Genomic DNA, 230,686 nt, shown 5'->3' on the forward strand with positions numbered 1-230,686 from the left:
TCAGGACGTTGCCGACAAACAATACAAATTTTTAAATGAAAATAAATCTGCCTTTTCATCCAATGTCAAAAATTTCTGGATTTCAATGGGCGGAAAAGACGATATCGCATATGAAAACGGTCAAAAAATGCTGAAAGAGCTGGATAAAATCGGAATTAAATATTCTTACAGAGATTATCCTGGCGGTCACAGTTGGCCGGTTTGGAGAGACAGTCTGCACCAGTTTGTGCAGGAACTTTTTAAAAATTAAGATTTAATCCAAAACGGACTGTTAATGTTTTAATCCAAAATCCTATACAATGAATTTCAACAGAATAAAAATCAAAACACTTATTATGACGGTCGTTATTGTATCGGGAAATGTTGGTGCGCAATCTTATCAGAAAACAGATTCAGGATTGAAGTTTTCTGCTGACAATTTGACTGTTGAAGTGAAATTGTATGGAGAAAATACGGTTAGAATTATTAAATATCCTGTCGGGAAATCATTTGTCAAAAATAGTTTATCGGTCATTAAACAGGAACAGAAAACCAAATTTTCAGTTTCAGAAAACAATCATATTATTTCATTAAAAACAAATGATTTAAATATTTTCATTGATGCTAAAAGTGGCACGATTACTTATAAATCACCTTCAGGAAAAGAACTATTAAAGGAAACCGGAAGCGATTTCAAACCTTTTAATGATGCAGGAAACCCGACTTATTCGGTGACACAGTCTTTTCAGTTGGAAAAAGACGAACCCATCTATGGTTTAGGAATTTTACAGAACGGTAAAATGTCACAGCGAAATACGGATGTATATATGATTCAGAATAACACCTGGGATTTTGTACCGTTTTTTCAGTCTGTGAAAGGTTATGGCATTTTTTGGGATAACTATTCTCCGACTCAATTTACCGATAAACCGGACAAAACAATATTCTCATCGGAAGTTGAGGAGGGTGTTGATTATTATTTTATCTACGGAAAAAATGCGGATGGTGTAGTTGCCGGAATGCGAAATCTGACTGGAGAAGTCCCGATGATTCCGTTGTGGACTTATGGTTATTGGCAAAGCAAAGAACGGTACAAAAGTCAGAATGAACTTTTGGAGGTTGTTAAAAAATACCGTGATTTGAAAGTTCCTTTAGACGGAATTATTCAGGATTGGCAATATTGGGGAAACAATTACCAGTGGAATGCGATGGATTTTATCAGCCCTGATTTTCCCGATGCCAAAAAAATGATACAGGATATCCACGATATGAATGCACATCTTTCCGTTTCCATTTGGTCGTCATTCGGACCGATGACCAATCAGTACCGTGAAATGGATAAAAAAGGAATGCTGTTCAATTTCGCAACCTGGCCGGAATCTGGCAGAGAAGTCTGGCCACCCGATATGAATTATCCTTCCGGAGTCCGTGTTTACGATGCTTACAATCCCGAAGCCAGAAATATTTACTGGAAATATCTCAACAAAGGTGTTTTCAGTCTTGGTGTAGATTCTTGGTGGATGGATTCTACGGAACCCGACCATCTCAGCCAAAAACCGGAAGATTTGGACACCAAAACGTACCTCGGTTCATTCCGAAAAGTGAGAAATGCATATCCTCTGATGACGGTTGGTGGTGTTTACGACCATCAGCGTGAAACGACGAGTGATAAAAGGGTTTTTATTTTAACAAGGTCGGCTTTTGCAGGACAGCAAAGATACGCAGCCAATACGTGGTCGGGCGATGTCAACTCTTCGTGGGAAATGTTGCGCAATCAGGTTCCGGCAGGTTTAAATTTCAGCCTGACTGGAAATCCGAATTTCAACTCTGATATCGGCGGTTTCTTTGCCGGTGTTTATAAAAGAAACGGAGGCGCCAACAATCCGATGTTTCAGGAATTGTACGTTCGCTGGCTGCAATACGGAACTTTCACGCCAATGATGCGTTCGCACGGAACCGATGTGCCGAGGGAAATTTATCAGTTTGGACAAAAAGGAGATGTGGTTTATGATATTATCGAGAAATTCATCAGGTTGCGTTACAATATGTTGCCGTATATTTATTCGACCTCGTGGGATGTTTCTAAAAATAATTCAAGTTTTTTGAGGGCACTTTCGATGGATTTTTCATCAGACAAAAAAACTTGGAACATCAACAATGAATATCTTTTCGGTAAATCATTTCTGGTTGCGCCAATTCTTAATCCTCAATACACACCGGAAAAAATCGTAAAAACAGACGAAAATGAAGGTTGGAATAAAACCGATGCTAGCAAAAAAGAAAATTCACTTTCCAATATAGATTTTACACAAAATAAAACAGTTAAAGTTTACCTTCCCGCAGGTTCAGACTGGTTTGATTTCTGGACGAATGAAAAACACAAAGGAGATCAGGAAATTGAAAAATCCGTTAATCTTCAAAGTATTCCATTATATGTAAAAGCGGGAAGCATCATTCCGTTTGGTCCCGATGTGCAATACGCAACTGAGAAAAAATGGGACAATATTACGGTGAAAATCTATCCGGGGAAAGATGCAGATTTTGTGTTGTATGAAGATGAGTTCGATAATTACAACTATGAAAAAGGAGACTATACTGAAATCCCTTTCCATTGGAATGATAAATCAAAAACCTTAACGATAGATTCCCGAAAAGGAAATTTTAAAGGTATGATTGATAAACGAAACTTTACGGTAATTCTCCCAGATGGTCAAAAGAAATCGTTGAATTATTTAGGAAAGAAAGTGAATGTCAATTTTAAATAATCTTAAAATATTTAATTATGAAATTTGTAAGTTTAATAACGATTTTAGGATTTTTTCAGATTTCCTTAGCTCAAAATCCCATCATTCAGACGAAATTTACCGCCGATCCTGCACCAATGGTTCATAATGACACGGTTTTTCTGTACACAAGCCACGATGAGGACGATGCTTTCGGATTTAAAATGAAAGACTGGTTGCTATACACTTCCACAGATATGGTCAATTGGACTGATCATGGCGTGGTTGCTTCCCTGAAAGATTTCAAATGGACTGATCCGGAAAATGGAGCCTGGGCGCCACAGGTTATTGAAAGAAATGGTAAATTTTATATGTATTGCCCGATGCCGGGACAGAGAGGAATCGGCGTTTTGGTGGCTGACAGTCCGTATGGTCCTTTCAAAGATCCTATTGGAAAACCTTTAGTGAAAAATTCTTCCGATGATATAGACCCGACTGTTTTGATTGACGATGACGGGCAAGCCTATCTTTATTGGGGAAACCCGAATCTTTGGTATGTGAAACTCAATAAAGATATGATTTCTGTAAATGGTGATGTCGTAAAAGACCCGTCTATTGCGAAAGTCAAAGGTTCGCCGGACCCGTTTCATTATCAGGAAGGACCTTGGGTCTGGAAAAAAAACGGACATTATTATCTGGCTTATGCTTCTACTTGCTGTCCTGAAGGAATGGGCTATGCAATGAGCAATTCGCCGACAGGACCTTGGGAATATAAAGGGATGATCATGGACAGCGACAAGCGTTCCAACGGAAATCATCCCGGAATTATTGATTATAAAGGAAAATCTTATGTTTTCGGGTTCAATTATAATATCGGGAAACAGACGATGAGCAAACATTACGAACGTCGATCTGTTTGCCTAAGCGAAATGAAATACAATGCCGACGGAACGATCCGGAAATTACCTTTTTGGAATCCAGAAGGCGTAAAAAGAATTGCAACACTCAATCCGTACAACAGAGTAGAAGCCGAAACCATCGCTTTCAGTGAAGGTTTGAAAACCGAAATAATGACCGAATGGGAAAGAAATAATCCCTACGATACAGGAAAGAAAATTACCGACAGAATGGTCGTTTCATCCATCAATAATGGAGATTATCTGAAAGTTCAGGGTGTGGATTTTTCTAAAGGAATAAAGTGGGTTGAAGTTTCAGTAGCTTCAATGAATGGCGGAACGATTGAAATCCATACAGATTCTTCGGATGGACAACTTTTGGGAACTGTAAAAGTCACCGGAAAAGCGGAAGGCGATATTTTTAAAACCATCACCACTCCGGTAAAAAATATTAAAGGCATCCACGATTTGTATTTTGTTTTCAAAGGGGAAAAAGACCTTTTCTATTTCGATTGGTGGAAATTCAGTGCAGATTAAGTTGGATTGAAACTGAATTCAGGAATATCAATAGGAATGGGCTTTAGCCCATTTAATAAAGTAGAATACGGTTGGCTTTAGCCAAAACTTAATTTTTTTATGAGTTATATTAATTAAGATTTTAAAAATGTTCAGATTTAAACTTTTTGTTCTCAGCTTTCTCATTGCCGGATGCTATTTAAATGCTCAGTCAACCGTTTGGCTGGACCAGTTGGATTTGAGCGTGGCAACACAGGGACACGGAAAACCGGGAATCAATACTTCGGTGGACGGAAAACCTATAACCATTGCTGGCGAAGTTTTCAAAAGAGGTTTTGGAACCCACGCAGAAAGTTCTTTGTTGATTAAATTAAATGGCAAAGCAAAAAACTTTTCCGCAATGGTGGGAATGGATGATGAAATGAAAGGGCAAAATCCCGCTGCCGAATTTGAAATTTACGGCGACAATAAAAAACTCTGGTCTAGCGGAATAATGAAATTAGGCGATAAAGCAAAGCCTGTTTCCGTTTCGCTTGAAGGTGTACAACAAGTAGAATTAGTCGTAACAGACGGCGGAAACGGACCGTATTATGACCACGCCGATTGGGCAGATGCCAAATTTGAAACAGCAGAAGGTGCAAAACTAATAACATTTAACCCGATTTCATCAGTTCCTTATATTTTGACGCCAAAACCTGTGGCAACGCCAAAAATTAATTCAGCAGGTGTTTACGGCGTTCGTCCCGGCTCACCTTTTTTGTTCAGGGTTGCGGCAACGGGTGACAGACCGATGACTTTTACGGCAAAAAATCTTCCGAAAGGTTTAACAATAGATTCCAAAACAGGAATCATTACCGGAAAAATAGATACGAAAGGAACCTATGAAGTTCTTTTATCCGCTAAAAATGCAAAAGGGTCAGCCTCAAAAAAATTAAAAATAGAAAGCGGTGATAAAATAGCTTTGACACCCACAATGGGATGGAACAGCTGGAACTGTTTCGGACACGAAGTTTCTGCCGATAAAGTAAAACGAGCTGCGGATGCTTTGGTTAAAACAGGTTTGGTAAACCACGGTTGGAATTACATCAACATCGATGATTCGTGGCAATTTAACAGAGACGGAAAAGACCCGTCTTTCAAAGGGAAAATGCGTGATGAAAACGGTTATATTCTGACCAATTCAAAATTTCCGGATATGAAGGAATTAACCGATTACTTTCATTCAAAAGGTCTTAAAGCAGGAATTTATTCCTCTCCCGGACCTTGGACTTGCGGCGGTTGCGCAGGAAGCTACGGCTACGAAAAGCAGGATGCCGAAAGCTACGCCAAATGGGGAATCGATTATCTGAAATACGACTGGTGCAGCTACGGAGGCGTGATTGACGGTTTGCCTGATAACGACCCGAATAAAGTTTCTTCCCTCAATTTTCAGGGTGGAGGAGATTTGGATAAAGGCGTAAAGCCATTCAAATTAATGGGAGATTTATTAAAAACCCAGCCTCGTGATATTGTGTATAATCTTTGCCAATACGGGATGGGCGATGTCTGGAAATGGGGAAATGATGCCGATGCGCAATCCTGGCGAACAACCAATGACATCACCGATACCTGGGCAAGTGTTAAAAATATTGCTTTGGCTCAGGATAAAGCCGCTCCTTTTGCAAAACCCGGCAACTGGAACGACCCGGATATGTTGGTAGTAGGTGTCGTAGGTTGGGGAAATCCGCATCAAAGCCGATTGAAACCGGACGAACAATATTTACATATCAGCCTTTGGAGTATATTTTCCGCACCATTACTGATTGGTTGCGACCTTGAGAAACTGGATGATTTTACTTTAAATCTTTTAACGAATGATGAGGTCATTGCTGTAAATCAGGATGCTCTGGGAAAACAGGGCGTTTGTCTGCAGACCATTGGCGAATTGAAAATTTATGTAAAAGACCTTGAAGATGGCGGAAAAGCGGTGGCTTTTGCCAATTTCGGAAGGGAAAAAGTGAATATGTCTTACAAAGATTTCAAGAAGCTTGGGATTTCCGGTCGCCAAACCGTAAGAGATATCTGGAGACAGAAGGATATTGCAAAAATCAATACAACGAATCAGACATTATCACTGGATATTCCGGCGCACGGTGTGGCTTATTACAAATTTATTTCATCAAAATAATTTAAATATGATTCAATTAAAATCAAAATATATCGTATTATCATTTTTACTGGCAGGAATTTGTATTTTCGCCCAAAATCCTGTAATCCAGACTCATTTTACACCAGATCCTGCACCGATGGTGTACAAAAATAAGATGTATGTCTATACCGGAGACGATATTCCCGGCTATGATTTTTATTATATGACGAAATGGAGGGTGTATTCGTCGGATGATATGGTCAACTGGACCGACCACGGTTCTCCGTTGTCACTGGAATCTTTCAGTTGGGCCCGTGACAGAGCCTGGGCGGCACAATGTATTGAACGTAACGGTAAATTTTATTGGTACATCTGCGTTCAGACCGTTGATAATAATATGGCAATTGGTGTTGCTGTATCCGACAGTCCGACAGGTCCTTTTAAAGATGCACTCGGAAAACCATTGGTGACAACGGGAACCTGGGATAATATCGACCCGACGGTTTTTATTGATGATGACGGACAAGCCTATTTATATTGGGGGAACAGCAAATTATTTTACGTGAAGCTCAACAAAGATATGGTTTCCTATGATGGAAAAATCACCGAAATTCCACAATCGGTGGAAGCTTTTGGAGGATTGAGACGTCCCGGAAGAAGTGATGAGGTTTTGCAGAAACAGGAACAGTTTAAAGATGTTTTTGTGGAAGGACCTTGGTTCTACAAACGCAACGAGCAATATTATATGATGTATGCCGGAATGACCGACCGAACTGAATGTCTGTCTTATTCCATAAGCAATTCACCGACCGGACCGTGGAAATATCAGGGAAAAATAATGACCGGCCAACCGACCAACAGTTTCACTAACCACGGCGGAATTATCGATTTTAAAGGGAAATCCTACCTGTTCTATCACACAGGATTATTGCCTGGTGCAGGAAGCTACGGAAGGTCAACGTCTATTGAAGAATTCAAATACAATCCGGATGGAAGCATTCCAAAAATTACAATGACCAAAGAAGGCGTAAATCCGGTTGCAACACTCAATCCCTACAAAAGAAACGAAGCAGAAACAATAGCCTGGTCAGAGAAATGCAGCACTTCCGAAAACAAAAAGACGGGAGTTTATGTTTCAGATACCAGAGTGGGAGGTTATATCAAAGTTCGTTCGGTAGATTTTGAAAAAGGCGCCTCTGAATTTTCAGCTTCAATTGCCGCAGGTGTTGACGGAGGAATTTTAGAAGTGAGATTGGATAAATTGGACGGAAATAAAATTGCCGAGATTGAAGTTCCTAGAACCGGAGGTTGGGAAGAATTTAAAACCCTTACATCAAAAATTTCAGAATCGGTTTCCGGCGTTCACGATGTTTATTTTGTCTTTAAAGGTAAAAACATTACAGCCGGAAGAGTGCTTTTCAATTTCGACCACTGGAGTTTTAAAAAGAAATAAGATAAAAATTCCCCTCCTTTGGAGGGGTGGCAAAAATTCAAAGAATTTTTGACGGGGTGGTTAAAATGTTCTGTATACAATATAAAAACTGGATTCACCCAATTATACAGCTTCTACAAGCGTTAGCGGCTTTGTGAAACTAAAGAAATATTTATAAAAAACTTTGTGCACTTAGTGTTCAAAATCAAAAAATTAAATATGAAAAAAACAATACTCAATCTCTGTTTAATAGGATATTCGGGAATACTATTTTCTCAGAATCCCATTATTCAGACCAATTATACGGCAGACCCCGCGCCTATGGTCTATAACGACAGGCTTTACGTCTACACCACTCACGATGAGGACGATTCCACCTGGTTTGTGATGAACGACTGGAAAGTCTATTCCACCAACGATATGGTGAACTGGACCGACCACGGAAATATTCTGAGCTATAAAGATTTCGACTGGGCAAAACGTGATGCCTGGGCAGCGCAATGCGTGGAAAGAAACGGCAAATTTTTTATGTATGTTCCGATGTGGTCTAAAACCAACAATAAAGGAGCGATTGGTGTTGCGGTGGGTGACAGTCCGTTTGGACCATTCCACGACCCGCTTGGAAAGCCATTGGTTCAGAGTGAATGGGGCGATATTGACCCGACAGTTTTTATTGATGATGACGGCCAAGCCTATATGTATTGGGGAAATCCGAAACTTAAAATGGTTAAGCTCAATCAGGATATGATTTCCTATTCCGGCGATATTGTGGAAGTGCCAATGACCGCAGAATCTTTCGGAAAAAGGGACGGAAAAGAAAACCCGGAAAGACAGACAAAATACGAGGAAGGACCTTGGCTGTACAAAAGAAAAAACCTGTATTATCTGTTTTGGCCGGGCGGTCCGCTCCCTGAATTCATTGGATATTCAACCAGCAAAACTGCACAGGGACCGTGGAAATACGGCGGAATCGTAATGCCAACCGAAGGAAAATCTTTTACCAATCATCCCGGAATTGTCGATTTCAGAGGAAAATCCTATTTCTTTTATCACAACGGCGCTTTGCCGGGAGGAAGTGGTTTTACAAGGTCGGTGAGTGTTGAGGAACTTAATTTTAATAAAGACGGTTCTATTTCACCCATCAAAATGACAAATGGAATGACCAAAGCCATTGCAACCGTTAATCCTTATGCTTTTAATCAGGCAGAAATGATTGCGTGGTCTGAAAATGTGAAATCTTATCAAAACAAAGAAGCAGGCGTCTTCATCAAAGCTAAAAAAAGTGGCGCTTATACGAGTGTGAAAAATGTAGATTTTGGCAAAAAAGGAGCATCAGCATTTTCGGCCAGAGTTGGAACGACACACAACAGCGATGTGACGATGGACGTTCATCTGGACAGTGTAAGCGGACCGGTTATCGCTACGGTAAAAGTTCCTTTGACTGGTGGAGACGACCGTTGGGAAACTGTGAAATCTGAAGTTAAGGAAAAAATTACCGGTGTTCACGATGTGTATTTTGTATGTAATGGAAAAGCAGCAAAAGATATTATGTTTTTCGATTATTGGACTTTTCTTGAAACTCATTAATTATGATTAAACTTTTTTTAAAACTATCACTCGCCTTTAGTATTCTCATTATGAATACTGTTTTTGCACAGGTTGCAGAAATCTCCAGTCCTGACGGAAAATTGAAACTGAATGTCTTTTCAGAAAATGGAAAAGCACTCTATAATGTTACTTTTCAAGGGAAAACAATGCTTGATAAATCTCCATTGGGCTTAATCACCAATGAATCTGATTTTTCTAAAAATTTAAAATTTATTGACAGTAAAAAAGACAGAGTTTCTAAAAACTATACCAACGAAAAAATCAAAAAATCACAAGTAAGTTATACAGCTAATACTTTAACGGTCAATTTTACCAATGCAGATAACTTCAATATCGGAATTGAATTTCAGGTGAGCGATAATAATGTAGCTTTCAGGTATGAGATTCAGCCGATGAAAGACCGTTTGAGCGCAATTGTACAATCGGAAATTACAGGTTACAGATTTCCGTCTCAAACTACAACTTTCCTTTCTCCAATGATGAAGCCGATGACAGGTTTTGCCAGAACCGCTCCAAGCTACGAAAGCGGTTATAAAGCTGATGCAGAATTAGGAACAAAAGCCGATTATGGTTACGTTTTCCCTGGTTTGTTTCACGTTGGAAATGACGGCTGGATTTTATTGTCTGAAACAGGAGTGAACAGTTTGTACTGCGCTTCTCATTTGGATACGACTTCAGAAAAAAACCTTTACCAGGTTGCTTACCCGAATATGGCGGAAAACAATGGTTTTGGAAGTACCGGAGCTGCGATTTCACTTCCGGGAAAAACACCTTGGAGAACTATTACGATTGGAGATTCTTTGAAACCGATTGTTGAAACGACGATTCCTTTTGATGTCGTAGAACCAATGTATGAGCCTTCGCAGAAATATACCTTTGGAAAATCGACCTGGAGCTGGATTTTGTGGCAGGACAACAGTATGAATTACGAAGACCAGAGTCTCTTTATCGATTTAGCATCAAAACTCGGTTATGAATATATTTTGATTGATGCACTTTGGGACAAAAATATCGGAAAAGAACGAATGAAAGACCTTATTCAATATGCAAAATCCAAAAATGTCGGAATTCTGTTATGGTACAATTCCAACGGTGCTGCGAATGATGCTCCGATGGGACCGAGAAATAAAATGAGCTCATCCATCGAACGAAAAAAGGAAATGAAATGGCTGAAAGATATCGGTGTAAAAGGTCTGAAGGTCGACTTTTTCGGAGGCGACAAGCAGGAAACGATGCGTCTTTATGAAGATATTCTTTCCGATGCTAATGATTTTGGATTGAAAATTATTTTCCACGGGGCAACTTTACCGAGAGGCTGGGAAGTAATGTACCCGAATTATGCAGGAAGCGAAGCTGTTTTAGCTTCGGAAATGCTTTATTTTTCAGAAGACGTCCGCAAACAGGAAGCTTTTTTCGCAACATTACATCCATTCATCAGAAATACGGTCGGAAGTATGGAGTTTGGCGGAACTTTTCTCAACAAATATTTGACAAAATCCAACAAGGATAAAAATAAAAGATACACAACAGATGGTTTCCAGTTGGCGACGGCTGTTCTGTTTCAAAATCCGGTTCAGATGTTTGGCATAATGCCGAATAACCTGACCGATGCTCCAAAATTCCAGCTCGATTTTATGAAAGAAGTTCCGACGCTTTGGGACGAAACGGTGTTCATCGACGGATACCCCGGGAAATATTCTGTGATTGCCAGAAGACATCAGAATCAATGGTATGTTGCAGGAATTAATGCAGAAAAAACGGTTAAAAAACTGAAAATCAATCTTCCGATGTTCACTGGAAAAACGTTAAAATTAATCAGCGACGATGTACAGGGAAATTCGTCAGAAAAAGAAGTGAAACTCAATGTGAAGGGTGATTTTAATATTGAAATTCAGCCGAACGGAGGATTTGTTTTAAGAAATTAATGGTCTTTAAACCTTTGAGATAAAAAATATAAAAAAATGCATTTCAAAAGCTTGTATATCTTCATCATTTCGGGATTTTTGGTTTCCTGTTCTCCCTCACGCAGTCTGGAAAAGCAATCATCCAAAGACCGTTGGCTCACCACGTGGGCAACTGCTCCTCAATTGGTGGAACCTAATAATCTTCCTCCGGAACCGGGACTTTCAGGGAATACTCTTCGTCAGATTGTCCGTGTATCTGTGGGCGGGGAAAAAGTACGATTACGCTTTTCCAATCGGTACTCTACAGATAGTCTTGCAGTAAAATCCGTTTCTATTGCAGTGCCTTCCGATAGCTGCAATGTGAATGCATCCACCATAAAATCATTAACGTTTGATAAGAAAAACGATTTTAAAATTGCTCCCGGAGCTGATATTTATTCCGATGAACTAAACTTTGATCTGAAATCTAATTCCCTTTTGGCTATTACGATTTCTTACGCAAAAGTAACTCAATCCATCACCGGGCATCCCGGCTCAAGAACAACTTCTTTTATTGTTAAAGGTGAGCAAAGCAATGTTGCCGCATTCGAAAATCCTGTAAAAACGGATCATTGGTATTCGCTTTTTAATATTGATGTTAAGACTGCGAAACCCTCGTATGCGGTTGCCATTATGGGAAATTCCATTACCGACGGCAGAGGATCGGGAACCAATAGACAAAACCGTTGGTCGGATATTCTTTCTCAGCGGTTATTGGTTAATCCCGACACTCGCAATGTAAGTGTCCTTAATTTCGGGATCGGCGGAAATTGTGTCGTACGCGGTGGTTTAGGCCCTACTGCATTAGACCGTTTCGATTATAACATTCTTAATCAGCAGAACGTAAAATGGCTTATCATCCTGGAGGGCGTGAATGACCTGGGAGGAACAAGAGATGCTGAAGATGCTTCCAAAAGAGCAGATGAGCTGATTGCGGCTTACCAAATGATGATCGACAAAGCACATGCTAGTGGAATCAAAGTATATGGAGCAACAATTCTACCTTTCGCAAAGTCGTTTTATGATAAACCTTTCCGTATCGAGGCCTGGAAAAAAGTAAACGACTGGATCAGGAACAGCGGGAAATATGATGCCGTCATCGATTTTGCAAAACATATGCAGAGTGAAAATCCTGAGGTCATCTTAAACGATATGCACGATCATGATTTTCTTCATCCCAACGAAGCCGGCTACAGGAGAATGGGAGAATTTGTCGATCTGAACTTATTTAAAAATTAAATCAAAAAAGATATAGTATGAATTTTACAAAAAACATTTCGTTGTTCCTTACGTTGTTGTCTATATTTTTTGTAAAAGCAGCCGACCCTTTTATTTCTTTTACTAAAACGGAAAATTCGGTGGTATTGAAAGAGCGTAATTCAGGTTTGATGCTGTTTTCGGATAGCGATTCGGATAAAGGAATTCTGCGTGCGGTTACGAATCTTCAATCTGATTTTCAGAAAGTAACGGGGGTTCAGCCTACTCTTATTTCCCAAAGTTCCGGAGCGAGCGGAATACTCATCATTATTGGTGAAGCCGGGAAAAGCAAAACCATTGATGCTTTAATCAAAGCTAAAAAAATTGATGGAAATTCAATCAAAGGAAAAAATGAAAAATATATCATTCAAAATATCAGCAATCCGTTTCCCGGCGTTTCCGAAGCGATTGTGATTGCAGGAAGCGACAAACGCGGAACGATTTACGGAATTTACGAAATGTCTCAGCAAATCGGGGTTTCACCTTGGTATTATTGGGCAGATGTTCCGGTTGAGAAAAAAGAAAATATCTATTTTAAAAAAGGAATTTACACCGACGGAGAACCTGCCGTAGAATATCGCGGAATTTTCCTGAATGATGAAGAACCTTCGCTGGGAGGCTGGGCGAGAGCGACTTTTGGAGGAATCAATTCTAAATTTTATGAAAAAGTTTTTGAATTGATTTTACGAATGAAAGGCAATTATATCTGGCCTGCAATGTGGGGAAAAGCTTTCTACGACGATGATCCTTTGAACGGGCCTTTAGCCAACGAAATGGGAATCATTATGGGAACTTCGCACCACGAACCGATGGCTCAGGCTCAAACCGATTGGCATCGATACATCAAAAAAAATAATTTGTCGAATGTCTGGGATTATTCTAAAAATGAGAAAGTTTTACAGGAATTCTGGAAATTGGGGCTGGAAAGAAGCAAAAACTGGGAAAAACTAGTCACAGTCGGAATGCGCGGCGACGGCGACGAAGCCATGGGAGAGGGAACTAATATTTCCTTACTTGAAAAAATTGTGAAAGACCAGCGAAAAATTATTACTGATGTAACAGGCAAAAAAGCAGAGAAAACGCCTCAGGTTTGGGCTTTGTACAAAGAAGTTCAGGATTATTATGACAAAGGAATGCGGGTTCCGGACGATGTGATTTTATTGTTTTGTGATGACAACTGGGGCAACGTGCGAAAACTTCCGGACCTTTCAAAACCTTTACACAAAGGCGGTTACGGTATGTATTACCACTTCGATTATGTAGGCGGACCGAGAAATTCAAAATGGATCAATATCAGTCCGATTCAGAGAGTTTGGGAACAGATGAATCTTTCCTACGAACATAAAGTGGATAAAGTTTGGGTCGTCAATGTCGGAGATTTGAAGCCGATGGAATTCCCAATCAGCTTTTTCCTGGAAATGGCCTGGAATCCAAAGCAATTCAATTCGAAAAACCTTTTAGAATACACTGAAAAATGGGCGGCACAGCAATTTGGTGAAAAATATGCTAAGGAAATTGCAAGAATGATCAACCTTTATTCGAAATATAACCGTCGTGTAACGCCTGAAACACTGAATAGCAAAACATTCAGTCTGGAAAATTATCATGAATTCGAAACCGTTTTAAATGATTACAGATCTTTGGCTATTGATGCATTGCATTTGAAAGAACAAATTCCTGCTGAATATCAGGATGCTTATTATCAGTTGGTTCTTTATCCTATTGATGCATGTAGCAATTTGTATGAAATGTATTATGCTGTTGCCAAAAACAGGGAATTGGCTGCCAAATATGATCTAAAAGCAAATTATTATGTCGATAGAGTAAAAGAATGTTTTGAAAGAAATGCTTATTTGGATCATAAATATAATAATGAAATTGCCAGTGGAAAGTGGCAGCATATGATGGATCAGATGAAAATAGGATATAAAACCTGGGCAGACGGAAAAGAAAATATAATGCCTGAAGTTACCTATGTATATGATGATAATGCTTCGAAAGAGAAAGTTTTTCAGGAGAAAAACGGTTATGTTTCCATAGAAGCTGAAAATTTTGCACGAAATAATAATTCAGACCGAATCCATTGGGAAGTGATTCCTGATTTCGGAAAAACAAAATCCGGTGTGACGACCTTTCCACAAAATGCCTATCCAAAATCTGATGAAAATCTCTATCTGGAATATGATATGAATTTTGAATCAAAAGGTGAGTTTGAAGTCCAGTTGTTATTAGCCCCTACTTTGAATTTTAATCATAATAAAGGTTTGCGTTATGAGATTTCCTTTGATGGTGAAACTCCGCAGATTGTCAATTTCAATGGTCACTACAAAGGTGAATTGGGAAGATGGCAGTCCGAACATATTATTAAATCTATAACGAAACACCAGATTTCCCAACCTGGAAAACATACGTTACGATTCAGAGTGCTTGAACCGGGAATCGTACTGGAAAAAATATTGATCAATACAGGAGGTTTACAGCCTTCTTATCTGGGTGCACCGGAAAGTGAAATTTCAGGAAAATAATTATTCTTCATTTTTAAAATTTAAAATTAATAACCACTCAAAGACAATTCTTTGAGTGGTTTTTTTATTTTGTATCCGTTATAATTTCTTTTTTTAATTTTTGAAGACTATTTCGGGGAATCTGAAGTAGATTTTCAGATTAAATTTGCACTTAAATCAATAAAAAATGATGATATTTTTAGAATTTTTAGAATAAATATTGGTTTTTTTGATGTATTTGTATAAATACTTATCATAATCTATGATTGCACAGTAAATACACTTTTAAATTTTCATTTTTAGAATACGCTTTTAAATCGATATTTCAATATTGCATAATCATTAACATAATGATAACATAATCATAATTAATTCAAATTTAAATTATTCTGTTAGATATAATTTCTAAAAATATTGAGAATTTTAGTGGTTTTAGTGCTGTTTGATTGTGTTATTTATTATATTAGTGTTAAAATAACACTTAATAATTTAATTAATATGAAAGCAAAAATTTACTCTTTCCGATAATCCGAGTTAGGACTAAACAAAAATAAAAATCAGTTCGAAACTTATTTCTAACTCCTTTTACAACAATTTTTCATTCTCTCTACAAAGATGCTTTCCAAAACAGCATCCGGTCATTCTTATGCCTTATCTGAAAAAATAAAAATTCAAAAACTATTGTAAAAATCTTTAAGCTATGAAAAAAACTATTTTAAAATCACTTGGCCAGCTTGCCTTTATCGCGATGGTATTCCTAAGTTTTCTGGCAAATGCCCAAACACCGAAAGTCCGTATCGACAACACTACACCCAGACAGAAAATCACAGGTTTCGGTGGTTTCGTTTGCAGTCCGCAGTTCGCCTACGACCATATGAGCCCTGCCGAAATAGAAAAAATGTGGGGAACAAATAGTGAAGCTGGATACAATATTATGCGACTGTATATTCCTACTACAAAAGCAAATTGGAGCGCCGCTTTAGCCACTGCTCAAAAAGCACAGTCTCTAGGCCTGATTATCTTTGCAAGTCCGTGGTCGCCACCCGCCGAATGGAAAACTAATGGAAATGACGCAGGAACCTATAATGGTGTTGAAGGTTTTTTGAAAGAAGAAAATTATGCCGATTTTGCTAATTACCTTAATGAATTTGTGGTTTACCTAAGGAATAATGGGGTGGAACTGTATGCTATATCTCTACAGAATGAGCCGGATTATGTGGTCACCTATGCAGGGTGTTCCTATACACCTGCCCAGATAACAAACTTCTTAAAGAATTATTCGGATGTCATCACCTGCAGAATTATTGCTCCCGAAACTGTAGGAATGTCAAATAATTATGCTAATGCTCTTCTTGCGACGGACGTATTACCAAAATTTGAAATCTACGCAGGACATCAGTACGGTGGGATTGGTTCTACATACAAAGGATTTTTGAATACGGATAAGGAAATCTGGATGACCGAATTTCTGATCAACTGGAATTCCAATGGCGGTTCCAGAAACTTTTCCTGGAGTACTGATGCGTTTGACTTTGCAAAAAGCGTCAATGATGTTATGGTAGGCGGAGGAAATGCCTGGATCCATTATGCTACAAAAAGATATTATGGAATGATGGGAGACGGTCAATTCGGAACAGTAGCTGGAGAAATGACGAAAAGAGGATATATACTTTCTCATTTTGCAAAATACACCACAGGTTCCAGAAGACTCGATGCGATATGGAGTGATCAAGGCTCTATGCAGGGTTCAGCTTACATCAATGGCTCGGGTGATAAAGTTACGCTGATGGTTTTCAATTCTTCAGCTAATACTTATAACCTAAAAGTAGATTTGCCGTTTTACACCACTTCCGCACAGAAAATTCTTACCAATGAAACAACCAATATGGTTTCTTCCAACCTGAATTTCACCGAAACATTTCGTCCAACGATACAAGTCAATCCTTCCAGTTTCATAACTTTTGTTTTTAATAAAAGTAATATCAGAGAAGTTTCCAATATGACGGGTCAGGATATTAATTATACTAAAATTGAAAGTCAAACGGTTACAAATCCTGCTTTTGGTACAGCTTATCAGTTGAGTGGTAAAACAGCGACTTTGTATAATTCTACACCTTTGATCAGTTCCAATATGAATGATGCGAACGGCTATGTTAGCCTGGACGACAGATATAATAAATTGGTTTTCCACGTGAATAGTTATACAACAAGCAATCTGCCAACATCGTCTAACACGACTTTATATTATGTTGACAATGCAGGTGTTGTGAAATCTTATAATTATGGAACAGTTAACTTGCCATCGTCCGGTTCGTCCAATTTCGATTTGACATTCGATATCTCTAGAGCAGTTCTTACAACCGGCTGCAAAGGAATTATTGGACTTAGAAATGGTAATTTCAGTTCTGTATTGACATTCAATTTTGGTGATGTCTATTTTGCAATTTCGAATGAAAAGGCAATGAAATTTGCCGGCGTTTATTCCGATGGAGATAGCAACCTGATGGATGTTTATGAAAATACATATTACACGTCATTGGATTTTACCAGTGTAACAGCAATCAATACTTCAGCTAACTGGAAAAGTAAAATGGCGAATAGTAACAGTATTTTTTATGTTAATGCAGGTTCAGGCTTTATAAATTCCAAAGCTGCCAACTCAAATGTAGTTTCAGGAACTGTTGCTGCATCATTGGAATTATCCGATTTGGGCGGTGACTTTAATGCACCTTTCGCTTTCACTGCAACAGCCGCATCGTATACAAAAACATTGAATGGATATGCCGTGATTGTATTGCCATTTGAAGCTAATGTTCCGGTTGGTGTACAGGCTTACAATATGCTGCCTTCGTCATCAAAAGTCTTATGCACCAGTGTTCCGAATGGAAAAATTCCTGCTAATACACCAGTGCTAATTAATGGAAACGGAACGTTTACTTTCACAGGATTAGGATCTGTTTCTACACCAAAAGCGATTGTTTCTAATCAGTTCAATGCGGACTATAGCACGGTAAAAGCTTACACAGGAGGATATGTTCTCAAAACAGTTGGGGGAGTTACAGGATTCTATAAAATAAGCAGTGGAAGCGAGACTGTTGCGGCGTTTAGCGCATATATTTCTGAAGAAAATGCTTATTCTGCTTCACTTCTGCCATTGGAGTTTGAAACACTTGCGGTTCAGGATATATCTGATTCCAAATTGCAGCTTTATCCAAATCCTGCTAAAAACGAGATCTTTATTAATTGGAAATCGTCCGATGCAGCTTATTCGATTATTGATGCTAATGGAAGCCTGATCTCACATCAATCGAAACTTATCAGTGGTAAAAATAGAATTGATATTTCTAAACTTACTTCCGGAGTATATTTTATTGAAATATATGAAGCAGGGAAAAGCATCAGAACGAAATTTATTAAACAATAATTATCATATTTTCAAATCAAATTTTATTAAAGGTCACCCGTTTATTCTGGTGCCTTTTTTTAATTAATATGAGCTAAAATCCTATTATCCAATATAAAAAAATTGGTCAGTAACCAAGCTGGAAATATTATTATCTTAAATTAAGTGTTATTTATACATTTATTAGAAATAGAATCTTATATTTGTTAATAATCAAATATCGAATGTCAGTCTTTGAAATCAATCTGATATTTTAAATCAATTATAATGAAAAGAATCCTGTTTTCCTTATCAGTCTTCATCTGCGTATTCTCTTCCGCACAGAATTTCAAATATCCGTTCCAGAACCCTAAACTTCCTGTTGAACAAAGAATCGAAAATCTTCTCGGATTATTAACGGTTGATGAAAAAATCGGGATGATGATGGATAATTCGAAAGCAGTTCCGAGGTTGGATATTCCCGGTTACGGTTGGTGGAACGAGGCGCTTCACGGCGTCGCAAGAGCGGGAACAGCAACGGTTTTTCCGCAGGCAATCGGAATGGCGGCAACCTGGGATGTTCCGGAACATCTCAAAACGTTTGAAATGATTTCCGATGAAGCCAGAGCAAAATATAATAGATCTTTTGATGAATCTCAAAAAACCGGACGTTACGAAGGCTTAACATTCTGGACACCAAATATCAATATTTTCCGCGATCCCAGATGGGGAAGAGGTCAGGAAACCTATGGTGAAGACCCGTATCTGACTTCTGTTTTAGGTGTTGCTGCGGTAAAAGGTTTGCAGGGAAACGATCCGAAATATTTTAAAACGCATGCTTGCGCCAAACACTTCGCCGTTCACAGTGGCCCGGAATGGAACCGTCATTCTTACAATGCCGAAGTTTCCAAACGAGATTTGTATGAAACGTATCTTCCGGCTTTTAAAGCATTGGTTGTAGAGGGAAATGTAAGGGAAGTGATGTGTGCTTACAATGCGTTCGACGGTCAGCCTTGCTGTGCTAACAATACTTTATTGACAGAAATTCTTCGCGGAAAATGGAACTACGATGGAATGGTCGTTTCCGATTGCTGGGCATTGGCAGATTTCTACCAGAAACAATACCACGGAACACATCCTGACGAAAAAACTACTGCCGCAGATGCTCTGAAACATTCGACAGATTTAGAGTGTGGCGATACATATAATAATTTAAACAAATCTCTCGCAAGCGGATTAATCACGGAGAAAGACCTCGATATTTCGATGCGAAGAATTCTGAAAGGTTGGTTTGAATTGGGAATGCTGGATCCGAAATCTTCCGTTCACTGGAACTCAATTCCATATTCAGTTGTGGATTCTGAAGAGCATAAAAAACAGGCGTTAAAAATGGCACAAAAATCTATTGTTCTGATGAAAAACGAGAAGAATGTTTTGCCTTTAAATAAAAACATCAAAAAAATCGCTGTTGTCGGTCCAAATGCGGATGACGGACTGATGCAGCTGGGAAATTATAACGGAACACCTTCATCTATCGTAACGATTTTGGACGGAATCAAAACCAAATTTCCAAACGCAGAAATCATTTATGAAAAAGGAACTGAAGTTGCCGATCCATCTTCCAGAACTTCGCTTTACCAAAACTTTTTAAGCCAGAAAAACGGTGAGAAAGGAATGAAAGTAGCGTTTTTCAACAATAATGAATTTAAGGGAATTCCCGCCAATGTTTCTGTCAATAAAAGCGGAATCAACTACAACAGTTTTGGCGGGACTCAACTTGCCCCGAATGTCGGAAGAGAAAATACCTCGGCCATCATTTCCGGTGTTTTTAAAAGTCCTTACACGGGCGATGTGATTCTTTCGCCTTCAACCTCAGATATTTACACACTTTTCGTTGATGGGAAAGAAATCGGCACCAGAAAAGGTCCAGACGCAAGACATCCTTCAGAATTTCCTGTAAAAATGGAAAAAGGCAAGGAATATCAGATTGAATTACGCCACACTCAAAAAGGAAAATATGTAAGCATCACTTTTGATGTGTACAGAAAAGATCCTGTTAATTTTGCTGCAGTAAAGGAAAAAGTGAAAGATGCGGACGTTATTGTCTTCGCGGGCGGACTTTCGCCAAGTCTGGAAGGTGAAGAAATGATGGTAAATGCAGAAGGTTTCAAAGGTGGCGATAAAACGTCTATCGATCTACCAAAAGTTCAACGCGAATTGCTGGCTGAATTAAGAAAAACAGGAAAACCAGTTGTTTTTGTCCTGTGTACAGGAAGTTCATTAGGTTTAGCGCAGGATGAAAAGAATTATGATGCGTTAATTAGCGCTTGGTATGGCGGACAATCCGGCGGAACTGCCGTTGCAGACGTTTTGGCGGGAGATTACAATCCGTCCGGAAGATTACCGATTACGTTCTACAAAAACCTGGAACAGCTTGACAATAATTTGTCTAAAACCAGCAAACACCAGGGTTTTGAAAACTATGATATGGTCGGAAGAACCTATCGTTATATGACTGAAAAACCGTTGTACGCTTTCGGACACGGGTTAAGCTATTCAAAATTTGTTTACGGAAATGCTAAACTGAACAAAAACACCATCAATGCTAATGAAAATCTGACGATTATAGTTCCAGTTACCAATAATTCTGAAAGAGATGGAGAAGAAGTGATCCAGGTTTATGTGAAAAGAAATAATGATGCTTCAGCCCCTGTAAAGACTTTGAGAGCTTTCGAAAGAGTTTTGATTAAATCTAAGGAAACAAAAGATGTCCAATTAACTGTTTCTAAAGATTCATTTAAATTTTATGATGAAAAAGTAGATGATTTGGCTCCGAAAGCAGGAGATTACACCATTTTATACGGCGGAACTTCCGATGAATCAGGATTGAAAAGTATTCAAATGAAAGTTAATTAGTTAGCCCTCAGACAACGAAACCTTATAGGTTTTTAAAACCTATAAGGTTTATCAATAAAAAATTCAACTTTTCAACTCAAAAATGAAAACAAAAACCAAAATATTCACAGCCGCTATTTCGCTAAGTGTTGCATTTCTTTCAGCCCAAAATAAAACTATTAAAACCCATTTCCTCGATTTAGACGGAACTTCCACCAACATCAAAATTCAGCCGACGATGTATGGAATATTCTTCGAAGACATCAACTTTGCGGCAGATGGAGGATTGTATGCGGAACTCATTAAAAACCGCAGCTTCGAGTTCGACGAACCTTTGACAGGCTGGAAACAACCCAATACAAAAACATTGTCTCCCAATTTAGATTCCGGTTTTTTGACAATTATAACCGACAAATCCAAATCCAATAAAAACTATGCAAGAATCACGGTTTGGAATGATAAAAACTATTCGTTGGAAAATGAAGGTTTTAGAGGAATCGGCCTTCATCAGGGTGAGAAATACGATTTAAGTTTTAATCTGGAAAATGTGTCAGGCAATATTTCTGACATCAATACAAGTCTGATTGATGAAAACGGAACGGTGATTTCTTCAGTTTCTACAATTATAAAAGGTGGAGGCTGGCAAAAATACAATGCTGTTTTTGTACCTTCTAAAACCGTTGAAAAAGCAAAGCTTCAAATTACTTTTACCGGAAAAGGCGTGATAAACATGGATATGATTTCACTTTTTCCTCAAGACACTTGGAAAGGCAGAAAAGGTGGAATGCGAAAAGATTTGGTTCAAAAATTATATGATTTACAGCCGGGATTTTTACGTTTTCCGGGCGGTTGTATTGTCGAAGGAAGAACTTTGGCAGAACGTTATCAATGGAAAAAAACAATTGGTAGAATAGAAGACCGCGAAAATCTTATCAATAAATGGAACAACGGATTCGCCCATCGTCTAACGCCGGATTATTGGCAGTCTTTCGGGCTTGGTTTTTTTGAATATTTCCAGTTGGCGGAGGATTTAGGTGCAGAACCGCTTCCGATTCTCAGTTGCGGAATGGCTTGTCAGTTTAACACTGCGGAGCTTGTAAAAATGGAGGATTTAGACCCTTACATTCAGGATGCTTTGGATTTGATTGAATTTGCAAACGGTGATTCCAATACGAAATGGGGAAAAATCCGTACTGAAATGGGACATCCGAAACCATTCAATATGAAATATATCGGCGTTGGAAATGAACAGTGGGGCGCAGATTACATTGAACGTTACAAAGTTTTTGAAAAAGAGATTCACGCCAAATATCCCGCTATCAAAATCATTTCCGGAAGCGGACCGTCTCCTGATGGCGAATTTTTCGATTACGGCTGGAAAGAGCTTAAAAAACTTAACACTCAGATTGTGGACGAACATTACTACAATTCTCCTGAATGGTTCTTAAAAAACGCTGATCGTTACGATAAATACGACCGAAGAGGACCAAAAGTTTTTGCCGGAGAATATGCCGCACAATCGGTTGGTGTTGTAAAACCTGACAATAAGAACAATTGGCTTACCGCACTTTCAGAAGCCGCTTTTATGACCGGACTGGAACGCAACGCAGATGTCGTGACAATGACTTCCTATGCACCGCTTTTCGCCCACGCAGACGGTTGGCAATGGACGCCGGATTTAATTTGGTTCAATAATTTAAAATCTTATGCTACTCCGAATTATTACGTTCAGAAATTATTTTCAAACAACAAAGGAACAGATTTAATTAAAATCTCCGAAAACGGAAAACCATTGAAAGGCGAGAATAATCTTTATGCATCGGCAGTTCGTGACATTAAAAAAAAAGAAATCATTATTAAAATTGTTAATTCCAGTTCTCAGGAAACCTCAGTTGAAATCAACCCGGAAAATAGTAAAATGGTCAGTCAACTCACCAAAATTGTACTGACTTCTGCAGGGCTTTCCGATGAAAATAATTTCCAATCAGAAACTATTACACCAAAAGAAGAAACGCAGACTATTAAAAAAGGAAAGATTTCTGTTGAAATTCCGGCAAATTCTTTAGTGATTTTGAAAATAAAATAGCTTCAAACTACTATAAATAAAGGAAAATTTAAAATTAAGTGTAAATATTACATTTATTTAAAATAGAATCTTATATTTGTTTTTAGCTCTTAAACAGAAAACCGAAGGATTCTTTAAGGTAAATGAAAACTTAATAAAAAATCTTTGTTGAATGTAATCCATTGCATCAGTTATTTTAAAAAGAGCTAAAAACAAATAATCAAAATAAATCACTTTCGTTAATGAAAAAATACGTTATCGGCTTAGACTACGGAACAGACTCTGTTCGGGCCGTTTTGATTGATACGGAAAACGGGGCAGAACTGGCAACTTCCGTAAGCTACTATAAAAGATGGAAAGAAGGAAAATTCTGCAAGCCGGAAGAAAACCAATTTCGTCAGCATCCGCTAGACCATATCGAAGGTTTGGAAAAAACCATTTCAACCGTTGTCAAGGAAAGTGGCGTTGCGCCGGAAAATATCGTCAGTATTTGTATTGACACGACAGGTTCGTCACCGCTTCCGGTGAATAAGGATGGAATTGCCTTATCACTTTTGCCTGAATTTTCAGAAAATCCCAATGCAATGATGGTACTGTGGAAAGACCACACTTCCATTGGTGAAGCTGAAGAAATCAATCATCTGGCAAGAAACTGGGGTGGTGAAGATTATACAAAATTTGAAGGCGGAATCTATTCTTCCGAATGGTTTTGGGCAAAAATTCTTCACATCAACAGAGAAGATGAAGCCGTTAAAAATGCCGCATACAGCTGGATGGAACATTGCGATTACCTCACATTTTTACTTTCCGACAACCAGAGTTTAGCAACATTTAAAAGAAGCCGTTGTGCAGCTGGTCACAAAGCAATGTGGCACGAATCGTGGGATGGACTTCCTTCCAAAGAATTTCTTGGTCAGCTGGATTCTTCACTGGCAGAACTTCGTGACAGACTGTACGATAAAACCTACACGTCCGATGAAGTTGCCGGAAATCTGAACGAAGAATGGGCAACAAAATTAGGCTTGACGACAAATACGGTAATCGCTGTCGGAACTTTCGACGCTCATTCCGGAGCGGTGGGAGCAAAAGTAGAGGAGAATACACTAATCAGAATTATGGGAACGTCAACCTGCGATATTATGGTGGCTCCCAACGAAATCATCGGCGACAAAACCGTTAAAGGAATCTGCGGACAGGTCGATGGTTCCGTGATTCCCGGATTGATGGGATTGGAAGCGGGGCAATCTGCATTTGGTGATGTTTTGGCGTGGTACAAAGATATTCTGACCTGGCCGACACACCATATTCTGATGAATTCCAATGTCATTGATGAAAATCAAAAACAGTTGCTGAAAGAAGAAATAGAGAATAATCTTATCCGCAATCTCACTTTGGAAGCAGAAAAAATTCCACTTTCGGAGGTGGTTCCGGTTGCTTTGGATTGGATTAACGGACGAAGGACACCAGATGCCAATCAGGAACTGAAAATGGCGATTAGCAACCTTTCATTGGGAACAAAAGCACCGCATATTTTCAAAGCTTTGGTAAATGCAATTTGCTTTGGAGCCAAAAAAATAGTCGACCGTTTCGAAGAAGAAGGTTTAAAAATTGAAAAAGTAATCGGAATCGGAGGCGTTGCCAGAAAATCACCTTTCATAATGCAGACTTTGGCCAACGTTCTTAATATGCCGATTGTAGTAGCAGCATCAGACCAGGCTCCGGCTTTGGGTGCAGCCATTTATGCGGCCGTTGCCGCAGGAATTTACCCGACTGTTCAGGAAGCCAGCCAAAAAATGGGCTCCGATTTCGAAGCAGAATATTTCCCACAAGTAGAAAAGGTAGAAAAATATGCAGAATTTATGAAACAGTATCAGATTCTCGCAGATTTCACAGAAAATAATATCAAATCAAAGAAAAAGTTGACAGCTGACAGTTTATAGTTGATAGAAGTTAAAGCAGAAAAGCTCCGTAAGAGCGCCCTGTTAATAGCAAATATGTAAATATTTTCATCACAAAGAGAGCCTCGTAGAGGCACCCTGTTAAATAATTACAATTATTTAAAAACCATCAACCAACAACTATCAACCAATAACTAAAATTATTATGGCAGCTTTATCCGTCTTCCGCTCCCAATCTTTTTTGCCAGGGCTTTTCCAATGCAAAAAAGGATTTCCGCTCAAGCCGGGCTGCGTGCAATTCGACGTTCAAAACTTGAATAAGATTATTCAATAGAGGCGGGCTTTAGCCCGTCTACAAAAGAACGAAAACAAATTCGGCTTTAGCCGAAACGTAAATTTTGGCTAAAGCCAAATGAAAATCAAAAATAAGACATCGGGCTAAAGCCCGACGCAATTGAAAAATAAATATTTGATTCTTAAATCAATTAATATTTCAATCATTAATAAAATAAAAATGAGCATCTATAAAGAATTAAAACGAGAATGTTACGAAGCCAATATGCAGCTCGATGCGTTGAAGCTGGTCGTTTACACATTCGGAAACGTAAGCGCGGTTGACCGTGACAAAGGAATCTTTGCCATCAAACCGAGCGGTGTTCCTTACGAATTACTGAAACCTGAAGACATCGTGATTTTAGATTACGATGCTAATGTCGTTGAAGGAAGTTTAAGACCGTCTTCCGATACCAAAACCCACGCTTATCTCTACAAAAACTGGGAAAACATCGGCGGAATCTCACATACACACGCCATCTATTCCGTAGCTTGGGCACAGGCACAGCTGGATATTCCGATTTTCGGAACCACGCACGCAGACCATCTGACAACAGATATTCCTTGCGCACCGCCAATGCGTGATGATTTAATCGAAGGCAATTACGAATACAACACCGGAATCCAGATTCTCGACTGTTTCAAAGAAAAAGATTTATCTTACGAAGAAGTAGAAATGGTGCTCATCGGAAATCACGGACCGTTCACCTGGGGAAAAAATGCAGAGAAAGCCGTTTACAACAGCAAAGTCCTCGAAACCATTGCCGAGATGGCTTATCTAACAAGGAAAATTAATCCGAACGCGCCACGTTTGAAAGATTCATTAATCAAAAAACATTACGAACGCAAACATGGTAAGAACGCTTATTACGGACAATAATACAATTAAATAAAGTCTGTCATTCTGAACGAAACGTAGTGTAGTGAAGAATCTCAATTATCAACAGAAATTCCCCGTTCCTCAGAATGACAAACACAATATTAAACTATCAACCAAAAACAATCAACTAAAATATATGTTAACACCTCTCAATACGAAAGAAATCTGGTTCATAACGGGAAGCCAGCATTTATATGGCCCTGAAACATTAGCACAGGTTGCAGAACATTCAGCGAAAATCGTAGAATCGTTCAATGCTTCATCACAGATTCCTGTAAAAGTTGTTTTGAAACCAACGGTAAAAACAACGGAAGAAATTTTTGAAACACTTACAGCTGCCAACTTTGCTCAAGACTGCATCGGAATCGTAACCTGGATGCACACATTTTCACCAGCAAAAATGTGGATTCGTGGACTGACCGCATTACAAAAGCCAATGTTGCATCTTCACACGCAGTTCAACCAGGATATTCCGTGGGCTACGATGGATATGGACTTTATGAACCTGAATCAGGCTGCGCACGGCGACCGTGAATTCGGATTTATGGTAAGCCGTCTGCGCAAAAACAGAAAAGTAGTCGTAGGACATTGGGCTGAAGAAAGAGTTCAGAAACAGATTGGAGAATGGACTAGAGTTGCGGCTGGTTGGGATGATTGGCAAGGTGCGAAGTTCGCCCGTTTTGGCGACAATATGAGATTTGTAGCCGTTACGGATGGCGATAAAGTAGAAGCGGAAACTAAATTTGGATTTTCAGTCAATACTTGGGGAATCGGAGATTTGGTAAGCGTTGTCAATTCAATTGGCGATGGTGAAATCAAAACATTAATTGAAGAATATGAAGCTTCATACAAAATGGCAGAATCCCTTCTTGCCGGAGGTTCAAACAGAAAATCTCTGGAAGTTGCCACAAGAATAGAATTAGGTTTGGAAAAATTCCTGAAAGATGGAAATTTCAAAGGTTTTTCCGATACTTTCGAAGACCTTCACGGCTTGGAACAGTTGCCTGGAATTGCCGTTCAAAGATTAATGGAAAAAGGTTATGGATTTGCCGGAGAAGGCGATTGGAAAACGGCCGCTTTGGTTCGCGCAATGAAAACAATGGGACAAGGTCTTGAAGGTGGAAATGCCTTTATGGAAGATTATACTTATCATTTAAATCCTTCAAATCCTTCGATTTTAGGTTCGCATATGTTGGAAGTTGACCCTGTTTTGGCGATTGACAAACCTTCTTGTGAAATTCATCCATTGGGAATTGGCGGAAAAGCTGACCCGGTTCGTCTGGTGTTTAATTCGAGAGGAAATATCGATTCTTTAAATGCTGCCTTGATGGATTTCGGAAATCACTTCAGACTGTTAATCAACAAAACAAGAGCGTTGGAAATTACCGAAGAATTGCCAAAACTTCCTGTTGCGAGAGTCCTTTGGAAACCGCTTCCTGACTTGTACACTGCGGCTGAAGCCTGGATTTTGGCAGGTGGTGCGCATCATACGTGTTACAGTGAGAACATCAGCGTAGAACAATTGGAAGATTTTGCAGAGATTGCAGGTATCGAATCGCTTGTTATTGATGAAGATACGAAAATCCGTGATTTTAAGAACACACTTCGCTGGAATGAAATATATTATCGTTAAACTTGCAAAACTTCTAAAAAATGAGAAAAACAAGTATCAACCTGATAATTCTTTTTGCCGTTTTATGTATTTTCGGGTGCAATAAAAAAGAAAATCAATCAAAAACTCAACCGGAAACAATGGAAAACATACAGGTTTCAGATTACGGAGTCACGTCAAAAGGCGATTCCATCAAAAAATATACTTTAACCAACAAAAACGGGATGAAGCTGGAAGTCATTAACTTCGGTGGAATTATCACTTCACTTACCGCTCCCGATAAAAACGGAAAATACGAAGATGTCGTTTTAGGATTTACCAAGCCTGAAGATTATTTCAACGGAAATCCATATTATTTCGGAGCATTGATTGGCCGTTACGGAAACAGAATTGCCAATGCCAAATTCACTTTGGAAGGTGAAACCTATGACATCGATAAAAATGACGGTCCGAACAGTCTTCACGGCGGAAAAGAAGGATTTCATACCAAATTCTGGAATATTGAACCTGTAAAAGATGCAAAATTCCCGACTTTGAAACTGACTTACACAAGCGCAGACGGTGAAGAAGGTTATCCGGGAAAATTAACGACCACCGTTCTGTATACTTTGACAGATGATAATGCTTTGGAAATTTCTTACGAAGCGGAAACCGATAAACCGACTGTGGTGAATTTGACTCAGCATTCGTATTTCAATCTTTCAGGGAATTTCTCAAAAACAATTCTTGACCACGAATTGCAAATCAATGCGGATAAATTTACACCAGTTAATGAAACTCTAATTCCTACAGGTGAGCAAAAAGCGGTGAAGGGAAGCGCATTCGATTTCACAGCTTCAAAAGCAATTGGAAAAGATATCAATGCAGATGACGACCAACTGAAAAAAGGAAAAGGCTACGACCACAACTGGATTCTGAACGGAAGCGGATTGAGAAGCATTGCCAAAGTTTATCATCCTGAATCAGGAAGAGTAATGGAAGTTTTAACCGATGAACCGGGCGTTCAGTTCTATTCCGGAAATTTCCTTGATGGAAAATTCGATACCAAAACGGGCGGAAAAAATGAATTCAGAACAGGTTTTTGCTTGGAAACACAACATTTTCCGGATTCTCCAAATCAGACTTCTTTCCCTTCTACAGAACTGAAGCCGGGACAGAAATACCAGTCGAAAACAATTTACAAATTCTCAGTTAAAAAATAAAGTATGGGAAATTTAGCAACTCTTGATATCATCATATTTCTAGTTTATTTTGTGGTGGTTGCAGGCTACGGAATCTGGATTTACAAGAAGAAAAAATCCGCAGCTTCTGGCAGTAAAGATTATTTCCTGGCAGAAGGTTCACTGACTTGGTGGGCAATCGGAGCGAGTTTAATTGCTTCCAATATTTCTGCGGAACAGTTCATCGGAATGTCAGGTGAAGGATTTTTTGTAGGAATTGCCGTTGCAGCGTACGAGTGGATTGCCGCGATCGCATTGATTATCATTGCGGTTTGGTTCATTCCGATTTACCTTAAAAACAAAATTTATACGATGCCGCAATTCCTGGAAACCCGTTACAATAAATCGGTTTCCCTGATTATGGCGGTGTTCTGGCTGTTTTTATATGTGATTGTCAATCTTACTTCGATTCTTTATTTAGGAGCTTTGGCAATCGATACTTTATTGGGTGGCGGTCATCTTCACATCATTATGATTGGATTGCTTCTAATGGCATTATTAATCGGTCTTGGCGGTATGAAAGTAATCGGTTACACCGACGTAATTCAGGTGGCGGTTTTAATTATTGGAGGTTTTGCGACGGTTTATATGGCGCTTCAGATTGTTGATCAGAGAATCAACGGAGCGGCTGTAGGAAATGCTTTGACGGGTTTCCAGACCTTGATGAACGAAGCTCCGCAACATTTCAAATTAATGCTTGAGAAGCCCGTAAAAACAACCACAACTTTAGCAATGCCTGAAAATCTTGATGTTCAGAAATATGTTGTCCTTCCGGGATTGGCGATGTATTTTGCAGGACAATGGATTGTTAATTTAAATTATTGGGGTTGTAACCAATACATCACGCAAAGAGCTTTAGGAGCTGATTTGAAAACCGCAAGAACCGGGATTTTATTCGCAGGATTTTTAAAATTATTTATGCCGATTATCGTAATGCTTCCGGGAATTGCAGCCTACGTTTTATACTCGAAAGGACATTTGGCTGGCTTTAATGGGGTGAAAGACGGTGCTTATTCTGCAATCTTAGGATTTTTGCCGGTTGGTCTGAAAGGTCTTGCTGTAGCAGCTTTGACGGCGGCAATCGTTGCTTCTTTGGCAGGAAAAGTGAACAGTATTTCAACGATTTTCACGTTAGACATTTACAAAAAATATTTGAAGGCTGATGCAACGGAAATCCAGATGGTAAGAACCGGAAGATGGGCGATTATCATTGCGATGTTTCTGGCACTGGCATTTACCTGGACAGATGTTTTGGGAATCGGTGGTGAAGGTGGATTTACCTTTATTCAGAAATATACAGGATTCATCAGCCCGGGCGTTTTTGCGATGTTCCTTTTAGGAATGTTCTGGAAAAGAACGACAGGAACTGCGGCTTTGGTGGGCGTAATTTTAGGATTCGTTCTTGCAATTTTCTTCAACAGCTTTGCAGTTGATATTTTCGGGAAAGAAACCTGGTTATACACAGCTTTCACCTATGAAAAACTGGAAAATGGAGTAGTTCATACGATTACCGAAATTCCGTTTTTAATTAATATGGGATGGTCATTCGTAATCACAATTATAGCAATGATCCTAATCAGTCTTGCAGGACCAAAAGTGAATCCGAAAGCTTTTGTTATCGATGCAACAATGTTCAAAGTAGACAACAGAACATTGGTTTTAATTGTTGTGACATTACTTTTACTGACTGCACTTTATGTGAGGTTCTGGTAAAATTTAATTGTAATAAAATAAATGCAGGATTCCGTTTTGGAGTCCTGTTTTTGTTTAATTTTAATTCAGAATTTAGAAAGTATTAGATGAAAGACTTTAATTAATGAATTGATACAACAACATTTTGGTCCGTTGAATTCTCAGGATCTGTCTGTTATTCAGTCTTATTTCAGGGAAGAACAATTAGGAAAAAATGAAATATTTACCAATTCAGATGAAATTTGTAACAAATTGAGCATCGTGAAATCTGGTATTTTACGTGTCTTTGCTTTGTCAGAAGATGGAAAAGAGATTACACAATGGCTTTCCACAAAAGACTTTTTCATCACTGATGTGATGGGGTTTTTCTTTAATCAACCCAGTCGGTGGACGATACAGGCTTTTACTGAAACCGAATTACTTACCATTTCCAAAGCAGACTATTTAAAACTTTGCCACGAATATCCGAAATGGCTTGAAATTGAAAAAAGGTTTATCATCAAATGTTTTTCGATGATGGAAGACAGGGTTTTTTCCCATCTTTCGATGACGGCGGAAGAAAGGTATAATCAATATTTTGAAAAGAATAAAGAGTTATTTCATCAGGTTCCATTGCAATATATTGCTTCGGTTTTGGGAATGTCGCCAGAAACTTTCAGCAGAATCAGAAAACGACAGGCAGAAAGTTCTTGATTTTTGTCAAGAGAACATATTCTCAATTGTCAGACATTTGTTATATAAATCTTAGACAATGAAAAATCTCTTACAGCTCGAAGAATTAGGGCAATTTGGTTTTGCTATTTTCCTGTTTACTCAGTTAGAATTTCAGTGGTGGCTTTTTCCGCTTTGCCTTTTGCTCCCGGATATTTCGATGGTTGGATATCTAATCAATCCAAAAATCGGAGCCTGGCTGTATAATTTTTTCCATCACAAATTGCTTGCAATCGTTGCTTTGATTCTTGGATTTTGGCTTAAAATTCCGATTGTAGAATTTACCGGAATCATTTTATTGGCTCACTCTGCGATGGACAGGATTTTCGGATATGGATTGAAATTTGAAGACGATTTCAAACACACGCATCTGGGTTTGATTGGGAAAAATAAGCCTTTTAAATCTTAAACATAAACTCTTCCGCAAGCTTTTCGTTTTGGAGTCCTGTTTTTTTGTGTAAAGTCAAAGTAAGTTTAACTTCTCCGTAGGAGAAATATCTGTGTAGAAAATATCGCATTAAACACAAGCAGAACTCCGTAGGGGTTCTATCTCTATTCATAAAATTTAAATTTTAAACATAAACCCTTCCGCAAGCTTTTTCTTATATTTATCTTCATCAAAACGGTACAGAAAAGACCCTTTTTTAGACGAAGTCATATCCTTTTCCTCTGTTTTCACAAGAATATCCAGCGCATTGATTTTGCTGATGAAATTCCGCTTGTCATACTGTTCATTGAAGATGGCTTCGTATAAACTCTGCAAATCTTTCATCGTAAATTTTTCCGGCAGAAGTTCAAAACCGATAGGTCGTGTGGAAGCCCTTCTTCTCAGTCTCAGAACCGCATCTTTCACCATTTCATTATGGTCAAAAATCAGGCTCGGAAAATCCTGTAGGTCAAACCATTTCGCACTGTATTTTTCATTGATCTGAATATTTTTTTCAATATTGATCAGTGCATAATATGATATCGACATAATTCTCGCCGTCGGTTCGCGGTCGATTTGAGTATAGGAATTGAGCTGTTCAAGATAGATGTTTTCCAGTCCGGTAAGCGTATTCAGGACACGCTGTGCCGCTTCATCAGAGGTTTCTTCGTTTCCGATAAAACCGCCCATTAATGACCATTCTCCCATTTTCGGTTCAAAATTCCTTTGTACTAAAAGGATTTTAAGATTTTCGCCATCGAACCCGAAAATAATACAGTCAACAGCTACCAAATGTCGTGGAAAGTGAGAATAGTCTTGTGTCATCGATTATAATTTTTATGCAAAGTTAATGCTTTTAGGCTTTGATTTTACAGTTGAAACCATATAAATGTATTTTATACACTTTATTTTGCTTTTTATTTTTAAAATATCCAAATTTCATCATTTACCTTAATATTTTGGGAGCAATTAATAGCTCTGAAGCTTACATTTTATTCATCAAAAACATTAAAAACAGATGAACTCAATGTTAAAAATATGTTAAAATTAAGTTTACTTTCATTTTAAATTTACTTGAAAACAATTGCCAAGGCTTAGTCTTAAAAATACGATAAGTTATTTATATAAATTACCAACATCTATATTGGATATTCCGTATTCATTTTTTATACAAGCAATTTCTTTGTATGGTTCTGATTATCGTGATTTTTCATAATCTTAATTTTTATGATAAGTCCTTGCTGTTTTCAGCTTTTTTCCAAGACTTTAAAATAGACTTTTTTTTGATTCCATCGGCTCATTCTGCAAAATTCTTTGTCATATTGATTCTTTCTTTTATTTTTAGAAATGTTGAATAGACATTTATTAATGAATAAAAAATCGCTGATAGTATTTTTAGGTTTGGGCACGCTTGCTTTTGGGCAGGTGAGCAAAACAATCAGTTATTTTCCGCTGAATAAGGTCGCTTTGTCGGAAAGTGTTTTCAGCAGGGCGATGCAGACGGATAAGAACTATATTATGTCGATGGATGCCGACCGTTTACTGGCGCCCTATCTGAAAGAAGCGGGACTTAATACTAAAAAACCAAATTATCCCAACTGGGAAAATACGGGATTGGACGGTCATATTGGCGGTCATTATATTTCAGCGTTGGCGTTGATGTACGCTTCTACAGGCGATGCCAAAGTAAAGCAGCGACTCGATTATATGATTGATGAGCTGGAACGTTGCCAGGATCTTTCAGGAAACGGCTATATTTCCGGCGTTCCGAATGGCAAAAAAATCTGGAAAGAAATCTCGGATGGCAATATCCGCGCATCGGCTTTCGGACTGAATGACCGCTGGGTTCCGTTATATAATATTCACAAAATATATTCGGGTTTAAGAGACGCTTACTGGTACGCAGGAAGTGAAAAAGCAAAAAAAATGCTCGTCAAGCTTACCGATTGGATGGCGAATGAAGTTTCCGGACTTTCCGATGAGCAGATTCAGGAGATGCTGAGAAGCGAACACGGCGGACTGAATGAAGTTTTTGCTGATGTTTACGACATTACAAAAAATGAAAAATATCTCAAGTTGGCGCATCGGTTTTCCCATTTGACAATCTTAAATCCTTTGCTGATTCACGAAGATAGACTAACAGGAATTCACGCCAATACGCAGATTCCGAAAGTGATTGGCTTCAAAAGAATTGCCGATTTGGAACATAACAAAGAGTGGAGCAGTGCGGCAGATTTTTTCTGGACGAATGTTACTCAAAAACGTTCAGCAATTATCGGTGGAAACAGTGTGAGTGAACATTTCAATCCAACGACCGATTTCAGCGGAATGATTAAAAGCATTGAAGGCCCCGAAACCTGCAATACGTACAATATGCTGAAGCTGACCAAAGAACTTTTCGCGACTAATCCAAAATCATCTTATCTGGATTATTACGAAAGAGCTTTGTACAATCATATTCTTTCCACGCAAAACCCTGAAAAGGGTGGTTTTGTGTACTTCACCCCGATGCGCCCCGGTCATTACAGAGTGTACTCTCAACCAGAAACCAGTTTCTGGTGCTGCGTCGGTTCGGGAATGGAAAACCACGCGAAGTATGGTGAAATGATTTATGCGCATTCGGATAATGATTTGTATATCAATCTGTTTATTCCGTCTGTTTTAAAATGGTCAGAGAAAAAGTTAGCTCTGAGACAGGAAAATAATTTTCCACAAACACCTTCAACAAAATTAATTTTTGACCTTGCCCCAAAATCTGAAATCAATTTAAAATTAAGAGCTCCGGAATGGACGAATGCTTCACAGATAAGTGTTTCCATTAATTCGAAAAATATCAATATTCCTGTCGATTCCGAAGGTTATATCAATATCAGCAGAAAATGGAAAAAAGGCGATGTCATTGAAATGAAAATGCCGATGCATCTTTCTGCGGAACAGTTTCCGGATAATTCCGATTATTATGCGTTCAGATATGGACCTATCGTTTTAGCAGCAAAATATGGAAAAGAAAATCAGCAGGGATTATTTGCCGATGACAGCCGCGGTGGGCATATTGCGCACGGACCACAAATTCCGCTGAATGATATTCCGACGATTTTAGGATCTTCGACAACTGTTTTGGATCATCTTCAACCTGTTAGTGAAAAAGATTTGACATTTAAAATTAATGGACTTTATCCTCAGAATAAATTCAGCAACGGGTTAGAACTTGTTCCGTTTTATCAGGTTCAGGAAGAACGATATATCATCTATTTTCCTCAGGCAACTCAGGATAAAATCGAAACCATACAGCAGAAAAAAGCTCAGGAAGAAGAAGCTGTCCGAAAACTGGATAATATCACAACAGACAAAATTCAGTTAGGCGAGCAACAGCCGGAATCCGATCACTTTTTTGACAGCAAAGATGCTTACGATGGCTATATGGAAGACCGACATTTCCGCGATGCTAAAGGTTGGTTCAGCTATCAGATGAAAAACAGGGATAAAAATGCAAAATACCTTTACCTTCTGTACTTCGATGCCAATAACAACCGTACATTGAATGCCGAAATTAACGGAATCAAAGCATTTTTAAAAGATTTTGAAGGGAAAATGGGAAGTTCACCACAAACATTATTAATCCCAATTCCGGATTCAGAAAAGAATAAAGAAACGCTCACCGTAAAATTTATTTCAGGCGAAAAATCTCTGACGCCAAAAATTATTGAAGTGAGATTACTGAACGAATTACCAAAATAAAACTAATATGTCAAATAATATTTTCACTAAAATTCTAGGCTTATTCCTTTTGATTTGCAGTCTTTGTGTTGAAGCCAAAATCAAGCTTCCCGCATTGGTTTCAGACGGAATGGTGTTACAGCGCAACCAGAAATTAAATATTTGGGGAAAAGCCGATGCCAATGAAAAAGTAGAAGTGAAATTCCTCAACAAAAGCTACAAAACCACTGCAGACCAAAACGGTAACTGGAAAATCGTGCTTCCGGAGCAAAAAGCAGGCGGTCCATACACAATGACCATCAACGAAATTACTCTTAAAGATATTTTGATTGGCGACGTTTGGCTGGCTTCAGGACAATCGAATATGGAATTGCCGATGCAAAGACTGACACCATTGTATGCTAATGAAATTAAAAATGCTAATAATCAGAATATCAGGTTTTTCACGGTTCCTCAGAAATATAATTTCAAGTCGTCACAAACTGAATTGGATGGTGGAAAATGGGAAGTTACCAATCCTCAAACCATTCTGAATTTCTCTGGTGTTGCTTATTTTTTCGCCAAAGATATCAGTGAAAAAGAAAAAGTAGCGGTAGGAATTATTCACTCCAGTTTAGGAGGTTCTCCGATTCAGGCTTGGATGGATGAAAATTCTTTGAAAAAATATCCTGAATATCTGGATGAAGCCAAAAAATGGCAGAATGATGACTTGATAAAATCTACGGAATCTTCTGAACAGGTGCTTAGCAAGGCTTGGTATGCGGAATTAGACCAAAGCGATATTGGACTCAATCAACATTGGGAAAAATTTGATTTAAATGATTCTGACTGGAAAGCGATGCAGATTCCCGGTTCCTGGGAAGACAAAGAAGGTTCTTTTGAAGGTTCGGTTTGGTTCAGAAAAGAAATTACTTTAACAAAAAGTCAAGCAGGAAAAGCTGCATTTTTGAATCTTGGAAGAATTAAAGATGCCGATGTAACCTATATCAACGGAACAAAAGTCGGAAACGTAACTTACGAATATCCGCCACGTTGGTACGACGTTCCAGCCGGAGTTTTGAAAGAAGGTAAAAACGTCATTGCCGTAAGAGTTTCCAACGGAAGCGGAAAAGGACAATTCATTGCAGATAAGCCTTATTATCTTGAAATCGACGGCCAGAAAATCGATTTAAAATCCGAATGGAAATATAAAATCGGGGCAAAAATGGAAAAAATGGCTCCAGGAACGACCTTTATCCGTTGGAAACCGACAGGATTGTACAATGCGATGATTAATCCTTTAATTAATTATAATATCACGGGGGCAATCTGGTATCAGGGCGAAAGCAACACCGGAAAACCAAAAGAATACGGCGATTTGCTGACGACAATGATTACAGACTGGAGAAACAAATTCAATAACAAGGAAATGCCATTCGTCACCGTTCAATTGGCTAATTTTATGGAGTCAAAAGCACAGCCGATAGAAAGCAACTGGGCGGAACTCAGAGACCAGCAGCGTAACGTTTCATTACAAGTTCCGAATGCCGGACTTGCCGTAATTATCGACATCGGAGAATGGAATGACATTCATCCACTCGATAAAAAAACAGTAGGAGACAGGTTGGCTTTGCAGGCGATGAAATTGGCTTACGGGAAAAACATCGTTGCAGACGGACCGGTTTATCAGTCAATGAAATCAAACGGAAATAAAATCGTTCTTACTTTCAAATCCGGAACGGATGATTTCGCTCGGGTTGCTGAACTGAAAGGTTTTGCCATCAAAAATGCCGATGGAAACTGGTCTTGGGCAAAAGCCAAAATCGAGGGCAAAACAATTGTAGTGTGGAATGATTCGGTTACAAATCCTGTTGCAGTCCGTTACGACTGGGCAGACAATCCCGATGGAAACCTGAAAAACAAAACCGGACTTCCCGCATCACCTTTTACAACGGAATAAACATTTGATTTTAATTTTTGCTGAGCGAAGCGCCTTTGCGAACCTTAAAAAAGAATAGTAATCAAAAAAAATCTTTGCGGACTTTGCGTTAAAAGAAATTATAAAAAACAACCATAAACTATATGAACAATCCATCTCAGAAAATATCTGTCGTTGAAAAAATCGGCTACAGTTTGGGAGATTTAGCGGCCAATCTGGTTTTCCAGACTTTGGTGACTTACTTAGCTTATTTTTACACCGATATCTACGGATTAAAGCCGGAAGACGCCTCCATCATTACTTTGATTGTCGGACTCATTGCCGGTTTCGGGTTCAATCCGCTGGTTGGTGCTTTGGCAGACAGAACACGAACCAAATGGGGGAAATTCCGTCCGTGGGTTTTATTTTCTGCCGTTCCGTTGGGTGCAGCAGCACTTTTTGCATTCAGCACACCCAATTTTTCGTATCAGGGAAAAATGATTTATGCAGCAGCAACTTACACAATTTTATTACTCCTGTACGCGGCTAATAATTTACCTTATGCAGCATTGAGCGGCGTGATTACAGGCGATATGGGCGAACGAAATAGCATTTCCTCTTACCGTTTCGTCGCGGTGATGTTTGCACAGTTTTTCGTTCAGGTATTTATGTTGCCAATAATTTTATCGGCAGGGAAAGGCGACAAAGCAGCCGGAATCGAAATTGTAATGACCTGGTTAGCCATTATCGGAACGATTATGTTGCTCATCACATTTTTCACCACCAAAGAAAGAGTCATTCCAAAACCGGAGCAGGAATCCTCTTTGGGAGCCGATTTAAAAGACTTAAAGAAAAACAAGCCTTGGATAATAATGTTAGTGGTTACGGCCTTGATTTTCATTACTCTGGCAATGAAAGGCGGTTCATACGTTTATTATTTCAACAATTATGTCGATGAAACTTCTTTGAAAAATTTCATTTCGCCGATTACCGCTTTTTTCAGTTCCATCGGAATGAATTTCTTCGGTGAAGACCCTCGTTCAGCAGGTTTCGGGCTCTTCAATGCTGGCGGAATCATTATGATGATTGTTGGGATTACCTTCTCAAAAAGATTTGCCGACAAATACGGGAAAAGAGATGCGTTCATCGCTTCCCTGTTTATTTCAACTTTATTTATTGTTGCATTCATCTTTTATCCGCCAAAATCGGTAGGATTAATGTTCCTTTCCCAGATTCTGCACGGCTTTTTCTACGGAATCAGCACACCGTTGCTTTGGGCAATGATTGCCGATGTAGCCGACTATTCCGAGTGGAAAAACAACAGACGAGCCACAGCCATTATTTTCTCAGCAATGATGGTCGGACTAAAAGTAGGGTTGAGCATCGGAAGCTCATTGGTTTCTTCCATTATTGGTCATTACGGCTACATTTCATCCGAAGGAACTGAAAACATTATCCAGCCGGAATCAGTTGCAAATGGTGCTCAGATGCTGGTCAGTATTTTTCCGGCCATTCCGTTCTTTGCGGCGTGTGGATTATTAATGTTCTACGAAATCAATAAAAAAATGGAAACCCAAATCGAACAGGAACTCAAAGAAAGAAGGAAAAAAGAAGATTAATGTTGATTTAATTGTTTGGGCAGCTTAATCCGTCTTCCGCTCCCAATCTTTTTTGCCAAGGCTTTTTCCAATGCAAAAAAGGATTTCCGCTCAAGCCGGGCTGCGAGATTCAGCATAAAAACAAATTTTACCCTTAAAGACAATATGGGTTATTCTTTAGATTTAGAATTTTAATAAAGAAAATAAAAATAGCAAAAGCTCCGTAGGAGCGAACTGTTAATAGCCAATATATAAGATAAGCCATCAAGCCTCGTAGAGGCGACCTGTTAAAGTTTCACGAAGAATTAAAAAAATTAACAATGAAAAAAATAGCTGCATTATTAGGAATTTTAGCCCTTACGGTTTCTTGCAAAACAGCAAGTTCGGGATCCTCAAAAGATTCCCTGAAAGATGCCTACAAAAATAAATTCTACATCGGAACCGCAATGAGCCTTCCGCAAATTGACGGTACTGATGTAAAATCGGATGAAATCATCAAAAAACAATTCAGCTCCATTGTTGCGGAAAACTGTATGAAATCAATGTTTATCCAACCGCAGGAAGGAAAATTTTTCTTTGGCGATGCGGATAAATTCGTGGAATTCGGAGAAAAAAATAAAATGTTCATCATCGGTCATACACTGATTTGGCATTCTCAATTACCAAGATGGTTTTTCGTGGACAAGGACGGAAAAGATGTTTCGCCCGAAGTTCTGAAACAAAGAATGAAAAGCCATATTTCAACGTTGGTCGGCAGATACAAAGGCCGTGTAAAAGGTTGGGATGTGGTAAACGAAGCCATTATGGAAGACGGAACGTATCGCAAAAGCAAATTTTACGAAATTCTCGGCGAAGAATTTATTCCGCTTGCTTTCCAATATGCGCAGGAAGCTGACCCGAATGCCGAACTTTATTACAACGATTACAACGAATGGTTTCCGGAAAAAGTAAAAACCGTTACCAAAATTGTTAAAAATCTAAAATCCAGAGGAATCAGAATCGATGGAGTCGGAATGCAAACCCACGTTGGATTGGACAATCCAAAACTGGAAGAATACGAAAAAGCAATCACCGATTACGCAGCGGCCGGTGTAAAAATCAATGTTACCGAAATGGAAATCAGCGCACTGCCTTCACCGTGGGGAACTTCAGCCAACGTTTCCGACAAAGTAGAGTATGAAGCAAAAATGAATCCTTACACCAAAGGATTACCTGAAAATGTGACAAAAGAATGGGAAAACCGTTATCTGGATTTCTTCAGACTGTTCCTGAAACATCAGGATAAAATAAGACGAGTGACTTTGTGGGGCGTTACCGACAATCAATCCTGGAAAAACGATTTTCCTGTAAAAGGAAGAACCGATTATCCGTTGCCATTCGACAGAAATTACCAGGCAAAACCAGTTGTAGAGAAATTAATTCAATTAACGAAAGAAAAATAATTATTAAACCACAAAAGTAGCAAAAGACTTCTTTGTAGCTAAGAACATCAAAAGAACAAAAAAGCAAAACGTCTACTGCAGCTTCCTTTTTTGAACTTTTGATTAGCTAAAATTTTCAATCATTTCTTTTGTGACTTTTGTGGTTAAAAAATAAAATCTATTACCTAAAAATCTAAACTATAAAATGAACAAAGCAAAATACCTTTTCCCGAAAGATTATATGGCAGACCCTTCCGTACACGTTTTTGAAGGAAAACTTTATATTTATCCATCACACGACCGCGAAAGCGGCATCGAAGAAAACGACAACGGCGATCATTTCGATATGAACGATTACCACGTTTTCTCCCTTGATGATGTGGAAAATGGCGAAGTTACGGACCACGGTGTTGTTCTTTCAGTGAAGGATATTCCTTGGTCGGGGAGACAATTGTGGGATTGCGATGTGGCTTTCAAAAATGGCAAATATTATATGTATTTTCCGCTGAAGGACAAAAATGATATTTTCAGGATTGGTGTTGCAGTAAGCGATAAACCTTATGGACCATTCATTCCGGAAAAACATCCGATGATGGGAAGCTACAGCATCGATCCTTGTCTTTTTGAGGATAACGGAAAGCATTATATGTATTTTGGCGGAATCTGGGGCGGACAATTGCAACGTTACAGAAATAACAAAGCATTGGAATCTGCCATTCTTCCTGCTGATAATGAGCCTGCCATTTCATCAAAAGTAGTAGTGTTAAGCGATGATATGCTGGAATTTGGAGAAGAGCCGAAAGATGTTGTGATTTTGGACGAAAACGGAAATCCTCTACTTCACGGCGATAAACATCGTTTTTTCGAAGCATCCTGGATGCACAAATACAACGATAAATATTACTTTTCGTATTCCACAGGAGATACCCATTTGATTTGTTATGCCGTTGGTGATAATCCTTACGGTCCGTTTACTTTCCAGGGTGAAATTTTGATGCCTGTTGTAGGTTGGACTACGCATCACAGCATTGTAGAATTTAAAGGAAAATGGTATCTGTTTTTCCACGATTCCGTTCCGAGTGGCGGAAGAACGTGGCTGAGAAGTATGAAGGTTGTCGAAATTGAATACGATAACGACGGTAAAATTAAAACGATTGAAGGACTGGAAGACAATCAATAGGAACGGGCTTTAGCCCGTTTAAAAAAAGTGATAACCATTTGGCTTTAGCCAAAACTTAAATAATTTTAAAAATTTAAGAATGCAACATTTCCGACATTACATATTACTGTTTCTAATTCTTCCGTTAATGGCTTTTGCTGAAGACGGAAGTCAGTTATGGTTGAAATATCCGGTCAATCCGAAGCCAAGAAATATTGTTAATTCAAACAGTAAAAGTCCTACCATTGAAATCGCCAAAAAGGAACTGAACCAACATTGGGGAGGACAAGCCGTTGATTTAAAAATTGATAGATTTCCAGACAGTTTCAAGGATGGTTATAAAATCGTTTCTACCCCGAAAAAAATCAGCATTTTGGCAAAAACAGACTTAGGATTGCTGTACGGAAGCTATCATTTGTTGAATTTACAACAGCAGAAAACCAATTTTTCTAATCTGAAACTTGAGGAAAAACCTTCCTACGACGTAAGAATTCTTAACCATTGGGACAATCTCGACGGAACCATTGAACGTGGTTATGCCGGCCATTCGCTTTGGAAGTGGGAAGATTTACCGAACACTATTTCGCCGAGATACGAAGAATATGCAAGAGCCAACGCATCCATCGGAATAAATGCAACGGTTCTTAATAATGTAAATGCTTCACCGAATATGCTTCGTGAAGACTATCTTAAAAAAGTCAAAGTTTTAGCCGATATTTTCAGACCTTACGGAATTAAAGTTTATCTGTCTGTCAATTTTTCTTCACCTAAAGTTTTGGGCGGATTACAGAATTCAGACCCATTGAATCAGGATGTTCAGAAATGGTGGAAAGATAAAGCGGCAGAAATTTATAAACTGATTCCTGATTTCGGAGGTTTTTTGGTAAAAGCCAATTCCGAAGGACAGCCTGGACCGCAGGATTACGGAAGAACGCACGCAGACGGAGCGAATATGATGGCGGATGTTTTGAAACCTTATGGCGGAATCGTAATGTGGAGGGCATTTGTATACAGTCCAAGCAAAGATGACCGTGCGAAACAAGCTCACCTGGAATTTGTTCCGTTAGACGGAAAATTCAGAGATAATGTCATTATTCAAATCAAAAATGGACCTATCGATTTTCAGCCGAGAGAAGCATTCAATCCGCTTTTTGGAGCGTTGAGAAAAACTTCTGAAATGGTTGAATTTCAGATTACTCAGGAATATTTGGGACAGGCTAATCATCTGGTTTATCTAGCCCCGTTATTCAAAGAAACTCTGGACAGCGATACTTTTTCAGATGGAAAAGGTTCCACGATTGCTAAAATTACAGACGGGACATTACGACCTGCAAAACTGACGGCTATTTCAGCAGTTGCCAATATAGGGGAAGATAAAAACTGGACGGGTCATCACTTTGCACAGGCCAATTGGTACGCTTTCGGACGTTTAGCCTGGAATCACGATTTAACCTCGGAACAGATTGCAGATGAATGGATTAAAATGACTTTTACGGATAATAAAAACTTTGTAAATCCTGTCAAAGGAATGATGCTTACTTCACGTGAAACTGCCGTAGATTATATGATGCCACTTGGTCTTCACCACATTTTTGCCGGTGGACACCATTACGGTCCGGAACCGTGGGGCGATTACAGAGGCGGAAGACCCGACTGGTCGCCAGTGTATTATCACCAGGCCAATGCAGAAGGAATCGGATTCGATAGAACAAAAACGGGAAGCGATGCCGTTTCGCAATATTTTCCGCCGCTTAACGAAATCTATAATAACATTAAAACGACTCCTGAAAAGCTGATTCTCTGGTTCCATCACGTTCCTTGGGATTACAAGATGAAAGACGGAAAAACGCTTTGGGATGAGCTGTGCTATAAATATGATTTGGGTGTTCACGAAGTGAGAGATTATCAGAAAACCTGGGACAAAATGCAACCTTATATTGATCAGCAAAGATTTTCTGATGTTCAGGATAAACTGAAAATTCAGGCAAAAGATGCCGTTTGGTGGAAAGATGCTTGTTTGCTTTACTTCCAGACATTTTCTAACAAACCAATTCCGTCTGATATTGAAAAACCTATTCACCAGCTTGAGGATTTAAAGAAAATCAAGCTCAATATGGGGCATCACAATTAATCAATCCATTTAATAAACTTAAACAAATAACTTTCTAAATCTTTTTGAGACAGGAAGTTGTTTTTTTAATCAATTAAGTGTATTTTTAACACTTAAATAAAATCATTTAACTTTAATGAATTATAATCAGATTTATTAACAGCTCGTTTAATCTCAACAGAACCAAAATAAAGCAGTTTAGATTCCTGCGGAATGACAAACTGAATATATGATAGTAATGCAGTAATCAGACTTATAACCAAAAAATAATTAATAACAAATAAAAATCTATATATGAAATTTTTTATCGACACAGCCAACTTGGAGCAGATAAGAGAAGCTCAGGATCTGGGAATTCTTGATGGCGTTACAACCAATCCGTCCCTGATGGCAAAAGAAGGAATCAACGGAAAAGAAGCTATTTTGCAACATTACAAAGATATTTGCGAAATTGTAGACGGCGATATTTCGGCAGAAGTTCTCTCCACGACTTATGAAAAAATGATCAAAGAAGGCGAGGAATTGGCAGCTATTCATCCGAATATCGTGGTAAAAGTTCCTATCATCAAAGACGGAATCAAGGCTATTAAATATTTTTCGCAAAAAAGAATCAGGACTAACTGTACATTAATTTTCTCGGCAGGACAGGCACTTTTAGCAGCAAAAGCAGGAGCGACTTACGTTTCTCCGTTCTTAGGAAGACTGGATGATGTTTCCACAGAAGGTCTTCATTTAATCCAGGAAATCAGAACCATTTTTGATAATTATGGATATGAAACTGAGATTTTGGCAGCATCTGTTCGCCATTCTATGCACATCATCAACTGTGCAAAAATTGGCGCCGATGTCGTAACTTGTCCTTTGCCACCGATTTTGTCATTGCTGAAGCATCCTTTAACGGATTCCGGCTTGGAGCAGTTCATCAAAGATTCACAAAAAATGCAATAAAATATATGCACGATATTCAAAAATTAAAAAGTATTGCTTCGCAGGTTCGCAGAGATATTGTAAGAATGGTTCATGCCTGCCAGTCGGGACATCCGGGAGGTTCATTAGGATGTACAGATTTTCTTGTAGCTCTTTATTTTGATGCAATGAAGAGAAAAGAAGGTTTCGATATGACGGGAAAAGGTGAAGATGTTTTTTATCTTTCCAACGGTCATATTTCCCCGGTTTTTTACAGCGTTTTAGCGCATGCAGGCTATTTCGACAAATCTGAGCTGGCAACATTCAGAAAGCTGAATTCCAGATTGCAGGGACATCCGACGACGCACGAGCATCTTCCCGGAGTTCGCATTGCTTCCGGTTCGCTTGGACAGGGAATGTCTGTGGCAGTTGGTCATGCGGTCGGAAAGAAATTAGATAAAGATCCGAATTTGGTGTTCAGCCTTCACGGCGATGGCGAATTACAGGAAGGGCAGAACTGGGAAGCGATTATGTATGCTTCTCACAACAGAGTTGACAATCTTATCGCAACGGTCGATTACAACGGTCAGCAGATTGATGGCCCAACATCCAAAGTACTTTCTCTCGGAAATCTTAAAACCAAGTTTGAAGCCTTTGACTGGAAAGTTCTTGAGGTAGAAAACGGAAACGATATGGAAGAAATTCTGAAAGTTCTGGACGAAGCCAAATCTTTAACAGGGAAAGGTCAGCCGATTTGTATTCTTCTGAAAACAGAAATGGGTTACGGTGTCGATTATATGATGGGAACTCACGCGTGGCACGGGAAAGCACCGAATGACGAGCAATTACAAAAAGCTTTAGATCAACTCGAAGAAACTTTGGGCGATTATTAATTTGAGAATTATTTGGGCAGCTTAATCCGTCTTCCGTTCCCGCTTTTTTGTGTCATTGCGAACGAAGTGAAGCAATCCATAGAACGTTACAACGCGCAATGTCACAAAAAGAGCTCCACTCAAGCCGGGCTGCGAGCGATTCGCCGTTCCAAATCAATCAATGAATAAAACATTCAAGAGAAAAAGTTTTCGGGAAGAACAATGAAATTTATTGTGATGTTAAATTACAGGTCGCTCCTACGGAGCTTGATGCTCTAAACTTAATTTTGCTATTAACAGCTCGCCACGCTGTGGCTCAATCTAAATACGTTTTAGAATAATAAATGCTCCGTAGGAGCGAACTGATAATAGATCAAAAATAATTCGGCATCACAAAACCTCGTAGAGGTGATCTGGAAAGCTTTTAGTATTCACAAAAAAATATTTTGTAAAAACATCGGATAAAACTTACTTGAGGAATCCACTTTCTTAGCTGAGCGAAGCGCCTTTGCGAACGAAAATATCCTCAAAAAGATAAAAAATCTTTGCGCTCTTTGCGTCAAAAAAATAACCAACAATTAATCAAATGAAAAAATATACCTACACAGAAAAAAAAGACACCCGAAGCGGCTTCGGAGCGGGAATGGCAGAATTGGCGGATAAAAATCCCGATGTTGTCGGACTTTGCGCAGACCTTATCGGTTCTTTAAAATTTGAAAAATTCATCGAAAAAGCACCGGAAAGATTCTTCCAAATCGGAATTGCGGAAGCCAATATGATTGGAATGGCAGCAGGTCTGGCAACGGAAGGCAAAATCCCTTTCACGGGAACTTTCGCCAACTTTTCTACAGGAAGAGTGTACGACCAGATTCGCCAGTCAGTTGCTTATTCCGGAAAAAATGTTAAGGTTTGTGCTTCCCACGCTGGTTTAACTTTAGGCGAAGACGGCGCTACTCATCAAATTCTTGAAGATATCGGATTGATGAAAATGCTTCCGGGAATGACGGTGATCAACACTTGCGATTACAACCAGACCAAAGCGGCAACCATTGCGATTGCAGATTACGAAGGTCCGGTTTACCTCCGTTTTGGACGTCCCGTAATTCCTGTTTTTACTGATGAAAATCAAACATTCGAAATCGGAAAAGCGTGGATGGTGAATGAAGGAAAAGATGTTACGATTGTTGCAACGGGACATTTGGTTTGGGAAGCCATCAAAGCCGGAGAAATTTTGGAAGAACAAGGCATTGATGCAGAAATCATAAATATTCACACCATCAAACCATTAGATTCTGAAGCGATTTTAAAATCTGTAAAGAAAACAGGATGCATTGTTACGGCAGAAGAACACAACAGACTGGGCGGACTAGGCGACAGCGTTGCACAGCTTCTGATTACAGAATATCTTGCGCCTCAGGAATATGTTGCCGTCAACGACAGTTTCGGGGAAAGCGGAACTCCTGATCAGCTTATGGAAAAATACGGTTTAACTGCGAATGATATTGTTGAAGCAGTGAAAAAAGTAATGAACAGAAAATCAGAAAGTCTGTAATATTGCATTGTTAGAAATGCGGTTATTTAACCACAAAGTACACTAGGTTTTTCACAAAGTTCGCAAGTTTTGTGTTCCTTGTAAATTTCTTTGTGTTCTTAGTGGTTAGAAAAGTGATGAGCAGAAAGTCTGTAATATTGCATTGTTAGAAAATACGTTTATTACCACAAGGAACACGAAGTTCACACAAAGGTAACAAGCTTTGTGCTCCTTGTGAATCTCTTTGTGCTCTTAGTGGTTAAAAATAAGGTCATCGAAACAGAAAAATAGAAAGGTCTCGGTTATCAATATGAATCCTGTCACGTCACCAACTGTCTTCTCCGATTGAGCAGGACAGTCACCTAAACAGAAAACCGTAACTTTAGTCATTAATTTAAATTTAAACTTTCCATTCAATATAATTTGCAGATTTTATGCAGGAGAATTTAATCAATTACACAAAAGAGGCCTTTCGGTCGGCTTTTGAATCGGAGCCGGAACGAATTTTTCTCGCTCCGGGAAGAATCAATATCATTGGAGAACACGTAGATTACAGCGACGGTTTTGTGCTTCCGGCTGCCATTGATAAGAATATTTGCTTTGCCGTGAAAAAAACTGATGATTCTAAAATCTCTTTTTTTGCCAAAGATTTCAACGATTCTTTCATTTTTGACATTAATGAAAAACAGTTTCCGGTTTCGCAGACCTGGGTCAATTATCTGTTGGGCGTTTTTAATGTCATTCAGGAATCAGGAAAAGAAGTCGGAGGTTTGCAGATTGCTTTCAGCAGTACGATTCCGATGGGTTCAGGTTTATCATCATCGGCAGCTTTGGAATGTGGATTTGCTTATATTCTCAACGAAATTTTCGATTTACATTTAAATAAAAAAGAAATAGCGGTCATTGGTCAGAAATCCGAACATACCTTTGTAGGAGTAAAATGCGGAATTATGGACCAATTTTCGTCAGTCTTCGGAAAAGAGCATAAAGTGATTATGCTCGATTGCAATTCTCTGGAACATCAGTATTTTGAAGCCAATATCGATGGATACAGCTTGGTTCTTTTCGACAGTTGCGTAAAACATACTCACCTTACTTCCGGATACAACGACAGAAGAAGAGATGTTGATAACGGCAAAAAAATATTATGGGAAAAGTTTCCTGAAATACAGAAATTCAGGGATTTTAGTTTTGAAATGCTCGATGAAGTAAGAGCAGAAATGGGAGAGACGTCTTATAAAAGATGCTTTTACCTCCTGAAAGAAATTAAAAGGGTAGAAAAGGCTGCAAAAGCTTTATCAGAAGGAGAAGTTGAATTTTTGGGACAATTGTTGAACGAAACCCATTCCGGACTTTCGACCGAATTTGAAGTAAGCTGTGATGAGCTCGACTTTATGGTTGAGGAAACTTTAAAAGAAGAAGGCGTTTTAGGGGCCAGAATTATGGGTGGCGGTTTTGGCGGCTGCAGTATTAACCTTATTAAAGATGAAAATGTAAGTAGCGTTATTGAAAATATCAGTGCTCAATACAAGCAGGCTTACAACATCGACATGAAAGTCTATCAAGTAAAAATATCGGACGGAATTAATGAATACAAAGAAAATGAATTCGTCATTTAATCAAAAAAAGCATCCGCACAGAAGATATAACCCGCTTTTGGACGAGTGGATTCTGGTGTCGCCTCAAAGAGCAAAGCGACCTTGGCAGGGACAAACAGAAAAAACATCAGAAGAACAGCTTCCGGCTCATGATCCGAATTGTTATTTGTGTTCAGGAAATGTTCGTGTAAACGGCGAGAAAAATCCTGATTATAAAGGTGTTTACGTTTTTGATAACGATTTCGGTTCTCTGATGAAAGATGATGTGGAATTTTCTGAGGAAATTTCTGATTTTTTTTCATTAAAACCTGAAAGAGGGATCAATCGTGTCATTTGCTTTTCGGAAAATCACAGTCTAACACTACCTGAAATGGAAGTTGATGACATCAAAAAAGTCATTGATGTTTGGCAACAGCAATATGAAGAATTGGGAGGATTAGATTATATCAACCACGTTCAGATTTTTGAGAATAAAGGTCAGGTGATGGGTTGCAGCAATCCGCATCCGCACGGACAGATCTGGGCACAGTCTTCAATTCCTTCTATTGTGGCAAAAACACAGGAAAATCTTAAAAAGTATTTTGATAAAAACGAATCTTCTCTTCTTGAAGATTATGTAAAAAAAGAGCTAGAAATTAATGAAAGAATAATTCTTGAAAATGAGGATTTTGTCGCACTAGTTCCTTTCTGGGCGGTCTGGCCTTACGAAACGATGATCGTGAGCAAAAGAAAGATTGAGAATCTGATTGAGTTTTCCGAAAACGAAAAATTATCTTTAGCATCCATTATAAAAGATTTAACCACGAAATACGACAATCTTTTTGAGATTTCCTTCCCATATTCAGCCGGAATTCATCAGTCGCCAACCGATGGAAAACCGCATCCGGAGTGGCATTTTCATATGCATTTTTATCCGCCATTGCTGAGAAGTGCGGAAGTGAAAAAGTTTATGGTTGGCTACGAAATGCTTGCGGAAGCGCAGCGCGACGTTGCACCGGAGCAGAGTGCGGAGATATTGAAAAGTCTTTCTAACATACATTATAAATGCGGATAAAAAGATAGTTTTATCTTTGCAACACTTTTATTAATCAGAGAAAATCAATCGATTTTTCTATTACATTAAATTTATGAAAGACATTAAATTGATTGTCACCGATATGGATGGCACTTTTCTAAATTCTCAATACGAAGTCAGTCCGGATTTTCCTCAGATTTATCAGGAATTGAAGAAGAGAAATATCCTTTTCGTGCCTGCAAGCGGAAGACAAATGCCGGGAATTACGCAGTATTTTACAGAAATTGAAAATGAAATCGGTTTTATTGCTGAGAACGGTGGTTATGTTATCTATAAAAATGAGGAATTATTTGCAGATAAACTGGATCATCAATTCATAGTCGAAATTATAAAAACCATCCGTGAAATACCTGGTGCGAGAGCTGTTCTTTCTGCAAAGAAAAAAGCGTACTATGAAAGCGAGGATGAAGCATTTGTGAATTATTTTACCAGATATTATACGGAAAATCAGAAAGTTGATGATTTGACTTTGGAGGTGGATGATGATGCTTTTAAGATTGCTATTTACCATCCGGAAGGTTCAGAGAAAAATATCTATCCATATCTTAAACATTTTGAAAATGAGAATCTTGAGGTTGTAGTCTCAGGAAAATACTGGGTTGATATTATGAACCGAAACATCAATAAGGGAAAAGCTCTGGAAATTATTCAGAAAAAATTAAATATCCTTCCTTCTGAAACAATGGCTTTTGGCGATTATATGAATGATATTGAAATGCTGAAAAACTCCAAATTTTCCTATGCAATGCAAAATGCACACCCGGTTGTAAAAGAAAATGCAACTTATTCTGCTCTTACAAATGATGACTTCGGTGTAGTAAGTACTATCAGAGATTATTTGAAATTATAATTAAAGTCAACAGGATTCTAATAAAAAATAGCGTCACTTTTAATGACGCTATTTGATTTTGATTATGTGACCTCGACAGGATTCAAACCTGTAACCTTCTGAGCCGTAATCAGATGCGCTATTCAGTTGCGCCACGAGGCCCTGTTTAAAGGTTTGCAAATATAGTACTTTTTTGCTTTCTTTGGAAGATGAAACGCATTTTTTTACTTTTAATTTTCTTTCTTTTTGCATTTTCTTGTAAAAAAGAAATTTCAAAATCAGATTTTGGAAATATAACTATCTCGGAAAGAGTTAATTATTCGGATGATTCAAAAAATCTGGTTATTAACTCAGGAAAATTTAAAAATGTCATTCCAAAAGAAAAATTACCATTTCAGAAAGCAATGTTGCTTAATTCAAGCTTGATTGGCTACTTTTCTGAACTTAATCTGGAAAATAAAATAACAGGCGTTTCAAGTCCCGAGTATATTTTTTCAGAAAAAATCCATCAGTTAATTAATCAAAATCAAATTCTCAATATCGGAAACGAACAGAAGTATAATATTGAGAGAATTCTTTCTAATAAACCGGACGTTATTTTTACCAACTATGTTCCCAATTTTGCCAATACTTATGACATCTTAAAGAAAAACGGAATCACATTGATTTTCCTGGACGAATTTCTAGAGCAAAATCCATTAGAAAAGTCAAAATATCTTTTGTTATTTGGAAAACTATTTGGAGCAGAAGAACAAGCAGAGGAAACGTTTAAAAATATTGAGAACAATTATAAAAAAATTCAAGCCTTAGCATCCAAAACAGCAAACAAACCAAATATTCTCTGCAATGAAATGTATGGAAGTCAATGGTTTTTACCAGGCGGGAATTCCTTTGTCGCAAGATTAATCAATGATGCTGGGGGGCATTATATTCTGAAAGACAACAAAGAATCATCTTCTGTGCCTTTGAGTTTTGAGGAAGTTTTTGTGAAATCAGAGAATGTCAATTATTGGATCAATATCAGTCCGCATAGGAACAAAAAAGAATTATTGACTCTCAATCCAAATTACAGCAAAATGAAAGTCTTCAATTCTGGGAACTTATATATGATAAACAATCGCGAAAAAGACAATGCCAATGACTATTTCGAATCGGGTGTTGTAAGATGCGATTTGGTTTTGAGAGATTATTTCAAGATATTTCATCCGGAAGATGTAACTTTCAAATCAGAACCTTTAATTTATATGAAAGCGCTCAAATAATGAAAGAACAGAATTATAAAGTCGATTTTTTTGTTGGGATTTTATTGGTTGTCGGGCTGTTTATCGGTCAGTCGTTGATGTATGCAATTGGTTTAGGATTGTCTGCGTTATTTGGACAGGATATTAGTGATACTGGGATTTTTAATATTTTGATGTATACGGCAACAATGGTAGTTCCCATTCTCTTTTTCGATTTTTTTATTGTAAGAAAAGACGGAAACAAACTCAATTTCGATTTCTCAACCAAACCATTTCGGGTTTATCTATTGATATTTCCAATGATGTTCGGGATGATGCTGGTTGCAGATTACACCACACAACTCATTCCGACTACAGGCGATTTACTTGGCGAGATTTACAAAATGTACTCAGAACAATTTGCAAAACTCGCTAAAGAACCAGTTTCATTACTGATAATGACCGTCATTCTGGCGCCAATTCTGGAAGAAATCCTTTTTAGAGGCATCATTATGAAAGGAATGCTGAATAACAAAGTCAAACCAGTTACGGCAATTATTGTTTCGGCATTCATTTTCGGCGTTGTCCATTTCAATCCGTGGCAATTTGCGGGCGCATTGCTGCTCGGTTTGGTATTAGGTTTGGTGTATTACAAAACCAAATCGCTGCTGATGCCAATTTTGCTTCATGCATTCAACAATTTGTTGTCGGCGATGATGATGTTATACTCAGATTCAGAAACGTTTTCTGATTTGTTAAAAATTAAACCTGAACTACTATTAGCAGCAGGATTAGCGATTTTTATAATACCGTTTTATTTTTTCGCAATCCAGAAGAATATTATTTATAAAGATTAAATTTAGGGCAGCTTAATCCGTCTTCCGCTCCCAATCTTTTTTGCAGAGATTTTTCAGATTAAATAGAAATTGAGTACAAGCAAAAAAGGATTTCCGCTCAAGCCGGGCTGCAATTTGGTCATAAAAACAAATGTCAAGAAAATAGAACATTTCAAACATAATCAATGATAATTTATCAACCATCAATTATATATAAATGGAGATTTTAGTAGCAACACATAATTTACATAAAAAAGAAGAGATACAGCAGATATTAGGAACCGATTATGTTGTGACCAGTTTATCGGACTACGATTTGAATGAAGAAATCATCGAGGACGGTGATACTTTCCAGGCCAATGCCCTTATCAAAGCTAAATACTGTTTCGAGAAGACAGGCAAACCAAGTGTTGGTGATGACAGTGGACTGGTTGTAGAAGCATTAGGTGGGCGGCCGGGCATTTTTTCTGCGCGATATGCTGGCAATCACAATTTCAAAAAAAATATCGAAAAAGTTTTGGAAGAAATGAAGGATCAACCAAATAGAAGAGCCTACTTCATAACTGTTTTGTGTTACAAAGATGAGGGCGGCGAGCATTATTTCGAAGGCCGGGTTTATGGTAACTTGACAAAAGAAGTTTTCGGAGAAGAAGGGTTTGGTTATGACCCGATTTTTGTTCCGGACGATTACAATTTGACTTTTGCTGAGATGCAGCCCGAAGAAAAAAATAAAATCAGTCACAGAAGTGAAGCTTTGAAAAAATTCTTAGACTTTCTCAATTCCAGAGGGGGTGTTGTGTGATTTTTATAATGTTTTTGTATCTTTACCTCGTAATTTCAATACATCTAAGAAAAATTGAGTACATATCTTACAATTTTAGGATTCAATTCAGCAATTCCGACTATTAACTCTTCTCCGACTTCTCAGTTTCTGGAAATGGAAGAACGTCATTTCCTTATAGATTGTGGCGAAGGAACTCAGGTGCAGATGCGTAAGGCTAAAGTCCGTTTTTCTAAGATTAATCATATTTTCATTTCACATCTTCATGGTGATCATTGTTTTGGTTTGCCGGGATTGGTAGCGTCTTTCCGATTATTAGGAAGAAAAACCCCGCTGAATATCTACGGCCCAAAAGGTATCAAGAAAATGATGGATACTATTTTTGAAATTACAGAAACATACAAAGGTTTTGAAGTCATTTATCACGAGCTAGAGGGTAAAGAATCTGTAAAAATCTATGAAGACAAAAGGGTAGAGGTTTTCACTATTCCACTTAATCACAGGATCTATTGCAATGGTTACCTTTTCAGGGAAAAACCAAAAGAGCGTCATCTGAACATGAAGGAGATTTCCAAATATAAAGAAATCGAGATCTGTGATTTCCAGAATCTACGTTTAGGAAAAGACTTTGTAACGGAAGATGGAACCGTCATCAATAATGCATTACTGACGACAGATCCAAAACCATCGGTTTCTTATGCATTCTGCAGTGATACCAAATATAAAGAAGACATTATCCAGATCATAGAAAATGTAGATATTCTCTACCACGAATCCACTTTCCTTCATAATCTGAAAGAAATGGCAGATTATACGGGGCATTCCACTGCTTTGGAAGCTGCAACTATAGCCAAAAAAGCACAAGTCGGAAAGCTGATTTTAGGACATTTTTCCAATCGTTACAGTGACTTAAGTGTTATGACGGATGAGGCAAGACAGATTTTTCCTAACTCTTTTCTGCCGAAAGCTTTGGAAACGATAAAAATTGGTTAGACAACATCGATACTTACTATACATATTGCTAATGTGATACATAGCAATGCTGCAAAAAAAAGCACATCAGCAAAATTTTCGAGCTTTCCGGAAACCTTTTCTTTGTCAGTTTTAATAGCAAGAAATGAAAGTGTACAGCTCATTACTAAACATAAAATAGCACAAACTGCAAACTCGTTTAGGTAAGAATGATGCTGAAATTTTGCAATTTTCAAGGATGTCAGGATCACAAGACAAAACCCTAATAGATTTGTTGATGCATTAAGTATATGTGGTGCAGTTTTTCTCATTTAATTTATTTTGTTTAAAAATATCAAAATATCGTATAGTCTTACCGATCTTTATGATAGTTTATGATTAATTAAAAATTCTTTAAAAAGTCAAAATGTCATTTTCACAAAAATTAGCTAAAAAATTTTATATTTGTCAAAACTCTTTGATATGCAATCAACTTATATAGAAACTCAACAGATCTCTTTTCAGGACTTCAAAAACAGTATTCTGGATGATTATCGATTAGGAAGAATTTCCCGCGAGATGTCATACTTAGGAAGACGGGAAGTACTTACTGGTAAAGCAAAATTCGGAATTTTTGGAGATGGTAAAGAATTGCCGCAACTGGCAATGGCAAAAGTTTTCAGAAATGGAGATTTCCGCTCTGGCTATTACAGGGATCAGACTTTTGCTTTGGCAATTGATGCGGTTTCTGTAGAAAGTTTTTTTGCTCAGTTATATGCTGATACAAGTGTAGAAAGAGAACCAGCTTCAGCAGGTCGTCAAATGAACGGGCATTACGCTACAAGAAGCCTAAATGCTGATGGAAGTTGGAAAGATTTGACAGCTCAGAAAAATATCTCATCTGATATCTCTCCAACGGCGGGACAAATGCCGAGGTTGTTAGGACTGGCTCAGGCTTCTAAAATTTATAAATCTGTAAAATTTGAAGGTTCTGAGAAATTTTCGAAAGACGGAAACGAAGTTGCTTTTGGAACAATTGGTGACGCTTCTACAGCAGAAGGCCATTTCTGGGAAACTCTGAATGCGGCTTGTGCATTACAGGTTCCAATGATCGTTTCGATTTGGGACGATGGTTACGGAATTTCGGTTCCTACTCAGAATCAAAGAGCAAAAGCGGATATATCCGAAATGCTTTCAGGTTTTCAGAGAAATGAAGGTGAAAATCAAGGCTGTGAAATTATCCAGGTAAAAGCCTGGGATTATCCGGCGCTGATGGAAGCTTATGCGAAAGCCGAACATTTTGCCAGATATGAAAGTGTTCCTGTTGTAATACATGTAACGGAAGTAACACAGCCGCAAGGCCATTCAACATCTGGTTCGCATGAGCGTTATAAATCTGAAGACAGATTAAGCTGGGAATCTGAATTTGATGGATTAATTAAATTCAGAGAATGGATTTTGGATTACAGCATCGAAATCGAAGGCCAGGAAGAAGTTTTGGCAACCGCTGAGGAGTTAGATTCAATTGATTCGGAGGCTAAAAAATTAGTAAAAGAAGGACAAAAAAAAGCTTGGGAAGCTTACCAAAAAACAATTTCTGATCTTAAGTCTGACGTTTTACCTTTAGTAGAATCCATTAAAAACCAAAACTTCGAAATTGGAAATTTGATCGAGACTTTCAATAAAATCATTTCTGTGAGCAAAAAGGATGTTTTCCAATTGATAAGAAAGACATTATTGTTGACAAGGAACCAAGATTCAGCTGAAAGAAATATATTGAAATCGAAATACGAAGAAATCTTAAAAATCGAAAAAGATAATTATTCTTCTCATCTGTATTCTGAATCGGAATGGAAAGCGACTAATGTTAAAGAGATCAAACCGATATTTTCTGATTCTTCCGAAGAAGTAGATGGTAGAGTAGTTGTAAGAAATAACTTTGATAAAATCTTTGAAAAATATCCTCAATCTTTGGTTTTTGGCGAAGATACGGGAAATATCGGAGACGTCAACCAAGGTTTGGAAGGACTACAGGAAAAATATGGTGATGTAAGAATCGCTGATACAGGAATCCGTGAAGCTACAATTCTTGGACAAGGAATTGGAATGGCAATGAGAGGTTTGAAACCAATAGCGGAAATCCAATATCTTGATTATATTTTGTATTGTCTTCAAGGGATGAGCGACGATTTGGCAACGGTTCAATACAGGACCAAAGGCGGGCAAAAAGCACCTGTCATTATCAGGACGAGAGGTCACAGGTTGGAAGGTGTATGGCATTCCGGTTCGCCAATGGCAGGAATTCTTAATCTTTCCAAAGGGATCAATATTTTGGTTCCAAGAAATTTGACAAAAGCCGCAGGATTTTACAATACGATGCTCCAAAGTGACGAACCAGCCGTGATTGTAGAATGTCTGAACGGTTACAGACTGAAAGAAAAACAGCCGGATAACTTAGGAGAATTCACAGTTCCAGTTGGAAAAATAGAAGTAACAAAAGAAGGTACAGATGTAACTTTAGTAACTTATGGTTCTACCTGGAGAATTGTGACTGAAGCTGCAAATGAATTGGAAAAATTAGGGATTTCTGCAGAAGTTATTGATGTTCAGTCCCTGATTCCATTTGATCTATCTCACGAGATTGCTGAGAGTGTGAAAAAAACAAACCGATTGGTAATAATAGATGAAGATGTTGAAGGAGGAACTTCGGCGTTTATTCTTCAGCAGATTTTGGAAAAACAAAAAGCCTTCAGATATTTGGATTCGGATCCGTTGACAATTTCTGCTGAGAATCACAGGCCAGCTTATGCAAGTGACGGAGATTATTTCAGTAAGCCTTCCGCAGATGATATTGTGGAAAAAGTATATCAATTGTTCAATGAATTGAATCCGGGGAAATATCCAGCGATTTACTAAATTGAAATTTTAAAATAAGCCAAATAAACCTTTTGAAGATTCTATTTTCAAAAGGTTATTTTTTTGCAGATCTTCTATGAAAGATTCTTCATTATGAAAACGGATATCAATATTTTCGAAAGTTGATTTTCGGTAAGCATAACCTTCCATAAAGTCTTTGTTATCATTCCATTGCTGCAGATCCATCTTTCTCATCCATCTGATAAAATTTGTATGAGAATCTGTCCGGAAGCTTTTGTTTCTTTTTAACAAAGTATACTTCATTAGATGTAAAGTTTTCAGCAAATGTAACGAAATCAATTTATTTTTTTTATTAATTAAAAATTAATTTTTATGTATACATTTTATAAACAAAATATTATTTGAATATTAAGTTTCTTAATTAAACCTAGATTATATTATTTTCAATTATTATTGAAAGTTTAGAAATTTTAATTATATTTGTACAAGAATTCAAATCAATAAAAAATGAAACTCGACGAAGCTAAGGAGAAATACATACAAACCTGGGGAACATTTGCAACCAATTGGGGTATCAACAGAACAATGGCGCAGGTTCATGCTTTGCTTTTAGCAGAAGGCAAACCTTTATCCACGGATGAAGTGATGGATAAACTGGAAATCTCAAGAGGGAATGCCAATATGAATCTTCGGAATCTGATGGACTGGGGAATTGTAAAAAAAGAACTGGTAAAAGGTGACAGAAAAGAATATTTTGTTGCCGAGAAAGATGTTTGGTTTCTTTTCAAACAGATTACAAAAGAACGCAGAAAGCGGGAAATAGAACCTGTTGTTTCATTTTTGGAAGAGCTGAAGAATGTAGATGAAGATTCCGAAGAAGCAAAACAATTTGTTAAACTAATGGATGATTTTGGAAACGTAACCAACAAAATCAACAATATAATGGACTTAGCAATAAAAAGTGATGATCACTGGCTGGTAGGGAAAATTACCAGCTTGTTAAAATAAAAAAGGATCAATCCTTTTTTATTTCGGATTAATTTTCAAAAATTACTGAAAATATAAAATGTTTAAAATTATGAAAAACCTGTTATTTAGGATTTTTATGACAATTCTTTTCAGAAATAGCAAAAGAACAAAAGGCGATTTCCTCAAACAATAAAATCAAGCAAAATGAAAACATTACAAAATCACATTCTCATTTATGACAATGATTGTCCATTGTGCAATATCTATTCAAAAGGGTTTGTCAAATCCGGGATGTTGGATAAAAACGGCAGAGAAGCTTTTTCAGAAATCACATCCGAAACCAAAAATAAGATTGATGTTCATCGGTCAAAAAATGAAATCGCATTGATTGATACAAAAAATAATAGAGTAATCTACGGATTAGAAAGCCTACTCACAATCATCGGTAATTCTTTTCCGATTTTGGAAAAATTTGCAAGAATAAAACCTTTTCATTGGTTTTTTCAGAGACTTTACAAATTCGTTTCTTACAATAGAAAACAAATTATTCCTTCAGAAAAAGATTTGACAGAAGACAATTGCGTTCCGGATTTTAATCTAAAATATAGACTGTTTTACCTTGCTTTTGTTTTATTGTTTTCCGCTTATGTTTTAGGATTTTATAATCAAAGATTGTTTCCGAATTTCAAAAATAATTTTGGTCTCGAATTTTTCATCTGCTGTATGCAAATTGTTTGGCAAGGAACATTTATGGGAATTTATCTCAAACACAGAATTTGGGATTATCTTGGAAATATGATGACCGTTTCTTTGCTTGGAACATTACTTTTAATTCCCGCTTTATTCTTCAATTTTAGCCAAGTATTCTATTTTATCTACTTCGGAATTGTAGTATTCATAATGTTTTTAGAACATTTGAGACGATGCAGAATTCTGAAATTCGGAATAATTCCAACCATTTCCTGGATGTTGTTCAGAATCACTTTCGGAGCTATTCTCTTATACATTGTTTCTAATTCTTAAATGATTGGACGCTTAATATCCTTCCTCTTTTCCGCTTATCATTCTGAAGTTCTAGAAGAGTCCGCTCAAGCCTACGCGAGTTTCGCAAAATAACATTAGGCAGTAAAAAGAAATTAACAACTTAAAATTGATCAAAATGAAAATAATCATTGCAGCTGGAACCGGTTTCCTTGGACGAAATCTCGAAAACTATTTTCTTGATAAAAATTACGAAGTCAAAATATTGACAAGAAACCCAAAGCGTAAAAACGAAATTTTTTGGGACGCAAAAACAATCGGGATTTGGAAAGACGAGCTGGAACATGCAGATGTTCTCATTAATCTTGCCGGGAAGTCAGTAGACTGTCGTTATAATGATAAGAACAGGAAAGAAATCTACAATTCCAGAATAGATTCAACAAGAGTTTTGCAAAGCGCTATTGATGAATGTCAAAATCTACCAAAAATCTGGCTGAACGCCGGTTCTGCGACAATTTATGTCCATTCAGAAACACATCTTAACACAGAGAAAAACGGGATTATCGGCGACGATTTTTCTATGAATATCTGTAAATCTTGGGAAAAAGAATTCTTCAAAATAGAAAATGAAAATGTTAGAAAAGTGGCGCTTAGAACTTCTATTGTTCTTGGAAAAAATGGAGGCGCTTTTCCCAAATTTAAACAAATTTCAAAATTAGGTTTAGGCGGAAAGCAGGGTAGAGGCAATCAGTTGATGAGCTGGATTCATATTGATGATTTTTGTGAAGCCGTTAATTTTATTATTGAAAACGAAAACTTTGAAGGCGCAATTAACATTACAGCTCCAAAATCTTTATCTAACGAAGATATGATGGGCCAAATTCGGAAAAAGATTAAAGTCTCATTTGGAATTCCAAGTCCAGTTTGGTTATTGGAATTAGCTTCAGTCTTCATCAAAACAGAAACAGAACTTATGTTAAAAAGCAGGAATGTCTATCCTGAGATTTTGTTGGAAAATGATTTCAAATTTCGATATGATACTTTTGAAAAAGCCTTAGAAGAATTATAATTTGATTTAATAAAAAACACTTCGACTACGCTCAATGTGACATACTTAATACTAAACATTTCAATATAGTAATATCAGTCTGGGAGGAGCCGAAGACTTTCAACTAAATAATAATTAATTTCAAAACTTTGGAAGTCGGCTTTTCAAAGTTTTTTCATAAATTTTCAAAATAATTCCAACCTTTTTTGAACTATCGCATCTTTCCTTATAAAAGCTAATGTATGGAACACGACATATACTTAAGATGCAGAAATAAAGACCGCAACGCACAGCGGAAACTTTATGAAGAATATGCAGGACGATTCTTCGCGGCTTGTAAGCGTTACTTGAAAAACGATGAAGATGCGGAGGAAGTTTTAGCAGATTCTTTCTACATTATTTTCACAAAAATGGAACAGCTCAAAGATTTTCAGGTTTTTGATGCCTGGGCAAAGAAAATTGTGGTGAATCAATGTCTTCAGAAGCTTCGCAAGAAACAGCCGTTTTCGATCTCGATTGAGGAGAATTTTGTGGATTTACCCGATTCAGAAACAGAAAATGTTTCAGAAGAAAAAGGCATTTTATCTCTTCTTAATTTCCTTCCGGAAGGTTGCAGAACAATTTTCAATCTTTTTGCGATGGAAGGTTATCCTCACAAAGAAATTGCGCAAATGCTTTCTATCTCAGAAGGAACATCCAAATCTCAGGTGAATTTTGCTCGTAAGAAATTGCAGGAGCTTATGAAACTTCAAACAATTAATTCTTAAAGTTAAAAAAAATGGAAAATCAAGATATCGATAAAATGTTCAACGATGCTGGGAAATCAGCAGAAGAAAATCCAACATTTCCTGATTTTGAAAAAGTTTGGGAAAAAGTTGAAAAAAAGCTAGATAAGAAAGAACAGAAGAAAAGAATCATCCCGGTTTGGTTGCCTTACGGAATGGTTGCTGGTTTGGCTTTGACATTTGGTGTTTTATATTTTACAAATGACAGCAAAGTTAAAATTGAGTCTCAAATTGCTGATAGAATTGAAGGAAAACCAATCAATCCTAACCTAATTGAAATTCCGAAAAAAGTACAGGAAATTAATAAAAAATTTGGTGAGAATTTGGCAAAAAATCCAATAAAACCAATGGAAGCGAAAGATATTATTGCCTATCATAATCCTAAGCCAAAAAAGAATGAAATAGATGACTTATACCAAAAATTAAGACAAGAATATAAAACGGACGACATTTCTATCGAAAAAGCCAAAAATGGGAAAATTATAGCGTCTGTGAATAATCAACCAACTTTTAATTTTCAAAGAAAAAGTTTTCGAGGAATTGAACTTGAAAGAAAAAACAATGATGCTGGTTTTTCAGATAAAAAAGCAGCGTACACAACCGATGAAAAGATTGTTAAAAGAATTGAATTCGGAAATGTAGATATGCCTCTAAATCAAAAAATAGCATCTTCAGAAACACCTCCGCCACCAATCTCAAAACTTTTGGAAACAACAAGCGGAATTGTTGAAAATTATGTTTACGAACCAGTTTCAGTATACACACCGCCACCTCCGCCTCCAATTACAGCAAAAAGTAGTACAGCTGAAGTGAAATTTTCTAAAGATGCGGTTGCAAAATCTAAAGAATTGTCAGAATTTTTAGCAAGTAGAACAATGTATTCTCCATTATCAGGAAAAGCTGCAGGTCTTGAAATTACCAGATCATCTGCCTCTAAAGATATTATGATTCGTGGAGCCGCTTCTGTTGATTCATCAAAAAAACCTTTGTACATTTTAGACGGAAAAGTGTCTTCTTTGGAATCTATAAAATCCATTAATCCAAAAATTATAGAATCTGTAAAAGTTCTTAAAAAAGAAGCAGCTACAAGTCTTTATGGAGATCAAGCTATAAATGGAGTCGTTATCATCAAAACAAAAAATCTGTCAAAAAAGGAACTAAGAAAATTTAACCGAGAATACAAACTCGAAAATAAAGAACAAGAAGAAATTATACTTCCAGACGCAGGAAAACTAACGGCAGGCGAAGTGAATGATTTTTCCAAATGGAATTATTGGCAAGATATCGCACTGCCTGTTTTGGATCAATACAAAAAAAACTGGAAAATTTTTCCGGACAAAAGAGTTTCGGTTCAATTGACCAATTTTGATAGCAATCCCATTATTGGAAAAAAACTGAAATTGGTAAATGATAACAAAGAAACCGTTTGGGAAAGCATAACCGATAATCGTGGAAATGCCGAATTGTGGATTTCTTCTATCATAAACCAACAAAATATTTTTGGAAATTATAGAATAGAAGATGAGTTTGGAAATGTTCTGTCTGAAAATGTAAAAGAATTCCGAAACGGACAAAATCTGATTAAAATCAACGAAAGTTGTACCAAAAAAAGAGCCTTGGATTTGGTTTTTATGGTAGATGCAACCGGATCTATGGGCGATGAAATTAATTATCTGAAATCTGAATTATTAGACGTTTTGAAAAAAGTAGAATCTAATCTAAAAAATACAAATGTGAGATATGGTTCGGTTTTTTACAGAGATCACGGTGACGATTATGTAACCCGCAAATTCAATTTTTCTAATGATGCCGAAAATCTGATTAATTTTATCAAAAAACAAAACGCAAAAGGTGGCGGCGACCAACCGGAAGCCGTTGTAGAAGCTTTGGAAACTTCGGTTGATGAACTTAGCTGGAGCAACGGAAATGCAACCAAGATAATGTTTCTACTTTTGGATGCACCACCACATTTGTCCGATGAAAACATTGAAAAGCTTCATCAAAAAATTAAATTGGCTGCCAAAAAAGGAATCACTATTATCCCAATTGCAGCAAGTGATACCGATAAACAAACAGAATATCTGATGCGTACTTTTGCACTGTTAACCAACGGAACTTATACTTTTCTTACCAATGACAGCGGAATAGGGAATAATCATATCAAGCCAACGGCAAGTGAATATGAGGTTGAAAAGTTGAATGATTTGTTGTTGAGACTAATTCTTCAACGTTCAACAGTTCCGGATTGTAAAAATGGCGTTACGAAAGAATTTATCAATAAAAAACTGGAAGTCGAAAGTTTGGATAAAAAGGATTTCTCAACCAAAATCTTTCCAAATCCTACCAAAGGCGTTTTCAAAATTGATACAAAAAGAGACATCGAAGAATTTGTTCTATATGATTATACAGGCAAGATATTATTAAGGAAAAATAATTTGAGCAAAGGTTCTAATTCATTTGATATTTCTGGATATCCTCAAAGCGTTTATGTGATTCGGCTGAAATATGGAACAGAATCAGAAACTTTTAAACTGATAAAGAATTAAATGATTAAGCAACTTTTAAAGTTGCTTTTTGTCATACTATGCTTCCAATAATTTTCCGTAAATTCGCATAAAATTTTTTAATCACATGAACTACGATATCATAGTTATAGGAAGTGGGCCTGGCGGTTATGTGACTGCAATCAGAGCTGCTCAATTGGGTTTCAAAACAGCCATTGTCGAAAAAGAAAATCTTGGAGGTATTTGTCTTAACTGGGGTTGTATCCCAACAAAAGCACTTCTGAAATCGGCTCACGTTTTCAATTATTTGAAACATGCCGAGGATTATGGTCTTAATAAAGTGGAGAACCCAGGATTTGACTTCACCAAAGTAATCCAGAGAAGTAGAGGGGTTGCTTCTAAGATGAGCAGTGGAATCCAGTTCCTGATGAAGAAAAATAAAATCGATGTGATCATGGGGACTGCCAAGGTAAAAGCTGGTAAAAAAGTTTCTGTTGTAGATGCTGAAGGAAAAACTACGGAATATACAGGAACACATATTATTATTGCAACCGGAGCACGTTCCAGAGAATTACCAAATCTTCCTCAGGATGGTAAAAAAGTAATCGGATACAGACAGGCACTTTCTCTTCCTGAGCAGCCAAAATCTATGATTGTTGTAGGTTCTGGCGCCATTGGAATTGAGTTTGCTGATTTCTATAATTCTATGGGAACTAAAGTTACCGTGGTGGAATTTTTACCAAACATTGTTCCTTTGGAAGATGAAGAAGTTTCAAAACACGTTGAGAAATCTCTGAAAAAATCAGGTATCGAGATCATGACCAATTCTTCTGTGGAATCTGTGGATACTTCCGGGAATGGCGTAAAGGCAAAAGTAAAAACAGCCAACGGAGAAATTATACTGGAAGCTGATATTCTTCTTTCTGCTGTCGGGATTGCTGCTAACTTAGAAGGAATAGGCTTGGAAGAAGTTGGAATCAAAACCGATAAAGGAAGAGTTTTGGTTAATGAATGGTATGAGACTTCTGTACCTGGCTATTACGCGATCGGTGATATTATCCCAACTCAGGCTTTGGCTCACGTCGCTTCTGCTGAAGGAATCACTTGTGTTGAGAAAATCAAAGGTCTTCATGTTGAAAAAATCGATTATGGCAATATTCCTGGTTGTACCTACTGTCATCCGGAAATTGCTTCCGTTGGTTTGACTGAGAAACAAGCTAAGGAAAAAGGTTATGAGCTTAAAGTGGGCAAATTCCCATTGTCAGCATCAGGAAAAGCGACTGCAAACGGCGATACAGACGGATTTATCAAAGTGATTTTTGATGCAAAATATGGTGAATGGTTAGGATGTCATATGGTTGGCGACGGTGTAACTGATATGATTGCTGAAGCTGTTGTTGCAAGAAAATTGGAAACAACTGGTCACGAGATCATCAAATCTATCCACCCACACCCAACGTTGTCTGAGTCTATTATGGAAGCTGCTGCTGCTGCTTATGGAGAGGTGATTCATATTTAATGAGATTAACATAATATTCATATTATAAAACCACAGATTGTTCTGTGGTTTTTTTAATTTTACTTTATGGAAGATTCAAAGTTGGGATTGGTTTTGTCAGGTGGAGGAACGCGTGGTTTGGCCCATGCAGGAGTATTGAAATTTCTAAATGAAAAAAATATAGAGCCGGATATTATCTCCTGCTGTAGTGCTGGTTCAATCGTTGGTTCTCTTTATGCATTTGGGAAATCACCAGAAGAAATTTTGGATTTTTTCCAGTCTGTATATTTTTTCAACTGGAAACATTTTACATTCAACCAACCGGGCTTGGTTTCATCAGCAATTTTCTCAACTTATCTTAATCCGATTTTTGAAGATTCGACTTTAGGTGATTTGAAAAAAGATGTCAGGATCGTTGCAACGGAACTGATTACTGGACAACAGAAAGTTTTCGAGAAAAATTATAAAGTGGTTGATGCAATTATTGCTTCGTCTTGTATTCCAGGGATTTCCACACCTTATTTTATAGGAACAGAAATGTATAGTGACGGAGGTGTTCTCAATAATTTTCCTGCGGATGTCATTCATAATGAGTGTGATACAATGATAGGTGTTTATGTGACGCCACCACAAGATGTAGAAGCTAATGACCTGAGAAGTATTCGTTCGGTAACTACGCGCGCCTACGAATTATTATCACACAGAACGGAAATTTACAAATTTGCATTTTGTGATTGGTTTATTACTTCCAAAAAACTTTCAAAATATGGAACCTTTGAAAGAAAACCACAAAGATTAGAAGAGATTTTTCAAATCGGTTACGAAGAAGCAAAACGAACTTTTTCCGAAAATGAAGAAGAATTTGAGCAGATTTTTATAAGATGAGATTCAAATTATTTTTTCACCACAAATTTTGCAGTAACGTGCATTATCATCATTGTCTTGGTTACCACATCTTTTGCATTGGAAATTGTTCCTATTTTGTTTTCTGAACTCGGATGTTACAATGCCGGTTGGAACGGCAATAATGCTATAACCGCATAGCATTACAATGATGGAAAGGATTTTTCCTACAGGAGTTCCCGGAGAGATATCGCCGTACCCTACGGTTGTAATGGTGACAACAGCCCAATAAACACTTTGAGGAATACTACTGAATCCATTTTTTCCTCCTTCAACAATATACATCAGTGAGCCAATAATTATGATAAAAATAATCATAAATAAAAGGAAAATATAAATCTTTCTGGAGCTGTGTCGTAATGCAGAAACAATGAATCTCCCATCGTGCATATAGTCGGCAAGATTAAAGATCCTGAAAATCCTGAGTATTCTGAGTATTCTTATAACTGCGACAAAATGCCATACAGGAAAAAATAAACTGATATAAAATGGTATAATTGATAAAAAATCAATGATTCCTAATGGACTGAAAATGTATTCTTTCCTGTCTTTTATACAAATAATTCTCAGGATATATTCTATCGTAAATATCAATGTGATGAAAAACTCGGCGTAATAAAATTCTCGATAATATTGTAGTCTTATGATAGGAATAGTTTCTACCATTAATAGAATGGTAGAAATCAGGATTAATGTCAATAAGCTTATATCAAAAATTTTTCCGGCTTTTGTGTTGGATAAATAAACGATTTCGTAAATTTTTTTTCTCCAGCCTTCTTCCGGAATAAGATCAAATTCTGGTTTTATTTTCATTGATTTAAAATAAAATATGAAGTTAATAAAAAAAATGTAAATAGATTGATAAATTATAGACAAAAGTCTTTTTTATTTGGACAAAAGTCTTATATTTGTAAATATAAAAACAAAGAAATGAAAAAGTATAAGACAATAGACGATTCCAATGTTGTTAATGAGCCTATCGCATTGTATGGTTATCAGAACTTTGATGATGCTGGTGTGTTTAAAATAATAGATATAGCACAAAAGGGTATTTCTTTCAAGTTTTTTGATAATCTGGTGAAGAAGTTTCCGTTCACTTTTCAGGAGTGGGCGGAGTTTTTACATATCTCAGGTAAAACACTGTCTCGCTATCAGAAAGAAGAAAAGACCTTTGACACACTACAGTCAGAAAAGATTCTTCAGATAGAGATGTTATACACAAGAGGAGAGAAGGTGTTTGGTTCTTCAGAGCATTTTTTGATTTGGTTGCAAACAAAGAATGTGGCTTTGGGAAAAACAAAGCCGCAAGATTTGTTAGGAAGTAGTTTTGGGATATCACTTCTTATGGATGAGTTAACTCGTATAGAGCACGGTATTTTAGCGTAGCCATGATAGTTTACAGGCTTTCGAAGGAAGTTTATGCAAACGACCTTTCCGGAAAAGGAGCGGAAATAGCCGGCGGGCGATGGAACAGCAAAGGCAGTGCTGCTTTATACACGGCACAATCCATTGCGCTATGCGTAACGGAAATAGCTGTTCATATTCCTTTGGGGATTTTACCAAAAGATTACCGTTTGATTCATATAGAAATTCCTGATACTGATTTTTTTGAACCCAAAAGATTACCAAAAGACTGGAATACTTTTCCTCATCCCGACAGCACGCAGAAAATTGGAGATCGATTTCTCAAAGAAAACAAATTCCTGTTTATGAAGGTTCATTCTGCGGCTGTACAAGGAGAGTTCAATTATATTATTAATCCAAAACATATTGATTTTTCTGATGTTAAAATCAAGAAAATAGAAAAGTTTACTTTTGATGACAGACTATTCATCAGATAAAAATAGAATTAAATGAAGATCAAAGAATTTATAAAGGAATTTGAACAAATCGTTCCAATAAGACAGGCAGAAGATTTCGATAATGTTGGCTTGCTTTGTGGAAGCCCTGACAGAGATATTTCTGGTGTTTTGATTGCGCACGATGCTTTGGAATCCGTTGTTGATGAAGCGGTTGAAAAGAATTATAATCTGATTCTTTGTTTTCATCCCATTATTTTTTCCGGACTGAAGTCGATTACTGGAAAGAATTATGTAGAAAGAGCTGTTCTGAAAGCTTTGGAAAATAAAATTGCAATCTATGCGATTCATACGGCTTTTGATAATGATTATTTTGGCGTAAATTATAAAATCTGCGAAGTTCTTGGTTTGAAGAATCAAAATGTTCTGATGCCAAAGCAAAATCAATTAAAAAAATTGGAAGTTTATGTTCCTGTTGATTCTGCTGAGAAGTTGAAAAATGCTCTATTTGAAGCTGGAGCTGGAAATATTGGTTTCTATGATGAATGTAGTTTTTCAATCAATGGCAACGGAACTTTTCGACCTTTGGAAGGTTCAAATCCGGTAACAGGAAGTCATAATGAAAGAGAAAACGCTAATGAAGTTTTACTTTCTGTAATATTTGAAGACTATAAAAAGCATCAGATTCTGTTTGTTATGAAACAAAATCATCCTTACGAAGAAGTCGCTTATCAATTAATTTCTCTCGAAAACGAAAATCAATATACTGGTTTGGGAAGATTTGGGGATTTGGAAATAGAAATGGATGAAATTAATTTTCTGAAATTCGTAAAGGAAAAATTCAATCTTAATGTTATCAGACACAATAATTTAACTCAGAAAAAAATTAAAAGAGTAGGTGTTTTGGGCGGAAGCGGAGCAAGCGGAATCAAGTCTGCATTATCCGCAAAATGTGATGCATATTTGACTGGCGATGTGAAATACCACGACTTTTTTTCCGGGGAAGATAAAATGCTGATTTGCGATATTGGACATTTCGAATCAGAACAATTTGTAACTCAACAATTATTTGAAATTTTGTCCGAAAAATTCACTACATTTGCAATCGCTAAAACGACAAAAAAAACAAATCCTGTTAATTATTTTATATAGATATGGCTAAAGTAAACGAAATTTCTGTTGAAGAAAAATTAAGAGCTCTTTACGATTTGCAAATTATCGATTCCCGTTTGGATGAGATTCGCAATACAAGAGGCGAATTGCCAATTGAAGTAGAAGATCTTGAGATAGAAATTGAAGGTCTTGAAAAAAGAGCACAAAAATTTGAGGCTGAAATTGCTGAACAAAATGCTGAGATCAATAACAAAAAAGAGTTGGCAAAGCAAGCTCAAAACCTTATTGATAAATACAAAGCTCAACAAGATAACGTTAGAAATAACAAAGAATTCGAAGCGTTAGCAAAAGAAGTAGAATACCAGGAGTTAGAGATCCAATTAGCTGAAAAAAGAATTAAAGAATTCGGATCCAGAATCGATCATAAGAAAGAAACTTTGTCTGATCTTAATGCTAAGATTGACGAATTGAAAAACCATCTTTCGCACAAGAAAAACGAATTGGATAATTTGATTTCTGAAACACAGAAAGAAGAAGATTATCTATTGGAAAAATCTAAAGAATTTGCTGAAAAAATTGATGACAGATTGTTGGCTTCTTACCAAAGAATCCGTCAAGGTTCATCTACAGGTCTTGCCGTTGTAGGTTTGGAAAGAGGAGCGCCAAAAGGTTCTTTCTTCACAATCCCGCCACAAAAGCAAATGGAAATAGCTCAAAGAAAGAAAATTATTATCGATGAGCATTCTGGAAAAATCTTGGTAGATGACGAGCTGGTGAACGAAGAAACTGCTAAAATGTTAGATATTATCAAATTCAACTAAGATTTTTTTAAAATATAAGAAAAAAGAGACCTGAAATTCAGGTCTCTTTTCGTTTGAGAGAAAATTAATATAAAATTACCGGATATTAACAGAACCGGAGCTGCTTTCGTTTTTGGTCACTTTGTTCAGGTCACCTCTTTTCACAACGTTGATATCTCCGCTGGAAGAAGCGCTTGCTGTTAAGCTATTACGAACACCAATCGTAATGTCAGCCGAAGAAGAAGTGGTAAGAACCGCGCTGTCTGCGGTTAAGTTTTCAGCTTTGATATCGCCACTTGAAGAAGCTTGTGCACTTACACTGTCTGCTTTTCCTTTGATATTGATTCCTCCTGAAGAAGAAGACTGCAGATTTAGATTTCTTGCATTGATTTCTCCATAAAAATCACCACTGCTGGAAGCTTGGATATTAATGTTGCTTCCGTTGATATTTCCTTTGATGTTTCCGGAGCTTGAAACTTTCACATCAAGGTCAGAAAATTTGAAATCATCTTTCAAAACAATGCTTCCGCTTGAGTTAGCTACCAATCCGTCAAAATCCTTAGCATAAACTTTAATTTTGATTCTATCGGTTGAGATATTCAGTTTACCTTCCGATTGGATTTTCACCTGGACTTTTCTGCCTTCCTGTTTTACGACTACATATTTCATCAGGTCAGAAGGAGCATACACCACAATTTTTTCTTCGCTGGATTTAAAAACTTCTGCGCTAAGAGAAGTTGAGATTTGTAACTCGTCAAAATCCATCGAATAAGATTTCTCGATCACTTCACCTTTTCCGGAGTCAGATAATAGGTGAGAAAACATCACGTCATTGGAACCATTTTTCTGTATGCAGGAAAAATTGGTAACAGAAGCCAAAAGAATTAGGGATAAAAATTTTATTTTCATAAGTATAATTTTTTATAGTTTTTGATTTGTTATTAATATGACAATTGAAAAGTCTTTTTCGTTACATCAAAAAATAAAAATTTTCATTTTAATTAATTTTCTAAATTTACAGCATTAAAAATAAATTATTGATTATGAAAAACATATTGTTTGCTTTCATATTGATAGGCCTTTCTGTTTCAGCATTCGCACAATCCGGTCCGCCGGCTGGTGATGCCAAAGTAGGAGAGTTCTATGGTCAGGATGTTTCCGCAAAAGCTATTAAGAAAGCAATTTCTACAGACGAACTGAATAAAGAATTAAAATCAACGCCGAAAATTTCTAAAACTTCCGTGAAAGGAAAAGTTACTGGCGTGTGTCCTAAAAAAGGATGTTGGGTAAGTCTGGCTACAGATTCTGGCGAAACTTTTTTTGTTAAAATGAAAGATTATGCATTCTTCGTTCCGACTGCTTTGGAAGGCAAAACTGTAGTGTTGGAAGGTAGCGCAGAAAGCAAAACGACTTCTGTAAAAGAATTGCAACATTACGCAGAAGATGCTAAAAAACCGCAAGCAGAAATCGATGCGATTACAGAACCAAAGACTGAAACAAGATTTTTGGCAAGCGCCATCAAGGTTGTAGAATAACTTGATTTGAATATAATTTACAGCTCCGGATTTTCTGGGGCTTTTTTATTAGGGCGTAACCCTTTGTTTTTCCAGAACATTAGTGATAAAAATCAAAGTTTGCCGTAGAAAAACAAGCGGGTCGGGCTATACGCTCATATCTTTTTTGCCCAAGCTTTTTCCAAAGCAAAAAAAGGATAACCGCTACTATCCCTTACGCGCTGGCGCAAAAAACGACATCTGACATCCGTCATCACGCTTCCAGAATCCGATTAATCTGTGTATATTTACACTCTAAATTTTCAAAAAATGGCAGACTGGAAAACCGTCAAAGAATACGAAGATATTACCTATAAAAAATCAAATGGCGTCGCAAGGATCGCTATCAATAGACCAGAAGTCAGAAACGCTTTCCGGCCAAAAACAACCTCAGAACTTTACGATGCTTTTTATGATGCTTACGAAGATTCGTCAATCGGGGTCGTGTTGCTGACAGGCGAAGGTCCGAGTCCAAAAGACGGCGGTCACGCGTTCTGTAGCGGTGGCGACCAAAAAGCACGTGGACACCAAGGTTATGTTGGCGAAGATGGAAGACATCGTCTTAATATTTTGGAAGTTCAGCGTTTGATTCGTTTTATGCCAAAAGCTGTGATCGCTGTTGTAAATGGTTGGGCTGTTGGAGGTGGACATTCGCTTCATGTGGTTTGCGATTTGACTTTGGCGAGCGAAGAACACGCGATTTTTAAACAAACCGATGCTGATGTTACGAGTTTTGACGGAGGTTATGGTTCTGCTTATTTAGCGAAAATGGTTGGTCAGAAAAAAGCAAGGGAGATTTTCTTCTTAGGCAGAAATTATTCTGCCCAGGAAGCGGCGGATATGGGAATGGTCAATGCGGTAATTCCTCACGCTGAATTAGAAGACACAGCTTACGAATGGGCTCAGGAAATACTTGCAAAATCTCCAACTTCTATTAGAATGTTGAAATTCGCTATGAATTTGACAGACGACGGAATGGTTGGTCAGCAGATTTTTGCAGGAGAGGCAACGCGTTTAGCTTATATGACAGAAGAAGCAAAAGAAGGCAGAAATGCCTTCCTGGAAAAACGTAAACCTGATTTCGGAGATAATCAGTGGATATCATAAAAATCAGTAAAATTGTATTGGTTTGAAGAAAGGATTTGAATTTCTGAAACAACTCTGCAGAAACAACAATCGTGAGTGGTTTTCTGAACATAAACTGCAATACGATGCGATTGCGAAAGCTAATAAAATTTTCTTTGATAAGATATTCTCGGACTTTCAGGAATATGATAATTTAGCGAATCTTCATGTTTTCAGAATTTATAATGATGTACGTTTTTCTAAAGACAAAGTGCCTTATAAAACCAATTTCGGTGTAGGATTATCCCGTAGAAAACCGTTTTTGAGAGGTGGATATTATATTCATTTAGAACCCGATAACAGTTTTGTTGGCGGAGGGTTTTGGGGACCAAATTCTGAAGACCTGTTCCGGATCCGAAAGGAATTTGAAAGCAATACAACAGAAATCAAAAGAATTACTTCGGACAAAACTTTTGTTAACTATTTCGGAAAACTGGAAGGAGAAGATGCTGTGAAAATCGCTCCTAAAGGATTTGATAAAAATCACCCAGCTATTGATTTGATCAAAAAGAAACAATATGTCGTGAAGAGAAAATTTTCTGATAAGGAGGTCTTTTCTGATGATTTTAAGGAAGAAATTATTTCTACTTTTCTTGCGATGCGCCCTTTTTTTGATTATATGAGTGATGTACTTACAACAAATTTGAATGGCGAATCTACAATTACAGATTAAAATTTAAAAATGACTAATTGGATAAAGGCAGCCCGGCTGCGGACATTACCACTTTCTTTGAGTGGAATTATTATGGGGAGTTTCATTGCAAAATGGAGACTTTCTGAGAATGGAGGAACTTGGGATTGGAGAATCTTTACTCTGGCACTTCTCGTAACATTATTATATCAAATCCTTTCCAATTTTGCTAATGATTATGGTGATGGGGTGAAAGGAACAGATAAAAACAGAATAGGAGAAGCTGAGCAAAGAGCGGTAGCCTCCGGAAAAATCACAGCAAATCAAATGAAAAATGCTGTAATTTTATTATCGGTTCTGTCTTTTGCTGCAACTGTTACTCTATTGTATGTAGCTTTTTATCCTGATTATATCAAAGAATTCTGGATTTTTATAGGGTTAGGAGTTGCCTGCATTTTAGCTGCAATTGGTTACACGGTAGGTAAAAAACCTTACGGATATTTGGGATTAGGTGATATTTTTGTGTTCGTATTTTTCGGCTTGGTTTCAGTTTGCGGCAGTTATTTCCTGTTTACAAAAACCTTTGATTATGATATTCTGATTCCGGCTTCTGCAATCGGAATGCTGAGTATGGCCGTTCTTAATCTCAATAATATGAGAGATATAGTAAATGATGAATTGTCCGGAAAGAAAACTTTTGCGCTGAGATTAGGCTATAAAAAAGCCATGATTTATGAGATTATTTTATTACAGTTACCAATCCTTTTGATGCTGATGTTCCTGATGATCAATTTTGCTCAGGATCAGAGAAATTACTACCCATTCATTGTGATGATTCTGATATTTCCTTTTATGAAATTAAGAAGAACCATTATGCAAATCAAAGAACCAAAATTACTTGATCCCTTCTTAAAACAGGTGGGAATCTTAACTCTTATGATGGCTGTCTTAACGGCTGTCGGACTTAATTTTGTTAATTAATAAATCGAATAAAAATGAAAATAAAATTCTTAGGACAAAACTGTTTTTTGTTCACGTATAACGGGAAAACGATTCTTTCCGATCCTTTTTACAACTACCAGAAAGAGCAATCCGGTTTTGATATCAAAGCTCAGAAAATTGATTATGTGTTGATTACACATGCGCACGGCGACCATATCGCTGATGTGAAAGAAGTTCTTGAAAATCATCCTGATGCAACTGTAATTGGACAACCAGAGATCTGTGGTTATTTTGGACATTCCAATAATATCGATATCAATTTCGGAGGTTCTGCAAAATTGGAAGGTTTGAAGATTTCTATGGTTCCTGCTTTACACACAAGTTCTTTCCCAGACGGAAGTTATGGCGGTTTGGCAGCAGGATATATTTTCAGATTTGAGGATAAAAGAAATTTATATCTGGCCGGAGATACAGGTGTAACTTCAGAAATGAGCTTGTTTCCGCAGGTTTTCGGAACTTTGGACTTATCCATCCTTCCGGTTGGGAAACATTATACGATGTGTCCTAGAAAAGCCGCTTTTGCAGCATCAGAATTATTGAAAACCCCTAAAGTTATTGGTTGTCATTTTGATACTTTTCCACCGATTGAAATCAATCACGATGATGCGAAAAAGCATTTCTCAGATAAGAACATCGAGTTTACTTTACCAAAACTAGGCGAGGAGTTCGAATTTTAATTAAAAAAATTCTGAGATTAAATAATTTCTAAATCACTTAATCTCAGAATTTCTTGATGTATAGATACAAAAAATGGCAAGCTACCTAAATCACACCGCTACAACCGATTACCTTTGCTGCGTTCCCACCCTGGAGGATTCTCAGGAGCTGGTTGTTTAGGACTTGCCGGTGCAAAGATAAAAATTTAATATTGAATTAAAAAATGAGACATACAGGATATTAAGACTAATTATATAATTATGATTTTAAAAAACTGATTCTCAGAATTAAAAATTTTCAATTTTTTTAGAAAAATAAAATTATGACAAAAAATCCTGTAGCCGTTGGCTTTGGTTTATTTTTAGCGACAATGTTAGTGTTCTTCGTTGTTTATTACTTTTTTGCAGACGCCAATTATTGGAACACGACGATGAGAGTCAATGCTTTTGGAATGACATTTCTTTACGTGTTTGGTGGATTTATTTCTGTGCTTTGGCTTCGTGGAAAAGATAAAATCACTTATCCGCAGGCTTTTAAACAATCTTTTGTGACACTGTTCGTTGGTGGATTTCTTTCAATGCTGTCTATTTTCGTATTTCTGAATTATGTTGATACCGATGCTAGAGATATGCTGAGTCATCAATACATCCAAACCGAATTGGATAATCTGGATGTAGCTTATGAACAGAAAAAATTGGAAGCAGCGAATCTGAAGGACCAAACTAAAATCAAAGAGCTGGAAACAGATTATAAAAATGCCAAAGAAGCTAGAGTAGCAGCTCAGAAAGAGAACCGCAATTATTTTTCTTTCCAATTTTTGTCTGCTGTTTTTGGTGGATTTTTACTATTTTATTTACTTTTGTCTATTATCATTGCTGGCTTTTTGAAAAATAAAAAACGATACGAGTAAGATGTTGGATAATAAATAATTATGGGGCTCTTTTTAAATTATTAAATTAATCATTTATCCCTAAGATTATAAAATCTAATATCTAAAATCTAACATCTAACATCTTTTATAAAAAAATGAATCTTTCTATAATTGTCCCATTACTTAACGAGCAAGACTCTCTGGAAGAGTTGTTCACCCGAATCGACAACGTTTGCCGAGATAACAAATTATCTTACGAAGTCTGGTTCATCGATGACGGAAGTACGGATTTGTCCTGGTCCATTATTGAAAATTTGAAAATCCAACATCCACAGATTCATGGGATTAAATTTTCTAAGAACTACGGAAAATCTCAGGCGCTTCACGCAGCTTTCGAAAAAGTCAATGGCGATGTGATTATTACAATGGACGCAGATTTACAAGATTTTCCGGAAGAGATTCCTGAATTGTACGAAATGGTAACTCTGGGCAATTATGATATTGTTTCCGGCTGGAAAAAGAAACGTTTCGATAATGTAATGACTAAAAATATTCCATCAAAATTGTTCAATGCGGCGGCCAGAAAAGTTTCCGGCGTTTCACTTCACGATTTCAATTGTGGTTTGAAAGCTTACAGAAAACAAGTCGTAAAATCCATTGATGTTTACGGCGATATGCATCGTTATATTCCGGTTTTGGCGGCTAATGCAGGTTTCAGAAATATTACCGAAAAACCGGTTCAGCATCAGGCAAGACCTTACGGAACCTCAAAATTTGGGACTGAGCGTTTTGTTCGTGGATTTTTGGATTTGGTGACACTTTGGTTTGTCAGCAGATTTGGTGGGAGACCGATGCATTTCTTCGGCGCTGCCGGAACATTGATGTTCATTATCGGGTTTTTATCGGCAGTTTGGCTAGGCGTTTCAAAACTGATTGATGTTTATATCTTCAAAATTTACGGTAATCTGATTGCTAATAATCCTTGGTTTTTCATTGCTTTGACGATGATGATTCTGGGAAGTTTATTGTTTGTAGCTGGATTTTTAGGCGAATTGATTATTAGGACTAATCGTGAGCATAAGAATTATCATATTGAGGAATTGATATAATTTAAAATGAAATATTATTTATACTTATTTCTAATTTTCACAGCCATTTCCTGCGGAAAAGTAAAACCAAAAGGCGGAATCCAATCCAAAGATGTAGAATTGGCCGAGTTTAATAAATTGGATTTAAAGGGAAAATTCCGTGTTTTTTATGTTCAGAGTGCACACAACTTTGTGAATGTGGAAACTTATCCTAGTTTCTTTGATAATCTTAATATTGAAGTTAAAGATAAAAATCTGTCAATTTCTGAGAAAAACGAAACGGATAAAGTTGATTTTTATAATATTACGATTTACGGAAAAACTCCGTTTGATGTGATTAAAATAGCTGATTCTGTAGAACTTAACATCTCAAGTCAAATGAAAGTTGAAAATTTTGCACTTCATTTAAAAGATAATGCTAAATTTATCGGTTCAGTGATTTCGGAAAAGGCTGAGATAGAAATGGCAAACAAAAGCCGGGCTAATCTGCTGGGAAAAACAACTTTAGCCAAACTTAATATTAAAGATACCGCGAGTATTATTTCGCCGTATTGGTATATCAAAGATTTGGAAATAGAGTCTCAGAACGGGAATTATGCAGAACTGAATGTCGATGAAGAAATTAAAGGAAAAATCGGTAATACATCAAAATTGATTTATTACGGAAATCCTTCGAAAAAACTGAAAGTAACTGATAAAGCGACTTTAGAGAACAAGAAATTAAATTAAACAAAAAACTATAAATAATGTCAGAATTATCAACATTAGATAAAGCAAAACTTTGGCTTGGAGAAGCATTTGACGAAGAAACCAGAAATGCCGTACAAACTTTAATTGATTCCAATTCACCTGATTTGGAAGATTCTTTTTACAGGGAATTAGAATTCGGAACAGGAGGAATGCGTGGTGTAATGGGAGTTGGAACCAATCGTTTAAATAAATATACGTTAGGTCAAGCTACTCAAGGACTTGCTAATTATCTTCATCAATCTTTTCCAAATGAAGAAATCAAAGTAGCGATTGCTTATGACGTTCGCAATAATTCGAAAGAATTCGGGAAAATTGTTGCGGATGTTTTGACCGCAAACGGAATCAAAGTTCTTTTGTTCAAGGAACATCGTCCAACTCCGGAATTGTCTTTCACTGTTCGTGATAAAAAATGCAACGCGGGAATCGTTTTGACAGCTTCCCACAACCCACCGGAATACAACGGTTACAAAGTATATTGGAATGACGGTGCTCAAATCGTTCCGCCAGATGATGAAAATATCATCAGAGAAGTTTATGCAACTAAGTTTGAGGACATCAAATTCAACGGAAATGATGATTTAATCGAATGGGTTGGCGAAGACCAGGATGATGTTTACATCGATGCTTGTATGGAAAATTCTCTTTATCAAAATGTTGGAAGAGATAACTTAAACATTGTTTTCACATCCATCCACGGAACAACTTATACGACCGTTCCAAAAGCATTGAAGAAAGCCGGATTTACAAAATTGGATTTGGTTAAGGAACAGATGATTCCAAGCGGAAATTTCCCAACCGTAGCTTCCCCGAATCCGGAAGAACCAGCAGCATTGTCTATGGCAATGGATTTGGCAAGAATTACCAATGCTGATATAGTTATCGGAACAGACCCGGACGGCGACAGGCTAGGAATTGCAGTTAGAAATCTTGAAGGCGAAATGCAGCTTCTGAACGGAAATCAAACCAATACAATCTTAACATATTATATTCTTGACCAGTGGAAAAAAGCAGGAAAAATCACCGGAAAAGAGTTCATTGGTTCTACCATTGTAACTTCTGACGTGTTCTTTGATGTTGCAGAGAAATTCGGAGTGGATTGCAAGGTTGGTTTGACAGGTTTCAAATGGATCGGCAAGATGATTCGTGATTTTGAAGGTCAGGAAAAGTTTATTTGCGGCGGCGAGGAAAGTTTCGGTTTTATGACTGGAGATTTTGTTCGTGACAAAGATTCTTGTGGTTCAATCCTGACAGCCTGTGAAATCGCTGCTTGGTGTAAAGCTAATGGAACAACGGTTTACGAATATATGATTGAAATCTACAAAGAAGTTGGTTTCTATTACGAAGGCTTGATTAATGTCGTAAGAAAGGGTAGAACAGGAGCGGAAGAAATTACGCAAATGATGAGCGATTTCAGAAGTAATCCTCCGAAAGAAATTGCTGGTTCTCCTGTAGAAGAAGTGAAGGATTTCAAGGAACAGACCTGTTTTGTTGTTTCTAAAAACGAAAAAAGAGTAATGGACGATATTCCGAAGTCTAATGTATTGATTTTCTATACTCAAGACGGAACTAAAGTTTGTGTTCGTCCTTCCGGAACCGAACCAAAAATAAAATTCTATGTTTCTGTAAAAGACAGCATCACCTCCAAAGAAGATTTTGTTGCAAAACTTCCTGTGTTGGAAGCGAAAATTGCGAAGGTAAAACAGGACCTTAATCTGTAATTGAAATTTTATCAGAATAGAAATATAATCCAAAATATTTTTAACCTAAAGTTCTCAATTACTGAAGCGATTTAGTTTTGAGAACTTTTTTTGTTGTGTAACTTGAATTAATCTGTTACATTTAACAAATTTGCAAATCATAAAAAGTAAAAATCCGGATGCACTCCGGAACAACATCAAAAAATATCTCAGTGAAAGTATCAAAACTCGCATCTAACCTGATTGGTTCAGAAATCATTAAAATCGGAAATGAAGTCAATGATCTGAAAGCCAAAGGTGCACAAATCTCAAATCTTACAATTGGCGACCTTAATTCTAACATCTATCCAATTCCATCCGAATTGAAACAGGGAATTGAGAAAGCTTATAAAAATAATCTGACCAATTATCCACCGGCAAACGGTTTACAATCTCTAAGATCTTCCGTAAGCAATGACCTTAAAAAACGTTGGAATCTGGATTATTCAGCCAATGATATTTTGATTACGGCTGGTTCAAGACCTTTAATTTATGCGGTTTTCAAAACAATTGTTGACGAAGGAGACAAGGTAATTTACCCGATTCCTTCCTGGAATAATAATCATTATGCTTATTTAACAAGTGCGAATGCAGTTGAAGTGCAGACCCAGGAATCAAATAATTTCTTACCGACAGCGGACGACCTTCGTCCTTATGTTGATGGCGCTGTTTTGCTCTGTCTTTGTTCTCCACTGAATCCAACAGGAACAATGTTCACAAAAGAGCAATTGTCTGAGATTTGTGAATTGGTTTTGGAAGAAAACAAAAAAAGAGGCGCAGACAAAAAACCTCTTTACTTGATGTATGACCAGATCTACGCAATGTTGACTTTTGGTGCTGACCATTACAATCCGGTAAGTCTTTTCCCTGAAATGAAAGATTACACGATTTATGTTGACGGAACATCTAAATGTTTTGCTGCAACAGGTGTTAGAGTAGGTTGGGGCTTCGGACCTAGTTTGGTAATTGATAAAATGAAAGCTCTTTTGACACACGTTGGAGCTTGGGCGCCAAAACCAGAACAGGAAGCGGTTGCTGAATTTTTAACTGATGATTCTGCAGTAGATAAATTTCTTGATGATTACAAACAAAAACTGAATATAAGTTTGAAAGAACTTCACGCAGGAATCCAAGATTTAAAATCGAAAGGATTGGCTGTGGAAAGTATCTCGCCAATGGGTGCGCTTTATTTGACCATAAAATTGGATTATTTGGGCAAAACCACTCCAGAGGGAAAAGTGATCGAGAATTCTACAGATTTGGTTTTCTATCTGATTAATAATGCAGGAATGGCTTTGGTCCCGTTCTCAGCATTTGGAAATGATAAGTCAGTGCCTTGGTTCAGAGCTTCTGTTGGAGGCTGTTCGTTGGATGATATTAAGGATTGTCTTCCGAAGTTGCAAAGAGCTTTAGAAAATCTTAAATAGTTATAAGTTATTAATTATGAGTTATGAGTGACAGTATTGTTGGTAGAAAAAGTTTTGAATTCGCTGTCAAAATTGTAAATTTTTATAAAAAGTTTTCTGTTGAGAAAAGAGAATTTATTTTATCAAAACAATTACTTCGTTCGGGAACTTCTGTTGGTGCTAATATCAGAGAAGGAATTAATGCCCAAAGTAAAAGAGATTTTATTCATAAACTTTCAATTGCACAAAAAGAATGTGATGAAACTATTTATTGGATAGATTTGTTATTTGAAACCAATTATATTCAGAAAGAAGATTTTGATGATTTAAAAAATGATGCAACTGAAATTTTGAAAATCTTGAGAAGCATTATTAAAACGACAAAAGCTAACAATTCATAACTATTAATTCATAACTCATAATTAAACTATATGAAAGTTATCGCAGTTATTCCTGCTCGTTACAATTCAACCAGATTTCCCGGAAAACTAATGGAGATTTTAGGGAACAGAACCGTGATTAATACTACCTATCAGAATGTTGTCGATACTGGTTTGTTTGATGACGTTTTTGTCGCTACGGATTCTGAATTGATTTTTGATGAGATTTCAAAAAACGGCGGAAAAGCTGTAATGACAGGAGAACACGAAACCGGGAGCGACAGAATTGCGGAAGCTGTTCAAAACATCGATTGTGATATTGTGATTAATGTTCAGGGCGATGAACCTTTCCTCAAGAAAGAACCTTTGAAGCAGTTGATTGATGTTTTTTATAGAGATGATAAAAAGGAAATTTCTTTAGCTTCATTGAAAATTCAATTAAAAGAAGCTGAGGAAATCCAAAATCCAAATAATGTCAAAGCTATAACGGATAATAATGGGTTTGCGCTGTATTTCAGTCGTTCAGTAATTCCTTTTCACCGCGAATTGACTTACAATGTCAAATATTACAAACATATTGGCGTTTATGCTTTCAGGAAAGAAGCTTTGATTAAATTCTCTTCTCTGGAAATGACACCTTTGGAAATTTCTGAAAAATTGGAACAGCTGCGCTATTTGGAAAATGGAATGAAAATTAAATTGGTCGAAACAGATTTCATTGGCGTTGGAATCGATACGCCGGAAGATTTGGATAAGGCAAAAAAACTGATTTAATTTAGCTGTTATTAATGTTAAAATTAACGTTCTTTAAGACAAGAAGCCAAATGAAAATTTTATCTTAGCAACCTTAAAAATTCTGAATGAAACAATTAATCCTCATATTTTCTGTTATATTTTCTATCGTTTTGTCTGCTCAATCGGCAAAGGATATCATCGATAAAAACATAGAAAACTCTGGAGGTCTTACCAATTGGAAACTTCTGAATACGGTTCAGATACAGGGGAGAGTAACCTTGGGAGTTAATGATTCTTATCCGATTAAAATCTATCAGCAACGTCCGAATCTGACAAAAACAGCAATTGTAATGGGTGGAAAAGAAACACCTGTTGAAGGCTTTGACGGAAAGAATGGTTATGCAATGAATTATGCTCAGAACAAGCTCCAGCAATACACAGATTACATTCCTGAAAATTTTGATAATGACTTTATCGATTGGGAAAACAAGGGTTTTGAAGCTGAATTGTTAGGCAAGGAAAAAATCGGGGAACAATTGTATTTCAAAGTGGAACTGACGAAAAATGTCAACAAAACCATTTATTATTTTGATGTCAAAAATTATATGTTGTTCCGAGAAATCAAGAAAGACGAAATCCTGACTTATTCCGATTACAGAAAGGTTGGAAACTTACTAATGCCATACAGAATCGAATCGTCTTCGCCTAAAAAAGACAGCGATTATGTAATGATGATCAATAAAATCGAAATCAACAAAGAATTACCGAAAAATACTTTTAAATTCTGATTTGGTCAATGGAAACTGAAGAAATCCGCGAATATTGTTTATCCAAAAAAGCTGTAACAGAAGGCTTTCCTTTTGATAATGAGACTTTGGTTTTCAAGGTTGGCGGTAAAATGTTTCTTTTAATTTCTTTAGAAAAGCAACCTGCAACATTCTCTGCAAAAGCTGATCCGGAATGGAGCGAAGAACTCCGTGAAAATCATCCTCAGATTTCCGGCGCTTATCATATGAACAAAACTCATTGGAACTCAGTTCTCTGTGAAGGTCTCAAAAAAGATTTGATTCTTAAATTAATTGATCATTCTTACGATTTGGTTTTTAATTCGTTAACTAAAAAATCAAGAGAAGAAATTCTGAATAGTTAATTTTCTGATTTTAAATTCAAATGAATTAGATGTACAACAAAGAAAGATGTCTTACATTTAAGCTTGTTAATACCTTTATGTTTTTTATTTTCTCATTTTGAGATAATAAAATAATTTGTATATTAGGCATTCGAAAATTTCTATTTGAAAAGAGTGAATTTTATGATAAAAAAAATAATATTACTTTCTGTACTTAGCTGTATATCACATTTTAGCTTCGCTCAGAAAACAACCCCAATTTACTTAGACGATTCCAAACCTGTTGAACAACGTATTGAAGATGCTTTGTCAAGGATGACTTTGGAGGAGAAAATTAATCTTATCCATGCTCAGTCCAAATTCAGTTCGCACGGAGTTCCGAGATTGGGAATTCCGGAATTATGGACTGCAGACGGACCTCATGGTGTACGTTCGGAAGTGCTTTGGGACGAATGGGATCAGGCTGGCTGGACCAATGATTCAATTATAGCTTATCCTGCGCTGACAGCCCTGGCGGCAACGTGGAACAGGAATATGTCTTCCATCTACGGTAAATCTCTTGGTGAAGAAGCAAGATACAGAAAAAAGGATGTTATTCTGGGACCTGGGGTCAATATTTACAGAACTCCGCTCAATGGCCGTAACTTCGAGTATATGGGAGAGGATCCGTTTTTAAGCTCTCAAATGGTTGTTCCTTATATCAAAGGTGTTCAGTCCAATGGTGTTGCTACAAGTGTAAAACATTTTGCATTGAACAATCAGGAAACTTTCAGACACTCGAGTAATGTGATTGTTGATGATAGAGCTTTGTACGAGATTTATTTACCACCGTTCAAAGCAGCGGTTCAGGAAGGTGATTCCTGGACAATAATGGGTGCTTATGATTTATATAAAGGACAACATGCCAGCCACAATCAATACTTATTGAATGATATCCTGAAAGGTGAATGGGATTATAAGGGTGTTGTAGTTTCGGATTGGGGCGCAGTTTTAGATACCAATCAGGCTATTCATAATGGTTTGGATTTGGAATTCGGAACATGGACCAATGGTTTGTCAAAAGGAACAAGCAATGCTTATGACAATTATTATCTGGCTAAACCTTATTTGGATCTGATCAAATCCGGAAAAATCGGAACTAAAGAGTTAGACGACAAAGTGAGAAGAGTTCTCGGTTTAGCTTATAAAACATCTATGAACAAGAACAAGCCTTTTGGATCTATTGCTTCAGAAGCTCATATTGCTGCAGCAAAACAGATCGCTTCTGAAGGAATTGTTTTGCTTCAGAATCAAAAAGCGATATTACCAATCAATTTAGCCAAGACTAAAAAAATTGCCGTGATAGGTGAGAATGCTATCAAAATGATGACCGTTGGCGGTGGAAGTTCTTCTCTTAAAGTGAAATATGAAACACTGCCACTGGATGGCATCAAAGAACGTTTCGGAAAACAAGCGGAAGTAGTTTATGCCAGAGGTTATGTTGGCGATGTAGGTGGCGAATATAACGGTGTAAAATCCGGACAAAATCTTAAAGAGACGCGTTCTTCTGCTGAATTAATTGCTGAAGCCGTAAAATTGGCGAAAGAATCTGATTTCGTAGTTTTTGTCGGAGGTCTTAATAAAAGTGACCATCAGGATGCAGAAGGTATGGACAGAGAAAGTTATGGTTTGCCATACAATCAGGATGCAGTAATTTCAGCTTTGGCAAAAGCGAATAAAAATCTTGCCGTTGTCCTGGTTTCCGGTAATGCTGTTGCAATGCCTTGGATCAAAGAAGTTCCGTCCGTATTACAATCTTGGTATCTCGGATCAGAATCTGGTCATGCCATTGCAGCAATTCTTGCTGGTGATATCAATCCTTCCGGAAAATTGCCTTTCACTTTTCCGGTTAAGTTAGAAGATAATTCGGCGCATGCTTTGGGAGAATATCCTGGAAACAAAGAAGAGCTGGCTGCAGGAAAAGGAAAAGAACTGAAAGATCCGATTAATATTACTTACAATGAAGGAATCTTCGTTGGTTACCGTTGGCACGATACCAAAAATATCAAACCGTTATTCAGTTTTGGACACGGTTTGAGTTACACGACTTTTGAATATGGAAAAGTTAAAGCAGATAAATCTGAACTGACAGCAAATGATAAAATAACCTTCACAGTTAATGTGAAAAATACAGGTAAAGTGGATGGAGCAGAAGTGGTGCAATTGTACATCAGTGATTTGAAATCATCTTTACCAAGACCTTTGAAAGAACTGAAAGGCTTTGATAAAGTTTATTTGAAAGCCGGTGAATCCAAAGATGTTTCTATCACAGTTGATAAATCTGCATTGAGTTTCTTTGATCCGGTGAAACACGATTGGGTTGCAGAACCGGGAGATTTCGAAGCGCTGGTAGGAAGTTCATCTTCTGATATCAGAACTAAAATCAAGTTTACATTGAAATAAGTTTTATTGGAAATATAAAATTAAAGGATAGCAATTGCTATCCTTTCCTATTTCTTAAAACTGAAATTCTGCAGTCAATCTTTTGTCTTCATCCAATCTTTCAATCAGCTTCTCCAAACCTTCAAACTTAATTTCATCGTGTAAATAATCCCGGAATTTGATAGTGATTTCTTTATCATAAATATCCTGGTCAAAATCCAGAATATAAACTTCGGTATGTAAAGATTGATTTTTGTCGTCAATAGTAGGATTGGTTCCAATACTCAGCATTCCTTTGTAGAATTGATTGTCAATCCACACTTCAACAATATAAGCACCTTTTTTAGGAAGTAGCTTGTTGATTGGAACTTCAATATTTGCGGTTGGGTAACCAATAGTTCTACCGAGTTTTTTACCGTGAATAACTTTTCCTGTCAAAGGATAATTGTAGCCCAGCATTTGATTCGCATCATTGATTCTGCCTTCCGAAAGTGCTATCCTGATTTTTGTAGAACTGATATTAAAGTCATTCTTTTGTACAGCTTCCAATTGATTGACTTGAAAACCTAATTCATTGGAAAGAGATCTCAGCAATTCAAAATTCCCGCTTTTATTTTTCCCGAATGTATGATCATAACCTATTATGATATGCTTGACATTAAGCTTGTTAACCAAAATTTTTTCACAAAATTCTGTTCCTGTCAGATTTCTGAATTCTTCATCAAAAGTTTTTAAGAAGATATTCTTAATGCCGCTTTTTTCAAGAAGTTCTAATTTCTCTTCCAGCGTGTTGAGCATTTTTACATCATCATCCGGATTGAGAAATTTTCTTGGATGTGGCCAAAAACTTAGAATGGCAGATTCCAGATGTTCTTTTTCTGCAATTTCATTTAGTTTATTAATAATGGATAAATGTCCCAGATGGACACCGTCAAACATACCCAAAGATAATGCTAATGGTATCCTAGATTGGTAGTCTGTAAGATCTCTGATGATTTTCAAATTCTGAATTTTATGGCAAAAAGTAATCAAATCTGCCTGTGTAAAAATACACCTAAATAGTGTGCTATAAATTGTCATACAAATATGATAAAAATCTTTTTTTCTGACAATGCTCGTTAACAAACTTTTATTATCTTTGCGCACAAGTAAAAATTTAGTAATGGCAAACCAAATTAAAGGAAAAATTTCACAAATTATCGGACCGGTTATCGACGTGGTTTTTAATGAAGTTGAAGAATTACCAAAAATATATGACGCTTTAGAAATCACTAAAAGCAATGGAGAAAAAGTTGTTTTAGAGGTTGAGCAGCACATTGGTGAAGATACGGTAAGATGTATCGCAATGGATGCTACAGATGGTCTTCAAAGAGGTCAGGAAGTAACTGGTACAGGTAAACAAATTACAATGCCGGTTGGTGATGAAGTTAACGGTCGTCTTTTCAACGTTGTAGGAGATGCTATTGATGGGATCCAGAATTTGTCAAAAGAAGGAGGTTTGCCAATCCACAGAGAAGCACCAAAATTCGATCAGTTATCAACTTCTGCTGAAGTTCTTTTCACAGGGATCAAAGTAATCGACCTTGTAGAGCCTTATGCAAAAGGAGGTAAAATCGGGTTGTTCGGTGGAGCTGGTGTAGGAAAAACAGTATTGATTCAGGAATTGATCAACAACATCGCAAAAGGACACGGTGGTCTTTCCGTATTCGCAGGAGTAGGAGAAAGAACAAGAGAAGGGAACGACCTTTTGAGAGAGATGTTGGAATCGGGGATTATTAAATATGGTGACGAGTTCATGCACTCTATGGAAAATGGAGGTTGGGATCTTTCTAAAGTAGATCTAGAAGCTATGAAAGATTCTAAAGCTGCTTTCGTTTTCGGACAGATGAATGAGCCGCCAGGAGCAAGAGCTAGAGTAGCGTTGTCTGGTTTGACTTTAGCTGAATATTATAGAGATGGTGGAGAAACTGGTCAGGGTAGAGATGTACTATTCTTTGTAGATAACATCTTCCGTTTCACACAGGCTGGTTCCGAGGTATCTGCACTTTTGGGTCGTATGCCATCAGCGGTAGGTTACCAACCAACTTTGGCATCTGAAATGGGTGCGATGCAGGAAAGAATTACTTCAACTAAAAATGGTTCAATTACGTCTGTACAAGCGGTTTACGTACCTGCGGATGACTTAACTGACCCGGCTCCTGCAACTACATTTGCTCACTTGGACGCAACAACAGTACTAGATAGAAAAATCGCTTCGTTAGGTATTTATCCAGCAGTAGATCCTTTGGCTTCTACATCAAGAATCTTAGCGCCGGAAATCATTGGCGAAGAACATTACAACTGTGCTCAGAGAGTAAAAGAAATTCTTCAGAGATATAAAGCTCTTCAGGATATCATTGCGATCCTTGGTATGGAAGAACTTTCAGAAGAAGATAAATTGGTAGTTTACAGAGCTAGAAAAGTTCAGAGATTCTTATCTCAGCCTTTCCATGTTGCTGAACAGTTTACTGGTATCCCAGGATCATTGGTTGATATCAAAGATACCATCAAAGGATTCAATATGATCATCGATGGAGAATTGGATCAATATCCGGAAGCTGCTTTCAACTTGAAAGGAACTATCGAAGAAGCTATTGCAGCCGGACAAAAAATGTTAGCTGAGAACGCTTAATTAGAAAATAGAATAAAGAAAAAAGAGTCAAGATAGTTCTCTTTTTTCTTTTCTCTTTACTCTTTAATCTGACAAAATGAATATAAAAATTTTAACTCCGGAATATGTTGTTTTTGATGGTGAGGTAGATTCAATTCTTCTTCCTGGGAAAAGCGGGCAATTCCAGATATTCAAAAACCACGCGGCAATCGTTTCTGCTTTGGTAAGTGGTAAAGTTAAGATCTACACAGATAAAGTAGGTTCTGCTTATCAAAAATACCTTACAAAAGAAAATGATGCTAAATCTGTTTTTTCTTATGAAATTAAGAGTGGTGTTTTAGAATTTAATAATGATAAAGGAATTATTCTTTGCGAATAAAAATCCTTAAAATCACATAATAAAAAAGAATCATTAATTATTTAATGATTCTTTTTTGTTTTATAGAATGATAAAAATTACCAGTTGCTCAAACCATTTTGAAGAGCTTTTTTATAATTTTCTTTGTCAAAAGAATAGAGATCTGGAGCTTTGTGAGCACCACCACGTCTTTGTTCATCAAGCCTTTTTAGAATACCCAGATTCTTGATTTTACGATAAAAATTTCCTCTGTTAAGTTCTTTACCCAGAATTGTCTCATAAAGCTTTTGCAATTCTGATAATGTAAACTTTTCAGGAAGCAGATTGTATCCGATTGGTTTAATAGAAATGCGCTCTCTTAAAGTCAGTAGTGCTTTGTCTATAATTTCCCGATGATCCATGGCCAGTTCAATCTCAGGGAGCTGACTCAGATAGACCCATTCGCAAGTTTCACTGAATTGATCTGGTATTGGGTGCAATTCCGAAGCACTGTATAATGCATAAAATCCAATGGTTATGAATCTTTGTTTTTGAAATAAGGTCTCATCAAAATCTTCAAAATAGAATTCACTTCTGTTCTTTTTCCCAAAAACACCAAATTCTTCAAGATAAACACCGGTAACGCCAGCTCTGTCCTTTAGTATCCTTACAACAGCTTCATCCAGATCTTCATCTTTTGCAATATATCCACCGGGTAACAACCACTGCTTTCTGTAGTTCATTTTTAAAAGAAGAACTTTCAATTCATTTTGATCAAATCCGAAAACAACGGTGTCTGCGGATAGATGTGGTAAAAAAAATTCTTTAGCCTCTTTGGACTGATTTAAAAACTGTTGTTTAGAATCTATCATATTTATTACAAAAACTCAATATTACAAATATATTAATAAAATCTAACCAACCAAAGGAGAATCATATTGTAAACGATAGCATTTATTTAAGAAATATAATGTCTCAAAATAAGAATTAATCAATAAAACAGACTATCTTTAGCACTTTTTAAATGAATGATTATGACGAATGAAGTACAATCTAAGAGGAATTACACAATTCCTCTGATTACCATTACCCTTTTGTTTTTTATGTGGGGATTCATCACGTGTATGAATGATATCCTCATTCCTTACCTGAAACAGCTTTTCAGCCTTTCTTTCTTCGAATCGATGCTGGTGCAGTTTTGTTTCTTCGGAGCTTATTTTATCGGCTCGCTGATTTACTTTTTAATCTCAACAACCAAGGGTGACCCAATTGATAAGGTAGGTTACAAAAAAGGAATTCTTTTCGGGATTTTCCTGGCGGCTTTGGGCTGTGTCCTGTTTTATCCGGCGGCAAGTTTCGCTTCTTATCCATTATTTTTAGGAGCGTTATTTATTTTAGGATTAGGATTTACGGTATTACAAATTACCGCAAATGCTTACGTTTCTCTTTTGGGACCGGAAGATTCCGCATCCAGCCGACTGAATATGACCCAGGCTTTCAATGCTTTCGGAACAACGATTGCGCCGGTTTTGGGCGGACATCTGATCTTCGAATTGTTTTCTGCTCCGGACGGATCTTTCTCTGCAGCAGCCACTAAAATTCCTTATCTGATCTTTGCAGCGATCCTTTTGTTGGTTGCTTTATTGATCTCACGGGTTAAGCTTCCTGATTTCCAGGTAAAAGGTGAAGAATTGGTAAAAGGTTTTGGTGCTTTGCAGCATAATCATTTGAAATTCGGAGTTTTGGCGATGTTCTGCTATGTTGGCGGAGAAGTGGCGGTAGGAAGCTTTATCATCAGCTTTTTGGAACAGCCACAAGTCATGAATCTTTCCGAAGTAGTAAGTAAAAATTACCTTTCTTTATATTGGGGAGGCGCGATGATCGGGCGTTTCTTAGGTGCAATTTCACTGAATCATTCCATCAGCCAGAGTAAAAAAGCTTTGTATATGCTGGGTGCAGCTGCAGCGGTATTTTTAGTGATTTTCAGCATTGTTGATCTTACATTTTCACAGATTAGCTTTTTCCTTGCATTTATAGCTTTGAATTTCGTAGCATTCTTCGTAGGAAGATCTGCTCCGGCGAGAACGTTATCTATCTTTGCTGCAGTGAACGTTGTCTTATTAATTTCAGCGATGCTGAATCACGGCGCATTGGCAATGTACAGCATCTTAGGAATCGGGATCTTCAACTCGATCATGTTCTCTAATATTTATACGTTGGCAATTTCAGGTTTAGGAAAATATACGAGCCAAGGATCTTCTTTAGTTGTAATGGCTATCTTGGGAGGAGCTATTGTTCCTATTTTCCAGGGTTATCTGGCGGATGTTTTCGGCGTTCAGCATTCCTTTGTGATTCCTGTGTTCTGTTATCTGGTGATTTTGATTTTTGGTGCGTATTGTACTAAATATTTAAGTCATGTGAAACAAGATGCCGATGCTAAGTCTGGACATTAAAATTTTTGCTTTATATAAATGAAAAACCTGCTTTTGAGCAGGTTTTTTGATATGTAATCTATTATTATTTAGTTTTATTTTCTAAATATTTCTTCTCTATGAAATTTTAAATACTCTAAATTAGGAATATCTTCTTGAGGAATTTTAAAAGTATTATTATCTAACAAATGAGAGACATTCTTACTTAACTGTTTAGATATTATTAAATTTAAATCTTCATTTAAACTTATAAAACCCTTATCAAATAGTTTATCATGAAAGTTACACAGAAGAATACAATTATCTAAATCTAACCTTTTATTTTTATCAAAACTCCAAGGAATAATATGGCTTGCTACTAGTAATTCTGGTTGGTCTATTTCACATAATGCACAACAATTTGTGTAGTTTTCAGAAACGTAATCTTTTAAAACATCTTGATATATTCTAGATTTAACTAACTGTAATCTTTCAGTATCTTTATTTTTAGGATTTATAGGTTTCCGTTCTATTAAGTTTTTTACTTCCTCTTGGATTGAATAAAAACTATTTAAAATTTCTTTTACTTCTGAATTAAGATTTTTAATATTATCTAAATTATTTTTTAGTAAACCTTTAGAATCTCCTTTAATATTAAAGTAGTGTAGAATCTCCATGGCAATATAGCCACCTCCATTTGATGGGGCTGGTAAATCAAGTATTTCACTTTGAATTAATCTGTGACTTTTTTCTTCTACTAAATATGCATGCAAAACTCTAGCTACTGTATAGCTATCCAATTCTTCTATTTTCATTTTATTATAAGTTATCCCATATCTTTAAGAAACTCAATGCTTCTCCTTCAAGTAGACTAAGGTGTACTTTGTCTAATGGACAGTTTTCATAAAGTTTCTTTTTATTTATATCAAGTACTGCAAAATTGGCATCTACATATTCTCCTTTTTTTAAATTTTCGTTCATCATAAGTAAAATTAAATCAACTTTAGCTTTTGATAATGCTTCAGACTTGAAATATAATTTAATAATATACGGTTTATCATTTATAAATAAACCAATTTCTGGATTTATTCTAATTCTTAAATCACTCATAATCCAATCTTCAAATGGAGGCTCTATCCATTCAATCTTCTTTCTTCCTATAAATGATTTGTACTGCGAAATAAGATTAGGATATAGATTTATTTTGTTTTTATCAGTCAAATCATTTAAAACTTCATCAAGCAAATTTTTATTCTTCCGCTCCTTATGAATCTCTATAATCTTTTCTCTTAATGGTTTCCAAAAATCAAATGCAGGGTGATATGGCTCACGATTTTTTATTTCTTTAACTTTTGTAAATTTAGTGGTACCTACTTTCGAAACATATTCTATAAAATCAGTTAATGATATTTGAACTTTTTCATTATTTTTTTTCTTAACCATTTTTTTATTTCAAAAATATAATATTTCGTTTTTGCTTTCTTACGGTTTTCCGTACCCAAAAATAATCAGACTAAATATCTCATCAATAAGTATTTCTACTGAAAAATCAAAACCTCCCAACCCTCCACTTGAAACCAACCCAACTCCGCCGGAAGTCACAAAACCCTAGTTTTATAACAAAACAACTTTTACTTTGGTTTCCAAACGAGGGTTTTGTAACCAAACAACTTTGACGGAAGTTAGAGAACCTTCGTTTTGTAACAAAATGACTTTTACTTTTGTTTCCCAACTATAGTTTTGTGACTAAAGAATATTTTTATACATTTAAAATGTGTAAAAAACTAAATAATTAACAACAAAAACACTAAATGTATGAAAATTACACTATCAAAGTTAAGTACCAAAGATTTGGCTACACTTAGCCAAAGAACCATCAATGTTTCAGAGTCTGGAAATTATGCTGTCATCACCGCTCATCCATTATTGACAGATCTCAAACTGAAATATGCAGATTATGACGCAGTTTATGCTAAACAAATCTACAGTGGCAAAGGTGATTCGGTTGCTCAAGCGGATAAAGAAAGAGATAATGCATTCTCTGATCTGAAAGGATTCTTAAATGGGTACAGAAAGTTATCCTCGGTTGCTAACTATCAATATGCAGAAGACCTGTATCAGATTTTCAAATTGTTTGGTCTGGAGCTGTACAAGTTGAGCTACTCCTCCCAAACCGCCCAGATGAAAAAGCTGATTGAGGAACTGGAAAAACCGGAAAATATTGCAAAGATGACCGAATTATCGCTTACTGCCGCTTTCAATGATATGAAAACGAAACAAACTGCTTTCGAGACATTATTTGCAGAACAGGCAACGGCTAATGCCGATCTTCGAAATCAGAAAACAGCATCAGGAATCCGCAAAGATCTGGAAAGGTCTTTGAAATCTTTCCTCAACCTTATCACCGCAATGAAAGATGTCACCGATTGGAAACTTTTCTATGCCGATGTCAATGAGTTGGTAAAAGCGGCGAAGAATTCGGATCTCCCAAATAGTTCTCAAGATAATAATCCTCCTCAGTAATAACTAAGCGCTCTTGTGTGACTACTTTTATTTTTAAAACCTTATTTTTGTGTCCTTAAACAGATATTATGGGAGTTGCAGATTTATTACTAAAAAAGAAAAAAGCTTTGGCTGAGAAAAACCTGAACGATGGCAAAGCTTATATGGAAACGAACGCTGCTAAGGAAGCCGTGGTAACCCTGCCAAGCGGATTGCAATACGAGATCATCACAGAAGGCGAGGGTGCTAAACCAAAAGCGAAGGATACGGTAACGGTTCATTACCACGGCACTACGATTACGGGAGCGGTTTTTGACAGCTCAGTAAAACGTGGGAAGCCGGCATCTTTTCCATTGAACCGTGTGATCTCTGGTTGGACAGAAGGTTTGCAACTGATGCCGGTTGGCAGCAAATGGAGACTGACCCTGCCACCAAATCTTGCCTATGGCGAAGAGCAGATCAGCAAAGAGATAGGACCTAACAGCACTTTGATCTTTGAAGTGGAACTTTTAGGCATCAAGTAAATATAAATCCCGGAAACTAATTTTCGGGATTTTTTATGTTATAGACTTAGGATGATTCCGTTTTCTTTGAGTTGCTGAATTGGTTTTGAAAACCAGAACAATTCAAAATCTTCAAACTGTTCTTCAAACTGATTCTTCAATTGTTGCAGAGTGATTTTTTTTGGATTTTCTATTGAATTTTCTTCCAGGATCTTAATCAGCCAATCAGCTTTGTCTTTGTCCAGCTCTATCTTTACGATATTGGTTTTGAGATGAAAGGTAATCTGTTTCAATTCCCAGGAGTTGCCTTTTTTTGTTTTGATGATATCTTTTGCGATGACATTTTTATCCAGGAAAATCAGTTTAGAATTGCCTTTGAAAATGAAATTCTCATCTTCCAACAAACAATCGTGGATATAATCCGGATGAATAGTCGTTTTCGGGATTTTGAAATCAAACCAATCCTGCAAAGGGATTTCGAAATTGATGCCGTGCATATAATTGAACAGAGATTTCTTCAGACCAAAACTAAATTGGCTGTGATCGATTCCTGTTTTATCCATAAAATCAATGTCATTATTAGCAAATTTAATTTCCTGCTTAATTGGTGTCACTCCAAATTCTTCTGGATTAATGCCGACAGGAGAGTGTGCTGTCATTGCAAACTGATGCCAAAAACCACTTTGCAGAATTCCCATCTCGAACAACTGACGAACCATTTCCAAAGAATCGACTGTTTCCTGAACGGTCTGAGTCGGGTAGCCATACATCAGATAAGCGTGAACCATAATACCAGCTTCGGTAAAATTACGTGTGACTTTGGCGACCTGTTCTACAGAAACACCTTTATCAATCAGTTTCAATAACCGGTCACTGGCAACTTCCAATCCTCCGGAAACAGCAATGCAGCCGGATATTTTCAAGAGAAAACATAAATCCTGAGTAAAGTTTTTTTCGAATCTGATATTCGTCCACCAAGTCACGACCAGATTTCTGCGAAGAATTTCCAAAGCGACTTCTCTCATCAAAGCTGGAGGAGCAGCTTCATCTACAAAATGAAAACCTGTTTCACCAGTTTGATGAATCAGTTGCTCCATTCTGTCCACCAGTATTTTGGCAGAGATCGGTTCATAAATCTTGATATAATCTAATGAAATATCACAGAAGGTACACTTGCCCCAATAGCAGCCGTGCGCCATTGTCAGCTTGTTCCAACGCCCGTCGCTCCACAAACTGTGCATTGGATTAGCCACCTCGATGACAGAAATGTATCGGTTCAGTTGAAGATCCGAATAATCAGGCGTTCCGATTTCGGATTGTTTATAATCGTGTCTGTTGGAATTGTTTTTATAAACAACTTCATCATTTTCCAATAGGAAAGTTCTTTTGTATTGAGATTTTTCACAATGTTCAGAATGAGAAATATTTTCGTAAACCAATTCCAATGGTAATTCGCCATCGTCTAGAGTGATAAAATCAAAGAATTCAAATACGCGCACATCCTTAACTTCTCTGAGTTCTGTATTCGGGAAACCACCGCCCATTGCAGTTTTGATGTTCGGATAATTTTCTTTGATGAACTTTGCACATCGGAAAGCGGAATATAAATTCCCAGGAAACGGCACCGAAAAACAAACCAGCTTTGGCTGAACCAGTTCCAGATTTTCTTTAAGAATCTTTAATGTAAAATCATCGATGAAAGTTGGATCTGCATTAATTTTAGAATATAATTCATCAAAAGAATTGGCACTTTTTCCCAATCGCTCCGCATATCTGCTGAATCCGAAATCGGAATCGATATTTTCTACAATATAATCGGAAAGATCTTCCAGATATAATGTTGCCAAATGTTTTGCCTTATCCTGCAATCCCATATTTCCAAAGGCAAACTCCATGTCATCTAATTGATTGAATCGGGAAGCTTCCGGAAGAAAATTCATAGAACAAATCTGTCTTGCTAATGTAGGGTTCTGATTCTGTAAAAAGAGAATGACCTGATCTATGGTTTTGATATATTCTTCACGTAAAGCAAAGATTCTTTGAGAGTTTTCGGAAGCATGGTGAAAATCGATATCAGTATTGAAAACCTTTTGGATGCCTTCTTTGGAAAACAGCTCCAATATCACTTCAATTCCCAAATCCATTTGATAGCTTGATAGGTTTTTCGTATTCAGAAAACCTTTGATGTAAGCTGTCGCCGGGTATGGCGTATTAAGCTGGGTGAAAGGCGGGGTGATCAGTAGAAGGTCTTTCAAAAGATTATTTTCGGCAAAGTTAAGGTTTATAAATTTGTAGCCTCACCAAGAATCGAACTTGGATCTAAAGTTTAGGAAACTTCTATTCTATCCGTTGAACTATGAGGCCAAAATGATGGAGTTAAAGTTAACTAATTTTCATAAGTTTCAAAAGTTCCGTCCTGATAAAAAAATACAATTCTTTTGATTTTTTTTGATGAATTGTCTTGCTTTTCATCAAAATTTTCTAATCGCTGAGAATCGGCTATATTTTTCTTTTCTATAGAAGGTGCGGAAATATTCGATTCTGATGAGTTATTATTTTTTTGAGATTTTAATTCGTTTTCTTCCTTTCCAAAATTTTCATCATCGATTAACGAAAATAAATCCGGTAATGTTTTTTTTACAGGCTTACTTTCTTCAATAGATTGAATAGTTGTAGGAGAATTTTCTTCCTTATTAATAAGCATTTCTCCAAAACCTGTAATTAGCCATTCCCATTCAAGTTCTGGAAACTTAGTTTTTATTTTAGAAATGAAATCGAGAGAGGGTTTGTTTCTCCCGGAAATGATATGCGAAATGCTTGAACGTTGTACACCTATCTCTTCAGCAAACTCAGCGGGAGTAAGCTCTGTATATTCGATAACTTTTGTAATTCTATCATTAAATTCCATTTTACAAATGTAATAAATTAAGTGATAAGAAATGTTACAAGCGTAATTTCATATTATTTACTTTTGTAAACAAATTAAATTGATAAGATTATTAATTATAAATGCTTAGTTTTTAACTAGTTATATTATTATTTGTGGATAAGTGTGAATAAAAGAATTATAATCTCAATATTTATGTGGATAATGTGAAAAAGATAAATATTACAACATGAAGCATTGAAAACTTTGATTTAGACCATAAAAAAAGCCTCCTAAAAGGAAGCTTGAAGTCTTTTAAATGTCTCAAATTTTAAGCCTAAAGATTTAAGCATTTTTTGATTTTTTCTCTGGAAAGAGTAGGGATGTACCTATGCTTAACAGAAGAATTGACATGATCACGATTAATGATTCTGAAGTCCCGAAACCAATATCTTCCAGGTAATGGTGAAAAATCATTTTCAGACCTATAAACGCTAATAACGCAGCCAAACCAATTTTTAAAAACCTGAACTTATTAACAATCCCGGCTAAAAGAAAGAACATAGATCTTAACCCGATAATTGCAAATATGTTTGAGAAGAACACGATATAAGGATCTTTGGTTATAGAAAAAATCGCCGGTATACTATCAACCGCAAAGATTAAATCCGTTAATTCTATGATAATTAATACAAGGAATAAAGGTGTCATTTTCTTGATTCCATCAACGACCACAAAGAATTTATTCCCAACGAACTGATTATGAACCTTAAAATGCTTTTGTGCAAATTTGACAACCGGATGATGCTGTGGATCAATTTCTTCATCCTTATTTCTGTCAATAAACATTTTAATCCCTGTATAAACCAGAAATGCTCCAAAGACATACATTATCCATTCGAATTTCTGAATCAGTGCTGCTCCTATAAATATAAAGAGAAAACGCATTACAATTGCCCCAAAAATTCCCCAAAAAAGAACCCGGTGATAATTACGCGGTGCAACTCCGAATCCGCTGAAGACAAGAAGAATGACAAAGATATTATCGACCGATAAAGCATATTCTACCAGATAACCTGTAAGAAACTCCAATCCCAGGTTTTTGTCATATACCATTATGCTATGTTCCAGATTCCCGGGTACAATTTTTATAGGATGTTTGTGCTTTGCTACGATCTCCTGTAGTCTTTCCATACTGTCTATCCCATGAATCAGATGGCCGTAATAGGTGAGTAGGATATAAAAACCTAGTGATAACAGAATAATGAAAACACTCATCAACCCGGCTTGTTTAAGAGAAACTGCAGAATCCTTTTTATTAAAAATGCCCAGATCTAAAAGTAGTATCGTAATTATAAATACCAAAAATCCTGAAAGAAATAGAATTTCGTTGCTCATCATAACTTTTTAATGGACAAAAATAGCGAATTAATTGTGATTTAATGCGTTGTACATTTGTAAAAAACAGTAATAAATGTATGGAAAATTGTTTAGTGAATTCCTGAACAAATTAGTAACCAACACTATTTCTATACTTAAAGTAAATATAAATAATTACTTAATTTAAAATCCATAAAATATTGATATTTAAAATTATATGAAAATAGATTAAAAATAATGTATTCCACAAAATAATCAACAGACAAAGTGACATTTGTCAATGTTTAATCATTTTACAAATGTAAACATTGATATTTGTGATTAAATGTTATTTTTGTGAAAAATCAAATACCGTAAAAATGAATTTCAGTTTCCCTTATTTTAAAAATGTAAACTTCCCAGAACGCTATATTTCCCCTGAAAAATTATTTTCTTACTTACAGGACAATTACAGCGATTACATCAAAGAGGTAGGAAAATCCAGTCTCGGGAAATCTATCTACATGATGACCCTCGGAAAAGGTAACATCAAGGTTGCTGCCTGGTCGCAAATGCACGGTAACGAATCTACAGCGACTTTGGCAATGCTGGATCTATTAGCTATATTTGAAAAGCATCCGGAACTGAAAGAGAAATTATTTGAATTAATACAGTTAGATTTCATCTTTATGCTGAATCCTGATGGTTCTGAAGCCTGGACAAGACGAAATGCTTTTGACATCGATATCAACAGAGATTTCTTGAGGACTTCGAGTGTTGAAATGAAATTACTGAAATCATTAATTCTCAATAATAATTACAGCTATCTTTTGAATCTTCATGATCAGAGAACAATTTTTACGACCGATGGAAAACATCCTGCAACGTTATCATTTTTGGCGCCATCGGAAAATGCTGATCGTGATATCACAGAAAACAGAAAAAAAAGTATGGCTGTAATCGCTGCGATCTATATGCAGATGAAACAAATTCTCCCTGACAGGATTGCCAAATATACAGACGAATTTTACCCAACATCCAGTGGTGATAATTTTATGAAAGCCGGGATACCTGCAATATTGTTTGAAGGTGGATATTTTGAAAATGATTTGGAACGGGGTAAGACTCGGGAATTTTATACTCAAGCTTTATATTTTGCTTTAAAGGCAATGTCAGTCCTTAAAGGTGACACATTGAGCTATGAAACTTATTTTGACATTCCTCAGAACAAAGAATCTCATTTTGATCTGATCTACAGGAATGTCAGGCTCAATACAGAATTCGAATGTATTTTGGATATCGCCATACAATATAGAGAAATTCTTGATGAAAATAATAATCTGACTTATCAGCCATACGTTGTTGAAGTTGGTGATCTGAATCATAAAAAAGGCTGGCAGGAAATTGACTGTACAGATAAGAAATTTATTTCACAAAAAAGATTTCCAAAACTTGAATCATTGGTCGATTTCGTTATAGAATAAATCAGTAATTTAACTTTTATTAATCAGCTTTTTATGAGTTGATTATATACTCTATTTAACATAATATAAATTATAGGACATTTTATAATTTCAAAACCGAGCATACTCCGACACTATTTCTATGTGATATTTTGGTATAATATTTTCTAATTTTATTCTGTCACAAAATAAGCTATTATGAAAAAAATTATTTTAATTCTATCAGGCGTTACAATTATCCATTCTTGTGAAAAAAATGACGGCAAACAACTGAATGTTGAAAACCGAAAACCTGATACGTTAGCCATTCCTGATAATGAAAAAAATCAGATTTCTACAAAAGAAAATGTTGATTATTGTTACATGAATGTGTTGGCTAAAGATTCTATGACATTGTCCTATAAAATTGTTAACGGAAAAGTTTCCGGTAAATTGACATACAAAAATTTTGAAAAAGATTCTTCAACCGGTGACGTTTCCGGAACCGTTTCCGGCGATACTTTGAAACTGAATTATAAGTTTATGTCTGAAGGTACGACAAGTGAACGCGAAGTTTACTTTTTACAGGATAGCGGTGTTTTGCTTGAAGGAATCGGCAGTTATTCAAATAATAATTCTCCAAAACAAGTTTACGTTTCATCCAAAGCAATTAATTATTCCAAAGGAAGACGATTAACACCAACTGACTGTAAACATTTAAAATAAATACAGCAGCTAAAAACTGCTGTATTACCCTTAAAAATATATAATTTATAAAACTATAGTCTGTATAGAATGTGCCGGGGCCGAAAGTTTGGAAGATTTTCCTTCGATCCATAAATTAAAATCTGTGTCGGTATTACCTTCGTTCATCACTACAACGACCAGTTCCCCATTTTCATTCATAAAACTTGTTGATAATAAGAAGTCTTTGTTGGTAGAACTTCCTACACGCCGAGCATTGGGTTTGATGTATTTTGAAAGATGCCCAATGTAATAATATTCGTAAGTGTAATGCAACTCCCCTTTTCCGGTATCTGCGATAACTGGTGCAAAACAAAAATTACCCACATGATTGGGGCCACCTTTTTCATCCAAAAGAATGTTCCAGTCTGTCCAGGCAGAAGTTCCTTTGTTGAAATCGTTAATCATATTTCGTCCATACAATTCGCCTAAGCTTACATCATAAATTTTAGAAAAATCAAATTGTTCTTTGCAACCTTCTGTGAAAATCAGGAATTTGTCAGGAAAAGCTCTGTAAGTTTCAGCCACATTATCAAATAATTGCGATTTGTTATTCCACGTCTCATACCAGTGATAACCAATACCGGAAGCGTATTTGGAAGTTTCCTGGTCTTGTAAAGTGGTTGTAGCGCGTTGATACATCAGGTCTCTGTTATGATCCCAGATAATTACTTTTTTATCTTTGTAGCCATTTTTCCACAATGCCGGACCAAGATTTTCTCTTAGCAATTTGGCCTCTTCATCCGCTGTATAAAGGCAAGATTCCCAGGTTTGAGTCGCCATTGGTTCATTCTGAACACTGAGTCCCCAGACCGGGATATTTCTTTTCTCATATTCCTGAATGAATTTGATATAATAATTGGCCCAAACCTGATAATATTTATCCAAAAGACGCCCGCCTTTCAGCATATTATTATTCGATTTCATCCACGCTGGCGGACTCCACGGACTGAAATAAAATCTGAAATCTTTTGGATCGATAGCTTGTTGTGCTAGTTTTATCAATGGAATCTTATACTGTTCATCGTGCTTGATATCGAATGAGCTTAACGAAGTGTCATTATCTCTTATATAAGTATAGCTGTCGCTGGAAAAATCACAAGAATTCATATTGGTTCTGATAACGTTGTACCCCAAACCGGATTTCCCATAATAAGCTTCGATCAATTCTTTCTGTTTTTCTTTTGGAAGTTTAGCAAAAACCTCAGCAGACGCGTCTGTAATGGCACCACCAAATCCTATCAGTTTCTGGTATTTGAAATCCGGATCTACGAAAACACAGATGTCGGTTTCTTTAGGTTGCGGAAAATCTATGAATTTGGCATTCGCTTTCTTGGCAAATTTTTCGTTATTTTTTTTGGAAGTCATGATGACTCTACCCTCTTTCATTCCTTTTTTCCAGTAATTCTGCGCATTGGCATTAATGATCATTCCTGTCAAAAAGCAAGATAAAATTAATCTATTCATTAGATGAAAATCTATAAAATATAGAATTGTATTTTAGTTATTTTGATTTATAAATCCTTACATAATCGATTAAGAATTTCTGAGGATAAATCCCCGAATCGACGCCTTCTTTCCCACCCCAATTACCGCCGACAGCTTGATTAAGAATCAAATAAAACGGCTGATCAAATGGCCAAGCATCGTAAGTTTTTTCTGAATTGATGTAAGTAAAGTACTTTTTGTTATCTACGAACATTTCTATTTTGTCAGGAGTCCAATCAGCTCTATAAACATGAAATTGGCTGGTTGCATCTTTCACAATAATCGTATCAGTTTTCTGAGTTCCGATGATGTGATTGTACTTTTTGGTATGAACAGATCCGTGGACAAAACCCTCGTTATAACCAACATGTTCCATTATGTCGATTTCCCCGTCATCCGGCCATTCCTTGATATTTTTACTTAGCATCCAGATAGCTGGCCATGTTCCTTTTCCTTTTGGTAACTTAGCTCGCAATTCAATGCTTCCATACTGAAAAGGGAAAGTTTCTTTTGTAATTAACTTTGCGGAAGTATAATCATTCTTTTCCCATTTTTCTTTTCTGGCTTCTATGATGAGATTTCCGTTTTCTACTCTAGCGTTTTCTTTCCGGTCTTTGGTATAAAACTGAAGCTCATTATTACCAAAACCATCGCCTCCCACTTCGAATGTCCATTTTGAAGGATCAATCATCGCTCCGTTAAATTCATCCTGAAAAATCAACTCTCTTTTGTCTTTTGCTGTGGAACAGGATATTGCTATAGACAACAAAATAATATTAGAAATAGAAAAAACTCTTTTCATACTAATTGTTTGAAATTAAAAGACAAATGTTGCGACAGACTTTGGCGTTAATGATGTAACTGCGGTTTTATTTTTAAATCTGATATTAAAATTTTCGGTAGTATCACCTTCATTCAGAACAATCAAAGCTGTCTTTCCATCGGGTCTTGTAAATGCAACCGAACTCAGATTTCCCGGCTGCGTTGATGCAATTCTTTGAGAATTTTGAGGAACAAATTTAGAAGCCTGAGCGATGATATAATAAGCTACGTTTCTTGTAAAAGCTTCACTTGAATTAATTGTAATGGCGCCTTTACACTCTGTACAACCGCCTGTTGTATGAGGATTAAATGAAGCATCATTAGCAATATTCCATTCCAGTGCTACTTTGCTCCAGTTTCTCATAGAGCCAATGATGACATTTTTAGTATGCCAAACAAAATCTCCTGAAAATGAAGAATTAGCACCCGTCCATTGCTCTGTAAAATATAAGTTTTTGTTTGGGTATGCTAAATGTACATTACTTAAAACTGAGATATTTCCAGCATAAAGGTGAAAAGCTGAGCCATCAACATATTTTGCAGCTTCAGCGTCTGCTAAGATGTTCATTGGATAATCCGGCTTGTCACAATTGTGATCATAAAGAATAATTTTAGTGCTGATATTAGCTGTTTGAAAAGCAGGTCCCAAATGATTTTTAATAAATTCCCCTTGTTGTGCAGAAGTCATATACATACTTGGATTGTTCCCCGGATGCAAAGGTTCATTCTGAGGTGTGATAGCATCAATAGTGATTCCCTGCGCTTTCATCGCCTGTATGTATTTTACAAAATATTGAGCATAAACACTATAGTATTGAGGTAATAAACTGCCACCAACACTGCTTCCGTTATCTTTCATCCAAACCGGTGGTGACCAGGGCGTTGCAATGATTTTGATATTTGGGTTGATTGTCAGGATTTTTTTAAGCATATCAATCACTGCCTGATCTTTTGCTAATGAAAATTGAGAAAGTGAAGGATCTGTCTGTCCTGCAGGCATATCGTCATAAGAAAAAACTTCTGCGTTAAGGTCAGATGCACCGATGCTTAGTCTGAGATAGCTTACTCCGATTGAATTCTCATTATTGGAAAAAAGATTCTGAAGCAATTCCTCTTTTTTTGATGCTGATAATTGATTGATTACCTGAACGCTACCACCTGTCAAGGTATAGCCAAAACCGTCAATCATTTGATATTTCTGCTCTGAGTCAATATCTATCGTTTGATAATTATTAGAAGCATTTTTGAAATAAATATCGTTTTGCTTTTGAAGTTTAACCGTTTCATCTGCTTTTGTCAGCCAAAATGATGCAGAAGTATAATTTCCATTATCTTCTCCATTGTCACCGGGAGGATTGGCTTGTTCATCTACACTGCTGCTTTGACAAAACAGGAGAGAAAAAAACGTAATTCCTAAGAAAAATAACTTGTTAGGGAAAATTTTATTATTGTACATTTTAATAGATTTATTGAAAATCAACAGCTTCCAAAGAAAATTGTATTGAAATAATTTAGATTTTCCAATACAGCTCTCTTTTTAAAAGAGAAGCTTAATTGATGTTAATTGAATGTGAAAAAAATGAAAGAGGTTTTTGAGGACCTCTTTCACCCTAAGAATATGATAAGAAAAAATTAGTTTACTCCTCGGAATTCTACTTTAGTAATAGAAATTCCATCTTTCATATCATTACCACCGGAACGGATTGCAAAATAGGCTACTCCGGTTTTGGTAGCAGTGAAGATTCCATCAGGATTATTAGAATTTTTGGATCCTACATTTGAAATTTTACCTTCGAAAGCAGTAGTCCCGCTACCAGCCCAAGTGTTAATAGCTCTCAGCCAGGTTGAATCGTTACCATCACCAGTATAATCATTATTGGCCGTAGGTTTTGTGTAACCAACGTAGATTTCAAACCAGGAATCAGAAACGCCTTTTGAGCTGACAACGGCATCGGCTTTGTATTTGCGTCCTTCTACAACATTGACAGCTTGGTACATCACGTTTCTGTCCCAGCCTTTCGCTGTAAAAGTAGCTTTACTATTGGCAAGATCCCAGACCCATAAAGCAGTATTGGATGGATTAGGAAAGGTTAGTGACCATTTTGCCACATCTGTTGCGTCAGCAAATTTTCCTCCTTGGATCATATTTCCAGCAGCAGGATCTGATTTATCAACAGTAATTGTTTGACTGGCTGTTCCGCCAACGATTCCACCTTGCCCAATAATTTGGTGTTGAACTGTATAAGTCCCCTGATCTGGAATAAAGACATCATAAATGTTTGGTCCAGCACCGAATCCACCTCCATCTCCTAAATCCCATTTTGAAGAGATATAATTATTGTTGGAAGCAGTTAATCTGTAATGATTTTCAGAAGTTTTAGTAACAGTGAAGGATGCGTCTGAATTAGTAGGAGTTAGACCGTTTCCGTCGCCGTCTACCCTATCAGGGCTGCAAGAAATCGTATTTGTTACTACTATTCCTAAGATTAAAAATGATTTATTAAATGTTAATTTCATATTAATTATATTTAGGATTTTGAATGATTGATGTATTTTGAAGTTCGGTATATGGAATAGGTAAAATTTCATTTTTACCTGCAACAAAACCTTTAAAAGCTAGAGCAGCTGGTGCATCCCCCCATCTTACAAGGTCAAACCAACGATGTCCCTCACCAGCCAATTCTCTTCTTCTTTCATCTTTGATTGCCTGCATAGAAACTGGTACAGATGATAGTCCAACTCTTGCTCTTACCGCATCCAATAATGCCTGTGCTCTTGCGCCTGTTGCACCAAGTGCTTCGGCTTCCATTAGATATGTATCGGCTAGTCGAATTGCCATATAATTCTGTCTGAAGTTAAGCTCTGGGGCACCAGGAGAATCTGATAATCCAGATTTGTAAGGAGCAAATTTTTTCAGAAAATATCCTGTATCCAGATTAGCTGGTGAATATTTTATCTTTCCTTCCTGCTCTAACTTTTTTGCATCAATTATTGTAGCATCAAAACGAGGATCGCCTTGCATAAAATTGTATAGATTGTCCGTAACTGTATTGAATGACCAACCAGAAATCAAAATAGGCGCATCATTATTTGGAATATCCTGAATAGTGTAAGATCTTGGCCCTGTCATAATACAAACTGAATTACCTTCATCTTTTCCTTGTCCCCAAAATCCCCAATCTGACAAACCTTTATTACTATAAACAGCTTCTAAAACACCTTCAGAAGTAAATTTGTTATTAGTTTCCCAAAGACTACTGAAATTACTTACTAACTTATAGCCATATTGGCTTGTCTGCCCAGGAGTTCCATTGACTTCTGCAAATTGTGCAGCTGCTTCCGCTTTTTTATTATCATACAAATAAATTTTTCCTAAGATAGCTTTTGCACTACCTTGAGTTAATCTGCCTCTATCGCTGTTTACTGTTATCGTCATAGGTAAATCTGACATTACTTTTAGAATGTCTGCTTCAATCTGGTCATAAATCTCCCTTGGCTTAACCTGTGGAATATGCCAATAATCATCGGTATATTTAATAGGCTTCAAAATCAAAGGGATGTTACCGAACATTCTAACAAGTTCAAAATAGTATAATGATCTTAATACTGTTGCTTCAGCAGTAATTCTCTTCTTAAAATTTTCATTTACTGGAGATTCCGGCAGTCTAGCCAAAATAAAGTTTGCTCTTGCGACACCCTGATAATAGTCCTTCCAATAGCTCGCAGGCATAGAATTGGGATTGATATTATAATTATTAAAGCCCTGAATTCCAGCGCCGTCACCAGCATTACCACCTCCTGAATAAAAATCATCTGAGCCGGCGTTAAAGAATGTTACCATATTTTCAAAACCTCCACAATATTTTTTCATAATATCGTACACGGCTACTGTAGCACTAATACATTGTTCTTCTGACCGGAAATAGCTGTCTTCATCAAAAGCACCCGTATTTTCTACATTACCAATGTAGTCACCACTACAGTTGATATTACTAAAAGAAGCTCCTGCTAACATAAACATTGCAAAGCCTTTATATATATATTTTCTATTTTTCATTTCTTAATAATTAAAATTGAATATTAGCACCTAATAAAAATGTTCTGGCTTGTGGATAATATGCTCTATCTATTCCATATTCATTTCCCCCTGCAATTTCGGGATCATAACCAGTATATTTTGTAAATGTAAATACATTTTCGCCGGTAATGTAAAATCTAACCTTACTTGCTCCAAAAGATTCTGAAACATTTTTTGGCAATGTGTAACCCAGCTGAATTAATTTAATTCTCATATAATCTCCTTTTTGCAAATAGTAAGGTGACATCTTGCTATAATTGCCGTTTGGATCATCTCTTGTCAATCGAGGATAATCATTTGTGGAACCTTCACCTGTCCATCTATTTAGAATCGCTGTCTGGTAGTTTGCATCAAGCATATCTAATCTTCTTAGTCCTTGTAAAAGTTTATTTCCACCCTGCCCTTGCGCAAAAACCATCAAATCAAAATCCTTATAATTTAAATTAAAAGTAAATCCGTAAGTAAATTTTGGTAAAGAGCTACCTATGTCAACCATATCATCAGGAGATGTCAAATCAATCTTGCCATCTCCATTATTATCCTGCCATATAAAATCTCCTGGTTTGGCATTGGGTAAAAGCATTTGTCCATTAGCATTTACATAAGAATTGATTTGGGCCTGATTTTGAAAAACACCACTATAAGTATATCCGTAGAAAGTTCCCATCGGCTTTCCTACCTGAAATCTTGATACTGTACCCATAGTATGGAGACTATAAGCTGACTTCCAGTCTACATCATCTTCCAAACGAAGAATCTTATTTTGATTTGTGGCAAAATTACCCACGATAGAAATTCCGAAATCTTCCCAATTTTTCTTATAACCAAGCTCAAACTCCAAACCTCTATTCTCCATGTCACCAATATTTGCAAAAGGATCAGTAGGAACTCCCACATATCCAGGTATTGCGACTTGTCTTAAAATATCCGTTGATTTTTTGTAATACCAGTCAAATCCAAGTGTAAAGTTTGATAGGAAGCGTATATCTGCGCCTACGTTTGTCTGGGCCGTTTCTTCCCACTTTAGTTTGGGATTTCCCAAGGTATTAGGCGAGTAACCGATGATTATATTAGTATCAGGGTAAGTTCCATCAGGATAATTACTGCCAGCAACTAACGAACTCCTGAACATAAAGTTATCTATTGCATCATTTCCAAGAATTCCGTATCCACCTCTTAGCTTGATTGTATTAATAATATCATTATCTCTCCAGAAACCTTCTTTGTGTACATTCCATCCTAAAGAAAAAGAAGGGAAATTACCCCAATGATTGATAAATTTTGATGAGCCGTCACGACGGAATGTACCTGTAAATAGGTATCTGTCATTATAATCATATATTATTCTTCCAAAATAAGAAGCTCTTCTGGTCTGTACATAATCCCAGGCTGTACCTAATTTATATTTCGGATCAACATCATAGAAAGCTGCATCTTGCCAAGTATCAACAGGAATATGAGTATAGGTTACTGTTTCACCAGAACCAATATCGTAACGATATACACCTTGACCTACCATTACATTAATATTATGATCACCGAATTTTTTTTGATAATTCAAAGTATTTTCCATACTCCATTCAAACTTAGTATTTGTGGTTCTACTAATATTATTGAATGATATGTTATTTAGCGAAGGGCTCAAATAAAATAAAGGATTAAAACCCTGATTGCCCCAAAATGATTTTTTACCATTTAGACTGGTCTTGAAATGAAGTCCATCGGTAAGTCTTAAATCTGCAAATACATTTCCAACAAAATCATCTGACCAGTTTGTTCTTCCCAATCTTGTCTGACGATATGCCAAAGGATTTGACATTTCTTGATTTACCCACGGTGATATTCCGTAAGGATTTCCATTAGGATCTCTTATAATAAGTGGACTAGAATAATCATTAGGATTTACTAAAGACCAATCAGTAACGACAGCAGGAGTAATTGGATCAAGATTAATAGCAGAACTTAATGGACCTCCAAAAGTTTCATTTGTAGGAATTCCGACATTACTTTGACGTGTATATAAAAAAGTCTGTCCAATTGTTAAAAAGTCAAAAACTTTATGAGTAGAATTTAAGCGAGCATTTATTCTTTTATAATTAGAAATATCACCCATAACAATACCGGTTTGGTCAAAATAGCCAAATGAAGCATAATATGTTGATTTGTCATTTCCACCACTAATTGCTATTTCCTGAGATTGTCTGTTTCCGGTATTAAAAATATAGTCTTGCCAATTAGTACCAACTCCGTATTTTGCAGGATTGGTAAATCTTGGTGCTTTACCGTCATTGACAAAAGCTTCATTGATTACTGTGGCGTATTGTGTTGCATTAAGAAGATCTAACTTTCTTGAAGCTTCAGATACACCAAAACTACCATTATATGAAATATTTAATTTCCCCTTTTTTCCTTTTTTAGTGGTTACTAAGATTACACCTCTGGCAGCAGAAACACCATAAATTGCTGATGATGCACCATCCTTTAAAACTTCGATGCTTTCAATATCAGACTGATTTAACCAGCCAATTCCATCTACAATAATCCCATCTACAACCCACATCGGATCATTGCCGCCGGCACCGAAACTTGTAATACCTCTCACTCTAACAGTAGCAGCAGACCCTGGCTGGCCGGAATTTGTGACTACAGATACACCCGCAGCTCTACCTTGTAAAACTTGTTCTGGTTTACCTGCCGGAATGTCCTCAATATCTGAGGCCTTAATACTAGCAATGGCTCCTGTTACATTGCTTTTCTTTTGAGTCCCATAACCGATAACGACTACCTCTTCTATTGCTTTTTCTTTAGAAGCAGTATCTCTTACCTGTTGCTGAGCTGAGTAGTTGGCTGTGAAGTAAAGCACAGCTGCTAACCCAAGACATTTTGAATACTTTAAGTTCATATTTTAATTAATTTTTGTTAATCTCAAACTGAGACAATAAAAGTATCTTTTTTTTTGATACGACAAAATTTTTTTTTAATTTTTTAAATATTCCTTTATTAATGAGACATTTAAAGAGATGATTATCATAGAAAATTATTATTTTTATTATATTTGGAATCCCCAAAAAAGATGTCTAATGTTAATAATAAGTTAATAACGATTTAAATGACTGTTAATAGAAATAAGATAAAAGCGCCATTGATTTTGAATTTTTTGATCTTTTCAATGCTGCTTAACAGTATGGGGGTAATTATTCTTCAACTTTCCAATCAGGTTTCCTATAAAGGTTTGGGGGTTTTAGAATCTTTTAAAGATATTCCAATTGTTATCGTCTCATTGTTATGTGTCAATCTGATTAATAAGACGGGTAATAAAAACGCATTGATTATTTCTCTCCTATTTGTTATAATAAGTTGTGTTGCATTGCCACTTGTGGATGCTTTTTGGTTTTTTAAAATATGGCTGAGTATTGTTGGAGTCAGCTTTGCGTTGGCTAAAATTTCAGTTTTCAGTATTATAAAAAATAATTTTAAAGACAGGCAACTGGCTAGCGCTATAAGTAGTGTTGATGCGGCATTTATGATAGGTATTTTCTTTGTCAACATAGGTTTTGGAAGTTTATTGACAAGTTCTTACGCTAACTATTGGAAATTTGGGTTTTGGATTATAGCATTATTGAGCATCATTAATGTAATAATGTTGAAATCTTTAAAAATTGAAGAAGACAAAATTATAGAGCCAGCAATGCCTGGAGAGTGGAAATTTTTTTTCAAGCCCAAAATAATCATATTCTTTATCGTCGCTTTTTTTGTGGTCTTTGTAGAACAGAGTTTTAATTCCTGGCTGCCAAGTTTTTTCAAAAATAATCTTAAAGTTAACTCCTATTTTGCACTACAATCATCTGCTTTCCTGGCACTGTTTTCTTTTTTTGGAAGGTTAATTACAAGCAGATTAATACTGAGATTTCATTGGTACAGATTTGTTATAATATGTTTGTGCATGGTATTGTTTATATTGGCAATTTCCCAAATTGTGATAATATATTTTTATAATGATTTCAAATTTTTACTTGTATTCATTATACCTATCATCGGACTATTTCTTTCGCCACTGTTTCCGCTCTATAATTCAGAGATATTGAACCAGGTTTCTAAGCAGAAAACCCATTTATTTGTCTCGTGGGTTGTAATATTTTCATCATTGGGAAGTTCGGTCGGATCGCTGTATATGGCAATGATTTTTCATGAAAAATTAAGTTATTTTTATCCTTTCTTCATTTCATTACCATTATTAATTATATTTGGACTCACTTTTTTCTTAAATAAAACTTCAATAATCAATGGCCAAAAACAATAAAATCAAGCAGAATCTTAAAGAACTTATCGACACCAAAGACTTTGTAGAACATGTCTCCGTGGATTGTGTGATTTTTGGTTTCCATAAGGATACTTTAAAGGTTCTTTTGCTCAAATATCACGACCTTGATCTTTGGGCTGTTCCGGGAGGATTTATCTTTAATGATGAAAATCTGAATGATGCTGCTGCCAGAACTTTATACGAAAGAACACATCTTTCGGACGTTTTTTTGGAGCAGTTTTACACTTTTGGGGACAGCAAAAGAACAGAGAATAATACACACCAGAAATTATTAGAAAACAGAAATATCGAAGTCGAAAAAAACCACTGGATTTATCAACGATTTATATCCGTAGGTTATTGTGCTTTAGTAGATTACACCTTGACACATACTTTCCCTGATTCTTTTAATGAGATTTGCCAATGGTTTGATATTGATAAAATCCCTAACATGGCATTTGACCATCAGGAGATGATCGAAAAAGGACTTTTATATCTTAGAAAAAATATTGATTATCAGGTAATGGGAAGCAACCTTCTTCCGGACAAATTTACGATGAAAGAACTCCAGCATCTTTATGAATCAATTCTTGGAGAACCTCTGAGACGCAATAATTTCCAGAGAAAAATGTTAAGCCTCAATATTTTGGAAAGATTAGAAAAGCATTACAGCGGATCGGCCAACAAAGCGCCCTATCTTTACAGATTCCTGGATAATCCCAAAATTTCTAATGCTGATTTTCTGGATAAATAAAAGCAACTCTATTGAGTTGCTTTTTTTAATTTTTATCTTGTATTTTTTCCATCGACTATGATCCGGTCTGGTCTGTTAGCAAGTTCCCAAGCCGTTGCGAAAACAAGCTGCGTTCTCTTTTGCAACAATGGATAATCAATTTTATCAGGTGTATCGCTTGGTTTATGATAATCCTCGTGGATTCCGTCAAAGAAAAATGCGACAGGGATATTGTGTTTAGCAAAGTTATAATGATCTGATCTGTAATATAATCTCTGCGGATCTTTTGGATCATCATATTTATAATTCAGTTCAAGATTTACCGTTTTTTCGTTGGCTGCAACATTGATTTTTTTCAATTCCGAACTCAACATTTCCGAACCGATAACATATACATATTGTTTGCCTCTGTTTTCCGGATCGTCGCGTCCGATCATATCAATATTGAGATCTGCTACGGTATTAGCCAAAGGAAAAACAGGATGATCCGAATAATATTCGGAACCGAAAAGTCCGTGTTCCTCACCTGTTACGTGTAAAAAAAGAATAGAACGCTTTGGTCCGTAACCTTTTTTCTTGGCTTCCTGAAAAGCTTCGGCAATTTCCATCACAGCCACTGTTCCGCTTCCGTCATCGTCTGCACCATTGTAAACTTCACCTTTTTTCATCCCAACGTGATCGTAATGGGCAGAAACAACAATGACTTCATCAGGCTTTTCTGATCCGGGAATGAAAGCCAAAATATTTTCTGAATCAGGAAGTGTTTCACCATATTTTTTCATAGCCTCGGAAGGAACTTTCTGATAATAAGAACCTAATGCCGGAGGAAATCCAATGCCATTCTTCTTGTATTGTTCAATCATATATTCTCCTGCCCTTTTCTGACCAGCACTTCCGGTGTCTCTGCCTTCCATCTTGTCATCAGCAATAACGTAAAGATTTTCCTTCAGTTCGTTCACGGTGATGCTGTTATATGCATCTTTGAAACCTTTTCCTTCATAAGTGAAATTTTTTGTGGAAGCGCAGCTGTTAAGAACGGCAACTCCGATCAAAAAACCGTACAGTTTTACATTTCTCATATATTTTTTAATATTAAGTCGAAGTAATAAAATGAATGTTACAAAGACTTTTGAAACTTTTTGATTTTAAATTCTGTTATAAGAATTATCAATTCCTGTTAACAAAGTAAAAGTCTTCAATGAATAATCTGTGCTGGAAAATTTTTTAACAACATTCTAATTTTCTATATTAGGAATTAAAGTCAATTTTCCAATTATTTATATTTTTTCTCCAAATGTCAGTAAAGTTCCTGCAGGATCAATCAGAGAAAATTCTTTCATGCTCCAGGATTTGCTTTCTAATGAACCGTTTGGATGAATTGCAATTCCTTTATCCTGGATCTGTTGATAAAATTTATCAATATTGTTTGAGATTTTCAGATAAAGCATAAAATCTGATTTTGCCGGCGTCAACTCTTTAAACTCGAAGAAATGAACTTCTGAATTATTATAAACAGCAATCAAATAATTGCCATAATCTGCCGTGAATTCGAAGCCCAAATTCTTATAATAATCGATTGTATTCTGCTTATCAATAAAAGGCAGCTTGGGAATTATTTGTGAAATCATATATTGAATTTTAATTAGTTATAAAATTTAAGCTAATTCATCATTCCATTCTCTGATGGTGACTTTGGCGATCAGACCTTCCTGAACAAAAGGATCACCATTAACAAACGCCTCAGCAGATTCTTTATTGACAAAAATTGCCATTGCGCCTTCTCCCGGATTACCAAAAGCGCCTGTTCCTAAGACTTTTCCAGACTTTATAAACTCCGCTTCGAACTCCTCATGGCGAGGAAAAACTGCCATAAATTCATCCATAGATTTGTCAGTTGCGTGTTCGTAAAAAATTACTGCTTTCATATTTGTATATTTTTAATTTAATTATTTATAATCATTATTTTAGTGCGCTTCCAGCCAATTATCGCCCACACCAACTTCCACCAAAAGAGGAACATTAGTTGGAAAAGCAGATTCCATTTCTTTTTTAATGAGTGATTTTGCAGTTTCCACTTCATCAATTGGTGCTTCGAAAAGTAATTCATCGTGAACCTGCAAAAGCATTTTGGTTTCCAGTTTTTGAGTTTCCAGTTCGCTGTCGATTTTTATCATTGCCAGTTTGATAATATCAGCAGCACTTCCTTGGATTGGCGCATTCACAGCATTTCTCTCGGCGTGACCTTTGACTACAAAATTGGTAGAATTAATATCTTTCAAATGACGTTTTCTTCCGAGAATCGTCTCCACATAACCGAGCTTTCTGGCTTTCTCGATCTGCTCATTCATATATTCTTTCAACCTTGGGTAGGTTTCAAAATAAGCATCTATCATTTTCTTGGCTTCGGTTCTGGAAAGTCCGGTTTGATCTGCTAATCCAAATGCACCTTGTCCATAAATGATACCAAAGTTTACTGTTTTTGCCTGACTTCTCTGGATTTTTGACACTTCGGACAATTCTATATCAAATAACTTTGCAGCTGTAGAAGCGTGGATGTCTTCGTTGTTCTGGAAAGCTGCAATCATATTCTGTTCCCCAGAAATCTCTGCAATCAACCTTAATTCAATTTGAGAATAATCGGCAGAAATGATCTTCTTGCCTACATCAGAGACAAAGGCACCACGGATTTGCTGACCTCTTAAAGTTCTGATGGGAATATTTTGTAAGTTCGGGTTAACGGAAGCTAATCTTCCTGTTGCAGCCGTTGTCTGCGAGAAATTGGTATGAACTCTGTTATCGGTTTTGTCAATCTGACCCGGCAGCGCATCTACATAAGTAGATTTTAATTTTTGATAGGTTCTGTATTCTAAGATATGTTCTATGATCTCGTGTTTACTGGCTAATTTTTGCAAAATATCTTCCGATGTAGCATATTGCCCGGTCTTGGTTTTTTTCGCTTTGGGATCCAGCTGCATTTTCTCGAAAAGAATCTCACCCAATTGTTTTGGTGAATTCATATTGAATTCTTCTCCTGACAGTTCAAATATCTTCGATTCCAGGTTTTTAAGATCATTCTCGAGGTCTTTACTTTCCTGAGCCAGCCAATTGTTATCTAATTTTACACCGGTTAATTCGATTTTTGCAAGAACTTTCATCAATGGCATTTCGACATTGTAAAACAATTCTTCCAGGTTTTCTTTGGCTAACTGTGGTGCAAATAATTCATAAAGTTGAAATGTAACATCAGCATCTTCTGCCGCATAATCGGTTTGAGTCTGGATGTCAACTTCACGCAGCGTCAATTGATTTTTTCCTTTTTTTCCAATCAAAGACTCTATAGAAACAGGTTTATAATCCAGATACATCTCGGAAAGATAATCCATCCCGTGTCGTCCGTCGGGATTTAGAAGATAGTGTGCGATCATGGTGTCGAACAGCTTTCCTTCGACTTCAATATTATAATTCTGAAGAACTTTGTAATCGTATTTCAGATTATGAGCGATTTTCAGAACATTCTGATCTTCAAAAAATGGACGAAAAATCTCAACAGTTTTCTGGGCTTCTTCCTGATTTTCAGAAATAGGAATGTAATAAGCCAATCCTTTTTTGTAGGAAAAACTCATTCCTATCAACTCTGCTTCCAGTTCATTAAGAGAGGTCGTTTCGGTATCAAAACAAACCGCTTTTTGCTTAAGAAGATTGTCGGCCAGGATCTTTTGCGCTTTCGGGCTATCAATATATTGGTAAAGATGATCGTTTTCCGTGATATTGGTTTTGGTAGTTGTTGCCTGTTCCAATTGCTCAAAAGTGGCAAACAGATCCATTGTTCCGTTTTTGTGTACTGTTACCGTTGCATCCACAACTTCTTTAACTGTAACTTTATCATCGTCACCTTCCATTAGTTCTTCCACATATTCTTTGTTAGCAAAAGCCCGATAAAGATTTTCATACAATCTCCGGAATTCCAGCTCGTCAAAGACTTCTTTTACTTTTTCAAAATCCGGAACTTCCAGGTCATATTGTTCTTCTATGAATTCGATCGGTGCGTCGCAGAGAATCGTTGCTAACTTTTTGGATAACAAACCTCTTTCTGCACTGGCTTCAACTTTTTCTTTAAGCTTTCCTTTTAATGTATGTGTATTGGCCAGAAGATTCTCCATCGATCCAAATTCCTGAATAAATTTCTTAGCCGTTTTCTCACCGACACCATCAAGACCCGGGATATTATCAACGGCATCACCCATCATTCCAAGATAATCGATGATCTGCTTTGGATCACTGATTTCATATTTGGCTTTAACTTCTTCAACACCAAGGATTTCAATATCACCTCCTTTTAGTCCGGGTTTGTAAATCTTGATCTTATCAGTAACCAACTGGGCAAAATCCTTATCCGGTGTTACCATAAAAACATTATAATCTTGCTTTTCCGCTTTGCAGGCAATAGTTCCGATGACATCATCCGCCTCATAACCTTCAACGCCCAAAATAGGAATGTGCATTGCCTCCAGAATCCTGTGGATATATGGAACTGCAATCAGAATAGGTTCCGGTGTATCCTGCCGGTTGGCCTTATATTCTGTAAAATCTTCGTGACGAACATTGGTTTTTCCCACATCAAATACTACTGCCAAATGTGTCGGACGATCTCTTTTAATCAATTCTATCAAAGAATTGGTAAAACCAAAAATAGCTGATGTATTAACACCTTTTGTAGAGATTCTTGGATTTTTGATGAAGGCAAAATACCCACGAAAAATCATGGCGTAGGCATCGATGAGATATAATCTTTTGTCTGTAGAAGTCATAGAAACAAAAGTAAGGAATTTGTTTGTTCTGTCAATGAAAATTAAAAATACGTCATTTGCCTTATTTCTTTACAATATGTACCAAGTTAGATTTGTGAATTATAATTAATAAAAAATTATATCATGAATTCAAAAAACTACTTCAAGAAAATTGCAATTGCTGCAATGGGATTATTTGCTTTTAATGTTCAGGCAAATAATTTAAAAATCACCGGTACAAGTGTTGATACGAGTGCAGGAACCGTTACTTTTAACATCCAATGGGATAATAGCTGGAGGACAAATATTGCTCCTGCCAATTATGATGCGGTATGGGTATTTGTAAAGTATCAGGATTGTGCGGATAAGCTGTGGAAGCATGCTAATCTAAGTGTTGCATCCTCTGATCATTCTACTGCTTCTCCTCTTAAAATAGATGCTGTTACAGATGGCAAAGGCGTTTTTGTTTATAGAAGTGCAATAGGTGGTGGTAATATCTCCTCAACTTCTGTAACTCTTAAGATGAACGTAGCTGCAGCAAACTACGAAAATTACAATTTTAAAGTGTTCGGTGTTGAAATGGTTAATATTCCTTCAGGATCATTTTCTGTTGGTGACGGAACGTCTACATCCACTTACACACAATATACCATTACTGGCAACGGCTCAATCGCTACCTCATCATTAGGAAGCGGTGACAGTGCACCGGTAGCTTTTCCAAAAGGATATAATGCTTTTTACTCCATGAAATATGAGATTACTCAAGAGCAGTATGCAGAATTTTTAAACACACTTACCTATAACCAGCAGGCAAGAAGATCTGTAGCTGCGCCAAATTCTGCTGCAGGAACTTTTGCATTCAGCAATGCTTATGGAAATGGTATCAAGATACAGGTTCCAGGTAATAATGCATCTATACCGGCATTGTATGGTTGTGATGTGACCACAGGAGATTATAATGATGTGAATGATGGGCAGAATGTTGCAATGAATCAACTTTCCTGGTCTGATACTGCTGCATTTTTGGACTGGTCTGCACTAAGACCAATGACGGAACTGGAATTCGAAAAAATATGCAGAGGTCCATTATCTCCTGTTGCCGGAGAATATGCCTGGGGAACAACAGAAATAAATATTGCTTCTTCCACAGGTATTACAAACGCTTATACTGCAAGCGAAGGATTCAACACTGTTGCCAATGGCAGAGCTAATTATTATGCGTCAAGTGGTTGGACAAATGTTGGCGCCGGGAGAACTGTTAAAGTCGGTTTTTCTGCAACCAATTCTTCAGGAAGAGCAACCGCAGCAGCGGCGTATTACGGCGCTATGGAAATGAGTGGTAATACTTATGAATTTGCAGTCACTACCAAAGCAACAGGTAATACTTATACAGGATTGGTTGGAGACGGAGAATTATCAACAACTACTGCAACGGATGGAGACGCTAACCAGGCCTCCTGGCCGGATAACACAGGCGTTTACTTAAGAGGAGGAGATTTTTTGGGTGCAGCAAATTTTAACGGAAACAACAGTTCATTTTTAAGGATTTCTGATAGGGCATCCGGTGCTGCTCTAGCAACCAGGAACGCAGGATATGGTGGACGTGGTGTGAGATAATCATTTCTAATTTGAAAAGAAAGATAACTTTCTACCCAATTTTTAAAATAACAATTAAATCAAATTAGAAGATGAAAACATACCTAACCCAATTATCGGTTTTCTGTCTCATCTTTCTCCTGAATTCTCATCTCAAAGCCCAAGGAGAAGAAGTTTATCCTTACCGTGGCGGAAATGCAGATGGATTTGCAACAGAAACTATAACCAATGCAATCTGTTCTACCCCTTTTCATCAATATGCTTATTTTGGTGGAAATGGGGATGGATTTGCAACAGAGACCTTAGAAAATGCTACCTGCTCTACTCCGTTTCATCAATATGCATATTTCGGGGGAAGTGGCGACGGATTTGCAACGGAAACTATCGAAAATAGTAATTGTCCTACGCCTTATCATTTCTATGCTTATTTTGGAGGAAATGGAGATGGTTTTGCAAAAGACAAAACTGAGGATGTTTGCCCAATTAATCCTCCTGTTGCAAACTTTGTGGCAGATAAGACTAACATATGCGTAGGACAGACTGTAGTTTTTACCGATACCTCTACAAATAAACCAACAGGTTGGAACTGGACTTTTTCCGGTGGATCTCCTGCTACTGCAACTACAAAAACGGTTAATGTTACCTACAATACACCGGGACTGTATCAGGTTAAGCTGGTAGTAGCGAATTATAACGGAACAGATACCATGACAAAAACAGGATATATCAATGTAGTGTCAGATTGCTCAACTTTAGCAGTAGACAACATAAATAGTGAGAAGGTACTCATATTTCCTAATCCTGCGAAAGATATATTGTATCTTCAGTCTCCAAAAGAAGTGCGGAAGATAGAAATATTTGATATGTCCGGAAGAAAAATCCTGGAAAAAACTGTAAATAAAAAAGAAACACAAATTAATATTGAGAAATTAAACTCAGGAATTTACATTCTTAAAACATTTACGGTAAACGATTCAGAAACGTTTAAAATTATTAAAAAAGATTAAAACTAATAACTAATACTATTTTTAACTGCCTATTTTTAGGCAGTTTTTATTTTTATTATGATGTTAAATTTTCTTAAAAAAATATTTATTATGTCAAATATTGGTCGTATTTTTGTATGCGATAATGAAAAAAACACTATACCCTTTCTATTTTAATTTCCTTCTATTAAATATCCTTGTTTCTTGCGCAAATTTGGGAGATAGCCTGATTTATTTTAATAAGAATGCCAAAATCCCGAAAGTAAAAACAGTACTATATTTCAATCCCGAGATTTTTCCGGACATCTCAGAGATCAAAGAGCCTACCTATACTGCTTTTTATACAGCCACTTCTGACCAGATGAAATCTCTGGGAAACCTTAAATATCTCAAAATTGATACACCAATTTCTTTCGATAATGTTGATGCAGGTACTGTTAAAGAAATTTGCAGAAATAATAATGCAGATCTTGCAGTGATTCCGAAAGTGAAATATTTCAAAGTTGGTTTCGGAAAATATGTCTTTTCCAACCAGGTAATTGTGAGTATGAAGCTTTATAATTCTGAAGGCATTTTTGTAATGGAAACGGCTTATGATACTTACAAAGGTAACGGCAGATTGCTGGGATCCGCAGAAAATTCTGTAATTATCGGGACAAAGGGTGCCATTAGGAAAATCAGTAAAGAGCTCAGAAACCGTCAGGTTGTGAATAATGATGCAACTTAATTATTAAGTAATTTTAATCCCTGTTATTCTCGATAATTATTCAGATTTTAATATTTTTGCAAAGCTAAATTTTTAAAAAATCGAGAATCAAGAAATTATATTGAATCCTGCTGACGTTGCAGAATCACTTAGCAAATTGCCGGTGGAAGAACGTATTCTGCAGTTTTTGAAACTTCCGAAATCTGAAAAGGCGGAAGTGTTTTCTCATCTCGATCCTGATTTCCAAGAAGATACCATCAGAAGTATTGCAAGCCACGAAGTTTCTGACATCCTGAACGAAATGTCACCCGATGACAGAACTCAGCTTTTCGAGGATTTTCCGGATGAATTAATCAAGTATTCAATCAATCTGCTTAACCCGCAAGAACGTAGAGTTGCTTTGAAACTCCTTGGTTATGAAGCGGATTCTATTGCCCGTCTGATGACACCTTATTATGTCCAGATACGGAAAGAATGGACAGTTAAAAGATGTTTTCAGCAGATTAAGAAAGTTGGTAAGAAAGTGGAAACACTCAATTTTCTTTATGTAGTTGACGAAAGAAACCGATTGATAGACGATATCACAATAGGTTCTCTCCTATTGGCAGATGAAGAACAATTGATCTCCGAATTGTGTGACGATCATTTTGTTGCAATCAAGACAACAACTTCCAAAGAAAATGCAGTTCCTTATTTTGAGAAATATGACCGAAGTGCATTACCGATCATTACTGAAAATGGCGTTTTGGTTGGAATTGTAACTATTGATGATATTTTGGATCAAATCGAATCTCAAAATACAGAAGACATTCAAAAGTTTGGAGGTTTGGATGCGCTGGATCTTCCTTACACCCAAACCTCAGTTTTCGAGATGGTGAAAAAAAGAGGATTCTGGTTAGTCGTTCTTTTCTTTTCCGAAATGCTGACGGCTTCTGCTATGGGCTATTTTGAGGACGAAATACAAAAAGCTGTTGTATTGGCACTGTTTGTTCCTTTGATTATTTCCAGCGGAGGAAATACAGGTTCACAAGCTGCCACTTTGATTATCCGTGCAATGGCATTACAGGAAATCGGTCTGAAAGACTGGTGGTATGTTATCAGAAAGGAAATATTTACCGGAATTTTTCTTGGAAGTATTTTAGGAATTATTGGATTTTTTAGGATTGCGCTTTGGCAGCAAACCGGGCTTTTCAATTATGGTGAACATTGGGTTTTTGTAGGACTTAGCATTGCTTTTTCTTTGATGCTGATCGTTCTTTGGGGAACAATTTCCGGATCAATGGTTCCTTTTGTTCTTAAAAAACTAAAACTCGATCCCGCGACTTCTTCTGCTCCTTTTGTGGCAACATTAGTGGATGTTACGGGATTGATTATTTATTTTTCTGTTGCAGGATTGTTCCTTACCGGGAAACTTCTCTGATCGATTCAATTTTTCTGACCAATTTTAAATCTTTGCGAAACACACCCCGGTCTAACTAGAGCTCTTTTCCTGAAAAGGAAAAAACGGGAACTCTTCATCTTCGCTCAGGATAAACTACAGTTGAAAAAAAGCACCTAAATAAAAAATGCCACCTTTTTGAGATGACATTTTTTTATTTTTTGATTGGGATATTTTACTTCGCGTAATTGTCCGTGTAATCTTTTTGTGAAGCCAAAATCACTTTTTTAGCGTGCTCTGCCCCATAAACCAAATCGATTTTAACTTTTGCAGGTTCAGTTGGCAGGTTTTTATAGCTCAGGAAATAGTGAAGCAAACGATTGACCTCTGCTTTAGGTAATTCCGAAATATCTCTGATGTGTCCGTAAACCTGATCTTCTACCAATACGGCAATGATCTTATCATCTGCTTCTCCTTTGTCGATCATCTGGAAACCGCCGATTGGAATAGCTTCCATCAAAATATTACCGGAGGTGATGTTGTGCGAGCTGAGAACACAGATATCCAAAGGATCGTGATCGCCTTCTGTTACGTCTGTTGCGCCTGTTGCCACAGCCAGATTTTTAACTTCCTCTTCGCAATATGTTCTCGGGATGAATCCGTATAAAGCAGGAATGATGTTGGAAAATTTCTGAGGACGGTCTACTTTAAGATATCCGGTTTCCTTATCTACTTCATACTTTATAGTATCTGTAGGAACAATCTCTACAAAAACGTTTACCACCTCAGGCGCTTTTTCTCCTGCAGAGATCCCGTGCCAAGGATGTGCTTTAAAATTAGGAATCATGTTTATTTTATATTATTTTGTTAAGTTCTTTTCTAAGATTTTCTATAGTGTCCGAGATATAATCTTCGGAATTGACGTAACCCATCAGAAAAACAGTTTTGAAATCTTCCAGTTTTGAGTTTTCGTTCAGTTCTTCGTAGGTTTTTCTCAGAAGCTGGATGACGTTGTTCTTGCTTGTAAGAATATCCTGCCAGGAAGATTTCGAAATGTATAATTGTTGCGAAGAATTATATTCGAACTCTTCGCTGATATTTTTTTCTGTAAGGAAAACAAACTCGTGCGGCTGAAGATCTCTATCAAATTTCATCACAAGATTGGAAGGTTTCAGACGTTCCAAAAACAATGTCATTCTTTCCAAAGCCTGAAGTTTGATTTCATTATTAGACTTGCTTGCCAGGAAATTTATTTCCTGTTTTTTAAGCCTGACAAAACTGTTCACGAATTGTTTCGCAAAAACCAGAAAAGGTAATGCGATGATAACTGCAACAGCATAAGGTAAATAATCTGAGTCAAACATATTTGAAATCGGATTGCAAAATTAAGAAATTTTTAGACAATTAAGGATGATATCTTTTTTAGAATTCTGAATTACTTGATATTGCTGCAAATCTGAACCAAAACTCTTGAAAAAGACCTCAATTCCACGGATGCTTCCGCCCATAAAATTAAAAGCTTTGGATTCTATATTTTTTTGTAAAATTCTGTCAATCAAGAAAGAAGCGCCATTATGATTTTTGAGCTCCTCATTATTTATCAATCCTAAAAGCGAGTACGAATCCGAATCATCTGTTAGTATTGTGATATTTGTCAAGTGATTTTCAAAATAACTTCCGAACATTTTTAGTTTATTTGATTTTTCAAGAAAGAAAAGATATTCCAAGAAAAAATCCTGATCACTTTGTTTTTCTAAGCCTTTGAAATTATTTTTAATAAAATCCAAAATATGCTCGTGGGTGAAAACCTCTCTAAATTCTAAGTATTGCGCAGTTTTAACAGTTGACTTTCTTCCTTTGAAATACTTTTTTCTTCTGAGAAAAGCGTATTCCTGAACAGGTATAACAAAATTTTTTTTCGTTAATAATTCTGTTTTGAATTCATTATTAAAATTAAAAGCGTAATTCAGAATATTATAATGCTTTTTAAAATACTCAAGAAAAGTTTGATTGATTTCCCTGTTAGAATTTCCAAAGATTCCTAATTGCTGGCAAAACAGAGGCATTATTACGATTTTGAAAAAAGCCTTTTCAACAAAAGGAATCGGCATCACAGCTTCATAATCATTATAAACCAGGAGTTCCCAATTTTTACATAAAAAATCAAGCGTTTCTTTATTGCAATAGAAATTTTTCTGGAAAGAATTTTCTACGCATTGATTATATTTTTCAAAATCAATTTCTTGATAAGATAGTCGTTTAATCATAAAATCCCTTCTTCTTTGAAGCTATAAAATTTATTTTGAGCAATAATGATGTGGTCAAGAAGCTCTATTTCCAATAATTTTCCGGCATCCTTTATTTTATTGGTGATTGCAATATCTTGCTGACTGGGTTTCAGGCTTCCTGCCGGGTGATTGTGAGCTATAACAATTCTGGTGGAAAAGTGTTCCAAAGCTGTTTTGAAAATTACTCTGACATCCGCTACGGAACTTGCAATTCCACCTCGAAAAAGGCAGGTTTTATATAGAATTTTATTTTGATGATTAAGAAAGACTGCCCAGAATTCTTCTGTTGGTAGATCTGAAAGATGTGGCTGTAAAATCTCGAAGATGTCTTTACTATTACTGATTTGTTGTCTTTCAAGAACTTCCTGCTGGGATTTTCTGTTCCCGATTTCCAGGGCTGTTGCAATGGAAATGGCTTTTGCCTCTCCAACGCCTTTGAATTTCATCAAATCTTTGATTGATAACTGACTTAATCTGTGCCAATTATTTTCCACCGATTTCAAAATTCTTCTTGCTAATTCCACGGCAGATTCTTCACGATTCCCGCTTCCCATGATAATTGCCAGCAGTTCCGAATCCGAAACTGCTGCTTTGCCTTTCAAAAGGAATTTTTCTCTTGGGCGGTCGTCTTCCGCAAGGGATTTGATGCTCAATTTGAGTTATTAATTATAAATTATTAATGATCTGTCCGTCTTTCATTACCAACTTTCTGTCGGTGCTTTCAGCTAAAACCGGATTGTGTGTGACAATCACAAAAGTCTGCTGATATTTATCTCTCAAATCAAAAAATAACTGATGAAGGGCATCAGCATTTTTGGAATCCAGATTTCCGGTTGGTTCGTCGGCATAAATGATTTTTGGAGAATTAATCAAGGCTCTTGCAACGGCAACTCTTTGAGATTCACCACCGGAAAGTTCAGAAGGTTTGTGATGCAGCCTGTGCGCAATATTAAGGTCTTCGAAAAGTGAATGTGCTTTTTCGATCACTTCTTTTTCCGCAATTCCTCCGATTTTTGTCGGCAACAAAACATTTTCAAGTGCAGTGAATTCTGGTAAAAGCTGATGGTTCTGAAAAACAAATCCAATATTTTTATTACGAAATTTTGACAATTCCCTATCCTTCATATTTAGAAAGGAATTCCCGTCTAATGAGATTTCTGTTCCGTAACTACCAATGTCAGAAGGTTTGTCCAACGTTCCCAGAATTTGGAGCAATGTTGATTTTCCGGCTCCGGATTCTCCGACAATAGAGACAACTTCGCTTGGTTTGATATGGATATCGACACCTTTCAGAACCTCCAGCGTTCCGTAGAATTTATGTATATTTTTTGCTCGAATCATTATTTTCAATAGGTTGATGTGATCATTTGTTAATTCGATAATTAAAAAAACATTGTCAGATTATCGAATCACCATACTATCAGATTATATCATTTAAATCTTGGTTAATTTAGCAAATTTCAGAATAAGGTTTTTTTCGCCTTCGTTACTGAAAATAACTTTAGCTTTGATATTCTGAGGATCGGTTCCGTCCAGAAAAGTCACTTCTCCAATACCAAAACGGTCGTGGCGAACTTTGTCACCTACTTCTATATCTTCTGAAGATGAGCCGCTTGGATTAATAATCTTAGCCGTGGCGACAGGTTTTAAAGTCTTTTTTGGTGGTGGATTATTGATATTTCTCTCCAGCGTTTTTTTCTCCTCTTTCTTTTTGAAAAATCTAGGTTCAGACGGCCTTTCATCAAAAATATTAGAATTGATTCCGGAATTGTTCACAAATCTTGCTTCCAACATTGGGTTGATGAATTCGATATATTTGGAATCCACTTCGCTCAAAAATCTTGACGGTTCCGAATCTGTAATTTTTCCCCATTGGAAACGGGAAACGGCATAAGTGAAATAAGCCTGCTTTTCCGCTCTTGTCAATGCGACATAGAACAAACGTCTTTCCTCTTCGAGTTCTTCTCTCGTGGATGAGCTCATAAAACTTGGAAACAGATTTTCCTCGAGACCGACAAGGTAAACTACAGGAAACTCCAGACCTTTCGATAAATGAATGGTCATCAGCGACACTTTTTCGCCCTCATCTTTATCGTTCTGAGTATCGGATGATAATGCAATATTTTCCAGGAAATTGGATAAGCTTGGATCGCCATCTTCAATCTGTCTTTGTTCCTCGATAAAACCCTGCATTGAGTTCAATAATTCCTGGATATTTTCAACTCTGGAAATACCTTCCGGCGTTTGATCTTCTTTTAAAAATTTAATCAAACCGCTTCGTTTCGCCACTTCCATTGCAACGTCGTACACATTTTCTGTTTTCAACATCACCTGAAACGCTTTTATCATCGCCCAAAAATCGCCGAGTTTGGTGATAATTCCATTATTTAAACCCAATTGTGGTGCATAAAATCCAAGATTATCCAAAACCTGAGTTATCGGAACATTGCGGGAATCTGCAAAAACAATCAGTTTATTTTGCGTTGTTTCTCCAATACCTCTTGCCGGATAATTGATGATTCTTGACAAGGCTTCGGAATCATTTTCATTAACCAAAATCCTGAGGTAAGCCAATAGATCCTTGACTTCTTTTCTTTGATAGAAAGATAATCCGCCATAAACTCTGTAAGGAATATTCTTCTTTCTGAGCGCATCTTCAAAAGCTCTGGTCTGCGAGTTGGTTCTGTAAAGAATCGCAAAGTCTGAGAATTTTCTCTGTTGTGTGTTATGCAACTCAAAAATATTGGCTGAGACAAAATTCGCTTCGTCAGCATCGGAAAGACTTCGGTAGACTTTTATTTTCTCCCCGACTTCATTTTCGCTGAAAACATTTTTCTTGAATTGTTGTAAATTTTTAGAAATCACAACATTGGCTGCATCTACGATATTTTGGGTAGAACGGTAATTCTGTTCCAGAGAAACGGTTACCGCATCGGGGTAATCTTTCTTGAAATTCAGGATATTATAGATATTCGCACCACGAAATGAATAGATCGACTGTGCATCGTCTCCAACGACACAGATATTCTCGAATTTAGAAGCTAAAGCTTTGACAATCAAATATTGAGAATGGTTTGTATCCTGATACTCATCTACCAGAATGTATCGGAATCTGTCTTGATATTTAGCTAAAACTTCAGGGAATCTTGTTAATAGTTCATTGGTTTTCAATAATAAATCATCGAAATCCATTGCGCCGTTTTTGAAACAGGCCTCGACATATTTTCTGTAAATTTCACCAATCAATCTCATATTCGCTCTTTCATCAGCTTCCATCAATTCCGGGTTGTTGAAATAGGCGTTAACCGTAATCAGATTATTTTTGTATTGAGAAATTCTCGCCAAAACTTTTTTGGGCTTATAAATTTCTGCATCAACGTTCATATCCTTTATCACCTTCTTCAAAACATTGAGAGCGTCCTGTGCATCATAAATCGTAAAATTGGAAGGATAACCGAGATAATGCGCCTCGCTTCTGAGAATACGTGCAAAAACCGAATGAAATGTCCCCATCCAGAGTGACCGCGCATCGCTGACACCAACGACTTTTGCGATACGTTCTTTCATCTCTTTTGCTGCTTTGTTAGTAAAGGTCAAAGCCAGAATATTGAAAGGGTCAACACCATTGGTAATCAGATGCGCGATCCTCATCGTCAGAACTCTGGTTTTGCCGGAACCTGCGCCCGCCAAAACCATCAACGGTCCTTGTAACGTAGTAACTGCCTCAAACTGTGCTTCATTTAATCCTTTCAGATAATCCATTATAGTCTCAAAATTTTAAGATAACAAAAATAGCGAATTTTATGCAATTTCTCGTTTCATTAGAATTTGAATTTCCACGATTAATGGGTAATTTTGCACTGGCAAAAAATAGTTTTTCAAATCGCTGTTTCTAATTCTAAAAGTAAATCAATCCATTGAAAATCAATATAAAAAAAGAAATCGGATCATTTTTTGAGCTGAAACCATCACCCAGAAGTTGGCACATCCCGTTTCTTGCGGGACTTTCTGTTGGGATTCCTTTGATATTCGGATATTATTCCGGAAATGTAAAAACCTCATTAACAGCAAGTCTGGCAGGCTTGGTAATTCTTTACATCCCGAATACAAAAGATATTTTTGAAATGATGATGAAGATGTTTGTCTGTTCTTTCGGGATGATTATTTCTTACATTTTCGGTTTGGTTTTTAGTTTCAATATGTGGATTGCACCTTTAGCTTTTGGGATTTTTTCAGCAATAGTTTATTATATTGTCCGATATTTCAATCTCAAACCTCCGGGAAGTTTTTTCTTTATTATGATGGCTTCTATGGCTATCGGACTTCCCCACAATCCGGAAGCTATTCCGCAGAAAATCGGCGTTTTCACCATCGGGACTTTGAATGCTTGTCTTATTTGCTTGATTTATACTTTATTAAAATCCAAAAAAGAACCTAGTAAAAATGTAACTACGCTCCAGATCAATCCGTATGTTAATCTTGTAGAATCACAAATTATCGGGATCTGTATGTTTGCTTCGGTTTTGATTGGACAGATTTTTAAACTTGATTATCCTTACTGGATTCCGGTTTCCAGCTTGGCAGTTTTACAAGGTGTCAACCAATATCACATCTGGAAACGTGGTCTTCACAGGATTATTGGTACATTGATAGGCCTCGTGATTGCGTGGTTTATATTTTCTTACATTAATGATACATTGTGGATTTGCATTGCAATTATCTGTCTTCAGATCATTGTGGAAATGCTGATTACTAGGCATTATGCATTAGCAGTAATGTTTCTGACTCCAATGGGAATTCTGCTTGCTGAAACCGGAAGCTCTACTTCACTTAATCCTGATTACCTTTTAAAAATGAGATTGTTGGAGATTTTAATCGGTAGTGTTATCGGCTGTGTTGGTGGTTGGTTTTTGTATAATGAGAGAATCAGGTTTAATTCAATAAAAGGTTTGAGAAAGTCGAAAATTGTTTTGAGAAAGAGTTTTAAAAAAGAAAAGTCTTAAAGTTTTTTTATTAATTGAATTAATTCTCTTGAAATAATTTCCCTTGAGTATAGTTTAAAGTCGAATCTTTGATTTTTTACTTCGGAAAGCTGAGTTTGTAAATCCTCTTTTTCAGGGATGATAAATTCTAAATCGCTTTCATAGCTTGTGGGAAAGATCGCTGGTTTTGCATATCTGATGGCGTCTCCAATATTGCCGCTGATTTTAGTTTTTCCGTAGATTTCTTTGACAGATAAAAACTCAGTTTCATTTTGAATTGGGCAATATAAAACATCTGATTTTCTCATCCATTCATCAAATTGTTGCTGATGAATTTTATGTTCAAAAAACTGTATTTTAATGAATTGTGGGAGTTTATCTATAATTGACTTTAATTTTTCCAATTCTTTTCCGGAAGCTTTCCCCAGGAAAATAATTTCATAATTAACTTCGGTATTATCAAAGTTTTTCAGCTTGTAAAGAAACGTATTATAGTCTCTCCTGCTTTGCGAAACAGTACCAGGAACTACAATCCTGATTGTTTCCTTATCTGATTTTTCGGAACCGAATTGATTAAAATAAACCGGTAAAAATTTCAGATTATTTTTCTGAGAAATCAATTCGTCGATTCCTAAAAGATATTTTGATTTTTGATAGACTTTTGGAGCTTCCAAGAGTCCTTCTTTCAGAAATAATTTCAAACGATATTTAAAATCATTTTTGAAAATATTTTTGAATAATTCCCATTTTGAAGCTTTAGCAAAATTCAGATTATGAACAAGAATTGCCGTGTTGAATTTCTGCACAATTGCTTTGTAGAAAATGAAATGACGATGAACTGTTCCAATAATAATTAAATCATACTTTATCTTATCCAAAATCTCTAAAAGCTGGGAATAATCGGTTAGGAAAACATTTTTCCCGTGAATGTTCAACAGTTTAAAAATTTTTTCCGAGAAATAGAAATCAACAGAAAGTTCCGATGAATTTTTTGTCAATTCATAGAAGTTAGCGGCTAATTCTGCGTGTGTATCAAGTTCTATGTAAGCGATTCTTTTCATAAACCGAAATTTTTGAAAAATTCTTTCCAGCGTAGATTTCGGATAAATTTGATTTCTTCTTGGCTTAGATTTCGTTGGTCTTTTTGTTTCAGAAAAGATTTGATTGTGATAAAAAATTCTTTTGCAGAATGATTTTTAAAACTGGATTTTGCAGAAGAAATGATAGCCAGAGGCAAACTCAGACCAATGTTATAAAAATATTGACCCAATTTTTCGGCTTTTTGCGATTTGTATTTGTAAGCTGTCGGGCGCAAATGTTTTACCCAAATGTCTTTAATAGTGACAATGTCCCAACCGTGTTTTTTTGCTAATAAAATATCCAGATTATCCCAGCCGAGAACTGTTCGCAAACCGTTCATATCTTCAAAACATTCTTTTCTGTAAGCTTTTACAGGTCCGCGAACATGGTTTCTGGAAGATAAATCTTCAAAAATCCACTCGTGATTTTTGTTGCTGAAATCCAACCAATTTTCGTTTGGATTTCTTAGATTTTTGATTTCAGGATTTTGCTTATGCTTCTTAATGTAAACCAAACCGGAAACAATTCCGGCTTTTGGATTGGTTTCGAAAACCTGGTTGATTCTCTCTAAATAATTACGAGGAAAAACAATGTCTGCATCATATTTACAAATCACATCAAAGCCTTTCCAATCAAGAGATTCTAAACCTTTATTAAAAGTTCTCACAATTTTTGCACCAGGAGAATGCTCAGATTTTTCTAAATCCAAAACCTTGAATCTTGAATCTTGAACTTTGAAATTATTAGTGATTTCAGAAGTTCTATCGATGGAACCATCATTCACAATAACACAAACGAAATCTTTAAAAATCTGATTTTTAATGGATTCCAAGCATTGGGAAATATTATTCTCTTCGTTGTGGGCAGGAATGATGATAAGAAATTTCATTTAAAAAGGATTCGATTTCAGATTAACTTCAAACAAAAATTCTGGAGTTTTAGGGTTTTCAAAAGTGGACGTATTAAAATTTTCTTTTGTGAAAACGGCACACATTGTATTTTGTGGATGGTAAAGATTTTTATGAAATTCTTTTGGTGTTCCGTCCAAAATAGCTTTGAAAACTTCGTAACGAATTTTCTCCGGGTTGTAAGCGTAGTCGTGCCAGACCACAACCGAATTATCGTGAACGAGATGTTTGAAAACCTGCCCCGTATCATGCTTTACCATCTCGTAAGAATGATCTCCGTCAATGAAGATCAGATCATATTTTTTACCAAGTCCGGCAAAATCAAAGGTTTTTGTATTGCCTTCCAAATGCAGGATTTTTGAATTTTTCTTTGATAAAACACCATGTAATTCCGCATATTTTTTGTTCCAACCCATTGCTAGCATTTCAGCTTTGGAAAGATTCAGGGTTGTGCAGTCATCTATTTCTTTAGCGATGTTCCAAATGCTTTCTCCTCGCCAGGTCCCGATTTCGAAATATGAACTCTTCCCTTTCGCAAGAGTCTTCAATAAAGCTAAATCTGTAGGAAGCGAACCACCGTCAAGAATAAATAAATCAACATTGGATTCAAAATTACCATTAGTAATTTCGTCCAGAGAAACTTCCGGCAAACTTAATAATTGAGGATATTGTTTTTGAAATTCCAGTTTTCTGACATCATTTTGATCAAGAATCAGATTAACAAGACTTGGTTGCTTTATAATATATTGAATGGACTTTATTAACTTTTGAAACTTGTTCATTAAACTGTAAATTTATTGTGTGGATTCAGCATGTTTTTCGGATCAAGAATTTCGTCTAACTTCTCCTGTGATAGCAATTGGTGTTCTATCACAAGATTATAAACACTTTTCCCGGTTTCCAAAGCTTCCTTGGCGATTTTTGTTGAATTTTTATAACCGATATACGGATTCAGGGCTGTTACAATTCCTATGCTGTGCTTCACCATATTAAGGCAAACTTCTTTGTTAGCCGTAATTCCTGAAACACATTTTTCCCGAAGCGTATCCAACGCATTACATAGAAAATGGATGTTCTCCATAATAGCGTGACAAAGTACAGGTTCCATCACATTAAGCTGCAATTGTCCTGCTTCTGCTGCAAATGTGACTGTCAAATCGTTTCCGATCACTTTATAACAAACCTGATTGACAACTTCCGGAATCACAGGATTGACTTTTCCAGGCATAATCGAAGAACCAGGTTGCATCGGTGGAAGATTGATTTCGTACAATCCTGCTCGCGGACCGGATGAAAGTAATCTCAGGTCATTACAGATTTTGGACAGTTTTACAGCCATTCTTTTCATCGCCGACGAATAGATGACGTAAGCGCCAGTATCTGGTGTAGCTTCTACAAGATCCGGTGCGGAAACAATAGGGATTCCGGTGATTTCTGCCAGATTCTCTGCGCATCTTTTAGCATAACCTTTTGGAGCATTTAAGCCAGTTCCAATGGCTGTTGCGCCCATATTGACTTCTACAAAGAGAAGCGCATTATTATTTAATTTTTCGATATCTTCTTCCAAAGTTGCGGCAAAGGCTTCGAATTCCTGCCCCATTGTCATTGGAACTGCATCCTGAAGCTGAGTTCTTCCCATTTTGATAACATCCTGAAACGCAATTCCTTTTTGGCGAAAAGCTTCAATAATTAATTTCAGTTTTTCAACTAAAACTTTGTTCATATTATAAAGCGCAATCTTTATCGCACTTGGATAGACATCATTGGTGGATTGGGAGAGATTAATGTGATCATTGGGTGAACAATACTGATATTCTCCTTTTTGATGGCACAAAAGTTCCAGAGTAATATTGGCAATAACTTCGTTGGCATTCATATTCACGGAAGTCCCGGCGCCGCCTTGTATCATATCAATCGGGAATTCCTGGTTATATTTTCCTGAAATAACTTTGTCGCATGCTTTGATAATATTTTGATAAAGATTTTCTTCAAGAAGACCTAATTCATAATTGGTTTTTGCCGCTCCTTTTTTGATATAAGCCAAAGCTTTGATGAACTCCGGATAAGAGAATAATCTCTGACCTGAAATATTGAAATTATTAATAGCACGCTGCGTTTGCACTCCATAATAGGCATTTGCGGGAACTTCCAATTCCCCAAGCAAATCGCTTTCTATTCTGTATTGTTCCATTTTTCTCATTTGAAAGCGGAAAGTTACTGATTTTGGAAGAATTTATAACGTGCGAAGGCTTTAAAATTATCTTTTAATTCATAACCCAAAATTATTTTAACTCATTTTTCCGAAGTAACTTTGCATCTTTGATTTTAATGTTATGGATGCAACGATCGGACAAAGCAATAATTTCTCATATTCCGTTATTTCCTATGTATTTTTCACTTTTATAGGCTATTTTATCATTGGATTATCATTATCCGTTTTACCGATTTTTATCAACAAAGGTCTTGGCTTCAGTATGTTGGTTGCAGGGATTGTGATTAGTTTACAATATGTGATGACCTTTCTGATGAGAGCTTACTCAGGAAAAATCATTGACAGCAAAGGCCCAAAGCCTGCCGTTTTGGCAAGTATGATCAGCTTTTCCTTTACAGGTTTGGTATTGGTAATGGCGTATTATTTCAGATTATCACCTATTGTCAGCCTATTATTTCTGATTATTACCCGATTTTTTACGGGCTGTGCAGAAGGAATGATCGGGGCAAGTCCGATTAACTGGGCAATTATGACTTTAGGTGAAAAACATACACCAAAGATTATTTCTTATAATGGTGTGGCGTGTTACGGCGCTTTGGCAATTGGCGCATCCTTGGGTGTTACGATTGTAAAACATTTCAATTTTTACGCTTTAGGAATCCTAATTATTTTGTTAGGATTAATCGGATTTTTCATAGCAAAATCGAAAGAAAACCGGACAGGAAAACATTCTGAAGAAGAACAAAAATCTTTCTGGAATGTTCTGGGAAAAGTAGCGCCTTTTGGGCTTTGCCTGGCTTTTGGCGGACTAGGATTTGCAACCATTTCGACTTTTATTACACTTTATTACGATTATTACCATTGGCAAAATGGTGCGATATGTTTGTCGGTTTTTGGGGTTTTGTTTGTTACCGGCAGATTGGTTTTCAGTAATGCGATTAACCGATTTGGCGGAATCAACGTTGCGATTGTAAGTCTGGCTGTGGAAGCCTTAGGTTTAACCATTATTACATTGTCTTATCATCCATATTTTGCATTGATTGGTGCCGGAATTACGGGTTTGGGGTTTTCATTGATATTCCCGGCTTTGGGCGTAATGGCAATGAAAACCGTTCCTTCGTCCAATCAGGGTTCAGCTTTGGCAGGTTACGGTTTGTTCATTGATATTTCTCTGGGAGTTACAGGTCCATTGATTGGCGGTGTCGCTGATGTATTTGGATTGCCTTATATTTTTCATTTCAGTATCGGGATTGTGTTAATTGGTTTAGCTTTGGCTTATTATCTGAAAATGAATCAATCTAAATAATTTTATAAGGAATTTTTTATTGAATGTCTTCGAGAGCCTCGGACTGACAACCATCTGATTCCTGCAGTCTGTTTAGAACAAAACACTCTTGAATTTTAGTTCCCACAATTTTTTTAGATTAAATTCTATTTTATTCATCACTGTTGATTTGAAAACAAAATCCCTAGCCCCGATTGACTCTGAGTTTTTTATTTATAATTTGAATCGTCGAAACTTCGTTTTGCAGCGGCATCCTTTTTTGTCTTAATTTGAAATTTGTTTTCGATGACAAAACTTCTGAAACAAAAAACATACAGCACTTCGACAGGCTCAGTATAAACTACAAGCGGGATTAAGCTCCTTAAATAATACATAAAAACTCTTCTCGCAGATTTAGCAAATTGAACTGATTTATTTTAATGGTTTTTCAATCTGCTAAATCTGAATAATCTGTGAGACTCTTAAATTAATATTCAAAGATTTTCTTTGAGTAAACTCGATTTTCAAAATCCGATAAAAATCACGATTTTTGCAGTCTCAAATTTTATTATGTCTTTAGAACAAGAAATCAGCAAACGAAAAACTTTCGGAATCATCTCCCACCCCGATGCGGGAAAAACCACGTTGACGGAAAAACTCCTGCTTTTTGGAGGAGCGATTCAGGAAGCCGGTGCTGTAAAATCCAATAAAATCAAGAAAGGTGCAACATCCGACTTTATGGAAATCGAGCGTCAGAGAGGGATTTCGGTAGCGACATCGGTATTGGCTTTTGAATACAGAGACCACAAAATCAATATTCTGGATACGCCTGGACACAAGGATTTTGCGGAAGATACGTACCGAACATTGACTGCAGTTGACTCTGTAATTGTGGTAATTGACGTTGCAAAAGGAGTTGAGGAACAGACGGAAAAACTGGTTCAGGTTTGCAGAATGAGAAACATTCCGATGATTGTTTTCATCAACAAGCTTGACCGTGAAGGTAAAGATGCTTTTGATTTGCTGGATGAAGTCGAACAAAAACTAGGGTTAACGGTTTGTCCACTTTCTCTGCCGATCGGTATGGGAAGCGACTTCCAGGGGATTTATAATATTTGGGAAAATAACATTCAGCTGTTCTTGGAAGAGAAAAAACAAAAAGTTGGTGAATCTCTGAAAATTGATGATATCAATGATCCTCAGATTGATGAACTGGTTGGTGTAAAAGCGGCAACGACTTTGCGTGAAGAATTGGATCTGATCCAGTCTGTTTATCCTGAGTTTAATCGTGAGGATTATATGAATGGTGATCTGCAGCCGGTTTTCTTTGGTTCTGCTCTTAATAATTTCGGTGTCCGCGAGTTATTGAATGCTTTCATTGACATTGCGCCAATGCCACAGCCAAAAGAAAGTGAAACCCGATTGGTAAAGCCGGAAGAACAAAATTTCACAGGATTTGTGTTCAAAATCCACGCGAATATGGACCCGAAACACAGAGACCGTCTGGCGTTTGTGAAAATCGTGTCCGGAATTTTCAAAAGAAATGAAAATTATCTTCTTGTAAGAGAAGGTAAAAAAATGAAGTTCTCCTCTCCTAACGCTTTCTTCGCTGACAAAAAAGAGGTTGTGGATGAGAGTTTCCCTGGCGATATTGTCGGTCTTCATGATACGGGAAGTTTCCGGATTGGTGATACGCTGACAGCCGGTGAAAAACTGAATTTCAAAGGTATTCCGAGTTTCTCTCCGGAACATTTCCGTTATATCAATAACAATGATCCGTTGAAAGCTAAGCAATTAGCAAAAGGTGTTGACCAGTTGATGGATGAAGGTGTTGCGCAGCTCTTTACGCTGGAAATGAACAACAGAAAAATCATCGGAACAGTTGGTGCGCTTCAGTATGAGGTTATCCAATACCGTCTGGAACACGAATATGGCGCAAAATGTTCTTACGAACCTATCAGCATCCACAAAGCGTGTTGGGTGGAAGCGGATGAAAAGTCTGAAGAATTCAAAGAATTTGCGAGATTGAAGCAGCGTTTCTTAGCAAGAGACAAATATGACCAATTGGTTTTCTTAGCCGATTCGTCTTTCACAATCCATATGACGCAGGAAAAGTTTCCGAATGTGAAACTGCATTTTATCAGTGAGTTTAAGCGTTTTTAATTAATAAAACTCAATTAATATAATTACAAAGCATCCAATATTCGGATGCTTTTTGTTTTGTAAATTACTTGTAAAATAAATTTAAATGCTTGGTTTGCATTTAGTTATAATATTACAAAAAGTTTCGGATTCATTTACAAATCATTCTTTTCGTTTCGGGATAGCTTTACATCATAAAATTATCCCAATGAAAAAAATAATATTGACCGCCGTTATTTTAAGCACACTCACGATGTGTAAAAAAGCAGATTTACAAGAAGCTAATAATACAATTGCCAACGCAGATTCTTTAATTGATAAAGCTTCTGAAACTGTAAATAATCTTGATACAAATTCCGTTTTGGATTCGGTAAATCTGAAAGCTAAAGATCTGATTAAAAATAAAGAAGAAATCGAGAAAGTTTTTGATAAGAGCAAAGAGAAAATAGATTCTATTGCGGACAATGTCGAGAAATTCAAAAAAGATATCGAAGACAAAAAAGTAGCCACAACAATTGATTCAATCAAAAATCAAATTAAAAAAGAAATTCCGAAACCGAAAACCATTACCAAAGTTATTTATAAAGAGCCTGTGAAAAAAGAACCTGTTGCTAATGCAATGGTGAAAAATGGTTCTGTTGAGCTGAATGTGGATGACATTTCTATAGCAAAACAATCGGTAAGAGATATCATCAGAAAATATGATGGTGTTATCAATACGGAAAATTTAGTCAGTAATGATGAGCTTCAGACTTTATATTTAACTACAAAAGTTCCTTATGACAAGTTTGATTATCTTGTAGAAGATCTTTCGGTGTTGGGAAAACTTCATAACAAAAACCTGGAAGTTAAAGGCGATTCTTATAATCCGAACAAGCTTTGTAATCTTGATATTACTTTATATGATAATCACCTGAAACCAAATGAATCGCAACAAACCAAAAGCTTTGGTGTAAAATCTGCAGATGCGATTTCTTCCGGCTGGAAAGTGATTGGAGATATTTTGTTGTTTCTTCTGCCCTTTTGGCCGATGTTTTTAATTGGAGGAATTGCTTATTATTTTTACAAAAAGAAATCAAAAGATAAAGATCCTGAAAAAAATGATATAGATTCTAGTGAAAATATATAAAACGCAAAAGACGCTTAAATTATAAGCGTCTTTTTATTTATTGAAAAATTTGATTCTAGTTCATCAAGCTTTTGCTTAGATTAAGCGCATCCTGATTGGTGCTGTCATATTGTAAAGATTTAGCAATATATTGTTTGGCTTTTTCTTTATCAGTATCCTTATCCAAGAATGCTATGAAAAAATATGCATAAGCCAGATTCTGTTTATTCGCTTCAACCTCTTCGGGCTTTACCTTGCTAATGTATTGCTCATAAGCGGCTTTAGCAGCTTCATTGTTTTTCGCAGATTGGTTGGCATATCCAATACTATAATAAGCTGGCGCCCAATCGGGAATTACTGTTGTAATTTTATTCCACGTTGTGATGGCTGATGTCCACTCATTGGCATTTTGATAAGCCGTTGCCAAACCTACTAGAGCTTGTGTATCGTCTGGCTTTGCAGCAATTTTTTGTTTTAATGCTTCAATTTCTGGGTTAGTTGTTCCCGCTGTTTGCGTTTGGGTTGTCTGATTATTATTGATTGTATCATTGGTTGTTGGATTAGTCTGCGCAGTTAAATAGTTTGCTGCAATTAAAGATAATCCAAACATTAAGCGTTTAATTTTAAATTCCGTTTTCATAACCTTTTTATTTTAAATTTTTATAATTATCACAACTACAGTTCCACAAATTATAAAATTTTTAAAACTTTAGAATTTTTAATAATTTTTTAAGAATATAGAATTATCATTTAAGAAATTTTAAAACAATTGTTTGATTTTGATATTTGGTCTCATTATTGATGTGTATTATTATACTAAATTTATATAAATAAGTATATTTGTATACTAAAATTGATTTAATGAATTTCAAAACTATAAAAGAGACAATAAAACTTTTGGAGGAGTTTGATTCTGAAAACACAAAAAAAATTTATTCTGATGACCTCACTGGATTCAAAAGCTGGATCTATGATAAGGAAGTTATAAGAAGAAAATCAGTTAATGATGAACCGGATTGGGAAGGAAAGGAAAACGGAAGATCACCTGAAAGTGTTATTAGCACCTTATTGGTTCATATGAACCGTTATGCCAAAACATATTCTAAGTCAGCAATTGCAGGATCTGGTTTTAATACTCAGGAAGAATTTATCTACCTGATTAATCTGAAAGCTTTTGGATCCATGACCAAAATGGAACTGATAAAAAAAAATATTCACGACAAGTCTGCCGGTATTCTTATTATCAACAGGCTGATCAAGCAAGGTTGGTTAGAACAAACTGATTCCAAAACAGATAAGAGAACAAAAGTCCTAAACATAACAAAATCCGGACTGGAAGCCTTAGAAAAACAAATTGATAAAATCCGGGCAGCTTCCAGTATTGTTACCGGTAATTTGAATTACACAGAAAAAATGGAATTGATTAAAATTCTTGATAAACTAGATCAGTTTCATAATTCTATATTCAGTAGAAATATACACAACCAGCAACTACTGGAAACAGTTTTAAAAGATTATCCTTTGGGAAATAACCTGATATGAAAAAGAAAGTAGCAATTATAGGTTCTGGTTTTTCCGGATTGTCTGCTGCGGCTTATTGTGCCAAAACAGGCAATGAGGTGCACATTTTTGAAAAAAACAGCAGTTTGGGAGGACGCGCAAGAAATTTCCAAACACATCATGGCTACAGCTTTGATATGGGCCCAAGTTGGTATTGGATGCCGGATATTATTGAAGATTTTTTCAAAGACTTTGGAAAAACTACAGAAGATTTTTATGATCTAATACCGCTAAATCCACAATTTGAAATGGTTTTTTCTGACGGCACCATGGAAATTCCCCAGGATTATGAAGAAATGAGAAATCTTTTTGACCATACAGAGAAAGGTGCAGGAAAAAAGCTGGATGATTTTATGAAAGATGCCCAATATAAATATGAAGTAGGTATGAAGGATTTTGTCAGCAAACCTTGTCATTCCTGGTTTGAGTTTGTCTCTCCTACTATTGCAAAAAGTGCATTAAAACTGGATTTGTTAACGAATTTTCATCAATTTGTCAGGAAATATTTTTCCAATCCAAAACTGATTACTTTAATGGAGTTTCCTGTGATATTTCTTGGAGCAGCTCCGAAAGATATTCCAGCCCTGTACAGTCTGATGAATTATGGTGGCTATAAATTGGGAACCTGGTATCCAATGGGCGGCTTTATTAAAGTTATAAAAGCTATGGCAAAAATTGCTGCCGAACAAGGTGCTAATATTCATCTTAATTCAAATGTTGAAAAGATTATAACAGAGAATAAGAAAGCTGTGGGAATCATTGTTGATGGCAAAAAACTAGAGTTTGATTCTGTTATTGCTTCATCAGATTATCACCATACAGAGCAAAAACTGTTATCAGAAGATCAAAGAAATTATGATGAAAAGTATTGGAAAAAGAAAACCTTCGCTCCCTCGTGTTTGATTTTTTATTTGGGATTTAGTAGAAAAATTCCTAATCTGAAACATCATACTTTATTCTTTGAAAATGATCTTGATCTCCACACCAAGGAAATCTATGATGACAAAAAATGGCCTTCCAAGCCTTTATTCTATGTCTGCTGTCCTTCCAAAACAGATAAAAGTACAGCACCGGAGAATTGTGAAAATATTTTCTTACTGATGCCAATTGCAACCGGGATTAATGATTCTGAAGAAATGCGCGAAAAGTATTTTTCCGAAATGATAAAAAGGATTGAAAAACATACAAAAACGTCCAATCTCGTTTCAAAAATCGATTACAAAAGAAGCTATTGCATCAATGATTTTGTTAATGATTATAATGCTTTTGAAGGTAATGCCTATGGCTTGGCAAATACATTATCTCAGACAGCTGTATTGAAGCCGTCTCTGAGAAACAGAAAAATAAAAAATCTATTCTATACAGGGCAGTTAACAGTTCCTGGCCCGGGTGTCCCACCATCTATAATATCTGGAAAAATTGCAGCAACAGAAGCTAATAAAACAATTTGATATGAAAAAATTATTTGATGAACTTTCTTATAAAGTAAGTAAAACGACAACGAAACAATACAGCACAAGCTTCTCACTAGGGATTTTAGCTTTATCACCAAAAATAAGGAATCCAATCTATGCAATTTATGGCTACGTTCGTTTGGCAGACGAAATTGTAGATAGTTTCCACGGGTTTAATAAGCAAAAACTGCTTTCCCGTTTCCGCCAGGAAACAACCTTGGCTCTGGAGGAAAAAATCTCTCTCAATCCTATTCTGCAATCATTTCAGGAAACTGTTCACAAATATCAGATCGATTTTCAGTTGATTGATCAATTTCTCAGGAGTATGGAAATGGATCTTCATAAAATTGATTATGATTCTGATCTTTATAAAGAATATATTCTCGGCTCTGCCGAAGTTGTTGGCCTGATGTGCCTGCAGATTTTTGTGGAAGGCGACAAGGAAGCTTTCGAGAGACTAAAACCTTTTGCAATGACATTGGGTTCTGCTTTCCAGAAAGTTAATTTCTTAAGAGATATGAAAGATGATTACTTTGTTTTAGGCAGAACTTATTTTCCGAATGTTGATATCAGTGATTTTGATAATGAGGTTAAATCCAACATTGAAAAAGAAATTGAATCCGAATTTCGGGAAGCTTTGGAAGGGATAAAAAAATTACCCCGTTCTTCCCGGTTTGGAGTTTATCTGGCTTACAGATATTATGTTTCGTTATTCAATAAGATTAAAAAAACGTCAGCTAATAATATTATTAATCAAAGAATCAGAATTTCTAACAGTAGAAAAATTTCTATAATGATGGGATGTTATGTGGAATATAAATTATCAATTTAGCAATGGAATTAAAATTGCTTATTCCAAACATTAAGTGGATTAATAACAAATGAAAGAAAATTTTAACAACAAATGACTTACCAGATTATCCGAGAACAACAGTTAAATTGCAGTATTGACAAAGCTTGGGAGTTTTTTTCCTCAGCAAACAATTTATCCGTAATTACTCCAGAGGACATGAAGTTCACGGTTCTTACACAACTTGACAATGACGACATTTTTGAAGGAATGATTATTGACTACTCTATAACTCCGATATTCAACATTCAGATGCATTGGCAGACAGAAATTATTCACATCGATTATAAGAAAAGCTTTGTCGACTTTCAGGTGAAAGGTCCTTACAAATTATGGCACCATTACCATGAGTTCATAGAAAATGAAAAAGGTGTTCTTGTAAGAGATATTGTTGATTATGAACTGCCTTTAGGATTCGTCGGAAAAATTGCGCATCGGCTTTTTGTAAAAAAGAAACTAGAATATATCTTTGATTACAGGAAAGATGTTTTAGAAGTATTGTTCAATCAAGAAAGAGAGGTTTCGTGAATTTTCTCATAATATTAATTACTTTTTTCCTGATGGAAGGCTTTACCTGGCTTATTCACAAATATGTTATGCATGGATTTCTTTGGTCACTGCACAAAGATCATCATGATCATAGTAATGATCCGCCTTTGGAAAAAAATGATTATTTCTTTGTAATTTTTGCAATTCCGGCAATTGCACTTATGTATTATGGAACTGTAAATAATTTCAATGCCTATTTTTATATTGGTTTAGGGGTTACGTTTTATGGTATGGCTTATTTTTTTGTTCATGATATTTTTATTCATCAACGTATAAAAGTTTTAAAAAATACAAAAAATCCTTATCTCTTAGCCATCAGAAGGGCTCATAAACAGCATCACAAACATGTTAGTAAGGAAATGGGAGAATGTTTCGGGTTTCTCTGGGTACCGGTTAAATATTTCAAAATGTATTTTAACAAACAAAAAATGTAAGGATGCAAATAACATATTTACTTATTGACTTTTTTACGATAGTTATCTGCTTTATATTTTCATTTCATCCCAAAATTAAATTTTACAGGCACTTTGGTGCTTTTTTCTTATCATCACTTTTGGTTGGAAGCGTATTTGTCATTTGGGACGCATGGTTCACCAAATTAGGCGTCTGGTGGTTTAATGATCGGTATTTATTAGGATTAAGATTCATAGGATTGCCTTTAGAGGAGCTACTTTTCTTCATTTGCATTCCTTTCTCATGTATTTTCACTTATTATTGTCTGACAAAATTTTTTTCCATGGATTGGAAACCCAAATCCGAAAAGATATTTGTTATAATATCAATAACCCTTGCATTACTAATGACAATCTATTTTCATAATAAAATCTATACAGTTGTTACATTCTTTTCTCTTGGGTTGAGTTTATTTGTCTTATACTTTTTACTCGGATCCCAATGGATAGGAACAGCTGCGGTTATCTATCTTATTCTTCTGCCCGGATTTGTATTGGTTAATGGGATTTTGACAGGCACAGGATTAGAAAATCCAATTGTAAATTACAATCCTCAAAACTTTATTGGTATACGGCTGATTACAATACCTATAGAAGATTTTTTCTACGGATTTGAGTTGATACTTTGGAATCTGTATTTCTTCAAAAGATTTAAAAGGAATGATTTGGAATAATCTTATTGAATAAAATAATTAAAATAAAAAAACCTAAGAATATCTTAGGTTTTTATGCAATTAGTCATTAAGATATTTTGCCACTTTCTGTTCAAGATCTTCCAGATTAAAAGGTTTTGCGACATAATCATTGGCTTGTGCACTTTCCGCCAAAGCTTCGATGTCGTTATTGGCCGTAACATAGATCACAGGAATATCCTTAAACTCTTCCCTGCTTTTCAGTAATCTGGTGGCTTCTATCCCACCGATATTAGGGATCCAGTTGTCCATCAGAATAATATCGGGGTGAAACTCCGAAACTTTTTCTAAAATGTTGTGTGAGGTTTGTGAGATATCGACTTCGTAACCACCATCTTCAAAGATGATCGAAATCAGTTCCAAAAGTGTGGTGTCATCATCAAATATTAGTATTCTTTTCTTGCCCATAAGTAAAATTTAAGTCTATAGTCTAATTTTTATTAAGTTGATTTATAAATTCGGGTAAATTTTGAGGTGTTATAAGGAGATCATATTTTACTTTGTCCGCAGCTTGTCTCGGCATGTAATCTACCTCTGCAGTTTCGGGGTTTTGGATCCATACTCTTCCTCCATTTTTCTTAACATAAGTGAGGCCGTCAACACCATCAGAATTAGCGCCTGATAATAATACAGCCAAAAGCCGGTCTCCGTAGACATCCGACGCAGAGCCGAAGCTTATGTCTATCGACGGACGCGAAAAATGAAGCTTTTCAGATCTATCCAACGAAATGTTTTTTTTATCATCAAATAACAGGTGATAATCTGCCGGAGCAATATAAATCCTATTGTTCTTTATCTCGGTTTTGTCTTCAGCTTCTATAACATCAAGAATGGAAAACTGCTGTAACAGTGTAGGCAAAATACTGGTTGATTGGGCTTTACGATGCACAACCAAAACAATAGAAAAATCAAATTCCCCGTCAAGCCTTTTTACAAGGTCCAAAATAACCTGTAAACTGCCTGCGGATCCTCCGATCATTACTAATTCAATATTTTCGCTGTATTTCACTTTTATTAATTATGATCTACTTTTTTCCATATTTTTTGGTCCTCAATCTGATGATAAAATTTCCCCAGATTAGAAAACCGTAGTGTTTCCTTGGAGCCTAAAGCCAGATAGCCCAAATTCTCAAGACTGTTATCGAAAAGATTAAACACCCTTTCCTGGAGCATCTTATCAAAATAGATCAGAACGTTTCTACAAACAATCAGTTGAAAACTGTTGAATGAGCTGTCTGACACCAAATTGTGCGTTGATAAAATCATTTTCTCTTTCAGGCTTTTGTCAAATCTGGCACTGTCGTAATTAGCTGTATAATAATCTGAAAAATCTTTTTTACCACCTGAGGCAATGTAATTTTCAGAATAAATCTTCATCTGCTGCAACGGGAAAACTCCGGAACTTGCTGTTTCCAAAACGGAGGGATTGATATCTGTTGCATAGATCAGGCATTTGTGGTAAAGTCCCGCTTCTTTTAACAAAATAGCAACGGAATAAGCTTCTTCACCTGTTGAACATCCGGCAACCCAAATTCTTATCAAAGGATAGGTTCCGAGTTGAGGAAGAATTTTTTCCCTTAATACTTTAAAAAAATAAGGATCGCGAAACATCTCTGTCACATTGACAGTAATCTCTTCTATGAAGCGTTTGAGGTATTCCGGATCATTGATCAGGGTATATCTGAGTTCTGCAAAGCTTGTGAATTTATCAATCACACAGATGCGGTTCACCCTGCGTTTGAAAGATGCCCTGCTGTACATAGAAAAATCGTATCCGTACAACTCGTACACATCTTTTATCAAGTATTCTATTTCTTCATCTCTTAAAATTCCTGGCTCAAACATTTAGGATAAATTTTCAATAACATTCAGTAATTGATCAACATCGATTGGTTTCGTCACATAATCATCAGCACCAGCTTCCAGGCATTTTTCACGATCTTCCGGCATTGCCTGTGCTGTAACTGCAATAATAGCTGTATCTTTTATAGCTTCTGTGCGGCGTATGATTTTCATGGCTTCATAGCCATCCATGTCCGGCATCATCATATCCATTAATACGGCATTTATATTGTCTTGATTTTTTAAAATATTAATTGCTTCCTGTCCAGATGTTGATGTTTCTATCTGATAGCCTCTAGCCTTTAGTGTCAGCTTAAGCGCAAAAATATTACGCGGATCGTCGTCAACGATTAAAATTTTCTTTTTCATCAGATTTAATTTTCGTACAACCAAACACGTAATAATGATAATAGCTGGTCTATATCCACAGGTTTCGAAATATAATCCGAAGCACCCGCAGCAATACACTTGTCCCGATCACCTAACATAGATTTGGCGGTAACAGCTATGATGGGAAGCCGCGCATATTTCGGCATTTTCCTTATATTACTGATTGTTTCGTAACCGTCCATTTCCGGCATCATCATGTCCATTAATACAACATCAATATCCGGGTTTTCATTGATCTGATCCAGCGCTTGTTTGCCATCCATTGCAAGAACTACATCAACTTTATATTTTTCAAGAGCTTTTGTTAATGAAAAAATATTGCGGGCATCATCATCAGTAATCAGGATTTTTTTGCCACTCAAAACTTCTGTTAAGGATCCCAATGTTTTGCTCTTAAATTCTTCTCCATTATTTTTCTCCTCAACCAGATGTAAAAATAAACCGACCTCATCAAGGATTCTTTGATAAGAATGTGCCGTTTTAACAACTATTGAATCTGCATATTGCTTGATTTTAAGCTCTTCAGATCTGGATAAACTTCTTTCTGTAAAAATAATAATCGGCAGGTTTTCCAGACCTTCGTAACTTTTGATTTCTTCAACAACTTTATATTGGTTTCCTCTGGCTTCACCAATATCCAGAATCACACAATCTGCTTTATCAGACATCAAAGCACTAACACTGTCTTCAACGTTATTTTCTACAGATAATGAAATGTTAAAATTACTTAAGTAGTAAGACAAAGCACTTGCATGTTTAGCATTTTCTTCAACGATCAAAACTTTTTGTGGGGATTTCCGAAGCGCTTCCTCTATTCTTCTGAATACTTCTGTCATCTGATCCAATGCTACAGGCTTGTTGATAAAATCAACGGCTCCTTTCATCAGGCTCTCCTGTTTTGCGCGCATTGCCGACATCATATGTACAGGAATATGTCTGGTTGCGGAATTGGATTTTAACTCATCCATTACCTGCCAGCCGTCTTTTACAGGCAGCTGAATATCCAACAGAATTGCCGACGGATGATATTGGATTGCCGCAGATAAAGCGTGATCGCCTCTTACTACGACAACACCTTTATAATCCTGCATTCTTGCATATTTGAGCAACGCTTTTGCAAAATTGGTGTCATCTTCTATAATAAGGATAACTTTATCCTCATCTGTAATTGTACCACGATCATCATCAACATCTTCCGGAATTTCCAAAACAGGATTCTCTTCCACCAAAATGTTATGGATTTGTTCTACATCTTCTTTGATGACTTTTACAATATTCTGTTCGGTTTCCAGTTGGCTTGGTTCTGATTGCTTGCTTACAGGAATTTTTAAAATAAATTCGCTGCCTTCATCAACCTTACTTTTCAAGGTTAATTCTCCGCCTAATAATCTTGCAATTTCCCTGCTGATGGACAGTCCCAAACCTGTTCCGCCGAATTTCCTCCTGGTAGAACCGTCTGCCTGTTGGAATGCTTCGAAGATGATGTTCTGTTTATCTTCAGGGATTCCGATTCCGGTATCTTTAACTGAGAAAATAATCGATTCCTTATTTTTAGGATCTTTTCTGATGTTCAAAGTAATACTACCGTCCGAAGTAAATTTGATTGCATTGGATAAAAGATTTCTCAATACCTGATCCAGTCTTAGCCTATCCGTTTCAATTTCTTTTTCAATGTTTTCATCAATTTCGATATTGAACTGGAGCGCTTTCTGATGAATAACAGGATTGAAAAGATTTCGTAAGTCTTTCACAACATCGTCTAGGGAAACATCCTGATAATCCAAAGTCATTTTTCCTGATTCAATCTTCGCAAGATCAAGAATTTCGTCAATCAAAGTCAATAGACTCGTTCCTGAACTCTGGATTACTTTTGCTGATTCTATCTGATCTTCATTCAGATTTTCTTCCGGATTTTCAGCCATTAGACGAGACAACAAAAGAATTGAATTAAGCGGTGTTCTAAGCTCGTGTGACATATTCGCAAGGAACTCGGACTTATATTTTGTACTTAATGCTAATTCCTCTACTTTTCTCTGTATCTCAGCATTACGTTCACCAATGAGATGATTTTTTTCTTCCAGTAATTTGGAACGTTCTTCTAATTCTGCATTGGTTTGTAAAAGTTCTTCTTGCTGAACTTTCAGTTCTTCTTCAGAAGCCTGCAATTTTTGTGTCTGTGCTTCTAGTTCCGTGTTAAGATTTTCAAGTTCAGAATGTTGTACCTGCAGTTCTTCTGCCTGAGTTTGGGTTTCTTCCAGTAATCTTTGTTCCTGCTCTCTTCCTTTTGCGGCATTGAGAGCAATAGCAACATTGCGGCAGCCTTCTATAAAATATTCGATCTTATCGTCATCAAAATTAGATTTTGAGTTCAGTTCCAATACTCCGAAAGCGTAATTACCAAAAACAATAGGGACTAATAAAATGCTATTAACTTTGACCTTACTTCCGGCAAAAGTTACTGCAAATTGGTTTTCATCAATATCATTGTAGACCTTGATTGATCTTTGTGTAAAAACCTGCCCAACCATTCCTTCACCCGGTTCAAAGCTATTTTTCATATGATCTTCCTGTGCATAAGCTGCATTGAGTTTCAATCGGCCTTCTTCGTTAAGATAAATTGCGCCGTTGATGCAATTGCCATATTCAATCAGATGATTAAGAGATTCAGTCGTAACTTCCTTTACAGATTTATTTCCAACAAGGGATTCATTTAAAATAACCAAGCCTTTTTGACGCCATTCGCTCTTATTGATCTGATCAAAAGATTTTTTGAGAGAATCCGTCATATGGTTCAGGGATTCCACCAATTCGCCCAAATCATCCTGAGCATTATCCACAGCTTTTTGACTGTAATCTCCGTTGGAAACACGATTTGCAATTTGTTTTATTGCATTGACACGTTTGGTGATTTCGATATCTTTTTCCTTTAGTTCTCTTTCCAGCTTGTCTCTGCGGATCAGATCTGCCTTTAGTTTTGCATAGAAAGAAGCCGTAACAATTACCGCTGCAATTGCCGAAAAAATAATGAATAAAACTGTGGTATTGGAAGATCTTGTAAGATCCTTGTTTTTGATTTCCAATACTTGTTCTTCATATTTTACAAAATCATTTACAATACTTCGGCATTTGTCCATATAAGCTTTGCTCATCGTAATCTGTTCCTGTGTCATCTGAATGCCTTTGCGTCTGTCTTCTACAAAATGTTTCAGATTATTGATGTTAACCGTGACATTTTGTTCCAGATTATTGAGACGTTCTATTTGGAATTGATCATCAATATCCAGATCTTTTGCCCGTTGCATTGCTTTTGGAAGCTCTACCAGACTGCGTTTGTATGGATCCAGATAATTTTCTCTACCTGTGAGCTGGTAACCTCTGTTTCCTGTTTCAGCATCCAACAGAGCAATCAAAACATCTTTAACGGCCGTGATAGATTTTCTGCTTGTAGAGAGCTTTTCTCTGTTGTTCATTTGATTTTGAATACTCCAGTAAGAAGCGATAGAACTGGCAATAAGAATCAAAAGTGATAAACCGACTCCAATCTGCAGATTTCGTATAATTTTCTTTGGCATATAAAGAATTAATTTATTGGTAAAGTGAAATAAAATGTTGATCCTTCTCCCGGTTCACTGGAAACTCCAATAGTTCCGTGATGTTGTTTGATAATTTCTGAACAGATGTATAATCCGATTCCCATTCCCTGGAACTGCAATGAAGATTCTTCTACACGATAAAACTTTTGAAAAACATATTCCTGCTTAAAATCCGGAATACCGATTCCGAAATCTGTAACGCTGATTCTAACTTCTTTTTCATCAGCAAAAGTGGTTACAAAAATCTGATTATTATCCGGAGAATATTTGATAGCATTGCTCAGGAAATTGATTAAAACCTGCTCTATCCTTATTTTGTCAAAAGGAATCAAGAAGTCGGGTTTGACGCCGTGACGTTCAATTTTTACATTATTACCACTGGTATGTAAAATAGTTTCGATTGCACTTTGCAGAACAGATTCCAGATTCTCGGGCTTTTTGTTAATCTTAAGTTTTCCGTTTTCAATTTTTGAAACATCAAGAAGATCTGTGATCAGACTGTTCAGCTTTTCGATCTGGTCCAAGGTCTTTTCAACATAAAGCAATTCCGAATTTTCATTATTAAGTTTTAGTTTCCGTTCCAATAGCTGTGTGTATGCCTTGATGCTTGTAAGAGGCGTTTTGAGCTCATGACTGGCAATACTCAGAAATTCGTCTTTTTCTTTCTCCACCTTTTTTTGATCATCAATATCCGTAAAAGTTCCTACCCAGTTTTTAATGAGATCCCCTTCAAAAACGGGAGACATCCTGAGCAAATGATAACGGTAAAGCTGGGTTTTAATATTTTTGATCCGAACCTCAAGCTCCATAGCTTTTCCTCTTTTTCTACATTCTTCAAATTCTTTTTTGATATCGTGATCATCAGGATGAGTTTCCGGAAAATCCTGTTCCGATTCGGAATACAGGTACCATTTGCAATTTACAAAATCAACTTCCCCATTTTGATTGAGTGTAAAAGCAATTTGTGGCAAAGCCTGCAACATGAGATGAAAATGATCGATCTGGGACTTCATTGTCGCCTGGGACTCTCGTCTGCCTTTGACTTCGAGTTCCAGATTTTGTTGCGTTCTTTTCATCGCAAGATTATTCTCTTGCAGATTATAGAAAGTCTTAACTTTTAGTAATAAAATTTCCGGATCGATGGGTTTGGTCACGTAGTCTATTCCACCGGATTTATAACCCTTGGTAATAAATCTTTTCTCAGTACTAACTGCGGATAAAAAGACAATTGGAATCTCTTTTGTCTTGCTATAGCCAGCTAATGTTTCAGCTACTTCAAAACCATCCATATCCGGCATCTGAACGTCCAGAATGATTAATGAATAATTGTTTTTTAATGCCTTTCCCAGAGCCTGTTCTCCGGAGATAGCCGTATCAACTTCAAAATCGTTGGACTCTAATAGTTTTTTTAATGAATATATATTGTTTTGATTATCATCGACAATTAAGACCATAAAATTTTAAAATGTACTAATTATTATTACATTGGCTAAAACATCAAAAATACTTACAAAATTTCAATAATTTATTATTTTTATATAATTCGTAATAAACAAATTATATCTATAAATTTTTATGTAAAATCAAGCCTGTAACTTAATGCTCTATGTCGTTAGCAAAACTTGTTCCTTAAACTACAAAATGAATAAAATATTTGGACAATTAGATTAAGATCCTATCAGTACAATATTTTTCTGTTGCGAATTTTAACAATATTATCTTTCTCCATACTCTTTAGCGTCCTGATAGTTGTTTCGACACGAAGGCCAGTAAGGCTTGCCATTTGTTGTCTTGTGAGCGGGATTTGGAATGAAAACGGACTCGGGTCTTTTTGCGAACTTTTAAGATAGTCCATTAATGCTTTTAACTTTGTTGCGGGATTTTGTGTCGAAAAAATTTGCCCCATCACAAATTTGAAATACATAGACTCAGAAAGGCTTTGGATAATATGCAAACGGGTTTCGGGATATTTTTCAAGTAGTAATAAAAATTTGGCTTTTGGTAATCTCAGAACTTTACAAGATGTCAGTGCAATTGCATTTACTGGATATAGCTTATTCATGAAAAGTAAAAATTCGCCGATACTATGTCCTTTTGTCAATATACTTTGTATCATTTCTTTACCATCTTCATTATAATTGTTAAGCTTTATATCACCTTCTATTATCTGATAATAATAAAGCGGTGTACCCCCTTCTGAAAAAATAACATCCCCGATATTGTAATCTATGATTTTCGCGCCTAACGATTTTATAATAAATTCTTCTATAACCATATTTGTCTACTCTCTTATGTTTCAAAAGTTATCCTTATAAAACACTAAATCAATCAATGTTATCAATTGAATTTGTTAGATATAATCTTTGCTATTTTTACAAATACTTAAATAAAAAGCTCTACAAACTCATATATCATCTATAACATCAGTCTATAAAGTCTTAATGTCATTCGATGATTTGTTAAATTGAATTGTAATTTTATAGATGCTTATAAGCGGACATCTAAATTTGAGTAGAACTTCTGATTAAGAATTTGTAATTCCATAGTCTATTTTTAATTGACGTCAAAATTATACAGAACTTGCTTACCACTTTATGACCTGAGTCATATTGAAATGATAATTATAATTTAAAGTTAAGATAATGATGCTAATTTTATAACAAGACCTGTAAATAGAATAAAATTAATAATAATAAACGAAAATATTTTAAAATGTTGTAAAAATTAATTTTATAGTTTATTAATATTTTGTCAGGTATTTATGAATTTAGAACTGTCTTTTGTTTACTAATTGCTGGTGTAAAAAATAAGAATAAAACTTGAGATTGCTTTGCAGATGGCAAAAATAAAAAACCACCTACGATTTGTAAGTGGTTGATTGTAAAAGTGGTCCCACCTGGGCTCGAACCAGGGACCACCTGATTATGAGTCAGGTGCTCTAACCAACTGAGCTATAGGACCTCAAAATTTGGTTAAATTTTGTGTGTGCAAAAATAACAAAATTTCTTTATCTGCCAAACCTTTTAAGATTTTTCTTGACACAACTCTATCAGTACACCATTCGTTGATTTAGGATGAAGAAAGACAACTAATTTATTATCAGCACCTTCTTTCGGCTCTTCTGATATGAAAATGAATCCTTCTTTTTTTAATCTTTCAATTTCAGTTTGGATGTTTTCTACCCCAAATGCGATATGATGAATCCCTTCTCCTTTTTTATCGAGGAATTTCGCGATCGGGCTTTCCGGATTTGTGGCTTCCAAAAGTTCGATTTTGCTTTCTCCAACTTCGTAAAATGAAGTGGTTACACCTTCCCTTTCGACAGACTCTTGTTTATAATTGGATTTACCCAAAAGTCTTGCAAAAAGATTATCCGAATCTGATAAAGATTTAACAGCAATTCCCAAATGTTCTATTTTCATTTTCTAATAAATATAAAAAAATTAAACCTCATAGTTACGCTATGAGGTTTATTATTTAGATAAACTATTAAGGATTAAATCCTTCAATGATTTTTGAAAAATCTTCAATTTTAAGTGCAGCACCGCCAATCAGACCTCCGTCAACATCAGGCTGGGAAAAGATTTCTTTGGCGTTATCAGGCTTCACACTTCCACCGTAAAGAATAGAAATCTCATCAGCCACTTCTTTTCCGTATTTGTCCGCAATCAGACTTCTGATATAAGCGTGAACTTCCTGTGCTTGTTCAGCGGTAGCGGTTTCGCCGGTTCCAATGGCCCAAACTGGTTCGTAAGCAATCACTACTTTTTTGATTTCTTCTGCAGATAAAGTGAAAAGGGCTGTTTCTGTTTGGTTCTTCACCACCTCGAAATGTCTTCCTACCTTGCGTTCTTCTAATTTTTCACCATTGCAATAGATTGGTGTCAAACCTTTGTCAAGCAGTGCTTTTACTTTTCTGTTCGCATGGTTGTCTGTCTCGCCGTGAAACGTTCTTCTTTCTGAGTGAGAAACTAAACTTCCGTCAGCATCAACAGAAGCTAGCATATCAACAGAAATTTCGCCAGTGTAGGCACCACTTGCATATTCAGAAACGTCTTGGGCAAATACGCCAACTTCCCCATTTTTGAAAACTTCTTTCGCGGTGGTAAGATACAGAGCTGGCGGCGCAATGTAAACCTCGCAATTAGTAGTGTTATTTTTTTTGTATTCTAAAAGCTGAAACATGAGTTCCTGGGCTTCAGCATAAGTTTTGTTCATTTTCCAGTTGCCTGCAACAATGTTCTTTCTCATTATATTTTTAATTTAAGTTCCAAAGATTTTTAAGTAGAATGTAGAATCTATGCTCATCATCGCTTACATTTTTATCAGCTTTGATGAGAGATTTTGCAAATTGAATAAAGTCTTTTCTTTCTTTTTCTGTAGAATCATCCTCGAAGCATTTTGCATGGAATTCGAAATGGTCCTGCCATTGGTCAGAAGTAAGCTGCGCAATGATCTCCAATTCGTCATCCAGGTTCAGACGGAACGGAAATTCTTCAGCCATATATTCCTGAACTTTAAGCCCTTCTTCGGGTTTGATAATGCCGTCTACAGCGGACAAAATCATAAGTAAATGATAACCAGCAATCGGTTTATTTGATTTTCTCATTATATAATTTAATCTTGATTTAAATAATCTTTAGCACCCAATTTTTCAACAATTTTTCCTTTTTCCAGAACTAATACAAAGGGATTGCTTCTGGCTATCGTTTTGATAGCGATTTCATCCATCATATAATTAGGAATTTGTTTATAGAAATCAGGTTGTGTACTTATGCCGTAAACTTTAGCTTTTTCCGTCAAAGCTTTGGTTTCTGTTTTATTGAGAAGATCGGCATCTACTAATTTCGGTTTGTATGAAAAAATCAGAACTGTCCTCGGTTCTTTCAATATTTCGTTAGTGAAATTATTACCGTTAATATCTTCAACCTTGAATTTCGAAATTTCAGATTCGTAACCTTTTTTCACGATTTCGGATGTCGTTTTTCCGTCTTCGATTTGCCAGTTGGTGTCTTTCCAATATTCTTTGTTGATATAATCATCCTGATTTACTTTTTTAACTTCACCGGTTTTCAGATTCTTAAGCGAATAAAAAGTCTTGTATTCCGAAGGATTTTTATCGATTTTTTCTTTCTCTGCGCCCAGATCTGTTCCGATAGAATAAGCTCTGAAATCTATCATCGGTTCGTGAGCAATTCCTCTGTACATAACGAAAATCATTACTAAAACGAAAACTCCCAACAATGGTAATTTTCCGAATCTTACCCTTTCGTCTTCTTCTCTTTTTCTGTAAAGAACAGTCAAAATTAATAATAAAACAAGGAGTATAATATCTTTCCAGAACGATTGCCAAGGTGTGAATTTGATTGCGTCACCAAAACATCCGCAATCCGTTACTACATTATAATAAGCGGAATAGAACGTCAGAAAACCAAAGAAAATACAAAGCGCAATCAGTGCATAAATCGTTTGTTTAAGTTTGATTTTCATCAGTAACATAAATCCTAAAACCAATTCCAATATAACAACGATGATCGAAAATGCCAAAGCATATTTTTCTAAAAATGGCAAATCGAAAACAACCGGTGAGAAATATTCTTCCAACTTGAAAGAAAATCCTTTCAAATCGACCGCTTTTACAAAACCGGAAGCAATGAAAATAAGTGCAACAATGTAGCGTAGAACTGCTTTCATATTTATTGATTTTTAAATTTAATCAGACAAAAAACAGCATAATTCAGCATATCAAAATAGTTGGCATCCAATCCTTCCGAAACCAAAGTTCTCCCTTGATTATCTTCGATCTGTTTGGTTCTCAAAACCTTCTGATAAATCAAATCTGTGATAGACGAGATTCTCATATCTCTCCAGGCTTCACCGTAATCGTGATTTTTGCGTTCCATCAGCTCTTTCGCTTTTTGGGCATAAGAATCGTAAAGATTGATGATTTCTTCCGGATTAGCATTCAGCTCATCAGAAAATCCTTTCTCCAGCTGAATCAATCCGATAATAGAATAATTGATGATTGCAATGAATTCGTCTTCTTCGCTTTCATCCACCATTTTCACATCCGTCATTTGTAACGTTCTGATTCTGCTTACTTTGATGTAGATTTGGTCGGTTATAGAACTGGGACGAAGAACACGCCAGGCAGTTCCATAATCTTTCATTTTTTTTTGGAAAAGGTCTCTGCAAGTCTTGATGACGTCGTCAAACTGGGCGGATGTATTGTGCATAAATCTGTCTAATTGGTCAAAGATACAAATTTAGTTCGGAGTTGATTTATTGATAGTAATCATTAAAAACTAAGCTTATTCTTTAATAATTTTAGTTTTTTGAATTTCCTTTCCTAGATTGTTTTTAAGAACTATAAAGTACATCCCTTTTGAAATTTTAGAAACGTCAATACTTTTGATGTTTTTTTCTGATTTTACTTTTTGTCCTAAAGAATTAAATATCTCCACATTTGTTTGTTCAGAAAAATGAACAATATTTTTTGCAGGATTTGGATAGATTTTTATTGAGTTTTTACTAAAATTATCTATTGACATAAATGCATCACAATTGGTACTGAAATTTGCGATGGCATCAACGGCTGTCCAATTTGTTTCGGAATAATTAACGTCATCAACTTGAATACAGGTAAGTTCTGAATTGTTTGTAACATCAAAAAAATCGATGTTGTGATTATTCCCATTTTTGATATTTAAATTCTTAAGTTTATTGTCAATTGCCCAAAGCATTTTAAGTTCAATGTTATTACTTAAATCAAGAGTTTGCAACTCATTTTGCGCGATATATAGCATTTGTAATCCTAAAGAATTACTGAAATTAACATTAAATAAATGATTCTGTGAACAAGCCAATTCTTTAAGAAGATTACTTGTTGGCAGCACCAGTGAATTGAGTTGATTACTAGAACACCATAATGTTTCTAGACCTATATTGTTCATTAAATTCAGAATTTTTAATTCGTTTCTTTCACAAACTAAAGAACTCAAAACACTATTATTTCCTAAAGTTAACGTTGTCAGTTTATTATTTTGGCAATCTATGAATTTCAAAGAAAGATTATTACTAAAGTCTAAGTTAACAATTTGATTATCCGAACAATTAATATTATTCAAGCGAGTATTATTACTTAAATCCAATAAAGTCAAATTATTTTGATGACATATTAATGATGTAATATTTACAAATGATTCTATACCCGCAAGAGAATTAATCCCCAAATTAAAACACTCTATAGTTCCGGTAAAAGCAATCGCTTCTGAAACTTGTATCTCATTGTCACCGTTAGTATTAATTTCAGATTGATTAATCAAATACTGTTTAAATTTAACATCAGGGATATTTACAATTTGAGCTAATGAAAATGATGAAACTAGAGTGAAGAATAAAGAATGTATAAATGTTTTCACGGTTTTATTTTTTAATTTCGTGTGCAAAAATAACTTTATTAATTGATTTCGAAAGAAAGTTAAATTGTTTTATTTTTTTAATTTGAAATGCAAACTATATTTTTGTTAGATGGATTTTTCTATAAGCAATTCTAATTTTTTTCTAATCAATTGTAATGGCAAATTGATTGATTTGTCAAAGCCTAAACTAATGGGAATTTTAAACCTAACGCCAGATTCTTTTTCTGACGGAGGGAAATTCAACAATGAAAAATCAGCCTTACAAAAAGCTGAAAATCTATTGAAAAACGGTGCGTCAATTATTGATATCGGTGCACAATCGACACGACCAAATGCTAAATTTTTGAACGCTGATGAAGAAATCAGAAGGATTGGAAATGTTATTTCTTGGATTAAAAAAGAATTCCCGGAAAGTTTGATTTCATTAGATACATTTTATTCCGATGTTGTGAGATTCGGTTACAATGAAGGAATTGATATAGTAAATGATATTTCTGCAGGACAATTTGATTCTGAACTTTTGGATACAGTTGCAAAATCTGGCTTACCTTATATATTGATGCATATTAACCCGACTTATGAATCGATGCACGAGAAAATTAAGTTCGATGATATTATTATTTCTGTTAACCGGTTTTTCTCAGAAAAGGTAAAATTTTTAAGACAAAAAGGAATCAAAGATATTATTCTTGACCCTGGATTTGGCTTTGGAAAAACAGTTGAAGATCAATACCAAATGATTGATGAATTCGAATATATTGGATTTGGAAAAATGCCGGTTCTGGCTGGAATTTCAAAAAAATCATTCATTTACAAACCATTTGGAAAACAACCGAACGAAGTTGAAAAAGAAACATTAGATTTACATCATGAGTTATTAGAAAAAGGAGCTAATATTATCCGTCTTCATAATCCGGAAACCTTGAAAATCTGAATATGAAAAAAATCCTTCTCTTTATAAGGAAAGTTCTCAAAAAATCTTTTGACAATATCAGAAATGAGCGCTTGAAGCAGAATATTCTTCAAGCAGTTCCTTTTTGGATTGGCTCTATTATTACAGGATTGATTGCTGTTTTATATGCCCAAGTTTTTGCTTTCGGAGAAGAAATGCTTCATAAGATCTTGGATTGGCATCTTTGGATGATTTTTATTCTTGCACCAACAGGATTTGTTTTTTCTTGGTGGCTGGTAAAAAAATATGCACCATTTGCAAAAGGCAGCGGAATCCCGCAAGTAATGGCTGCTGTAGATCTGGCAAATCCAAAAGATAATCATCTTATCAAAAGACTGTTGAGTTTCAGAATTCTGATTGTTAAAATTATTTCAAGTTTTGTTTTGGTATCATCTGGTGGCGCAGTTGGAAGAGAAGGCCCGACCATACAGATTGCCGGCTCTGTTTTCCGAAAAGTCTATGAGTTTCTACCTGATTGGTGGCCGAAAATTTCGAAAAAGAATATGATTCTTACCGGAGCGGCAGCTGGGCTTTCAGCAGCTTTCAATACGCCTTTGGGAGGAATTGTTTTCGCAGTTGAGGAATTATCCAAAACTCATATCAATTACTTCAAAACGGCATTGTTTACAGCTGTTATTATTGCCGGGCTTACTGCACAGACTTTGGCGGGCTCTTATTTATATTTAGGTTATCCTAAAACGCAAGGTGTGACTTTGTGGATTATGTTTCCGATTATTGTCGTTTCCGGAATTGCAGGAATTCTCAGCAGTCAGCTTTCTGTTGCAATGTTGAAAATCAATCGTCTCAAGAAAAAATTAAAATCAAACACTTCAAATATTATATTTCTTTTCATCTGTGGATTAATTGTAGCTTCTATAGCTTTTTTTCTTAATAAAGATATTCTGGGTTCCGGTAAAGATATCATAGAACGTGTTCTGTTTTCTGATAATAAAACCGAAGCTTGGTACGTTCCTATTCTCAGGATGTTAGGGCCTGCTTTAGCCTTTACTTCCGGAGGAGCCGGCGGAATTTTTGCTCCGGCTTTATCAACAGGAGCTTCTATTGGAAGTGTTTTTGCAGGCATTATGAATCTTACCGATAACGAAACTAATGTCCTGATACTTGCAGGAATGGTCGCTTTTCTGACCGGGATTACCCGCGCGCCTTTTACTTCTGCGATTTTGGTTTTAGAAATGACGGACAGGCATTCATTAATATTCCATCTTATGTTGGCAGGAATGATATCTTCTATTTTCTCTGTTTTAATAAGCCGTTACTCTCTGTATGAAGAATTAAAGTTGAGCTTTTTAAAGGAAATAAAACAATAATCTTCCGAAATTCCTATCCGGTTTTTATAATTTTCATATTCAATATATTTGGATTTTTTATTTGAAATTGATATTTTTTTGGATAAAAATTTGGTAATTTAGAAATTATTTAGTTATATTTGAGAGAATTTAAAAAAAAATAATTTTATGAAAAAAATTTTACTTAGCCTTTTAATGATTCTATTAATATCTTGTGAGAGCAATGATAGTGATGAAGTTTCATTAATTAAAACATCAGAACCAAATTTAAATAAAGCTCTCGATGTATCTTCAGTTTCATTTGGAACAATTGATCCTATTAGCGGAGAATTTATCAGTATAGATAATGATACTTCAACTTTGGGTCAAAGCGATTTTCCTTATATAGATTCTTACAATGTTGCATTCTACGATGATAGTTATTTGCTTTATGATTGTCCAAACAATGGAAGACAATGCATTGATTTATCACATTTTATTGGGAAATATATTTTACCTATCGAATCTAGAGCAATTCCAGTATATTATGGAGAATACAATTCTGATTTTAACAATCTATCTGGCTCTGTTAATGAAAGAATTTTCACAGAAAATGGTTATCAAGATTTGTTAGTTACTCATAGTTGGATGACTGACTATGCATCAAATACAGTTTTAAATATATTTAGAGCTGAAATTAAAAATAATTATCAGCTTAAAAATATTAAGGCATTTAATATCTATACAAAAGAATATTTTGGTCCAAGTAGGCAGGTGATTGTTAAAATCAAAAATAAATAATAATCTAATAAATTCAAAAGATTCTAAGTTCATTTATTCTTATTTTTTTTGTTTTTCATTTTTTATAGACACTTTAATAATAAAATAAATTTTACGTTATGAAAAAACATCTACTTAATTTGTTTTTGCTTTCAATTCCGATATTCGGATTTTCTCAAAGCAATGTCCTATTGAATGAAAATTTCCAGACCGGATCACTTCCGGCTTCTTGGACGGTACAGCAATCTAACCCCATTGAAACCTGGCACGTAGAAGACCCTCTCTTAGGAACAGATTACAAAGCTACAGTTAATTATGACGAATCTACTGCGGCACAGAACGAATGGTTAATTACACCAAGTCTTAATTTCAGTGAGAGTACAACTTATACTCTTACTGCCAATATAGGATTAAGTTATTATTGGGCTGTTGACCCCAATAATAATTATGATGCTTTCATAAAAGTATCTACGGATAATGGTGCAACATGGACACAAGTGTGGTCAGAAAATGATCTTGGAACATTTACCAATTGGACAATGAATCCGGTAAGTGTCAATTTATCTTCTTATGCAGGAAATTCAAATGTTAAAATAGCTTTTCAATATGTTGGTGCAGACGGTGCTGCTCTATATGTTGACAATGTAAAGGTTCAAAAACCAGCTACGGTTGCGCCAGATTGCGCCAGTCAAACATCACCTGCCAATGGTGCAACAGGAACTTCTTATGCTTCTTTGCTATTATCCTGGACGGCACCAACAACAGGTGGAGCTGCCGAATCTTATGAGGTTTATCTAGATAAAAACCCCAATCCAACAACTCTAGTAAACACTGTGACAACAACAAGTTATACTGCCACAAATTTAGATTCATCTTCTACTTATTATTGGAAAATTGTTGCTAAGAATACTGCTGGCTCAGCGACAGGTTGTACTATAAGATCATTTACCACTGCAGCTAATCCAGCAGCTCCATATTGCGGACCATTGGCGTTTACTTTCACTGTTGAACCAATTACATTGGTGAATTTTGCCGGAATTAATAACACGACAAGTGCCAGTACAACGGGTGGAACTGCTCATGAATTCTTCTTGAATCAGGTAGGTAACGTAACACAAGGAAGTACACATACTATTACAATAAAAGGAAATACGGGTGGTAATTATACAAATAATTTTGCTGTATTTATTGACTGGAATCAAGATGGAGATTTTGCAGACGCAGGAGAAACTTATTCTGTAGGAACTATTGTTAATTCAACAGGTACAGATACAAAACAACTTACTTATGATATCACAGTTCCGGTTGGAGCAACAGTTGGTAATACAAGAATGAGAGTTAAAAAGCAATTTGGAACAACCAGTCCACTTACTGATCCTTGTACAGGAGCCAGCTTTGGACAGGCAGAAGATTATACTCTTAATGTTGGTGTATTGGCTGTTAATGATATAACAAAATCAAATATCAAGTCTTACCCTAACCCTGTTAAAGACGTCTTTAATATCGAAGCTCAAGGTAAGATCAAATCTGTGAAAGTATTTGATGTAACAGGTAAACAATTATTAACTAAAGATCTGAATGAAACTAAATCCCAAATTGACTTCAGCAGATTCAATGCAGGTGTTTATGTCGTTACAACTCAGTTAGAAGATGGTTCTACAACTTCAACAAAAGTAATCAAGAAATAAAATCTAAATCATATTGTTAAATTAACCTGCAGAATTTCTGCAGGTTTTTTTGTTATAAATAATTGTAATTCGGAAAAAAGTTGTACTTTTGCAACTCGAATTTTTAATTAAAATTAATTAACATTATGAACAATTACGAAACTGTTTTCATTTTAACTCCCGTTCTATCTGATGCTCAGGTGGAGGAAGCAGTGAAAAAATTTGAAGATCTATTGACTTCAAACAATTGCGAAATCGTTGCCAAAGAAAATTGGGGACTTAAAAAATTGGCTTATCCTATCCAATTGAAAAAGAATGGTTTTTATACCTTAATCGAATTCAAAGGAGAAGGAACTGTAGTTGCAGACTTAGAAACTGCTTTCAAACGTGATGAGAGAGTTATACGTTACCTAACGACTAAACTTGACAAGCACGCTGTAGATTATGCAGTAACAAGAAGAAGCAAACTAAAATCTGCGAAAGCTTAATTCATTAACCCTTAAAAAATTTAAAACAATGGCAATAGACGATATGGCAAAACAAGCCTCTGCCGGGGGCGAATCAGAAGTAAAATTTCTTACTCCACTTGATATCAATACAAAATCTGAAAAGAAATATTGTAGATTCAAAAAATTCGGAATCAAGCACGTAGATTATAAAGATGCTGATTTCTTATTACAATTCGTGAACGAACAAGGTAAAATCTTACCAAGAAGATACACAGGAACTTCTCTTAAATATCAAAGAAAAGTATCTGCTGCTATCAAAAGAGCAAGACACCTTGCTTTGATGCCTTACGTAGCGGATCTTTTGAAATAAGAACAAAATAATAAAAGAAGAGAGCTTGCTTTCTTCTTTTGTTGCTGAATAAATAATTTAATTCTAACGATTTAGATAAGAGATAAAAGATAAAGGATAAAAGATTTTTAAAGTCTTGATTCTTGGCTCTTTGTTCTTGGCTCTAAAACTAAAACGGACAACAACAATGGAAATTATCCTAAAAAAAGACGTAGAAAACTTAGGACTTGAGTTTGATACAGTAAACGTAAAACCAGGTTATGCAAGAAACTTCTTGATTCCTCAAGGTTTTGCATTATTAGCTACTCCAAAAAACAAAGCTCAATTAGAAGCTACTTTGGAGTCTAGAAAAGAAGAAGAAGCTAAGTTGGTTGCTGCTGCTAATGCAGTTGTAGATCAATTGAAGAAAACTTCTGTTACTATTCCTGCAAAAGTAGGTGCTGGTGACAAGTTATTCGGTTCTATCAACAACGCTGACCTTGCTGCTGCATTAGAAAAAGCTGGTGTTAGTGTTGATAAAAAATACATCAAAATTCCTGGAAACACCATCAAGAGAACTGGTAAATTCTCAGCTCTTGTTAGACTTCACAGAAATGTTGAGTACAACTACGAGTTCGATATCGTTTCTGATGCTCCGGTAGTAGAAGCTGCTCCTGCAAAAAAGGAGGAAGCAAAATCTGAAGAAGCTTAATCAGTAAAAGATAAGATACAAAAAACCACCTCATTTGAAGTGGTTTTTTTTGTAAGCAATATCTTAAGATGCCTTAGCCTTCCAAGTATTAAAAAATTCTTTTACTTTTTCTAAGCTGTAACCGTTCCCCTCTTCCAAAACTGAGCTGTCCTGTGTGTGGATTTGTTTTCCGTTTTCATCCAAAATGATAAAAACAGGATACCCAAATTTATCGCCAGGATTTCCATAACCGGTAAAGATTTTCTCATTCTTATTTTCCGGCGACCAGTTCAAATGATAGTAGATAAAATTATTATCAACAATTTGCTTAAGTTCCGGCGTTTGTTGTACATAATTATTAAATCTCAGGCACCAGATGCACCAATTCCCTCCTGCTTGTATTATTACATTCTTGTGTTGTTTTTTTGCACTAGCTACAGCATTCTGAATATCAAGCGCAGCGTTGGCTTCCGGATGATAAGGTTTAGGTAATCTGGCTTTTTCTTCGGCTGCAGCTTTTTTCTTCGCTTCTATTTGCTCTTTGGTCAAAGTATTTTCCTTAGTCTGAGCGTTAGTTAGAGAAAATAACAAAACTCCTCCCAAAAATAACAGACTCTTAACAGATTTTCTCATTTATTATTGATAATAGATTTTAATTAAACATCAAAGTTAATCAAAAATCCAGCCATTTTTCAGTATATTTGCCAATATTCATTATACATTGAATCAATTTTTATTCAGCATATTATTACTAATTTCCAGATTACCGCTTAAGGTATTATATTTCTTTTCAGATATAATGTTTTTTCTTAATTACTATATTATTGGTTATCGAAAAGCAGTTGTTCTGGAGAATCTTAGAAACGCTTTTCCTGAAAAGTCGGATAAAGAGATCAAAGATATCTCAAAAAAATTCTTCTCTAATTTTTGTGATTACCTTGCCGAGATGTTGAAGGCTTTTACAATATCAGAAACGGAATCTCGGGTAAGAATGCAGCATCTTAATCAAGATGTATTTCATCAGGCGAAGGCGGAAGGAAAAAATATAATCATGTTATCAGGTCATATTTTTAACTGGGAATGGTTCAATGCCTTAGCCACTCTTATTCCACAAAAAGACTGTCATCCGGTTTACAGAAAAATGAACAGCAAATTCTGGGAAGAAAAAATTAAAACCATCAGAAATAGATTTAATAATAAATCTCTTGAAGCCAATGAGGTGATTAAACAGATTTTCCGGGCGCCAAATGATGGTAATTCCGCATATATGTTTGTTGCGGATCAAACGCCTCATATTTCTCATGTTAATTATGGACTTAATTTTCTGAATCAGAAAACACCCGCTTTTGTAGGATATGATAAACTATCTACAAGAATGGATTTGGTGTTTATCTTCTGTGAAATGAAAAAGGTAAAAAGAGGCTTTTATCAGGTTAATTATCACAGGATCTATCCCGATGGAGAAAAATTTGTAGAGCACGAAGTTGTAAAAAAATTTCATAAACTACTGGAAAATACAATCAGGAAAAGACCGGACAACTGGCTTTGGTCACACAGAAGATGGAAATATAAAGATTCAATCAAAAATTATGACGAATAGATGACTGTCGCAATTGCTATACTCAACTGGAATGGAAAAAATTGGTTAGAAAAGTTCTTGCCTTCTGTTGTAAAATATTCTCAGGATGCGGAGATTTTTGTTATTGACAATGCGTCAACCGATGATTCTATTTCATTTCTAAAATCTGATTTTCCTGCTGTCAAAATTATTCAGAATAAAACTAATTCAGGTTTTGCAGCAGGTTATAACGAAGGATTGAAATCTATCAATGCGGATATTTATTGTCTTCTGAATTCGGATGTAGAGGTTACAGAAAACTGGATCTCTCCTATTCTTAATTTATTTTCTAAAGAAAAGGACATTGCTGCTATTCAGCCGAAAATCCTGGATTATTATCAAAGAAACAAATTCGAATTTGCCGGAGCTGGTGGCGGGTTAATTGACAATCTATGCTATCCCTATTGCAGAGGACGTATTTTTGATGATATAGAATTGGACAATGGACAATATGACGATGAAACCGAAATATTCTGGGCATCAGGTTGTTCATTGTTTATTCGATCAAAAGATTACTGGGATATGAATGGTTTCGATGAGAGATTCTTTGCACATCAGGAAGAGATCGATCTTTGTTGGAGATTAAAGAATAACGGGAAAAAAATCTATTATACCGGAAAATCCAAGGTTTACCACGTTGGTGGCGGAACACTTAACAAACAGAATCCGCAAAAAACCTACCTGAATTTCAGAAATAATCTGACAATGATGCTCAAGAACTTACCTTCCTCAAAAGCATTTTTCATTCTGTTTTTCAGATTGTCATTAGATGGGATTGCAGGTTTATATTTTGCTTATAAAAATGGATGGGAGCATCTTTGGGCTGTTTTCAAATCGCATGTTGGTTTCTATTGGCAACTTCCCGGATCAATTCGGCTAAGACAAAAACAGCAGATTGATCCTTATTATCAATCAAAATGGTTGATCTTTAAGCATTTTTTGGGGTCTAAAAATTAATAAGATGGATTTTGTAGCTCTTGATTTTGAAACTGCAACACACGAAAAAAACTCAGCTTGTGAACTGGGAGTTTGCATTGTAGAAAATGGTCAGATTAAAGAAACCAAATCCTGGCTTATAAAACCGCCGTCCTTTCCCTATTTTAATCATCATAATGTTGCAGTTCATGGTATTACGCCAGAAGATGTGCAGCACTCTCCTACTTTTGGTGATGTTTGGTATGAAGTGGAAAATATGATGTATGGTAATCTTATGATTGCTCATAATGCTTCTTTCGATGTAAGCGTATTGCGAGGTTGTCTTGATCATTACGGTTTTTTCAAGCCAAATCTCAATTATTTATGCAGTATTGGTGTTGCAAAAAAAGCATGGAAAGACTTGAAAAGTTATGGTCTGAAAAGTCTTGCGGAACAACATCAGATCAAATTCAATCATCACCGGGCAGATGCTGATGCAGAAGTCTGTGCAAGGATTTCCCTTTTGGGTTTTGAAAGGCTGATGATAACAAGAACCGATGAAATCAAAGATATTTTCGGCAAGAGAATTAAAATTTTATAGAATGATTTGGGCAGCTTTTCCGCCTTCCACTCCCGCTTTTTTGTTTTATTAAAAACAAAAAGAGCTCCGTTCAAGTCGGGCTGCGCTTTGCAAGGTTGGACATTCGTTTCTGTTCACCATGGATCATCCAAAGATCAATTACTCAAAACTTCAGAAACAAGATTGAATTTAGGAATATCTACTTCAAAACTCTGCTGACTGGCATCTTCGAAGGTATAATAACCGTCCATGCTTCCAACACCTGATTTTACGATTACATTAGAAAAATAACTGAATTTTTCACCACTTTCGATAACAGGCGTCAGACCAATCACACCAGCACCTTCAACCTCGGTAAAACCGAATCCCAAATCATAAATTATCCACTTTCTGGAAAGTAATTTAACAGGTCTTTCACTAAGGTTTTGGATTTCAATATTATAACGAAAAACATAACGATTTTCAGAAGGATAACTGTTATGGTTATCATATTCTGTCGTTACGCTGACTTTGATTTCTGATGTAATTTTTGAGACCATTTTATTAGATTTAAAATTGGAAATACAAATATCCCGCCGAACTTTGGATTCGAAAAAAAGCCTTTGGTTAAACCAAAATTCAATATTTAATTAGATTTTATACAATCGGTTAATTTTCTTAAATTTGTGAATCTAATAAAAAGAAAGTAAAAAAGAAATGAATTCCTACAAGAACCCATTGGAAGAACGTTATTCCAGTGAAGAAATGCTGTTTAATTTCTCGCACAACAATAAATTCCAGAACTGGAGAAAGCTTTGGATTGCCCTTGCTGAAATTGAAAAAGATCTTGGTCTGGACATTACAGATGAGCAAATCGCCGAATTAAAAGCCAATGCAGAAAACATTGACTACGAAAAAGCTGCGGAATATGAGAAAAAATTTCGTCATGATGTAATGGCTCACGTTCACGCTTATGGCGATGTGGCGCCTTCTGCAAAAGGAATTATTCACTTGGGAGCAACTTCGGCATTTGTAGGAGATAATACAGATTTAATTCAGATCCGTGACGGACTTTTAATTTTAAAGAAAAAGTTGGTTAACGTGATGAAAAATTTAGCGGATTTTGCTATTCAATATAAAGATCTTCCGACTTTAGGATTCACACACTTCCAACCTGCTCAATTAACGACAGTTGGAAAAAGAGCAACACTTTGGTTACAAAGTTTAGTTCTTGACATCGAAGAACTTGATTTCTTCCTGGAAACATTGAGATTTAGAGGAGTAAAAGGAACAACAGGAACTGCAGCAAGTTTCTTGGAGCTTTTCAACGGTGATTATTCTAAAGTAAAGCATTTAGATAAAGAATTGTCGAAGAGATTCGGCTTCGAAAAAGTTTTCGGAGTTTCCGGGCAGACTTACGACAGAAAAATCGATGCTAAAGTGGTGGCTTTATTAGGAAATATCGCGCAATCTGCACATAAATTCACAAACGATTTACGTTTACTTCAAAATCTTAAAGAAATTGAAGAGCCATTCGAGAAAAACCAGATCGGTTCATCGGCAATGGCTTACAAGCGTAATCCAATGAGAAGCGAAAGAATCGGAGCTTTGGCAAAATATGTAATGTCTTTAACGACAAGTTCTGCGATGGTGGCTTCAACACAATGGTTTGAAAGGACATTGGATGATTCTGCAAACAAGAGATTAACAATTCCTCAGGCATTTTTAGCAGTTGATGCCATCCTATTGATCTGGAACAACATCATGAACGGAATCGTAGTATATCCGAACAGAATCAACAAACATATTATGGAAGAACTTCCTTTCATGGCGACAGAATATATCATCATGGAAGAAGTAAAAGCTGGTGGTGACCGTCAGGAAATCCACGAAGTGATCAGGGTTCATTCTATGGAAGCTTCTAAGCAGGTGAAAGTAGAAGGTAAAGAAAACGACCTTATTGAAAGAATCCTGAACGACGATACATTAAAACTGGATAAATCAAAATTAAAAGAAGTTCTTGATCCTAAAAACTTCATCGGTTTTGCACCAATTCAGACGGAGGAATTCATTGCCAATGAAGTTCAGCCGATTATTGATGCCAACAAAGATCTGATAGGATTAGAGGCTGATCTTAAAGTATAATTTATGCAGCTTCGGCTGCATTTTTTTGTGTTTGTCATTCTGAACGAAGCACAGCGAAGTGAAGAATCTCTATGTAGATTTTATACGTCGAAATGATAGTTTAAATTAAAAATAAATCTAATAAATATCTGACATCTAATGTCTCAAAACAAAAGAATTTTCGTAGAAAAAAGAGGAATTTTCGATGTGGAAAGTCCAAAAATTTTTGATGAAGTAAAAGCGGTGGTTCCGTCCATTCAAAGCGTAAAAGTGTATAACGTTTACGATATTTTTGGATTAAACGATGGTGAATTTGAAAAAGTAGTGAACAGCACTTTCGTGGATCCGGTTACTGATATTCTAATCGAGGAAAATCCTGCACAGGGAATTCATTTCGCCTTAGAATTTTTGCCAGGTCAATACGATCAGCGTGCAGATTCTGCTCAACAGTGTATCGCTTTATTGACTGGAAATGAGAAGTCTAAGGTAAGAAGCGGTAAATTAATCGAATTTGAAGGGGCTTCTGAATCTGATTTGGTGAAAATCAAAGATCTGCTTATTAATAAAGTGGAATCTCAGGAAAAAGATTTGTCAATTTTAGACATTCCTGCGGAAGAAACGCCATCAAAAGTTATTGTTCACGAAAACTTCATCAATTTTGATGATGCTCAGCTTGAAGAATTCTTTAATAAGCACGGTTTTGCGTTAGGTTTGGATGACTTGAAATTCATTCAGGAATATTTCAAATCAGAAAACAGAAATCCTACGGAAACTGAACTTAAAGTTTTAGACACGTACTGGAGCGACCACTGTCGTCACACAACGTTTGAAACAGAATTGTCAAATATTGAATTTGAAGGACAGTTTAAACATACATTAGAAACTATTTTCAATGATTATATCGAGAAAAGAAAATTCTTAGGACGCGAATTGAAACCGATCTCTTTAATGGATTTGGCGACAGTTTGTGGAAGATATTTCCATAAAACAGGTAATTTGGAGAACTTGGTGGTTTCAGATGAAATCAACGCATGTACCATCCAAATCGAAGCTGAATACGATGGTAAAAAAGAACCGTGGTATTTATTATTCAAAAACGAAACGCACAATCACCCGACAGAAATTGAGCCTTTTGGTGGTGCTTCAACGTGTTTAGGTGGTGCAATCAGAGATCCTTTGTCTGGACGTTCTTTCGTTTTCCAGGCGATGAGATTAACGGGTGCTGCGGATGTTCTGGAATCGGTTGACCAAACTTTGCCGGGCAAATTGCCTCAAAAAACGATCACAAAGCAGGCTGCAAACGGATATTCTTCTTACGGTAACCAAATCGGTTTAGCAACAACAATGGTTTCTGAAATCTACGATGAAGGCTACAAAGCAAAGAGAATGGAAGTTGGTTTCGTTGCCGGAGCCGTTCCTGTGGATTGGGTAAGACGTGAAAAACCTGAAGCTGGTGATTCTATCATCATTTTAGGAGGTGCAACTGGTCGTGACGGTGTCGGTGGAGCGAGCGGGAGTTCGAAAGAGCAGGACGAAACTTCTATCCATACGATGAGTTCTGAAGTTCAGAAAGGAAATGCCGTAGAAGAACGTAAAATCCAGAGATTATTCAGAAATCCAGAAGTAACGAGACTGATTAAAAAATCGAATGACTTCGGTGCAGGAGGTGTTTCTGTAGCCATCGGTGAAATTGCCGATTCTTTGGAAGTTAATCTTGATGTTCTACCTTTAAAATATGAAGGTTTAAATGGAACCGAATTAGCTATTTCCGAATCTCAGGAAAGAATGGCTGTTGTGGTTGAACCAAAAGATAAAGAACAATTCATCAAGTTCTGTGAAGCTGAAAATATTGTAGCTGTTGAAGTTGCAAAAGTTACGGATTCAGGAAGAATGCAGATGTTCTGGAAAGGTGATAAAATTGTTGACCTGTCAAGAGCATTTTTAGATACAAATGGTTGTTCAAAAAGTCAGGAAGTTAAAATTACTCACCTTAATGAAGTAAAAGAAGGAACTCCGACATTCAATGAAGAGAATTTCTTAAAAATATTAAGTGATAAAAATGTTGCCTCTCAAAAAGGTTTGCTGGAAATGTTCGATTCATCGATTGGTGCGACTACGGTTGCGATGCCTTTAGGTGGAAAATATCAGCAGACTTTGATGGAAGGAAGCGTACAAACGTTGCCAATTATCGGAGCAAAAAATATCGAAACGGTTTCTTTGGCGAGTTGGGGATTCGATGCAGAAATTTCTAAGCAGAATTCTTTGTTAGGATCTTCTTACGCGGTGGTAGAAAGTGTTGCGAAAATCGTTGCAATGGGTGGCGATTATAAAAATATCAGATTCAGTTTCCAGGAATATTTTGAAAAATTAGGTCAGAACCCAGAAAAATGGGGTAAACCTTTGGCTTCTTTGTTGGGAGCTTACGATGCTCAGATCAATTTCGGTTTGGCTGCAATCGGAGGCAAAGATTCAATGAGTGGAACGTATCAGGATTTGAATGTTCCGCCAACGTTGATTTCTTTCGCTTGTGCAAACGGAGAAAAGAAAAATATTATTTCCCCTGAATTTAAGAATGCAGGAAATAAAGTTTATTTCTTCAATCATATCGCTCAGGAAAACGGGCTTCCGAACTATGATACTTTAAAAACTGTTTATGAATTCATTTTCGAAAATATTAAAGCCGGAAAAATCGTTTCTGTGAAAACGGTAAAAGAAGGCGGAGTTGCAGTTGCTTTGGCAAAAATGAGCTTCGGAAACAGATTAGGTGCTGAAATTACAGTTGATGGATCTGTTTTATTAGCGAAAAATATCGGTAGCTTAATCATCGAATCTAAAGAAGAATTAAGCTCTGTAAATCTTCAGTTAATCGGAAAAGTTGTTGCAGACGAACTTTTAACAATCAACCAAAAACCAACAACAATCAACCAATTATTAGCTGCAAATACAAATACCTTTGAAAATCTTTTCCCAACGATTGAAAAAGAAAAAATAACAGTTGAGATCGACGAAAAATTAAACTCGATCAACCCAAGAAACATCATCATCAAAAAACACGGAATCGCTCAGCCAAAAGTATTCGCACCGGTTTTCCCGGGAACAAACTGTGAGTATGATACGTTGAACGCTTTCGCAAAAGAAGGAGCTGTGATCAGCAGTCTGCCTTTAATCAATATCAATCACCAGTTATTGGATGAAAGTATTGATGCGTGGGTTGAGGAAATCAAAACGTCTCAGATTCTGGCTTTCTCAGGAGGTTTCTCAGCAGGTGACGAGCCGGATGGTTCAGCAAAATTCATTGTAAACGTTTTGAAAAACGAGAAAATGAGAAATGCAGTTCACGAATTGTTAGACAGAGACGGAATGATCATCGGAATCTGCAACGGTTTCCAGGCGTTGGTAAAATCAGGACTATTACCTTACGGAAGAATAAAAGATCTGGATGAAAATTCTCCAACTTTGGCTCATAATGCCATCAGAAGACACATTTCTCAGATGGTAAACGTAAGAGTGGTGAATGACGAATCACCTTGGTTGAAAGGAATGAAAGATCAGGTGTTCACGATTCCTATTTCTCACGGCGAAGGTCGTTTTATGGCTTCGGAAGCGGAAATTCAGAAGTTGTATGAAAACGGACAAATTGCTACTCAATATTTAGATTTAGAAGGAAATATCGCTCACGGAATGCCATTCAATCCAAATAATTCATTGTTCGGAATTGAAGGAATCACGAGCTCAGACGGAAAGATCTTCGGTAGAATGGGACATCCGGAACGTTTTGCAGAAGGATTGATGAAAAACATTCCAACTGCGAATTATCACAACATATTTAAAAATGGAGTTGAATACTTCAAATAACAATAAAAAGAAAATGACTGTCATCAATGGCAGTCATTTTTCTAATATGGAAGGTTTCTACGAAGAAGTTTCTCAACTTTTTATGAAAGATGAGAATTGGAAAGTTGGAACTTTGGATGGGTTTAATGATATTTTGTATGGTGTAGATACAGACATAATCTGGAAAAATTCCCAAAAGTCGATAGAAGATTTAGGTTTTGATTCAACAAAAGAATTCTATCAAAATAAAATTCGAATTGGAAAGCCTTTCAATGTAAAATTAATTCAGCAAAAACTGGATGAATTAATTGACGGAAACGGACAAACCTTATTTGAAATTTTAATTGAAATTATAGAATCGCATAAAAATATTACGCTAATTTTGGATTGATTTTTTATTTTTAATCATTAAGATTTTATTTAAGAAGTTAAGGCGAATTAAACTTAGTAAAATGAATTTGATTTTTAATAAAAAGGTAAAAAACAATTAGTATTAGGGATGTCATCCTTAGCGAAGTCGAAGGATCTCAAAACCATACATTTCTAAAATTCAATTAATAAACATTCAAAAAAATAAAAAAAATGATGTACGGATTATTCTTCGGAGACAGTATTACTTATGGAGAATACGATGGTGTTTTTGGTGGCTGGGTAGATATTCTGAAAAGATATGCGCTGCAAAAATATAATGAAGGAAGTGATGAGTTGATACTTTTCAACCTCGGAATCGGTGGCGAAACAACGGAAGGTCTGGTTAAAAGAATTCCTCATGAAATGAAAGCAAGAAATTCCGCGGAGGGAAACATAATTTTCATTAGTTACGGCGCTAATGATTTAGCCATTAAAGATGGAAATCAATTGGTTAATCTAAAACAATTCAAAGCGAATATTGAAGTTGCTGTTCAACATGCAAAGCAATATTCCAGCAATATTTATTTGGTGAGTATTCTCCCTTTTTCTGATAAAGTTGATAAGATAATTCAGCCAACAGGTAAAATTAGAAATAATGAAGATGTTTTGATTTATAACCAAATTCTGAAAGATATTGCTGTTGAAAACTCACTAAACTATATCGATTTTCATTCAGCTTTTTTAGAAGACAAAGAGATTCTATTTTCCAAAGACGGCGTTCATCCTAATGAAAAAGGCTACGGAATGATGGCAGAAATTGCTATTCCAATCATTGAAAAATATCTTTAAACTAATTTATAATAGAATATAATCCTTTCTGAAAATTAAGAGAGGATTTTTTGTGATTTACTTTTAGCACAATCTTTGAATTATTCCGAAAAATTCAAGTTTATGAGTGCGGTTAATGTAAAAACTATATTGCTGAAAATATTAAAATGGTTGGGAATCACCATCGCTTCTATCCTATTTCTAATGTTTATTATCCCGATTTTATTTCCGGGAACCATTTCCCAACAGGTTAAGATCTTTGCGAATAAACATCTGGCCGGCGAATTGGATTATAAGAAAACACACCTTACTTTTTTCCGTCACTTCCCTTCTCTCACGGTTTCCGTGGACGATTTTATATTGAAGGGCTCCAAACCTTTTGAACAAGACACTCTGCTCGCAGCCAAAGAAGTTGCAGTTGGAATCAATTTGAAAAATCTGATTTTTGATAGAGAGGTTAAAATTGATGAGATCTATGTGAATGATGCAACAGCCAATGTTTTTGTCAATTCTAAAGGTGAAGCCAACTATAACGTTTACATTTCCAAACCTTCAGAAAAACCAAAAGATACAACCGGAGCCGGAGCTTCTATTAAATTGGATTTAATCAAACTGAAAAACTGGAATATCAAATACAATGATCACGCGGCTAATATTCTGGTTAATGCAAAAGGCCTTAATTATACAGGAAAAGGTGGATTAAGCGAAGATATTTTCGATTTGGAGACCGATTTGGATATTGATAAAGTTGATTTTGCCTTAAATCGAATCTGGTATGCACAGCAGAAAACTTTACACGCAGATTTGATTACAAGAATTAATACCAATGCATTGACGTTTGTGCTAAGAAAAAATGAATTGAGAATCAATGAACTACCTTTGAAATTCACAGGATTTTTAAGTATCCTTAGAGACGGTTATAATATTAATATTAATGCAGCATCGGAGAAAACAACCATTCGGGATATGATTTCGGTTTTGCCTCCACAATATCTGGATTGGGCAAAAGACACAAAAATTGAAGGAAACAGCGATTTGTTTTTCAGTTTAAAGGGACGATTCAGCGAACCAAAAAAACTGAAACCTGACTTAAAAGCGAGCTTAAAAGTTAACAATGGTTTTGTTTCCAATAGTAATGCTCCGGTTCCGATGAACAATCTTAATATGGATCTGAATGTTGATTTGCCTTCGCTGGATACTGAGAAACTCCTACTCGATTTGAGAACTTTGAGTTTTGATTTAGGTAAAAACAACAGCTTCCGGGCAGTCGTGAAAACGCAGGGATTGAACGAAATGAAAGTCAATGCCAACATCAAAGGTGCGGTTGATTTGGCAACTCTGGATGCAGCTTTGGGATTAAAAGATATTGAACTGAAAGGTCTTATGAATACGGATATTCAGTCGAATGGAATTTTCAGTCTGGATAAAAAATTATTTCCAAAAACGAAAGGTTATTTTAACCTGAAAAATGGTTGGCTGAAAACGAAGTATTATCCAAATCCAATTCAGAACATCAATATTTTAGCAAATATTCATAACACAGACGGAACGTTCAAAAGCCTGGGCGTGAAACTTGACCCTTTCAAATTTGATTTTGAAGGCAATCCGGTTTTTGTGAATGCAGATTTGCAGGATTTTGAGGACCTGTTATACAAAGTAAGGGCAAAAGGAGTCCTGAATGTCGGCAGAATCTATAAAGTGTTCAAAAAAGAAGGTTTGGATATCAGTGGATTGATAATGGCAGATTTATCCCTGAATGGTCGCCAAAGTTACGCAACAACCGGACAATACAGCAAGCTAGACAACAGAGGTAATCTTATTTTAAAAAATATCAAAGCCACAGCCGAATATCTTCCGAAATCATTCTATATCAAAGAAGGGAATTTCGAATTCGAAAATGAAAAAATGTGGTTCAGAAAATTCTATGGTAATTACGGGAAATCAGATTATTCACTCAACGGATATTTACTTAATACCATCAATTATTTCATAGAAAGAAAAGGAACGTTGCATGGTCGATTTCATTTGAAATCCAATTATATTTTGGTAGATGAATTTATGGCGCTGAAAGAAGGCGACAACAAAGACAAATCCCTTGCAGTAACTTATGCGAAGGAGGAACACCCGAAAAGCAGTGGTGTTGTAATTGTCCCGACCAATCTGGATGTTTCTTTGGAAGCTAATGCCAAAAAAGTTGAGTTCAAAGGACTTGGATTGAACAACCTTGCAGGCTTGGCTTCGGTTACAAAAGGTGAAGTCTATCTTAAAAATACAACGTTTGATATCATCGGAAGCCGAATGGATATCGATGCGAGATACCAAAATGAATCTCCGATTACTGCCAATTATGATGTGGCTTTGAAGGTTGACAACTTCGATGTTCAAAGAGCTTATAATGAAATTGACATGGTGCGTGAAATGGCGACAGCAGCGAAAAATGTAAAAGGAATTGTCTCATTAGATTATAAATTGAAAGGTGATTTTGACAGCAATATGAAGCCAATCTATCCTTCTTTGGAAGGTGGCGGAAATGTCAATCTGAGAGATGTAGAAGTCAAAAACCTGAAGATGCTGTCAACAATTGGTGATAATATTGGAGCCAATGCATTCAATAACCCAGATATGAAAGGCGTAAATATCGAAAGCCATATCAAAAATAATCTGATTCATGTTGAGCCGTTTACCTTCAAGGTTTCTATTCTACGGCCTACAATTAGCGGAACTACGAGTTTTAATGGTTTGCTGGATTTCCGGGTGAGAGTTGGTTTACCGCCAGGCGGATGGATTGGATTCCCGATTGTGGTGACCGGCACGCATGAGAAACCGAAAATCAAAATCTTCAGCAAAACCGGACAAGGTATTGTAGAAGCTTTGTATAATACCAAATCCAACAAAGTCATCCGTGAAGAAAAACGTGCAGAGAAAAAATCCCGGGTACAACAGCGAAAAGAAAAACGCGCTCAGGAAAAGAAAGCCGAAAATGCAGAAAAGCAGATTGATAAAGATTTGAAGAAGAAATAAAATGAAAGCTTCATTGGTTGGAGCTTTTTATTTTAAAAATATTTCTTTAACAATTTCATTCTGAAGAATTGTCAATTCTTCTATGTTCATATCTTAATAAAATTATAAACTGCAAATGTCGTGAATTTGTAATATTTGATTAACAGCATTAAAAATAATTCTAACATCAATCTAAAATAAAAACTCAATTCATTACAAAACGACCGTTTTCAAACCAAATGACATTGGCGGAAGTCTCCTACGATTCATATGAAACAAAATGACTTTTACTTTTGTTACAAAACGAGGGTTTTCAAATCAAAGTAAAAGTCGATTGGTTACAAAACTTTAGTTTTATAAGCTCAGCCAAAGTTGTGCAGGTCTTAAAACGGATTGCGGCACAATTATGACGTTTTTCAGAAAATGAATTATTTGTTAACAATCTATTTTGGTAATTCAGGAAAAGCTTTATTTTTAGGCAAAACAAAAATAATGTCATATTACCCTTTAACAAGCATACCAGATTACTATTCAATAGACGCTCTTTTGTCCGAAGAACACAAGCTTATCCGCGATTCTGTAAGAAGTTGGGTGGAAAGTTTTGTAATGCCACAGATTGATGAAGCAGCACAAAATCATACTGATATCCCGGGATTAATGAAAGAATTGGGAAATATCGGTGCATTAGGACCGTACATTCCTGAAGAATACGGCGGTCCGGGATTGGACCAAATCTCTTATGGATTGATAATGCAGGAACTGGAAAGAGGCGATTCGGCGGTTCGCTCGGCGGCTTCTGTTCAGTCTTCTTTAGTAATGTTTCCTATTTTCGAATATGGTTCTGAGGAGCAAAAAAGAAAATACCTTCCGAAGCTGGCTTCAGGCGATATGATCGGATGTTTCGGTTTGACAGAGCCTAACCACGGTTCCGACCCTTCTTCCATGGAATCCAAATTCACAGACCAGGGCGATCATTATCTTTTGAATGGTGCCAAAATGTGGATCACCAACGCTCCTGTTGCAGACATCGCTGTAGTGTGGGCAAAAGGCGAAGACGGAAAAGTACGCGGACTGATTGTAGAACGAGGAATGGAGGGTTTTACTACACCTACTACTCATAACAAATGGAGTCTTAGAGCATCAAAAACCGGAGAATTGGTTTTCAACAATGTGAAAGTTCCTAAAGAAAATCTACTTCCTAATATTGAAGGATTGAAAGGACCATTGTCTTGCCTTAATTCAGCGAGATATGGGATTTCCTGGGGTGTAATTGGAGCCGCAATTGACTGTTATTGCACGGCTGTTCAATATACTAAAGAAAGAAAACAATTCGGAAAACCGATTGCTTCTTTCCAACTTCAGCAAAAGAAATTAGCTGAATTTTTGACGGAAATTACCAAAGCACAATTGCTTTGCCTACAGTTAGGAAATCTTAAAAATGCGCATAAAGCATCGCCTGCACAAATATCAATGGCGAAAAGAAATAATGTAAAGATGGCGATTGATATTGCCAGAGAATCCCGTCAAATGTTGGGCGGAATGGGAATAATGGGAGAATTCCCGATGATGCGCCACGCTGCGAACCTGGAATCGGTTATTACTTACGAAGGAACACACGATATTCATCTTTTGATTACAGGGATGGATATTACCGGCATCAATGCCTTTGGATAAGACCAAATCAATCTTATATATTTTTAACAAAACCTGCGGAATATTTTCGCAGGTTTTTTCGTTCAGATATAAGCCACATAAGATTTATTCTTGCTTTTGTGACTTTTGTGGTTTCAAAAAACTTCATATGAAAAACTACTTCGTCATTCTAATCTTTGTTTCGACCACTATTTTTGGACAAAATTTTCAAACCAAACTCTCCAATGCTGCTATTAATCTGACTAAAGACAAAGTCGTTTATGACCCTGCTTATTTTAATATAAAATATCCGAATGGCGATGTGCCTGCAGGGAAAGGTGTTTGTACAGATGTGCTCATCAGAGCTTACAGAGAATTGGGAATCGATTTGCAGAAGGAAGTCCACGAAGATATGGCAAAGAATTTCTCCAAATATCCAAAGAAATGGGGATTGAAGAAAACAGATACTAATATCGATCATCGGCGTGTCCCAAATCTGATGGTTTTCTTTTCGAGATTTGGGAAAGTAAAGCCTATTACAAATGATGCGAAGGATTATGTTCCCGGCGATATTGTAACTTGGGATTTGCCTAAAAATCTGACACATATCGGAATTGTTGTCAATAAAAAATCAGCAGATGGCAAACGATATTTGATTTCTCATAATATCGGAGCTGGGCAGGTTTTACAGGATTGTCTTTTTGATTGGACGATTACGGGGCATTATCAATATTCTAAGTAGAAGATATTGAACCACAAAAGTCACAAAAGACATTACTATTATGGATATTAAAAAGAACAAAAAAGAGTTTATAACCGGTACTTATTTTATCTTTTTGTTAATCTAAAAAACTTTTGTGACTTTTGTGGTTTATAAATATTTATAATGAAAAGGATTTTCCAACTTTTATTTCTGAGTTTTTGCTTTCTATTCCAGGCTCAAAACCTTAAAATCATTCAGAAACCGATTGATTATTCTAAAGAAAGAATGAAGCTGAGTCTGGATTATATGAAAGACCATCACAATTTAATCCAGAAAACCCCGAATATCACCCCGAATATCATTGTCCTTCATTACACCGCTGGTGGAACGATTGAGTCCAATTTCAGATATTTCAACAATTTATATCTGGAGAATCAAAGAGCAACGCTTAAGAAACAAAGCTCTCTCAATGTTTCTGCTCATTTTCTGGTTGACAGAGACGGAACGGTTTATCAATTGGTTGACCCGGAATTGTTTGCAAGACATACGATTGGATTGAATTATTGCGCCATCGGTATAGAAAATATCGGAAGTAAATCTCAACCTTTGACCGATAAGCAAGTTGAAGCCAATACAGAATTAGTCAAATATCTTGCAAAAAAATATCCGATTGAATATCTCATCGGGCATTCGGAATATGGTGTTTTTAGGAATTCTAAACTTTGGAAAGAAACGGATTCTAAATATTTTACAGGGAAAGAAGATCCGGGTTCTGATTTTATGAAAAAAGTAAGAGCAAAATTAACTGATTTGAAACTGAAAAGCCAACCTTAATATGATTCTAAAACTAATCTCAATATTGTCATTCCGTAGGAATCTAAACTTAGCTGTAGAGATTCCTACGGAATGACAAACATTATGTTTATTAATAATAAATTACCAACTCACCTTCTCTTTTTCCTCAAATGGAATTTCAGGATTAAGAATTTCAAAAATTAAGTTCCTGATAGAATCCTCCACTTCCGAATCTTCAATCTCAATGAAGTTTAGTTTTTGTGGGCCATTACTGACTTCTGCAAAAGACCAGATTGCCGTTTCGATATTATCAGGATTGATGTTCAAAACGTTCCTGGTACAATATTTATAAATCGAAAGCTGCAAAGCCTGCTTGTAATCGTCCCGGAAAAATAATTCCGGCAGTTTTTCTTCTTTGTTTTTACCAAGATTAATTGTTAAATTTTTCGGTTTTGCCGTTTTATAATCAATCACTCTTGTAATTCCGTCCAATCTATCGATTCTGTCGATAAAACCGTAGAAACTGATTTTGTCAGTTCGATTTTCATCAAGGTAAAAATCACAGTTGATTTCTTTCTCCAAATCCAGAATCTCCAACGCAGAGCCATTTTTCACCAACTCCAAATCATATTCTACAATATTGCGCACTACCCTTTTAGCAATTTCTTTGTGGATGTAATTCATTCCCCGTTCATAAAATTCCTGCTGATGTTTGAGCTTCTCAATCGCAAAGTCAATCGCTGAATCTGTTTGTTGAAGTAAACTTTCTAAATCATTAACTGATAATAATTTATTCTTTATTGGTTCGTGCAAAAACTGCAAAGCATAATGAACCAGGTTTCCATAATTTCTTTGGGATAATTCTTCTTCAATTTCGTTGGTTTCTCTGGTTTTGAGAAGATTATTAAGATAGAAATCAATCGGGTTATAAAGATAGGTCACAAGATGTGATGGTGAAACACTGTTTTTCCATTCGTTCAAAAGTCGCATTACTTCTTCATTCTTCTCAATTTTCATGAGTTCCTGGGCAATTGGTTCCGAGGAATTTTCGATAATAATATGTTCGATATTGTGCGGACTTTCCATTTCCAATTGGGTGATAAAACGGCTTTTTTCGCCTGTATTAACACCGGAACTCAATGCATTATAAAGCAAATGAACATTTTCCGAATTCTGAATCAATCGGTAAAAGTGATAAGCATAAATACTGTCATTTTCTAAAAAAGTGTTCAGTCCAAAATTCTTACGGACATCAAACGGAATGTAAGTATTCTGAGTATTCCCTAAAGGTAGTTTTCCTTCGTTTACGGATAACAGAATGATATTTTTAAAATTCAAAAGACGCGTTTCCAAAAGCCCCATAATCTGAAATCCTGCCAAAGGTTCTCCTACAAAATCAATACTTTCTGAATTGACTAATTGATTGATAAGCACTTCCAGCGTTTCTATTTTGACATCAATCCGATAAGGTAATAATTGATTTTTGATGATTTTGAAAACATTCTCAAAAAGCGCAATATTCTCATACTGAATATCATCCAGTTCTTTGAATTTGAGCTCGTAACAGAATTTAATTAATAAATCTAAAAATTGCTGAGAGTTTTCCGGTTTTTGTAAAAGTTGAAAATAACTGAGGTTTCCAAGCAATTCCTGCAACAAAGTTTTAGAAATATAAACGATGTTTCTTTCTTCTATTGCGAAGATAAAATTTCGGATAATTTCAGAATCTTTTTCATCGTTTGGCAATTCTTCCAAAATTGGTAAAACATCTGCATAATAATAGCTTGAGGATTTTTTTTCCTGTTGCTTCTGAAGATAAAATAGCTTTTTAATTGCATTACTGAAGGATAGATTCTTTAATGGAAACCCCATTGTGATATTCACACTTTCAACGGTATTTAAGCTATCTAAAACGGCTGGCAAAAGATTTTCATCCAATAGGACCAAAGCTGTTTCTGATAATTCGTTTTTTGGAATTTTTTTCAGAATTTCGGGAAGAAATTTGGCTTGGACAATATTTCCCGAAACTTCGTAAGTTTTGATATTTTTTGGTTGTGAAAATTGATTTTCAATCCATTTGAAATTTCTATTGTCATTGAATTCTTTCCACTTCAACGTTTCTCGCAGGAACTTTCCGGATTCCTGTCTTTCGTCGTCAATATAATATTTGTCGGCTTGGAAATAAGTTTCCGCTTTGTTCCATTGCAAAAGCTGTCTTACCAATTGCTCTTCCACTCTTGACAACGCATTAAATCCACAAAAAACAAACTGCCGATTGGTTTGTTTGGCAAAATTTTCAATTCCGGAAAAAGCATCTTGATATAACATTCCGGAAGTGGCGAGATTTTCTTTTTTCAATTCTGATTTCAGAAGTGGGAGAAACTCGTTCATTTTTCGCCAGAAATTAAGGTTTCTTTTTCTTGGATTGTCATCTTCGCCGAGATTTTCTCCCCAGTTTTTGATGCGTTCTTCGTCCAACATCCAAAGCAGGATTTTCTGGTCGTCGTCTGAAAACTTCATCATATCGTCCCAATCTTTCTGCAAAGTCGGAAACCATTTCAGAAACCCGGAAAAATCTTCGGAAGCATCAATTTTATTATAAATACGAAATGCGAATAGCCAAAGCGCAATGCCTTTGATTTCTACATTTTCTGATAATTCTGCGATGAGTTCATCTATAGTGACGAAGTTGGATAATAGTCCTTGGTAATGCTTTTCTTTCAGGATTCTTTTGATGAAAACCATTGGTCTTTTTCCAGGAAGAACAATATCGAGCTCGGAAATGTCGTGATGATTTTCTAATAATTCTGAAATGATCTTCTGAAGAAACTGCATAAAAAAGCCTTTAAAAACTTAAAGGCTCAATTTAATTATTTTTTTGCTGATTTGAAGTATATTTTAAACGCAAAGTCCGCAAAAGTATTTTAACTACTAATCGTTTTTAAGTTCGCAAAGACGTAAACTCATCAAAGGACTTGAATTCCTATGCAATGACAAACTTAGCCCCGATTGTAACGGCATCCTTTTTTGTTATTGCGATGGTTGAATGGTTCAACAGATTGCTTCACTTCGTTCGCAATGACAAAAAAGATATAGTGGAAAGCGGGATTAAGCTCCTTAAAATCTATTCAACAACTACTTTTCTTTCCAAGAAAGTGTTAGCTCCACTGGTGTCTTTTCCTGTCCAGAATTTGAATGTGTAAGTTCCTGTTTTTGTCGGTTTGAAGTTAACCCTACTTCCATCAACATAGGTTCCGCTGCCACAAACATCATTGGTTTTGTAAGCGAAATTGGCAACTGTTCTTACAGAGTCGTTGGTGTACTGATAATCGTAGCTATAGATTCCTTCGCAGGTTCTGGTAAATGTGGAATATAACTTCATCTCCTGCGTAACGCCCAGCGCCATTGTATCCATCGGGATGTGAACGCTGTCCACCTTGGTTGCATAAACGTTGGTGATTTCCGAATAATCATCGTTGTCGTGGCAAGACATCAGCATTGTTGAAAATACGGCTAATACTGATAAAATAAATACATTCTTCATAATCGTTTCTTATTTTAGTTATTAAAATGACCTTTTGACAGGTAAACTACTTTTTTCGTATCAAAAAATTCGCCTTCGAAATAATTTTTCAAATTGAAAATCTCGCATTTCAATCCTGCAAGCTCTTCCGCGAGATCACCACCTTTCAAATAAAGGACGCCATTGTGCTTAGGATTGATTTGTTCTTTTTCAAATTTTCCTCTCAGCCACGTTAAGAAAACCGGCATTTGGGTTACCGCTCTGCTGACCACGAAATGAAATTTCTCTTTCAGCTGTTCAGCTCTCATATGATGAGCTGCAACATTTTTCAGGCCAAGACTCTCGGCAACTCCTTTTACAACAGTTATTTTTTTTCCGATGCTGTCCACCAGCGTGAAATGGACATTAGGAAAGAGAATAGCCAAAGGAATCCCGGGAAATCCGCCACCGGTTCCGATATCCAAAACCTTAGTCCCATCTGCAAACTCCATCACTTTCGCAATTCCTAAAGAATGTAGAATATGTTTCTCATAGAGACTATCTGTGTCTTTTCTGGAAATCACATTAATTTTTTCATTCCAGTTTTTGTACAAGGTTTCGAGTTCGGCAAATTGATTTTTTTGCTCGCTGGTAATATCGGGGAAATATTTTAAAATTAAATCTAAAGACATAAGGCGAAATTATGAAAAGATTTCTTAATTATTAATTACAATCAAATAAAAAACCACCAAAAAATGATTTTTGGCGGTTTCTAAATTTCAAAGTTTTAATGTGTTATTTTAAAACTTTTTTGGTCATCGTTGTATTTCTAGAATTCACTTTTATAATGTACATCCCTTCTGTAAGGTTCGTCTTATTAATCAAAACTTCTTTTTTTGCATTTTTTGTGTTGTATAATAATCTTCCGACAGAATCATAAAGACTTACTTCATCAATATTATCATCGGATTTTATAACAAAGTTCTGAGAGTCTTTAGAAATAATAATTCCGTTTTTTAAACTATTATCAATGCCTAAAGTTTCCAAAGATTTGTAGATCACCTCGAATCTATCTTCATACTGTCCGGAGCTTGTGTAGAAAGTATAAACATTATCTGTAATGTTGATGACTTTATTAAGATACTTATCTTTCAAATAAATTGCCTGGCTTGTTTTGAAGATTCCGTCCTTATCTGTTAAGGAAATGGTATAATTACCTGATGTGGAGGATTTGAATCCTAATTTTACAATATCTTCTTCTGAGAAATTTTCATCTTTTGCCTGGATTGCCAATTTGTGATTGTCTAAAACATTCCAGAACGAGTCACTACCGATTGCCAACAGATCTGCATCATAATCGTTGTCAAAGCCATTAGTTGCATTTGGAACGTAGCCGATCAATATTTCATTGTTAACATTGGTTGGTGATTTGAATTCTAACCAAAATCTGTTTTTCTGAGAACTTGTCTTGTTATAATAATTTGCAGCATCAGAATTTCTCATAGAATTCTTGAATACCAAGGGCTGATTTTTTCCGGCTTGTTTAGTTTGAATTATAAATCCTTGACCGACAGAAATATTGCCATTAGGTTTTCTGTTATTGTAACCGAAATAGGTTGCGGATGTCCCTCCTACAGCTGTTGCGATTGCGTAATTGTTTCCGCTGTAGCCGCTACTCTGCTGAGATGTTACCTGTCCGTCATTATTGGTCCAGAAATATGCAACGCCATAGATTTTTGAACTGTTTTCTGCATAAAAATCACTGAAGCTAATATTAGAAGGATAAGGATTTCCAACTAAGTTATATCCTCTCACTGCGCTCGTCCACTTGAGATTGTACGAAGTAACATCGCCATTTTGAGGAATACCAACAAATTCGAATTGTGATGTTGCAGATGTTGTTGTAACTGTTTCCGGGAAACTGTTTTTTCCTCGGATCGCATATCCTCTTGCGGGTTGGAATACAGATGAAGAATTCAGCGTAATCTCATTTGCAATGGTTGTTACAAAATAATCATTAGCTTCATTGTAAACATAGAATCTGCTCCAAGGGGTTCCTGTTCCCGTTGTTGTTGCCTGGTTATAACCTTCGGAAAACTGATAAAGGTTTTGTCCTATTACTGGTGAAGACCAATAGTTATAACCCATTTTCGGGATAATGGCAGATTTTTTAACAGTTACATTTCCGGTATTCTGAGCATTATTCTTTTGTAAAAGGTTAGCATTGTGCTCTATAACAAATGAACCTGTCGCAGTATTTTTGTTTGCGATTTGTCCGTTAATCGTTATATATCCTCCAGCATTGACAGTCAATGTTCCTCCCGGATTAATTGTCAAATTATTACTTTCGAAGTTACCATAAGTTGCAGTATCGTAACTAGTTTCAATGATTGCATTTTTAGTTGCGGTAGGTATTCCATTATTCCAATGAGGATTAGCTGCATTTAGCCAGGTTGTATCATTAGAAGCAAAAACATAATTGTAAAAAATACCGTCAATCTCAGGGCCAGAACCACCAGGAAGATACTGGAAAACATATTGTACATAATCCGTATTATAAAGATATAATCTTACATAAACTTTCTCACCCGGTCCTACTTTCAATGTATTGCTGAAATTTAATGTTTTCAGCGTATAATTGTTAGTAACCGTTCCTGTTCCCATTACAGTATAATCTGAAAAATCCGCATTTTTTGAATAACGCAATTCATAAATCGCACCATCAGTCCCTTTTGCAATATAGCTGAAAGTCTTTGGCTCAATTGTTTTGTTTGGACTGATATTGTCCAGGATAAATTGAGTGTATTTGGAAGTATTGATTGGGCTTCCTGTTCCATTATTCTGGCTTACAAGATAATAAGCCTTCGGATTGGTCTCACCACCCACATTAACAGTTACACCACCAGCAGTCGTCATTGTTGTTGAATTGATGAATGACTGAAACGTAGTTGCTGTAAAATTATTCTGATCCCAACGAATCAAAGGTGAAGTTGCGTTCGGAACATTATTGATACTTACAGTTGCTGTATTGGAAACGCCATATTCATTCGTGATATAATATGAGAAAGAATCTGTACCAACATAATCTTTAGCCGGAATATAGTTGATCGTTTTGTCAGCATTTAAGCTAGTTGTTCCATGAGACGGCTGTGTATATGTTAATGAATTAATCTTGTTGCTGTAATCATCATTAATCAAAACATTGATATCGATATCATTATTAACAATATTGCTTACCGTATCGTTATAGGCAATCGGCGCAGTAGAACTGAATTCTGTATATCCTGAGAACGCCGGACCATTAGTGCCTCCATCATTCAGCAATATTTGAAAAGCATTCCATGTATTATAAACATAGATTCTCAGGTAAACAATTTGCCCGTCTGTTGCAATTGGTCTTGAAAAGTTTGTAACAGAGATTGTAGAGATGCTATTAGTAATTGTTGTTTCTGGTAATACATTGTATGCTGTTGTGAAATTACTGTTCAAAGAATAGTCAATTTTAATTCTTGCATCACCTGATTCCATTCTGCAAAGAAAACTGAAATCAGAGAGGTATAATTTATAACCATTTTTCGGACTTATGGTAAACTGAATATACTTACTCTTATCAATTGTTTCAACATTTTTATCAGGCCAGCCTGTTGTGTGGAATGCATTATAACCACTCGCACTGATATACTGAACATAAGAAAGATTGGCTGTTGAAGTCATATTCCCAACCGTGATATTGTCATTGTATCTGTTTGGTGAAAAATCTGACTTGTTCCAACGTGCTAAAACCGAATTAACGTTATCCACAACATTGATGCTTACAGTAGCCTCATTGGAAGGTCCCGTTGCATTAACTGCTTTATATTTGAATGTATCTGCTCCTCCGTAACCGGTTTCCGGCTTGTAGGTAATATTTGTAGTTCCATTAACAGTCAATGTTCCATGTGCAGGTTGCTGGGTAATCGTAACTCCTGTAATAGTAAGAACAGAAGTGTCATTGCTTAAAACATTAAAATTTGAATTGTTATTCTTATAAACCGTATAGGAATCATTGTTAGCTACCGGTACAGCTGTATTAGGATCCTGTGCAACTGAAATGCTCACAGAAGCTTCATTAGAAGGTCCTGTTATATTGCTTACCTGGTATTTGAACGAATCCGCTCCTACATAACCTGCGACAGATTTGTAAGTCACATTGCTTGTTCCGTTTACAGTTATTGTTCCGTGTGAAGGCTGTTGAGTAATTGTTATACCGGTTATCGCAAGTGTTGAAGTATCATTGCTTAAGATATTAAGGTTGGTATCGGTGAAATTATAAACATTATACGAGTCATTATTTGCAACCGGAACAGCAGCAATCACATTTAAGCTAACTGTTGCTTCATTGGAGGATCCTGTGGTATTGACTGCTTTGTATTTAAATGTGTCCGCACCTTCATATCCGGATGTTGGAGTATAAGTTACATCAGTTGTTCCGTTCACAGTTAAAGTTCCATGTGCGGGTTGTTGTGTGATTGTTATCCCGCTTATAGCTGAACCTGAAGTATCGTTTGAAAGAATGTTCAGGTTGGTGGTACTATTTTTATAAACAGAATAAGAATCGTTGTTTGCTACAGGAACAGTTGCTTGAGTTTCAGTTAACTTTAGAGTATTAGCTTTGATTATCCAGCCACCATTCCAGTTATTACCCGACGAATAGAAACGTATAACAAGAGTCTGTGTTCCTGACAATGTTATATTAAGAGGAATATTCTTGGCAGCATTAGCATTAATCGATTCGTTATTAACCAATATTGTAGAACCTACATTATACATGTATGTATAATCATCTATGGCATTATTATTCGGTGCAACGTAATACCTGATAGTATAATGTGTTGGGCCAGGGTTGGTTTTGTCCTGTTCAAAAGCAAGATTAGAGATTTTTACCTGATTTCCGTTAGAAGAACTTACGGAAAATCCAAAATAACGATAGTGTTCTACACTGCTATTATTCCAACCTGTTACAGTCATTCCTTGTGAGCTGTAAGAGATCGGGTTTTGACTAGTGGTAATAGCTGTTGCTGTTACACGGCTATTGCTGTAAGTTACATTTCCATTTGAGGTTAATCCCCATTTAACTAAATCTGATTGTCCAAAAAATAAATTTGCAAATAGTATTGCAAAGAATAAAAAATAGTTTTTTTTCATAATCGATGATTTATAAAAATTTGAGCGTGCAAAATTAAATTGCATATTTTGCATCCATATTATCATACGGTAATAAATCTGCTCCTTGAAAATTTCAGGTGATTTTTAAGGAGGTTTATCCTTACAAAATGGATAGTTTGTTCGCAAGCAGAACTTATCTGCTATTATATTTTTACCAATCCGGTTGCAATATTATTAATAATACTGTAAGACGTACAAGTTTTGGAGCGGAAAACCCTGTGTTTAAAGCAAAAACTATCCTTTGGGATAGTCTTTGTATGGGCAATGTAGTAGGTGTTTTTACGTAGATGTAGGGGAAATGTAGTAGGTCGAAAATTAATTATTTCTCAATTTTTTGAAGAAATCTTTCCGATCTTTAATGTCCAAAATATTATAAATATTCTTGGTATGATACTTAACCGTATTTTCACTTATGAAAAGTTTTTCAGCAATTTCCTTGTTGGACAATCCATCTGCTAAAAGTATCAAAAGATCTTTCTGGCGGTCGGTTAATTTGTTAGAATTTAATAATAAATCAAGTTCAGGATTTAGAATTTTTTCGTCAGACGAATTTTGAGAATACTGGTTGAGCTCTTCTTTCATTTGCTCAATTTCTTCCTTCATCCTCAACCTGTCCTTTTTTATTTTTTTATTTTTTCTGAAGAAATAATAAGCAATTAAAACGGATAATAAAATCAGGACAATTAAAACAACAGTTCTTTTCCAAATATCTGATTCTTCTTTTATGATCTGCTCTTTTTCAGTAAGTGCCTTATCAACAATATGCATCTCGGAGATCTTAACATCCTGATTTTCCAATCTGCGAAGTGAATCAAGCTTTGAACCAATTAGGTAGGCTTTCGCAAAAAGATTATTCTCCTTATAGATTTTTTCCATTTCGGATGAGGCTAAGATTTTGTATTTTAAAATGTTACAGCTATCGGAAATCTGCATGCTCTCTTTGTATGCCTCCTCTGCTTTTCCTATGTCTTTCCTTTTCCCATACAGGTTCATAAGCTTTACATAAACTATAGGCACATTGCAGGTATTCGCATTTTCCATGATATCCATGGCTTCGTAATACTTTTTTTCAGCTTCATTGTATTTTTTTTTGATCATGAAAAGGTAACCTTCTTGCATCAGTATATAGGAATTGTCTTCCGGAAAAGCGTTGACATAATTTTTTGAAGCAATCCTTTTCATGGCTTCTTCCGCTTTTTTGTAATCGTTATTATCAAAATAGACAAAGGCATATTCATAATCTATTTTCATTCTCAAGATATTGTCCGGAGGTAATTGTCTGGCAATTGAATTGGAACGATTGAGATACTCGATACACATCATATAATCATTGACGCTGCGATATGTAGTTGCCATCAGAAAAAGAATATTACCTTCTTCTTCTTTTGTGAGATCACCGTTGAGTAAAATATCAGATAGTTTCTTTTGTGATAGCTTATGTTTTCCTTCTCTATTATATTGGATGATTTCTTCCTCAATAGAATGCAGGTCTATTTTTTTTGCATTAATAAAAATGAAAAATAGTATTAAAAGAGCTGAAAAATATTTCGTAAAATTAAAATTCATTAATGGGTTGCCTAAAATATTCTATCTTGTTATTAATTATAAACAAGTGTTTGAAGATAAATGCAAAAATAATTAATTATATCAATAATTTCTCAATAAATAATTAATTTTTAAATCAAATCTATATTTATTTTCAACACCGAATTAATTTTCAGAAGCATTTTTTTGCAAATATTTTTTATTCACATCAGGGTTATAATAATTTTTATTTTAATATGCTACTTGTTTAGGTTATTGATTATAAAAAATTATATTTGTGATTGAATCTAATCGTAATACATAATGAGTAAAATTTCTGATAGACTGAACAGACTGAGTTATTCTCAGACCTTCGTAATGAGTAACAAAGCGCGTGAGATGAAAGCCGCCGGAATAGATGTAATTAGTTTAACTTTGGGCGAACCGGATTTTGATGTTCCTCAAAAAATCAAACAAGCTGCTTTTGATGCCATTAATGAAAATTATAGCCACTACTCGCCCGTTCCCGGTTTTTTGGAACTGAGACAAGCCATATCAGAAAAACTAAAAAGAGATAATCAGCTGGATTATAAACCAACACAAATTTGTGTTTCCAATGGTGCAAAACAATCTATCATTAATGTTTTGTCTGCGATCATTAATGACGGTGACGAAGTTATTTTACCCGCGCCATATTGGGTAAGTTATGATGAGATGGTAAAATTGGTTGGGGGAACTTCGGTTTTTATCCAGACATCTATTGATACGGAATTCAAAATTACAGCGGAGCAATTAGAAAAAGCCATTACACCAAAGACTAAAGCCCTGCTTTATAGTTCGCCTTGTAACCCATCGGGTAGTTTCTACACCAAAGAAGAATTGGAGTCAATTGCTGATGTTATTGCAAAATATCCTGAGATTACAATCATTTCCGATGAAATCTATGAATTTATTAATTATGAAGGTGAACACGTTTCTATTGCGAGCTTTCCTCAGGTTTATGAGCAAACCGCTGTAATCAATGGTATGAGCAAAGCTTTTGCTATGACAGGCTGGAGAATCGGTTATTCGGCATGCCCTGACTGGTTAGCGAAGGCTTGTGACAAAGTCCAGGGCCAAATGACCAGCGGTGCGAATACAATAGCGCAAAGAGCTTCTATTACGGCTTTACAGATGGATCCGTCAGAATTACAATATATGATTACCGAATTCCATAAAAGACGTGATTTGGTTTTCGATTTAATGAAAGATATCAAAGGTTTCAAATGCAACCTTCCAAAAAGTGCATTCTATTTCTTCCCGGATATTTCTTACTTCATCGGTAAGAATTTGAATGGAACTGAAATCAAAGATTCTGATGATTTCGCAATGTTTATATTAGAAAATGCCAATGTTGCTTGTGTTGGCGGTGTTAGTTTCGGAAGCCCCGAATGTATTCGTTTTTCTTATGCAGCTTCGGAAAAAGAACTGCGAGAAGCAATGAGACGAATCAAAGATTGTGTTGAACAATTTTAACAATCGAGTATTTTACAAACCACTATAGATGTTTTTATAGTGGTTTATTTTTGCAACAATATTTTCGTGAATTTTTCTCCACCCTGAAAATTCAAGTGATCCTGATCTCCAAAATATTCATTTTTTTCTTTGAAAAAAGATTGACAGTCAATTATTTCTAAGCCTTTGGAAACAAATAATTTGTCAGCACCATAATTTTTATTGCCTAACATTTTCAGATAATAACCAGAAACAGGAAACTTAACACCAATAAGTTTGATATTGTTTCTTTGACAGATATCAATGATTTTGATTAGTTCCTGTTCCAGAGCTTTACTTTTATTATGCGACGGAAACTGGCTGTTCACTCTATCTTTAGCTCTGACGATTTTTTCTTCTTCGGATAATTTGTTCCAAATAATATTGACTGTATTATTTCTTTGTTGAAAAATCAGCTTTACCTTGTCCTGTAAGTATATCCTGAAAAGAGAATTAATTTTTGGTTGGAAAATTGGGAAATAATACTTTATATATTTTTCATTGATGTAATTATAATCAATCTTGGATGTATATTTTATACTTTTATCCAGGTTATTATTCTTATCTCTGTAAGGGCTCAATGTATAATTATCGACACTAATATATATTTTATCGATTTTGTAATGATTTTCTATTAGATAGATTAACTTCCTTTTCATATCATAATAAGAATCACTGTTATCAGAAAAATTATAAACGCCAAATTTTTCAGGCATTTTTTTTATTGACATTCCATGTGAATCGGCCATTATAAATGATCTAAACCGTTTGTCAGGAAAATCGTTATAACCTTTATAATAATTGTCATTTGCAAAAACAAAGACAATAATATTAAATACAAATATTATTATGAAGAGAATAAATATGTTAAAAATAAATCTTTTCAAGTCTTAGTTATTAAAATTGAAAATAGATAAACTCTATACTTTCACCAAAATTACCGTAAAAATAAATGACAAATAGAATCATAATATAACAAAGCCATCTTATAGATTTTGAATTGAAATTCTTAATACCTTCTATTGCATATTGATTTTCTCTTCCAAGCCATTCTATTAATAAAAAAACAACAATAAGTATAATTGCCGTTAACATATCATCAATTTTATCAAAATTTGGATATGTAATGAGTGAAAGTGAAAAAATTCCTTTTACATAACCTATAGCATGACCAATGTTTTCCGCTCTGAAAAATATCCATGCAAATACGATCAATATAAATGTTATCATCATTTGCATCAATTCTTTAAATGTTGGTAAAATCCGGTCTTTTGCAACGATTTCCAAATTATTTCTATTGGTTTTCATTACAACAGAAGGCAGTATAAATAATGCATTCAAAATTCCCCAAACTATAAAGGTCCAATTAGCGCCATGCCAGAATCCGCTTACGATGAAAATAATAAACACGTTGCGAATACGCATCCAATTCCCTCCTTTGCTCCCACCAAGAGGAATATACAGGTAATCTTTGAACCACGATGATAACGATATATGCCAACGGCGCCAGAATTCGGCAATATCTCTTGAAAAATACGGGAATGCAAAATTGCGTAACAGTTCTATTCCGAATAAACGAGCTGTACCCAAAGCAATATCAGAATAGCCTGAAAAATCACCATAGATCTGGAAAGTGAAAAAGATGGCACCCAGAAATAAGGAGCTACCATTCATATCTGAAGAATTACCAAATATCTGATTGGCTATCTCGGCACAATTATCTGCAATGACAATTTTCTTTAATAATCCCCAAAGTATTTGTCGCAGACCATCTGCTGCTTGTGCATAATCAAAATTCCTTCTTTTTTTTATCTGAGGTAGAAGATGTGTGGCACGTTCAATGGGACCGGCAACCAAAAGCGGAAAGAAACTGACAAAGACAGCATAATCGACAAAATTACTTTCTGCTTTTATTTTATTCTTATAAATATCAATTACATAAGAAAGCCCATGAAAAGTATAAAACGAGATACCAACCGGTAAAATAACTTTTAATAAAACAGGGCTTATTTTCCACCCAAAATAAGATACTGATTCTGCAAATGATTCTGCAAAGAAATTATAATATTTATAAAAGCCTAGAAAACCCAGATTTACAACAATACTCAGCCAGAACCAAATTCTTTTTTCTTTTTGATTTTGGGAATTTTGCATTTTTAATCCAGTAAAATAATCCAGAAAAGTTGAAAATAATAATAAAAACATGAATCGCCAATCCCAACAAGCATAGAAAAAATAGCTTGAGATCAGTAATAAGGCATTCTGGATTTTAAGACTTTTTGCAAAATACCAATATAATATAAATACAATTGGAAGAAATATTGCAAAATTAATTGAGTTAAATAGCATTTAGTTTTATTCCCGACTAAATTATAAAAAATCTATCTTTTCACTTTTAATTGCTAAATAATATTTTATCAATTTATAATTCTTGTCTTTGCATATTCAATTTTGTGAATTAATTGTTTAATATTTTATATATTAATTGATATAATAAAAAACCCTGACTTTACCGTATTAGCCACATAACACTGTTAGTTTTCAGTCTTTCACATTGATAGATTTTATAAATAGCAAATTGATTTTTAATTCACAAAATCTTTGTAATTTTGCACTATCAAATTTAAACAACAATTTAAACTTAAATATTATGTCATTAGTAGGTAAATTATTCCCGAATGTTGCGATCGATGCAATGAGTGAAATGGGTGATGATCTTAAGATCAATGTATTTGAAGAAGCGGTTAATAATCAGCAAAAAGTGATTTTGTTTTGGTATCCAAAAGATTTTACTTTTGTTTGCCCGACAGAATTACACGCTTTTCAGGAGGCTTTACCAGAATTCCAAAAGAGAAACACTATGGTTATTGGTGCTTCTTGCGATACCAACGAAGTTCATTTTGCTTGGTTGAACACTCCAAAAGATAATGGAGGAATCGAAGGTGTAACTTATCCAATCCTTGCTGACACGCACAGACAATTGGCAAATATCCTTGGAATTGTAGATCAGGACTTGGAATATGATGAAGAAGGAAACGAGGTGTTTACAGGTTCTAACGTAACTTACAGAGCAACTTATCTGATCGATGAGACTGGAAAAATCTTCCACGAGTCTGTAAACGATATGCCTCTTGGTAGAAACGTTAAAGAATATCTTAGATTGATCGATGCCTATGCACACGTTCAGAAACACGGAGAAGTTTGTCCTGCAAACTGGGAAGAAGGAAAAGATGCAATGAACGCTAACAGAACCGGTGTTGCAGAATACTTCAGCAAAAACTAATTGATTTTCTCAATCAATTATCATTTATAATCAATCATTAATAATTGTAGAATGTACATAGAACTTACAGGAGACACATTACAACAGATTATTCAGGAGAATGATAAAGTAATGGTTCAGTATGGTGCAACTTGGTGTGGGAACTGCAGGATTATGAAGCCAAAATTCAAAAAATTAGCTGCAGAGAATGAGGATATCCCTTTCTATTATGTGGATGCGGAAAAATTGCCGGAAAGTAGAAAACTGGCAACGGTTGATAATTTGCCGACCTTCGCAGCATTTGAAGGCGGTGTTCTAAAAAACCAGGTTCAAACCAATCAGGCTGAAAGTCTTAATCATCTTTTCAGTGAATTAAAAGGTTAAAACTGAGATATTCTCGGTCTCTAAATCTTATAATTTCTAAATCTATTAAAAATGAAATTACCAATCATAAGACAGTTTTATCAAAACCAAACACCGGAAAATCTGGAAACAACTTTAGAAGTTCTGGAAAGTTTTTCAGAATTCCGAAATGTCTCTGAAGAAGACCTTAACGTCACCGGAGAATTGATAACTAATATTTGTGGAGCTTTGGAAGTTCATGCCAGCGTTCAAAACGGAATGAGTGAGAAAGATGCTTTGAATTCCTTTGCTCAAAAAGTGATGGGTTCAATAGATAAATAAATAGTTTATTTTTTACAAAAAGGCTTTGGAAAGAGATTTCTAAAGCCTTTTTTCGTTATTTTTGGATAAAATCAAAAAACTATGAAAGATTTTATCGCTGCACTTCCAAAAGCAGAATTACATTTACATATCGAAGGAAGTTTTGAACCGGAACTGATGTTCGAAATTGCCCAAAGAAACCAAATTGAGATTCCTTATAAAACAATCGATGAAGTTAAAAAAGCTTATCGGTTCTCCTGTCTACAGGACTTTTTGGATATTTATTATGCCGGTGCCGGCGTTCTGATTCACGAGAAAGATTTCTACGATCTGGCAATGGCTTATTATCAGAAATGTTATGAGAATAATGTCATTCATACCGAAATAATGTTTGATCCGCAAACACATACGGACAGAGGAATTGCTTTTGAGACGGTTATCAATGGATTGCAAAAGGCTAGATTGGATGCAAAGGAAAAATGGGGAATCAATTCTCTGTTCATCATGAGCTATTTGCGGCATCTTTCCGAAGAATCCGCTTTTGAAACATTAAAGCAATCATTGCCTTACAAAGACTTAATTACTTCTATTGGTCTGGATTCTTCCGAAATGGGAAATCCGCCAACCAAATTCAAAAACGTATTCGAAGCATCTGTGAAAGAAGGCTACATTCCGGTTGCACACGCTGGTGAGGAAGGTCCGGCTGAATATATTTGGGAAGCTATTGACATTCTCAAAGTTGCAAGAATCGATCACGGAAACAGATGCTTGGAAGACGAAAAATTGGTTCAGGAAATCGTAAAAAGAGATTTAGCTTTGACCGTTTGTCCACTTTCCAATCTTGAATTGAGAAATACCGATGTGATGACCAATCATCCATTAAAAAAGCTTTTGGAAAAAGGCATCAAAGCAACTGTCAATTCTGATGATCCCGCTTATTTCGGTGGCTATATGAATGCTAATTTTGAAGCGGTCCAGGAAGCTTTGGATTTATCAAAAGAAGACATCATTACATTAGTGAAAAACTCTTTTAACTACTCTTTTGCAACTGATGATCAAAAGAAATCTTATCTTGAAAAAGTGGATATAGCGGTTGCAGATTTTAAATAAAATTTTAATATAAATTGTTAAGCTTAATATTATCATTCAGTAGGAATCTTGATATATTTAATTTTCAAGAAATAATAAAATTGATTTTATCTGGCAAAAGAATTAATAAAACTAAATATTAGCTTTTTAGATATGAAGCAAATATTCTTTTTGTTTTTTATAATGGTATCATTAATGTCTTTTCCTCAAGAGAAAACTAAAGATACAATCCACTGCAGTTTTAGGGAAAACAAAAGCTCAGTTTGTCCAATTTGTAAAAGCGATAAAAAGGTTTTACCTATATTTTATGGTTTAACAACTGGAAGATTTATGAAGAAAAATAAAAAAAAATATTATTTCGGGGGCTGTGAACTTACAGGCTGTGATCCTAAATATTATTGTAAAACGGATAATTATAAGTTCTAATATTTTCAATTCTTAAGAATCATCAAACTCCTTTTATGATTTTGGAAACCATAATGTTCATAAAGTTTTTTCGCTTTTTCATTATGGTTTTCAATTTCCAGAAGAACAATTTTGAAGCTGTTTTCAATGGAATAATTCTTAACAAACTCCAACGCTTTTTTGCCCAGAGATTTCCCTTGAAATTCTGGTTTAACAAACAATTCGTCTAAAAATAAGATCTCTCCACCAAATTCGAAACTGAAATATTTTGCCAGAATAATATAACCTGCGATCTGTTGTTCAAAAACAATTTTAAAGCATTCGCCATAATGATGATTATTGATGAATCTTACAAAATTATCGGTAGTGGTTTTTTCATCAAACGGATAAAGATCAATGGCATAGAAATCCTTCATCATTTGACACAGATCAGGAATATCGGAGATATTTGCTTTTAAAATTTCGTGATTCATTTTTTCTTTTTATTTTCTCTCCACAGCCAGGGCGCAATTGGATTTTTATCTTGCCATAGTCCTACTCTATTGTTTCGCGCTTCGGATTCCAATTTTGCATAAACAGGATCGCTGGAATATTTTTTATAATGCCAGGCCATTCCTTGTTTTATCATTTCCTGATTAACGATTTGTTTTCTATCATTAATAACAACTGCAATCAATCGTTTGTACCGGTCGTATTTTTCAGATTCTATCATGACTGTTTTTCCGAAACAAAGATGAGACAAAGCTTGTTTGGCATTATTTCCGAAAGGCTGAGTTCCTTTTTTCTCAGGAGAATCGATGTGAGCAAGCCGGATTTTGATTGGAGTTTTCTTGTAAAGAACTTCCATCGTATCACCGTCGGAGATTCCGATAACTTTTGCAGAAAATGTTTTATGGCTGAGATTTTCCTTTGACTGATTTTGCCCGAAACTGAAAACAGACAAAAGAATTAATACTAAAAACCGATTCAAATCAAATCTCAAATTTTTTCTTTGCCAATTCTTTTCTTACACGGCTCAAACTTTCCGGCGTAATTCCAAGATAAGAAGCGACCATCCACTGCGGAACTCTCAGCATCAGATTAGGATATTTTTTCAGAAACTCAAGATAACGTTCTTCAGCAGTTGTGCTGATTAATGCATTGACGCGATTTTGCAAATTCTTAATATGATTGAACATCAATCTTTGATTCTTTTCTGCAACATCGGGATAAACTTTTGAAAGGTTTTCAAAGAAGCCTTCTCTTGTCACAACTAATATACTGTCTTCGATTGCTTCGATGTAAAATCTGGATTTCTCATTCAAGAGCTGACTGGTTGTATCAGATATGATCCAGTTTTCCGGTGCAAACTGTATCACGTGTTCTTTTCCCGCTTTGTCAATAGAATACATTCTCAACAAGCCTTTTTCTACAAAAAAGGTACAATCAGAAATCTCTCCTTCCCGCAAAATGATTTCATTCTTCTTTGCTTGTTTTATTTCATAATATGATGAACAAAATTCTAAGCTTTCAATGGGAACGCCTAATATTTTTGAGAGATGATTGCGGAAGTTCTGATATTCCATTTGTTACTGTGTTTTAATTTGATTAAATTTTATCAAGACTGATATTCTGATGAGAGCTGTTGTACGTTGCTTTTCCATTTTCCAGAACGATTAGCTGTGGACTCTGATGTACAACGTCAAAACGGGATTCAATCTCGTTGGATATATTTCTATGAGCCAACAAATCGAGGAAATAATAGACATAATCTTTATCGGAATTTTCCATTTGTCTTTCAAAAGATTTCAGCATTGTTTTGCTGATAAAACAACGTGTAGAATGTTTGAAAATCAAGACTTTTTGCTGATTGGATCTCTCAACTGCTGAATCTAAATCCTTTTCGGATTCCAGTTTTTTCCAAAGGCTTTTTTTTTGATCCTGCTCCTCTTTTTTACCAAATATTTGATCTAAAAATCCCATAAAATCGATTTGAGTAAAATTAAGATTTTCCTGTCGAAATAGAAAATATTTTTTAATTAATGATGATGGAACAAATGTCCTCCAAGTGCCAGTCCAATGCCGCAAATCACGAGGATAATTTTTGTCCAGTCCATCTTGTGATTCTTATTACTTTCGAAAATTATAACTGACGAAATATGAAGGAAAATTCCGCCAACTACAGCTAAGAAATACACTTTCAGATTTTCATCAAAGTATTGCCCCAAAAGCATTCCCAAAGGTGAAGCCAAAGCAAAAACGAGAACAATCAGCCAGAATTTGGTTGAGAAATTTTTACTGTGCGTCAGGAAACTTCCCAAAACAAAGGAAATCGGGATATTATGAAAAAGAATTCCCAAAAGATATGGTGACAAAGTTTCTTTCTCATGAGATAAAGGAATTCCTTCTATAAAAGCGTGAACAAACAGTCCGATGATCAACGCAACAGGAATAATCGAATGTTCATCCGAATGATGATGAAGATGCCCGTGCTCAAAACCTTTGGTCAAACTTTCAAGCAACATCTGAATCAAAACCCCAAGAATCACAAAAATCCCGATATTATGGTCTTCAGAATGATAAACTTCCGGAAAAACCTCATTCAGACAGATCGTTATCAGAAAACCTGCACTCAGAATCAAGAGATTTTTTGCAAATTGCTGCTTACTTCCGAAATATTTTCCAAGAAAAACTCCAATCAGAACACTTAATATCAATAGAAGTATAATCATCTTAAAACTTAAATCTATTTAATCTTTCTAAACAAATTAATACATCTTTGGGAACTTTTTCCCTCAAAATCATTAAGCTGATAATCGCCCCAACGTTGGATTAATTCAAAACCAAATTCATCAGCAAATTTCAGGATTTTTTCAGGAGAAGTCAGTTTGACACGTTCGAAAAAATGAAACTTTTTGCCTTGGTCTTCAAAATTAATTTCTTTAATGATAAAATCATTCTCAATATGTTTTTGAATATTAAAGGTAATATTTTCTCTTTCGATAGAACTTTTCGGAACGATGACATTTTTCACATAATCAGAATTCAGAAAATCTAAAACGAAATAACCTTCATTCTTTAAAGCATCGGAAACAGAACGGAAAACACTTTTGTCCTCTTCTTCCGTTTCGAAATATCCAAAGCTTGTGAACAAGTTAAAAACCGCATCAACAGGCTCGGTCTCAATCCTATTTCTCATATCGTGAACCCGAAATTTCAAAGAGTCATTTTCGAATTGCTTATCATAACTGATACTTTGTTCGGACAAATCCAGTCCTAGAACATTGTAACCTAACTTGTTCAGATACACCGAATGTCTGCCTTTTCCGCAAGCTAAATCAATTATTTTTGAATTTTTCTCAAGTTTCAGAAAACCGGTTAGCAGATTCAGAAAATTTTCGGCTTCCTGATAATCCCGGTTGCTGTATAAAATATGATAATATGGTGTATCAAACCATTCTTCGAACCATTGCATCTTGCAAAAATAAGGAAAATAGATGTGAGACCGGCAGATTAAGGAAGAGATTTTCTATAAGTTCAAAAGTCTATTATCTATCATGTAAATATCTATTATCTTTGCGGAATGGATACAAACAATCTGCATATACAGATCAAAACTTTTTTCGGGTTAGAACAGGTTTTGGCCGATGAAGTTAAAAAACTAGGCGGTAAAAAAGTAGAAGCCAGAAACCGTGCAGTGACTTGCGAAGGTGACCTGGGTTTTCTTTACAAACTCAATTATTCTTGCAGAACTGCGCTTAAAATTATTGTTCCAATTTTAGAATTCAAAGCTTTTAATGAATCTAAATATTACGATAAATTATTCAAGTTTGAATGGGATCAGTTTCTGGAGAAACACCAGTCATTTGCGATTGATGCGACTGTAAACTCGGAGAGATTCAGCCATTCTCAGTTTATGACTTTGAAAATGAAAGATGCAATTGTCGATTATTTTCAGGAAAAACATAACATCAGACCTAACGTTAACAAAGACAATCCTGATATCAAATTTCATCTTCATATCGATAGAGAATTGGTAACGATTTCCTTGGATAGTTCAGGCGATCCCCTTTTCAAGCGTGGTTACAGAAAAGAGCAGACCGTTGCGCCGATTAACGAAGTGTTGGCCAGCGGAATGTTACAATTGGCAGGTTGGGACGGAAAAGGTAATTTTCTGGATCCGATGTGTGGTTCCGGAACATTATTGATAGAAGCTACAATGATTGCCCTGGATCTGCCGGCACAGATTTTCAGAAAAGAGTTTGCTTTTCAAAACTGGAAAAATTATGACGAAGATTTGTTCCAAAAGATCAAAGAATTCCGGATCAACAGGGTGAAAGAATTCACTGGGAAAATTGTGGGTTATGATATGGACGCCAGGGCTTTGAACGCAGCAAGAACCAATATAGAAGCCGCAGAAATGGAAGATGTTATTGAAGTGAGAAAACAAAATTTCTTCGAATCTGAGAAAGATATGTTCCCATTATTGATAGTTTTCAATCCGCCTTATGACGAGAGAATTAGTATTAATGATGATAATTTCTATAAAAAAATCGGTGATACTTTTAAACAGCATTATCCTAACACTTTGGCCTGGCTGATTTCTGCCGACCTTGATGCGCCGAAAAAAATCGGACTCAGACCTTCAAGAAAAATCAAGCTTTTCAATGGAAAACTGGAGACGAGATTTTTACAGTATGAGATGTATGATGGAACGAAGAAAGTGCATAAACTAGAAAAATAATACTACTTTGACAACAATCTCAATCATCATTGCCATCTTCAACAGAAAAGACGAATTATTTGAACTTCTGAATTCTTTATCACGTCAGACCGATAAAGATTTTGAAGTCATTGTTGTGGATGATGGTTCTATCATCAAGCTTCTCCCGACTGTGGAATTATTCGAAGAGCAGCTGGATATTCAGTTTTTCCGAAAGGATAATTCAGGTCCTGGATTGAGCCGAAATTACGGGGCAAAACGAGCGAAGAATGATTGGCTGGTTTTTGTAGATTCTGATGTGATTGTAGAAACGGATTATATTGAAAACATCAAGAAAAATCTGATTAAAAATCCGTGCGATGCTTTTGGAGGTGCGGACAAAGCGCACAAAGGTTTTAACCTGATGCAAAAAGCAATCTCCTACTCTATGACTTCGGTTTTTACAACAGGCGGAATCCGGGGAAATAAAAATGCAGTGACTAAATTCCAGCCCAGAAGTTTCAATATGGGTGTTAATAAAGAGGCTTTTTTGAAAGTCGGCGGTTTCTCAGAAATGCGGATCGGTGAAGACCCGGATCTGTCTATGACACTTTGGGAAAATGGTTACACAACCAGATTTTATGATGATATTGGGGTTTATCACAAACGCAGAACAGATTTTGGGAAATTCTCCAAACAGGTATACCAATTCGGTTGTGCAAGACCAATTCTCAACCAAAGACATCCAAAATATGTAAAGCCGACATTCTGGTTTCCAACTATTTTTCTATTGGGATACTTGGTTGGAGCCATTCATTATTTTGTTTGGGGAAATGGGCTGATTCTTGCTTTATACGGACTTTATACTTTTCTGGTGTTTTTCCATGCTTTGTTTGTAACCAGAAATATCAGCATTGCATCAATGGCAATTATCTCTACCTATATCCAAATGTTTTCTTACGGTTATGGTTTTTTAAAATCATGGTTTCTCCTCAATATTTTGAAACAATCACCAAGAGAAGCTTTTCCTAAACATTTTCATTAATTTGGAGTAAAACAAAAAGCTTCATAAATTATTTATGAAGCTTAAGAAAATAATATATATAACCTTAGTTTAGAGAAACTATTTCAAAGTAATAAGTCTGTTAAAAACATCACCATTCTTTTCTACACTGATGATGTAAGCAGGCGAGTTATTAGCGTTCAAATCGAATTTAAGATTGATCTCACCATTGTTAGCTTTAACAGATTGGTTGTAATACTCATTATTTGCAAGGTCTGAGACGGTCACATTAATAGCATTCTCAATACTGTTCATATGCAGTTTCACAATATTGTTTTCAACAGTATATTCTGGCTTGTTAAATGCGAGAACAGGTGTTTTTGCGGCAGAAACATTTCCGTTTTTGTCAATCGTTACTTTATATTTTTCAATTTTAAAATCCGATTCAGCTACCAAAAAATAATCACCTTCAGAAAGTGTTGAAAGGTCATAAGTTTTTTCAACATTCTCTTTGTTCCCGATATTTTCCGAATAGATTTCATCTTTTCTGTCATTATAGAAATATAGTGAAACATTCTCAGCATTGAAGATCTCAAAACGGAGTGTTTTAGAATTAGCTTCTGTTAATGAAATTGAAAAGAATTTATCTTTTGCCGAAACACTCATTGAAATTAGCATTGCGCTAACAATCAAACTTATTTTTAATAGACTTTTCATAATAATATTCTTTAATCGTTTTACAATACAAATGTATAATGGTTAAATCTCACCTGATACAATTCAATTTTCAAAAATGTGTGCTATATTAACATTAAATTAATGTTAACAACAAAATTATGATAATTTAAAACATGTAATATTAATTCCCTAACTTTGTTGCATGAAACATTATAATCCGGTTTTAGAATCTGTAAGTCCTGATGTAGGCAGTAGTTTTACTTGTCTCAGATATTTGAGAAATGAAAATATCAAGACCAATTTCTGGCATTTTCATCCTGAGATCGAGCTGATCTATGTGTACAAAGGTTCGGGTAAAAGACAGATTGGAAGTAACATTTCGTACTTCACAGATGGTGATTTGATTCTAATTGGCAGCAATCTTCCGCATTGTGGAATGACGAATGAAAATACCAAGAATGAGTATGAAGTGGTGATACAGTTTTCTAAGGATTTTCTGGGTGTAGAATTTTGGAAAGCAACGGAAATGAGCAGAATTCTTTCTTTATTGGAAAAAGCAAAAAGCGGAATTGTTTTTGGCGAAAAAACGAAAAAAGCTCTTAAATCCAAAATTGATGCTCTTACCGAATCACACTCTCTGACCAAACTTCTTTTTTTGATTGAAATTCTTGACGAATTATCCCAAACCCAGGATTATAAAATCCTGAATGCATCCAAATATTACCTCCAGACTCAGAAAGAAGATAATGACCGGATCAGTGTGATTTTCAATTATGTGAAAGATCATTTTAAGGAACAGATTCCGCTGGAAACTGTCGCTGAATTATCCAACATGACGGTGCCTTCTTTTTGCCGCTATTTCAAGAAAATAACGAACAAAACCTTCACTCAGTTTGTGAATGAATACAGAATCACACATTCTCTGAAACTCTTGGCAGAACAACCGATGAGTATCACAGAAGTTTGTTTTGACAGCGGATTTAATAATTTTAGTTACTTTAATAAAACTTTTAAAGAGCATACACAGAAAAGTCCGTCACAGTATCGGAAAGAGTTTAGTAATATTTTGGCTTAGGATTAAGAAATTACCTCAAAATAGTTTCTCATCTCCTCCATTGTTCCCAAACTAATCCTTGTCCACTTCCCTTTTTCTTCATAAGTTTTGCCGCCAAGGATCTTTGCATCTTTCAGTTTTTTGAAATAATCACCTTTGTAATTGTCCAACGAAAAATATACAAAATTAGCAGAAGACGGAATGGTTTTAATTCCCCTTTTTCTAAATTCTGAAATTGTAAAATCTTTAGATTTCTGATTGTTATCCAAAACTTTGGAAATAAAGATCTCATCTTCCATTGCTGCAATTGCGCCCGCCATTGTTACAACACTGATTTCCGCACCACTCCAGCTTTGTAGTTTTTTCAGGTTTTCAATCATTTTTGTATGACCAATTGCATAACCTAACCTTGCACCGGCAAAACCATAAAGTTTGGAAAATGTTCTCGTCACAACCAGATTATTATATTGATTCACCAGATCGCCCAAGGATTTTTGATTCGTAAATTCGATGTAAGCTTCATCTATTAAAATCGTAATGTTATCAGGAATTGATTGGATGAAACTTTCAATTTCCTGTCTTGAAAGTAAATCTCCCGTTGGATTATTCGGATTGCAGATATAGATGAGCTTCGTATCTTTCCGGATCGATTTTCTCATCGCTTCCAAATCGATTTTCTTTTGCCCGGTCAACGGAATAACCGATTTTGACATTCCCAAAAACCCGGCAATCGATTCAAAAATCGTAAACGAAGGATTGGGAATAATGAAATGGCCTTTGTCTAAGGAAACATATTTTGTAATTAATTCCAACAGAAAAGACGATCCTGCTGAAACCAGGATATTCTCTTTCTTAAGCCCATTTTTCTCCGCTAATTTTTCACATAAAATATCTGCAAAACGGAAATCATACATCGACGAAAAACCAAGGCTTTTCTGCATCGCTTCCAAAGCTTTTGGCGAAGTTCCGAATGGATTTTCATTAAAGCAAAGCCTTATGACATCAGCATTTTGGCTGATTTCTTTATAATTTGGAATTTCTTTAGCTAGAATTTCTAAAGGTGAAAATACCAAAGCTGTTCCGCCAAGAATTGCAGTTTTCAGCCAGTCTCTTCTATTGGTTGTCATATCGGAAATTATTTCCCCGAATTTAACCATTTTATCGTTAACCAAATACGACTTTAAATAGTTATTAATTCCTAATTAATCAAAACAACTTTATAATTACTCAACTTCCCAAGCTTATTCACAGACCTTACAACAATTGTTGACAGTTTCTTTCCGTTAGATTCTGAGGCTATATTTTTACTGATGATTTCCGGTGAGAGAATTTCCGTTTGCCAATTATTACCGTATTTTTGATAAATAACATAAGACAATGCTTCAGATTCTTTGTTCCAGGTCACTGTGATATTATTGGACTGTTTTTTCCAGGTTACATCTAATTCCGGTAATTCTTTAGAAGTAAGCCAGGTTGTTTCAGGAAACAAAGCTTTTTCTTTATAAGAATTGGCTTTCAACTCTTGCTGCATAGAATAATTTTTACTGATTCCGGCAATACTCCAATGTACTGCTCCTGCATCTTTCTTCAGAATTTGACGGGATACATCTATTTGTCCGGCAATTTCAGCAACGGGATTTGGTGATTTTATAGCAACAGTATTAAGACCAGGCCAAAGATGACGACCTTTTATATTCTCTTCACTCCACCATTGCAAAAGAAGTGGAAAACTCTGTCCTGAAGATTCAATCGGCCAATATAATTGAGGCGTGAAATAGTCAATCCAACCCTGATTCAGCCAAAGTTTTGCATCAGCATATAATTCATCATATTGAGAAGATCCTTTGATACCTGCAGGAAAACCGGGCTTCCAAATCCCAAAAGGGCTGATTCCGAATTTAACATCATTTTTCTGAGCTTTGATTTCGTCATAGATCCGCTTCACAAATTTGTTCACATTTGCTCGTCTCCAATCCGCTCTGGACAATGTTCCGCCAGATTGCTGGTAAACCGACCAGGATTTGTAATCCGGAAAATCTTTTCCACCGTTATATTCGGCATAAGGATAAAAATAATCATCAAAATGAATTCCGTCCACATCATATCTTGAAACGATATCTTTGACCACTTTTGACGCTTGTTCCTGTGTTCTGTCATCAGCCGGGTCAAACCAATACATTCCGTTTTTCAGCTTAACGATATTGTCCGGTGATTTTTTTACCATTGATTCTGATGTGATTTGTCCACCGTTGGAATGATGCGCACGAAACGGATTGAGCCAGGCATGAAATTCCAGACCACGTTTGTGAGATTCTTCAATCCAAAATTCCAAAGGATCATATTCAGGATAAGGCGCTGTACCAATTTGTCCTGTCAAAAAATAAGACCAGGGTTCGTGTGGGCTTTTGTACAAAGCATCTGCCGATGGACGAATTTGCAATATCACAGCATTGAAGTTAAGATCTGCTAAAAGATTCAGTAATTGAATAGCTTCCTGCTTTTGCTGTTCAACAGACAAATTATTCTTCGAAGGCCAGTTGATGTTAGCAACCGACGCAATCCACGCACCTCTGAATTCTCTTTTAATTTCAGGTAAAGTAATTGTTGGAGGCTGAGTAAAAGGTTTTGGAGTTGGAGTTTTAATTTCTGTCTTTACAACAGGCTTCTTAACTCCTGATTTTGGAGTTGATTTTTTAGTTTTTGTAGCACAAGAAACCACAAAAGCGGCCAATATTAATATTTGGAAAAATGATAATCTAAAACGCATAGTTTGCAAAACTAAACGATAATATCAGAAATACAAAAAAGCATCCGAATAATAGGATGCTTTTTATAATTTGTTAACTTTTTTATTCGAAAATAATGGTTTTGTTACCGTCAATGAAAACTTTGTCTTCGAAAACTAATTTAAGTGCATTTGCCAGAACAATTCTTTCAACATCTTTTCCCATTTTAGCCAGATCTTTAGCAGTTTTGGAATGACTGACTTTGATAATATCCTGATAGATAATAGGACCTTCATCCAAATCATTCGTTACAAAATGTGCTGTTGCTCCGATGATTTTAACGCCTCTTTCAAATGCCTGTTTATAAGGGTTTGCGCCAATGAAAGCCGGTAAAAACGAATGGTGAATATTAATAATTTTTCCTTCAAAATCTTTTACAAAATCAGGAGAAAGGATTCTCATAAACTTCGCCAGAACAAGATAATCGTAGTTGTAATTTTGAAGAACTGTTTTGATTTTTTCTTCGTGCTCTTCTCTCGTGATATTTTCTGCCGGGATATAAGTAAAAGGAATATTGAATTTCTCCGTCAATTCTCTCAGGTTTTCATAATTTCCAATAACCGCCAGAATATTGAAATTAAGGTCTTTGAATTGATTTCTTATTAATAAGTCGGCTAAACAATGATGTTCTTTTGTCACCAAAACCACTACATTTTTAGATTGATTTTGGCTTAATTCGATTGAGCAATCACCTAATTGTTTTTTGAGCTGTTCAATAACTTTTTCGGGTTCGGCAATTCCGGCAACTTCGGTTCTCATAAAGAATTGGGACTTTTCATTATCAACGAATTCGTCATTCTTGATAATATTGAGCCCGTTTTCCAAAAGGATTTCAGAGATTCTGTAAACCAGACCTTTTTCGTCTTTGCAGGTGATTTTTATGGTGAATTGATTCATAGTGTTTTTGTGTTTAAATTCAAAAAAGTCCTCAAAATTGAGGACTTTAATAAGTTATAAGATTAAGCTTTCGCCTGTCTTTCCAATCTTTTTCTTTCTTCTTCGGAAAGAATTTTCTTTCTCATTCTGATGAAGTTTGGTGTAACTTCAATCGCTTCGTCGGCCTGGATATATTCCATACATTCTTCCAGAGAGAACAGGATTTTCGGTGCAACACCAGTATCTTTATCTTTTCCGGCTGCACGCATATTGTTCAGCTGTTTAGCTTCTACAATATTTACAACCAAATCTCCCGGTTTATTTTGTTCACCTACAATCATACCTGTATAGATCTCTTCACCCGGATCCACAAAGAACTTACCTCTATCCTGTAGTTTGTTGATAGAATATTCTGTAGCCGGACCAGTTCCTTTACTTACTAATACACCATTATTTCTTCCAGGGATAGCACCTTTGAAAGGCTTGTATTCTGTGAAACGGTGTGCCATAATCGCTTCACCGGCAGTAGCTGTCAACATTTGAGAACGTAATCCTATTAGACCTCTGGAAGGAATTTCGAATTCCATATGTTGCATTTCACCTTTAGTTTCCATAATGTGAAGGTCACCTTTTCTCTGAGTTGCCAAGTCGATAACTCTGGAAGCAAATTCTTCCGGAACGTCAACTACCAAAGATTCGTATGGTTCTAATTTCTGACCATTTTCATCTTCTTTCAAGATAACCTGAGGCTGACCAATTGTCATTTCATAACCTTCTCTTCTCATGGTTTCAATTAAAACCGATAAGTGAAGAATACCTCTACCAAAAACTAAGAAAGTGTTTGCATCATCAGTTTGTTGAACTCTCAATGCCAAGTTTTTCTCTAATTCTTTTGTTAATCTTTCTTTTAAGTGGTTAGAAGTTACATACTTACCATCTTTACCGAAGAAAGGCGAATTGTTGATAGAAAACGTCATATTCAACGTCGGCTCATCAATCGCTGTTCTTTCCAATGGCTCAGGATTTTCCAGGTCAACAAAAGAATCTCCAATCTGGAAAGCATCGAAACCTACTACAGCACAGATATCTCCGGCACCTACTTCTGTTACTTTTTTCTTTCCAAGACCTTCGAAAACGTAAAGTTCTTTAACTTTTCCTTTCACAATTTTTCCGTCCGCTTGCGCCAAACCAATCCATTGTGATTCTTTGATCTCACCTCTTGTTACTTTACCAATCGCAATTCTTCCCAAGAAAGAAGAGAAATCTAATGAAGTAATCTGCATCTGAAGGTTCCCTTCAGTTACTTTTGGTTCTGGAACATATTGTAAAATCCCGTCTAATAATGGGAAAATATTATCTGTTTGTTCTAACGAAGTGTTGAACCAGCCTTGCTTTGATGAACCGTAGAACGTTGGGAAATCCAACTGCTCTTCCGTTGCATCCAGGTTGAAGAACAAGTCAAAAACCTGATCGTGAACTTCATCCGGACGACAGTTTGGCTTGTCCACTTTGTTAATAACAACCAATGGTCTAAGCCCCAATTCCAAAGCTTTTTGAAGTACGAATCTTGTCTGCGGCATTGGTCCTTCGAACGCATCCACCAACAAAATTACACCATCGGCCATCTTAAGAACTCTTTCAACCTCACCACCAAAATCGGCGTGACCAGGCGTGTCGATAACGTTAATTTTAACGTCTTTGTAATTAACAGAGATGTTTTTTGAAAGAATCGTAATCCCTCTTTCTCTCTCCAGATCATTGTTATCCATAATCAATTCACCACTCTCCTGATTCTCTCTGAAGATGTTGGTTGCATGAATAATCTTATCAACCAAAGTTGTTTTACCGTGGTCAACGTGTGCGATAATCGCTATATTTCTAATGTTTTGCATATCCATTTTTTACGCGTGCAAATGTAGTGAAATTTTATGGGAAGAGGAACTTAGATTCAATTATTTTTAAAAATAAGGCTAAATAATTAACATCTGATTAAAGCTTTGTTAATCAGAAGATTAATTTAAAGGCTTTTCAAGATTTCTTTTCCATTAACGGATTGCGTGAAAATCAGGTAATGATTTCCACCGTCATTCAGTTTATATTTTTTCTTGATTTCTTCCGGCTTCAAAGGATAATTTTTGGAAATCAAATTATAATTTCCTCTTTTCTTCAAATCTTTTACGTCAATTTTTTCTATTTCTAACACTCTTCCAGGAAAATTTTCAATTTTGTTTTCTGAAGTATAAAAATGAGTATTTGGATGCAGTTTTTTCAAGCCAAATTTTTCTGAAATGATATTAAACGCTCCCGCTTTCAGAATCGAGTTGTTTGGAATATAAAGAAATTTCAAACTTTCCGAGAATTTTGACTTTGCCGATTTTTCATCATTGAAATTGAAAGAAAATTCGGGTTCATCAGATTCCAAATTTATACAACGAATTGAAACATCCTGCAGCTCGCAACTTACATCTGATTTCTCGATAATTAACAAAAGTTCTTTCACTTCATTCTTAACCGCAATAATTTGAATTTCAGTAATATTTTTTAATTCCGAAATGAGATAAGAAATATCAATTAATGGCGATAGTTTGACAATAGTTTTATCTGAAATTAATTTTAATTTTTCTTCAATTTTCAAGAGATTCGGGGATAAATCTTCAAGCAGGAATTTCTTTTTGTTTTGCTGATCTCTTCTTGCTGGATCGAGATATACCAAATCAAAATTAGTAAAATTGTCAGTCTGAGGTTCTCGAAGACTTTCTAAGAATGTTTCCAGATTTTCATTGATGAAATTTGCTTTTCTGTGTAATATTTTCCAGTTATGCTCAACTATGGAAATCAATTCCGGATTTTGCTCTATTAAGGTAACTTCATCAAAATTCTTCGATAAAAAATAAGCATCAATCCCCAATCCGCAAGTTAAATCAAGAAAAGATTTTCCTTTAAGATTTTGAGCTTTGTATTCTGCGGTTGATTGAGATGAAGCTTGCTCAAGATTGAGATTTGGAGGGAAAATGATTCCTTCTTTTGCAAGGAATGGAAATTTCTTTTCTGCTATTTTTCTGCCTTTGATTTGTTGTACAATTTGCTGTATCGAAATATCTGGAAACGGCGATTTTTTCAGCAATAATTTAGTTAAATCTGAATTAAGATTTTGATTGATATAGTTTTGAATATCAGAATTAATTAGTTTTGAAAAATCCATTAAATATTATTAAGCTGATTTCATATTTTCTCCATCTTTGGAATGCAATCTTCTAAAAACAAATCCTGAAAGTATGGTAAGAAAACCTACAATCAGAAACGTGTATCGGAATGCATTGTGTGTTTCGTTGTGGATGAAGGAAGTATCACCCTCGAAAAGCTTCAGGACAATCAATCCGAAAGAGATTCCAAATCCAACCGCAAACTGCTGATTAACAGAAACCAAAGAATTTCCGCTACTGGTATGATAGGTTCTGAGGTCAGCAATGGAAATGGTGTTCATAGATGTAAACTGAATTGAGTTGAAAAATCCCACTATCAAAAGAATAGGTACAAACCAATAAATCGAACTATTGACATCCGGAATCGCCAGACAACAAATCAAAACCCCGATGATAAACGTGTTGGTCATCAACGTTTTACGATAACCGAATCTATCTAATATCCCAATGACAAAAGATTTTCCAAACATGGCCGTGAGAGCCATTGGTGCTACAATCCAACCCGATGTTAGTGCCGATTGGCCGTAGGAAATCTGTATCATTAGCGGAACCAAAAGCGGAACAGAGCTGATTCCCAACCTTGTTGCCAGATTGCCTAAAATCCCAACCCGAAATGTGCGAACCTGGAAAAGATTAAGTGGAAAAATAGGATTGTTATCAGTTTTAGCATGTTTGTAATAATAAAACAGCATTAGAAAACCCAACATCAAAATCAATAAAATCGGGGTAATATTTTTAGTATTCCCCAGCAATTCCAAAGAAATGGAAAGCAAAAGAGAAGCTGCTGCAAAAATCAGGAAGCCTTTCAGATCAAAATCGATAACTGGAGATTTGTAATTGGGCATACATCTGATACTCAACAAGATTCCTAAAATCCCGATGGGGATGTTGATTAGAAAAATCCAATGCCAGGAAAGATAATCCACAATGTAACCACCAATCACAGGTCCGAGAATCGGTCCTATCAATGCAGGAACAATAGCATAATTCATCGCTTTCAGCAATTCGCTTTTATCAAAAGTTTTAATCAATGCCAATTTTCCCACAGGCGTCATCAGACTACCACCAACACCTTGAATGACCCTGGAAATAACTAATTGTGTGAGGTTTTGTGATAACGAACAAAATAATGAGCCAAGAGAAAATAATACCAAAGACAAAATGAAAACTTTCTTGGTACCAAATTTATCTGCCAAAAAACCGCTTACCGGCATAAACAAAGCCAAAGTCAACACATAACTCACAATTGCATTCTGCATATTGAGTGGCGATTCCTGCAAATCCCGCGCAATTGAAGGTAAAGATGTATTGAGAATTGTAGAATCCAGCATCTGCATAAAAATAGCAGTTGCCAAGATAAATGGCAATATCTTTTTGACTGAATCCGAAGTATTGATCTGGCTCATAATTTCAAAATAAAAAATCCGCTTTTAGCGGACCTAAATTTATACCAAAGGTTCTTGCTGGCTCAAACAATGGAAACTTCCCAATCCCCAAATAATGTCGGTAGAATCGATTCCCACAACTTTCCTGTCAGGAAAACATTTTTGGATAATTTCCAAAGCCACTGCATCTTTCTCACATCGGTAAGTCGGAACAATGACTGACTTGTTAGCGATGTAAAAATTGGCGTACGATGCAGGTAATCTTTGTCCGTCACAATAAACCGGGTCTGGCATTGGTAGTTGAATGATGTTCAGCTTTTCGCCATTCAACAAGGTCATTTCCTGAAGCTGACGAAGATTGGTTTGGAGAATCTCATAATTATCATCTTCATGATTATCTTCGATAACGGTGAGAACTGTATTTTCATTCACAAATCTTATGGTGTCATCAACGTGACCATCTGTATCATCGCCAACAATTCCGTCATCAACCCAAAGAACCTGTTTCTGTCCGTAATATTTTTTCAGAAACTCTTCCACTTCTTCCTGTGATAGATGCGGATTTCTGTTTTTATTGAGCAAACAGGACTTTGAAGTTAAAACGGTTCCGGCACCATTAAACTCGACTGAACCGCCTTCCATAATAATTCCTGGGTAAAGAACCGGCAGTCCTTTTTCTTCAGCAATTTTGGTCGGAATTACATCATCCAGTTCGAATGGTGGATATTTTCCTCCCCACGCATTGAAACCCCAATCAACGATAATTTTTTGAGGTTCTTCTCCATTTTTATTCACTAAAAATGCCGGTCCGTGATCCCTGCACCATGCATCATTGGTTTCGTGGAAATAGAATTCGACTTTGGAAATATCCGCTCCTGCTTTTGAAATATGTTCCATTGCGAAAGCCTGCATTTCCTGATCTTTTACATTGATGCAAACAAATTCGCCCTTTGTCAATTCAGCAATGAATTGTGCGTAAGCAGGATAAATCAAATCGATTCTTTCCGGCCAGGATTCTTCTTTGTGAGGCCAGGAAAGCCAAGTTGCTTCGTGTTCTTCCCATTCTGCTGGGAAAGTATATCCATTTTCTAACGGATTAAAATTTTTATCTATAACCATTAATCCTCGTCAATAAAACGTTTTGTAATCGGCGAATAAGTTTCAATTCTTCGGTCTCTTAGAAAAGGCCAATGCTTTCTCATGTAATCGGTTTGAGCCAGGTCAACTTCTGTGACAACCACTTCTTCCTTATCGTGAGAACCAAGATATAAAAGCTTTCCTTGAGCATTGGTTACAAAGCTTCCACCCCAGAATTTCATAGCACCATCTTGCTCAAAGCCTACTCTATTTACAGAAACGACAGGAACTCCGTTGGCAACTGCATGAGAACGTTGGATTGTCTGCCAAGCATTATATTGGTCTTGATTGGTTTCTTCATCCTGGTCTGTTGCCCAGCCTATAGCCGTTGGATAGAACATAATATCAGCACCCATTAAAGCAGTAATTCTCGACGCTTCCGGATACCATTGGTCCCAACAAATCAACACGCCGACTTTTCCAAATTTGGTAAGAAAAACTTTATACCCTAAATCTCCAGGTGTGAAATAGAATTTCTCATAAAATGCTGGGTCATCAGGAATGTGCATTTTGCGGTATTTTCCAAGATAAGTTCCATCTGCATCAATAACAGCTGTTGTATTATGGTAAAGACCTTGTGCTCTTTTTTCGAATAACGAAGCAATAATCACAACACCCAGTTCTTTTGCAACTGGCGATAATGCCTCTGTTGAAGGGCCAGGAATTGGTTCTGCCAGCTCAAAATTATCGTAATCTTCTACATCACAAAAATATAGTGATGTGAAAAGTTCCTGTAAACAAACAATCTGAGCACCTTTAGCAGCCGCTTCTTTTATTTTTTCAATGGCTTTATTCAGATTGGTTTGCTTATCGGCAACACAAGACATCTGAACTGTTCCAATTTTCACTTTTGACATTCTAAAAATTTTTACAAAAATACTAAGAATCTAGGGAATCAAAAATTCAACCAAAAAATTTACATTAATATTTCAAAAAAAATAATTTAATCATGAATGTTTTCTATGAATTATAACCATGAAAATCCCTTAATAAATTTTACCTTTGCACCAAGTTAAAATACACCAGAATTATGATGAATTATCATACCAGAAAATGGATAAAACCGGAAGACCTTAATCCAAATCATTCACTTTTCGGAGGTAGGCTTCTCCAATGGATTGATGAAGAAGCGGCGCTTTATGCAATTATCCAGTTAGAAAATTCAAGGGCAGTAACAAAGTATATCTCTGAGATCAATTTTGTAAGTTCTGCTAAACAAGGCGATATTATAGAAATTGGGATCGAAGCTGTGGAATTTGGCAGAACCTCTTTGACACTAAGATGCGAAGTAAGAAATAAAATGACGCATCAAAAAATCATTACGATTGACAAATTAGTTTTTGTAGCGCTTGGCGAAGATGGATTGCCAAAGCCACACGGTAAAACAAAAATCGAATATGTAGCTGACAGATTATATGTTAAAAATACTGACTCGGAATTGTAATAGAATCTAAAAACAGATTCTATTTTTTTGTCCAAAAATTAAACGCAGTCAAATCATCTCTTCCAAAAATTTTAATTAAATTCGTGAAATTTTAAAAGTTTGAAATGAAAAGAATTCTCTTATCAGCTTTTGCTTTGTCATCAGTAATGACATTCGCTCAGCAATACGGAGGAATGTGGATTCCGACAGAAGTTAATGAAAAAGAAATGAAAGAACTCGGGATGAAAATTTCTGCCAAAGATATTTTTGATCCGACTAAAGCAAGTATTAAGGATGCTGTAGTCCAATTCGATGGTGGTTGTACTGCGGAAATCATTTCGGGAAAAGGACTGTTATTAACCAATCACCACTGTGGCTATGATAATATTCAATCTCATTCTACTGTCGAAAACGACCTGCTCACAAATGGTTTCTGGGCAAAAGACATGAATGGAGAATTGCCAAATCCCGGTGTGACCGTTGATTTCATTACCGATATCAAGGAAGTTACAAAAGATATACTTGCCGGGACAGACAATCTTTCAGGCGCTGATCTTTCAAAAAAAATCAATGACAACATCGATGCTTACAAAAAAGCGCAGAAAATAGAATCCTATCAGACGATTTCCGTAAGGCCGATGTATTATGGTAGCAAGTATTATGCTTTTGTTATAGAAACGTACAAAGACATCCGTCTGGTAGGTGCTCCACCTTCTTCTATCGGAAAATATGGTTCTGACACGGACAATTGGGTTTGGCCAAGGCACACAGGAGATTTCTCGATGTTTAGAATCTACGCCGATAAAAACAACAAACCGGCAGAATATTCCAAAGATAATATTCCTTACACGCCGAAACATTTTTTACCAATTTCTATCAAAGATAAAAAAGAAGATGATTTCACTTTCGTATTTGGATTTCCGGGTAGAACAACCGAATATCTTCCTGCTATTGCTGTAGAAAAAATAATGCTGGAGACAGATCCTGCAATGATCGCAGTTCGTGATATTGCTCTCAAAACACTGGATGAAAAAATGAGAGTGGATCCTGCAACAAAAATTAAATATGCTTCAAAATATGCAAGAGTAGCCAACTATTGGAAAAAATGGATCGGAGAAGTGGAAGGCCTTAAAAAGTCCAATGCTGTTGAGAAGAAAAAGCAATACGAGCAGATGCTGATCTCTAAAAACCCGGGAATCAAAACAACCATTGATCAGCTAACTCAAAAATATAATGAACAAGCGCCTTACAATCTTCACAGAGCTTATTATTCTGAGATTGTAAGAAATTCGGACACCTTTACACTTGCAGGGCTTTTAAACAACTATATCCAGAGCTATGAATCCGGAAAAATGGATACTAAAAATATTGATGCTCTAAAAGCAAGACTAGCAGATATTTACAAAGACTATGATGCAGAACTGGACGCAAAAGTTACTGCCAAGATCCTTGCATTATACGCAAATAAAACTGAAGCCAAATTTCTTCCGAAAGATTTCGACCAATTGAAAAATGAGACCAGAAATCTCGGAATGATGGACAATGTGTCTAAAATCTCGATGATCACAGGAAGAACAAAAGACGATAATAATGTCGCCAAAAATATGGATAAGCTTTTTGCTGATCAAAAAACATTGGTTGAAAATCTAAAAAAAGATCCGTTGATTCAAATGTTTGGAGCCTTCAAAACGTCTTATCTTGAAACTACAGATAAGCAGGTTACTGCGCTGCAGACTGATATAGATGCTTTGCAGAAGAAATTCATGGCGCAACAAATGGAGACGGATAAAGACAGAAAGTTTTTTCCGGATGCAAACTCTACTTTACGGGTAACTTATGGCAAGGTAAAGGGCTCCAATCCAAGAGATGCCGTAACTTATGGTTATCAAACGCATCTTGCGGGCGTAATGGAAAAATATATTCCCGGAGATTATGAATTTGATCTGCCAAAAAAACTAATCAATCTTTATAATACCAAAGATTATGGAATCTATAAAGATAAAACAGGCGATGTTCCGGTGAATTTTACAGCTACCAATCATACTACCGGCGGAAACTCCGGAAGTCCCGCTTTGGATGCTAACGGAAACCTGATTGGGCTTAACTTTGACAGACAATGGGAAGGAACAATGAGCGACATCAATTATGATCCTAGATTATGCAGAAACATCATGGTTGATACCAAATATATTCTTTTCGTAATTGATAAATATGCAGATGCAAAATGGTTAATCAACGAAATGAAAATCGTTAAATAATCATTTTAATTAAATATAAGAAACGCCAAAGTTGATGCTTTGGCGTTTTTTTTAGATCATTCAAATATCAAATACAAAAGGAGACTTCCTGATATATTCCTCATTTTCAATTTCATTTGAAATAAACTCAGCTAAACTGGAGGCACTCACAGATCTTCCTTTGCAATCTTCAATCGATGCTCCAATTTTGGAAATTACATCTGTCTGTACAATCAAAGGAAGCCTGAGAACGGTCCAATCCAAATTACTTTTTGATAAAATCTCATATTCTTTTTGCTTATCAGAAGTAGTTTCCTGGTAGTTTTCATGCATCCATTTTGTAGCTGCAATTACACTTTCATTTTTACTATCAAAAGGTGAATTTACACTTAATCCTGTTACTAAGATATAACGACCTTTTTCACTACTAAAAGCTTTAATAATATTAGAAGTAGCATCGCTAAAAATCGTTTTTTCGCCTTTTGGCTGTCCAAGAGCGCTGATAACCAAATCACAATTTTCTATTAACTTTTCAATTGAATCATAATCTCTTGCGTCCCCTTTTATAATTTTTATTAAGGGATTTTGGATTTGAAAATTTTCTGGATTTCTGAGTAATAATTTGACCTGATAATTACGTTCAAGAAGTTTTGAAAGAATATATTTCCCGGCTTTTCCGGTTGCTCCGATAAGAGCTATTTTAGGATTTTTCATTTTTTTGTTTTATAAATTTTTGACATAAAGAATTAGATTCTTATACAGAAAAGAATCTTTTCAGGATATTCCTGAGCCTTGATTTTATTTATAAAACAATTTTGATGTGTTAAAGATACAATATTTTCACTTTTCGCAATCACATTTTTGTCTTCTGTGCCGTTTCAGATCATTATCCCAAAACGGATAGAGCTTGATTGCCATATAAAAATCAGCATTGTGGAGCTGTTTTTGTTTGAACAATATTGGAAACACATTTTCGCTTCCGAGAATCAATGGACCGATTCTGAAATAGCCACCAAACTGAAAATTTTTATATTCGGACAAAGTTGTAGAAATTCCGTAGCCCAAAAATGCTTTTTGAACGGAATAATTAGCATTGAAAACATTATTTCGCTTTACCGAATTTTCAAAAACCGGAACTCTTTGGATCCAATTGAAGTTGATAAAATGATTTTCCTTAATTCTTTGACTGTAATTGAAGTTAATGCTAGTTGGCAACCCGATTCTAAAACCGTAGCCTGCAAAGGATTTGTTCTCGTCGCCGTACGCTTCCCGACTCAGTAATTTCAGATATTCTTCAGGATTTTCAAATACTTGGTTTTCAAGATTGGGGTTGTTTTGTAGCCAGACCGTATTACCATTGACAAAAGCATGGTTAATTCCCTGCTTAAAATTAACATAACCAAGATCAACAATATCAAATGAAAGTTTATAATTATATTCGTCTTCCCGCAAGCCCTTGTCTATAACAGTTATTCCGAGATCCAGACCTAAACCTGTTCCGTTTTGTTTATATTCGTAACGATTGGTTTCAAAATTATAATTAGTGACATAACTTGCCGTGATATCATAATCCGATGCATATATGTTTTTTTTCTCAGGATCTTCTCCTGCAGCAGGCTCTGTTGTGGTTAGTTTTATATTCTGATGATTGATGATATTAGCCGCATCCAAACCTATTTCATATTTTAAGTTCACACCAAGAATCCATTGTTTATCGGAATAGGGAAAAATTCTGGTGGCTGCGTTAAGGCCAATTTCGTTCCAGTTCATAACCTGTGTTGCAAACGGATGCATCTCATACAAAAGAGGTTGGGAAATCATTTTGTTACTAAATCGTAAATAATTATCAAAATCCAAAACCGAAGCCTGAGTTCTCAAACGGCTGAATAATCCAAATACATACTTTTTATCATTGATGTTTGCAGACAGCGAAAAAGATGGGCCAAGTATATCAGAATTAAAAAGAAAATTGGCATTATCCTTATTGTAAAAATCAAGAACATTAGGCTGATTTTCGCCGCTTATGCCTCGCTTTGGACTAGCTGTTTTTATTGACGTATTTAACAAACCCAAAATACTTTGCTGAGAGATATAAGCATAATTATTCTGAAAAAAAACATCAGTTGAGATCAAATTAGAGTCCCATGGATTAGGATTAAGATAAGGTTGCGTTGGTGATAATACTGCAGAATTGATTCCGCTATAATTATCATTGATGAATGTAAAATTATTTTGAGCCGTAATAGTAATAGTACAGAAAATTAGTAACCAAAAACAATATTGTCTCAACATTTACAGCTAAATAAATAATTAACTAATTTATTGCTAAAATATTGTTTGAAATAAAAATAATAATCAATATTAATTTTTGAATTAATTTTTTTTTCATCAGCCATTTAAAATATACAAAATTTCACGAAACCGTCACCCCGAAAAGATGCCCTATCAAAGCGGTAATTCCCATGGCAACCGTTCCCCAGAAACAGATTCTCAGAACGGCAATTCCGATTTTTGAACCGCCTGTTTTTGCTGAAATGGCTCCTAAAATCATTAAGAAAATGATAGAAAATCCATACTGAAAATAAACCATTTGTTTAATCGGAGCTAAAAGTGAAACCGCAAAAGGCAGCAATGCGCCCAAAGCAAACGAACCGAATGATGCAAACGCAGCCTGCAAAGGTTTTGCCTGTGTTATTTCATTGATTCCCAACTCATCATGAGCGTGCGCAGCCAAAGCATCGTGCTCCGTAAGTTCGGTAGCTACTTTCAAAGCGGTTTCTTTACTTACACCGCGTCTCTCGTAGATCTTTGCCAATTCTCTCAACTCCACTTCCGGCATTTCTTCAAGCTCACGTTTTTCTCTTAAAAGATCAGCTTTTTCGGTGTCTTCCTGTGAACTTACCGACACATATTCTCCTGCTGCCATAGACATCGCTCCGGCGATCATTCCTGCTAAAGCGGCAAGAATAATGGTATTTCTGTCGGGATTGGCTGCAGCAACACCTATTACGATGCTTGTGGTAGACAATAATCCGTCATTTGCACCTAAAACCGCAGCACGAAGCCAGCCGACCCTATTCACATAATGTTTTTCCAATTGATGATGCATAAGCTTTATTTTTTTATTAAAAAATGACTTGCCAAACATCTTTAGCAAGTCAAATTTAAAATGATTTTATTTAAATCTCAAATTCAGGGAAATAATATCAGACTTCATTCCCACGGATTTCGTGTAATGTCCGTATCTGATTTCCAGCATATTCAGCCTTTCAACACCAAATAAACCGTTCTTCGGAGTTATTCTGATTCCTGCCCCGTAAAAATTACTGCTGAATTTTGAAAGATCATAATTACTGGTATAAAAATCATCAAAAGCCGTGTGCTCTTGATAAGGTGCAAAATATTTAGCTGCAGTCTGAGAATAATACCTGTAAAACGGGCTTACCGAAATAAAAGGTGAAATTTTTACCGGTGTTTCCAGGCTGAAAGTATTGGATTTCAAGCCCCAATCGTCGGTATAATAACGATAATACGCTCTCAGAATCACTTTGTCCCCGGGGAAATAATTCGCTCTTACTCCCAAAGGAATTTTAAACCTTTTATCCGGCAAAGCTTCCTGATGAACTGAATTGTCCGTAAAGTAAACACGATGGAAAGGCAAACTTAAATATCCTGTCTGCTGAACGCCGTCTGCCAAAAATTCAACCTGAAAATTCTGATTAATGATCTGCGAATAAGAAAGTGACAGCGCAAAAGTATTTCTTCCGCTGGTTCCGTAGTTTTCGTGTTCTCCTCCGGTGCTTCCATTTGTTCTGAGTTCAATCGGAGCAATCAGCTTTACCTGATCCAGATAAGCCTGGAATTTCGCCGTAAACTCTCCCATTCTGTTCTTGGTTTTTTGCGAAAACCCGATGTTTGCACCATAAGATGCATAATCAAATTCAAAAGAGGTAGAAACACCCGCCATTAAAGTCGTTCCTTTTTCAGTATTCTCACGGCTCCAGCTTAATGCAGGATAAATTCTGTTGTCTGCGTGGGAAGCTGATGAATTGGCTTTCAGATCGATCATATCCGACGAAGCGGAAGTATAATGATCGATCCCGACACTAAGATCGAATTTATTTTTCCTGTCTTTCTTGTCGTATTTTACCATAGTTACATCGATGGTATTGGAAATATCGGTCAGTTTTTCCGTCCCGATTCCTCCCGTCACTGCGGAATTGTTTCCGTTTTGTTTATAATAGCTTGAAACTAAATTAGCTTCATCAAAAGTCAGTTTTTTAGGCTGTTCATTGTTTGTGTTTTCCTGTGCTTTTGCGTTGAAAATTCCGAAAAGAGCAATAACACTTACGATCAATTTTTTCATTTTTGAATCACAATTAAATTTTACGATTACTCTTTTTAATTACATCCACAACCACCGCCAACTTTTCCGGCATTTGCGCCCGAAGATCCTTCTCTGTAGGACTGAAAGCTCAGTTCGGTTTTTTCTATTGTGCGGTTTCCGAGAACCATTTCGGCATCGTTCAATTTATTTTTTTCGTACTCTTTTACGGTTGTGCAGGACTGTACCGAAGCTACTGTGATCAGTAAGCAAGCTGATATTTTTATAAGGTTTTTCATTTTAAAGATGTTTTTAGAATTCTTATTTTGAATCCTGAAATTCAGATAGAGATTCTTCACTTCATTTTATTTCGTTCAGAATGACAAAGCATTTCATTTTAAATTAATGTTTTGAGATGAATAAATTTTGTACTGATCATCAATAATGATGCATTCCAGATGATTGATCTGGTTGATCATATTAAGCGCCGCATCGATTCCCATAATGCTTACGGGAGTTGCCATTGCATCGGCAATTTCTGCGTTGGGACAAAAGATCGTAACACTTTTCACGCCCGAAACAGGCATTCCTGTTTTGGGATTAATGGTATGAGAATATTTTTTACCGTTGATCATAACGAATTTTTCATAATTTCCGGAAGTTGCAACCGCCATATTGGTGATATTCATATACGAAAACGGTTGTTTTGCATTGTCGGGATCTGCAATTCCGACAGTCCAGGGCTTTCCGTCTGCCTGATTTCCCCACGTCGTTAGATCGCCTGAAGCATTCACAATTCCGGAAGTTACCCCTCTGCTTTGAAGGATCTGTTTTGCCATTTCTGCAGCGTAACCCTTCCCTATTCCACCGAAACCAATACGCATTCCTTTTTCTTTCAGGAAAACTGTTTGATTGTGATGGTCAAGAATGATGTTATGATAATTAACCAGTTTCAGATGTTTTTTGATCAGTTCAGGATCAGGAAGCTGTTGCATCTGCCGGTCAAAATTCCAGAAGCTTTTGTCGATTCCACCGTAAGAAATATCAAAATATCCGTCTGTAATTTTACTGATTCTCAAACTTCTTTCAATTAAACCAAAGATTTCCCCATCTACTTTCACAGGCTTTATGCCTGCATTTTTATTGATAAGATGGGTTTGGCTTTCGTCGTTGAAAGTAGTTAAAAGTCTTTCAATCCTCCGAATTTCGTCAATAGCTGCATCAATATGCTGATTAGCCAAATTTTCATTGTCACTTACAACGGTAATTTCAAAAGCGTTCCCCATTAATTTCTGAGGTCTTTTGAACTCTCTCAACATATGATCTTATTTATTTTGGTTTTCTCTAATGTTCCGTACTTCTTTGGTGAAAGCTAAAGCATTTTCAGATGGAAGTCCCTCCCAGCTTTTCAAAACCTTTCCCTCCGAATTCAATAAAAGGGTGTAAGGAAAAAGTCCTTTCGGATTATATCGATCAGCAAGCGATGCATTTTCTTTTTTCAATTCCGGAGAAAGCTGATTCTTTTTGTTTCTTGGAAAATCTGCATTGATGTAAACAGCGATATTTTCTGTTTCCAGCTTTTTAAATTCATCGGTTTCAATGATATTCTTATGAAGTTTGATGCATGGAATACACCAATCTGAACCTGAAAAGTTCAGTAAAATAAGTTCTTTATTTTGGGACGCCAGTTTTTTGGCACTTTCCCAACGACTCTGCGCGTGAATGCCAACAGAGAATACAACCATTAATATGGCTGAAAATAGTGTTTTCATTATTTAATTTTTATAATGATTTTAGAGAATAATGATGTTGTTTGATTGTAGATCAATCAAATTAAATAGATTATATGGACAAAGATTTCGGTGGTTCCCAGACCGATCCTGTAAATCCTTTGTAACAAAAATCTTCATCTTTTGAAGGAATTTTATGAGATTGTAATGGTCTGAAACTTTCAGCCTTTGCTTCAAAACAAAAGCCTGGGTGAATCGTGAATATCAAAGTTAATGGTGCTGAATGAATTACAAACGGCAGTTTCTGATCTTTGCCATAGTCTCCGTCTTTAACGGGATTTTCATAATGGGTTTTCAGAAACGCTGTAAGAGACATTTCCGGATTCAACTTTTTGTGTTCCCAATAATGTTCTATCAAAGTCGGAATTTTCAACAGCTGATATACTTCAGTTGTTGAAATTAAATACAGTGACAATAACAGTATGGAAATCAATTTTTTCACAAATCAAAATTATAAAATATTTTATTAGGAATCATTATTTTTTATTTCCTTTCCAAAAGCCTTTTTAGAAGCTTATAAATCTCAAACCAAAGCACAGAAACTGCAGCAGTAAGGAATGTTAATCCTAATTCTTTTACTGTAAGAGGCGCTACACTAAAGAATCCTGATACCGGCTTCACATATAGAATAACAAACAATAATACAAGAACCAACGCGGAAATACCTACTAATAAATAATTGCGATTTTTAAAACTTTCAAAAATACTGTAATGGAAAGATCGATTTACCAAACTCAGTAAAATATTCGCAAATATTAAAGTACTGAACACCCAAGCTCTTGTTGTAGGCTCATCATTCCCCAGGTGGACAGAATGTTGATATATCCATAGTATTCCTGCTGTGATAACCAATCCCTGAATAATACTTACCATAAGCTCTCCCCAGTTCAGAAATGTATCTGTAAGCACTCTTGGAGGCCTTTGCATTGCATCTTTTTCAATAGGCTCATTTTCATACACAATGGAACAGGTAGGTCCCATTACCAGTTCAAGAAAAATAACATGAACCGGGGTAAATATGTGAGGGAATACCCATCCCAGGAATAAAGGCAAAGAAACTGTAAGGATAATGGGAATATGAATAGAAATAATATACTGAACAGCTTTTTTGATATTGGCATAAATTCTCCGACCCGCAGCAATTCCTACTACCAGCTTTTCAAGATCATCATTCGTAATGACGAGTGCTGCCGCTGATTTGGCAATTTCGGTTCCTTTATTTCCCATTGCGACTCCTATATGGGCAGCTTTTAATGCAGGACCGTCGTTCACTCCATCTCCCAACATGGCCACTACGTTCCCCTGTGCTTTCAGTGCATTCACCACTTCAAGCTTTGCTTCAGGAAACATTCTTGTAAACAGAGTCGTTTTTTCAGAAAGTTTCATTAAATCATCTTCTGAACTTGCGGTGACGTCACTCCCATTAACGGCCGGAGCATTATTGATAATCCCGGCCTGCAATGCAATGGCCTTTGTGGTATCCGCATTATCCCCTGTAATTACCTTTACCTTAATCCCTGCGTTATAAATATGCTGAAGAACTTCTTTTATTTCTTTTTTTGGAGGATCATAAAATGCGGTCAGTCCTAAAAATTCAAAACTAAAATCCTGCTGGTTTTCAGGGAAATTATTTCTTTCGAAATGAGATTTGGCAACTCCAAGAACCCGATATCCCTTTTCACCAAATTCTTTTATAATATTTCTGATTTTATTCTTTTCCTCTTCTGAAAGTTCAGAAACAGTAAGAATTGCTTCAGGAGCACCTTTTGCCGCAATAATTCTCTCTTTTTGTTCATTTTCAAAAAGATGGGTCATCATAGGAGGTTTTCCTTCCAACGGATATTCATGAAATAACTGATAATTTTTTCTGTCGTCAGAATCCTGAGTCTGCTCATACACCTTATGTAAGGTTATTTCCATCGGATCAAACGGAACTGGCTCACTGCTCCACATCGCATAATCAATAAGTTCATCCAGCTCTTTTGTCTTGAAATTCTCCTGTTCATAAATCGTATCAGACTTATAATCATAAAGATGTTTTAGCTGCATTGAGTTTTCGGTAATTGTTCCCGTTTTATCTGTACATATCACTGTAACACTTCCCAACGTTTCGACAATACTGCTTCGTTTGATAATAATTCCTTCCCGCATCAGCTTCCAGGCTCCCAAAGCCATAAAGGTGGTAAAAGCTACAGGAATTTCCTCAGGAAGTACAGACATTGCCAAAGTCAAACCACTTAATAAGCTGGTCACAAAGTCTTCTGTTTTAATATAACTAAAAATACATACCGCCAAAAAAATTATCAGTCCAATAATGGCCATGCCTTTTACAAAATTCCGGATCTGGAGCTGTAAAGGAGATATTTCTTCTTTTATCCCCAATATAGACTGCCCTATTTTTCCTACTTTGGTTTCTTTTCCTATTTGTTCTACCTCAAAAACTGCAAGTCCGGAAACAGTAATTGTTCCGCTATATACTTTATTATCTTCTGATTTGCTGTCTTTAAAAACAGAAAAGCTCTCCCCTGTAAGTGAAGACTGATTAACGGAAAAATCATTGCTATGTACAATGGTACCATCTGCATTGATCAGATTTCCTTCTTCGGTAATACAGAGATCTCCCACAGCAATTTCAAAAGTGGGTACTTTAATAATCTTTGAATTTCTTATGACCGTACTTAAAGGCTCGTTCAATTTTTCAAGTTCTTCCAGGGCCTTTTTACTTCGGTTATCCTGATAGAAAGAGATAGCCGTAACTCCTATTATCGCAACCAACATAAATAAAGCCTCACCATAGTCACCTATGATTACATAGATAAGTGAAACACATATCAATAAAATAAGCATGGGTTCTTTCAGAATATCAATAAGCATATCTGCCCATGTTTCTTTTTTAACCGCTTCCAGCCGGTTATATCCGTATTTTTTTCGGGAAGCTTCCACTTCCGCTTCTGTAAGACCTTTGAGATTTTCAGGGATATTGTAATTCATGTGAAATGGATGTAGTATTAAAATTACTGAATGTTTTTGTCATAACAGAATAATATTGATGATTTTAATCCTTAATTGATCTCCTTTTTAACCTGAACCACCCATTTTTCTATTTCCGATTTATCCGTAGAAGATAATTTTGCATTATGATGGATTATTGTATACGAGCTAAGCGGCATTTCTCCCTCTTTAACGGTTTCGACAATTTCATCTAATTTCTTCAATTTTCTTTCTTTAGTATAGGTATTAAATTCATCAAAATTCAAATGCCTCTTCCCTGAATTGACGTGATCTGCCAACCACCATTTTACCGGCTGTATATTACTATACCAGGGATATGCCGTATTATTAGAATGACAATCGTAACAGCTTGTTTTTAATAAGCCCTGTACATGGGATGACACCTGATAATGTTTTTCAATTGCATTCTCTGATGCGGCAACCGATATATTTTTATCGGTATCGAAAAACTGGATTATTACAAAGATTAATATAATGGCAAAGATTATTTTTTTTATTAACGATGACTTTTTCATAATGGTAAATGTTTAATTAAAAATTATTTTTATAGTATATATCTTTATTCTTCCTCTTCTGTATTTTTCAGTTTCATTAGAAGCGTGTAAGCGTTTTTGGTAACTATTTTTTTATTGCTGAAGTCTGCGAAGTTGAGAATTTGCACAAAGCCGTTTTCAGTTTCGCCTAAAGTGACAGGGGTCAGCCTGTATGTCTGTTTTTTAGTTTCCACAAAGACAAAATCTTTTCCTTCAAAATTTACGATACTTTCTTCCGGAATAGCGTTGGAAAAAGAGGTACTGGTTTCTATTTCGGCATTCATATACATCCCGGGAACCAGGCTCTGATCATATTTGTCAAAATGACAATGAACTTCTGCCAGACCTCCCTGGTTAATGTCTTTACTTATCAAAATTATCTCCCCGTAATATTTTTTAGCAGGGTCTGCATTGGTATATGCCACGAAGCGTTGTCCTTTTTTCAGGTTTTCCAGATCTTTCTCGTAAACTTTAAGATTTAGATGAATATCATCCGGATTAATTAATTCAAAAAGAACATCTGAAGGATTCACATACTTCCCGATATTGACATTTACTTTGCTTACAAAACCTGTAATGGTGCTATAAACAGGTACACTTTTCGTAATGCTCCCGGATTTTAAAGCTTCCGGATTAATATTGATAAGGCGGAGCTGCTGCGCAAGAGAGTTCATCAAAATACGCTGGTTATTAAGCTCGGATTGTGCTTGTTGCATTGCTTTGTCACTACTAGCCTGGCTTTGGTTCAGGGTTTTCTGGCGGTTGTAGTCCAATTCTGCAAAATGTGACTTGGATTTTGCCATCAGATAATCCTGCTGAAGCTGGATGAACTGTGGATTTTCTATGACAGCAATAACTTGTCCTTTGGAGATTGGCATCCCAGGAAGAAGGCTGCTGGACTTGAGGTAACCGCCGAGTGGAATGCTTACCGAAACCAGATTCTGTGGCGGAACATCTATCATCCCGTTAAGCTTCAGTACCGACGATATGTTTTGTAAAGACAGCATTGTAGTCTCTATCGGTGCATTTTTCAGTTGTGTATCGGTAAGCATTACGACATTTTGATCTTTCGGCAAATTGGCTTTCGGATCTTTCGGATCTTCTTTTTTGCATTGGATAAAGACGAAAAAGCTTATTAATAATGTATATATTGAGATTGATTTCATTTTTTATGGATTTAATGTAAGGTATTCCAGTTCAATGGCACTTTGGTTAAGCCTCCAAACGGCATCGGTATAATTATTTTTCAGCGTTACTGCCTGATTTACTAATATCACAAATTCCAGATAGTTGATTTCTCCTGCCAAGAACTGTTTTTTTGCCGTTTCGGTAATGATGTCTGCGTTTTTCAGGTCAGACGTTTCGTACCGGGAAACTATTTCCAGATTGGTCTGATAGATTCGGTTGGCTTTTTTAAGCTGGTTTTGCAGGTTAAATTCTGCATTTTTCATTTCACTTTCAGCCACGGACTGCGAAACTTTTGCGGCTTCTATTCTGGCTTTTTGGCCACCGGAGAAAATGGGAACAGAAACCCCTACCTGCACCGAATGAAACTGTGGCGAAGCATTATAGACTTTATCATCCGCTCCCATCCCTTTGAAACTGTTCAGGTTATACGCCAGCTGCAGACCGGGAAGCATTTTTGCTTTTTCCAGTGCTATTTGTTCGGCAGAAATATTTTTCTGTTGCTCCCATATTTTCAGCAAAGGATGCTCTGTCAATGTATTATTTAATGATGTTGCAAAAGATTTTGAATCATTTGGGGTAAAATCCGTTTCGGTATTCAGAAGCCACTGAAACTGGTATTGAAGCACGGAAAGCTCCTGCTGTAACTGCTTAAGCTGTATTTCTATGGCAGATTTCTGGTTAGAGGCCGTGGTTTTTTCCAGAATGTTACTTTCTCCGGCTTTCAGACGCAGGCTCGCCTTATCAAAAAAATCGGAATAGAGCTTCAAAGTTTCGTTCAGCAGCTTTTCTTTTTCTTTCCAATATAAAATATCATAGAAGGTATAACTAACCGCTTTTTTGAGTTCAAATTCTTTTAAAGAAACATTAAGCAGAGATTTTTTCCATTCTTCGGTATACACATTTTTTTGTTTTTTATACACCGTTGGAAAAGCTATGCTTTGGGCAACCCCGAATTTCATATCATTATACGCACTGTTAATCTGTCCGTAATCCATAGTAAAGGCTGTCTGCGGAATATCCGAAGCGGATTTTATCAATACTTTGGAATATTCTGCCTTTAGTTTCTCGTTCTTTAGATTTCTGTTGTTTTCCAATGCTTGATTAATTGCGTTCTGCAAACTGATCGGAGTTTGGGATTTGGCTTGGAATCCTAATAAGCTACAAACCAAAATTACTAATGTTACGATATTTTTATTATTTCTTTTTTTCATTTTAAATCCTTTTTCAATAGTTACGTATAGCAGGGGCAAAACAAATAAGGTAAGGAATGTTGCCACCATCAATCCTCCGATAACAACCGTTGCCAGTGGACGTTGCACTTCTGCTCCTGCACCGTTGCTTACTGCCATCGGGATAAAACCTAACGATGCCACGAAAGCCGTCATCAGCACGGGGCGCAGTCGGGACTCACCGCCATCAACAACAATTCTTACAATATTTCGGATACCGCTTTTGTAAAGTCGGTTAAATTCTGAAATCAAAACAATACCATTCAGTACGGCTACACCAAAAAGTGCAATAAAACCGACTCCTGCGCTTATACTAAAAGGCATCCCCCGAAGAGCCAAAAGAAATACGCCTCCAATAATGGAAAGTGGGATTGCCGTGTAAATTAGTAAACTTTCTTTAATAGATTTGAATGCAAAAAACAACATTACAAAAATAAGAGCCAATGCAATGGGAACGGCTACCATAAGGCGTTGTTTGGCATTATTCAGGTTTTCAAAGGAGCCTCCGTATGTCATATAATAACCGGTAGGGAGTTTCATTTCTTTATCCACCTTACCTTGGAGTTCTTCTACGATGCTCTGTACATCTCGTCCTTTAATATTAAATCCTACGACAATTCTTCTTTGTGCATTTTCTCTTTGGATTTGGTTCGGACCATTTTTTACTTCTACTTTTGCCAGTTGCGAAAGAGGAATCTGATTTCCAAAAGGAGTTGGAACAAGAAGATTTTTAATATCATTCACGTTTTTACGATCGTTAGAATCAAGACGGACAACCATATCAAAACGTTTCTCTCCTTCAAAAATCAAACCTGTGCTCTGTCCTGCAAAAGCAGCATTCACAATCCTGTTGATGTCCGAAATTGACAGGTGATACTGTGCTATCAAAGGACGGTTGTATTCTATAATTACCTGTGGCATTCCAGAGATTGGCTCTATGTACAGATTCTGGGTTCCTTCTACCGTTTCTATTATTTTGCCAAGTTTCTGTGCGTTCTGAGAAAGAACATCCAGATCGTCACCAAAAATTTTCACAACTACATCTTGTCTTGCACCTGTCATCAACTCATTAAAACGCATCTGAACCGGAAATTGAAAACTCGCCGTAACTCCAGGGACATCTTGCAATTCTTTGCTCATTTTATTTGCTAATTCCGGAAAAGTAGTGGCTGAAGTCCATTCTTTTTTATCCTTAAGAATGACCATCATATCCGAAGCGTCCATCGGCATCGGGTCAGTTGGTACTTCTCCACTTCCGATTTTGGTTACCACTTTCTCTACTTCAGGAAATCTGGATTTGAGGATATGAGCAGCTTTTTGGGTACTTTCGATCGTGGTAGTAAGGTTACTTCCTGTTAAAACTCTGGTATCAACGGCAAAATCACCTTCTTCAAGGGAAGGAATAAACTCGCCTCCCATTTTGCTAAGAATAAAGATTGCCAACACAAACAGGGCTATCACCACAGAGAAAACCGTTTTCGGGATTCTGAGGATTTTTAGTAACGTTTTAAGATAAATCTGCTCTACTTTCTTCATCATTCTATCTGAGAAACTTGGCTTTGAGCTTCTTTTTTTCAGCAATACAGCGCTCATCATCGGAATATAAGTGAGTGAAAGCAGAAATGCGCCCAACAATGCAAAAGCAACCGTTTCTGCCATCGGTTTAAACATTTTTCCTTCTATTCCCTGTAGAGTAAGGATCGGCAGATACACGATTAGGATAATAATTTGCCCGAAAACAGCGCTGTTCATCATTTTTCCTGCAGAATCTATAACAATGGTATCCATTTCCTGTTTTCCGACTGAAAATATTTTTTTAAACTTTGAATTATGACTGAACTGATGCAGTACCGATTCTACAATAATCACTGCGCCGTCTATAATCAAACCAAAATCCAGTGCACCGAGACTCATCAGGTTACCGCTAACCCCGAAAAGATTCATCATACATATCGCAAATAGCATGGCCAAAGGGATTACCGATGCCACAAGTAATCCTGCCCGGAAATTCCCGAGGAAAAGAACCAATACAAAAACTACGATTAAAGCACCTTCCGTCAGATTTTTTTCTACTGTTCCTATGGCATTGTTTACCATTTTTGTGCGATCAAGGAAAGGTTCTATCACTACTCCTTTTGGAAGTGTTTTCTGTATTTGAGCTATTTTTTCTTTAACGTTTTTAATGACCTGATTGCTATTTTCGCCTTTAAGCATCATCACCACAGCTCCCGAAACTTCACCCTGATCGTTATAGGTCATTGCTCCGTAACGGGTAGCAAAACCTGTTTTAACCTTCGCAACATCCCGAATAAACAACGGAATATCATTCTTTTTGGTTGCAATGGCAATATTTTGAATATCTTCAATATTACCTATTAAACCTTCGCTTCTAATGTAAAGAACCGTTGGTCCTTTTTCGATATAGGCACCGCCAGTATTTTGGTTATTGGTATTCAGGGCATCAAACACATCGTTGATGGTAATCCCGTAAGCGTTCAGTCTATCGGGATTCACGGCAATCTCATATTGTTTCAGCTTTCCACCAAAACTGCTGACTTCCGCAACACCTTTCACACCCAGTAGCTGCCTTCTCACAATCCAATCCTGTATGGTT

Annotated in this window: 197 protein-coding genes, 3 tRNA genes, 1 other RNA gene and 1 pseudogene (2 of these 202 cut by a window edge); 116 read left to right on the forward strand and 86 right to left on the reverse strand. The window is 36.0% G+C overall.

From position 1 onward, the window contains the following. The 19 genes from AC5P2S_RS08000 to AC5P2S_RS08090 form a co-directional block, all read left to right on the forward strand. On the forward strand, nt 1-250 hold the final stretch of the coding sequence (locus AC5P2S_RS08000) for an alpha/beta hydrolase-fold protein (RefSeq protein ID WP_494556881.1). It extends 1,679 nt beyond the left edge of the window; the window shows 250 of its 1,929 coding nt (coding positions 1,680-1,929); the start codon falls outside the window, past its left edge; it ends in the stop codon at nt 248-250. A 49-nt stretch (nt 251-299) separates the two neighbouring features. Next, nucleotides 300-2,744 (forward strand): glycoside hydrolase family 31 protein, encoded by a 2,445-nt coding sequence (locus AC5P2S_RS08005; protein WP_494556882.1) that lies wholly within the window; start codon nt 300-302, stop codon nt 2,742-2,744. Nucleotides 2,745-2,761: 17 nt separating this feature from the next. Continuing rightward, a complete protein-coding gene (locus tag AC5P2S_RS08010; RefSeq protein ID WP_494556883.1) occupies nt 2,762-4,135 on the forward strand; it encodes a glycoside hydrolase family 43 protein in 1,374 nt (457 codons plus the stop codon). A gap of 127 nt (nt 4,136-4,262) precedes the next feature. Further along, the gene (locus AC5P2S_RS08015) at nt 4,263-6,281 is read left to right on the forward strand and encodes an NPCBM/NEW2 domain-containing protein (RefSeq protein ID WP_494556884.1); all 2,019 of its coding nucleotides are present in this window, start codon (nt 4,263-4,265) and stop codon (nt 6,279-6,281) included. Between the two features lie 7 nt (nt 6,282-6,288). Next, on the forward strand, nt 6,289-7,695 hold the full coding sequence (locus AC5P2S_RS08020) for a glycoside hydrolase family 43 protein (RefSeq protein WP_494556885.1): 1,407 nt from the start codon (nt 6,289-6,291) through the stop codon (nt 7,693-7,695). Between the two features lie 198 nt (nt 7,696-7,893). Then, complete coding sequence (locus AC5P2S_RS08025) at nt 7,894-9,261, forward strand: glycoside hydrolase family 43 protein (RefSeq protein ID WP_494556886.1); 1,368 nt, start codon at nt 7,894-7,896, stop codon at nt 9,259-9,261. 2 nt (nt 9,262-9,263) lie between these two features. Continuing rightward, nucleotides 9,264-11,207, forward strand: a complete 1,944-nt coding sequence (locus AC5P2S_RS08030; RefSeq protein ID WP_494556887.1) for a glycoside hydrolase family 97 protein — start codon at nt 9,264-9,266, stop codon at nt 11,205-11,207. 36 nt (nt 11,208-11,243) lie between these two features. Next, the gene (locus AC5P2S_RS08035; RefSeq protein ID WP_494556888.1) at nt 11,244-12,464 is read left to right on the forward strand and encodes an SGNH/GDSL hydrolase family protein; all 1,221 of its coding nucleotides are present in this window, start codon (nt 11,244-11,246) and stop codon (nt 12,462-12,464) included. Nucleotides 12,465-12,481: 17 nt separating this feature from the next. Next, a complete protein-coding gene (locus tag AC5P2S_RS08040) occupies nt 12,482-15,007 on the forward strand; it encodes a glycosyl hydrolase 115 family protein (RefSeq protein ID WP_494556889.1) in 2,526 nt (841 codons plus the stop codon). A gap of 679 nt (nt 15,008-15,686) precedes the next feature. After that, nucleotides 15,687-18,410: a T9SS type A sorting domain-containing protein gene (locus AC5P2S_RS08045; protein ID WP_494556890.1), complete on the forward strand. Its 2,724-nt coding sequence runs from the start codon at nt 15,687-15,689 to the stop codon at nt 18,408-18,410. Nucleotides 18,411-18,656: 246 nt separating this feature from the next. Then, nucleotides 18,657-21,284, forward strand: coding sequence for a beta-glucosidase (locus AC5P2S_RS08050; protein ID WP_494556891.1), 2,628 nt, complete (start codon nt 18,657-18,659; stop codon nt 21,282-21,284). An 82-nt stretch (nt 21,285-21,366) separates the two neighbouring features. Continuing rightward, nucleotides 21,367-23,349 (forward strand): alpha-L-arabinofuranosidase family protein, encoded by a 1,983-nt coding sequence (locus AC5P2S_RS08055; RefSeq protein ID WP_494556892.1) that lies wholly within the window; start codon nt 21,367-21,369, stop codon nt 23,347-23,349. A gap of 221 nt (nt 23,350-23,570) precedes the next feature. Further along, on the forward strand, nt 23,571-25,268 hold the full coding sequence (locus tag AC5P2S_RS08060) for a ribulokinase (protein WP_494556893.1): 1,698 nt from the start codon (nt 23,571-23,573) through the stop codon (nt 25,266-25,268). Nucleotides 25,269-25,740: 472 nt separating this feature from the next. Next, nucleotides 25,741-26,439 (forward strand): L-ribulose-5-phosphate 4-epimerase, encoded by a 699-nt coding sequence (locus AC5P2S_RS08065; RefSeq protein WP_494556894.1) that lies wholly within the window; start codon nt 25,741-25,743, stop codon nt 26,437-26,439. A 136-nt stretch (nt 26,440-26,575) separates the two neighbouring features. Further along, nucleotides 26,576-28,072 carry an L-arabinose isomerase gene (araA, locus tag AC5P2S_RS08070; RefSeq protein ID WP_494557016.1) on the forward strand — a complete coding sequence of 499 codons (1,497 nt, stop codon included), beginning with the start codon at nt 26,576-26,578 and terminating at the stop codon, nt 28,070-28,072. A 20-nt stretch (nt 28,073-28,092) separates the two neighbouring features. Then, the gene (locus AC5P2S_RS08075; RefSeq protein ID WP_494556895.1) at nt 28,093-29,253 is read left to right on the forward strand and encodes an aldose epimerase family protein; all 1,161 of its coding nucleotides are present in this window, start codon (nt 28,093-28,095) and stop codon (nt 29,251-29,253) included. A gap of 3 nt (nt 29,254-29,256) precedes the next feature. Further along, nucleotides 29,257-30,984, forward strand: a complete 1,728-nt coding sequence (locus AC5P2S_RS08080) for a sodium:solute symporter family transporter (RefSeq protein WP_494556896.1) — start codon at nt 29,257-29,259, stop codon at nt 30,982-30,984. Nucleotides 30,985-31,092: 108 nt separating this feature from the next. Then, a complete protein-coding gene (locus tag AC5P2S_RS08085; RefSeq protein WP_494556897.1) occupies nt 31,093-31,656 on the forward strand; it encodes a Crp/Fnr family transcriptional regulator in 564 nt (187 codons plus the stop codon). Between the two features lie 58 nt (nt 31,657-31,714). Then, nucleotides 31,715-32,083 carry a DUF4260 domain-containing protein gene (locus tag AC5P2S_RS08090; RefSeq protein ID WP_494556898.1) on the forward strand — a complete coding sequence of 123 codons (369 nt, stop codon included), beginning with the start codon at nt 31,715-31,717 and terminating at the stop codon, nt 32,081-32,083. Nucleotides 32,084-32,239: 156 nt separating this feature from the next. Here AC5P2S_RS08090 and AC5P2S_RS08095 read toward each other — a convergent pair whose 3' ends face one another. After that, nucleotides 32,240-32,926, reverse strand: coding sequence for an NUDIX hydrolase (locus AC5P2S_RS08095; protein WP_494556899.1), 687 nt, complete (start codon nt 32,924-32,926; stop codon nt 32,240-32,242). 543 nt (nt 32,927-33,469) lie between these two features. On the opposite strand from AC5P2S_RS08095, the gene AC5P2S_RS08100 reads away from it, so the two are divergent. The 12 genes from AC5P2S_RS08100 to AC5P2S_RS08155 all read left to right on the forward strand — a co-directional run bounded on the left by AC5P2S_RS08100 (nt 33,470) and on the right by AC5P2S_RS08155 (nt 50,835). After that, nucleotides 33,470-35,839 (forward strand): beta-L-arabinofuranosidase domain-containing protein, encoded by a 2,370-nt coding sequence (locus AC5P2S_RS08100; RefSeq protein WP_494556900.1) that lies wholly within the window; start codon nt 33,470-33,472, stop codon nt 35,837-35,839. A 7-nt stretch (nt 35,840-35,846) separates the two neighbouring features. Continuing rightward, nucleotides 35,847-37,757 carry a sialate O-acetylesterase gene (locus AC5P2S_RS08105; protein ID WP_494556901.1) on the forward strand — a complete coding sequence of 637 codons (1,911 nt, stop codon included), beginning with the start codon at nt 35,847-35,849 and terminating at the stop codon, nt 37,755-37,757. 122 nt (nt 37,758-37,879) lie between these two features. Beyond that, complete coding sequence (locus tag AC5P2S_RS08110) at nt 37,880-39,334, forward strand: MFS transporter (RefSeq protein ID WP_494556902.1); 1,455 nt, start codon at nt 37,880-37,882, stop codon at nt 39,332-39,334. Nucleotides 39,335-39,633: 299 nt separating this feature from the next. Next, on the forward strand, nt 39,634-40,755 hold the full coding sequence (locus tag AC5P2S_RS08115; protein WP_494556903.1) for an endo-1,4-beta-xylanase: 1,122 nt from the start codon (nt 39,634-39,636) through the stop codon (nt 40,753-40,755). A gap of 184 nt (nt 40,756-40,939) precedes the next feature. Continuing rightward, on the forward strand, nt 40,940-41,914 hold the full coding sequence (locus AC5P2S_RS08120; protein WP_494556904.1) for a glycoside hydrolase family 43 protein: 975 nt from the start codon (nt 40,940-40,942) through the stop codon (nt 41,912-41,914). Nucleotides 41,915-41,993: 79 nt separating this feature from the next. After that, nucleotides 41,994-44,024, forward strand: a complete 2,031-nt coding sequence (locus tag AC5P2S_RS08125) for an alpha-glucuronidase (RefSeq protein WP_494556905.1) — start codon at nt 41,994-41,996, stop codon at nt 44,022-44,024. Nucleotides 44,025-44,297: 273 nt separating this feature from the next. After that, on the forward strand, nt 44,298-44,951 hold the full coding sequence (gene fsa / locus AC5P2S_RS08130) for a fructose-6-phosphate aldolase (protein ID WP_494556906.1): 654 nt from the start codon (nt 44,298-44,300) through the stop codon (nt 44,949-44,951). Between the two features lie 5 nt (nt 44,952-44,956). Then, nucleotides 44,957-45,802 carry a transketolase gene (locus AC5P2S_RS08135; RefSeq protein ID WP_494556907.1) on the forward strand — a complete coding sequence of 282 codons (846 nt, stop codon included), beginning with the start codon at nt 44,957-44,959 and terminating at the stop codon, nt 45,800-45,802. A gap of 565 nt (nt 45,803-46,367) precedes the next feature. Beyond that, nucleotides 46,368-47,333 (forward strand): transketolase family protein, encoded by a 966-nt coding sequence (locus tag AC5P2S_RS08140; protein ID WP_494556908.1) that lies wholly within the window; start codon nt 46,368-46,370, stop codon nt 47,331-47,333. Between the two features lie 413 nt (nt 47,334-47,746). Continuing rightward, nucleotides 47,747-48,931, forward strand: a complete 1,185-nt coding sequence (gene galK / locus AC5P2S_RS08145; RefSeq protein ID WP_494556909.1) for a galactokinase — start codon at nt 47,747-47,749, stop codon at nt 48,929-48,931. Then, on the forward strand, nt 48,915-49,964 hold the full coding sequence (locus AC5P2S_RS08150) for a UDP-glucose--hexose-1-phosphate uridylyltransferase (RefSeq protein WP_494556910.1): 1,050 nt from the start codon (nt 48,915-48,917) through the stop codon (nt 49,962-49,964). Before galK ends, AC5P2S_RS08150 begins: the two co-directional genes overlap by 17 nt. Before the next feature lie 73 nt (nt 49,965-50,037). Further along, entirely contained in the window at nt 50,038-50,835 is a 798-nt protein-coding gene (locus AC5P2S_RS08155) for a Cof-type HAD-IIB family hydrolase (RefSeq protein ID WP_494556911.1), read from the forward strand. Nucleotides 50,836-50,902: 67 nt separating this feature from the next. Here the strand turns inward: AC5P2S_RS08155 and AC5P2S_RS08160 are convergent. Continuing rightward, nucleotides 50,903-50,976: transfer RNA gene (locus AC5P2S_RS08160), tRNA-Arg, on the reverse strand. A 47-nt stretch (nt 50,977-51,023) separates the two neighbouring features. On the opposite strand from AC5P2S_RS08160, the gene AC5P2S_RS08165 reads away from it, so the two are divergent. From AC5P2S_RS08165 to AC5P2S_RS08180, 4 genes are all read left to right on the forward strand, one after another. Then, nucleotides 51,024-52,076, forward strand: a complete 1,053-nt coding sequence (locus AC5P2S_RS08165; RefSeq protein ID WP_494556912.1) for an ABC transporter substrate-binding protein — start codon at nt 51,024-51,026, stop codon at nt 52,074-52,076. Further along, nucleotides 52,076-52,891 (forward strand): CPBP family intramembrane glutamic endopeptidase, encoded by an 816-nt coding sequence (locus AC5P2S_RS08170; RefSeq protein ID WP_494556913.1) that lies wholly within the window; start codon nt 52,076-52,078, stop codon nt 52,889-52,891. Before AC5P2S_RS08165 ends, AC5P2S_RS08170 begins: the two co-directional genes overlap by 1 nt. Before the next feature lie 196 nt (nt 52,892-53,087). After that, nucleotides 53,088-53,672: an RdgB/HAM1 family non-canonical purine NTP pyrophosphatase gene (gene rdgB / locus AC5P2S_RS08175; RefSeq protein ID WP_283415209.1), complete on the forward strand. Its 585-nt coding sequence runs from the start codon at nt 53,088-53,090 to the stop codon at nt 53,670-53,672. A gap of 54 nt (nt 53,673-53,726) precedes the next feature. Next, nucleotides 53,727-54,644, forward strand: coding sequence for a ribonuclease Z (locus tag AC5P2S_RS08180; RefSeq protein ID WP_283415210.1), 918 nt, complete (start codon nt 53,727-53,729; stop codon nt 54,642-54,644). Here AC5P2S_RS08180 and AC5P2S_RS08185 read toward each other — a convergent pair. Beyond that, the gene (locus tag AC5P2S_RS08185) at nt 54,641-54,934 is read right to left on the reverse strand and encodes a hypothetical protein (RefSeq protein WP_283415211.1); all 294 of its coding nucleotides are present in this window, start codon (nt 54,932-54,934) and stop codon (nt 54,641-54,643) included. The two genes, AC5P2S_RS08180 and AC5P2S_RS08185, sit on opposite strands and share 4 nt — an antisense overlap. 151 nt (nt 54,935-55,085) lie before the next feature. Here AC5P2S_RS08185 and AC5P2S_RS08190 point away from each other — a divergent pair, with 151 nt between their 5' ends. Then, the gene (locus AC5P2S_RS08190) at nt 55,086-57,518 is read left to right on the forward strand and encodes an alpha-ketoacid dehydrogenase subunit alpha/beta (RefSeq protein ID WP_494556914.1); all 2,433 of its coding nucleotides are present in this window, start codon (nt 55,086-55,088) and stop codon (nt 57,516-57,518) included. 9 nt (nt 57,519-57,527) lie between these two features. Here AC5P2S_RS08190 and AC5P2S_RS08195 read toward each other — a convergent pair whose 3' ends face one another. Further along, nucleotides 57,528-57,782 carry a hypothetical protein gene (locus AC5P2S_RS08195; RefSeq protein ID WP_494556915.1) on the reverse strand — a complete coding sequence of 85 codons (255 nt, stop codon included), beginning with the start codon at nt 57,780-57,782 and terminating at the stop codon, nt 57,528-57,530. Between the two features lie 204 nt (nt 57,783-57,986). Between AC5P2S_RS08195 and AC5P2S_RS08200 the strand changes: the two genes are divergently transcribed. From AC5P2S_RS08200 to AC5P2S_RS08230, 7 genes are all read left to right on the forward strand, one after another. Continuing rightward, entirely contained in the window at nt 57,987-58,487 is a 501-nt protein-coding gene (locus tag AC5P2S_RS08200; protein WP_283415214.1) for a GbsR/MarR family transcriptional regulator, read from the forward strand. Nucleotides 58,488-58,652: 165 nt separating this feature from the next. Beyond that, complete coding sequence (locus AC5P2S_RS08205) at nt 58,653-59,471, forward strand: DCC1-like thiol-disulfide oxidoreductase family protein (protein ID WP_494556916.1); 819 nt, start codon at nt 58,653-58,655, stop codon at nt 59,469-59,471. A gap of 136 nt (nt 59,472-59,607) precedes the next feature. After that, nucleotides 59,608-60,498 (forward strand): TIGR01777 family oxidoreductase, encoded by an 891-nt coding sequence (locus tag AC5P2S_RS08210; protein ID WP_494556917.1) that lies wholly within the window; start codon nt 59,608-59,610, stop codon nt 60,496-60,498. 221 nt (nt 60,499-60,719) lie between these two features. Continuing rightward, nucleotides 60,720-61,244: an RNA polymerase sigma factor gene (locus tag AC5P2S_RS08215; RefSeq protein ID WP_494556918.1), complete on the forward strand. Its 525-nt coding sequence runs from the start codon at nt 60,720-60,722 to the stop codon at nt 61,242-61,244. Between the two features lie 11 nt (nt 61,245-61,255). Beyond that, nucleotides 61,256-63,808 carry a VWA domain-containing protein gene (locus tag AC5P2S_RS08220; protein WP_494556919.1) on the forward strand — a complete coding sequence of 851 codons (2,553 nt, stop codon included), beginning with the start codon at nt 61,256-61,258 and terminating at the stop codon, nt 63,806-63,808. Between the two features lie 85 nt (nt 63,809-63,893). Continuing rightward, nucleotides 63,894-65,285, forward strand: a complete 1,392-nt coding sequence (gene lpdA / locus AC5P2S_RS08225) for a dihydrolipoyl dehydrogenase (RefSeq protein ID WP_494556920.1) — start codon at nt 63,894-63,896, stop codon at nt 65,283-65,285. Between the two features lie 66 nt (nt 65,286-65,351). Next, nucleotides 65,352-66,149: a patatin-like phospholipase family protein gene (locus tag AC5P2S_RS08230; protein WP_283415218.1), complete on the forward strand. Its 798-nt coding sequence runs from the start codon at nt 65,352-65,354 to the stop codon at nt 66,147-66,149. A gap of 3 nt (nt 66,150-66,152) precedes the next feature. Here the strand turns inward: AC5P2S_RS08230 and AC5P2S_RS08235 are convergent, their stop codons facing one another. Next, complete coding sequence (locus AC5P2S_RS08235; protein ID WP_283415219.1) at nt 66,153-66,980, reverse strand: ion transporter; 828 nt, start codon at nt 66,978-66,980, stop codon at nt 66,153-66,155. Nucleotides 66,981-67,097: 117 nt separating this feature from the next. On the opposite strand from AC5P2S_RS08235, the gene AC5P2S_RS08240 reads away from it, so the two are divergent. Genes AC5P2S_RS08240 through AC5P2S_RS08255 form a run of 4 tightly spaced genes read left to right on the forward strand, consistent with a single transcriptional unit; the run spans nt 67,098 to nt 69,900 of the window. After that, nucleotides 67,098-67,553 carry an Xre family toxin-antitoxin system antitoxin gene (locus AC5P2S_RS08240; protein ID WP_494556921.1) on the forward strand — a complete coding sequence of 152 codons (456 nt, stop codon included), beginning with the start codon at nt 67,098-67,100 and terminating at the stop codon, nt 67,551-67,553. 2 nt (nt 67,554-67,555) lie between these two features. Further along, on the forward strand, nt 67,556-68,008 hold the full coding sequence (locus AC5P2S_RS08245; protein WP_283415221.1) for an RES family NAD+ phosphorylase: 453 nt from the start codon (nt 67,556-67,558) through the stop codon (nt 68,006-68,008). A gap of 12 nt (nt 68,009-68,020) precedes the next feature. Further along, nucleotides 68,021-69,118, forward strand: coding sequence for a Nif3-like dinuclear metal center hexameric protein (locus AC5P2S_RS08250; protein ID WP_494556922.1), 1,098 nt, complete (start codon nt 68,021-68,023; stop codon nt 69,116-69,118). 2 nt (nt 69,119-69,120) lie between these two features. Next, the gene (locus AC5P2S_RS08255; protein ID WP_283415223.1) at nt 69,121-69,900 is read left to right on the forward strand and encodes a zinc ribbon domain-containing protein; all 780 of its coding nucleotides are present in this window, start codon (nt 69,121-69,123) and stop codon (nt 69,898-69,900) included. A gap of 75 nt (nt 69,901-69,975) precedes the next feature. Here AC5P2S_RS08255 and AC5P2S_RS08260 read toward each other — a convergent pair whose 3' ends face one another. Further along, nucleotides 69,976-70,788, reverse strand: coding sequence for a head GIN domain-containing protein (locus AC5P2S_RS08260; RefSeq protein WP_494556923.1), 813 nt, complete (start codon nt 70,786-70,788; stop codon nt 69,976-69,978). Between the two features lie 134 nt (nt 70,789-70,922). Here AC5P2S_RS08260 and AC5P2S_RS08265 point away from each other — a divergent pair, with 134 nt between their 5' ends. The 5 genes from AC5P2S_RS08265 to AC5P2S_RS08285 all read left to right on the forward strand — a co-directional run bounded on the left by AC5P2S_RS08265 (nt 70,923) and on the right by AC5P2S_RS08285 (nt 74,867). Next, nucleotides 70,923-71,414 (forward strand): DUF4920 domain-containing protein, encoded by a 492-nt coding sequence (locus AC5P2S_RS08265; protein ID WP_494556924.1) that lies wholly within the window; start codon nt 70,923-70,925, stop codon nt 71,412-71,414. 288 nt (nt 71,415-71,702) lie between these two features. Beyond that, on the forward strand, nt 71,703-72,539 hold the full coding sequence (locus AC5P2S_RS08270) for a 1,4-dihydroxy-2-naphthoyl-CoA synthase (protein ID WP_283415227.1): 837 nt from the start codon (nt 71,703-71,705) through the stop codon (nt 72,537-72,539). Between the two features lie 22 nt (nt 72,540-72,561). Continuing rightward, the gene (locus tag AC5P2S_RS08275; RefSeq protein ID WP_494556925.1) at nt 72,562-73,230 is read left to right on the forward strand and encodes a DUF2461 domain-containing protein; all 669 of its coding nucleotides are present in this window, start codon (nt 72,562-72,564) and stop codon (nt 73,228-73,230) included. Between the two features lie 9 nt (nt 73,231-73,239). Continuing rightward, nucleotides 73,240-74,169 carry a 1,4-dihydroxy-2-naphthoate octaprenyltransferase gene (gene menA, locus AC5P2S_RS08280; protein ID WP_494556926.1) on the forward strand — a complete coding sequence of 310 codons (930 nt, stop codon included), beginning with the start codon at nt 73,240-73,242 and terminating at the stop codon, nt 74,167-74,169. A gap of 14 nt (nt 74,170-74,183) precedes the next feature. Beyond that, nucleotides 74,184-74,867 (forward strand): metal-dependent hydrolase, encoded by a 684-nt coding sequence (locus tag AC5P2S_RS08285; RefSeq protein ID WP_494556927.1) that lies wholly within the window; start codon nt 74,184-74,186, stop codon nt 74,865-74,867. Between the two features lie 71 nt (nt 74,868-74,938). On the opposite strand, the gene ffs is transcribed toward AC5P2S_RS08285, so the two are convergent. Continuing rightward, nucleotides 74,939-75,036: signal recognition particle sRNA small type (gene ffs / locus AC5P2S_RS08290), an RNA gene on the reverse strand. Nucleotides 75,037-75,169: 133 nt separating this feature from the next. Here ffs and AC5P2S_RS08295 point away from each other — a divergent pair. From AC5P2S_RS08295 to AC5P2S_RS08340, 10 genes are all read left to right on the forward strand, one after another. Further along, the gene (locus AC5P2S_RS08295; protein ID WP_494556928.1) at nt 75,170-75,757 is read left to right on the forward strand and encodes a DUF4199 domain-containing protein; all 588 of its coding nucleotides are present in this window, start codon (nt 75,170-75,172) and stop codon (nt 75,755-75,757) included. Nucleotides 75,758-75,873: 116 nt separating this feature from the next. Further along, on the forward strand, nt 75,874-76,827 hold the full coding sequence (locus AC5P2S_RS08300) for a glycosyltransferase family 2 protein (RefSeq protein WP_283415232.1): 954 nt from the start codon (nt 75,874-75,876) through the stop codon (nt 76,825-76,827). Nucleotides 76,828-76,833: 6 nt separating this feature from the next. After that, nucleotides 76,834-77,535 (forward strand): GIN domain-containing protein, encoded by a 702-nt coding sequence (locus tag AC5P2S_RS08305; protein WP_494556929.1) that lies wholly within the window; start codon nt 76,834-76,836, stop codon nt 77,533-77,535. A gap of 17 nt (nt 77,536-77,552) precedes the next feature. Next, nucleotides 77,553-79,274, forward strand: a complete 1,722-nt coding sequence (locus AC5P2S_RS08310) for a phospho-sugar mutase (RefSeq protein ID WP_494556930.1) — start codon at nt 77,553-77,555, stop codon at nt 79,272-79,274. Nucleotides 79,275-79,465: 191 nt separating this feature from the next. After that, nucleotides 79,466-80,719 carry a pyridoxal phosphate-dependent aminotransferase gene (locus AC5P2S_RS08315; RefSeq protein WP_494556931.1) on the forward strand — a complete coding sequence of 418 codons (1,254 nt, stop codon included), beginning with the start codon at nt 79,466-79,468 and terminating at the stop codon, nt 80,717-80,719. Between the two features lie 23 nt (nt 80,720-80,742). Beyond that, entirely contained in the window at nt 80,743-81,099 is a 357-nt protein-coding gene (locus AC5P2S_RS08320; RefSeq protein ID WP_494556932.1) for a four helix bundle protein, read from the forward strand. Between the two features lie 30 nt (nt 81,100-81,129). Further along, nucleotides 81,130-81,852: a 3-deoxy-manno-octulosonate cytidylyltransferase gene (gene kdsB, locus AC5P2S_RS08325; protein WP_494556933.1), complete on the forward strand. Its 723-nt coding sequence runs from the start codon at nt 81,130-81,132 to the stop codon at nt 81,850-81,852. Between the two features lie 86 nt (nt 81,853-81,938). After that, nucleotides 81,939-82,601 (forward strand): histidine kinase, encoded by a 663-nt coding sequence (locus tag AC5P2S_RS08330; RefSeq protein ID WP_494556934.1) that lies wholly within the window; start codon nt 81,939-81,941, stop codon nt 82,599-82,601. 8 nt (nt 82,602-82,609) lie between these two features. Then, entirely contained in the window at nt 82,610-82,963 is a 354-nt protein-coding gene (locus tag AC5P2S_RS08335; protein ID WP_283415239.1) for an MmcQ/YjbR family DNA-binding protein, read from the forward strand. 162 nt (nt 82,964-83,125) lie between these two features. Next, on the forward strand, nt 83,126-85,384 hold the full coding sequence (locus AC5P2S_RS08340; RefSeq protein WP_494556935.1) for a glycoside hydrolase family 3 C-terminal domain-containing protein: 2,259 nt from the start codon (nt 83,126-83,128) through the stop codon (nt 85,382-85,384). A 54-nt stretch (nt 85,385-85,438) separates the two neighbouring features. Here AC5P2S_RS08340 and AC5P2S_RS08345 read toward each other — a convergent pair whose 3' ends face one another. Then, the gene (locus tag AC5P2S_RS08345; RefSeq protein ID WP_494556936.1) at nt 85,439-86,365 is read right to left on the reverse strand and encodes a bifunctional riboflavin kinase/FAD synthetase; all 927 of its coding nucleotides are present in this window, start codon (nt 86,363-86,365) and stop codon (nt 85,439-85,441) included. 160 nt (nt 86,366-86,525) lie between these two features. Here AC5P2S_RS08345 and atpD point away from each other — a divergent pair, with 160 nt between their 5' ends. Continuing rightward, complete coding sequence (gene atpD / locus AC5P2S_RS08350; RefSeq protein WP_283415242.1) at nt 86,526-88,034, forward strand: F0F1 ATP synthase subunit beta; 1,509 nt, start codon at nt 86,526-86,528, stop codon at nt 88,032-88,034. A 76-nt stretch (nt 88,035-88,110) separates the two neighbouring features. Next, the gene (locus AC5P2S_RS08355) at nt 88,111-88,392 is read left to right on the forward strand and encodes a FoF1 ATP synthase subunit delta/epsilon (protein ID WP_283415243.1); all 282 of its coding nucleotides are present in this window, start codon (nt 88,111-88,113) and stop codon (nt 88,390-88,392) included. A gap of 77 nt (nt 88,393-88,469) precedes the next feature. On the opposite strand, the gene AC5P2S_RS08360 is transcribed toward AC5P2S_RS08355, so the two are convergent. Beyond that, on the reverse strand, nt 88,470-89,222 hold the full coding sequence (locus AC5P2S_RS08360; RefSeq protein ID WP_283415244.1) for an NUDIX hydrolase: 753 nt from the start codon (nt 89,220-89,222) through the stop codon (nt 88,470-88,472). Between the two features lie 162 nt (nt 89,223-89,384). On the opposite strand from AC5P2S_RS08360, the gene AC5P2S_RS08365 reads away from it, so the two are divergent. Continuing rightward, nucleotides 89,385-90,803, forward strand: a complete 1,419-nt coding sequence (locus AC5P2S_RS08365; RefSeq protein ID WP_494556937.1) for a sugar MFS transporter — start codon at nt 89,385-89,387, stop codon at nt 90,801-90,803. A 74-nt stretch (nt 90,804-90,877) separates the two neighbouring features. On the opposite strand, the gene AC5P2S_RS08370 is transcribed toward AC5P2S_RS08365, so the two are convergent. Both AC5P2S_RS08370 and AC5P2S_RS08375 read right to left on the reverse strand, forming a co-directional pair. Then, nucleotides 90,878-91,576 carry an HNH endonuclease gene (locus AC5P2S_RS08370; protein WP_494556938.1) on the reverse strand — a complete coding sequence of 233 codons (699 nt, stop codon included), beginning with the start codon at nt 91,574-91,576 and terminating at the stop codon, nt 90,878-90,880. Nucleotides 91,577-91,580: 4 nt separating this feature from the next. Next, on the reverse strand, nt 91,581-92,204 hold the full coding sequence (locus AC5P2S_RS08375) for a hypothetical protein (RefSeq protein WP_494556939.1): 624 nt from the start codon (nt 92,202-92,204) through the stop codon (nt 91,581-91,583). Nucleotides 92,205-92,576: 372 nt separating this feature from the next. Between AC5P2S_RS08375 and AC5P2S_RS08380 the strand changes: the two genes are divergently transcribed. Together AC5P2S_RS08380 and bamJ are read left to right on the forward strand one after the other, a co-directional pair. Next, nucleotides 92,577-93,284 (forward strand): DUF6261 family protein, encoded by a 708-nt coding sequence (locus tag AC5P2S_RS08380; protein ID WP_494556940.1) that lies wholly within the window; start codon nt 92,577-92,579, stop codon nt 93,282-93,284. Nucleotides 93,285-93,352: 68 nt separating this feature from the next. Further along, a complete protein-coding gene (bamJ, locus tag AC5P2S_RS08385) occupies nt 93,353-93,787 on the forward strand; it encodes a BamJ family beta-barrel-assembly machinery protein (protein ID WP_494556941.1) in 435 nt (144 codons plus the stop codon). Between the two features lie 38 nt (nt 93,788-93,825). On the opposite strand, the gene AC5P2S_RS08390 is transcribed toward bamJ, so the two are convergent. From AC5P2S_RS08390 to AC5P2S_RS08405, 4 genes are all read right to left on the reverse strand, one after another. Further along, nucleotides 93,826-96,021 carry a B12-binding domain-containing radical SAM protein gene (locus AC5P2S_RS08390; RefSeq protein ID WP_494556942.1) on the reverse strand — a complete coding sequence of 732 codons (2,196 nt, stop codon included), beginning with the start codon at nt 96,019-96,021 and terminating at the stop codon, nt 93,826-93,828. Between the two features lie 37 nt (nt 96,022-96,058). After that, nucleotides 96,059-96,130 (reverse strand) — tRNA-Arg (locus AC5P2S_RS08395). A gap of 22 nt (nt 96,131-96,152) precedes the next feature. Further along, nucleotides 96,153-96,674, reverse strand: coding sequence for a helix-turn-helix domain-containing protein (locus AC5P2S_RS08400; RefSeq protein WP_494556943.1), 522 nt, complete (start codon nt 96,672-96,674; stop codon nt 96,153-96,155). A 303-nt stretch (nt 96,675-96,977) separates the two neighbouring features. Then, entirely contained in the window at nt 96,978-98,030 is a 1,053-nt protein-coding gene (locus tag AC5P2S_RS08405) for a TerC/Alx family metal homeostasis membrane protein (RefSeq protein WP_494556944.1), read from the reverse strand. A gap of 341 nt (nt 98,031-98,371) precedes the next feature. Here AC5P2S_RS08405 and AC5P2S_RS08410 point away from each other — a divergent pair, with 341 nt between their 5' ends. Next, the gene (locus AC5P2S_RS08410; RefSeq protein WP_494556945.1) at nt 98,372-99,475 is read left to right on the forward strand and encodes a M14 family zinc carboxypeptidase; all 1,104 of its coding nucleotides are present in this window, start codon (nt 98,372-98,374) and stop codon (nt 99,473-99,475) included. Between the two features lie 177 nt (nt 99,476-99,652). Further along, complete coding sequence (locus tag AC5P2S_RS08415; protein WP_494556946.1) at nt 99,653-100,159, forward strand: hypothetical protein; 507 nt, start codon at nt 99,653-99,655, stop codon at nt 100,157-100,159. A 45-nt stretch (nt 100,160-100,204) separates the two neighbouring features. On the opposite strand, the gene AC5P2S_RS08420 is transcribed toward AC5P2S_RS08415, so the two are convergent. The 6 genes from AC5P2S_RS08420 to AC5P2S_RS08445 form a co-directional block, all read right to left on the reverse strand. Next, a complete protein-coding gene (locus AC5P2S_RS08420; RefSeq protein WP_494556947.1) occupies nt 100,205-101,644 on the reverse strand; it encodes a glycoside hydrolase family 30 protein in 1,440 nt (479 codons plus the stop codon). A 37-nt stretch (nt 101,645-101,681) separates the two neighbouring features. Then, a complete protein-coding gene (locus AC5P2S_RS08425) occupies nt 101,682-102,467 on the reverse strand; it encodes a glycoside hydrolase family 16 protein (RefSeq protein WP_494556948.1) in 786 nt (261 codons plus the stop codon). A gap of 15 nt (nt 102,468-102,482) precedes the next feature. Continuing rightward, on the reverse strand, nt 102,483-103,943 hold the full coding sequence (locus AC5P2S_RS08430) for a glycoside hydrolase family 30 protein (RefSeq protein WP_494556949.1): 1,461 nt from the start codon (nt 103,941-103,943) through the stop codon (nt 102,483-102,485). A gap of 176 nt (nt 103,944-104,119) precedes the next feature. Next, a complete protein-coding gene (locus AC5P2S_RS08435; RefSeq protein WP_494556950.1) occupies nt 104,120-105,004 on the reverse strand; it encodes a hypothetical protein in 885 nt (294 codons plus the stop codon). Nucleotide 105,005: 1 nt separating this feature from the next. Further along, entirely contained in the window at nt 105,006-106,544 is a 1,539-nt protein-coding gene (locus AC5P2S_RS08440; RefSeq protein WP_494556951.1) for a RagB/SusD family nutrient uptake outer membrane protein, read from the reverse strand. Between the two features lie 10 nt (nt 106,545-106,554). Continuing rightward, nucleotides 106,555-109,467 (reverse strand): SusC/RagA family TonB-linked outer membrane protein, encoded by a 2,913-nt coding sequence (locus tag AC5P2S_RS08445; protein WP_494556952.1) that lies wholly within the window; start codon nt 109,465-109,467, stop codon nt 106,555-106,557. A 207-nt stretch (nt 109,468-109,674) separates the two neighbouring features. Here AC5P2S_RS08445 and AC5P2S_RS08450 point away from each other — a divergent pair, with 207 nt between their 5' ends. Together AC5P2S_RS08450 and AC5P2S_RS08455 are read left to right on the forward strand one after the other, a co-directional pair. After that, nucleotides 109,675-110,865: an MFS transporter gene (locus AC5P2S_RS08450; protein ID WP_283415260.1), complete on the forward strand. Its 1,191-nt coding sequence runs from the start codon at nt 109,675-109,677 to the stop codon at nt 110,863-110,865. Beyond that, the gene (locus AC5P2S_RS08455) at nt 110,849-111,619 is read left to right on the forward strand and encodes an NUDIX hydrolase (RefSeq protein ID WP_283415261.1); all 771 of its coding nucleotides are present in this window, start codon (nt 110,849-110,851) and stop codon (nt 111,617-111,619) included. Before AC5P2S_RS08450 ends, AC5P2S_RS08455 begins: the two co-directional genes overlap by 17 nt. 32 nt (nt 111,620-111,651) lie before the next feature. Here AC5P2S_RS08455 and AC5P2S_RS08460 read toward each other — a convergent pair whose 3' ends face one another. From AC5P2S_RS08460 to polA, 4 genes are all read right to left on the reverse strand, one after another. Further along, a complete protein-coding gene (locus tag AC5P2S_RS08460) occupies nt 111,652-112,677 on the reverse strand; it encodes a M28 family metallopeptidase (RefSeq protein WP_494556953.1) in 1,026 nt (341 codons plus the stop codon). A gap of 198 nt (nt 112,678-112,875) precedes the next feature. Next, entirely contained in the window at nt 112,876-113,226 is a 351-nt protein-coding gene (locus AC5P2S_RS08465; protein WP_283415263.1) for a bleomycin resistance protein, read from the reverse strand. Nucleotides 113,227-113,253: 27 nt separating this feature from the next. Beyond that, on the reverse strand, nt 113,254-113,523 hold the full coding sequence (locus AC5P2S_RS08470; protein ID WP_494556954.1) for a YciI family protein: 270 nt from the start codon (nt 113,521-113,523) through the stop codon (nt 113,254-113,256). Between the two features lie 39 nt (nt 113,524-113,562). Beyond that, the gene (gene polA / locus AC5P2S_RS08475) at nt 113,563-116,406 is read right to left on the reverse strand and encodes a DNA polymerase I (protein WP_283415265.1); all 2,844 of its coding nucleotides are present in this window, start codon (nt 116,404-116,406) and stop codon (nt 113,563-113,565) included. A 123-nt stretch (nt 116,407-116,529) separates the two neighbouring features. Here polA and AC5P2S_RS08480 point away from each other — a divergent pair, with 123 nt between their 5' ends. The 4 genes from AC5P2S_RS08480 to mgtE all read left to right on the forward strand — a co-directional run bounded on the left by AC5P2S_RS08480 (nt 116,530) and on the right by mgtE (nt 121,093). After that, on the forward strand, nt 116,530-118,002 hold the full coding sequence (locus tag AC5P2S_RS08480) for an SUMF1/EgtB/PvdO family nonheme iron enzyme (RefSeq protein ID WP_494556955.1): 1,473 nt from the start codon (nt 116,530-116,532) through the stop codon (nt 118,000-118,002). Nucleotides 118,003-118,073: 71 nt separating this feature from the next. After that, nucleotides 118,074-118,988, forward strand: a complete 915-nt coding sequence (locus AC5P2S_RS08485) for a PKD domain-containing protein (RefSeq protein WP_494556956.1) — start codon at nt 118,074-118,076, stop codon at nt 118,986-118,988. Nucleotides 118,989-119,112: 124 nt separating this feature from the next. Continuing rightward, nucleotides 119,113-119,694, forward strand: a complete 582-nt coding sequence (locus tag AC5P2S_RS08490; RefSeq protein WP_283415268.1) for a pyruvate decarboxylase — start codon at nt 119,113-119,115, stop codon at nt 119,692-119,694. Between the two features lie 100 nt (nt 119,695-119,794). Then, on the forward strand, nt 119,795-121,093 hold the full coding sequence (gene mgtE / locus AC5P2S_RS08495; RefSeq protein ID WP_283415269.1) for a magnesium transporter: 1,299 nt from the start codon (nt 119,795-119,797) through the stop codon (nt 121,091-121,093). A 193-nt stretch (nt 121,094-121,286) separates the two neighbouring features. Here the strand turns inward: mgtE and AC5P2S_RS08500 are convergent, their stop codons facing one another. The 6 genes from AC5P2S_RS08500 to AC5P2S_RS08525 all read right to left on the reverse strand — a co-directional run bounded on the left by AC5P2S_RS08500 (nt 121,287) and on the right by AC5P2S_RS08525 (nt 127,101). Then, nucleotides 121,287-121,898, reverse strand: a complete 612-nt coding sequence (locus AC5P2S_RS08500) for an inorganic pyrophosphatase (protein WP_374444450.1) — start codon at nt 121,896-121,898, stop codon at nt 121,287-121,289. Nucleotides 121,899-121,905: 7 nt separating this feature from the next. Then, nucleotides 121,906-122,415: a DUF7935 family protein gene (locus AC5P2S_RS08505; RefSeq protein ID WP_494556957.1), complete on the reverse strand. Its 510-nt coding sequence runs from the start codon at nt 122,413-122,415 to the stop codon at nt 121,906-121,908. A 21-nt stretch (nt 122,416-122,436) separates the two neighbouring features. Further along, nucleotides 122,437-123,318 (reverse strand): hypothetical protein, encoded by an 882-nt coding sequence (locus AC5P2S_RS08510; RefSeq protein ID WP_494556958.1) that lies wholly within the window; start codon nt 123,316-123,318, stop codon nt 122,437-122,439. Beyond that, the gene (gene radC, locus AC5P2S_RS08515) at nt 123,315-123,992 is read right to left on the reverse strand and encodes a RadC family protein (protein WP_494556959.1); all 678 of its coding nucleotides are present in this window, start codon (nt 123,990-123,992) and stop codon (nt 123,315-123,317) included. The genes AC5P2S_RS08510 and radC overlap by 4 nt, the downstream gene beginning before the upstream one ends. A 13-nt stretch (nt 123,993-124,005) precedes the next feature. After that, nucleotides 124,006-124,680 carry an ABC transporter ATP-binding protein gene (locus AC5P2S_RS08520; RefSeq protein ID WP_494556960.1) on the reverse strand — a complete coding sequence of 225 codons (675 nt, stop codon included), beginning with the start codon at nt 124,678-124,680 and terminating at the stop codon, nt 124,006-124,008. Between the two features lie 93 nt (nt 124,681-124,773). Continuing rightward, nucleotides 124,774-127,101, reverse strand: coding sequence for an ATP-dependent helicase (locus tag AC5P2S_RS08525; RefSeq protein WP_494556961.1), 2,328 nt, complete (start codon nt 127,099-127,101; stop codon nt 124,774-124,776). A gap of 155 nt (nt 127,102-127,256) precedes the next feature. Between AC5P2S_RS08525 and AC5P2S_RS08530 the strand changes: the two genes are divergently transcribed. Further along, a complete protein-coding gene (locus AC5P2S_RS08530) occupies nt 127,257-128,342 on the forward strand; it encodes an FUSC family protein (protein WP_494556962.1) in 1,086 nt (361 codons plus the stop codon). Here the strand turns inward: AC5P2S_RS08530 and AC5P2S_RS08535 are convergent. From AC5P2S_RS08535 to aspA, 4 genes are read right to left on the reverse strand one after another with little or no spacing between them, the layout of a single operon-like run. Further along, nucleotides 128,339-129,382, reverse strand: a complete 1,044-nt coding sequence (locus tag AC5P2S_RS08535) for a hypothetical protein (protein WP_494556963.1) — start codon at nt 129,380-129,382, stop codon at nt 128,339-128,341. The two genes, AC5P2S_RS08530 and AC5P2S_RS08535, sit on opposite strands and share 4 nt — an antisense overlap. Then, on the reverse strand, nt 129,379-130,290 hold the full coding sequence (locus tag AC5P2S_RS08540; protein WP_494556964.1) for a glycosyltransferase family 2 protein: 912 nt from the start codon (nt 130,288-130,290) through the stop codon (nt 129,379-129,381). Before AC5P2S_RS08540 ends, AC5P2S_RS08535 begins: the two co-directional genes overlap by 4 nt. Beyond that, a complete protein-coding gene (locus tag AC5P2S_RS08545; RefSeq protein ID WP_494556965.1) occupies nt 130,291-131,091 on the reverse strand; it encodes a class I SAM-dependent methyltransferase in 801 nt (266 codons plus the stop codon). Next, nucleotides 131,091-132,500: an aspartate ammonia-lyase gene (gene aspA / locus AC5P2S_RS08550; protein ID WP_494556966.1), complete on the reverse strand. Its 1,410-nt coding sequence runs from the start codon at nt 132,498-132,500 to the stop codon at nt 131,091-131,093. Before aspA ends, AC5P2S_RS08545 begins: the two co-directional genes overlap by 1 nt. Nucleotides 132,501-132,642: 142 nt before the next feature. On the opposite strand from aspA, the gene AC5P2S_RS08555 reads away from it, so the two are divergent. The 3 genes from AC5P2S_RS08555 to AC5P2S_RS08565 all read left to right on the forward strand — a co-directional run bounded on the left by AC5P2S_RS08555 (nt 132,643) and on the right by AC5P2S_RS08565 (nt 137,056). Next, nucleotides 132,643-133,827 (forward strand): MFS transporter, encoded by a 1,185-nt coding sequence (locus AC5P2S_RS08555; protein WP_494556967.1) that lies wholly within the window; start codon nt 132,643-132,645, stop codon nt 133,825-133,827. 528 nt (nt 133,828-134,355) lie between these two features. Beyond that, a complete protein-coding gene (locus AC5P2S_RS08560) occupies nt 134,356-135,948 on the forward strand; it encodes a peptide chain release factor 3 (RefSeq protein ID WP_494556968.1) in 1,593 nt (530 codons plus the stop codon). A gap of 187 nt (nt 135,949-136,135) precedes the next feature. Then, the gene (locus AC5P2S_RS08565; RefSeq protein ID WP_494556969.1) at nt 136,136-137,056 is read left to right on the forward strand and encodes a DUF4349 domain-containing protein; all 921 of its coding nucleotides are present in this window, start codon (nt 136,136-136,138) and stop codon (nt 137,054-137,056) included. A gap of 55 nt (nt 137,057-137,111) precedes the next feature. On the opposite strand, the gene AC5P2S_RS08570 is transcribed toward AC5P2S_RS08565, so the two are convergent. Beyond that, the gene (locus AC5P2S_RS08570) at nt 137,112-137,675 is read right to left on the reverse strand and encodes a tetratricopeptide repeat protein (RefSeq protein WP_494556970.1); all 564 of its coding nucleotides are present in this window, start codon (nt 137,673-137,675) and stop codon (nt 137,112-137,114) included. 221 nt (nt 137,676-137,896) lie between these two features. Between AC5P2S_RS08570 and AC5P2S_RS08575 the strand changes: the two genes are divergently transcribed. The 7 genes and pseudogenes from AC5P2S_RS08575 to AC5P2S_RS08605 all read left to right on the forward strand — a co-directional run bounded on the left by AC5P2S_RS08575 (nt 137,897) and on the right by AC5P2S_RS08605 (nt 142,574). After that, nucleotides 137,897-138,577 carry a MarR family winged helix-turn-helix transcriptional regulator gene (locus AC5P2S_RS08575; protein WP_494556971.1) on the forward strand — a complete coding sequence of 227 codons (681 nt, stop codon included), beginning with the start codon at nt 137,897-137,899 and terminating at the stop codon, nt 138,575-138,577. After that, nucleotides 138,574-140,046, forward strand: a complete 1,473-nt coding sequence (gene crtID / locus AC5P2S_RS08580; RefSeq protein WP_494556972.1) for a bifunctional phytoene desaturase/3,4-desaturase — start codon at nt 138,574-138,576, stop codon at nt 140,044-140,046. The genes AC5P2S_RS08575 and crtID overlap by 4 nt, the downstream gene beginning before the upstream one ends. Before the next feature lies 1 nt (nt 140,047). Next, nucleotides 140,048-140,881 carry a phytoene/squalene synthase family protein gene (locus AC5P2S_RS08585; protein WP_494556973.1) on the forward strand — a complete coding sequence of 278 codons (834 nt, stop codon included), beginning with the start codon at nt 140,048-140,050 and terminating at the stop codon, nt 140,879-140,881. A gap of 72 nt (nt 140,882-140,953) precedes the next feature. After that, on the forward strand, nt 140,954-141,427 hold the full coding sequence (locus AC5P2S_RS08590) for an SRPBCC family protein (RefSeq protein ID WP_494556974.1): 474 nt from the start codon (nt 140,954-140,956) through the stop codon (nt 141,425-141,427). Between the two features lie 32 nt (nt 141,428-141,459). Further along, nucleotides 141,460-141,882 (forward strand): sterol desaturase family protein, encoded by a 423-nt coding sequence (locus AC5P2S_RS08595; RefSeq protein WP_346772087.1) that lies wholly within the window; start codon nt 141,460-141,462, stop codon nt 141,880-141,882. A gap of 2 nt (nt 141,883-141,884) precedes the next feature. Then, nucleotides 141,885-142,157: pseudogene (locus AC5P2S_RS08600) on the forward strand (lycopene cyclase domain-containing protein); the annotation flags it as partial. Between the two features lie 90 nt (nt 142,158-142,247). Beyond that, nucleotides 142,248-142,574 (forward strand): lycopene cyclase domain-containing protein, encoded by a 327-nt coding sequence (locus AC5P2S_RS08605; protein ID WP_494557017.1) that lies wholly within the window; start codon nt 142,248-142,250, stop codon nt 142,572-142,574. Between the two features lie 60 nt (nt 142,575-142,634). Here the strand turns inward: AC5P2S_RS08605 and AC5P2S_RS08610 are convergent, their stop codons facing one another. From AC5P2S_RS08610 to AC5P2S_RS08675, 14 genes are all read right to left on the reverse strand, one after another. Further along, nucleotides 142,635-143,000, reverse strand: a complete 366-nt coding sequence (locus tag AC5P2S_RS08610) for a response regulator (protein WP_283415290.1) — start codon at nt 142,998-143,000, stop codon at nt 142,635-142,637. Nucleotides 143,001-143,022: 22 nt separating this feature from the next. Next, entirely contained in the window at nt 143,023-143,601 is a 579-nt protein-coding gene (locus AC5P2S_RS08615; protein WP_494556975.1) for a chemotaxis protein CheB, read from the reverse strand. A gap of 5 nt (nt 143,602-143,606) precedes the next feature. Further along, a complete protein-coding gene (locus AC5P2S_RS08620) occupies nt 143,607-144,437 on the reverse strand; it encodes a CheR family methyltransferase (protein WP_494556976.1) in 831 nt (276 codons plus the stop codon). Further along, nucleotides 144,438-144,803, reverse strand: coding sequence for a response regulator (locus AC5P2S_RS08625; protein WP_283415293.1), 366 nt, complete (start codon nt 144,801-144,803; stop codon nt 144,438-144,440). It abuts the gene before it with no gap. Between the two features lie 5 nt (nt 144,804-144,808). Then, a complete protein-coding gene (locus tag AC5P2S_RS08630; RefSeq protein WP_494556977.1) occupies nt 144,809-148,396 on the reverse strand; it encodes a response regulator in 3,588 nt (1,195 codons plus the stop codon). An 8-nt stretch (nt 148,397-148,404) separates the two neighbouring features. Then, on the reverse strand, nt 148,405-149,871 hold the full coding sequence (locus tag AC5P2S_RS08635; RefSeq protein ID WP_494556978.1) for a sensor histidine kinase: 1,467 nt from the start codon (nt 149,869-149,871) through the stop codon (nt 148,405-148,407). 224 nt (nt 149,872-150,095) lie between these two features. Continuing rightward, on the reverse strand, nt 150,096-150,692 hold the full coding sequence (locus AC5P2S_RS08640; protein ID WP_283415296.1) for a Crp/Fnr family transcriptional regulator: 597 nt from the start codon (nt 150,690-150,692) through the stop codon (nt 150,096-150,098). 612 nt (nt 150,693-151,304) lie between these two features. Beyond that, nucleotides 151,305-151,378, reverse strand: a tRNA-Ile gene (locus AC5P2S_RS08645). A 62-nt stretch (nt 151,379-151,440) separates the two neighbouring features. Then, nucleotides 151,441-151,839 carry a methylmalonyl-CoA epimerase gene (mce, locus tag AC5P2S_RS08650; RefSeq protein WP_283415362.1) on the reverse strand — a complete coding sequence of 133 codons (399 nt, stop codon included), beginning with the start codon at nt 151,837-151,839 and terminating at the stop codon, nt 151,441-151,443. 67 nt (nt 151,840-151,906) lie between these two features. Beyond that, entirely contained in the window at nt 151,907-152,668 is a 762-nt protein-coding gene (tpiA, locus tag AC5P2S_RS08655; protein ID WP_494556979.1) for a triose-phosphate isomerase, read from the reverse strand. A gap of 7 nt (nt 152,669-152,675) precedes the next feature. Beyond that, nucleotides 152,676-153,026, reverse strand: coding sequence for a tellurite resistance TerB family protein (locus AC5P2S_RS08660; protein WP_494556980.1), 351 nt, complete (start codon nt 153,024-153,026; stop codon nt 152,676-152,678). 8 nt (nt 153,027-153,034) lie between these two features. Beyond that, nucleotides 153,035-154,111, reverse strand: coding sequence for a BT_3928 family protein (locus AC5P2S_RS08665; protein WP_494556981.1), 1,077 nt, complete (start codon nt 154,109-154,111; stop codon nt 153,035-153,037). A 2-nt stretch (nt 154,112-154,113) separates the two neighbouring features. After that, complete coding sequence (locus AC5P2S_RS08670) at nt 154,114-154,653, reverse strand: DUF1599 domain-containing protein (protein ID WP_494556982.1); 540 nt, start codon at nt 154,651-154,653, stop codon at nt 154,114-154,116. Nucleotides 154,654-154,728: 75 nt separating this feature from the next. Further along, nucleotides 154,729-155,838: a T9SS type A sorting domain-containing protein gene (locus AC5P2S_RS08675; RefSeq protein ID WP_494556983.1), complete on the reverse strand. Its 1,110-nt coding sequence runs from the start codon at nt 155,836-155,838 to the stop codon at nt 154,729-154,731. Between the two features lie 109 nt (nt 155,839-155,947). Here AC5P2S_RS08675 and folP point away from each other — a divergent pair, with 109 nt between their 5' ends. The 7 genes from folP to rplI all read left to right on the forward strand — a co-directional run bounded on the left by folP (nt 155,948) and on the right by rplI (nt 162,012). Then, the gene (gene folP, locus AC5P2S_RS08680) at nt 155,948-156,772 is read left to right on the forward strand and encodes a dihydropteroate synthase (protein ID WP_494556984.1); all 825 of its coding nucleotides are present in this window, start codon (nt 155,948-155,950) and stop codon (nt 156,770-156,772) included. A 2-nt stretch (nt 156,773-156,774) separates the two neighbouring features. Then, nucleotides 156,775-158,118: a chloride channel protein gene (locus AC5P2S_RS08685; protein ID WP_494556985.1), complete on the forward strand. Its 1,344-nt coding sequence runs from the start codon at nt 156,775-156,777 to the stop codon at nt 158,116-158,118. Nucleotides 158,119-158,265: 147 nt separating this feature from the next. Continuing rightward, nucleotides 158,266-158,877, forward strand: a complete 612-nt coding sequence (locus AC5P2S_RS08690; protein WP_494556986.1) for a hypothetical protein — start codon at nt 158,266-158,268, stop codon at nt 158,875-158,877. A 98-nt stretch (nt 158,878-158,975) separates the two neighbouring features. Next, the gene (locus tag AC5P2S_RS08695) at nt 158,976-160,544 is read left to right on the forward strand and encodes a T9SS type A sorting domain-containing protein (RefSeq protein ID WP_494556987.1); all 1,569 of its coding nucleotides are present in this window, start codon (nt 158,976-158,978) and stop codon (nt 160,542-160,544) included. A 125-nt stretch (nt 160,545-160,669) separates the two neighbouring features. Next, complete coding sequence (gene rpsF / locus AC5P2S_RS08700; protein ID WP_027382073.1) at nt 160,670-161,011, forward strand: 30S ribosomal protein S6; 342 nt, start codon at nt 160,670-160,672, stop codon at nt 161,009-161,011. Between the two features lie 28 nt (nt 161,012-161,039). Further along, entirely contained in the window at nt 161,040-161,342 is a 303-nt protein-coding gene (gene rpsR, locus AC5P2S_RS08705; protein ID WP_027382072.1) for a 30S ribosomal protein S18, read from the forward strand. 166 nt (nt 161,343-161,508) lie between these two features. Beyond that, a complete protein-coding gene (gene rplI / locus AC5P2S_RS08710; RefSeq protein WP_494556988.1) occupies nt 161,509-162,012 on the forward strand; it encodes a 50S ribosomal protein L9 in 504 nt (167 codons plus the stop codon). A 63-nt stretch (nt 162,013-162,075) separates the two neighbouring features. Here rplI and AC5P2S_RS08715 read toward each other — a convergent pair whose 3' ends face one another. Then, nucleotides 162,076-162,624 carry a thioredoxin family protein gene (locus tag AC5P2S_RS08715; protein WP_283415371.1) on the reverse strand — a complete coding sequence of 183 codons (549 nt, stop codon included), beginning with the start codon at nt 162,622-162,624 and terminating at the stop codon, nt 162,076-162,078. An 88-nt stretch (nt 162,625-162,712) separates the two neighbouring features. On the opposite strand from AC5P2S_RS08715, the gene AC5P2S_RS08720 reads away from it, so the two are divergent. The 3 genes from AC5P2S_RS08720 to AC5P2S_RS08730 are packed head-to-tail and all read left to right on the forward strand — an operon-like array spanning nt 162,713 to nt 165,125. Continuing rightward, on the forward strand, nt 162,713-163,591 hold the full coding sequence (locus AC5P2S_RS08720; RefSeq protein WP_494556989.1) for a lysophospholipid acyltransferase family protein: 879 nt from the start codon (nt 162,713-162,715) through the stop codon (nt 163,589-163,591). Beyond that, the gene (locus tag AC5P2S_RS08725; RefSeq protein ID WP_494556990.1) at nt 163,592-164,566 is read left to right on the forward strand and encodes a glycosyltransferase family 2 protein; all 975 of its coding nucleotides are present in this window, start codon (nt 163,592-163,594) and stop codon (nt 164,564-164,566) included. It abuts the gene before it with no gap. Between the two features lie 4 nt (nt 164,567-164,570). Further along, nucleotides 164,571-165,125 (forward strand): 3'-5' exonuclease, encoded by a 555-nt coding sequence (locus tag AC5P2S_RS08730; RefSeq protein ID WP_494556991.1) that lies wholly within the window; start codon nt 164,571-164,573, stop codon nt 165,123-165,125. A gap of 134 nt (nt 165,126-165,259) precedes the next feature. On the opposite strand, the gene apaG is transcribed toward AC5P2S_RS08730, so the two are convergent. Further along, the gene (gene apaG, locus AC5P2S_RS08735) at nt 165,260-165,643 is read right to left on the reverse strand and encodes a Co2+/Mg2+ efflux facilitator ApaG/CorD (protein ID WP_283415375.1); all 384 of its coding nucleotides are present in this window, start codon (nt 165,641-165,643) and stop codon (nt 165,260-165,262) included. 157 nt (nt 165,644-165,800) lie between these two features. Here apaG and purB point away from each other — a divergent pair, with 157 nt between their 5' ends. The 8 genes from purB to AC5P2S_RS08775 all read left to right on the forward strand — a co-directional run bounded on the left by purB (nt 165,801) and on the right by AC5P2S_RS08775 (nt 178,389). Then, complete coding sequence (gene purB, locus AC5P2S_RS08740) at nt 165,801-167,228, forward strand: adenylosuccinate lyase (protein ID WP_494556992.1); 1,428 nt, start codon at nt 165,801-165,803, stop codon at nt 167,226-167,228. 138 nt (nt 167,229-167,366) lie between these two features. Next, nucleotides 167,367-171,062, forward strand: coding sequence for a phosphoribosylformylglycinamidine synthase (locus AC5P2S_RS08745; protein ID WP_494554652.1), 3,696 nt, complete (start codon nt 167,367-167,369; stop codon nt 171,060-171,062). Beyond that, nucleotides 171,040-171,432: a barstar family protein gene (locus tag AC5P2S_RS08750; protein WP_494554653.1), complete on the forward strand. Its 393-nt coding sequence runs from the start codon at nt 171,040-171,042 to the stop codon at nt 171,430-171,432. The genes AC5P2S_RS08745 and AC5P2S_RS08750 overlap by 23 nt, the downstream gene beginning before the upstream one ends. A 191-nt stretch (nt 171,433-171,623) precedes the next feature. Then, complete coding sequence (locus AC5P2S_RS08755; RefSeq protein WP_494554654.1) at nt 171,624-172,241, forward strand: SGNH/GDSL hydrolase family protein; 618 nt, start codon at nt 171,624-171,626, stop codon at nt 172,239-172,241. Between the two features lie 102 nt (nt 172,242-172,343). Continuing rightward, nucleotides 172,344-175,241 carry an AsmA family protein gene (locus AC5P2S_RS08760; protein ID WP_494554655.1) on the forward strand — a complete coding sequence of 966 codons (2,898 nt, stop codon included), beginning with the start codon at nt 172,344-172,346 and terminating at the stop codon, nt 175,239-175,241. A gap of 471 nt (nt 175,242-175,712) precedes the next feature. Next, the gene (locus tag AC5P2S_RS08765; protein ID WP_494557018.1) at nt 175,713-176,894 is read left to right on the forward strand and encodes an acyl-CoA dehydrogenase family protein; all 1,182 of its coding nucleotides are present in this window, start codon (nt 175,713-175,715) and stop codon (nt 176,892-176,894) included. Nucleotides 176,895-177,021: 127 nt separating this feature from the next. Continuing rightward, on the forward strand, nt 177,022-177,594 hold the full coding sequence (locus tag AC5P2S_RS08770; protein WP_494554656.1) for a DUF1287 domain-containing protein: 573 nt from the start codon (nt 177,022-177,024) through the stop codon (nt 177,592-177,594). Between the two features lie 144 nt (nt 177,595-177,738). Further along, nucleotides 177,739-178,389, forward strand: a complete 651-nt coding sequence (locus tag AC5P2S_RS08775) for a peptidoglycan recognition protein family protein (RefSeq protein WP_494554657.1) — start codon at nt 177,739-177,741, stop codon at nt 178,387-178,389. A 102-nt stretch (nt 178,390-178,491) separates the two neighbouring features. Here the strand turns inward: AC5P2S_RS08775 and AC5P2S_RS08780 are convergent, their stop codons facing one another. From AC5P2S_RS08780 to AC5P2S_RS08795, 4 genes are all read right to left on the reverse strand, one after another. Then, on the reverse strand, nt 178,492-181,185 hold the full coding sequence (locus AC5P2S_RS08780) for a PD-(D/E)XK nuclease family protein (protein ID WP_494554658.1): 2,694 nt from the start codon (nt 181,183-181,185) through the stop codon (nt 178,492-178,494). A 289-nt stretch (nt 181,186-181,474) separates the two neighbouring features. Next, on the reverse strand, nt 181,475-181,894 hold the full coding sequence (locus AC5P2S_RS08785) for a hypothetical protein (RefSeq protein WP_147366823.1): 420 nt from the start codon (nt 181,892-181,894) through the stop codon (nt 181,475-181,477). Nucleotides 181,895-181,908: 14 nt separating this feature from the next. Continuing rightward, the gene (gene rsmG / locus AC5P2S_RS08790; protein ID WP_494554659.1) at nt 181,909-182,544 is read right to left on the reverse strand and encodes a 16S rRNA (guanine(527)-N(7))-methyltransferase RsmG; all 636 of its coding nucleotides are present in this window, start codon (nt 182,542-182,544) and stop codon (nt 181,909-181,911) included. A gap of 103 nt (nt 182,545-182,647) precedes the next feature. Beyond that, nucleotides 182,648-187,036, reverse strand: coding sequence for a DUF8693 domain-containing protein (locus tag AC5P2S_RS08795; RefSeq protein ID WP_494554660.1), 4,389 nt, complete (start codon nt 187,034-187,036; stop codon nt 182,648-182,650). 128 nt (nt 187,037-187,164) lie between these two features. Between AC5P2S_RS08795 and AC5P2S_RS08800 the strand changes: the two genes are divergently transcribed. Next, nucleotides 187,165-187,344, forward strand: a complete 180-nt coding sequence (locus AC5P2S_RS08800) for a hypothetical protein (RefSeq protein WP_283415388.1) — start codon at nt 187,165-187,167, stop codon at nt 187,342-187,344. A 28-nt stretch (nt 187,345-187,372) separates the two neighbouring features. Here the strand turns inward: AC5P2S_RS08800 and AC5P2S_RS08805 are convergent, their stop codons facing one another. After that, nucleotides 187,373-188,623 (reverse strand): LuxR C-terminal-related transcriptional regulator, encoded by a 1,251-nt coding sequence (locus AC5P2S_RS08805; RefSeq protein WP_494554661.1) that lies wholly within the window; start codon nt 188,621-188,623, stop codon nt 187,373-187,375. A gap of 282 nt (nt 188,624-188,905) precedes the next feature. Between AC5P2S_RS08805 and AC5P2S_RS08810 the strand changes: the two genes are divergently transcribed. Continuing rightward, on the forward strand, nt 188,906-190,096 hold the full coding sequence (locus AC5P2S_RS08810; protein WP_494554662.1) for a pyridoxal phosphate-dependent aminotransferase: 1,191 nt from the start codon (nt 188,906-188,908) through the stop codon (nt 190,094-190,096). Between the two features lie 44 nt (nt 190,097-190,140). On the opposite strand, the gene AC5P2S_RS08815 is transcribed toward AC5P2S_RS08810, so the two are convergent. Next, on the reverse strand, nt 190,141-190,830 hold the full coding sequence (locus AC5P2S_RS08815) for a hypothetical protein (RefSeq protein ID WP_494554663.1): 690 nt from the start codon (nt 190,828-190,830) through the stop codon (nt 190,141-190,143). Nucleotides 190,831-191,011: 181 nt separating this feature from the next. Further along, complete coding sequence (locus tag AC5P2S_RS08820) at nt 191,012-192,463, reverse strand: MBOAT family O-acyltransferase (RefSeq protein ID WP_494554664.1); 1,452 nt, start codon at nt 192,461-192,463, stop codon at nt 191,012-191,014. A 301-nt stretch (nt 192,464-192,764) separates the two neighbouring features. On the opposite strand from AC5P2S_RS08820, the gene AC5P2S_RS08825 reads away from it, so the two are divergent. From AC5P2S_RS08825 to AC5P2S_RS08845, 5 genes are all read left to right on the forward strand, one after another. Then, a complete protein-coding gene (locus AC5P2S_RS08825) occupies nt 192,765-193,397 on the forward strand; it encodes a peroxiredoxin (RefSeq protein WP_283415399.1) in 633 nt (210 codons plus the stop codon). 51 nt (nt 193,398-193,448) lie between these two features. Next, nucleotides 193,449-193,760, forward strand: a complete 312-nt coding sequence (locus AC5P2S_RS08830) for a thioredoxin family protein (protein ID WP_283415400.1) — start codon at nt 193,449-193,451, stop codon at nt 193,758-193,760. A 51-nt stretch (nt 193,761-193,811) separates the two neighbouring features. Next, nucleotides 193,812-194,060 carry a DUF6952 family protein gene (locus AC5P2S_RS08835; protein ID WP_283415401.1) on the forward strand — a complete coding sequence of 83 codons (249 nt, stop codon included), beginning with the start codon at nt 193,812-193,814 and terminating at the stop codon, nt 194,058-194,060. Between the two features lie 81 nt (nt 194,061-194,141). Continuing rightward, the gene (locus AC5P2S_RS08840) at nt 194,142-195,149 is read left to right on the forward strand and encodes an adenosine deaminase (RefSeq protein WP_494554665.1); all 1,008 of its coding nucleotides are present in this window, start codon (nt 194,142-194,144) and stop codon (nt 195,147-195,149) included. 132 nt (nt 195,150-195,281) lie between these two features. Continuing rightward, complete coding sequence (locus tag AC5P2S_RS08845; RefSeq protein ID WP_494554666.1) at nt 195,282-195,554, forward strand: hypothetical protein; 273 nt, start codon at nt 195,282-195,284, stop codon at nt 195,552-195,554. A 5-nt stretch (nt 195,555-195,559) separates the two neighbouring features. Here the strand turns inward: AC5P2S_RS08845 and AC5P2S_RS08850 are convergent, their stop codons facing one another. Genes AC5P2S_RS08850 through AC5P2S_RS08875 form a run of 6 tightly spaced genes read right to left on the reverse strand, consistent with a single transcriptional unit; the run spans nt 195,560 to nt 198,987 of the window. Then, complete coding sequence (locus tag AC5P2S_RS08850; RefSeq protein ID WP_283415403.1) at nt 195,560-196,006, reverse strand: GNAT family N-acetyltransferase; 447 nt, start codon at nt 196,004-196,006, stop codon at nt 195,560-195,562. After that, complete coding sequence (locus AC5P2S_RS08855; RefSeq protein ID WP_494554667.1) at nt 196,003-196,503, reverse strand: thermonuclease family protein; 501 nt, start codon at nt 196,501-196,503, stop codon at nt 196,003-196,005. The genes AC5P2S_RS08850 and AC5P2S_RS08855 overlap by 4 nt, the downstream gene beginning before the upstream one ends. Nucleotide 196,504: 1 nt before the next feature. Next, complete coding sequence (locus AC5P2S_RS08860) at nt 196,505-197,098, reverse strand: Crp/Fnr family transcriptional regulator (RefSeq protein ID WP_283415405.1); 594 nt, start codon at nt 197,096-197,098, stop codon at nt 196,505-196,507. A 22-nt stretch (nt 197,099-197,120) separates the two neighbouring features. After that, nucleotides 197,121-197,495 (reverse strand): bacillithiol system redox-active protein YtxJ, encoded by a 375-nt coding sequence (ytxJ, locus tag AC5P2S_RS08865; RefSeq protein ID WP_283415406.1) that lies wholly within the window; start codon nt 197,493-197,495, stop codon nt 197,121-197,123. A 56-nt stretch (nt 197,496-197,551) separates the two neighbouring features. Beyond that, entirely contained in the window at nt 197,552-198,244 is a 693-nt protein-coding gene (locus AC5P2S_RS08870) for a ZIP family metal transporter (protein WP_494554668.1), read from the reverse strand. A 14-nt stretch (nt 198,245-198,258) separates the two neighbouring features. Next, entirely contained in the window at nt 198,259-198,987 is a 729-nt protein-coding gene (locus tag AC5P2S_RS08875) for an SAM-dependent methyltransferase (protein WP_494554669.1), read from the reverse strand. Nucleotides 198,988-199,095: 108 nt separating this feature from the next. Here AC5P2S_RS08875 and AC5P2S_RS08880 point away from each other — a divergent pair, with 108 nt between their 5' ends. Next, the gene (locus AC5P2S_RS08880) at nt 199,096-200,256 is read left to right on the forward strand and encodes a THUMP domain-containing class I SAM-dependent RNA methyltransferase (protein ID WP_494554670.1); all 1,161 of its coding nucleotides are present in this window, start codon (nt 199,096-199,098) and stop codon (nt 200,254-200,256) included. Nucleotides 200,257-200,263: 7 nt separating this feature from the next. After that, nucleotides 200,264-201,259, forward strand: a complete 996-nt coding sequence (locus AC5P2S_RS08885) for a glycosyltransferase family 2 protein (protein ID WP_283415410.1) — start codon at nt 200,264-200,266, stop codon at nt 201,257-201,259. A 78-nt stretch (nt 201,260-201,337) separates the two neighbouring features. Here the strand turns inward: AC5P2S_RS08885 and AC5P2S_RS08890 are convergent, their stop codons facing one another. Then, entirely contained in the window at nt 201,338-201,934 is a 597-nt protein-coding gene (locus tag AC5P2S_RS08890) for a hypothetical protein (protein WP_283415411.1), read from the reverse strand. 163 nt (nt 201,935-202,097) lie between these two features. Here AC5P2S_RS08890 and AC5P2S_RS08895 point away from each other — a divergent pair, with 163 nt between their 5' ends. Continuing rightward, a complete protein-coding gene (locus tag AC5P2S_RS08895) occupies nt 202,098-202,970 on the forward strand; it encodes an AraC family transcriptional regulator (protein WP_283415412.1) in 873 nt (290 codons plus the stop codon). A gap of 2 nt (nt 202,971-202,972) precedes the next feature. On the opposite strand, the gene AC5P2S_RS08900 is transcribed toward AC5P2S_RS08895, so the two are convergent. The 8 genes from AC5P2S_RS08900 to AC5P2S_RS08935 form a co-directional block, all read right to left on the reverse strand. Next, nucleotides 202,973-204,106: a pyridoxal phosphate-dependent aminotransferase gene (locus AC5P2S_RS08900; RefSeq protein ID WP_494554671.1), complete on the reverse strand. Its 1,134-nt coding sequence runs from the start codon at nt 204,104-204,106 to the stop codon at nt 202,973-202,975. 41 nt (nt 204,107-204,147) lie between these two features. Beyond that, a complete protein-coding gene (locus AC5P2S_RS08905) occupies nt 204,148-205,716 on the reverse strand; it encodes a glycoside hydrolase family 10-like protein (RefSeq protein WP_494554672.1) in 1,569 nt (522 codons plus the stop codon). 82 nt (nt 205,717-205,798) lie between these two features. Continuing rightward, a complete protein-coding gene (gene purU, locus AC5P2S_RS08910) occupies nt 205,799-206,632 on the reverse strand; it encodes a formyltetrahydrofolate deformylase (protein WP_494554673.1) in 834 nt (277 codons plus the stop codon). A 62-nt stretch (nt 206,633-206,694) separates the two neighbouring features. Next, nucleotides 206,695-208,503 carry a translational GTPase TypA gene (typA, locus tag AC5P2S_RS08915; RefSeq protein ID WP_494554674.1) on the reverse strand — a complete coding sequence of 603 codons (1,809 nt, stop codon included), beginning with the start codon at nt 208,501-208,503 and terminating at the stop codon, nt 206,695-206,697. A gap of 125 nt (nt 208,504-208,628) precedes the next feature. Further along, complete coding sequence (locus tag AC5P2S_RS08920) at nt 208,629-209,813, reverse strand: class I SAM-dependent methyltransferase (RefSeq protein WP_494554675.1); 1,185 nt, start codon at nt 209,811-209,813, stop codon at nt 208,629-208,631. A gap of 9 nt (nt 209,814-209,822) precedes the next feature. After that, nucleotides 209,823-211,220, reverse strand: a complete 1,398-nt coding sequence (locus AC5P2S_RS08925; protein WP_494554676.1) for an MFS transporter — start codon at nt 211,218-211,220, stop codon at nt 209,823-209,825. A gap of 39 nt (nt 211,221-211,259) precedes the next feature. Then, nucleotides 211,260-212,318, reverse strand: coding sequence for an agmatine deiminase family protein (locus AC5P2S_RS08930; protein ID WP_494554677.1), 1,059 nt, complete (start codon nt 212,316-212,318; stop codon nt 211,260-211,262). After that, complete coding sequence (locus AC5P2S_RS08935) at nt 212,318-213,193, reverse strand: carbon-nitrogen hydrolase (protein ID WP_494554678.1); 876 nt, start codon at nt 213,191-213,193, stop codon at nt 212,318-212,320. Before AC5P2S_RS08935 ends, AC5P2S_RS08930 begins: the two co-directional genes overlap by 1 nt. Nucleotides 213,194-213,369: 176 nt before the next feature. On the opposite strand from AC5P2S_RS08935, the gene AC5P2S_RS08940 reads away from it, so the two are divergent. Together AC5P2S_RS08940 and AC5P2S_RS08945 are read left to right on the forward strand one after the other, a co-directional pair. Next, the gene (locus AC5P2S_RS08940) at nt 213,370-213,780 is read left to right on the forward strand and encodes an acyl-CoA thioesterase (RefSeq protein WP_283415530.1); all 411 of its coding nucleotides are present in this window, start codon (nt 213,370-213,372) and stop codon (nt 213,778-213,780) included. Nucleotides 213,781-213,884: 104 nt separating this feature from the next. Beyond that, entirely contained in the window at nt 213,885-216,017 is a 2,133-nt protein-coding gene (locus AC5P2S_RS08945; RefSeq protein ID WP_494554679.1) for a S46 family peptidase, read from the forward strand. A 60-nt stretch (nt 216,018-216,077) separates the two neighbouring features. On the opposite strand, the gene AC5P2S_RS08950 is transcribed toward AC5P2S_RS08945, so the two are convergent. From AC5P2S_RS08950 to AC5P2S_RS09005, 12 genes are all read right to left on the reverse strand, one after another. Next, nucleotides 216,078-216,710: an NAD(P)-dependent oxidoreductase gene (locus AC5P2S_RS08950; RefSeq protein ID WP_494554680.1), complete on the reverse strand. Its 633-nt coding sequence runs from the start codon at nt 216,708-216,710 to the stop codon at nt 216,078-216,080. A gap of 126 nt (nt 216,711-216,836) precedes the next feature. Then, a complete protein-coding gene (locus tag AC5P2S_RS08955) occupies nt 216,837-218,288 on the reverse strand; it encodes a hypothetical protein (protein WP_494554681.1) in 1,452 nt (483 codons plus the stop codon). A 121-nt stretch (nt 218,289-218,409) separates the two neighbouring features. After that, entirely contained in the window at nt 218,410-219,105 is a 696-nt protein-coding gene (locus tag AC5P2S_RS08960) for a VIT1/CCC1 transporter family protein (protein ID WP_002978596.1), read from the reverse strand. A gap of 66 nt (nt 219,106-219,171) precedes the next feature. Beyond that, nucleotides 219,172-220,362: a DUF3570 domain-containing protein gene (locus AC5P2S_RS08965; protein WP_494554682.1), complete on the reverse strand. Its 1,191-nt coding sequence runs from the start codon at nt 220,360-220,362 to the stop codon at nt 219,172-219,174. Between the two features lie 35 nt (nt 220,363-220,397). Further along, nucleotides 220,398-220,619, reverse strand: a complete 222-nt coding sequence (locus tag AC5P2S_RS08970) for a DUF4266 domain-containing protein (RefSeq protein ID WP_300228990.1) — start codon at nt 220,617-220,619, stop codon at nt 220,398-220,400. 93 nt (nt 220,620-220,712) lie between these two features. Next, nucleotides 220,713-221,639 (reverse strand): FAD:protein FMN transferase, encoded by a 927-nt coding sequence (locus AC5P2S_RS08975; RefSeq protein ID WP_494554683.1) that lies wholly within the window; start codon nt 221,637-221,639, stop codon nt 220,713-220,715. Between the two features lie 6 nt (nt 221,640-221,645). Next, nucleotides 221,646-222,092, reverse strand: coding sequence for a thioredoxin family protein (locus tag AC5P2S_RS08980; RefSeq protein ID WP_494554684.1), 447 nt, complete (start codon nt 222,090-222,092; stop codon nt 221,646-221,648). Nucleotides 222,093-222,162: 70 nt separating this feature from the next. Continuing rightward, the gene (locus AC5P2S_RS08985) at nt 222,163-222,552 is read right to left on the reverse strand and encodes a hypothetical protein (RefSeq protein ID WP_240581666.1); all 390 of its coding nucleotides are present in this window, start codon (nt 222,550-222,552) and stop codon (nt 222,163-222,165) included. Nucleotides 222,553-222,593: 41 nt separating this feature from the next. Then, nucleotides 222,594-225,101, reverse strand: coding sequence for a cation-translocating P-type ATPase (locus tag AC5P2S_RS08990; protein ID WP_494554685.1), 2,508 nt, complete (start codon nt 225,099-225,101; stop codon nt 222,594-222,596). Between the two features lie 71 nt (nt 225,102-225,172). Further along, a complete protein-coding gene (locus tag AC5P2S_RS08995; protein WP_494554686.1) occupies nt 225,173-225,637 on the reverse strand; it encodes a heme-binding domain-containing protein in 465 nt (154 codons plus the stop codon). 44 nt (nt 225,638-225,681) lie between these two features. Continuing rightward, nucleotides 225,682-226,821, reverse strand: a complete 1,140-nt coding sequence (locus AC5P2S_RS09000; protein ID WP_494554687.1) for an efflux RND transporter periplasmic adaptor subunit — start codon at nt 226,819-226,821, stop codon at nt 225,682-225,684. A gap of 3 nt (nt 226,822-226,824) precedes the next feature. Further along, nucleotides 226,825-230,686, reverse strand: partial view of a CusA/CzcA family heavy metal efflux RND transporter gene (locus AC5P2S_RS09005; RefSeq protein WP_494554688.1) — the 3' portion only. 482 nt of this gene lie beyond the right edge of the window; only the last 3,862 of its 4,344 coding nucleotides appear in the window; its start codon lies beyond the right edge, outside the window; the stop codon is at nt 226,825-226,827.

It is taken from the genome of Epilithonimonas sp. 33E, assembly GCF_059372615.1.

Coding starts and splice junctions, on each gene's coding strand:
- AC5P2S_RS08005 (WP_494556882.1), top strand. CDS start 300: ATGAATTTCAACAGAATAAAAATCAAAACACTTATTATGACGGTCGTT.
- AC5P2S_RS08010 (WP_494556883.1), top strand. CDS start 2,762: ATGAAATTTGTAAGTTTAATAACGATTTTAGGATTTTTTCAGATTTCC.
- AC5P2S_RS08015 (WP_494556884.1), top strand. CDS start 4,263: ATGTTCAGATTTAAACTTTTTGTTCTCAGCTTTCTCATTGCCGGATGC.
- AC5P2S_RS08020 (WP_494556885.1), top strand. CDS start 6,289: ATGATTCAATTAAAATCAAAATATATCGTATTATCATTTTTACTGGCA.
- AC5P2S_RS08025 (WP_494556886.1), top strand. CDS start 7,894: ATGAAAAAAACAATACTCAATCTCTGTTTAATAGGATATTCGGGAATA.
- AC5P2S_RS08030 (WP_494556887.1), top strand. CDS start 9,264: ATGATTAAACTTTTTTTAAAACTATCACTCGCCTTTAGTATTCTCATT.
- AC5P2S_RS08035 (WP_494556888.1), top strand. CDS start 11,244: ATGCATTTCAAAAGCTTGTATATCTTCATCATTTCGGGATTTTTGGTT.
- AC5P2S_RS08040 (WP_494556889.1), top strand. CDS start 12,482: ATGAATTTTACAAAAAACATTTCGTTGTTCCTTACGTTGTTGTCTATA.
- AC5P2S_RS08045 (WP_494556890.1), top strand. CDS start 15,687: ATGAAAAAAACTATTTTAAAATCACTTGGCCAGCTTGCCTTTATCGCG.
- AC5P2S_RS08050 (WP_494556891.1), top strand. CDS start 18,657: ATGAAAAGAATCCTGTTTTCCTTATCAGTCTTCATCTGCGTATTCTCT.
- AC5P2S_RS08055 (WP_494556892.1), top strand. CDS start 21,367: ATGAAAACAAAAACCAAAATATTCACAGCCGCTATTTCGCTAAGTGTT.
- AC5P2S_RS08060 (WP_494556893.1), top strand. CDS start 23,571: ATGAAAAAATACGTTATCGGCTTAGACTACGGAACAGACTCTGTTCGG.
- AC5P2S_RS08065 (WP_494556894.1), top strand. CDS start 25,741: ATGAGCATCTATAAAGAATTAAAACGAGAATGTTACGAAGCCAATATG.
- araA (WP_494557016.1), top strand. CDS start 26,576: ATGTTAACACCTCTCAATACGAAAGAAATCTGGTTCATAACGGGAAGC.
- AC5P2S_RS08075 (WP_494556895.1), top strand. CDS start 28,093: ATGAGAAAAACAAGTATCAACCTGATAATTCTTTTTGCCGTTTTATGT.
- AC5P2S_RS08080 (WP_494556896.1), top strand. CDS start 29,257: ATGGGAAATTTAGCAACTCTTGATATCATCATATTTCTAGTTTATTTT.
- AC5P2S_RS08090 (WP_494556898.1), top strand. CDS start 31,715: ATGAAAAATCTCTTACAGCTCGAAGAATTAGGGCAATTTGGTTTTGCT.
- AC5P2S_RS08095 (WP_494556899.1), bottom strand. CDS start 32,926: ATGACACAAGACTATTCTCACTTTCCACGACATTTGGTAGCTGTTGAC.
- AC5P2S_RS08100 (WP_494556900.1), top strand. CDS start 33,470: ATGAATAAAAAATCGCTGATAGTATTTTTAGGTTTGGGCACGCTTGCT.
- AC5P2S_RS08105 (WP_494556901.1), top strand. CDS start 35,847: ATGTCAAATAATATTTTCACTAAAATTCTAGGCTTATTCCTTTTGATT.
- AC5P2S_RS08110 (WP_494556902.1), top strand. CDS start 37,880: ATGAACAATCCATCTCAGAAAATATCTGTCGTTGAAAAAATCGGCTAC.
- AC5P2S_RS08115 (WP_494556903.1), top strand. CDS start 39,634: ATGAAAAAAATAGCTGCATTATTAGGAATTTTAGCCCTTACGGTTTCT.
- AC5P2S_RS08120 (WP_494556904.1), top strand. CDS start 40,940: ATGAACAAAGCAAAATACCTTTTCCCGAAAGATTATATGGCAGACCCT.
- AC5P2S_RS08125 (WP_494556905.1), top strand. CDS start 41,994: ATGCAACATTTCCGACATTACATATTACTGTTTCTAATTCTTCCGTTA.
- fsa (WP_494556906.1), top strand. CDS start 44,298: ATGAAATTTTTTATCGACACAGCCAACTTGGAGCAGATAAGAGAAGCT.
- AC5P2S_RS08135 (WP_494556907.1), top strand. CDS start 44,957: ATGCACGATATTCAAAAATTAAAAAGTATTGCTTCGCAGGTTCGCAGA.
- AC5P2S_RS08140 (WP_494556908.1), top strand. CDS start 46,368: ATGAAAAAATATACCTACACAGAAAAAAAAGACACCCGAAGCGGCTTC.
- galK (WP_494556909.1), top strand. CDS start 47,747: ATGCAGGAGAATTTAATCAATTACACAAAAGAGGCCTTTCGGTCGGCT.
- AC5P2S_RS08150 (WP_494556910.1), top strand. CDS start 48,915: ATGAATTCGTCATTTAATCAAAAAAAGCATCCGCACAGAAGATATAAC.
- AC5P2S_RS08155 (WP_494556911.1), top strand. CDS start 50,038: ATGAAAGACATTAAATTGATTGTCACCGATATGGATGGCACTTTTCTA.
- AC5P2S_RS08165 (WP_494556912.1), top strand. CDS start 51,024: ATGAAACGCATTTTTTTACTTTTAATTTTCTTTCTTTTTGCATTTTCT.
- AC5P2S_RS08170 (WP_494556913.1), top strand. CDS start 52,076: ATGAAAGAACAGAATTATAAAGTCGATTTTTTTGTTGGGATTTTATTG.
- rdgB (WP_283415209.1), top strand. CDS start 53,088: ATGGAGATTTTAGTAGCAACACATAATTTACATAAAAAAGAAGAGATA.
- AC5P2S_RS08185 (WP_283415211.1), bottom strand. CDS start 54,934: ATGAGAAAAACTGCACCACATATACTTAATGCATCAACAAATCTATTA.
- AC5P2S_RS08190 (WP_494556914.1), top strand. CDS start 55,086: ATGCAATCAACTTATATAGAAACTCAACAGATCTCTTTTCAGGACTTC.
- AC5P2S_RS08195 (WP_494556915.1), bottom strand. CDS start 57,782: ATGAAGTATACTTTGTTAAAAAGAAACAAAAGCTTCCGGACAGATTCT.
- AC5P2S_RS08200 (WP_283415214.1), top strand. CDS start 57,987: ATGAAACTCGACGAAGCTAAGGAGAAATACATACAAACCTGGGGAACA.
- AC5P2S_RS08205 (WP_494556916.1), top strand. CDS start 58,653: ATGAAAACATTACAAAATCACATTCTCATTTATGACAATGATTGTCCA.
- AC5P2S_RS08210 (WP_494556917.1), top strand. CDS start 59,608: ATGAAAATAATCATTGCAGCTGGAACCGGTTTCCTTGGACGAAATCTC.
- AC5P2S_RS08215 (WP_494556918.1), top strand. CDS start 60,720: ATGGAACACGACATATACTTAAGATGCAGAAATAAAGACCGCAACGCA.
- AC5P2S_RS08220 (WP_494556919.1), top strand. CDS start 61,256: ATGGAAAATCAAGATATCGATAAAATGTTCAACGATGCTGGGAAATCA.
- lpdA (WP_494556920.1), top strand. CDS start 63,894: ATGAACTACGATATCATAGTTATAGGAAGTGGGCCTGGCGGTTATGTG.
- AC5P2S_RS08230 (WP_283415218.1), top strand. CDS start 65,352: ATGGAAGATTCAAAGTTGGGATTGGTTTTGTCAGGTGGAGGAACGCGT.
- AC5P2S_RS08235 (WP_283415219.1), bottom strand. CDS start 66,980: ATGAAAATAAAACCAGAATTTGATCTTATTCCGGAAGAAGGCTGGAGA.
- AC5P2S_RS08240 (WP_494556921.1), top strand. CDS start 67,098: ATGAAAAAGTATAAGACAATAGACGATTCCAATGTTGTTAATGAGCCT.
- AC5P2S_RS08245 (WP_283415221.1), top strand. CDS start 67,556: ATGATAGTTTACAGGCTTTCGAAGGAAGTTTATGCAAACGACCTTTCC.
- AC5P2S_RS08250 (WP_494556922.1), top strand. CDS start 68,021: ATGAAGATCAAAGAATTTATAAAGGAATTTGAACAAATCGTTCCAATA.
- AC5P2S_RS08255 (WP_283415223.1), top strand. CDS start 69,121: ATGGCTAAAGTAAACGAAATTTCTGTTGAAGAAAAATTAAGAGCTCTT.
- AC5P2S_RS08260 (WP_494556923.1), bottom strand. CDS start 70,788: ATGAAAATAAAATTTTTATCCCTAATTCTTTTGGCTTCTGTTACCAAT.
- AC5P2S_RS08265 (WP_494556924.1), top strand. CDS start 70,923: ATGAAAAACATATTGTTTGCTTTCATATTGATAGGCCTTTCTGTTTCA.
- AC5P2S_RS08270 (WP_283415227.1), top strand. CDS start 71,703: ATGGCAGACTGGAAAACCGTCAAAGAATACGAAGATATTACCTATAAA.
- menA (WP_494556926.1), top strand. CDS start 73,240: ATGACTAATTGGATAAAGGCAGCCCGGCTGCGGACATTACCACTTTCT.
- AC5P2S_RS08285 (WP_494556927.1), top strand. CDS start 74,184: ATGAAAATAAAATTCTTAGGACAAAACTGTTTTTTGTTCACGTATAAC.
- AC5P2S_RS08295 (WP_494556928.1), top strand. CDS start 75,170: ATGACAAAAAATCCTGTAGCCGTTGGCTTTGGTTTATTTTTAGCGACA.
- AC5P2S_RS08300 (WP_283415232.1), top strand. CDS start 75,874: ATGAATCTTTCTATAATTGTCCCATTACTTAACGAGCAAGACTCTCTG.
- AC5P2S_RS08305 (WP_494556929.1), top strand. CDS start 76,834: ATGAAATATTATTTATACTTATTTCTAATTTTCACAGCCATTTCCTGC.
- AC5P2S_RS08310 (WP_494556930.1), top strand. CDS start 77,553: ATGTCAGAATTATCAACATTAGATAAAGCAAAACTTTGGCTTGGAGAA.
- AC5P2S_RS08320 (WP_494556932.1), top strand. CDS start 80,743: ATGAGTGACAGTATTGTTGGTAGAAAAAGTTTTGAATTCGCTGTCAAA.
- kdsB (WP_494556933.1), top strand. CDS start 81,130: ATGAAAGTTATCGCAGTTATTCCTGCTCGTTACAATTCAACCAGATTT.
- AC5P2S_RS08330 (WP_494556934.1), top strand. CDS start 81,939: ATGAAACAATTAATCCTCATATTTTCTGTTATATTTTCTATCGTTTTG.
- AC5P2S_RS08335 (WP_283415239.1), top strand. CDS start 82,610: ATGGAAACTGAAGAAATCCGCGAATATTGTTTATCCAAAAAAGCTGTA.
- AC5P2S_RS08340 (WP_494556935.1), top strand. CDS start 83,126: ATGATAAAAAAAATAATATTACTTTCTGTACTTAGCTGTATATCACAT.
- atpD (WP_283415242.1), top strand. CDS start 86,526: ATGGCAAACCAAATTAAAGGAAAAATTTCACAAATTATCGGACCGGTT.
- AC5P2S_RS08355 (WP_283415243.1), top strand. CDS start 88,111: ATGAATATAAAAATTTTAACTCCGGAATATGTTGTTTTTGATGGTGAG.
- AC5P2S_RS08360 (WP_283415244.1), bottom strand. CDS start 89,222: ATGATAGATTCTAAACAACAGTTTTTAAATCAGTCCAAAGAGGCTAAA.
- AC5P2S_RS08365 (WP_494556937.1), top strand. CDS start 89,385: ATGACGAATGAAGTACAATCTAAGAGGAATTACACAATTCCTCTGATT.
- AC5P2S_RS08370 (WP_494556938.1), bottom strand. CDS start 91,576: ATGAAAATAGAAGAATTGGATAGCTATACAGTAGCTAGAGTTTTGCAT.
- AC5P2S_RS08375 (WP_494556939.1), bottom strand. CDS start 92,204: ATGGTTAAGAAAAAAAATAATGAAAAAGTTCAAATATCATTAACTGAT.
- AC5P2S_RS08380 (WP_494556940.1), top strand. CDS start 92,577: ATGAAAATTACACTATCAAAGTTAAGTACCAAAGATTTGGCTACACTT.
- bamJ (WP_494556941.1), top strand. CDS start 93,353: ATGGGAGTTGCAGATTTATTACTAAAAAAGAAAAAAGCTTTGGCTGAG.
- AC5P2S_RS08400 (WP_494556943.1), bottom strand. CDS start 96,674: ATGGAATTTAATGATAGAATTACAAAAGTTATCGAATATACAGAGCTT.
- AC5P2S_RS08405 (WP_494556944.1), bottom strand. CDS start 98,030: ATGAGCAACGAAATTCTATTTCTTTCAGGATTTTTGGTATTTATAATT.
- AC5P2S_RS08410 (WP_494556945.1), top strand. CDS start 98,372: ATGAATTTCAGTTTCCCTTATTTTAAAAATGTAAACTTCCCAGAACGC.
- AC5P2S_RS08415 (WP_494556946.1), top strand. CDS start 99,653: ATGAAAAAAATTATTTTAATTCTATCAGGCGTTACAATTATCCATTCT.
- AC5P2S_RS08420 (WP_494556947.1), bottom strand. CDS start 101,644: ATGAATAGATTAATTTTATCTTGCTTTTTGACAGGAATGATCATTAAT.
- AC5P2S_RS08425 (WP_494556948.1), bottom strand. CDS start 102,467: ATGAAAAGAGTTTTTTCTATTTCTAATATTATTTTGTTGTCTATAGCA.
- AC5P2S_RS08430 (WP_494556949.1), bottom strand. CDS start 103,943: ATGTACAATAATAAAATTTTCCCTAACAAGTTATTTTTCTTAGGAATT.
- AC5P2S_RS08435 (WP_494556950.1), bottom strand. CDS start 105,004: ATGAAATTAACATTTAATAAATCATTTTTAATCTTAGGAATAGTAGTA.
- AC5P2S_RS08440 (WP_494556951.1), bottom strand. CDS start 106,544: ATGAAAAATAGAAAATATATATATAAAGGCTTTGCAATGTTTATGTTA.
- AC5P2S_RS08445 (WP_494556952.1), bottom strand. CDS start 109,467: ATGAACTTAAAGTATTCAAAATGTCTTGGGTTAGCAGCTGTGCTTTAC.
- AC5P2S_RS08450 (WP_283415260.1), top strand. CDS start 109,675: ATGACTGTTAATAGAAATAAGATAAAAGCGCCATTGATTTTGAATTTT.
- AC5P2S_RS08455 (WP_283415261.1), top strand. CDS start 110,849: ATGGCCAAAAACAATAAAATCAAGCAGAATCTTAAAGAACTTATCGAC.
- AC5P2S_RS08460 (WP_494556953.1), bottom strand. CDS start 112,677: ATGAGAAATGTAAAACTGTACGGTTTTTTGATCGGAGTTGCCGTTCTT.
- AC5P2S_RS08465 (WP_283415263.1), bottom strand. CDS start 113,226: ATGATTTCACAAATAATTCCCAAGCTGCCTTTTATTGATAAGCAGAAT.
- AC5P2S_RS08470 (WP_494556954.1), bottom strand. CDS start 113,523: ATGAAAGCAGTAATTTTTTACGAACACGCAACTGACAAATCTATGGAT.
- polA (WP_283415265.1), bottom strand. CDS start 116,406: ATGACTTCTACAGACAAAAGATTATATCTCATCGATGCCTACGCCATG.
- AC5P2S_RS08480 (WP_494556955.1), top strand. CDS start 116,530: ATGAATTCAAAAAACTACTTCAAGAAAATTGCAATTGCTGCAATGGGA.
- AC5P2S_RS08485 (WP_494556956.1), top strand. CDS start 118,074: ATGAAAACATACCTAACCCAATTATCGGTTTTCTGTCTCATCTTTCTC.
- AC5P2S_RS08490 (WP_283415268.1), top strand. CDS start 119,113: ATGAAAAAAACACTATACCCTTTCTATTTTAATTTCCTTCTATTAAAT.
- AC5P2S_RS08500 (WP_374444450.1), bottom strand. CDS start 121,898: ATGATTCCTAATTTTAAAGCACATCCTTGGCACGGGATCTCTGCAGGA.
- AC5P2S_RS08505 (WP_494556957.1), bottom strand. CDS start 122,415: ATGTTTGACTCAGATTATTTACCTTATGCTGTTGCAGTTATCATCGCA.
- AC5P2S_RS08510 (WP_494556958.1), bottom strand. CDS start 123,318: ATGATTAAACGACTATCTTATCAAGAAATTGATTTTGAAAAATATAAT.
- AC5P2S_RS08520 (WP_494556960.1), bottom strand. CDS start 124,680: ATGATTCGAGCAAAAAATATACATAAATTCTACGGAACGCTGGAGGTT.
- AC5P2S_RS08525 (WP_494556961.1), bottom strand. CDS start 127,101: ATGGATTATCTGAAAGGATTAAATGAAGCACAGTTTGAGGCAGTTACT.
- AC5P2S_RS08535 (WP_494556963.1), bottom strand. CDS start 129,382: ATGAAAAGAATCGCTTACATAGAACTTGATACACACGCAGAATTAGCC.
- AC5P2S_RS08540 (WP_494556964.1), bottom strand. CDS start 130,290: ATGAAATTTCTTATCATCATTCCTGCCCACAACGAAGAGAATAATATT.
- AC5P2S_RS08545 (WP_494556965.1), bottom strand. CDS start 131,091: ATGAACAAGTTTCAAAAGTTAATAAAGTCCATTCAATATATTATAAAG.
- aspA (WP_494556966.1), bottom strand. CDS start 132,500: ATGGAACAATACAGAATAGAAAGCGATTTGCTTGGGGAATTGGAAGTT.
- AC5P2S_RS08555 (WP_494556967.1), top strand. CDS start 132,643: ATGGATGCAACGATCGGACAAAGCAATAATTTCTCATATTCCGTTATT.
- AC5P2S_RS08560 (WP_494556968.1), top strand. CDS start 134,356: ATGTCTTTAGAACAAGAAATCAGCAAACGAAAAACTTTCGGAATCATC.
- AC5P2S_RS08565 (WP_494556969.1), top strand. CDS start 136,136: ATGAAAAAAATAATATTGACCGCCGTTATTTTAAGCACACTCACGATG.
- AC5P2S_RS08570 (WP_494556970.1), bottom strand. CDS start 137,675: ATGAAAACGGAATTTAAAATTAAACGCTTAATGTTTGGATTATCTTTA.
- AC5P2S_RS08575 (WP_494556971.1), top strand. CDS start 137,897: ATGAATTTCAAAACTATAAAAGAGACAATAAAACTTTTGGAGGAGTTT.
- crtID (WP_494556972.1), top strand. CDS start 138,574: ATGAAAAAGAAAGTAGCAATTATAGGTTCTGGTTTTTCCGGATTGTCT.
- AC5P2S_RS08585 (WP_494556973.1), top strand. CDS start 140,048: ATGAAAAAATTATTTGATGAACTTTCTTATAAAGTAAGTAAAACGACA.
- AC5P2S_RS08590 (WP_494556974.1), top strand. CDS start 140,954: ATGACTTACCAGATTATCCGAGAACAACAGTTAAATTGCAGTATTGAC.
- AC5P2S_RS08595 (WP_346772087.1), top strand. CDS start 141,460: ATGGAAGGCTTTACCTGGCTTATTCACAAATATGTTATGCATGGATTT.
- AC5P2S_RS08605 (WP_494557017.1), top strand. CDS start 142,248: ATGACAATCTATTTTCATAATAAAATCTATACAGTTGTTACATTCTTT.
- AC5P2S_RS08610 (WP_283415290.1), bottom strand. CDS start 143,000: ATGGGCAAGAAAAGAATACTAATATTTGATGATGACACCACACTTTTG.
- AC5P2S_RS08620 (WP_494556976.1), bottom strand. CDS start 144,437: ATGTTTGAGCCAGGAATTTTAAGAGATGAAGAAATAGAATACTTGATA.
- AC5P2S_RS08625 (WP_283415293.1), bottom strand. CDS start 144,803: ATGAAAAAGAAAATTTTAATCGTTGACGACGATCCGCGTAATATTTTT.
- AC5P2S_RS08630 (WP_494556977.1), bottom strand. CDS start 148,396: ATGCCAAAGAAAATTATACGAAATCTGCAGATTGGAGTCGGTTTATCA.
- AC5P2S_RS08635 (WP_494556978.1), bottom strand. CDS start 149,871: ATGGTCTTAATTGTCGATGATAATCAAAACAATATATATTCATTAAAA.
- AC5P2S_RS08640 (WP_283415296.1), bottom strand. CDS start 150,692: ATGGTTATAGAAGAATTTATTATAAAATCGTTAGGCGCGAAAATCATA.
- mce (WP_283415362.1), bottom strand. CDS start 151,839: ATGAAAATAGAACATTTGGGAATTGCTGTTAAATCTTTATCAGATTCG.
- tpiA (WP_494556979.1), bottom strand. CDS start 152,668: ATGAGAAAGAACATTGTTGCAGGCAACTGGAAAATGAACAAAACTTAT.
- AC5P2S_RS08660 (WP_494556980.1), bottom strand. CDS start 153,026: ATGAGAAAATCAAATAAACCGATTGCTGGTTATCATTTACTTATGATT.
- AC5P2S_RS08665 (WP_494556981.1), bottom strand. CDS start 154,111: ATGAAAGCAGTTCTACGCTACATTGTTGCACTTATTTTCATTGCTTCC.
- AC5P2S_RS08670 (WP_494556982.1), bottom strand. CDS start 154,653: ATGCACAATACATCCGCCCAGTTTGACGACGTCATCAAGACTTGCAGA.
- folP (WP_494556984.1), top strand. CDS start 155,948: ATGGATTTTTCTATAAGCAATTCTAATTTTTTTCTAATCAATTGTAAT.
- AC5P2S_RS08685 (WP_494556985.1), top strand. CDS start 156,775: ATGAAAAAAATCCTTCTCTTTATAAGGAAAGTTCTCAAAAAATCTTTT.
- AC5P2S_RS08690 (WP_494556986.1), top strand. CDS start 158,266: ATGAAAAAAATTTTACTTAGCCTTTTAATGATTCTATTAATATCTTGT.
- AC5P2S_RS08695 (WP_494556987.1), top strand. CDS start 158,976: ATGAAAAAACATCTACTTAATTTGTTTTTGCTTTCAATTCCGATATTC.
- rpsF (WP_027382073.1), top strand. CDS start 160,670: ATGAACAATTACGAAACTGTTTTCATTTTAACTCCCGTTCTATCTGAT.
- rpsR (WP_027382072.1), top strand. CDS start 161,040: ATGGCAATAGACGATATGGCAAAACAAGCCTCTGCCGGGGGCGAATCA.
- rplI (WP_494556988.1), top strand. CDS start 161,509: ATGGAAATTATCCTAAAAAAAGACGTAGAAAACTTAGGACTTGAGTTT.
- AC5P2S_RS08715 (WP_283415371.1), bottom strand. CDS start 162,624: ATGAGAAAATCTGTTAAGAGTCTGTTATTTTTGGGAGGAGTTTTGTTA.
- AC5P2S_RS08725 (WP_494556990.1), top strand. CDS start 163,592: ATGACTGTCGCAATTGCTATACTCAACTGGAATGGAAAAAATTGGTTA.
- AC5P2S_RS08730 (WP_494556991.1), top strand. CDS start 164,571: ATGGATTTTGTAGCTCTTGATTTTGAAACTGCAACACACGAAAAAAAC.
- apaG (WP_283415375.1), bottom strand. CDS start 165,643: ATGGTCTCAAAAATTACATCAGAAATCAAAGTCAGCGTAACGACAGAA.
- purB (WP_494556992.1), top strand. CDS start 165,801: ATGAATTCCTACAAGAACCCATTGGAAGAACGTTATTCCAGTGAAGAA.
- AC5P2S_RS08745 (WP_494554652.1), top strand. CDS start 167,367: ATGTCTCAAAACAAAAGAATTTTCGTAGAAAAAAGAGGAATTTTCGAT.
- AC5P2S_RS08750 (WP_494554653.1), top strand. CDS start 171,040: ATGGAGTTGAATACTTCAAATAACAATAAAAAGAAAATGACTGTCATC.
- AC5P2S_RS08755 (WP_494554654.1), top strand. CDS start 171,624: ATGATGTACGGATTATTCTTCGGAGACAGTATTACTTATGGAGAATAC.
- AC5P2S_RS08760 (WP_494554655.1), top strand. CDS start 172,344: ATGAGTGCGGTTAATGTAAAAACTATATTGCTGAAAATATTAAAATGG.
- AC5P2S_RS08765 (WP_494557018.1), top strand. CDS start 175,713: ATGTCATATTACCCTTTAACAAGCATACCAGATTACTATTCAATAGAC.
- AC5P2S_RS08770 (WP_494554656.1), top strand. CDS start 177,022: ATGAAAAACTACTTCGTCATTCTAATCTTTGTTTCGACCACTATTTTT.
- AC5P2S_RS08775 (WP_494554657.1), top strand. CDS start 177,739: ATGAAAAGGATTTTCCAACTTTTATTTCTGAGTTTTTGCTTTCTATTC.
- AC5P2S_RS08780 (WP_494554658.1), bottom strand. CDS start 181,185: ATGCAGTTTCTTCAGAAGATCATTTCAGAATTATTAGAAAATCATCAC.
- AC5P2S_RS08785 (WP_147366823.1), bottom strand. CDS start 181,894: ATGAAGAATGTATTTATTTTATCAGTATTAGCCGTATTTTCAACAATG.
- rsmG (WP_494554659.1), bottom strand. CDS start 182,544: ATGTCTTTAGATTTAATTTTAAAATATTTCCCCGATATTACCAGCGAG.
- AC5P2S_RS08795 (WP_494554660.1), bottom strand. CDS start 187,036: ATGAAAAAAAACTATTTTTTATTCTTTGCAATACTATTTGCAAATTTA.
- AC5P2S_RS08800 (WP_283415388.1), top strand. CDS start 187,165: ATGGATAGTTTGTTCGCAAGCAGAACTTATCTGCTATTATATTTTTAC.
- AC5P2S_RS08805 (WP_494554661.1), bottom strand. CDS start 188,623: ATGAATTTTAATTTTACGAAATATTTTTCAGCTCTTTTAATACTATTT.
- AC5P2S_RS08810 (WP_494554662.1), top strand. CDS start 188,906: ATGAGTAAAATTTCTGATAGACTGAACAGACTGAGTTATTCTCAGACC.
- AC5P2S_RS08815 (WP_494554663.1), bottom strand. CDS start 190,830: ATGCCTGAAAAATTTGGCGTTTATAATTTTTCTGATAACAGTGATTCT.
- AC5P2S_RS08820 (WP_494554664.1), bottom strand. CDS start 192,463: ATGCTATTTAACTCAATTAATTTTGCAATATTTCTTCCAATTGTATTT.
- AC5P2S_RS08825 (WP_283415399.1), top strand. CDS start 192,765: ATGTCATTAGTAGGTAAATTATTCCCGAATGTTGCGATCGATGCAATG.
- AC5P2S_RS08830 (WP_283415400.1), top strand. CDS start 193,449: ATGTACATAGAACTTACAGGAGACACATTACAACAGATTATTCAGGAG.
- AC5P2S_RS08835 (WP_283415401.1), top strand. CDS start 193,812: ATGAAATTACCAATCATAAGACAGTTTTATCAAAACCAAACACCGGAA.
- AC5P2S_RS08840 (WP_494554665.1), top strand. CDS start 194,142: ATGAAAGATTTTATCGCTGCACTTCCAAAAGCAGAATTACATTTACAT.
- AC5P2S_RS08845 (WP_494554666.1), top strand. CDS start 195,282: ATGAAGCAAATATTCTTTTTGTTTTTTATAATGGTATCATTAATGTCT.
- AC5P2S_RS08850 (WP_283415403.1), bottom strand. CDS start 196,006: ATGAATCACGAAATTTTAAAAGCAAATATCTCCGATATTCCTGATCTG.
- AC5P2S_RS08860 (WP_283415405.1), bottom strand. CDS start 197,098: ATGGAATATCAGAACTTCCGCAATCATCTCTCAAAAATATTAGGCGTT.
- ytxJ (WP_283415406.1), bottom strand. CDS start 197,495: ATGGGATTTTTAGATCAAATATTTGGTAAAAAAGAGGAGCAGGATCAA.
- AC5P2S_RS08870 (WP_494554668.1), bottom strand. CDS start 198,244: ATGATTATACTTCTATTGATATTAAGTGTTCTGATTGGAGTTTTTCTT.
- AC5P2S_RS08875 (WP_494554669.1), bottom strand. CDS start 198,987: ATGCAATGGTTCGAAGAATGGTTTGATACACCATATTATCATATTTTA.
- AC5P2S_RS08880 (WP_494554670.1), top strand. CDS start 199,096: ATGGATACAAACAATCTGCATATACAGATCAAAACTTTTTTCGGGTTA.
- AC5P2S_RS08890 (WP_283415411.1), bottom strand. CDS start 201,934: ATGAAAAGTCTATTAAAAATAAGTTTGATTGTTAGCGCAATGCTAATT.
- AC5P2S_RS08895 (WP_283415412.1), top strand. CDS start 202,098: ATGAAACATTATAATCCGGTTTTAGAATCTGTAAGTCCTGATGTAGGC.
- AC5P2S_RS08900 (WP_494554671.1), bottom strand. CDS start 204,106: ATGGTTAAATTCGGGGAAATAATTTCCGATATGACAACCAATAGAAGA.
- AC5P2S_RS08905 (WP_494554672.1), bottom strand. CDS start 205,716: ATGCGTTTTAGATTATCATTTTTCCAAATATTAATATTGGCCGCTTTT.
- purU (WP_494554673.1), bottom strand. CDS start 206,632: ATGAATCAATTCACCATAAAAATCACCTGCAAAGACGAAAAAGGTCTG.
- typA (WP_494554674.1), bottom strand. CDS start 208,503: ATGCAAAACATTAGAAATATAGCGATTATCGCACACGTTGACCACGGT.
- AC5P2S_RS08920 (WP_494554675.1), bottom strand. CDS start 209,813: ATGGATTTTTCAAAACTAATTAATTCTGATATTCAAAACTATATCAAT.
- AC5P2S_RS08925 (WP_494554676.1), bottom strand. CDS start 211,220: ATGAGCCAGATCAATACTTCGGATTCAGTCAAAAAGATATTGCCATTT.
- AC5P2S_RS08930 (WP_494554677.1), bottom strand. CDS start 212,318: ATGGTTATAGATAAAAATTTTAATCCGTTAGAAAATGGATATACTTTC.
- AC5P2S_RS08935 (WP_494554678.1), bottom strand. CDS start 213,193: ATGTCAAAAGTGAAAATTGGAACAGTTCAGATGTCTTGTGTTGCCGAT.
- AC5P2S_RS08940 (WP_283415530.1), top strand. CDS start 213,370: ATGAATTATCATACCAGAAAATGGATAAAACCGGAAGACCTTAATCCA.
- AC5P2S_RS08945 (WP_494554679.1), top strand. CDS start 213,885: ATGAAAAGAATTCTCTTATCAGCTTTTGCTTTGTCATCAGTAATGACA.
- AC5P2S_RS08950 (WP_494554680.1), bottom strand. CDS start 216,710: ATGAAAAATCCTAAAATAGCTCTTATCGGAGCAACCGGAAAAGCCGGG.
- AC5P2S_RS08955 (WP_494554681.1), bottom strand. CDS start 218,288: ATGTTGAGACAATATTGTTTTTGGTTACTAATTTTCTGTACTATTACT.
- AC5P2S_RS08960 (WP_002978596.1), bottom strand. CDS start 219,105: ATGCATCATCAATTGGAAAAACATTATGTGAATAGGGTCGGCTGGCTT.
- AC5P2S_RS08965 (WP_494554682.1), bottom strand. CDS start 220,362: ATGAAAAAATTGATCGTAAGTGTTATTGCTCTTTTCGGAATTTTCAAC.
- AC5P2S_RS08970 (WP_300228990.1), bottom strand. CDS start 220,619: ATGAAAAACCTTATAAAAATATCAGCTTGCTTACTGATCACAGTAGCT.
- AC5P2S_RS08975 (WP_494554683.1), bottom strand. CDS start 221,639: ATGTTGAGAGAGTTCAAAAGACCTCAGAAATTAATGGGGAACGCTTTT.
- AC5P2S_RS08980 (WP_494554684.1), bottom strand. CDS start 222,092: ATGAAAACACTATTTTCAGCCATATTAATGGTTGTATTCTCTGTTGGC.
- AC5P2S_RS08990 (WP_494554685.1), bottom strand. CDS start 225,101: ATGAATTACAATATCCCTGAAAATCTCAAAGGTCTTACAGAAGCGGAA.
- AC5P2S_RS08995 (WP_494554686.1), bottom strand. CDS start 225,637: ATGAAAAAGTCATCGTTAATAAAAAAAATAATCTTTGCCATTATATTA.
- AC5P2S_RS09000 (WP_494554687.1), bottom strand. CDS start 226,821: ATGAAATCAATCTCAATATATACATTATTAATAAGCTTTTTCGTCTTT.